At 37.8% G+C, this 230686-nt stretch carries 211 protein-coding genes, 2 tRNA genes and 2 pseudogenes (1 of these 215 only partly in view); 112 read left to right on the forward strand and 103 right to left on the reverse strand.

The window, feature by feature from the left end:
* The 5 genes from NBC122_RS09745 to NBC122_RS14605 form a co-directional block, all read right to left on the reverse strand.
* Nucleotides 1-541 carry the 5' portion of a hypothetical protein gene (locus NBC122_RS09745; RefSeq protein WP_133440189.1) on the reverse strand. The gene continues 155 nt to the left of window position 1, outside the view, so 541 of the gene's 696 nt are visible here — the first part of the coding sequence; the start codon lies at nucleotides 539-541; the stop codon falls past the left edge of the window.
* A gap of 36 nt (nucleotides 542-577) precedes the next feature.
* Entirely contained in the window at nucleotides 578-1111 is a 534-nt protein-coding gene (locus NBC122_RS14595; protein WP_246012327.1) for a transposase, read from the reverse strand.
* Nucleotides 1112-1190: 79 nt separating this feature from the next.
* On the reverse strand, nucleotides 1191-1934 hold the full coding sequence (locus tag NBC122_RS14600; protein WP_246012329.1) for an IS110 family transposase: 744 nt from the start codon (nucleotides 1932-1934) through the stop codon (nucleotides 1191-1193).
* 891 nt (nucleotides 1935-2825) lie between these two features.
* Nucleotides 2826-4391 (reverse strand): hypothetical protein, encoded by a 1566-nt coding sequence (locus NBC122_RS14455; RefSeq protein WP_185145760.1) that lies wholly within the window; start codon nucleotides 4389-4391, stop codon nucleotides 2826-2828.
* Between the two features lie 590 nt (nucleotides 4392-4981).
* Nucleotides 4982-5134, reverse strand: coding sequence for a hypothetical protein (locus tag NBC122_RS14605; protein WP_246012331.1), 153 nt, complete (start codon nucleotides 5132-5134; stop codon nucleotides 4982-4984).
* Between NBC122_RS14605 and NBC122_RS09760 the strand changes: the two genes are divergently transcribed.
* Both NBC122_RS09760 and NBC122_RS09765 read left to right on the forward strand, forming a co-directional pair.
* Nucleotides 5072-5941: a tyrosine-type recombinase/integrase gene (locus NBC122_RS09760; protein WP_246012492.1), complete on the forward strand. Its 870-nt coding sequence runs from the start codon at nucleotides 5072-5074 to the stop codon at nucleotides 5939-5941. The genes NBC122_RS14605 and NBC122_RS09760 overlap by 63 nt on opposite strands.
* Nucleotides 5925-7031 carry an IS91 family transposase gene (locus NBC122_RS09765; RefSeq protein WP_133440191.1) on the forward strand — a complete coding sequence of 369 codons (1107 nt, stop codon included), beginning with the start codon at nucleotides 5925-5927 and terminating at the stop codon, nucleotides 7029-7031. The genes NBC122_RS09760 and NBC122_RS09765 overlap by 17 nt, the downstream gene beginning before the upstream one ends.
* A gap of 232 nt (nucleotides 7032-7263) precedes the next feature.
* On the opposite strand, the gene NBC122_RS09770 is transcribed toward NBC122_RS09765, so the two are convergent.
* Nucleotides 7264-7878 (reverse strand): hypothetical protein, encoded by a 615-nt coding sequence (locus tag NBC122_RS09770; RefSeq protein WP_133440192.1) that lies wholly within the window; start codon nucleotides 7876-7878, stop codon nucleotides 7264-7266.
* 279 nt (nucleotides 7879-8157) lie between these two features.
* Between NBC122_RS09770 and NBC122_RS09775 the strand changes: the two genes are divergently transcribed.
* Together NBC122_RS09775 and NBC122_RS09780 are read left to right on the forward strand one after the other, a co-directional pair.
* The gene (locus tag NBC122_RS09775) at nucleotides 8158-9117 is read left to right on the forward strand and encodes a tyrosine-type recombinase/integrase (RefSeq protein ID WP_133440193.1); all 960 of its coding nucleotides are present in this window, start codon (nucleotides 8158-8160) and stop codon (nucleotides 9115-9117) included.
* Nucleotides 9101-10207, forward strand: a pseudogene (locus tag NBC122_RS09780) (IS91 family transposase). The gene NBC122_RS09775 and the pseudogene NBC122_RS09780 overlap by 17 nt, the downstream one beginning before the upstream one ends.
* A 277-nt stretch (nucleotides 10208-10484) precedes the next feature.
* Here the strand turns inward: NBC122_RS09780 and NBC122_RS09785 are convergent.
* A complete protein-coding gene (locus NBC122_RS09785) occupies nucleotides 10485-11003 on the reverse strand; it encodes a hypothetical protein (protein ID WP_133440194.1) in 519 nt (172 codons plus the stop codon).
* A 400-nt stretch (nucleotides 11004-11403) separates the two neighbouring features.
* On the opposite strand from NBC122_RS09785, the gene NBC122_RS09795 reads away from it, so the two are divergent.
* From NBC122_RS09795 to NBC122_RS09810, 4 genes are all read left to right on the forward strand, one after another.
* Nucleotides 11404-11967: a YeeE/YedE family protein gene (locus NBC122_RS09795; RefSeq protein WP_133440195.1), complete on the forward strand. Its 564-nt coding sequence runs from the start codon at nucleotides 11404-11406 to the stop codon at nucleotides 11965-11967.
* 10 nt (nucleotides 11968-11977) lie between these two features.
* Nucleotides 11978-12478, forward strand: a complete 501-nt coding sequence (locus NBC122_RS09800) for a DUF6691 family protein (protein ID WP_133440196.1) — start codon at nucleotides 11978-11980, stop codon at nucleotides 12476-12478.
* A gap of 29 nt (nucleotides 12479-12507) precedes the next feature.
* Nucleotides 12508-13125, forward strand: coding sequence for a class I SAM-dependent methyltransferase (locus NBC122_RS09805; protein ID WP_133440197.1), 618 nt, complete (start codon nucleotides 12508-12510; stop codon nucleotides 13123-13125).
* Nucleotides 13126-13652: 527 nt separating this feature from the next.
* Nucleotides 13653-14261, forward strand: a complete 609-nt coding sequence (locus NBC122_RS09810) for a hypothetical protein (RefSeq protein ID WP_133440198.1) — start codon at nucleotides 13653-13655, stop codon at nucleotides 14259-14261.
* A 750-nt stretch (nucleotides 14262-15011) separates the two neighbouring features.
* Here the strand turns inward: NBC122_RS09810 and NBC122_RS09815 are convergent.
* On the reverse strand, nucleotides 15012-15512 hold the full coding sequence (locus tag NBC122_RS09815) for an FKBP-type peptidyl-prolyl cis-trans isomerase (RefSeq protein ID WP_133440199.1): 501 nt from the start codon (nucleotides 15510-15512) through the stop codon (nucleotides 15012-15014).
* 285 nt (nucleotides 15513-15797) lie between these two features.
* On the opposite strand from NBC122_RS09815, the gene NBC122_RS09820 reads away from it, so the two are divergent.
* Nucleotides 15798-16889: an alkene reductase gene (locus NBC122_RS09820; RefSeq protein WP_133440200.1), complete on the forward strand. Its 1092-nt coding sequence runs from the start codon at nucleotides 15798-15800 to the stop codon at nucleotides 16887-16889.
* Nucleotides 16890-16964: 75 nt separating this feature from the next.
* Here NBC122_RS09820 and NBC122_RS09825 read toward each other — a convergent pair whose 3' ends face one another.
* Nucleotides 16965-17720, reverse strand: coding sequence for an SDR family NAD(P)-dependent oxidoreductase (locus tag NBC122_RS09825; protein WP_133440201.1), 756 nt, complete (start codon nucleotides 17718-17720; stop codon nucleotides 16965-16967).
* Nucleotides 17721-17762: 42 nt separating this feature from the next.
* Here NBC122_RS09825 and NBC122_RS14375 point away from each other — a divergent pair, with 42 nt between their 5' ends.
* Nucleotides 17763-17906 carry a hypothetical protein gene (locus NBC122_RS14375; RefSeq protein ID WP_165983208.1) on the forward strand — a complete coding sequence of 48 codons (144 nt, stop codon included), beginning with the start codon at nucleotides 17763-17765 and terminating at the stop codon, nucleotides 17904-17906.
* Between the two features lie 43 nt (nucleotides 17907-17949).
* On the opposite strand, the gene NBC122_RS09830 is transcribed toward NBC122_RS14375, so the two are convergent.
* Together NBC122_RS09830 and NBC122_RS09835 are read right to left on the reverse strand one after the other, a co-directional pair.
* Nucleotides 17950-20064: a type IA DNA topoisomerase gene (locus NBC122_RS09830; RefSeq protein WP_133440202.1), complete on the reverse strand. Its 2115-nt coding sequence runs from the start codon at nucleotides 20062-20064 to the stop codon at nucleotides 17950-17952.
* Nucleotides 20065-20485: 421 nt separating this feature from the next.
* Complete coding sequence (locus NBC122_RS09835) at nucleotides 20486-21391, reverse strand: M23 family metallopeptidase (RefSeq protein ID WP_133440203.1); 906 nt, start codon at nucleotides 21389-21391, stop codon at nucleotides 20486-20488.
* 207 nt (nucleotides 21392-21598) lie between these two features.
* On the opposite strand from NBC122_RS09835, the gene NBC122_RS09840 reads away from it, so the two are divergent.
* From NBC122_RS09840 to NBC122_RS14380, 9 genes are all read left to right on the forward strand, one after another.
* Nucleotides 21599-22621, forward strand: a complete 1023-nt coding sequence (locus NBC122_RS09840; protein ID WP_133440204.1) for an NAD(P)H-dependent glycerol-3-phosphate dehydrogenase — start codon at nucleotides 21599-21601, stop codon at nucleotides 22619-22621.
* Nucleotides 22621-23289, forward strand: a complete 669-nt coding sequence (gene trhA / locus NBC122_RS09845; protein WP_133440205.1) for a PAQR family membrane homeostasis protein TrhA — start codon at nucleotides 22621-22623, stop codon at nucleotides 23287-23289. Before NBC122_RS09840 ends, trhA begins: the two co-directional genes overlap by 1 nt.
* Nucleotides 23290-23577: 288 nt before the next feature.
* Entirely contained in the window at nucleotides 23578-25083 is a 1506-nt protein-coding gene (gene mqo, locus NBC122_RS09850) for a malate dehydrogenase (quinone) (protein WP_133440206.1), read from the forward strand.
* 38 nt (nucleotides 25084-25121) lie between these two features.
* A complete protein-coding gene (locus NBC122_RS09855) occupies nucleotides 25122-25511 on the forward strand; it encodes a hypothetical protein (RefSeq protein WP_133440207.1) in 390 nt (129 codons plus the stop codon).
* A 1-nt stretch (nucleotide 25512) separates the two neighbouring features.
* Nucleotides 25513-25989, forward strand: coding sequence for a hypothetical protein (locus NBC122_RS09860; protein ID WP_133440208.1), 477 nt, complete (start codon nucleotides 25513-25515; stop codon nucleotides 25987-25989).
* Nucleotides 25986-26603 carry a DUF1684 domain-containing protein gene (locus tag NBC122_RS09865; RefSeq protein WP_246012333.1) on the forward strand — a complete coding sequence of 206 codons (618 nt, stop codon included), beginning with the start codon at nucleotides 25986-25988 and terminating at the stop codon, nucleotides 26601-26603. The genes NBC122_RS09860 and NBC122_RS09865 overlap by 4 nt, the downstream gene beginning before the upstream one ends.
* An 80-nt stretch (nucleotides 26604-26683) precedes the next feature.
* Nucleotides 26684-27493 (forward strand): glucose 1-dehydrogenase, encoded by an 810-nt coding sequence (locus tag NBC122_RS09870; RefSeq protein WP_133440209.1) that lies wholly within the window; start codon nucleotides 26684-26686, stop codon nucleotides 27491-27493.
* Nucleotides 27494-27641: 148 nt separating this feature from the next.
* Nucleotides 27642-30317, forward strand: a complete 2676-nt coding sequence (locus tag NBC122_RS09875; RefSeq protein WP_133440210.1) for an MGH1-like glycoside hydrolase domain-containing protein — start codon at nucleotides 27642-27644, stop codon at nucleotides 30315-30317.
* Nucleotides 30318-30339: 22 nt separating this feature from the next.
* Nucleotides 30340-30480: a hypothetical protein gene (locus NBC122_RS14380; protein ID WP_165983209.1), complete on the forward strand. Its 141-nt coding sequence runs from the start codon at nucleotides 30340-30342 to the stop codon at nucleotides 30478-30480.
* A gap of 648 nt (nucleotides 30481-31128) precedes the next feature.
* Here NBC122_RS14380 and mtaB read toward each other — a convergent pair.
* A complete protein-coding gene (gene mtaB, locus NBC122_RS09880) occupies nucleotides 31129-32478 on the reverse strand; it encodes a tRNA (N(6)-L-threonylcarbamoyladenosine(37)-C(2))-methylthiotransferase MtaB (RefSeq protein ID WP_133440211.1) in 1350 nt (449 codons plus the stop codon).
* 425 nt (nucleotides 32479-32903) lie between these two features.
* Between mtaB and NBC122_RS09885 the strand changes: the two genes are divergently transcribed.
* The 5 genes from NBC122_RS09885 (at nucleotide 32904) to NBC122_RS14615 (ending at nucleotide 39380) form a co-directional block, all read left to right on the forward strand.
* Nucleotides 32904-34685: a DEAD/DEAH box helicase gene (locus tag NBC122_RS09885; protein ID WP_133440212.1), complete on the forward strand. Its 1782-nt coding sequence runs from the start codon at nucleotides 32904-32906 to the stop codon at nucleotides 34683-34685.
* 206 nt (nucleotides 34686-34891) lie between these two features.
* On the forward strand, nucleotides 34892-35530 hold the full coding sequence (locus NBC122_RS09890; protein WP_133440213.1) for a DUF47 domain-containing protein: 639 nt from the start codon (nucleotides 34892-34894) through the stop codon (nucleotides 35528-35530).
* 30 nt (nucleotides 35531-35560) lie between these two features.
* On the forward strand, nucleotides 35561-36703 hold the full coding sequence (locus NBC122_RS09895; protein WP_133440214.1) for an inorganic phosphate transporter: 1143 nt from the start codon (nucleotides 35561-35563) through the stop codon (nucleotides 36701-36703).
* 370 nt (nucleotides 36704-37073) lie between these two features.
* Entirely contained in the window at nucleotides 37074-38603 is a 1530-nt protein-coding gene (gene mnmE, locus NBC122_RS09900; protein ID WP_133440215.1) for a tRNA uridine-5-carboxymethylaminomethyl(34) synthesis GTPase MnmE, read from the forward strand.
* Between the two features lie 306 nt (nucleotides 38604-38909).
* Nucleotides 38910-39380: a site-specific integrase gene (locus NBC122_RS14615; protein WP_246012335.1), complete on the forward strand. Its 471-nt coding sequence runs from the start codon at nucleotides 38910-38912 to the stop codon at nucleotides 39378-39380.
* A gap of 480 nt (nucleotides 39381-39860) precedes the next feature.
* Here NBC122_RS14615 and NBC122_RS09915 read toward each other — a convergent pair whose 3' ends face one another.
* The 3 genes and pseudogenes from NBC122_RS09915 to NBC122_RS14765 form a co-directional block, all read right to left on the reverse strand.
* Nucleotides 39861-42917 carry a DNA polymerase III subunit alpha gene (locus tag NBC122_RS09915; protein WP_133440216.1) on the reverse strand — a complete coding sequence of 1019 codons (3057 nt, stop codon included), beginning with the start codon at nucleotides 42915-42917 and terminating at the stop codon, nucleotides 39861-39863.
* Between the two features lie 32 nt (nucleotides 42918-42949).
* Nucleotides 42950-43237, reverse strand: a complete 288-nt coding sequence (locus NBC122_RS14760; RefSeq protein WP_449384927.1) for a DinB/UmuC family translesion DNA polymerase — start codon at nucleotides 43235-43237, stop codon at nucleotides 42950-42952.
* A pseudogene (locus tag NBC122_RS14765) lies at nucleotides 43230-43454 on the reverse strand (Y-family DNA polymerase); the annotation flags it as partial. The pseudogene NBC122_RS14765 and the gene NBC122_RS14760, both read right to left, overlap by 8 nt.
* Nucleotides 43455-43515: 61 nt before the next feature.
* Here NBC122_RS14765 and NBC122_RS09925 point away from each other — a divergent pair.
* Nucleotides 43516-44292, forward strand: a complete 777-nt coding sequence (locus NBC122_RS09925; protein WP_133440217.1) for an XRE family transcriptional regulator — start codon at nucleotides 43516-43518, stop codon at nucleotides 44290-44292.
* A 178-nt stretch (nucleotides 44293-44470) separates the two neighbouring features.
* Here NBC122_RS09925 and NBC122_RS14740 read toward each other — a convergent pair whose 3' ends face one another.
* The 5 genes from NBC122_RS14740 to NBC122_RS09945 form a co-directional block, all read right to left on the reverse strand.
* Nucleotides 44471-44533, reverse strand: a complete 63-nt coding sequence (locus NBC122_RS14740; RefSeq protein WP_394345897.1) for a hypothetical protein — start codon at nucleotides 44531-44533, stop codon at nucleotides 44471-44473.
* Between the two features lie 459 nt (nucleotides 44534-44992).
* Complete coding sequence (locus NBC122_RS09930) at nucleotides 44993-45427, reverse strand: cold-shock protein (protein WP_133440218.1); 435 nt, start codon at nucleotides 45425-45427, stop codon at nucleotides 44993-44995.
* A 509-nt stretch (nucleotides 45428-45936) separates the two neighbouring features.
* Nucleotides 45937-46488 carry a hypothetical protein gene (locus tag NBC122_RS09935; protein WP_133440219.1) on the reverse strand — a complete coding sequence of 184 codons (552 nt, stop codon included), beginning with the start codon at nucleotides 46486-46488 and terminating at the stop codon, nucleotides 45937-45939.
* A 145-nt stretch (nucleotides 46489-46633) separates the two neighbouring features.
* Entirely contained in the window at nucleotides 46634-48808 is a 2175-nt protein-coding gene (gene feoB, locus NBC122_RS09940; protein WP_133440220.1) for a ferrous iron transport protein B, read from the reverse strand.
* Nucleotides 48805-49056, reverse strand: coding sequence for a FeoA family protein (locus tag NBC122_RS09945; RefSeq protein ID WP_133440221.1), 252 nt, complete (start codon nucleotides 49054-49056; stop codon nucleotides 48805-48807). The genes feoB and NBC122_RS09945 overlap by 4 nt, the downstream gene beginning before the upstream one ends.
* A 442-nt stretch (nucleotides 49057-49498) precedes the next feature.
* Here NBC122_RS09945 and NBC122_RS09950 point away from each other — a divergent pair, with 442 nt between their 5' ends.
* On the forward strand, nucleotides 49499-50044 hold the full coding sequence (locus NBC122_RS09950) for a tRNA methyl transferase PRC-barrel domain-containing protein (RefSeq protein WP_133440222.1): 546 nt from the start codon (nucleotides 49499-49501) through the stop codon (nucleotides 50042-50044).
* Nucleotides 50045-50051: 7 nt separating this feature from the next.
* The gene (locus NBC122_RS09955) at nucleotides 50052-51821 is read left to right on the forward strand and encodes an endonuclease (RefSeq protein ID WP_133440223.1); all 1770 of its coding nucleotides are present in this window, start codon (nucleotides 50052-50054) and stop codon (nucleotides 51819-51821) included.
* A gap of 88 nt (nucleotides 51822-51909) precedes the next feature.
* On the opposite strand, the gene NBC122_RS09960 is transcribed toward NBC122_RS09955, so the two are convergent.
* Complete coding sequence (locus NBC122_RS09960; RefSeq protein WP_133440224.1) at nucleotides 51910-52458, reverse strand: DUF4256 domain-containing protein; 549 nt, start codon at nucleotides 52456-52458, stop codon at nucleotides 51910-51912.
* A 534-nt stretch (nucleotides 52459-52992) separates the two neighbouring features.
* Between NBC122_RS09960 and NBC122_RS14505 the strand changes: the two genes are divergently transcribed.
* Complete coding sequence (locus tag NBC122_RS14505; RefSeq protein ID WP_133440225.1) at nucleotides 52993-54762, forward strand: OmpA family protein; 1770 nt, start codon at nucleotides 52993-52995, stop codon at nucleotides 54760-54762.
* Nucleotides 54763-54980: 218 nt separating this feature from the next.
* Here NBC122_RS14505 and NBC122_RS09970 read toward each other — a convergent pair whose 3' ends face one another.
* From NBC122_RS09970 to NBC122_RS09980, 3 genes are all read right to left on the reverse strand, one after another.
* Nucleotides 54981-56423 (reverse strand): aminoacyl-histidine dipeptidase, encoded by a 1443-nt coding sequence (locus NBC122_RS09970; protein WP_133440226.1) that lies wholly within the window; start codon nucleotides 56421-56423, stop codon nucleotides 54981-54983.
* Between the two features lie 84 nt (nucleotides 56424-56507).
* Nucleotides 56508-56996, reverse strand: a complete 489-nt coding sequence (locus NBC122_RS09975) for a hypothetical protein (protein ID WP_133440227.1) — start codon at nucleotides 56994-56996, stop codon at nucleotides 56508-56510.
* 31 nt (nucleotides 56997-57027) lie between these two features.
* Complete coding sequence (locus NBC122_RS09980) at nucleotides 57028-57633, reverse strand: LURP-one-related/scramblase family protein (RefSeq protein WP_133440228.1); 606 nt, start codon at nucleotides 57631-57633, stop codon at nucleotides 57028-57030.
* 72 nt (nucleotides 57634-57705) lie between these two features.
* On the opposite strand from NBC122_RS09980, the gene recR reads away from it, so the two are divergent.
* From recR to NBC122_RS09995, 3 genes are read left to right on the forward strand one after another with little or no spacing between them, the layout of a single operon-like run.
* Nucleotides 57706-58317, forward strand: a complete 612-nt coding sequence (gene recR / locus NBC122_RS09985; protein ID WP_133440229.1) for a recombination mediator RecR — start codon at nucleotides 57706-57708, stop codon at nucleotides 58315-58317.
* A gap of 40 nt (nucleotides 58318-58357) precedes the next feature.
* Nucleotides 58358-59164, forward strand: a complete 807-nt coding sequence (locus NBC122_RS09990) for a glycosyltransferase family 2 protein (protein WP_133440230.1) — start codon at nucleotides 58358-58360, stop codon at nucleotides 59162-59164.
* Entirely contained in the window at nucleotides 59161-60006 is an 846-nt protein-coding gene (locus NBC122_RS09995; RefSeq protein ID WP_133440231.1) for a glycosyltransferase family 2 protein, read from the forward strand. The genes NBC122_RS09990 and NBC122_RS09995 overlap by 4 nt, the downstream gene beginning before the upstream one ends.
* A 36-nt stretch (nucleotides 60007-60042) precedes the next feature.
* On the opposite strand, the gene secG is transcribed toward NBC122_RS09995, so the two are convergent.
* Entirely contained in the window at nucleotides 60043-60390 is a 348-nt protein-coding gene (gene secG / locus NBC122_RS10000; protein ID WP_133440232.1) for a preprotein translocase subunit SecG, read from the reverse strand.
* Between the two features lie 530 nt (nucleotides 60391-60920).
* On the opposite strand from secG, the gene NBC122_RS10005 reads away from it, so the two are divergent.
* Nucleotides 60921-63248, forward strand: coding sequence for an ATP-dependent helicase (locus tag NBC122_RS10005; protein ID WP_133440233.1), 2328 nt, complete (start codon nucleotides 60921-60923; stop codon nucleotides 63246-63248).
* A 281-nt stretch (nucleotides 63249-63529) separates the two neighbouring features.
* Nucleotides 63530-64231: a LytR/AlgR family response regulator transcription factor gene (locus tag NBC122_RS10010; RefSeq protein WP_246012336.1), complete on the forward strand. Its 702-nt coding sequence runs from the start codon at nucleotides 63530-63532 to the stop codon at nucleotides 64229-64231.
* A gap of 12 nt (nucleotides 64232-64243) precedes the next feature.
* On the opposite strand, the gene NBC122_RS10015 is transcribed toward NBC122_RS10010, so the two are convergent.
* The 4 genes from NBC122_RS10015 to rlmH all read right to left on the reverse strand — a co-directional run bounded on the left by NBC122_RS10015 (nucleotide 64244) and on the right by rlmH (nucleotide 67748).
* Entirely contained in the window at nucleotides 64244-64627 is a 384-nt protein-coding gene (locus NBC122_RS10015; RefSeq protein ID WP_133440235.1) for a DUF3037 domain-containing protein, read from the reverse strand.
* Nucleotides 64614-65393, reverse strand: coding sequence for a HipA family kinase (locus NBC122_RS10020; RefSeq protein WP_133440236.1), 780 nt, complete (start codon nucleotides 65391-65393; stop codon nucleotides 64614-64616). The genes NBC122_RS10015 and NBC122_RS10020 overlap by 14 nt, the downstream gene beginning before the upstream one ends.
* Before the next feature lie 86 nt (nucleotides 65394-65479).
* Nucleotides 65480-67153, reverse strand: a complete 1674-nt coding sequence (locus NBC122_RS10025; protein ID WP_133440237.1) for an ABC1 kinase family protein — start codon at nucleotides 67151-67153, stop codon at nucleotides 65480-65482.
* Nucleotides 67154-67274: 121 nt separating this feature from the next.
* The gene (gene rlmH, locus NBC122_RS10030; protein WP_133440238.1) at nucleotides 67275-67748 is read right to left on the reverse strand and encodes a 23S rRNA (pseudouridine(1915)-N(3))-methyltransferase RlmH; all 474 of its coding nucleotides are present in this window, start codon (nucleotides 67746-67748) and stop codon (nucleotides 67275-67277) included.
* 30 nt (nucleotides 67749-67778) lie between these two features.
* Between rlmH and NBC122_RS10035 the strand changes: the two genes are divergently transcribed.
* Nucleotides 67779-68780 carry a YihY/virulence factor BrkB family protein gene (locus tag NBC122_RS10035; protein WP_133440239.1) on the forward strand — a complete coding sequence of 334 codons (1002 nt, stop codon included), beginning with the start codon at nucleotides 67779-67781 and terminating at the stop codon, nucleotides 68778-68780.
* 86 nt (nucleotides 68781-68866) lie between these two features.
* Here NBC122_RS10035 and nhaA read toward each other — a convergent pair whose 3' ends face one another.
* From nhaA to NBC122_RS10050, 3 genes are all read right to left on the reverse strand, one after another.
* Nucleotides 68867-70039 carry a Na+/H+ antiporter NhaA gene (nhaA, locus tag NBC122_RS10040; protein ID WP_133440240.1) on the reverse strand — a complete coding sequence of 391 codons (1173 nt, stop codon included), beginning with the start codon at nucleotides 70037-70039 and terminating at the stop codon, nucleotides 68867-68869.
* Between the two features lie 21 nt (nucleotides 70040-70060).
* Entirely contained in the window at nucleotides 70061-72265 is a 2205-nt protein-coding gene (locus tag NBC122_RS10045) for a RelA/SpoT family protein (RefSeq protein WP_133440241.1), read from the reverse strand.
* A gap of 398 nt (nucleotides 72266-72663) precedes the next feature.
* Complete coding sequence (locus tag NBC122_RS10050; protein ID WP_133440242.1) at nucleotides 72664-73110, reverse strand: hypothetical protein; 447 nt, start codon at nucleotides 73108-73110, stop codon at nucleotides 72664-72666.
* Between the two features lie 166 nt (nucleotides 73111-73276).
* On the opposite strand from NBC122_RS10050, the gene dacB reads away from it, so the two are divergent.
* On the forward strand, nucleotides 73277-74650 hold the full coding sequence (gene dacB / locus NBC122_RS10055) for a D-alanyl-D-alanine carboxypeptidase/D-alanyl-D-alanine endopeptidase (protein ID WP_133440243.1): 1374 nt from the start codon (nucleotides 73277-73279) through the stop codon (nucleotides 74648-74650).
* Between the two features lie 15 nt (nucleotides 74651-74665).
* Nucleotides 74666-75832, forward strand: a complete 1167-nt coding sequence (locus NBC122_RS10060; protein ID WP_133440244.1) for a sensor histidine kinase — start codon at nucleotides 74666-74668, stop codon at nucleotides 75830-75832.
* Between the two features lie 91 nt (nucleotides 75833-75923).
* On the opposite strand, the gene NBC122_RS10065 is transcribed toward NBC122_RS10060, so the two are convergent.
* The gene (locus NBC122_RS10065; protein WP_133440245.1) at nucleotides 75924-77537 is read right to left on the reverse strand and encodes a M1 family metallopeptidase; all 1614 of its coding nucleotides are present in this window, start codon (nucleotides 77535-77537) and stop codon (nucleotides 75924-75926) included.
* Nucleotides 77538-77639: 102 nt separating this feature from the next.
* Between NBC122_RS10065 and NBC122_RS10070 the strand changes: the two genes are divergently transcribed.
* The 4 genes from NBC122_RS10070 (at nucleotide 77640) to NBC122_RS10085 (ending at nucleotide 80606) form a co-directional block, all read left to right on the forward strand.
* Nucleotides 77640-78665 (forward strand): glutaminyl-peptide cyclotransferase, encoded by a 1026-nt coding sequence (locus NBC122_RS10070; protein WP_133440246.1) that lies wholly within the window; start codon nucleotides 77640-77642, stop codon nucleotides 78663-78665.
* 4 nt (nucleotides 78666-78669) lie between these two features.
* The gene (locus NBC122_RS10075) at nucleotides 78670-79452 is read left to right on the forward strand and encodes a hypothetical protein (RefSeq protein ID WP_246012338.1); all 783 of its coding nucleotides are present in this window, start codon (nucleotides 78670-78672) and stop codon (nucleotides 79450-79452) included.
* A 98-nt stretch (nucleotides 79453-79550) separates the two neighbouring features.
* Complete coding sequence (locus NBC122_RS10080; RefSeq protein ID WP_133440247.1) at nucleotides 79551-80165, forward strand: deoxynucleoside kinase; 615 nt, start codon at nucleotides 79551-79553, stop codon at nucleotides 80163-80165.
* A 93-nt stretch (nucleotides 80166-80258) separates the two neighbouring features.
* Nucleotides 80259-80606, forward strand: coding sequence for an arsenate reductase family protein (locus NBC122_RS10085; RefSeq protein ID WP_133440248.1), 348 nt, complete (start codon nucleotides 80259-80261; stop codon nucleotides 80604-80606).
* Here NBC122_RS10085 and NBC122_RS10090 read toward each other — a convergent pair whose 3' ends face one another.
* From NBC122_RS10090 to NBC122_RS10100, 3 genes are all read right to left on the reverse strand, one after another.
* Nucleotides 80607-81500 carry a TIGR01777 family oxidoreductase gene (locus NBC122_RS10090; protein ID WP_133440249.1) on the reverse strand — a complete coding sequence of 298 codons (894 nt, stop codon included), beginning with the start codon at nucleotides 81498-81500 and terminating at the stop codon, nucleotides 80607-80609.
* A gap of 8 nt (nucleotides 81501-81508) precedes the next feature.
* Complete coding sequence (locus tag NBC122_RS10095; RefSeq protein WP_133440250.1) at nucleotides 81509-81817, reverse strand: DUF493 family protein; 309 nt, start codon at nucleotides 81815-81817, stop codon at nucleotides 81509-81511.
* Between the two features lie 67 nt (nucleotides 81818-81884).
* A complete protein-coding gene (locus tag NBC122_RS10100; protein WP_133440251.1) occupies nucleotides 81885-82568 on the reverse strand; it encodes a DUF4197 family protein in 684 nt (227 codons plus the stop codon).
* A gap of 205 nt (nucleotides 82569-82773) precedes the next feature.
* Here NBC122_RS10100 and NBC122_RS10105 point away from each other — a divergent pair, with 205 nt between their 5' ends.
* From NBC122_RS10105 to NBC122_RS10135, 7 genes are all read left to right on the forward strand, one after another.
* Nucleotides 82774-85587, forward strand: coding sequence for a SusC/RagA family TonB-linked outer membrane protein (locus tag NBC122_RS10105; RefSeq protein WP_133440252.1), 2814 nt, complete (start codon nucleotides 82774-82776; stop codon nucleotides 85585-85587).
* 12 nt (nucleotides 85588-85599) lie between these two features.
* Nucleotides 85600-87066, forward strand: a complete 1467-nt coding sequence (locus NBC122_RS10110) for a RagB/SusD family nutrient uptake outer membrane protein (RefSeq protein WP_133440253.1) — start codon at nucleotides 85600-85602, stop codon at nucleotides 87064-87066.
* A gap of 19 nt (nucleotides 87067-87085) precedes the next feature.
* Entirely contained in the window at nucleotides 87086-88063 is a 978-nt protein-coding gene (locus tag NBC122_RS10115) for a LamG domain-containing protein (protein WP_165983210.1), read from the forward strand.
* 47 nt (nucleotides 88064-88110) lie between these two features.
* Nucleotides 88111-89502: a glucoamylase family protein gene (locus tag NBC122_RS10120; protein WP_133440255.1), complete on the forward strand. Its 1392-nt coding sequence runs from the start codon at nucleotides 88111-88113 to the stop codon at nucleotides 89500-89502.
* Between the two features lie 32 nt (nucleotides 89503-89534).
* Nucleotides 89535-90911: a glucoamylase family protein gene (locus tag NBC122_RS10125; RefSeq protein WP_133440256.1), complete on the forward strand. Its 1377-nt coding sequence runs from the start codon at nucleotides 89535-89537 to the stop codon at nucleotides 90909-90911.
* A gap of 105 nt (nucleotides 90912-91016) precedes the next feature.
* Nucleotides 91017-93344, forward strand: a complete 2328-nt coding sequence (gene bglX, locus NBC122_RS10130; protein ID WP_133440257.1) for a beta-glucosidase BglX — start codon at nucleotides 91017-91019, stop codon at nucleotides 93342-93344.
* Nucleotides 93345-93444: 100 nt separating this feature from the next.
* Complete coding sequence (locus NBC122_RS10135; RefSeq protein ID WP_133440258.1) at nucleotides 93445-94965, forward strand: FMN-binding glutamate synthase family protein; 1521 nt, start codon at nucleotides 93445-93447, stop codon at nucleotides 94963-94965.
* Between the two features lie 1018 nt (nucleotides 94966-95983).
* Here NBC122_RS10135 and rplI read toward each other — a convergent pair.
* The 6 genes from rplI to NBC122_RS10165 all read right to left on the reverse strand — a co-directional run bounded on the left by rplI (nucleotide 95984) and on the right by NBC122_RS10165 (nucleotide 100877).
* Entirely contained in the window at nucleotides 95984-96511 is a 528-nt protein-coding gene (rplI, locus tag NBC122_RS10140) for a 50S ribosomal protein L9 (protein WP_133440259.1), read from the reverse strand.
* A 149-nt stretch (nucleotides 96512-96660) separates the two neighbouring features.
* Entirely contained in the window at nucleotides 96661-96963 is a 303-nt protein-coding gene (gene rpsR / locus NBC122_RS10145; protein ID WP_133440260.1) for a 30S ribosomal protein S18, read from the reverse strand.
* A gap of 25 nt (nucleotides 96964-96988) precedes the next feature.
* Nucleotides 96989-97330: a 30S ribosomal protein S6 gene (rpsF, locus tag NBC122_RS10150; protein WP_133440261.1), complete on the reverse strand. Its 342-nt coding sequence runs from the start codon at nucleotides 97328-97330 to the stop codon at nucleotides 96989-96991.
* A 243-nt stretch (nucleotides 97331-97573) separates the two neighbouring features.
* Nucleotides 97574-98917 (reverse strand): chloride channel protein, encoded by a 1344-nt coding sequence (locus NBC122_RS10155; RefSeq protein WP_133440262.1) that lies wholly within the window; start codon nucleotides 98915-98917, stop codon nucleotides 97574-97576.
* A 114-nt stretch (nucleotides 98918-99031) separates the two neighbouring features.
* The gene (locus tag NBC122_RS10160; RefSeq protein ID WP_133440263.1) at nucleotides 99032-99784 is read right to left on the reverse strand and encodes a polysaccharide deacetylase family protein; all 753 of its coding nucleotides are present in this window, start codon (nucleotides 99782-99784) and stop codon (nucleotides 99032-99034) included.
* 127 nt (nucleotides 99785-99911) lie between these two features.
* A complete protein-coding gene (locus NBC122_RS10165) occupies nucleotides 99912-100877 on the reverse strand; it encodes an NAD-dependent epimerase/dehydratase family protein (RefSeq protein WP_133440264.1) in 966 nt (321 codons plus the stop codon).
* 302 nt (nucleotides 100878-101179) lie between these two features.
* On the opposite strand from NBC122_RS10165, the gene ggt reads away from it, so the two are divergent.
* Together ggt and NBC122_RS10175 are read left to right on the forward strand one after the other, a co-directional pair.
* On the forward strand, nucleotides 101180-102865 hold the full coding sequence (gene ggt / locus NBC122_RS10170; protein ID WP_133440265.1) for a gamma-glutamyltransferase: 1686 nt from the start codon (nucleotides 101180-101182) through the stop codon (nucleotides 102863-102865).
* Nucleotides 102866-102876: 11 nt separating this feature from the next.
* Nucleotides 102877-103482 carry a Crp/Fnr family transcriptional regulator gene (locus tag NBC122_RS10175; RefSeq protein ID WP_133440266.1) on the forward strand — a complete coding sequence of 202 codons (606 nt, stop codon included), beginning with the start codon at nucleotides 102877-102879 and terminating at the stop codon, nucleotides 103480-103482.
* Between the two features lie 364 nt (nucleotides 103483-103846).
* On the opposite strand, the gene NBC122_RS10180 is transcribed toward NBC122_RS10175, so the two are convergent.
* The 7 genes from NBC122_RS10180 to NBC122_RS10210 are packed head-to-tail and all read right to left on the reverse strand — an operon-like array spanning nucleotide 103847 to nucleotide 109713.
* On the reverse strand, nucleotides 103847-105274 hold the full coding sequence (locus tag NBC122_RS10180; protein WP_133440267.1) for an SDR family oxidoreductase: 1428 nt from the start codon (nucleotides 105272-105274) through the stop codon (nucleotides 103847-103849).
* Nucleotides 105271-105756: an SRPBCC family protein gene (locus NBC122_RS10185; protein WP_133440268.1), complete on the reverse strand. Its 486-nt coding sequence runs from the start codon at nucleotides 105754-105756 to the stop codon at nucleotides 105271-105273. Before NBC122_RS10185 ends, NBC122_RS10180 begins: the two co-directional genes overlap by 4 nt.
* The gene (locus NBC122_RS10190; RefSeq protein WP_133440269.1) at nucleotides 105746-106459 is read right to left on the reverse strand and encodes a lycopene cyclase domain-containing protein; all 714 of its coding nucleotides are present in this window, start codon (nucleotides 106457-106459) and stop codon (nucleotides 105746-105748) included. Before NBC122_RS10190 ends, NBC122_RS10185 begins: the two co-directional genes overlap by 11 nt.
* A gap of 3 nt (nucleotides 106460-106462) precedes the next feature.
* Nucleotides 106463-106936 (reverse strand): sterol desaturase family protein, encoded by a 474-nt coding sequence (locus NBC122_RS10195; RefSeq protein ID WP_133440270.1) that lies wholly within the window; start codon nucleotides 106934-106936, stop codon nucleotides 106463-106465.
* A 1-nt stretch (nucleotide 106937) separates the two neighbouring features.
* Nucleotides 106938-107396, reverse strand: coding sequence for a hypothetical protein (locus NBC122_RS10200; RefSeq protein ID WP_133440271.1), 459 nt, complete (start codon nucleotides 107394-107396; stop codon nucleotides 106938-106940).
* Nucleotides 107396-108241, reverse strand: coding sequence for a phytoene/squalene synthase family protein (locus NBC122_RS10205; protein WP_133440272.1), 846 nt, complete (start codon nucleotides 108239-108241; stop codon nucleotides 107396-107398). Before NBC122_RS10205 ends, NBC122_RS10200 begins: the two co-directional genes overlap by 1 nt.
* A 2-nt stretch (nucleotides 108242-108243) precedes the next feature.
* Nucleotides 108244-109713 carry a phytoene desaturase family protein gene (locus tag NBC122_RS10210; RefSeq protein ID WP_133440273.1) on the reverse strand — a complete coding sequence of 490 codons (1470 nt, stop codon included), beginning with the start codon at nucleotides 109711-109713 and terminating at the stop codon, nucleotides 108244-108246.
* A gap of 88 nt (nucleotides 109714-109801) precedes the next feature.
* Between NBC122_RS10210 and NBC122_RS10215 the strand changes: the two genes are divergently transcribed.
* Genes NBC122_RS10215 through NBC122_RS10250 form a run of 8 tightly spaced genes read left to right on the forward strand, consistent with a single transcriptional unit; the run spans nucleotide 109802 to nucleotide 115508 of the window.
* The gene (locus NBC122_RS10215) at nucleotides 109802-110473 is read left to right on the forward strand and encodes a TetR family transcriptional regulator C-terminal domain-containing protein (protein WP_133440274.1); all 672 of its coding nucleotides are present in this window, start codon (nucleotides 109802-109804) and stop codon (nucleotides 110471-110473) included.
* Nucleotides 110470-111789: an ABC1 kinase family protein gene (locus NBC122_RS10220; RefSeq protein WP_133440275.1), complete on the forward strand. Its 1320-nt coding sequence runs from the start codon at nucleotides 110470-110472 to the stop codon at nucleotides 111787-111789. The genes NBC122_RS10215 and NBC122_RS10220 overlap by 4 nt, the downstream gene beginning before the upstream one ends.
* A 35-nt stretch (nucleotides 111790-111824) precedes the next feature.
* On the forward strand, nucleotides 111825-112061 hold the full coding sequence (locus NBC122_RS10225) for a TIGR03643 family protein (RefSeq protein WP_133441104.1): 237 nt from the start codon (nucleotides 111825-111827) through the stop codon (nucleotides 112059-112061).
* 1 nt (nucleotide 112062) lies between these two features.
* Nucleotides 112063-112686, forward strand: a complete 624-nt coding sequence (locus NBC122_RS10230) for a flavin reductase family protein (protein WP_221343573.1) — start codon at nucleotides 112063-112065, stop codon at nucleotides 112684-112686.
* 47 nt (nucleotides 112687-112733) lie between these two features.
* The gene (locus tag NBC122_RS10235; RefSeq protein ID WP_317127527.1) at nucleotides 112734-112859 is read left to right on the forward strand and encodes a DUF2256 domain-containing protein; all 126 of its coding nucleotides are present in this window, start codon (nucleotides 112734-112736) and stop codon (nucleotides 112857-112859) included.
* Between the two features lie 2 nt (nucleotides 112860-112861).
* Nucleotides 112862-113557: an SDR family NAD(P)-dependent oxidoreductase gene (locus NBC122_RS10240; protein ID WP_133440277.1), complete on the forward strand. Its 696-nt coding sequence runs from the start codon at nucleotides 112862-112864 to the stop codon at nucleotides 113555-113557.
* A 6-nt stretch (nucleotides 113558-113563) separates the two neighbouring features.
* Nucleotides 113564-114214 carry a MarR family winged helix-turn-helix transcriptional regulator gene (locus NBC122_RS10245; RefSeq protein ID WP_133440278.1) on the forward strand — a complete coding sequence of 217 codons (651 nt, stop codon included), beginning with the start codon at nucleotides 113564-113566 and terminating at the stop codon, nucleotides 114212-114214.
* On the forward strand, nucleotides 114207-115508 hold the full coding sequence (locus tag NBC122_RS10250; RefSeq protein ID WP_133440279.1) for a cryptochrome/photolyase family protein: 1302 nt from the start codon (nucleotides 114207-114209) through the stop codon (nucleotides 115506-115508). The genes NBC122_RS10245 and NBC122_RS10250 overlap by 8 nt, the downstream gene beginning before the upstream one ends.
* A 77-nt stretch (nucleotides 115509-115585) precedes the next feature.
* Here NBC122_RS10250 and NBC122_RS10255 read toward each other — a convergent pair whose 3' ends face one another.
* From NBC122_RS10255 to lysS, 6 genes are all read right to left on the reverse strand, one after another.
* On the reverse strand, nucleotides 115586-116437 hold the full coding sequence (locus tag NBC122_RS10255) for a diacylglycerol/lipid kinase family protein (RefSeq protein WP_133440280.1): 852 nt from the start codon (nucleotides 116435-116437) through the stop codon (nucleotides 115586-115588).
* A 51-nt stretch (nucleotides 116438-116488) separates the two neighbouring features.
* On the reverse strand, nucleotides 116489-117298 hold the full coding sequence (locus NBC122_RS10260) for a DUF3298 and DUF4163 domain-containing protein (RefSeq protein WP_133440281.1): 810 nt from the start codon (nucleotides 117296-117298) through the stop codon (nucleotides 116489-116491).
* Nucleotides 117299-117402: 104 nt separating this feature from the next.
* Nucleotides 117403-117828, reverse strand: a complete 426-nt coding sequence (locus tag NBC122_RS10265) for a DUF5684 domain-containing protein (protein WP_133440282.1) — start codon at nucleotides 117826-117828, stop codon at nucleotides 117403-117405.
* Between the two features lie 146 nt (nucleotides 117829-117974).
* Nucleotides 117975-119909 (reverse strand): DNA topoisomerase (ATP-hydrolyzing) subunit B, encoded by a 1935-nt coding sequence (gyrB, locus tag NBC122_RS10270; RefSeq protein WP_133440283.1) that lies wholly within the window; start codon nucleotides 119907-119909, stop codon nucleotides 117975-117977.
* A gap of 223 nt (nucleotides 119910-120132) precedes the next feature.
* Nucleotides 120133-120549 (reverse strand): OsmC family protein, encoded by a 417-nt coding sequence (locus tag NBC122_RS10275; RefSeq protein ID WP_133440284.1) that lies wholly within the window; start codon nucleotides 120547-120549, stop codon nucleotides 120133-120135.
* 19 nt (nucleotides 120550-120568) lie between these two features.
* The gene (lysS, locus tag NBC122_RS10280; RefSeq protein ID WP_133440285.1) at nucleotides 120569-122269 is read right to left on the reverse strand and encodes a lysine--tRNA ligase; all 1701 of its coding nucleotides are present in this window, start codon (nucleotides 122267-122269) and stop codon (nucleotides 120569-120571) included.
* Between the two features lie 215 nt (nucleotides 122270-122484).
* On the opposite strand from lysS, the gene NBC122_RS10285 reads away from it, so the two are divergent.
* The 14 genes from NBC122_RS10285 to lipB all read left to right on the forward strand — a co-directional run bounded on the left by NBC122_RS10285 (nucleotide 122485) and on the right by lipB (nucleotide 138367).
* Entirely contained in the window at nucleotides 122485-122868 is a 384-nt protein-coding gene (locus tag NBC122_RS10285; RefSeq protein WP_133440286.1) for a hypothetical protein, read from the forward strand.
* A 90-nt stretch (nucleotides 122869-122958) separates the two neighbouring features.
* On the forward strand, nucleotides 122959-123468 hold the full coding sequence (locus NBC122_RS10290) for a hypothetical protein (RefSeq protein WP_185145761.1): 510 nt from the start codon (nucleotides 122959-122961) through the stop codon (nucleotides 123466-123468).
* 53 nt (nucleotides 123469-123521) lie between these two features.
* The gene (locus NBC122_RS10295) at nucleotides 123522-126698 is read left to right on the forward strand and encodes an efflux RND transporter permease subunit (RefSeq protein ID WP_133440287.1); all 3177 of its coding nucleotides are present in this window, start codon (nucleotides 123522-123524) and stop codon (nucleotides 126696-126698) included.
* Between the two features lie 219 nt (nucleotides 126699-126917).
* Nucleotides 126918-128141, forward strand: a complete 1224-nt coding sequence (locus NBC122_RS10300; RefSeq protein ID WP_133440288.1) for a TolC family protein — start codon at nucleotides 126918-126920, stop codon at nucleotides 128139-128141.
* Nucleotides 128142-128158: 17 nt separating this feature from the next.
* Nucleotides 128159-128731 (forward strand): cytochrome b/b6 domain-containing protein, encoded by a 573-nt coding sequence (locus tag NBC122_RS10305; protein ID WP_133440289.1) that lies wholly within the window; start codon nucleotides 128159-128161, stop codon nucleotides 128729-128731.
* A 13-nt stretch (nucleotides 128732-128744) separates the two neighbouring features.
* Nucleotides 128745-129869, forward strand: a complete 1125-nt coding sequence (locus NBC122_RS10310) for an efflux RND transporter periplasmic adaptor subunit (RefSeq protein WP_133440290.1) — start codon at nucleotides 128745-128747, stop codon at nucleotides 129867-129869.
* A gap of 509 nt (nucleotides 129870-130378) precedes the next feature.
* Complete coding sequence (locus NBC122_RS10315; RefSeq protein ID WP_133440291.1) at nucleotides 130379-131797, forward strand: anthranilate synthase component I family protein; 1419 nt, start codon at nucleotides 130379-130381, stop codon at nucleotides 131795-131797.
* Nucleotides 131798-131809: 12 nt separating this feature from the next.
* Nucleotides 131810-132379, forward strand: coding sequence for an anthranilate synthase component II (locus NBC122_RS10320; protein ID WP_133440292.1), 570 nt, complete (start codon nucleotides 131810-131812; stop codon nucleotides 132377-132379).
* A 100-nt stretch (nucleotides 132380-132479) separates the two neighbouring features.
* Complete coding sequence (gene trpD, locus NBC122_RS10325; RefSeq protein WP_133440293.1) at nucleotides 132480-133466, forward strand: anthranilate phosphoribosyltransferase; 987 nt, start codon at nucleotides 132480-132482, stop codon at nucleotides 133464-133466.
* A gap of 123 nt (nucleotides 133467-133589) precedes the next feature.
* Complete coding sequence (gene trpC / locus NBC122_RS10330) at nucleotides 133590-134369, forward strand: indole-3-glycerol phosphate synthase TrpC (RefSeq protein WP_133440294.1); 780 nt, start codon at nucleotides 133590-133592, stop codon at nucleotides 134367-134369.
* A 176-nt stretch (nucleotides 134370-134545) separates the two neighbouring features.
* The gene (locus tag NBC122_RS10335; protein ID WP_133440295.1) at nucleotides 134546-135187 is read left to right on the forward strand and encodes a phosphoribosylanthranilate isomerase; all 642 of its coding nucleotides are present in this window, start codon (nucleotides 134546-134548) and stop codon (nucleotides 135185-135187) included.
* Nucleotides 135188-135216: 29 nt separating this feature from the next.
* Nucleotides 135217-136395, forward strand: a complete 1179-nt coding sequence (gene trpB, locus NBC122_RS10340) for a tryptophan synthase subunit beta (RefSeq protein ID WP_133440296.1) — start codon at nucleotides 135217-135219, stop codon at nucleotides 136393-136395.
* A 146-nt stretch (nucleotides 136396-136541) separates the two neighbouring features.
* The gene (gene trpA, locus NBC122_RS10345; protein WP_133440297.1) at nucleotides 136542-137324 is read left to right on the forward strand and encodes a tryptophan synthase subunit alpha; all 783 of its coding nucleotides are present in this window, start codon (nucleotides 136542-136544) and stop codon (nucleotides 137322-137324) included.
* 320 nt (nucleotides 137325-137644) lie between these two features.
* Nucleotides 137645-138367: a lipoyl(octanoyl) transferase LipB gene (gene lipB, locus NBC122_RS10350; RefSeq protein WP_133440298.1), complete on the forward strand. Its 723-nt coding sequence runs from the start codon at nucleotides 137645-137647 to the stop codon at nucleotides 138365-138367.
* A 420-nt stretch (nucleotides 138368-138787) separates the two neighbouring features.
* Here lipB and NBC122_RS10355 read toward each other — a convergent pair whose 3' ends face one another.
* Nucleotides 138788-139405, reverse strand: a complete 618-nt coding sequence (locus NBC122_RS10355; protein WP_133440299.1) for a peptide deformylase — start codon at nucleotides 139403-139405, stop codon at nucleotides 138788-138790.
* 4 nt (nucleotides 139406-139409) lie between these two features.
* Nucleotides 139410-139703 (reverse strand): putative quinol monooxygenase, encoded by a 294-nt coding sequence (locus NBC122_RS10360; RefSeq protein ID WP_133440300.1) that lies wholly within the window; start codon nucleotides 139701-139703, stop codon nucleotides 139410-139412.
* A 130-nt stretch (nucleotides 139704-139833) separates the two neighbouring features.
* Here NBC122_RS10360 and NBC122_RS10365 point away from each other — a divergent pair, with 130 nt between their 5' ends.
* Both NBC122_RS10365 and NBC122_RS10370 read left to right on the forward strand, forming a co-directional pair.
* On the forward strand, nucleotides 139834-141162 hold the full coding sequence (locus NBC122_RS10365) for a dihydrolipoamide acetyltransferase family protein (protein WP_133440301.1): 1329 nt from the start codon (nucleotides 139834-139836) through the stop codon (nucleotides 141160-141162).
* Nucleotides 141163-141424: 262 nt separating this feature from the next.
* On the forward strand, nucleotides 141425-141895 hold the full coding sequence (locus NBC122_RS10370) for a GNAT family N-acetyltransferase (RefSeq protein WP_133440302.1): 471 nt from the start codon (nucleotides 141425-141427) through the stop codon (nucleotides 141893-141895).
* Between the two features lie 74 nt (nucleotides 141896-141969).
* On the opposite strand, the gene NBC122_RS10375 is transcribed toward NBC122_RS10370, so the two are convergent.
* A complete protein-coding gene (locus NBC122_RS10375; protein ID WP_133440303.1) occupies nucleotides 141970-142419 on the reverse strand; it encodes a GAF domain-containing protein in 450 nt (149 codons plus the stop codon).
* 13 nt (nucleotides 142420-142432) lie between these two features.
* Nucleotides 142433-143860 (reverse strand): TonB-dependent receptor, encoded by a 1428-nt coding sequence (locus NBC122_RS10380; protein ID WP_133441106.1) that lies wholly within the window; start codon nucleotides 143858-143860, stop codon nucleotides 142433-142435.
* Between the two features lie 56 nt (nucleotides 143861-143916).
* Here NBC122_RS10380 and NBC122_RS10385 point away from each other — a divergent pair, with 56 nt between their 5' ends.
* The 5 genes from NBC122_RS10385 (at nucleotide 143917) to NBC122_RS10410 (ending at nucleotide 148210) form a co-directional block, all read left to right on the forward strand.
* Entirely contained in the window at nucleotides 143917-144681 is a 765-nt protein-coding gene (locus tag NBC122_RS10385) for an MBL fold metallo-hydrolase (RefSeq protein WP_133440304.1), read from the forward strand.
* 115 nt (nucleotides 144682-144796) lie between these two features.
* Nucleotides 144797-144881: transfer RNA gene (locus tag NBC122_RS10390), tRNA-Leu, on the forward strand.
* Nucleotides 144882-145736: 855 nt separating this feature from the next.
* Nucleotides 145737-146270 carry a YceI family protein gene (locus NBC122_RS10400; RefSeq protein WP_165983212.1) on the forward strand — a complete coding sequence of 178 codons (534 nt, stop codon included), beginning with the start codon at nucleotides 145737-145739 and terminating at the stop codon, nucleotides 146268-146270.
* Between the two features lie 39 nt (nucleotides 146271-146309).
* Nucleotides 146310-147644 carry a hypothetical protein gene (locus NBC122_RS10405; protein WP_133440306.1) on the forward strand — a complete coding sequence of 445 codons (1335 nt, stop codon included), beginning with the start codon at nucleotides 146310-146312 and terminating at the stop codon, nucleotides 147642-147644.
* Between the two features lie 56 nt (nucleotides 147645-147700).
* The gene (locus NBC122_RS10410) at nucleotides 147701-148210 is read left to right on the forward strand and encodes a hypothetical protein (RefSeq protein WP_133440307.1); all 510 of its coding nucleotides are present in this window, start codon (nucleotides 147701-147703) and stop codon (nucleotides 148208-148210) included.
* Between the two features lie 161 nt (nucleotides 148211-148371).
* Here NBC122_RS10410 and NBC122_RS10415 read toward each other — a convergent pair whose 3' ends face one another.
* Nucleotides 148372-149049 (reverse strand): TIGR02117 family protein, encoded by a 678-nt coding sequence (locus tag NBC122_RS10415; RefSeq protein WP_133440308.1) that lies wholly within the window; start codon nucleotides 149047-149049, stop codon nucleotides 148372-148374.
* A gap of 29 nt (nucleotides 149050-149078) precedes the next feature.
* A complete protein-coding gene (gene queG, locus NBC122_RS10420) occupies nucleotides 149079-150035 on the reverse strand; it encodes a tRNA epoxyqueuosine(34) reductase QueG (RefSeq protein ID WP_133440309.1) in 957 nt (318 codons plus the stop codon).
* A 73-nt stretch (nucleotides 150036-150108) separates the two neighbouring features.
* Here queG and NBC122_RS10425 point away from each other — a divergent pair, with 73 nt between their 5' ends.
* The 8 genes from NBC122_RS10425 to NBC122_RS10460 all read left to right on the forward strand — a co-directional run bounded on the left by NBC122_RS10425 (nucleotide 150109) and on the right by NBC122_RS10460 (nucleotide 157147).
* A complete protein-coding gene (locus NBC122_RS10425) occupies nucleotides 150109-150396 on the forward strand; it encodes a rhodanese-like domain-containing protein (protein ID WP_133440310.1) in 288 nt (95 codons plus the stop codon).
* Nucleotides 150397-150641: 245 nt separating this feature from the next.
* Nucleotides 150642-151220 (forward strand): porin family protein, encoded by a 579-nt coding sequence (locus NBC122_RS10430; RefSeq protein WP_133440311.1) that lies wholly within the window; start codon nucleotides 150642-150644, stop codon nucleotides 151218-151220.
* 105 nt (nucleotides 151221-151325) lie between these two features.
* On the forward strand, nucleotides 151326-152378 hold the full coding sequence (locus NBC122_RS10435) for a glucokinase (protein ID WP_133440312.1): 1053 nt from the start codon (nucleotides 151326-151328) through the stop codon (nucleotides 152376-152378).
* Nucleotides 152379-152462: 84 nt separating this feature from the next.
* Nucleotides 152463-153035 carry a YceI family protein gene (locus NBC122_RS10440; RefSeq protein WP_165983213.1) on the forward strand — a complete coding sequence of 191 codons (573 nt, stop codon included), beginning with the start codon at nucleotides 152463-152465 and terminating at the stop codon, nucleotides 153033-153035.
* Between the two features lie 75 nt (nucleotides 153036-153110).
* Nucleotides 153111-153677: a YceI family protein gene (locus NBC122_RS10445; RefSeq protein WP_133440314.1), complete on the forward strand. Its 567-nt coding sequence runs from the start codon at nucleotides 153111-153113 to the stop codon at nucleotides 153675-153677.
* 62 nt (nucleotides 153678-153739) lie between these two features.
* Entirely contained in the window at nucleotides 153740-154381 is a 642-nt protein-coding gene (locus NBC122_RS10450) for an alpha/beta hydrolase (RefSeq protein ID WP_133440315.1), read from the forward strand.
* A gap of 362 nt (nucleotides 154382-154743) precedes the next feature.
* Nucleotides 154744-156162: an L-serine ammonia-lyase gene (locus tag NBC122_RS10455; RefSeq protein ID WP_133440316.1), complete on the forward strand. Its 1419-nt coding sequence runs from the start codon at nucleotides 154744-154746 to the stop codon at nucleotides 156160-156162.
* Between the two features lie 355 nt (nucleotides 156163-156517).
* A complete protein-coding gene (locus tag NBC122_RS10460) occupies nucleotides 156518-157147 on the forward strand; it encodes a class I SAM-dependent methyltransferase (RefSeq protein WP_133440317.1) in 630 nt (209 codons plus the stop codon).
* Nucleotides 157148-157452: 305 nt separating this feature from the next.
* On the opposite strand, the gene NBC122_RS10465 is transcribed toward NBC122_RS10460, so the two are convergent.
* The 6 genes from NBC122_RS10465 to NBC122_RS10490 form a co-directional block, all read right to left on the reverse strand.
* A complete protein-coding gene (locus tag NBC122_RS10465; protein WP_133440318.1) occupies nucleotides 157453-158280 on the reverse strand; it encodes an HAEPLYID family protein in 828 nt (275 codons plus the stop codon).
* Nucleotides 158281-158623: 343 nt separating this feature from the next.
* On the reverse strand, nucleotides 158624-159466 hold the full coding sequence (locus NBC122_RS10470) for a prephenate dehydrogenase (protein ID WP_133440319.1): 843 nt from the start codon (nucleotides 159464-159466) through the stop codon (nucleotides 158624-158626).
* Nucleotides 159467-159491: 25 nt separating this feature from the next.
* Nucleotides 159492-159863 (reverse strand): hypothetical protein, encoded by a 372-nt coding sequence (locus NBC122_RS10475; protein WP_133440320.1) that lies wholly within the window; start codon nucleotides 159861-159863, stop codon nucleotides 159492-159494.
* Nucleotides 159864-161057 (reverse strand): alanine dehydrogenase, encoded by a 1194-nt coding sequence (locus tag NBC122_RS10480; RefSeq protein ID WP_133440321.1) that lies wholly within the window; start codon nucleotides 161055-161057, stop codon nucleotides 159864-159866.
* Between the two features lie 81 nt (nucleotides 161058-161138).
* Complete coding sequence (tsaE, locus tag NBC122_RS10485; protein ID WP_133440322.1) at nucleotides 161139-161546, reverse strand: tRNA (adenosine(37)-N6)-threonylcarbamoyltransferase complex ATPase subunit type 1 TsaE; 408 nt, start codon at nucleotides 161544-161546, stop codon at nucleotides 161139-161141.
* A gap of 2 nt (nucleotides 161547-161548) precedes the next feature.
* A complete protein-coding gene (locus NBC122_RS10490) occupies nucleotides 161549-162553 on the reverse strand; it encodes an isoaspartyl peptidase/L-asparaginase family protein (RefSeq protein WP_133440323.1) in 1005 nt (334 codons plus the stop codon).
* Between the two features lie 235 nt (nucleotides 162554-162788).
* Here NBC122_RS10490 and dnaG point away from each other — a divergent pair, with 235 nt between their 5' ends.
* Together dnaG and clpP are read left to right on the forward strand one after the other, a co-directional pair.
* Nucleotides 162789-164765, forward strand: a complete 1977-nt coding sequence (gene dnaG, locus NBC122_RS10495; RefSeq protein WP_133440324.1) for a DNA primase — start codon at nucleotides 162789-162791, stop codon at nucleotides 164763-164765.
* A 27-nt stretch (nucleotides 164766-164792) separates the two neighbouring features.
* Complete coding sequence (gene clpP / locus NBC122_RS10500) at nucleotides 164793-165476, forward strand: ATP-dependent Clp endopeptidase proteolytic subunit ClpP (RefSeq protein WP_133440325.1); 684 nt, start codon at nucleotides 164793-164795, stop codon at nucleotides 165474-165476.
* A gap of 103 nt (nucleotides 165477-165579) precedes the next feature.
* Here the strand turns inward: clpP and NBC122_RS10505 are convergent, their stop codons facing one another.
* Genes NBC122_RS10505 through NBC122_RS10525 form a run of 5 tightly spaced genes read right to left on the reverse strand, consistent with a single transcriptional unit; the run spans nucleotide 165580 to nucleotide 169084 of the window.
* Nucleotides 165580-166263 (reverse strand): hypothetical protein, encoded by a 684-nt coding sequence (locus NBC122_RS10505; protein WP_133440326.1) that lies wholly within the window; start codon nucleotides 166261-166263, stop codon nucleotides 165580-165582.
* Nucleotides 166264-166279: 16 nt separating this feature from the next.
* Nucleotides 166280-167041 carry a triose-phosphate isomerase gene (tpiA, locus tag NBC122_RS10510; protein WP_133440327.1) on the reverse strand — a complete coding sequence of 254 codons (762 nt, stop codon included), beginning with the start codon at nucleotides 167039-167041 and terminating at the stop codon, nucleotides 166280-166282.
* 14 nt (nucleotides 167042-167055) lie between these two features.
* Nucleotides 167056-167412, reverse strand: a complete 357-nt coding sequence (locus tag NBC122_RS10515) for a tellurite resistance TerB family protein (RefSeq protein ID WP_133440328.1) — start codon at nucleotides 167410-167412, stop codon at nucleotides 167056-167058.
* 6 nt (nucleotides 167413-167418) lie between these two features.
* Nucleotides 167419-168513: a BT_3928 family protein gene (locus NBC122_RS10520; RefSeq protein ID WP_133440329.1), complete on the reverse strand. Its 1095-nt coding sequence runs from the start codon at nucleotides 168511-168513 to the stop codon at nucleotides 167419-167421.
* A 10-nt stretch (nucleotides 168514-168523) separates the two neighbouring features.
* Entirely contained in the window at nucleotides 168524-169084 is a 561-nt protein-coding gene (locus NBC122_RS10525; RefSeq protein WP_133440330.1) for a DUF1599 domain-containing protein, read from the reverse strand.
* Nucleotides 169085-169164: 80 nt separating this feature from the next.
* Here NBC122_RS10525 and folP point away from each other — a divergent pair, with 80 nt between their 5' ends.
* Nucleotides 169165-170022: a dihydropteroate synthase gene (gene folP / locus NBC122_RS10530; protein ID WP_246012341.1), complete on the forward strand. Its 858-nt coding sequence runs from the start codon at nucleotides 169165-169167 to the stop codon at nucleotides 170020-170022.
* A gap of 198 nt (nucleotides 170023-170220) precedes the next feature.
* Here folP and NBC122_RS10535 read toward each other — a convergent pair whose 3' ends face one another.
* From NBC122_RS10535 to NBC122_RS10570, 8 genes are all read right to left on the reverse strand, one after another.
* Nucleotides 170221-170457, reverse strand: coding sequence for a hypothetical protein (locus NBC122_RS10535; protein WP_133440331.1), 237 nt, complete (start codon nucleotides 170455-170457; stop codon nucleotides 170221-170223).
* 2 nt (nucleotides 170458-170459) lie between these two features.
* On the reverse strand, nucleotides 170460-172901 hold the full coding sequence (locus tag NBC122_RS10540; protein WP_133440332.1) for a DUF5686 family protein: 2442 nt from the start codon (nucleotides 172899-172901) through the stop codon (nucleotides 170460-170462).
* Nucleotides 172902-172972: 71 nt separating this feature from the next.
* Nucleotides 172973-175063: an ATP-dependent DNA helicase RecG gene (recG, locus tag NBC122_RS10545; protein WP_133440333.1), complete on the reverse strand. Its 2091-nt coding sequence runs from the start codon at nucleotides 175061-175063 to the stop codon at nucleotides 172973-172975.
* A 107-nt stretch (nucleotides 175064-175170) separates the two neighbouring features.
* Nucleotides 175171-175704 (reverse strand): thioredoxin family protein, encoded by a 534-nt coding sequence (locus NBC122_RS10550; RefSeq protein WP_133440334.1) that lies wholly within the window; start codon nucleotides 175702-175704, stop codon nucleotides 175171-175173.
* A gap of 37 nt (nucleotides 175705-175741) precedes the next feature.
* Complete coding sequence (locus tag NBC122_RS10555) at nucleotides 175742-177253, reverse strand: peptide MFS transporter (RefSeq protein WP_133440335.1); 1512 nt, start codon at nucleotides 177251-177253, stop codon at nucleotides 175742-175744.
* 110 nt (nucleotides 177254-177363) lie between these two features.
* Nucleotides 177364-179112: a peptide MFS transporter gene (locus NBC122_RS10560; RefSeq protein WP_133440336.1), complete on the reverse strand. Its 1749-nt coding sequence runs from the start codon at nucleotides 179110-179112 to the stop codon at nucleotides 177364-177366.
* Between the two features lie 133 nt (nucleotides 179113-179245).
* Entirely contained in the window at nucleotides 179246-180928 is a 1683-nt protein-coding gene (locus NBC122_RS10565) for a peptide MFS transporter (protein WP_133440337.1), read from the reverse strand.
* A gap of 94 nt (nucleotides 180929-181022) precedes the next feature.
* Nucleotides 181023-183149: a S9 family peptidase gene (locus tag NBC122_RS10570; RefSeq protein WP_133440338.1), complete on the reverse strand. Its 2127-nt coding sequence runs from the start codon at nucleotides 183147-183149 to the stop codon at nucleotides 181023-181025.
* Between the two features lie 122 nt (nucleotides 183150-183271).
* On the opposite strand from NBC122_RS10570, the gene NBC122_RS10575 reads away from it, so the two are divergent.
* Nucleotides 183272-183745, forward strand: a complete 474-nt coding sequence (locus NBC122_RS10575; RefSeq protein WP_133440339.1) for a hypothetical protein — start codon at nucleotides 183272-183274, stop codon at nucleotides 183743-183745.
* Between the two features lie 11 nt (nucleotides 183746-183756).
* Nucleotides 183757-183939 carry a DUF6496 domain-containing protein gene (locus NBC122_RS10580; protein WP_133440340.1) on the forward strand — a complete coding sequence of 61 codons (183 nt, stop codon included), beginning with the start codon at nucleotides 183757-183759 and terminating at the stop codon, nucleotides 183937-183939.
* Nucleotides 183940-184020: 81 nt separating this feature from the next.
* Here NBC122_RS10580 and NBC122_RS10585 read toward each other — a convergent pair whose 3' ends face one another.
* The 3 genes from NBC122_RS10585 to NBC122_RS10595 all read right to left on the reverse strand — a co-directional run bounded on the left by NBC122_RS10585 (nucleotide 184021) and on the right by NBC122_RS10595 (nucleotide 187186).
* Nucleotides 184021-185358: an ATP-binding protein gene (locus tag NBC122_RS10585; protein WP_133440341.1), complete on the reverse strand. Its 1338-nt coding sequence runs from the start codon at nucleotides 185356-185358 to the stop codon at nucleotides 184021-184023.
* A gap of 78 nt (nucleotides 185359-185436) precedes the next feature.
* A complete protein-coding gene (locus tag NBC122_RS10590; protein WP_133440342.1) occupies nucleotides 185437-185961 on the reverse strand; it encodes a helix-turn-helix domain-containing protein in 525 nt (174 codons plus the stop codon).
* A 133-nt stretch (nucleotides 185962-186094) separates the two neighbouring features.
* A complete protein-coding gene (locus NBC122_RS10595; protein ID WP_133440343.1) occupies nucleotides 186095-187186 on the reverse strand; it encodes a TerC/Alx family metal homeostasis membrane protein in 1092 nt (363 codons plus the stop codon).
* 351 nt (nucleotides 187187-187537) lie between these two features.
* Between NBC122_RS10595 and NBC122_RS10600 the strand changes: the two genes are divergently transcribed.
* Nucleotides 187538-188641 carry a M14 family zinc carboxypeptidase gene (locus NBC122_RS10600; protein WP_133440344.1) on the forward strand — a complete coding sequence of 368 codons (1104 nt, stop codon included), beginning with the start codon at nucleotides 187538-187540 and terminating at the stop codon, nucleotides 188639-188641.
* A gap of 54 nt (nucleotides 188642-188695) precedes the next feature.
* Here the strand turns inward: NBC122_RS10600 and NBC122_RS10605 are convergent, their stop codons facing one another.
* Nucleotides 188696-189202, reverse strand: coding sequence for a DUF4920 domain-containing protein (locus NBC122_RS10605; protein ID WP_133440345.1), 507 nt, complete (start codon nucleotides 189200-189202; stop codon nucleotides 188696-188698).
* A 255-nt stretch (nucleotides 189203-189457) separates the two neighbouring features.
* On the opposite strand from NBC122_RS10605, the gene NBC122_RS10610 reads away from it, so the two are divergent.
* The 3 genes from NBC122_RS10610 to NBC122_RS10620 all read left to right on the forward strand — a co-directional run bounded on the left by NBC122_RS10610 (nucleotide 189458) and on the right by NBC122_RS10620 (nucleotide 192442).
* Nucleotides 189458-190864 (forward strand): APC family permease, encoded by a 1407-nt coding sequence (locus NBC122_RS10610; RefSeq protein WP_133440346.1) that lies wholly within the window; start codon nucleotides 189458-189460, stop codon nucleotides 190862-190864.
* A gap of 378 nt (nucleotides 190865-191242) precedes the next feature.
* Nucleotides 191243-191473: a putative signal transducing protein gene (locus NBC122_RS10615; RefSeq protein ID WP_133440347.1), complete on the forward strand. Its 231-nt coding sequence runs from the start codon at nucleotides 191243-191245 to the stop codon at nucleotides 191471-191473.
* Between the two features lie 57 nt (nucleotides 191474-191530).
* Nucleotides 191531-192442 carry a cation diffusion facilitator family transporter gene (locus NBC122_RS10620; RefSeq protein WP_133440348.1) on the forward strand — a complete coding sequence of 304 codons (912 nt, stop codon included), beginning with the start codon at nucleotides 191531-191533 and terminating at the stop codon, nucleotides 192440-192442.
* A gap of 508 nt (nucleotides 192443-192950) precedes the next feature.
* Here the strand turns inward: NBC122_RS10620 and NBC122_RS10625 are convergent.
* From NBC122_RS10625 to NBC122_RS10640, 5 genes are all read right to left on the reverse strand, one after another.
* Entirely contained in the window at nucleotides 192951-193334 is a 384-nt protein-coding gene (locus NBC122_RS10625; protein WP_165983214.1) for an HU family DNA-binding protein, read from the reverse strand.
* A 159-nt stretch (nucleotides 193335-193493) separates the two neighbouring features.
* Nucleotides 193494-193640 (reverse strand): hypothetical protein, encoded by a 147-nt coding sequence (locus NBC122_RS14390; RefSeq protein ID WP_165983215.1) that lies wholly within the window; start codon nucleotides 193638-193640, stop codon nucleotides 193494-193496.
* Between the two features lie 301 nt (nucleotides 193641-193941).
* The gene (locus NBC122_RS10630; RefSeq protein WP_133440350.1) at nucleotides 193942-194421 is read right to left on the reverse strand and encodes a VOC family protein; all 480 of its coding nucleotides are present in this window, start codon (nucleotides 194419-194421) and stop codon (nucleotides 193942-193944) included.
* Nucleotides 194422-194503: 82 nt separating this feature from the next.
* On the reverse strand, nucleotides 194504-195055 hold the full coding sequence (locus tag NBC122_RS10635; protein WP_133440351.1) for a dihydrofolate reductase family protein: 552 nt from the start codon (nucleotides 195053-195055) through the stop codon (nucleotides 194504-194506).
* A gap of 607 nt (nucleotides 195056-195662) precedes the next feature.
* The gene (locus tag NBC122_RS10640; RefSeq protein ID WP_133440352.1) at nucleotides 195663-195878 is read right to left on the reverse strand and encodes a hypothetical protein; all 216 of its coding nucleotides are present in this window, start codon (nucleotides 195876-195878) and stop codon (nucleotides 195663-195665) included.
* Nucleotides 195879-196106: 228 nt separating this feature from the next.
* Between NBC122_RS10640 and NBC122_RS10645 the strand changes: the two genes are divergently transcribed.
* Nucleotides 196107-197117 carry a M28 family metallopeptidase gene (locus NBC122_RS10645; protein WP_133440353.1) on the forward strand — a complete coding sequence of 337 codons (1011 nt, stop codon included), beginning with the start codon at nucleotides 196107-196109 and terminating at the stop codon, nucleotides 197115-197117.
* A 50-nt stretch (nucleotides 197118-197167) separates the two neighbouring features.
* On the opposite strand, the gene NBC122_RS10650 is transcribed toward NBC122_RS10645, so the two are convergent.
* Nucleotides 197168-197239, reverse strand: a tRNA-Arg gene (locus NBC122_RS10650).
* Between the two features lie 150 nt (nucleotides 197240-197389).
* Nucleotides 197390-200176 (reverse strand): excinuclease ABC subunit UvrA, encoded by a 2787-nt coding sequence (gene uvrA / locus NBC122_RS10655; protein ID WP_133440354.1) that lies wholly within the window; start codon nucleotides 200174-200176, stop codon nucleotides 197390-197392.
* Nucleotides 200177-200501: 325 nt separating this feature from the next.
* Between uvrA and NBC122_RS10660 the strand changes: the two genes are divergently transcribed.
* The 4 genes from NBC122_RS10660 to NBC122_RS10675 all read left to right on the forward strand — a co-directional run bounded on the left by NBC122_RS10660 (nucleotide 200502) and on the right by NBC122_RS10675 (nucleotide 205583).
* Nucleotides 200502-201218 carry a DUF2490 domain-containing protein gene (locus NBC122_RS10660; RefSeq protein WP_133440355.1) on the forward strand — a complete coding sequence of 239 codons (717 nt, stop codon included), beginning with the start codon at nucleotides 200502-200504 and terminating at the stop codon, nucleotides 201216-201218.
* 99 nt (nucleotides 201219-201317) lie between these two features.
* Nucleotides 201318-202448, forward strand: coding sequence for a DNA polymerase III subunit beta (gene dnaN / locus NBC122_RS10665; protein ID WP_133440356.1), 1131 nt, complete (start codon nucleotides 201318-201320; stop codon nucleotides 202446-202448).
* A 161-nt stretch (nucleotides 202449-202609) separates the two neighbouring features.
* On the forward strand, nucleotides 202610-205012 hold the full coding sequence (gene pheT, locus NBC122_RS10670; protein ID WP_133440357.1) for a phenylalanine--tRNA ligase subunit beta: 2403 nt from the start codon (nucleotides 202610-202612) through the stop codon (nucleotides 205010-205012).
* 133 nt (nucleotides 205013-205145) lie between these two features.
* The gene (locus NBC122_RS10675; protein WP_133440358.1) at nucleotides 205146-205583 is read left to right on the forward strand and encodes an META domain-containing protein; all 438 of its coding nucleotides are present in this window, start codon (nucleotides 205146-205148) and stop codon (nucleotides 205581-205583) included.
* A 67-nt stretch (nucleotides 205584-205650) separates the two neighbouring features.
* Here the strand turns inward: NBC122_RS10675 and NBC122_RS10680 are convergent, their stop codons facing one another.
* The 4 genes from NBC122_RS10680 to NBC122_RS10695 all read right to left on the reverse strand — a co-directional run bounded on the left by NBC122_RS10680 (nucleotide 205651) and on the right by NBC122_RS10695 (nucleotide 208749).
* Entirely contained in the window at nucleotides 205651-205890 is a 240-nt protein-coding gene (locus tag NBC122_RS10680) for a hypothetical protein (protein WP_133440359.1), read from the reverse strand.
* A gap of 137 nt (nucleotides 205891-206027) precedes the next feature.
* Nucleotides 206028-206921, reverse strand: coding sequence for a 3-hydroxybutyryl-CoA dehydrogenase (locus tag NBC122_RS10685; protein WP_133440360.1), 894 nt, complete (start codon nucleotides 206919-206921; stop codon nucleotides 206028-206030).
* A gap of 10 nt (nucleotides 206922-206931) precedes the next feature.
* The gene (locus tag NBC122_RS10690; protein WP_133440361.1) at nucleotides 206932-207750 is read right to left on the reverse strand and encodes a M23 family metallopeptidase; all 819 of its coding nucleotides are present in this window, start codon (nucleotides 207748-207750) and stop codon (nucleotides 206932-206934) included.
* Nucleotides 207751-207786: 36 nt separating this feature from the next.
* Nucleotides 207787-208749 carry a Gfo/Idh/MocA family protein gene (locus NBC122_RS10695; RefSeq protein WP_133440362.1) on the reverse strand — a complete coding sequence of 321 codons (963 nt, stop codon included), beginning with the start codon at nucleotides 208747-208749 and terminating at the stop codon, nucleotides 207787-207789.
* A 185-nt stretch (nucleotides 208750-208934) separates the two neighbouring features.
* Between NBC122_RS10695 and NBC122_RS10700 the strand changes: the two genes are divergently transcribed.
* The 6 genes from NBC122_RS10700 to NBC122_RS10725 all read left to right on the forward strand — a co-directional run bounded on the left by NBC122_RS10700 (nucleotide 208935) and on the right by NBC122_RS10725 (nucleotide 216364).
* The gene (locus NBC122_RS10700) at nucleotides 208935-209585 is read left to right on the forward strand and encodes a protein-L-isoaspartate(D-aspartate) O-methyltransferase (RefSeq protein WP_133440363.1); all 651 of its coding nucleotides are present in this window, start codon (nucleotides 208935-208937) and stop codon (nucleotides 209583-209585) included.
* A 1-nt stretch (nucleotide 209586) separates the two neighbouring features.
* Nucleotides 209587-210042, forward strand: a complete 456-nt coding sequence (locus NBC122_RS10705; RefSeq protein WP_165983216.1) for a PH domain-containing protein — start codon at nucleotides 209587-209589, stop codon at nucleotides 210040-210042.
* A gap of 273 nt (nucleotides 210043-210315) precedes the next feature.
* On the forward strand, nucleotides 210316-213603 hold the full coding sequence (gene ccsA, locus NBC122_RS10710) for a cytochrome c biogenesis protein CcsA (RefSeq protein ID WP_133440365.1): 3288 nt from the start codon (nucleotides 210316-210318) through the stop codon (nucleotides 213601-213603).
* Nucleotides 213604-213879: 276 nt separating this feature from the next.
* Complete coding sequence (locus NBC122_RS10715; RefSeq protein WP_133440366.1) at nucleotides 213880-214797, forward strand: ribonuclease Z; 918 nt, start codon at nucleotides 213880-213882, stop codon at nucleotides 214795-214797.
* Between the two features lie 8 nt (nucleotides 214798-214805).
* Entirely contained in the window at nucleotides 214806-215594 is a 789-nt protein-coding gene (locus NBC122_RS10720) for a TIGR02757 family protein (RefSeq protein ID WP_133440367.1), read from the forward strand.
* A 218-nt stretch (nucleotides 215595-215812) separates the two neighbouring features.
* Nucleotides 215813-216364: a DUF1003 domain-containing protein gene (locus tag NBC122_RS10725; RefSeq protein WP_133440368.1), complete on the forward strand. Its 552-nt coding sequence runs from the start codon at nucleotides 215813-215815 to the stop codon at nucleotides 216362-216364.
* A 159-nt stretch (nucleotides 216365-216523) separates the two neighbouring features.
* Here NBC122_RS10725 and rsmA read toward each other — a convergent pair whose 3' ends face one another.
* Nucleotides 216524-217294 carry a 16S rRNA (adenine(1518)-N(6)/adenine(1519)-N(6))-dimethyltransferase RsmA gene (gene rsmA / locus NBC122_RS10730; protein WP_133440369.1) on the reverse strand — a complete coding sequence of 257 codons (771 nt, stop codon included), beginning with the start codon at nucleotides 217292-217294 and terminating at the stop codon, nucleotides 216524-216526.
* Nucleotides 217295-217449: 155 nt separating this feature from the next.
* Here rsmA and NBC122_RS10735 point away from each other — a divergent pair, with 155 nt between their 5' ends.
* The 6 genes from NBC122_RS10735 to rluF all read left to right on the forward strand — a co-directional run bounded on the left by NBC122_RS10735 (nucleotide 217450) and on the right by rluF (nucleotide 221963).
* On the forward strand, nucleotides 217450-218349 hold the full coding sequence (locus tag NBC122_RS10735; RefSeq protein ID WP_133440370.1) for a cell division protein FtsX: 900 nt from the start codon (nucleotides 217450-217452) through the stop codon (nucleotides 218347-218349).
* 4 nt (nucleotides 218350-218353) lie between these two features.
* Nucleotides 218354-218656, forward strand: coding sequence for a DUF3098 domain-containing protein (locus NBC122_RS10740; RefSeq protein WP_133440371.1), 303 nt, complete (start codon nucleotides 218354-218356; stop codon nucleotides 218654-218656).
* 110 nt (nucleotides 218657-218766) lie between these two features.
* A complete protein-coding gene (locus tag NBC122_RS10745; protein ID WP_133440372.1) occupies nucleotides 218767-219585 on the forward strand; it encodes an undecaprenyl-diphosphate phosphatase in 819 nt (272 codons plus the stop codon).
* A gap of 165 nt (nucleotides 219586-219750) precedes the next feature.
* Nucleotides 219751-220455 carry a tRNA pseudouridine(55) synthase TruB gene (truB, locus tag NBC122_RS10750; RefSeq protein WP_133440373.1) on the forward strand — a complete coding sequence of 235 codons (705 nt, stop codon included), beginning with the start codon at nucleotides 219751-219753 and terminating at the stop codon, nucleotides 220453-220455.
* Between the two features lie 217 nt (nucleotides 220456-220672).
* The gene (locus tag NBC122_RS10755; protein WP_133440374.1) at nucleotides 220673-221254 is read left to right on the forward strand and encodes a hypothetical protein; all 582 of its coding nucleotides are present in this window, start codon (nucleotides 220673-220675) and stop codon (nucleotides 221252-221254) included.
* Nucleotides 221241-221963 carry a 23S rRNA pseudouridine(2604) synthase RluF gene (gene rluF, locus NBC122_RS10760; protein ID WP_133440375.1) on the forward strand — a complete coding sequence of 241 codons (723 nt, stop codon included), beginning with the start codon at nucleotides 221241-221243 and terminating at the stop codon, nucleotides 221961-221963. Before NBC122_RS10755 ends, rluF begins: the two co-directional genes overlap by 14 nt.
* Here the strand turns inward: rluF and NBC122_RS10765 are convergent.
* The 7 genes from NBC122_RS10765 to NBC122_RS10795 all read right to left on the reverse strand — a co-directional run bounded on the left by NBC122_RS10765 (nucleotide 221960) and on the right by NBC122_RS10795 (nucleotide 230538).
* Complete coding sequence (locus tag NBC122_RS10765; protein WP_133440376.1) at nucleotides 221960-222403, reverse strand: phosphohydrolase; 444 nt, start codon at nucleotides 222401-222403, stop codon at nucleotides 221960-221962. The genes rluF and NBC122_RS10765 overlap by 4 nt on opposite strands.
* Nucleotides 222404-222508: 105 nt before the next feature.
* On the reverse strand, nucleotides 222509-223180 hold the full coding sequence (locus NBC122_RS10770) for an AcvB/VirJ family lysyl-phosphatidylglycerol hydrolase (protein ID WP_133440377.1): 672 nt from the start codon (nucleotides 223178-223180) through the stop codon (nucleotides 222509-222511).
* Nucleotides 223177-225768, reverse strand: a complete 2592-nt coding sequence (locus tag NBC122_RS10775) for a phosphatidylglycerol lysyltransferase domain-containing protein (protein WP_133440378.1) — start codon at nucleotides 225766-225768, stop codon at nucleotides 223177-223179. Before NBC122_RS10775 ends, NBC122_RS10770 begins: the two co-directional genes overlap by 4 nt.
* A 207-nt stretch (nucleotides 225769-225975) precedes the next feature.
* Nucleotides 225976-227205 carry an ABC transporter permease gene (locus NBC122_RS10780; protein ID WP_133440379.1) on the reverse strand — a complete coding sequence of 410 codons (1230 nt, stop codon included), beginning with the start codon at nucleotides 227203-227205 and terminating at the stop codon, nucleotides 225976-225978.
* Nucleotides 227206-227208: 3 nt separating this feature from the next.
* Nucleotides 227209-227958 carry an ABC transporter ATP-binding protein gene (locus tag NBC122_RS10785; RefSeq protein ID WP_133440380.1) on the reverse strand — a complete coding sequence of 250 codons (750 nt, stop codon included), beginning with the start codon at nucleotides 227956-227958 and terminating at the stop codon, nucleotides 227209-227211.
* 11 nt (nucleotides 227959-227969) lie between these two features.
* A complete protein-coding gene (locus NBC122_RS10790; protein ID WP_133440381.1) occupies nucleotides 227970-229217 on the reverse strand; it encodes an efflux RND transporter periplasmic adaptor subunit in 1248 nt (415 codons plus the stop codon).
* 10 nt (nucleotides 229218-229227) lie between these two features.
* The gene (locus tag NBC122_RS10795; protein ID WP_133440382.1) at nucleotides 229228-230538 is read right to left on the reverse strand and encodes a TolC family protein; all 1311 of its coding nucleotides are present in this window, start codon (nucleotides 230536-230538) and stop codon (nucleotides 229228-229230) included.
* Between the last annotated feature and the right edge of the window lie 148 nt (nucleotides 230539-230686).

Genomic DNA, 230686 nt, shown 5'->3' on the forward strand with positions numbered 1-230686 from the left:
TTCCTCGCTGAACGGAATAACTTACCATAGAATAAGAATATTTACCTTTGCCAAAAATAGAATCATATTTTTGTGTAATAGATTCCCTAGGACTAAGATATCTTGTTGAACATATAAAATGTAGAGAATTTAATTTTTTGGTCAATAAAGTTAATTCTTCTTCGCTTGTATTTTCACTTAATAAAACTTCTAATGCTATTTCATCGTGTAAAAAATTTGGCTGATATATTTTATATTTACTGTTTCTTTTAAATTTATAAATTTCTTCAGGTTTGATTAGTGATGCACCAGAATTAACAATTCCATTTCCATAAGCTGTTGTTTCACCAATTAATTTTGAATTTTGAATTTCCTTATTTTTGAAATTTAGAGTTGAATAATCAATAATTATAATACTATCTCCAGTTTTTAAATTATCTGAATTTTGGTCCTCATCAATCTTTTGAATTTTTATTTCATCCGCAACTGTTACCCACGTATTATTTTGACCAAAAATAATCGTTGAAATAAATAATAAAGTTATGATTAGAATGCGCTTCATAAAATCCTGACTAACGTTAAATTATTCTATTGATAATCATCCGGTTATGATTTTAATGTCTTTGTCAGTCAGACCAAATTTAGTGATTTGTTTTTGAATTCTTTTGGCTGCAGCAATTTTTCTTTTCTCGTCAAGGAAAAGGTAGGTTGAAGGTGGTTGATAGCTTTGTCCCTTTACAAGCATGTTCCAGATGATGACAGCCAGTTTTCGGGCAAGCGCAGAGACAGCGGTCGCTCTTCCTTTCTTGTAGTTCAGTCTTTTAAAAAATTCTGCCAGCCAGCCTTCTTTGAGATTGCCGATGGCATTGGCTGTATTTCGAAAAGCAATTTTGAGCCTTGAACTTCCTTTTGGTAAGTGGTGGGACAGCACTTTGCCACCGCTTATCTTGTTGTTTGGAGCAAGCCGGAGCCAAGCTGTGAACTGTTTCGCAGTGGGAAATTTTCTAATGCCTTCTAATCCTATTTCAGCAATAAGGGTCATAATCAATCCCTCGCTTACGCCTTCAATAGCCATCAAATCTACACCTTCAAAATATTGATAAGCTATGAAATTCATATCGGTTTGGCTCACCGCATTTTTGTTTTTTCGCTTGTGCTTTTTTTTTCAATGGTATGTTGTTTCTTATGGTCGTCTTTGTCGATTAACTCTTTCAGCAGGTGATCAATTTGCAAATCTGTATCAGTGATTTGCTGCTGAAGGTGTTATAGGAGTTCCACTCCTGTTGCAAAGCAAAAAGATAATCTTTACGACCGTTGAACTGCAGGGCTTTTGCAATTTCTTCCTCTGATTTTCGGCAATTATAGTGACGGAGTTTTGCTAATTCCTCACCTTGATGCTCGCCATTTAAAAAAGCCTCAATAATGGAAGAGCCCGTAAGGCCAACTACATCCCTTACCACGACTTCCAGCCGCATATTCATCAGCCGAAGGTATTTTTGAATTCTCCTGATGCATGATGCGGATTGCTTCAGCAGGTTCTGCCGGTGTCTGGAATAGGTGCGCACAGTGTCAGTGTCTGAATCTGGCAGAAAGCTGGCGCTCAAAAGCCCGAGAGAATGAAGTTTTTGGATCCACTGACAATCTTTAATGTCTGTCTTTTTCCCTTTGATGTTTTTAGTTTGTCTGCCATTCACCAAGATTACCTCGAAACCCTGACCCACCAAAGTGGAAAACAGGTTTTGCCAGTAAGTTCCGGTGGATTCCATTGCGATGGAGCTAACTCCTTTCGAGTGCAGCCAATCACACATTTCCAATTGATCCTGACTGTACACCCCGAATTCTTTTACATCTTCGGCATTTTGCCCTACAGCTACCCAGTGGCTGCGGCTTCCAATGTCTATTCCACAGGCATTGGCATGTACCACTTCGAGTGAAATCTGCTTTTTAGTTTCCATGTCTTAATTATTTAAATTAAACCAATAAAACTCCAAGGATTGCACTTTGCTAATTTGAAATTATTCTGATCGGGATATCTGCTTTGGCGGACTCACCATTAAAAACTAACACTGTCTAAAGTATTACTACCAAAGACTATTGTGCAATCTTACCTGAATTGCAGACGGTTTTTTTAAACACCATTGCTTAAACCGGTCTTTTCAAGGAGTAATTACTAAGATAAGAAAAATGGATTTAGAATATTGATTTTTTACACCGTCTCTTCCTCGTTAGCGGCTAAAAACAACTTCGTTTTCGAGTAGGGGAATTGCGGCTAACGGTTTGCAGCTTGGCGAAGTGGCGGAAATCGAAGCACAAATCTTCAATTTTGCACTAAAGTTGAACCGAAGAACAACTGTTGAATTTAGCACAAAACCCGCCATTTTGCCAAACTGCGTGTTGGCAGAAGGTGTTTTATAAGCTCGTTTTTATTTCTTTGAAAAAATATCTGATACAGAAAAAATTAATAATACCTAACATACACATTATACCCAAACTGTAAAAATTAAAACCATTATATGTAGTTTGACTATACAAGTAATAAATTATACCAAAATATGCTATATTTATCAAGATGCTATTTTTTTTAATTACTTTTTTAAGCAATATGAATATTACGAAAACAATCCATATATATACAGAAATAAAAATAAGAATAAATTCATATAAAATCCAACCCATAATCAACAAAGAATCTACTTGTTTTAAATTAAAAATTTCTGTGGTGTTATACGGTAAAATAGGGATAGTTAATAATGTTCCTATTAATCCCTGCAAAAGTATTTTCATAAATATATGAATGTAAGCAATAAAAATTATTTTTAGAATATCTCTCATAAAATCTTTTTGTATTAATAACACCCTAAAGAGCTTATATCAGTATTTCCTTTTAAAAACCCTGATATTTTTGTCCAACTGGGACGATAGATTGTTGGCTGAATAATCTCAGCTCCATTTTCACCGCCACCATTGTCTTTTACAAATTTCTTAATTCCGCCTTGTAAACTTTCCCATAATTCATCTGCTTGACTAAAAGCATAAGATTCTTGTGCAAGTGTTAAAATACTCAATAGATTATTTCCTGTTCCCGATAAACTCGTAAATCTATCTACGCCACGTGTATAAATTGTCATGCCTCCATTTGCATCTTCAAAATAGCCAAATAATCGGTTTCCGTTTACAGGATGTAAACCGTCCCATGGGCTGATAATGGTGCTGAAAACCCATGCTTTTGGACCAAATCCTGTACAAATTACAGAGCCAGGATCAAATGGGATGTCAATAGTCAATATTGCCTTAATTGGATTATCTGAATTCCATAAAGCCGTATCGTTAATTCCATAATTTGGATAAACAGCGGGATAAAATTGGCTTAAATCTGGTTTTTGTATTAATGTATTTATGTTTTTTCTAAAGTAATCAAAAAATTGTGCCGGTGTGTATTTTACCCCCGGAGATTTATAGGGCATATTGGTAATTTTAACAGGAAATAAATCCATGTTCACTCTTGGGGCATTTGCGAGTTCAATATTTTGTATTTGTGCAGATGTAAATAATCCTTGAGTGTTGAGCTGATACAATTTGTTTTTTACACTTACAGGTATCGGATGATTTGCTACTTCTTTCCATTTTTCCAATTCATAGCATGAAACATTTATCAACCCATCAGGATTCTGAACTAAAAATTTGTCCAGAGCATAGGCTCTTAAAAAGACATTGTTTGGGTTTACAATTCCTGTATTTTCATCAATGAATTTTGTCCCGAAATCAAAAATAGAAAACGGTTCTGCATCAGGGGTTTGGGCGAAGAAATTCATGAACCATTTAGAATTGTTCCAGCTTGCTGGAGAAAAATTCTTATTTTTTTGATAGTTGAATATATGATCACTGAGATTCTGGTTTGTAATAAGGATATCAACTTCTTCCTGTGTAAGCTGTGTTAACAAAAAACTTTTAAATCTTTTTTGTTCAACTACATCTTCTGAAGGAATGTTGGGAATGTTTGGTTGTGTTGGACTTCCACCTGTTCCGCCACCTCCACCGCCGCCAGTTCCCGGAGTGTATCCACCATTGGTTCCGCCAGTTGTTGTTCCACCGCCACCAGAACTTCCGCTACAAATATTATATGAGCCTACTACTGTCCATTGTCCATCACATGTACATCCATTAATTTCAATCATTGTGCACCCTACATAAACCATTATAGTTTCATTCTTGTTGGAAAAGGAGCTGGTAAGAATATTTCCATCTAAATCCAGATATTGAATTGTTCCGACAAAATCTGCATAGTTATAAAAAGGTTTTCCGTCAGTTGGAATATACTTAGTTAAAAAATAACTTTCAACACCATTATTTCTTACAATATTTAGATTAGTAACAGTATAGCTTGCATCTAATACGGGCTCATTAACAACCATACTTATAAGTTGTCCTTGCTCTGGTAAATCAAGTACAAGAATATTTTCTTCATCAATCTCAAAATCTTCAACCCCCTTGTTCAGTACAGTGTTGTTTTTTGTTTTCGCTTTTATTTCGCTAAGAATGGGTAAGACATCTGGTAATTCGCTTAGTGACTTCTTTTGAATACTATTTTTGTATAAAGATAAATTGAGGTCTTCAGAATTTGTAGATTCACTTCTACAAGAATTGAAATTAGTTTATAAGCATATTGCTAATAAGATAACACAGAATGTTTTTAATTGTAAATTTTTAATCATTTCTTTTAGGTTTTAGGTTAAAATTTATTTTTATTCACAAATCTTGTGGCACTTTCTGCCAACGTTTCGGGTATTGCCGAAGGCGGGGATTTTTAGCACTAAAGTTCAATCTAAAAATGAAAGTTGAACCTTGCACAAATGTCCAATCGAAGCCGTTCAGCCCCGCTTTTGGCAATACCTTGTTGAACTAAACCTCCGGTAGCTTTTCCGATTCGCCGTTTCATTAACTTTGTTTTTATTAACCTTTTAAAAACCCATAAAATGGCTACAAAAAAAAATCTCCGGAGGATTTAAGGACGAACAAATTTCTGAATCGTGCTTCGAGCGAAGTTAACGGTTTTGCTGAACTCCTGCAACGCTTTGAAAGAAATATTTCCATCCTGGGCAGGAGCAAGAGAACCTTCGATAATTATTCGCGTCATGTCGCCGCCATGGCGCTCCATTTCAAAACTTTGCCCACTGAACTCGATCCCGAACAGGTCAAAGATTACCTTTACGAACTCCAGCAGCGAAGCCAAACCCCATCCCAGTCGTACTTCAAACATACCGTTTACGGACTGCGGTTCCTGCTGAAGACCGAAGGTTTGCCTTATAATTTCCTGCACCTTCCTGCCATTCCAAAAGTGAATAAACTTCCGGTGATCCTGAGTCGGGAAGAGATCTGGCGCATGCTTCAAACGGCCGAACTCCTGAAACACAAACTGCTCATCGGGCTGATTTACGGGTGCGGACTTCGGTGTATGGAAGTAAGAAATATTGAACTTCAGCATCTGGATTTCGACCGGAAGATGCTGCATATCGTGCAGGGAAAAGGCCAGAAAGACCGCTATGTGCCCTTGTCCGAGCATTTAATCAGAGGCTTGAAAACCTTTATTAAAGTTGAAAATCCGGTTCAATATTTATTTAATGGAAATCAGAACAGGAATATTGAAGAAATTGACCAGCCGGGTTCTGATAGACCGGATTTCGATTCCCGCTACAGCCAGCGCGGCGTGCAGTGGGTGATTAAAACCATTTCTAAAAAAGCAGGCATCACCAAGGTGGTTCATACCCACACTTTGCGACACAGCTTTGCGACGCATTTATTGGAAGATGGTGTTTCCATCATTATGGTTCAGAAACTTTTGGGACATGAAAGAATAGAATCCACGATGGAATATCTTCATGTTTGCCAATTGTCTGACCAAAAACCCCACAGCCCTTTGGATACCATTTTTACTTTGTACAGCAAAAATGGAAACCCGAAGTAAAGGCGGAAGTGTAGCAGAAGTCATTCGTAAAATCAATTTATCGGCTCAGAATTTTACGGTTCATCAGGAAAAAACTCTTCGCGCTTTATCGTATTGTAGAACTTCTGCATTGGGTGGTCATATCGATGCGTGCGATGGTTGTGGAAACATTTCCATCAGTTACAACTCGTGTCGTAATCGGCATTGTCCGCAATGTCAAGGTCATAAAAAAGAAGAATGGATCCAAAAACACGAGCAGGAATTATTGCCGTGCAGTTATTATCATCTGGTTTTTACTTTGCCTGAAGAACTCAATGGTTTGGCGATCTCTCAACCGGTATTGTTGTATAAAACCTTATTTGAAGCAGCGTGGGCAACTTTAAATCAGTTCGGCAAAACAGAACAGATGCAGTTGGGAATGATTGCAATTTTGCACACGTGGGGACAGAATTTAAGTCTTCATCCGCATTTGCACTGCATTGTTCCGGGTGGCGGAATTGACCACAATGGAAAATGGAAAAAGAAAGTAAGAACCGATAAATATCTCTTCTGTGTAAAAGCGATGAGCAAAGTTTTTCGGGCAAAGTTTGTGGCTTCCTTAAGAGCTTCCGGAATTAAAGACCAGGATTTAATGGATCAACTCTTCACCAAAAACTGGGTGGTTTATGCGAAAAGACCTTTTGGCGGTCCGAAACAGGTGATTGAATATTTAGGAAGATATACCCACAAAGTTGCCATCAGCAATCACCGCATCAAAGAAGTGACAGATCAGGAAGTTCGTTTTGGCTACAAAGATTACCGGAAAGGCGGTGAGAAAAAAGAAATGACTTTATCGAATGTGGAGTTTATCAGGCGCTTCAGTCTGCATATCCTGCCGAAAAGGTTTGTGCGGATCAGGCATTACGGAATCCTGAGCAGTTCCTGGAAACGTGGGAAACTCCAAGATTTACAAAAAAGTTTAAAAGTGAAAAGAACTGTTTTTGCACCCGAAACATTGCTCAGAAAATGCCGCTGTTGCAAGGAAGGAAACCTGGTGACCATCACCATTTTCGGGCAGCGGGGACCACCGCAAGACTTTCTTTTCGTCACCCAACCTTTGTCTGCGAAATAATCTCTGCGGGTAAGGGAAATTATATTCTGCAGCGAAGTAAAACCGCAGAAAACCACTCCTAACGGCTACAAAACGCCACAAAAAAAGCAGTCCTTCTGAAAAACTGCTTTAATCTCCTAAATTCTGAAATCGATAACTCCATAAGGTTACCAACTGCTGGCAAAAAGCTACCGGAGGTTCCGTTCAACAGGCTTTCATTTCTTGTCTTGCAGACAAAACGAAAGCTTAGTTATTACCTGATGTTTTTATTATGAATATCTACATTAATTGAATCACTATCAATAATATCAATTTTCCAATTATCATCTATTACCATCCAACGATTAAAACCTTTTAAGATTTGTACTTCGCTTAATTTATTTTTGTAGAAAAAAAATAATTTCACTTCATTATCGTAATCGTTTTCAGTGTTATAGTTAATTTCTTTGCCTCTAAAAAGTTCAATTTTAGTTTGTTTCGGGTTTAGTTTTTCAATTGTAGTTTGTGCACTTCTTCCGACAAGCCTGATATCCGTAATAATACCGGCAGTTTTATTTGTAAACTCAACTTTTATTTTATTATTTCTATAATTATCAAATTTGTAAAGTCCAAAACATCCTAAAATTATTATTAAAAGCAAAAATATTTGAGGGCTGGTTTCATTAACTCCATGTAAAAATCCTTTATCTTTAAAATTTAATATTAAAATGATGAGTAATAAAATAAGAATTAGAGGAACAATTGCGTAAACTAAAATTGGAATTGTTAATAATCCTGAATATTTTAAAGATTCAATAGAAAATAAACTTAAGACTATTAAAAAACAAATTACAAGTAAAATATAATATATAGATTTTAATTTTTTCATTTGAGGTGGAATCTTTATTTAAAATAGCAGGTAACGGTCAGGTATTTCTGTTGGCGGGGCTTTTTATAACAAGTCTTTGTAAATATAACAAAAAGAACAATTAGCGAAAATCTTCGTGATGTAAACTTCAACCCCGCTAATAGAAATACACTGTTGAACTAAACCTCCGGTAGCTTTTCCGATTCGCCGTTTCATTAACTTTGTTTTTATTAACCTTTTAAAAACCCATAAAATGGCTACAAAAAAAAATCTCCGGAGGATTTAAGGACGAACAAAATTTTGAATCGCGCTTCAAGCGAAGTTAACGGTTTTGCTGAACTCCTGCAACGCTTTGAAAGAAATATTTCCATCCTGGGCAGAAGCAAGAGAACCTTCGATAATTATTCGCGTCATGTCGCCGCCATGGCGCTCCATTTCAAAACTTTGCCCACTGAACTCGATCCCGAACAGGTCAAAGATTATCTTTACCAACTCCAGCAGCGAAGCCAAACCCCATCCCAGTCGTACTTCAAACATACCGTTTACGGACTGCGGTTCCTGCTGAAGACCGAAGGTTTGCCTTATAATTTCCTGCACCTTCCTGCTATTCCAAAAGTGAATAAACTTCCGGTGATCCTGAGTCGGGAAGAGATCTGGCGCATGCTTCAAACGGCCGAACTCCTGAAACACAAACTGCTCATCGGGCTGATTTACGGTTGCGGACTGCGCTGCATGGAAGTCCGAAATATCGAACTTCAGCATCTTGATTTTGACCGACAAATGTTACATGTTGTTCAGGGAAAAGGTCAAAAAGACCGTTATGTTCCTTTATCCGGGCATTTAATCCGGGGACTGAAAACCTTTATTTCAGTGGAAAATCCGACTCAATATTTATTTAATGGAAATCAAAATAGAAATATTGAAGAAATTGATGCTTCGGCTTCGCTCAGCACAAGAGCTTCGAACAATAAAGGTTTTGATTCCAGATACAGTCAAAGAGGCGTTCAATGGGTAATCAAAACGGTGAGCAAAAAAGCAGGCATCACCAAAGAAGTTCATACCCACACGTTGCGGCACTCTTATGCCACGCATTTATTGGAAGACGGCGTTCCCATTATCATGGTGCAGAAACTTCTGGGTCATGAAAGAATCGAATCCACGATGGAATATCTTCATGTCTGCCAGCTTTCGGATCAGAAGCCTCACAGTCCTTTGGATACCGTTTTCGCTTTATGCCGCAAAAATGGAAACCCGAAGTAAAGGTGGAAGTGTTGCGGATGTTCTTCGCAAAATCAATTTATCGGCCCAAAATTTTACAGTTCATCAGGAAAAAACACTTCGGGCTTTGTCCTATTGCCGGACTTCCGCTCTGGGCGGTCATAGCGATGCATGCGATGGCTGCGGAAATCTTTCCATCAGTTATAACTCCTGTCGTAATAGGCATTGTCCGCAATGTCAAGGTCATAAAAAGGAAGAGTGGATTTAAAAACGGGAGCAGGATTTATTGCCGTGTAGTTATTATCATCTGGTTTTTACTTTGCCCGAAGAACTCAATGGTTTGGCGATCTCTCAACCGGTATTATTGTACAAAACCTTGTTTGACGTGGCTTGGGCAACATTAAATCAGTTCGGCAAAACAGAACAGATGCAACTCGGAATGATTGCCGTTCTTCACACGTGGGGACAGAACCTGAGCCTGCATCCCCATCTGCACTGCATTGTTCCAGGCGGTGGAATCAATAAACAGGGGAAATGGAAAAAGAAAGTAAGAACCGATAAATATCTCTTTTCCGTAAAAGCGATGAGCAAAGTGTTCAGAGCCAAGTTTGTGGCGCTGCTTCGGGATTCAGGAAACGGTGATGGAGCGTTGATGAATACCTTATTCTCCAAAAACTGGGTGGTTTATGCGAAAAGACCTTTTGGCGGACCAAAACAGGTGATCGAATATTTAGGAAGATACACCCACAAAGTTGCGATCAGTAATCACCGCATCAAAGAAGTTACTGAAAAAGAAGTCCGTTTTGGCTACAAGGATTACCGGAAAGGTGGCGAGAAAAAAGAAATGACTTTATCGAATGTGGAGTTTATCAGACGCTTCAGTCTGCATATCCTGCCGAAAAGGTTTGTGCGGATCAGGCATTACGGAATCCTGAGCAGTTCCTGGAAACGTGGGAAACTCCAAGATTTACAAAAAAGTTTAAAAGTGAAAAGAACTGTTTTTGCACCCGAAACATTGCTCAGAAAATGCCGCTGTTGCAAGGAAGGAAACCTGGTCACCATCACCATTTTCGGGCAGCGGGGACCACCGCAAGACTTTCTTTTCGTCACCCAACCTTTGTCTGCGAAATAATCTCTGCGGGTAAGGGAAATTATATTCTGTAGCGAAGAAAAACCGCAGAAAACCACTTCCAAAGGCTACCAAACGCCACAAAAAAAAGCAGTCCTTCTGAAAAACTGCTTTAATCTCCTAAATTCTGAAATCGATAACTCCATAAGGTTACCAACTGCTGGCAAAAAGCTACCAGAGTTGGAATTTACCCTGAGGCTCTCGAAGGGTTCAACAGGCTTTCATTTCTTGTCTTGCAGACAAAATGAAAGCTTAGTTATTGTACGACGTTTTTTTATTCTTATTTACTTGTAATTAGATTTTTAAACTTCTGAATTATTTTCTGGAAAACAGTCAATTCAATTCCAATATTTTCACATTTTAAAGCATTCAGAAATTCTGGCAGATTTAAATAAATGTTAGTTTTTAAAGTTGCAATTTTTTTGTTTTTGTAATTGTACAAACTTATATATTCATGAGAATCATCATCTATTCCATTTTTGAATCCTCGAATTTCGTTTAATTTTATTTCCTTCTTAAAAATCAATAAATTGTTATATGTCAATTTTTCATTTTGAATTTTTGCATTTATTAATTCGAAATAGTTTTTTTTGATTAAAACATAAATCATTGATAAAAAAAGTAAAATGAAATAAGCAAACCAAAAATAATGACCCTTAGAAATCATATTTTCATAAGCACCTTCGGTAAAAATGAGTGGTAGAGAAAAAGAAGTGAACATTAGTATAAGTCTGAAAATTACTATCACATAATTTTTTATTTTCAATTTCATTAAATTCATCTTCTCTCTTGTTTTCATGACGAGTTTTATTAAAATGGCGTACAACTCGTTTATATGTATGACACAATCATACAAAGCCACCCCGATTTGGGTGTATATGTATGATTATCGTCATACATTATTGCCTCGCTAAAATAGCGAAAATATTTTACAAATCATCAAACGGACTTTTTATCTGCTGCAGACTCTTGGTGCTCACATGCGTGTAAATCTCCGTGGTCTTGCTGTGTCCACTTAGTTCCTGAATATACCGGAAATCCGTCCCACGTACCAATTAATGCTGGCGTAAATATGGCGCAGCCAGTGCAAAGTGACCGGCTTGGTGATTTCAGCTTTAGTCAGCGTACGAATGGCAGTGAGGTCTGCTTTCATTAAGAAGATATAATCTGTAAATTTGCAGCATATCCCTTAACAAAATATGACAGAATTTATTCAGCAGCCGTGGCCGTGGTATGTCGCGGGACCACTGATCGGACTTACCGTTCCGGCGCTTTTAATCCTCGGTAACAAATCATTTGGAATCTCTTCTTCGCTGCGGCATATCTGTGCATCATGTCTGCCGGCTAATATTCCCTTCTTTAAATACAATTGGAAAAAAGAAGTATGGAATCTCTTTTTCGTCTTTGGGATCTTCCTGGGCGGCGTGATCACCATGCTTTTCTTTTCAGATCCCCATCCCATAGAGGTTCATCCGGATTTGGCTAAGGAACTTGCAGGATATGGCATCACCAATTACAGCAACCTGGTTCCCGTGGATCTCATGAACTGGGAGTCTTTATTTACACTGAGAGGTTTTGTGATGATGGTAGGCGGCGGCTTTATGGTAGGATTCGGTACCCGTTATGCCGGAGGATGTACCAGCGGACATTCGATCATGGGAATTGCCAATCTGCAGCTTCCGAGTTTAATTGCTACAGTCTGCTTTATGATAGGCGGATTTCTGATGGCCAATGTGTTACTACCCATTATTCTTTCCCTTTAAAATTAAAAAAATGCAGAAAAATATAGAAACCAAAGACGATCTGGAACTGAGATCACTGGATACCATGTGTGTGAACGAAAGCCGGTTACAGCACCGCGGGTATCATAACATTAAATATCTTGTGCTGGGCATCCTGTTCGGAATTCTATTTATAAAAGCGGAGGTGATCAGCTGGTTCCGCATCCAGGAAATGTTCCGCATGCAGTCTTTTCACATGTACGGCATCATTGGCAGTGCAATTCTGGTGGCGATGATTTCCATCTGGCTGATCAAGAAATTCAATATCAGAACGATTTACGGGGAAGAAATCATCTTCCATAAAAAGACCTTCAATAAAGGCCATATCTATGGAGGATTGATTTTCGGTTTCGGCTGGGCGCTTACCGGTGCATGTCCGGGACCGCTGTTTGCGCAAATCGGTACCGGCGCTACCGTGGTCGTGGTAACACTGCTCAGCGCGATTGCCGGAACCTGGGTGTATGGCTATATCAGAGAGAAATTGCCGCATTAAATTGTAATCTTCCGGAAAAACCCTGCAAAATGAATACAGAAAGAAAAGAGCACTGGGAAAAGGTATATGAGACGAAAAACCCACACGAAGTAAGCTGGACCCAGGAAGTTCCGGAAACTTCACTGGCGCTGATCCACTCGTTTGGATTAGACCGTTCCGCAAAGATGATCGATATCGGCGGTGGCGACAGCAAACTGGTGGATTTTCTGCTCGATGAGGGATTTGAAAACCTCACCGTTCTGGATATTTCCGCTAAAGCGCTTGAAAAAGCAAAGAAAAGGTTGGGCGAAAAAGCCGGAAAGGTGACATGGATCGTGAGCGACATTACCGAATTTAAACCGGAAACGACCTACGATGTTTGGCACGACCGCGCGACTTTCCATTTCCTGACCGAAGAAACGCAGGTGAAGAAATATGTGGATATTGCTGAACAGGCGGTAAGCGGTTATCTGGTGATCGGGACATTCTCAGAAAATGGTCCGGAAAAATGCAGCGGTCTTCCGGTCAGACAATATACCACAGAAACACTTGTCTCTGTTTTCGCAGAAGGTTTCGAAAAACTAAGCTGCAGAACGGAAAATCATGAAACTCCGTTTGGAACGGAGCAGAACTTTGTGTTTTGCAGTTTCAAACGGAGCGGAGGATAAAAACAGGATCTTTTAAATAATGCAGTGCCCGGCTGCGAAGACTTTGAACCGCCATGGCCAGCTTTCGCAGGTTATCTTTTACCCAGGGTGATTATTGTTGAAAACAATCCCTAACGCACACTGATTTGCAATTGTTCTTCTTTACAGTATCCGGATTTATTGATTGATCTGTATTGTGAGTTCAGGACGGGGACAGCCTCGTTTTTCCTTCTGGGTTTCTGTATCAATGCTTGTACTGTGCTTCCACCTATCTGCAATATTCCTCCAATATAAGTCCAATAAAACTCCAATAGAATATTGGAGGAGCAATGCTTTTATAATGGTTTTTAATTGTATCTTTATCGGACTTAATCCGCTGATCGTTAGTAGAAATAGAGTTTTTCTGACGGGCGCTTGATGTTAATCCAACTCACAAGGAAATCGTTATGGCAAATTTAAAGAAAAACGGCAACCTGAGCGGTGCCATCGGCAATATTGTTTTTGTAAATGATGGCGACCGCATATTCGTGCGCTTGAAACCCGACAGCGTGAAGCAGTCGCCCCAAACCAAAGCGGCAGCAGGAGTTTTCGGACTGGTAAGCGCCAGGGAAAAGACGTTCCGGCTGAAATTATTGAAGGAGTTGGGCATTCCTGCGCTGCAGTATTTTGCGGCCCGCCACCGCGCAAGAATCTGGAAAACCATCATCGGAAATCCTGCAATCAGCCCAAGATTTGGTGATCCCCAAGGTTTGACAGGGTTCTCGTTTAATCCGAAAGCAGAATGGCAAAGCTGCACCAACTTTTTTCCGGAAGTAGAAAGGGTTTCGAACGGTGAAATGAAGGTGCACCTGCCCGAACTGAAATGGAAAACCCAGATCATCCCTCCCAAAAATTGCCGTGCAGCAGTACTCACGCTCTTTGCAATGACCTCCGACCTCAATAGCCCGTCGGTTCCCCTAAAAGTACTTTCGAAAATAGAAATGGAAATCAGCGCAACCGCCGCGGTTTCCGCCCGGGAATGGAGGATCCCGGTAGAACCGCCCGCAGGATGGCTGCTCATCGTAGGCTGCGTGAAGTTTAATACGACCCACCATGCCACAACAGTGCAGCAACAGTTTTCGGCAACTTATCTATGGGCGGGTCTGACGGAGGAGTAACACGGCAAGTCCGGCAACTGACAAAGAACATCCGCTGCTCCTGCATCATACTTTTCTTTCTAAGGAAGCAGCAGTCAGCGCCGCGTCTTCCTCACAATGCGGTCTTTGCCGCAAAAAGCAAACTGTTCTGATCCATCCGTTCCCTGCACAAAATATCCTGACTCTTTGAGCAATTGAAATACCTGCTCTTCATAATTACTGTATTTTCAAAATTCATTCTTGCTGATACATCAATGACGGGATTTTCTGCAATTTCAATATCAATAAACTTTGCTCAATGAATCATCAGTTGCTGGAGAATAGAGGTTGGTGGTGGGCTTTTTTTACAATTTCTGCAAGTACAGGATTAAGATAAATCTGGTTTAAAACCTCTTTAAATTTGCTTATAAAAAAAAAATTTCTTTTACCCCGACTCTAAAAGGCGGAAAAATTCATCAAAATTAAAGCCTTTAGGAATGGGGAAAATTAATTTTGTTAAATTTTAAACTGGCGCTTAGGTTGTCCCAGATAAAATTCAAGGTGAAAGCCTCGTCCGAATGATAACCCTTCGTTCATTGAAATACAGTTCATTGAATTTCAGTTTATTCAAAATTATTTCTGAACTTTTATACTGATGAAGTGGATCTAAGATTTATTGAAGAAAACAGGGCAGTTGCAATGCGTTTGGTCTGCCTCCAAAAGCTCATATCGTATTGGTAGGTACAAAAAAAGCTGCGGAATAACCGCAGCTTCTTTGAATAAAAAGGTCGTTTAGTGTTCTTCGTTTCCGTCAGCGCCGTGAGCGTGACCGTGCGCCAGCTCTTCCTCTGTTGCCGGTCTCGTGGAAGCTACTTCGATATCAAAGTGTAAGGTTTTCCCCGCCATCGGATGGTTAAGGTCAACCGTTACCCCTTCCGGAGTAACTTCTAAAACAACGCCGCTTACATGGTTTCCCTGAGCGTCCTGTAAAGGCAGCATCGCGCCGATTGGCGGCATTCCCGACTGCGCAAACATTTCTGCTGGCAGCTGCGCAATTGCGTTTTCGATGATATCGCCATAGCCTTCTTCCGGCGTGATGGTGAAAGATTTCTGATCTCCTGCAACCATTCCCTGAAGGTGTTCTTCAAACTTCGGCAACATCATTCCTACGCCATACAGGAAAGTGAAAGGGTTTTCGGCATCAGTTTTTTCAATGAAAGTTTTTTCACCGTTCTCTTCAATGGCGTTCAGCGTGTAATGAAGCGCTACTACGTGGTTTTTGTCTATTGTCATAAGGTAATGTTATCAAGGAGTTCTACCTCCTTTTTATTAAAATTGTATGTTTTAACGGGTAACTTTTAGGTTTATCCTATTGGATGCAAAGGTACTGATTTCAAATAAAATACCAGTGGACAGAGAAATGAAGTTCTTTAATTCTTTCAGAATATAATTGTAAATTGCATAGAGGTTATTCAAAGAATATTGAACCGGAAATCCGAAAAATAGAAGAGAACACGTTTTATAGATCCTCTTTTTTATGACACGCGATGGCAGAACCCATTAATTAAAATACAGATTATGAATTCATTAGAAACCCTTTTCAGCCCTTATCAACTGGGCAGTATTACCTTAAAGAACCGCATTGTTATGGCACCCATGACGCGAAGCAGGGCAACCGGAAATATTCCGAATGATCTGATGGCCCAGTATTATGGCAGCCGCGCCAGCGCAGGATTGATTATTACCGAAGGAACCGCTCCTTCCCCAAACGGTTTGGGTTATGCCAGAATACCGGGTATCTACAGCGACGGACAAATTGCAGGCTGGAAGAAAGTCACCGATGCCGTCCATCAGGCTGGCGGTAAAATTTTTGTACAGCTGATGCATACCGGCCGGATAAGCCATCCATTGAACATGCCCGAAGGAGCGGAAGTCATTGGAGCTTCTCCCATAGCAGCAGTAAACACCCAGATGTACACCGATCAGGAAGCTATGCAATCTCTTCCTGTCCCAAGAGAAGTGGCAACAGCCGAAATCCCCACGATTATTGCTGAATTTGTACACGCTGCAAAATCAGCGGTTGCTGCCGGATTTGATGGGGTGGAACTGCACGCGGCGAACGGCTATCTGCTGGAGCAGTTTTTAAATACGGCTTCCAATCAGCGGACTGATGCGTACGGCGGTTCCATAGAAAACCGCAACCGTCTGGTGCTCGAAGCAGCTGAGGCCGTAGCAGCTGCCATCGGTAAAGACAAAACAGGGATCAGACTTTCTCCTTTTGGAGCTTTTGGTGAAATGTTACCCGATGAAACTACCGGGGAACAGTACGCCCAATTGGCTGCAGGATTGAAAGCTATCGGTATTTTATATATCCATGTGGTCGATCATTCATCCATGGGGACGCCAACTGTTCCGCAATCTGTAAAAGATGCGATAAGAAAAGAATTTGGAGGTACCATTATTCTTTCCGGAGGATACGATGCGGACCGTGCTGAAGCGGATCTTAAAGCCGGAAAAGGGGATTTGGTCGCATTTGCAAGACCTTTTATTGCCAATCCCGATTTGGTGAAGAAGTTTGCTGCAGGAGCCGCTCTGGCTGCTCCGGACCCCGATACTTTTTATACCCCGGGAGAAAAAGGATATACTGATTATCCGGTTTCAGCAATTTAAATTGAGCATATAGCATTATATAACAAAGCAGGTCCGAATATTTCCAGGCCTGCTTTATTATTTCAAACATCAGTACTAAACTGCCAGATAGCCGCCATCTACCGCATAATAGCTTCCCGTAACGAATGAGGCTGCATCCGAGGCCAAAAACAGACACATCGCCGCAACTTCCTCTGCTGTTCCGAGCCTGCCGAATGCGTGCTTGGATTCCAGATGGTTAATGGCTTCTTTCCCCATGCTTTCTTCATTGACCATACCGGTATAAATGAAACCGGGGCCTATTGCGTTGACGCGGATGTTTTCAGGACCGTGTTCCCAGGCTGCGGTTTTCGTTAAACCCACTACGCCGTGTTTGGCTGCCACATATCCCGCAGAATTTGCAAAACCCGCCTGTCCTAAAATAGAAGCAATATTGATAATGCTTCCACCACCGGCTTTCAGCATGGCGGGGATTTGGTATTTCATCCCGAAGAAGACGCCGGAAAGATTGACTGCAATTACCTTTTCCCAACCTTCCACAGACATTTCCTCTACTTTGTTGATCTCGCCTCCAATTCCGGCATTGTTTACTGAAAGGTGCAGAGCACCGAATTTTTCAACGGTTTCTTTTACCAGTCTTTCATGGTCTTCCGGACTTGCTGAATTGGCCTTCACGAACAGGGCTTCGCCGCCATTGTTTCTGATCAGTGCTGCCACTTCATTTCCGTGAGTTTCATTGAGGTCACTTACCGCCACTTTTGCACCTTCTTTTGCAAACAGCAATGCGGTTGCTTTACCAATCCCTGAACCCGCGCCGGTAATAACGGCGACTTTGTCTTGTAACTGTCCCATATTTTTGGTTTTTATTTTACTCAAATTTACGGATTTAAAGACTTGGAATTACTGAAATTGGTCACTTTAACAATGATTGATGACAGTCAGAATTTCAGAGAACAGCGGAAATACACCTGTCCGGCAATGGTGATCCTGGAATGGAATCATAAGCAGGTGAATAACTGCACCGTGCCAATATTTTAGCAGGAGCAATTAGGAAGATGCTTCGGCGGGAAAGAATGGAATGCTATTCGGTCTGCAACCCGACGGTCCCCGATTCTGTGAGGCGCAGAATGCCTTCCGTTAACCTTTCGGGATGTTCTGTAAATCCTTTAAGTTTACTCGATTTCCCTTTAATGATAATATCCTGAATCTGTTTTTCGGTGAGTTTCTTTCCGAACACGATAAATGGAAGTTTGAAACCACAGCTTTTATAACTGGAACAGCCGATGGCGGTTTTACCTTTCATCAGTTTGTTTTCCCCGCATTTCGGACAATCGGTTTCTTCCCAGATAATGGCAACCGTTTTTCGCGGCGTGGGGTCTTTCTTTTCTTTGGGCTGCACTTCCTGTTGAAAGGAAATTACTTTTGCCTTTTCATTGATGACTTTTCGGGTGAGATCGGTCACCATTGCAATCAGTTCCTCTTTAAACTGACTGGCTTCATATTCGCCGCGCTCTATTTTACGGAGTTTAAATTCCCATTCTCCCGTTAATTCAGGGCTTTTTAACAGTTCATCCTGGATCGTATCGATCAGTTCGACGCCGGTGGAAGTGGCGAAGATGTTTTTCTTTTTCCGCTCGATGTATTTTCTTCGGAAAAGTGTTTCGATAATATTCGCCCGGGTAGAAGGTCTTCCGATTCCGTTGTTTTTCATCATTTCGCGCAGTTCTTCATCATCCACCTGTTTTCCGGCGGTTTCCATGGCGCGGAGTAAGGTTGCTTCTGTATACGCTTTTGGCGGACTTGTTTTTCCCTGATGGATGAATGGTTTGTGCGGTCCTTTTTCCCCGGCTTTAAATTCGGGAATCAATTGTTCTTCCTCTTTTTCTTTTTTCTCGGTATCGTCTTTTTCTTTACTGTAAACTTCGCGCCAGCCCAGTTCCAGAATTTGTCTGCCGGTTGTTTTAAAGGGAATGGTGCCAACCTGGCCTTCCACCAAAGTATTTGAGATTTTACATTCGGGGTAAAAAACGGCGATAAACCGTTTCGCGACCAAATCATAAATCAACTTTTCTTCTCTGCTTAAACTGGAAGAAGGCGGGATTTCGGTCGGAATAATCGCGTGGTGATCAGTCACTTTGGTATCATCAAAAACAGTTTTAGATTTGGGAATCGGCTGGGCTAAAAGCGGAGCGGTTAATTCCCGGTAAAAATTCATGCTCTGAAGAATAGCCGGTATCTGCGGATGCAGACTTTCGGAAAGGTAAGTGGTATCCACACGCGGATAGGTCGTATGTTTCTTTTCGTATAAACTCTGAATATATTTCAACGTATTCTCCGCAGAAAAACCAAATTTACGGTTGGCTTCCACCTGTAAAGCCGTCAAATCAAAGAGTCTTGGATTTTTCTCTTTACCTTCTTTAATTTCAAAAGAGATGATTTCGAAAAGATTCTGTTTCAGGTATTCCAGCCCTTTTTCGGCTTTTTCTTTCGTTTTTAAACGGTCGATGGCCGCATTGAAAATGACGTCGCGGTATTTGGTTTTCAGTTCCCAGTATTCTTCGGTATTGAAGGCGTCAATTTCTTTTTGTCGCTGAACGATCATGGCGAGAGTAGGGGTTTGAACCCGTCCAATGGAAAGAACACTTTTGTTGCCGCCAAATTTTCGGGTGAACAAACGGGTGGCGTTGATTCCCAAAAGCCAGTCACCAATAGCGCGTGCATTCCCGGCCTGATAGAGGTTATGATAGTCTTCCGAAGGTTTCAGGTTGGCAAATCCTTCTTTAATGGCCACTTCGGTCAGTGAAGAAATCCAAAGTCTTTTGATGGGCTTTTTGCATTTCGCTTTGTGCAGAACCCAGCGCTGTATCACCTCACCTTCCTGCCCGGCATCCCCGCAATTGATGACTTCTTCGCAATCAGCAACTAGTTTTTCAATGATTTTAAACTGTTTTTCAACCCCCGGGTTTTCTATTAATTTTATCCCGAAAGGCTCCGGAATGATGGGAAGGAAAATAAGGTTCCACGATTTAAGATGCGGACTGTAATCATGCGGTTCTTTGAGGGTACAAAGATGACCAAACGTCCAGGTTACCCAATAACCGTTGCCTTCGAAGTATCCCTGTTTGGGTTGGTCGGCTCCCAAAACTTTGGCAATATCCCGGGCAACACTTGGCTTTTCAGCAATACATAATTTCATAGTTCAGCTTCATTTTTTGGGCGACTGCAAATTTCAGTAATTTTTTCTAAACTATGGGTTCAAACCTGGGAAAAGAAATTCTTTCTGATTTCAAAAAAGGGTTTAGAAAACCGAAAGCTTAATGGTGGCCTTTAAACTGTAATTTTAACACCAACGCCAGGAATGTTTTTACAAAAGCGCGTCTGTTTAAATTTGTTTTAAAAACTGCAAGAATCAAAAAAGCGATAATCTTTTTTTAAGTTTTTCAAATGAACTAACAATTGTATTTACATTTCCAGAGAAAATCTTAATAATTTTAATTTTTTAACACCAATAACACGAACAATAATAGTTGTCTGTAAAAGCAGGTAATCTTTAAGTATTCCCACCAAAAAAACGCTCCCGAAAAATTCAGGAGCGTCAGTATTTTTAAATGAGTGGATTACAGATTCATAAAAAATTTCGGATTGACCGGCGTGTTGTTTTTGTGAACTTCGTAATGAAGATGAGGTCCGGTGGAACGGCCTGTATTGCCGGATTTTGCGATTACATCATTTACCGTTACCACATCATTTGCTTTGACCAGTATTTTAGAAAGATGGCCGTAGAGGGTATCCAGACCATTTCCGTGCGAGATAATGACACAGTTTCCGTAGCCGCTTTTTTCGCCGGCAAAAATTACTTTTCCTGAGGCCGCGCTCCGCACGTCGGAACCGTGAGCCACCGCAATGTCAAGCCCTTTATGGAATTTCATCTGGTCTTTTTCGGAGGGGGCGTTATTTTTCTCGGCTAATGGTTGGTTTGGATTGGGAACGATCATTTTTTTAGTCACATTTCCTACGCTGTCTTTTACTTCGATGTACTGTGGTTCAGCTTTTACGGAATGCACGGACGCCAACATCACCGTTTTTTCCGGGAACGGATTTTTTCTTTTTCCAAATTGTGAGGAAATGTAGCCGTCGGTAGGGATTCCCAAAGGAACCTGTTGTAATTTCTTCTGCAAATCCACCAGATACTGGCTGTACCGGTTGGTTTGTTTTGCCAGATAAACCGTATTGGAAATACTGTCTTTTGCGAGCATCTCTATTTTACCGTCAGATAAATTCTTTGCGGCCAAAAAGGAATTCAGTTCCCGGATGGTGTGGTCAACTAAAGTCAGGTTGTTCTTTAACTCCAGGTAATCGATGCTGTCTTTTTCAGTTTTAACCGGTACTAAATTGACCTGGTACGATTTATCGTCTTTTTCCGAATAGAGCTTTCCGATAAAGAGAGCCTGTCCGAAAATGACCAATACCAGGACTCCGAGGATTAAACTGATGTTTTTTTTACTGCTTATAAAATTCTTCATTATTAAACACTTAGTTGTCAAAAAATTGAGACTGCAAATTTATAAAATATTTTTAAAAGCTGTTTTTCTTGCGGGCACTGTGCCGGATGATTTTGTTCAGTTTATTACAAAACAATTGTTTGTCCTATTTCAGAAACCTTTAATATCTTTGTGCGGAAGATTCCCGTTTGTTCAGAACTTCTGAACAGCACCAAAGTTTTTTTAATTATGACAAAAAAGAAAGCCCCAAAATCGCAGACTCAGAACATTCCCGTTGGAGTAGTAGGAAGTGGTAGTTTTGCAACCGCAATCGTGAAAATGTTGGTCGAAAACAGCAAACTGGTTCACTGGTGTGTGCGGAATGAATATGTAAAAGGGGCTATTGAGCAACGCGGTCATAATCCCAATTACTTAACCTCGGTTTCTTTTGATCAAAAAAATCTGAAGGTCACTACCGATATCAATGAATTGGTTTCAGCGTGTGAAGTAGTGGTTCTGGCAACGCCGTCCATTTATCTTTCAGATGCAATGGATAAAATGACCTGCGATTACGGGGATAAAATTTTTGTTTCTGCGATTAAAGGAATTGTTCCCAAGGTAAATGATGTTGTGGCGCATTACCTTCGTGATGAATTTAAAATAGGCTTCCGCAATCAGGCGGTAATTGCCGGTCCCTGTCACGCGGAGGAAGTAGCTATGGAAAGGCTTTCATACCTTACCATTGCAGTTGCGGAAGAGGAGGTTGCCGATAAATTATTTTCTCTGTTTTCTTCTGACTTTATCAATGTTCATTGCAGCAGAGATATTTTAGGGAATGAATACAGTGCGATTCTGAAAAATATTTATGCAGTGGGAGCCGGCATTTCAAGTGGTTTGGGATACGGCGATAACTTTACGGCTGTTTTTGTTTCTAATGCGGTAAGGGAAATGGAGATTTTCCTTGAAGCGGTGTATGAAGTTCCACGGGATGTGAATGAGAGCGCTTATCTCGGTGATTTACTGGTAACGGCATACTCGCTGTTTTCCCGTAACCGGAATTTAGGAAATCTCATCGGAAAAGGGTACACGGTAAAATCGGCCATTCAGTCGATGAACATGATTGCCGAAGGATATTACGCAGCTGATTCAGTGTATCATACGGCAAAAAGCAAACAACTGAAAACACCGATTGTCGATACCATTTACGGTATTTTATACAAAGAGAAAAACGCCGAAACTGAATTTAAAAAATTAACCTTACTCTTAAATTAGTGAAAACCAAGACTAAATATGCCGTTCATACCTATTCAGTTTTAGAAGAGCGGTTTAATATTTGGTCTCATTTTATCGGTTTGCTCCTGAGTGTCGTGGCTTTCATTTTATTGCTGTTTCGCGCAATGGATTTAGGAAGTAAAAGGGCGCTCATCAGTTTTTCGATCTTTGGTCTGAGCATGATTATTCTTTATCTGGCTTCTACATTATATCACTCCTCCAAAAATCCTAAAAGAAGATTCCTGCTTAATATCTTCGATCACGCCGCGATTTATGTTTTAATTGCAGGAACTTATTCGCCGTTCGCTTTGGTCTCGCTGAATGGCCACGAGGGGTATACGCTTTTTGCGGTCGTTTGGGGAATTGCTCTATTTGGCGTCATTTTTAAAATTTTCTTTACAGGAAGATTTACCGTTTTATCCACTGCTCTTTACGTCGGAATGGGCTGGTTGATTATTTTCAGTTTTGACAGTCTGCTGTATCATCTGGATTTCCGGGGATTGGTTTGGTTGCTCTCTGGCGGCATTTCCTATACCATTGGCGCGGCTTTGTACAGCATTCACCGGATAAAATTCAATCACGCCATTTTTCACCTGTTCGTTTTATTAGGAACGTTCTGTCATTTTATGTCGGTGTATTTTTATGTAATTCCTGTGTCCGGGAAGTAAGATGTTGTTTGTTTTCATCTAAGATCCTTTTTAAATTTGTTTAAAAACAGAAATTTTATTTTTCCCCGACCTGGGCAATTAATTTTGATGAATTTTAATCGGACTCTTAAAACAAGACAGTAGCATTTCAGTGCGGATTCAGCAGATTATTCTGAATTTTAACTGATCAAATTCAGGCGGGCGGTTATCCTACTTTTTTATAAATATCGGTTTAAGGAATTTTTAACAGCTTTTGTTTGAGCTAAAACAAAACTTTTACCGAAATTCGTTATCTTAAAATAGAATGATATGCCTACATCAGCCAATTATAAAGCCCTTCAATCCCATTACGACGTTGTTTTAATCGGCGGAGGAATTATGAGTGCCACACTCGGAACCATGCTTCATGAACTTGATCCCAACCTGAAAATTGTGATTTTTGAAAGACTCGGCCGCTTTGCCCGGGAAAGTTCAGCTGCGTGGAATAATGCAGGAACAGGACATTCTGCTTTCTGTGAACTCAATTATACGCCGGAGAACGAAGAGGGTTCCATCGATATTTCCAAAGCTGAAAGTATTGCCGAACAGTTCGAAATTTCGAAACAGTTCTGGTCATATTTACTTTCTAAAAAATATATTGACCGGCCAAAAGACTTTATTAATTCCTGTCCGCACATGAGTTTGGTTTTCGGCAAGGAAGATGTCGAGTTTTTAAGAAAGCGTCATGAAAAAATGATTCAGTCTGAATTATTTAAAGGAATGGAATTTACCACAAACCACGACAAACTGCGCCAATGGATTCCTTTAATTATGGCCAAAAGAAAAGATAACGAAGTTCTTGCAGCCACGAAAATGGATTTGGGAACCGATGTCAATTTCGGAACATTAACCCGGAAAATGGGACGGTTTTTAGCAGAAGATTCCCAGACCGATGTTTATTTATACCATGATGTGAAAGATATTGATCCTTTGTCTGACGGAAAATGGTCGGTGAAAGTCAAAGACCGGATGCATTATAAATTGAGCGATGTCACCGCCGATTTTGTATTTATCGGTGCCGGAGGTTACGCCCTTCCGCTGCTCGAAAGTTCCGATATTCCCGAAAGTGAAGGCTATGGCGGATTCCCGGTTTCCGGCCAGTGGCTGGTTACCCATAACCCGGAATTAATCGCAAAGCACCAGGCAAAAGTCTACACCAAGGCCGGTGTGGATGCTCCGCCAATGAGTGTTCCCCATTTGGATCTGCGAATTATTGACGGAGAAAAAGCGCTGCTCTTTGGACCGTTTGCCGGATTCTCTACCAAGTTTTTGAAGGAAGGAAGCTACCTGGATTTACCGGAAAGTGTCAATCAAAAAAATATCAAATCCCTGTTTGGCGCATGGTGGCATAATCTGCCGTTGACGAAATATCTCGTACAGCAGGTCGCGATGACCAAAGTACAGCGCATGCAGCATTTAAGAGAGTTTGTAAAAGATGCGAAAGCAGAAGACTGGGAATTGAAAATTGCGGGACAAAGAGTTCAGATCATTAAAAAAAGTGAAGAAGAAGGCGGTAAATTAGAATTCGGGACAGAAGTCGTTGTGAATAAAAGCGGAACGATCGCCTCCCTGCTTGGTGCTTCTCCCGGGGCTTCTACGGCAGCATTTGCAATGCTTCAGGTCTTAGAGAAATGTTTTCCTGAAAAAGTGCAAAATGAATGGAAAGAAAAATTAACAGAAATGATTCCGACCTATGGACAGAAATTGGCAGATAATCCCGAACTTATCAAAAATATAAGAAAGTATAGCAAAGAAATACTCGAACTCGATAATTAGCAATTACTCATTTTCCATTACCCATTGCTTATTTAAAAATGACAACCATTACCAAACCCAAAATTTCACCGGAACTGCTGGCAGCACTTCAGCCCAAAGTAGAACTGGAAAAGCAGGTCATCGTACACTGCTGTTTTCCGGCGACTCCTTTTTTGGATATGCTGATCCGTATCTGGCCATCTACCTTTCTGATTGATGAGAGCTTGGGACATAAAAGCACTTTGATTCACCACGAGAATATTTCTCTTTTTCCTTACTGGACAGAAGTCCCACCCATGAAAGATTATTGGTTTACCCTGGTTTTTTCCGGATTGCCAAAAGCGTGTACTAATTTTGATTTAAAAGAAGAAATTCCGGAAGAAGGTGGATTCTGGATCAAAAATATTAAAAGAAATAAAACCGATATTTATAAAGTAAAAATTAATTAGAATGAAGAAAATCTATTTCCTGTGGATGATTCCCTTTTTGCTGGGAAGTTGCAACTCGCGATATGACGTAGTTTCAGTAAATAAAATGAACAAAGAAAGAAAACAGATTGCCCAGGATTTTGTTGAAACCTATTTTAAAAAATGTGAAAATAAAGACTATTCTGCATTTGAAGGATTTAACATTTCGAAAAAGTTCCAGGCAAAGTTGTCCCCGGATTCCCTAAAAAGATCCTGCAATTACCTTTATTATAAAAATGGAAAAGTAACGGTAGAAAAGTTGGTTTCTGCCCATACTACAAAGTCGCCCAAAGATTTCATGGATGTTTTAAATTTTAAATTAAAGACGGAAAAATCTACAGAACCGGTTTATCTGCACCTCGGAATGTACCGGGATCAGAATTATATCGAAATGCCTTTTTACGTTTCTGCAGACGAAAGTTACTACGAAACCATCAGAAAAAAATACTACAAGAAATGAAAAATTTCTTCATTCTAATGATGGGTTTTCTGCTGACCTCCTGCGTTTCAAACATTCAGGAAAAGGAGTTTTCTGATGTTGAAAAGTTTCAGACAGAGTTGAACGCAGAATATTTAAACCCAAAGGAAACTCCCTTGAGGGGAAGTAATTTTACCAATTTCAAAAAGCATCCTTTCTTTCCTGTTGATTTAAAGTACCGCGTTTCTGCAAAATTCATCAAAACTGAAAATCCAGTAGCTTTTGAACTTCCCACGTCTTCAGGAAAAACCAGAACCTATCGGGAATTCGGCAAAGCGACATTTGTTTTAGATGGTCAGGAATTAACTTTAACGCTTTATCAAAACTTAGCATTAATAAAGACGAAAAAATACAAAGACTATCTTTTTCTTCCCTTCCGGGATTTGACTAACAGCAAAGAAACCTATGGTGGCGGGAAATACATGGATTTGAAAATCCCGAAAAACGATGTCATTATTTTAGATTTCAACAAATCCTACCAACCCTATTGTGCGTATAACGCTTTCGATTACAACTGCCCGATTGTTCCGGCGGAGAATTTTTTACCGGTCAGAATTGAAGCAGGCGTTAGGTATGAAGATGTTTATCACCATTAAAATATCGGGCAAGTCTGGCGGCGCGGCGTAATTTGGCTCGATAGTTTCTATTCTTTATTTTTTAATATTAAACTTATGCTATGGAAGTTTCTCTTAAAAATCAAGTCGCCATAATCACCGGTTCTTCCAGCGGAATCGGAGCCGGGATTGCCCAGTCGATGGCAGCATCAGGCGCTACGGTTGTCATTAATTATCCCTCAGAAGGTTCTCTGGAAAAAGCCAGTGCCATTCTGAAAAAAATCACCAATAATGGGGGAAATGGAATCGTTTATCAATGCGATGTTTCCAAAGAAGACGAGGTTGTAAAAATGTTTCAGGAGGTTGTAGAACAATTAGGTACCGTTGATATTTTAGTTAACAATGCCGGAATTCAAAAAGATGCGAAGTTTACCGAAATGAATTTGGATCAATGGAATGCCGTGATTGGGGTTAATTTAACCGGTCAGTTTTTATGCGCCCGGGAAGCCGTGAAAGAATTTCTCAGAAGAGGAATTGATCCCTCCCGTTCGGTCGCCTGCGGAAAAATCATTCATATTTCATCCGTACACGAAATTATTCCCTGGGCTGGCCATGCCAATTACGCGTCGAGTAAAGGGGCGATCAGGATGTTGATGCAGACTTTGGCGCAGGAGTATGGCGCAGATAAAATCCGCGTGAACTCCATTTGTCCGGGCGCAATTCAGACTTCCATTAATAAAGATGCCTGGCAAACGCCGGAGGAATTGAATTCTTTGCTCAAACTGGTTCCCTATAACAGAATTGGTCAGCCTCAGGATATTGGGAATCTGGCGGTATTTCTGGCGAGCGATCTGGCAGATTATATTACAGGAACCAGTATCTTTATCGATGGAGGAATGACCACGTTCGAATCTTTCTCAACGGGCGGATAAATTTTCCTTTTTTTAAGGATTGTAAAAAATTTTCAAATTTTTTATAAGGTGGTTTTGATCATCAGTAAAACTGCCTTTCTCACTGCATAATCATTGTTTCCGATGGAAGAATTTCTACATAACCATTGGCTTTAAAACTTAAAACAGGATGACTGAAGAAAATAAAAGACTCCCCGATATTGCCTGGAAAAAATGGGGTCCGTACGTCAGCAATCGCGAATGGGGAGTGGTTCGCGAGGATTACAGTGCCGATGGTGATGCCTGGAATTACACCAGCCACGATACTGCCGAAGCAAAAACTTACCGCTGGGGCGAAGAGGGAATTTGCGGAATTTCTGATGATAAACAGCTGCTCGTTTTCTCCTTAGGTCTCTGGAACAAAAAAGACAGCAGGATCAAAGAGCGGCTGTTCGGCTTATCCAACAGCCAGGGAAATCATGGGGAAGATGTGAAGGAATATTACTATTATCTGGACAATACGCCCACGCATTCTTACATGAAGATGTTGTATAAATATCCTCAAAACGCTTTTCCTTATGAAGATTTAATCCTTAAAAATGAACAGGCCGGAAAAGAAAATCCGGAATATGAACTCATCGATACCGGGATTTTTGACCGGAATGAATATTTTGATATTTTTATTGAATACGCCAAATCTTCTCCCGAAGATATGCTTATCAAAATTACGGTGACCAATAAATCGTCGAAAGACGCTCCTTTGATTCTTCTGCCCACCATCTGGTTCAGGAATACCTGGAGTTGGGGTTACGATGATTACCGGCCTCATTTAAACGCGGTAAATTCGGATCAGATTGCAGTTAATCATAAAGAATTAACCATAAAAAACATCTACGCTAAACAAACTTCTGACGTTCTTTTCTGCAATAATGAAACCAATTATAAGCGGTTATTTCAGTCTATAAATGCCGGAAAATATTGCAAAGACGGCATCAATGATTTCATTATTAATGGAAATGAAAACGCCATTAATAATGAAAAAAATGGCACCAAGGCCTCTTTCTTTATCGATGAAACAATCCCGGCAAATTCGACACAGGTTTTTGAATTCCGGTTATGCGACCGGGATCTTGACCAGCCGTTTGCAGATTTTGATGTAATTTTTTCACAGCGGAAAACAGAAGCCGATGATTTTTATAAAGAGGTACAGAAGGGCGTAAAAACCGATGATGAAAAATTGGTACAGCGGCAGGCGTTCGCGGGAATGTTGTGGAGCAAACAGTTTTACCATTACAATATTGAAAAATGGTTAGAAGGTGATCCTGCTGAAATCCCGCCCCCGAAATCCCGAAGACATATCCGCAATGAAAACTGGGAGAATTTTAATTCTCTGAATATCATTTCGATGCCCGACAAATGGGAATATCCGTGGTTTGCGACCTGGGATCTGGCCTTTCATACTTTGAGTTTTTCTATTATCGATGCTGATTTTGCCAAACAGCAGTTGAAACTGTTGACCCTCGAATGGTTTATGCATCCGAACGGTCAGTTGCCGGCATATGAATGGGATTTCAGCGATGTCAATCCGCCGGTTCATGCCTGGGCAGCTTTCAGGGTTTTTAAAATTGATGAAGTCCTCAAAGGAAAACCTGACCTGGAATTTCTGGAAGGGGTTTTTCAGAAACTGTTAATGACCTTCACTTGGTGGGTCAACAAAAAAGACAATAATGGAAATAATATTTTCGAAGGCGGCTTCCTGGGTTTAGACAATATCGGAATTTTCGACCGAAATGAAACCCTGCCGTATGGGGAGAATTTAGAACAGGCCGACGGTACCAGCTGGATGGCGATGTTCTCACTGAATATGATGAGAATCGCCATGGAACTGGCTTTGTATAATAAAGTATATGAAGATATGGCCACCAAATTCTTTGAACATTTTTTAAGTATTGCCAATGCACTCGACAATATGGGAGAAAATGATTTTTCGCTGTGGGATGATCAGGACGAGTTTTTTTATGACGCGCTGCAGTTGAAAGACTGTACCAATATGTTTATGCGGATCCGTACCATCGTAGGTTTGATTCCCATGTTTGCCGTAGAGGTCATCGATGAAGAAATGCTCGATAGATTACCCGCTTTCAAAGAAAGAATGGACTGGGTCTTGAAAAACAAACCGAAGTTGGCTGCCCTCGTTTCCCACTGGCAGGTGAAAGGCGACGATTCCAAACATTTACTTTCTTTACTGAGAGGCCACCGGCTGAAAAAACTGCTCGAAAGAATGCTGAATGAAAAAGAATTTCTGAGCGATTATGGCGTGCGGGCTTTATCAAAGGAATATAAAGAACATCCGTTTCATATTAATTTAGACGGAACCGATTATACCGTGAAATATCTCCCGGCAGAAAGTGACAGCGATATGTTTGGCGGCAACAGCAATTGGCGGGGACCCATTTGGTTTCCCATTAATTTTTTAATTATTGAAAGCCTGCAGCGCTTCTTCTTTTATTACAGTCCCGATTTTAAAGTAGAATGCCCGACCGGCAGCGGAAATTACCTGAATTTAGATGAGATTGCAGATTTTCTGGGAAAACGGTTGGCTGCGATTTTTTTAATGGATGAAAACGGGAAACGTCCTTTTAACAGACAATATCCGAGATTTCAGGAAGATCCAGACTTCAAGGATTACATTTTGTTTTATGAATATTTTCATGGTGATAACGGCCGTGGAGTAGGAGCATCGCACCAAACCGGCTGGACGGGCTTAATCGCAAAAATTCTGCAGCCACGGTTTTCTAAAATTCCGATGGAAAAAGTGCAGACGGAAATGCCTGATCAATCTGGTGTAAAAATTGATGCTCCATAAGGGAATCTTTAACTTAAAAATCATGGAACCAACTGATAAAAATAAACCCGCACCCATCGTAATCATTGCAATCGCTGTGATTGTCCTGATGATTATTTTCTATTTTATTCTCCTCATGTATTTCCCGAATATGTTCGAAAGTTTAGATATGGGAAAAAAATAAACCTGAAGAAATAAATGATGGATGTTTCAGAGCCTGTCTCAATTTGCTTAAAAAAAGAAATTTTCTTTTTCCCCAACCGTAAAGGATAGAAAAGAAATGAAGAGAAATTAAGATTTTCTTAGGGATTACTGCGCAGATCTTCCTGAACTTTTTTGCAGCGTAAAAACTTCAGGACAACTGTTGACTTTATGACTATGCGGTTTAAAAAATAATTCACACCATCTTTTGCCACCTTTTGAATAACGAATTAAGATAAAGCTTTGCCTCTTTTGCGGTTTTAAAAAAACTAGTATGCCCGTTTATTTTTAAACATTAAGACATGAAGAGAAATTAAGATTTTGTCCGGGATTACTGCGCAGATCTTCCTGAACTTTTTTGCAGCATAAAAACTTAAGAACAACTGTTGACTTTGTGACTATGTGGTTGGAAAAATAATTCACACCACCTTTTGCCACCTTTTGAAAAATAAATTAAGATAAAGCTTTTGGCTCTTTTGCGGTTTTAAAAAAAAACTAATATGCCTGTTTATTTTAAATTAAGAAATGAAGAGAAATTAAGATTTTATTCAGAGATTGGAAATGAATGATAGCATTAAAACTTAAACAGACTCTAAGTTTTAGAGTCTGTTTAAATTTAGTTAAGCTACATTTATATTTTTGCCAGAAATTCCTCAAAAGCCGGAAATACAGAAACAGTTCCATCAGCCAATATTGTTTTGAGCTTTAAAATTTCTATTTGATTGATGGAATTTTCATCGAACGGCTTTTGCACGCGGACATAATTTTCGGTGAAACCGAACATGATTCCGTTTTTATTTTCATGCTCCCAAAGGACAGGAAGTGTTTTTCCAAGCTGGGTTTCGTAGAAAGCCATTTTCTTTTTCTCTGAAAGAATTCTCAGCATTTTATTTCTTCGCTTTCTTTCAGGAATTGGAATAACACCTTCCATTTCTGCAGCTTCTGTATTTTCTCTTTCTGAATAGGTAAAGACGTGGAGATAAGAAATAGGTAATTCATTCAGGAAATTATAAGTTTCCAGGAATTTTTCCTCTGTTTCTCCGGGGAATCCTACGATGACATCAACTCCAATACAGGAATCGGGCATCACCTGGCGGATTTTAGCCACCCGGTTAGTGTAGATCCCCGTCAGGTACCGGCGTTTCATTTTCTTTAATAAATCATCGCTTCCACTCTGTAAAGGAATATGGAAATGAGGCACAAAACGCTTGCTTTTCGCCACCAGTTCTATGCTTTCGTCTTTCAATAAATTCGGTTCAATGGATGAAATACGGATTCTTTCAATGCCTTCCACCTGATCTAATTCTGAAATTAAATCCAGAAAAGTATGTTCATGTTTTTTGTTTCCAAATTCACCTTTTCCATAATCGCCAATATTCACACCAGTTAAAACGATTTCGCGAATTCCTTTTTGGGCGATTTCAGTGGCATTTTTTACGACATTTTCTATGGTATCGGAGCGGGAAATTCCTCTGGCCAAAGGAATCGTGCAATAGGTACATTTGTAATCGCAGCCATCCTGTACTTTCAAAAAAGCGCGGGTTCGGTCGCCAATCGAATAACTTCCGATGAAGAAATCAGCTTCATCAATTTCGCAGGAATGAATGATTCCGTGGTTTTCTGATTTCTGCAAATCATCCAGGTAACTCAAAATATTGAATTTTTCCCTGGCTCCTAAGACCAAATCAACGCCTTCAATTGCAGAAATTTCTTCCGGTTTCAATTGAGCATAACATCCTAAAATAACGACCAAACCATCGGGATTGGCTTTCATAGCACGCTTTACATGAAACTTGCATTCGCGGTCTGCATTTTCGGTCACCGAACAGGTATTGATGATGTAGACGTTGGCGGGCTCATCGAAATTGACTTTCTGGTAACCGGCACCAGTAAGCTGACGGGCAATGGTTGAGGTTTCTGCAAAATTGAGTTTGCAACCTAAAGTATGAAAAGCGGCGGTTTTTAAGTGTAAGTGTTCCATAATTGAATGGTGCAAATTTAAAGATTATTTTTTTTGCAGGAAGGTAATTGGTGAGAACTTGGTTTTTGAGTGATTGGGTTTTGAGTTTTTTGAGTTTTTGAGTGGTGATGTGGTGAATGGTGATTTGATGTTGTGATCAGGCGGATGTAAAAATAAGACGGTATGTTTTCAAAGCTGGGCAGTCTTGTGTAATTTGTGAGGGGGTTTTTGGTTTAAATTAGAAAAGAATCCAATATTTTTTAAAACGGATTGAGGGATTGAGCAATTGAATTCAGATTTTTGTTGAGCGGAAAGACTTTATTATAAGGAGTTTAGTGGATCAAAATTGGACAAAGTAATTATTAACAATAATTTAATAAACCATCGATATAATTATGATAAATAAAAAACGTATCTTTGCAGCCAATTTATAGACGATCTTTTACATGAATTTATTTACGGAGACCAATTTAAGCCCTGAAATCTTGAAGGCAATTGGCGAAATGGGCTTTATTAGCCCAACAGAAATCCAAAAACAGACTATTCCTTTTATCTCTACAGATACACGCGATCTAATCGCACTTGCGCAGACGGGAACAGGCAAAACAGCAGCGTTTACGCTTCCGATTTTGGATATGATTGACGACGGGAGTCGCAAAATCCAATTATTGGTGCTTTGTCCAACCAGAGAACTTTGTTTGCAGATTACCAAAGACATTATTAATTATTCGAAATACATGCGGAACATCAAAACTACAGCAGTTTATGGTGGAAGCAGTATCAGTGATCAAATCAGATCGCTACGGGACAAACCACAGATTATTGTGGGGACGCCAGGTAGGGTGATTGACCTGATCAACAGAAAAGCCCTTGATTTCTCTGAAATCCAGTGGTTGGTGCTTGATGAAGCTGATGAAATGTTATCAATGGGTTTCAAAGATGACTTGGCAACTATTTTGAACGAAACACCGGAAACCAAACAGACTTTCTTATTCTCGGCAACGATGAATAGAGAGGTGGAAAGAATTTCTAAAAACTATTTAACGAATCCTCACCGAATTGTGGTGGGCTCTTTAAATGAGGTTAAGAAAAATATCAAACACGAATATTACGTGGTAGGGTACAGAAATAAAAAAGAAGCTTTGAAAAGACTGATCGATGCAAATCCAAATCAGTATTCGATTCTTTTCTGCAGAACCCGTATGGAAACTCAGGAAGTCGCTGACTTCTTGATGCAGAACGGTTACGCGGCAGATGCACTTCACGGTGATTTATCTCAGGCGCAACGGGATACGGTGATGAAAAAATTCCGTTTGAAAAACATCGATATCCTGGTTGCAACCGATGTAGCCGCGAGAGGATTAGATGTAGACTCACTGACCCACGTGATTCACTTCTCTTTACCTGATGATCCTGAAGTATTTGTTCACCGTAGCGGTAGAACAGGTCGTGCCGGAAAAGACGGTATTTCAATTGCATTGATTAAACCGGAGGAATCCAGAAAGTTAAAGCAGATCAAACAATCTACCAAGATTGAAATTATTGAGAAGAAAATTCCGACCGGTAAAAAAATTATCGAAGCACAGGTTGCCGGCGTATTTGAAAAATTATTTACAGAACACGAAAATCTAGTTGAATTCGACAATGAATTGATTCCGGATTTATCAGCCTTTACCAAAGAAGAACTGGTACACCAGTTATTGCAGTTGCAGTTGAGAGACATGGCGCTTTATTATAAAGATAAAGACGATTTGGTGGATCAGAAATTCAACAGCGATGACCGTGGCGGTGACCGTGGTAGAGATCGCGGCAGAGACCGTGACGGAAGAGGCCGAGACCGTGACAGAGGAGACAGAAGAGATAGCGGAAACCGTTTCAGCAATAACCGTGATGGAGGAAGCAGAGATGGTGGAAACCGCGATTCCAGAGATAGAGACGGAGGAAACAGAGGCGAGTCCCGAGACAGAAAACCGAGAAGAAACGATGGAGATATGGTAAGGTTTTTCTTTAACTTAGGAAAACGGGACAACCTGAAAAAAATTGACATGCTTGAAATCATCAACAAGTCAACTGAAAAATCAAGAAAAAGACCAGATATTGGTAATATCGAAATCTTGGAAAAATTCTCTTTCTTTGAAGTAGAAAAATCATTTAAAGACGAAGTTCTTAAAGGATTAGAAACTCAGAAGTTTAAAGGAAAAGATATGAGAGCAGAAGAATCTAACTAATTTTTCTTTCTTATTCAATACAAAACAGTTTCATTATCATTAATGGGACTGTTTTTTTTTTGATTAACGTTTGTGGCCTGTTGATTGATGGAGTTGCTTTCTTTTGTTAGGAACTATTTCACAATGTTAATAAAGATTAATATTAAAATGAAAAACTTATCAGTCTTTTTCGGAAATTTGCAGCACTAATTATTAAATGAATTATAATGGGAATCGGAAATATTTTTAAAATGTTCCAGCCGAAAGACAAAGTGTTTTTTGTACTGTTTGAAAAAGTTGCTGAAGAACTGGTAGCGATGTCAAAAGAATTTCACGAAAGTTTACTCGATTTTGATATCAATGATGATACCATGTTGCAGCACATGAGTGATTACGAACACCGGATGGATGATCTCACTCATGAGATTTTCGTGCAGCTGGGAGAAAATTTTATCACTCCCTTTGACAGAGAAGACATCAGTCATTTGGCCAGTGGTTTAGATGATATTGCTGACTTTATGTATGCTTCTGCTAAATATATTTATTTATACAAAGCACCACTGGATCCTGCTTACACCGAGTTTACACTGTTGATTTACAAATCATGTCTCGAAGTTCAGCTTGCCCTTAAAAACCTGAACGATTTCAAAGATCCGAAAGCCGTTAAAGAATCCTGTATTAAAATTAACTCTTTCGAGAATATTGCCGATGACGTTTTAAGCCAGGCGATCGTAAAATTGTTTGAGACCAACGATGCATTATTGATTATTAAAGTAAAATCAGTTTTGGAATATCTGGAAACAGTGACTGACAAAGCAGAAGATGTAGCCAACACGATTGACAGTATTTTGATTAAATACGCCTAATCTATTCCCTAATTTACTATAAACAAAAGAATGGATTTACCGATTCTACTCATCATCATCATTGCATTAGCACTGATTTTTGACTATATCAACGGATTTCATGATGCCGCGAACTCTATCGCGACCATCGTTTCAACAAAAGTTTTAACTCCTTTCCAGGCAGTTCTTTGGGCTGCCGTCTGGAATTTTGCAGCCTTTTTCCTTGCTGCCTATGTAATCGGCGAATTTAAGATCGGGAATACCATCGCCAAATCAGTGAATACCGATTTCATTAATCTGGAAGTCATCTTTGCCGGTTTGGTTGCAGCGATCGCCTGGAATTTATTGACCTGGTGGTTTGGGATTCCTTCTTCATCATCGCATACCCTGATCGGTGGATTTTTAGGAGCAGCTTTAATGCATGCTTTGGTGACTGACTATCATCTTATCGCGTTGGCACAGCCCAACCTGGATGTCTTTGATAAGCTGATTCTATCCTTTAAGCAACTCTTTACACAAGACATTGTCAGGTATGATAAAGTGATTCCGATCTTTTTATTCATTTTCTTGGCGCCATTGATAGGTTCTGCGATATCCATTTTGATCACCCTGTTTATCGTCAATGTCTCCAAAAGATCCAGTCCCCGTAAAGCGGATAATGTCTTCAAGAAACTACAGTTGGTTTCTTCCGCCTTATTCAGTTTAGGACATGGTACGAACGATGCACAGAAAGTAATGGGAATTATCGGAGCAGCCGTTATTTTTCATCACACGCATACCTTACAGGATCCTGTTTACCTGGCTTTAGACAGTACCCACCAGTTCAACTATTTTGTAGAACATTATTTCTGGGTTCCTTTTACTTCATTTTTAATGATTGCTTTAGGAACAATGAGTGGGGGTTGGAAGATTGTAAAAACCATGGGTACCCGAATTACGAAAGTAACGCCCCTGGAAGGAGTTGCCGCTGAAACGGCCGGAGCAATAACGCTTTTCATTTCAGAACATTTCGGGATTCCGGTTTCTACCACGCACACCATTACCGGTGCGATTATCGGGGTAGGCGTTACCAAAAGGGTTTCTGCAGTTCGCTGGGGAATCACGGTAAGTTTGCTTTGGGCCTGGATTTTAACCATTCCAATTTCAGCCTTCGTGGCAGGACTTACGTACCTGATCGTGGTCTTTTTAAAATAATCAGGACTTTTTATAAAATTAGAGCCATTTCGAAAGAGATGGCTTTTTTTGTGGAACAAGTCGATAACAACGCAGTGATGGAGTGATTGGGTGATTGGTTTTTTGAGTGAGTGATAAATATTAAAGTTTGCAGATGATTTCGAATAATTGAAAATCAGCCAATTGTATTTCTTTAACAAACGAAGAGTCTTTGTCTCTCTTTAGTTGAATGTAGTTTTTAGTTCATTTAATTTAATCTTGCGATGCAAGACAAAGTTTAAAATGTTTTATTGTGTTTATCTTTTTGTACCGCATGTAACTTTTTAATAGGGTGACCTGGACAATTGACACCATGTCCTGAAAAATAGGAATAATTCCGTAATTTTGCCGTATGAATCAAGATACGATCTGTGCGATTGCGACCGCAAATGGAGTAGGCGCTTTGGGAATTATCCGCCTTTCCGGAGGGGAAGCCGTGAAAATTGCGCAAAAAACTTTTAAAGGAAAAAATCTGGAAGAAGTACCGTCGCATACGGTGCATTACGGCTATATAGTGGATGGAAATAGCCAGGAGGCAAAAGGAAAGAACAAAGATGAAAGAACAAAGATAATAGAGGACAGACCGGAGACGGAAGATGTTGAGCAATTCACCATTCAGAATGAATCGTCCGTCACCCAATACCCGACATCCAGCGATACCGAAGAAATTATCGATGAAGTGATGGTTTCTGTTTTCCGCGCACCCAAAACCTTTACGATGGAAGATGTGGTGGAAATATCTTTTCACGGCTCGCCGCATATTGCAAAGAAAATTCTGGAAGTTTTGGTAAAACACGGCGCCAGGTTGGCGAAAGCAGGTGAGTTTACCATGCGGGCTTTTATGAACGGCAGAATCGATTTGGCACAGGCTGAATCCATCGCTGATCTGATCGCGTCGGAAAATGAAGCCTCGCGGAAAGTGGCTTTGAATCAGCTTAAAGGAGGAATTACAAGTGAGATCTCCATCTTGAGAAATGACTTGCTGAATTTTACTTCGCTCATCGAACTGGAACTGGATTTCGGGGAAGAAGATGTAGAATTTGCAGACCGTACCGCCATGAATAAACTGCTGCAGAATCTTCGGCATAAACTGGGCGCTTTAATTGAAAGTTTCCAGTACGGAAATGCGCTGAAAAATGGAGTAGAAGTGGCCATCATCGGGAAACCGAATGCGGGAAAATCCACACTTTTGAATGCTTTGCTGAAAGAGGAAAGAGCCATTGTGTCGGAAATTGCAGGAACGACCCGCGATACCATCGAAGAAGTGATTCATCTGAAAGGAACGGCTTTCCGTTTTGTGGATACCGCCGGACTTCGGGAAACGACGGATGTTATTGAGAAAATTGGGGTGACGAAAGCGAAGGAGAAAATTGCCTCCGCGAAAGTGCTTTTGTATCTCTACGATGAGCAGGATTCTACGCCTGAAGAAGTGATTGCGTTTGTAAAGGAATTTCACCGCGAGGATTTAAAAATTGTATTGGTGCATAATAAAGTGGATTTGACGAACGACGAAATTCCAAACGAATTTGACTCGACCTTAAATCTGGAATTGTTTCCGGACTATTGTGATGAGTTATTAAGGATTTCCGCACGGGATCAAACCGGAATTGAAGCCGTAAAAACAGTCCTGATCGATTATGTAGAAAATTTAAAAGACCAGGAAAGCAATGTGATCATCACCAATCAAAGACATTACGACGCGTTGCGGAAATCTCTGCAGTCTGTCCTTCAGGTAGAGGATGCAGTAAGTTCCGGAATTCACACCGAACTCTTGGCGTATGAACTGAGAAACGCTTTGGAGCAGTTGGGCGAGATCTCCGGTGAGTTCACAAATGACGAAGTATTGGGGAATATTTTTTCAAAATTCTGTATCGGAAAGTAAATTGCTTTTCTTTTGGTTTCTTTTGTGTTTTTTTGTTTGATTTACAGTAGTTTATGTGAATTTTATTTTCTCTTGTTAGCGTTTATTTTATATATTTGTACATCCCTCACTAGAAGTTATTTACCACTCTCTCAAAATTCCTTATTTCAATAAATTTAAAGCAGCTTTAGGAAATGCTTTTGATGAAGGTTATCTTACAGTCAATTATGCTGCAAAAATAAAATCATTTGAGCAAGTTGAAATCCAGAGGGAATACTTGATATTTGAGGAATTACAATCTCTAGCAAAAGCAGAATGTAATATCCAGTGCTAAAAAAAGCATTTTTATTTTCTTGCTTATCGGGATTACGCAGGTCAGATATTAATACTTTGACTTGGTCAGAAGTTCCTGATGAAGGTGAGTTTTCTAAAGTCAATTTTAGGCAAGAGAAAACAGGTGGAGTTGAGTATTTGTATATCTCTGCACAAGCCATAGAACTTCTTGGAGAACGGCAGGATCCTCAGGATCTAGTTTTCAGAGGGTTGAAATATGGGATGACTTACAACACTGAAATTATTCGTTGGTGTAATCGCGCGGCAGTTCCTAAACATATTACTTTTCACTCCGCACGGTATACCAATGCAGTTTTGTTATTAGAAAACGGAGCAGATATTTACACTGTTTCTAAGAGGCTTGATCATCGAGAATTGAGAACAACTCAAATTTATGCAAAGATCGTGGATTCAAAAATGAAAGAGGCGGCTGAGGTTATTTCAGAATTATATATTGAAATGTAGATGATAATTTTTTTTGTGTTGCAATTCAAATCCTAATTTTTGACTCTTAAACTTTTCATTAAAGCGAATTTAAATTCAGAGTAATAGTTTTTAATCTTATTTGATAGTGTTTATATTGTAAATGATTGATTGCATTGCGTATATGGTTTTTGATGTTGACTTTTGTTTAAATTAATTAAACGAAACAAATGGAAAAGAATGAGGTTATTCTGCACAAACTTAACCGAAGTGAAAAGCATATTTTCGCTCTCAAAGCTATTCTTAATGTTAGGATTTTTAAAATCCTATATCTATAAACTCATACATGAGAATTTAATTCCCTTTTCAAAACCTAATAGAAAATTCTTTTTTTGATAGGAAGAAAATAGATGAGTTTCTGCGTCAGAATGCAAATAAATCGAAAGAAGAAATAAACAGAGAAGCCATAGAGTTTTCTCTGAAAAATAAAATTTAACCCACGGAGCCACATTTTCATTAATTTTATGAAGAAAACTTATTTCTTGGCAATCCAATTTCATGCTCTTGGGGATAAGGTTTTCTATGCGTCATACTCACGTCTTCATGTAGGTTTCTTGCGGTTTCTAAAGATTTTTCTTGGTCCATCGAATATCGTGGGTCAGGTATAAAAGGCATTTTTGCCATCTTATGAATCGTTATTGTCGGAAAATGAAAATCTACTTCTACCGTACCCAACAATAAATAACAGCCGCCACCTTGAAAAGGATATTGTTCCAGAACATTGGGAAAATGAGCCGTGTCAAAATATTCACCCTCGGCATCGATCCAGGTTCCGAAAAACATGGTTCCTCGTTTGGTGGGAACATGTTTTCTTGAAATCAGATAAGCCAGCATTTTCACTTGTCGCTTATGATATGTAATTAAATCTTTAGCCATGACTCTTCCTCTGTATCGGGTTTGTAAGAGGTCAAAAGGATTGAATGAAACGGGAAATCCTAAGGTCTCAATTTCATCAAATGCATCTTCAAATGGGTTTCTTTTTATTTTCGGAAGTTGATAGTTTTTCTGAGGTTCGTCCAGTAATGTTGGATGTTTGAAAACCACTTTATGCTTTCCTAAAATAAATCTGGCTTCGATCAATAATTCGTATTTTTGTTTTCCTGTGAATCTGAATGCGCCGACGAAAATCAGAACCTGTAAGGTTTCGATACCCATTGGAATCCTTTTTGTAAAATTCTCTAAAGAAGTATAATGGCCATTTTCCTTTCTTTCTTCAGGAATCAATTCCGCTAACTTTTTTTCTAATTTTTCTATGTGCATTAATCCTAAATAAACATCAGTTCCATAGACAGTGGTCCTGAATTCACTGAAGTTCACACACGGATTATGAATGGTTGCACCGGACATTTTCGCTTCGTGAACATACACTTCGGTTCGGTAAAATCCGCCACCATTATTAATGGCACACACCATAAATTCAATAGGGTAGTACACCTTCAAATACAAACTCTGATAACTTTCCACGGCATAAGAAGCAGAGTGGGCTTTACAAAATGAGTATCCGGCAAAAGATTCAATCTGTCTGTAAACCTCTTTTGATAATTGTTCGGGATGTCCGAGTTCTTTACAGGATTCAAAAAAATGATCTTTCACTTTTTGTAATGCCGATAAAGACCTGCCTTTACCGCTCATCGCTCTTCTCAAAACATCACCATCGGGAGCAGATAGACCGCCAAAATGCAGAGCTATTTTAATCACATCTTCCTGATAGACCATAATTCCATAGGTTTCCCCGAGTTCCTTTTTAAATATATCATGAATGTATTCGAACTTTCTGGGATTATTATGCCGGAAAATATATTCCTTCATCATTCCGCTCTGTGCAACACCAGGTCGTATAATAGAAGATGCAGCTACTAAAACTTTATAATTATCGCATTTTAATCTTCTTAATAATCCACGCATCGCAGGACTTTCAATATAAAAGCAGCCAATGGTTTTTCCGATGCTCAAAAATTCATTGCATTTTGTTTCATCTTTTGAAATGGTGGTGTCTTTAATATCAATGATAATTCCTCTCTTTTCTTTGATCAATTCTACGGTGTCTTTGATGGTTCCCAATCCTCTTTGGGATAGAATATCGAATTTTTCCAAACCGATTTTCTCAGCCGTGTGCATGTCGAACTGTACAATCGGAAAACCTTTAGGTGGCATTTCCAAGGCTGAATAATTGGTGATTGGTTCTTCGGAGATTAAGATTCCACAAGAATGCATGCTTCTTTGGTTCGGATATTTTTCTAACAGTTTCCCATATTGGTGAACTAATCTGAATACCGAATTATCATCATGTTGATCCATAGGTTTTCGGGTCAGTATATCCAATTCTTCTTTTGGTAGTCCAAAAGCTTTACCTACCTCTCTGAAAATAGATTTGTATTTAAACTCCACATTCGTTCCGCAGAATGCTACATGATCCTTCCCATATTTATGGAAGATATATTCCAAAATAGTATCTCTGTTTTGCCAACTCCAATCGACGTCAAAATCAGGCGGCGTTTTTCGGTTAAGATTTAAGAACCTTTCAAAATATAAATCCAATTCCAAGGGACAGATATCTGTAATTCCGATGCAGTAACTTACAATGGAGTTTGCACCGCTTCCTCTTCCCACGTGCATAAATCCCATGCTGTTGCTGTACTGGATAATATCCCAAGTAATCAGAAAATAGGCACAGAAGTTAAGCTGCTCAATCACCGCCAATTCTTTTTCTACTCTTGCTTGCGCTTGAGAATGATCTGCTGAATATCTTTTGCTCAGACCTTCATAAGCTAGCTGCCGCAAAAGTTTAGAATCATTTTCCTTGCTTCCTGTGAAATGCTTCTTGTTTTTAGGAATTGAAAAATCAAAATCAAAGCAGCATTCATTGACCACGAATTTGGTATTCTCAATGATTTGCGGATAATATTTATATTTTTCTAAAAGCTGTTTCTTGTTCACAAATGTTTCGGTGTCTTTACAATAATCACCCTCTGAAAGTTTCGTGATTAGCGTATTATGATCGATCGCTCTCAATATTTTATGCAATTCATATTCTTCATCAGTTTTGAAGGTAACTGGATGCAGAATAACCATCTTGTGAACCAAGTTTTTCAGTTCAGATTGCATCAAAAGGTTTAGTTCATCCTGTCTGATTCCTATAAATTCATGATCCAATAATCTTTCGGGAATATTCTGTAAAGGATAAATAACAAAAGTGTTTTCAAACTCGGGATTCGCTTTAGGAATTAAAACTCCATCACAATTGTATGCAGTTAAAAGTCGGTTGATTTCCCCAATCCCTTGTTGATTCTTTGCCAAACAGAGATAATACAATTCATTTTCAACCCGTATTTCAGCACCTACGATGGGCTTAATGTTGTTGACAGTACATAATTTATAAAAATCATAGATCCCCGTAACCGCATTAATATCCGTCAAGGCCAGGGTTTTGATACGATAATCAAGAGCCTGCTGAACCAAATCCTCAACAGAAATAGTTCCGTACCGAAGACTGTGATAGGAATGACAATTCAAAAACATAATTAACTATTTTATTAAACCTGATGCTCTTCCTACACTGGCGGTACCAAATCTATTTTTAATTTTATCCATCGTTTGATACAGGAGATCAATTCTTCTGTGTCTTCAAAAAGATTCATCTGATGACAGCCTTCTACCAAACCGGTGAACTTTACCCCAATCAATCGAATTCTCATACGTCTGGGATATACTTTTTTGAAGAGTTCTAAAACATACCTGAGCAATGTGTGATCCGCTGAGGTATGGGCAATTCGGCACTGCTTGGTCTCGAATAACCTCAGTGACCAAATGAGATATATTGGAATAATATTCCATATCACCTTTGATGACTTTTGCTTCGGGACATAACCTTAATGCCATTTTAATGGACATCGCACTTCGAACGCCAAAATATCTCGCTTCATAAGAGCAGGATGCTACCAAACCACGGTCTCCACCTCCGATAATCACAGGTAGTTTCTCCAATTCAGTATTTTTAAGTCTTTCACAGGAAACAAAAAAGGTATCCAAATCCATGTGTACAATTGCACGATTCATTTTACAAAACTATCACTATTTGTATCAAATTTAATTATATTTGTTGCTATAAATTATACCAATGTCAATTTTATCAGATAACATGCGCTTTTTGAGAACGAAGCAAAAATTCTCCCAACAAAAAATTGCAGACATACTTTTTATTACACGAGGTCGTTATGCAAAATACGAGGATGGAAGCTCGGAACCACCGATAGAAATTTTAATGAGAATTTCAAAGTATTTCAGTATTAGTATTGATCTTTTAGTTGGCGTAGATCTTAGAAAATATCTTTTAGAAGAAATGCTCAATCTTCCTGATAATCGTATTTTAGTTCCGATAACGGTGGATACTTCAGGGAATAATCAAATTGAAATTATTCCGCAAAAAGCTTCGATGGGTTACCTGAATGGTTACAGCGATCCTGATTATATCGAAAGTTTGCAAACCATTTCTTTACCATTTCTTAGAAACGGAAAATACCGTGCCTTCCCGGCAAGTGGCGATTCAATGCCGCCCTATAAAGACGGAACTTATATTGTCGGAAAATACGTTGAAAATTTAACTGACCTAAAAACCGATAAAACCTATGTTTTTATCACGATAAATGATGGAATTATTTATAAAAGATTTCAATTTCATGAAGGCAATTTCATCTGTGTAAAGTCGGATAATAGCTTTTATGAACCTCTAAAAATACCCCTCATTGAAATTAAAGAAATTTGGGAATTTGCATGTAGTATCAATACTGAAGAGTTTGATGCTGAAGAGTTTTCAGGGCAAAATGTTCGTGGTTTGTTTTTAGAATTAAAACAAGAAATTAAGAAGATTGGTCAAAAGCTTTCAAAACAAGATTAAGATTTAATAGCTATGTTTTAGTAAAGCTAGTGGAAAGTTCGGTGGTAATTGACTACCTAGATTCGGTTTAAAGTGGCCATGTAAATTCGGTTTAAATTGTCCACCTCTTTTTTTGGGTAAAAACGACTGTTTTTCATGTGCTAATTTGTATTCATATATAATTAATTTTCGGCTCTGTTTATTCCTCTTTTTTGCGCATCGATTCTCCCTTCAGTTCGAGGCGGTGAGATTGGTGAAGCAGCCGGTCTCAAATAGCATCAGCAATGTTTTTTTCACCAATAATATCATACTAACCCTGAACCGGGATCTGTTAAGTTACCATAAAGAAGCATTGTTATGACGGTCTTCATTGATTTCCAAAAGGGTAATAATTCTGAGTCTCAACAAAAGTAAAAAAAGTGATTTATGATTTTACAGGAGTCACTTCTGTTTTGGCCGGAATGTCGGGCGGGAAATCTCTGACGGTTTATTATGTTGCTGAAAACGGCAAGAAATAAAAATGTGAGTGCTGTGATGAGTTTTTGGAACAACGATCAGATAAATCCTGAAACCGGGCTTCCACCTCTTTTGGAACAAATGATTAAACTGCAATAATCTCATTACAGCTAAAAACTAAAGTTCCGTTTTATCCGGCGGAAAATTGGGAAGAAGTTAAAAAGCAGAACAAAAAAAAGCTTCGAAAGAAGCTTTTTTTATAGATTTACTTGATTACTTTGATATCTATCGCAGAAAGTCCTTTCGGAGATCTTTCTATTTCAAAGGAGACCTTGTTGCCTTTCTTTACCATTTCTTCGCAATTGTTGCTGTGGAAGAAAATGTTTTCTTTGTTTTTGTCTTCGGTAATAAAACCGTACCCTTTTTCACTTAGAAAGGTAACGATCCCTGATTTAATTGGGTTTTCAGCTTCAATGGGCGCTGCACCCAACTGAATGTTGCTTACATCAATTTTGTTATCGTTACTTCTGTCAGGAGGGGTGGTTGTAAATTGCCCGTTGACATCAACGTACATAATCATGTCGTCTAAGCCTTTTCCTTTGTCATTGCTTTCTTTGCGCTCCTCACGGCGCATTGCTTTTTCTTTTTGCTTCTGAAGTTTTTTCTTAAAGTTTTCTTTTTTGGAGAAAGAATCCGCCATATATTTTTTTAATTTTTAGATTATCGGATAAGGTACAAAATAAATTAACACAATGCAACATAAATGATAAATATTGCATTTCGCAGAGTAAGACAAGTCTGCTCTTTTAATGCCTTAAACTACCATGGATAAGCATAAAACCTGATATCACCTGACGGTAAAATAAATAACGTACTGTACAGCCGAAAGTAATAATCACCGGCTTAAAATTATTTTAAACATAATAAGAGACAATATGATAACCCGTGTCTTTTTGAACTGAAAAAAAATATCTCTCACAGATTTAAAATGTGTTTACTTTATTTTGTTTTAAGCTGCCAAATCAGCGGAAACTATTATTAAAGCTATATAGCCATATCAAAAAATACAATTTTTAATACTTAAAAGTACTTAAAAAATCTTTATATTCAATCTAAGGTGGTCTTTTCGGCAACATAATTTTTACTTAAAGAAGAAAAAAACTGATGCGACTAATGTGGTTTAAAATAAAAAATTGAAAGACTCTAACACTATCTCACCTTTTCGAACAGAAAAAGTTTGCCGCCGGTAAATGCATAACGCTGCATTAGATTCCCTTCTAAAACCATCGTTTTACTGGTAACATTAATGATAGAAATATAATTGCCCGAATTGTATTTTAAATAATTTTCTTTGTTTTTCGTCTGAGGATTTTTGCCAAACTTAAATTTGTATTTCACCCAGTCTTCTTTTTCGGTCTGGCAATGGACCGGTTGAAATTTCTCTTTATTAGACTTGAATTCGATGACCTCAAAACCTTCTGTACATTCGCTTTTAAAATTATTTGTCGGATCACTGTCCTGCGCAAACTGCTCGTAGGTTCCGTTGTAAACACCTACCACTTTCCAGGTTCCGTTTAAACGGTCTTCATCTATTTTTCCCTCTGCTTTTTGAACGGCCCAGCTTATGCCTTTTACAGTTCCTTTCACAGCGGAATACCCGATTTTAGCAGTCGTAGTAACAATCTTTGCAGCAGTAGAAACCACGCAGGAAGTGAGCACGAAACTCAGTAAAAGTAGAAGTCCGATTTTATTTGTTTTCATAATAGAGGTCTTTATTTCACTGCAATTTACAGTAAATTTTAGTGAGGAAAAACGGAATGAGTTCATCTTTTCATTATCAGACCTTAAATGGTAGAAAACGAACAGGAAAATTGAAGACCTTCGGAATGAAGCAGTTGGAATGATTCTACGCTAAAAAATGCCAGATTCTCGTGACCACAAAACAAACAGTTAATCCATAAATAACGGGCAGAATGGTGGCGACGAAAGTCCATTTTCGGCTGCTGGTTTCTTTGTAAATCGTATAAATAGTCGTGCTGCACGGATTGTGAAGCAAACTGAAAAGCATCAGGTTTACTGCCGTAAGCGTCGTCCATCCTCCGGCGTGCAATAAATGGGCGATTTCTGAATCACTTCCTTCAAACATCACGCCTGCTCCGGCGCCCAGAGCAGTGTTTCCAATAGTTAAAGTAGTAAGCATTAATATTGTTGGAATTACAATTTCGTTGGCAGGGATCGCTACGATATAAGCCAGCAGGATCACGCCGTTTAAACCGAGAAACATTCCGAAAGGGTCTAATCCGGTAATCATCCACAGTGCAATACTTTGATCGCCGACCGTTATATTGGAGATGAGCCAAATTGCCGCTCCGGCCGGGGCCGCAAATACAACGGCTCTCCATAATACAATTAAGGTTCTGTCAATTAAAGAAGTGTAAACGGTTTGTAAAACATTCGGAGGTCGGTAAGGTGGAAGTTCTAAAGTAAAGAATGACGATTCTCCTTTTAATAATGTTTTTGATAAAAGCCAGGACGTAAAAAAGGTAAAGGCAATTCCCAAAACTGCAATTCCTATAACCGCCAACATCGAAACGGTGCCTGCCCATTGACTGGGAACCAAAACGCCTAAAAATAGGGTTGCAATAATAATCTGAGTAGGCCATCTTCCGTTACAAAGTGAAAAATTATTGGTAATAATTGCAATCAGCTTTTCTCTCGGACTGTTGATGATTCTGGTTGCGACAACGCCGGCAGCATTACAGCCAAAACCCATACTCATCGTTAAAGCCTGTTTGCCATGAGCTCCGGATTTTTTAAAAATACGATCCAGATTAAAGGCGACCCTCGGTAAATAACCAAAGTCTTCCAGCAAAGTGAATAAAGGAAAGAAAATAGCCATTGGCGGCAACATGACGGCCACGACCCAAGCCGTACCGAGATAAACGCCATCCACCAGAAAACCATTGAGCCACCACGGAAAGTTCAGGTTGGTCGCACCGTTTTTCAAAAACGGATGAATGGTATCTAATAATAAAGACGCCAACATTTGGGAAGGATAATTGGAACCCACAATGGTAATCCAGAGGATAACGCCTAACAGCAAAAACATAATAGGAAAGCCCCAGATCCGATGCGTCACAATATGATCAATGGCTCTGTCAACCCGAAATGAACTTCTGGACTGATCGGAGGAAACAGAATCCTTAACCAACTGCGCTGATTGTGCATAAATACTTTCTACCAGGTCATTTCGATACTCATCGCCCAGTTCAGTCCGTAAATTTTCAGCGGTTTCTAAAACAGGATTCAAATTCTGCCCGGATATTTCAGCAGAAAGCCGTCCTTCTTTTAATCCGGTAATAATACTTTCATCATCTTCCAGTAATCGGATGGCGAGCCAGTGGGCATTTGGTAAATTAGAATCTAACTGAGCTAACAGACTTTCGATTTCAGAAACGGCTTTTCCACTTTGAGCAGATAATTGAAATGAATGGTGTTTGGCCGTTATAAAAGTTCCGTTGGCAACCTGTTTAATCGCTGCTAAAAGTTCAGGAATTCCTTCCTTGGAACGCGCACTGGTTGCCACCACGGGAATTCCTAAATCTTTAGATAATGTTCTTACATCAATTGAAATTTGGTGGCGGCGCGCTTCGTCCATTAAATTGAGACAAAGCACCACTTTATCGGTAATCTGTAAAATCTGCAAAACCAGACTTAGATTTCTTCGCAAACGGCTTGCATCGACGACCACAACGGTAACATCGGGCTGCCCGAATAAAACAAAATCTCTGGCAACCTCTTCATCTTCTGAAGTCGATAAAAGGGAATAGGTCCCTGGTAAATCGACGATTTTATAGTGACGGTCCTGATAAGAAAAACTCCCTTCAGCGCGCACTACCGTTTTGCCGGGCCAGTTTCCAGTATGTTGTTTTAGACCGGTTAATGCATTAAAAACAGTGCTTTTTCCTGTATTGGGGTTGCCAGCCAGTGCAACCGTATAATCTGAATTTCCCGCGGAAATACCCATTTTCCTGAGTTCTGCAGATGGATTTAATTCGCAGGTATCACATGCTGTTTTCATATGGTCTCTTTTACTTCGATTAAAACGTTTTGTGCATCTTCATTTCGCAGGGAAATTAAGGTGTCGTGAATGCTGTAGGCAATAGGGTTTCCGAGCGGACTGATATTCTGAACGGTAATTTCTGAACCACGAACGAAGCCCAGATCTTGCAGCCGCTGTCTGACTTCACGGCTGCAGTTCGTTGAGAGACCGATGATTTCGGCGATTTGATCTTTTTGTAATATACCTAAATTTTTACCTGGTTCCATCCTGTTTTTTTAAAACTTCTACTTCTGATTAGAAAGGCTAAAATACAAAATTAGATTAACCTAACAATATGTTTATTTAAATCTAACAAGTTAAAAAAAATGGATCGGTGGTTGTTTGAGATAAAAAGGATTTTTTCCGGCAGAAAAAATTGCCGGTTCACAACAAAATAAACAGCGGATTGAAGATTTTAAAGTAGTTTTTTATTTCCATAAAAAAGTCAAAGAGCCAATCAAGGTACGAAATAATTAAATGAATTTAAGTTAAAGATGATTTCTTTCACCAAATATTGCTGATAATTTCCCTGCGATGCTGCATTGTTATGGTATTGTTAAAAAAATGATATTTATTACCTCAAATTTAAAATATAATATATAATTTAGCCCGCCCTAATAGAAAGTAACTAGTGCTTTTTTTTGATAAGGGATATTAAATATTTTTATAATGACCATCAAAGGACAAATTGTTGAAATCCCGGAGAATTCTCCTCTTTACAAAAGAGAGATTCCTGCGTTTTTGTCGAAAAAAGAATCGCTTCTCTGGGAATCTCAGAAGAACAGGTATTCTTTATTTGATGGGTTTCTGGTGGGAGAACATGCTGGAGTTGATCATTTTAAAACAGGTCAGCGAAAAGGAATCAACGTAGGTGGAAAAAAAAAGCCGCTTTATGTGATTGCCATCGATAAAGATGAGAACCGTCTTTTTGTAGGCGCTGGCGAAAACCATCCCGGACTTTGGGCAAATGTCCTGTCGTTCCCGGAAACCTTTTTTCACTGGAACCGGCAAATATCATTTACTCCGAAAGAACGGGAGAACGGAATTGCAGTAGAAGTACTGGCTTCAGCTGTTGAAGAGAAAATACCGGCGAAACTGTATATTTTTGATGATACCGTTTTTTTAGAATTTGACAAGCCAGCTTTAATCACTATTAGAGAAAATCCGGTCTCTGTTTTTTACCGGAATACAATCATAGCAAATACAATTAATTAATTATAACATGAAACTAAAACTATCTTTTTTAGCAAGTATCATTTCGTTTTTCGTGTACGCCCAATCCGCACCTGCGTATTATTCCGGCGTTAACTTCAATAAAACCAAAAATGAACTGAAGGCAGAACTTGCCACATTAATTACAGCTACTCACACCAAAACCATTTCTTACAGTGAGTTGCAAACCCTGATGAAAACCAGTGATGTGGATCCTGAAAATCCGGCTAATTTGCTTTTGATTTATGGTTCTCAGAGCTCAGGAACCCATCAGAGAAGCCGCCCTATTGGTGGGTCATGGAACCGGGAACACGTTTATGCAAAATCACAGGGAACACCAAATCTGGGAACTTCCGGTCCGGGAGCGGATGGTCACCACCTTCGCCCTGCCGATATTTCTTTGAACAGCAGCAGAGGACATTTATCCTTTGATGATGGAGTAGGTCCGTTGGCCGGAACCACATCACGTGGTGGCTGGTATCCCGGGGACGAATGGAAAGGGGATGTCGCAAGAATCCTGATGTATATGTATGTAAGATACAATACAAGATGTCTGCCTTTGGGAATTACCATGAATCCAAGTACATACTCGGCAGACTTCCCGGATATTTTATTGAAATGGAATGTCGAAGATCCGGTTTCAGCTTTTGAAATGCAAAGACAGAATGTGGTGGCAAACACGCAGAAAAACAGAAATCCATTTATCGATAATCCTTATTTGGCAACGGTAATCTGGGGTGGTCCCGCTGCAAAGAATACCTGGCCGGATACTTTCAATGGTGGCGGGACTTCAGGAGATACCGAAGCACCGTCAACTCCAGTGAATCTTTCGGTTTCAGGAGTAACTTCTTCAAGTGTTGCTTTAACCTGGACGGCTTCTACCGACAATATTGCGGTAGCAGGATATGATCTGTTTGTGGATAATATTTACAAAACAAGCGTATCTTCTAATAATGCGACAGTTACAGGATTAAACTCTGCAACCACTTATTCTTTCTATGTTGTTGCAAAAGATACTTCCGGTAACAAATCTGCAAATAGTGACACTGTTCAGGGAACTACCGAGGCAGGTACCAGCCCGGGAACCGGTACATCTTGTGGTACTGAAGATTTTGAAAATATTCCGTCTACAGGAGGTACTCCTCCGGCTTCTTCATACGGCGACAGAACGTGGTCTGGAAACGGTATCGTCTGGACAGCCACCAACGCAAGAACCGACACCCAGATCTATATCGACGGGGCGGGTAACAAAGCAATTTGTGTTAAAAAAGGAGTTTTGAAATCTTCTGTGATCTCAGGCGGTATCGGAACACTGAAAGTGAAAACCTATCTGCCGTTTGCTGATTCGGCAGGAAATTATATTCTTAAAATTAATGGCGTGGTAAAAGGTCAGATTCCTTATTCTAAAACAGCAAAGACCCAAACAATTGAGAATATCAATGTTGAAGGAAATGTTGTTATTGAATTGATTGACGAAGCGACAAGTAACAGAGTTTCGTTTGATAATCTTTCCTGGACTTGTTATTCTTCGATGGCGACTGATGATGTTTCGGCCAAAAACCAAAAGATTACCATTTATCCAAACCCTGTAAAAAACAATGAGTTTTTCATCAGCGGAATCGATAAAAATGAAACCGTAAAGGTTTATAGTTTGAATGGACAGTTGTTACAAACCATCAATAATGTTAATGACAAAGAAAAAGTGAATCTTAAAAAACTTCCAAAAGGAGTCTATTTTGTGACTACAAAAACACAGTCTGCTAAAATTATCGTCGATTAATTCAGGGATTTCCTGATTGGCAAATAGCAAACAGCAAGGCCGGGAGAATTTTCTTCCAGCCTTTTTGTATTTTAAATGAAAGAGATACTTAAACCCTTAAAACTCCGCGAAATCCTCTGGCAGCATAATAAGATTCAGCGCCGTTATGATAAATAAAAATGGTGTCATACCGAAAATCCCCAAACAGAGCACCGCCCAACTTCCTGATTTTTTCCGGGGTTTTCAGCCAACTCGAAGTTTTGGTATCAAACGTTCCGAGTTTTTGTAATTCCCGGTATTCTTCTTCATTCAGGATTTCAATGCCCATCGATTCTGCGCCATCAACCGCATTGTTTTTTGGTTTGTTTTCCTTCCTTTTATCGAGTGCTGCTTTGTCGTAACAGAAGCTTCTGCGGCCTTTCGGACTTTCGGCGGCACAGTCATAAAAAAGATATTCTCCGGATTTCGGGTCAACGCCCACTGCGTCCGGCTCGCCACCGCTGTTTTCCATCTGGAGTAAAGATTCGCATTTCTTTGGGTTTTTGGAAAGTTTATCCTGGATATCTTCCCATTTCAAATCCTGATGCCGGTTCAGATTTGACCCAAAACGTTCTTTTAAAATCTGGAAAAGTTCATCATAATTGTTTATTGCAGCCATGTTTTTTTACTATTTAATTTTTGATGAATTAAATTTTACTCAGTTGAGTATCGGTTCTTTCATTCTGTGCACATTATTTTAATCCTTAAAATTACGATGTTTTTTTTACTTTAATTACAAGTATCCGGTCACTTTCTATTCACTTTTACTTTGTTGTTAATTGAATTAAGCACTGAGTTTTTTGATTCCGTTCAATGAATTCCTTTTCGCAGCTGGAAGAAGTTTATTGGCAAATCCTGGAATCATTGATAAGGTTTTTTCGTTAATATCTCTAAATTTTTCTTAAACTTTTTTGGTGTTTTTTGATAATGTTGCTGTTGGTCGATTTAAAAAGTCGTTCATCTATTTGCTGTTTCAGGTTTGAAAAATTATTTGAAAATTTACCTTATCAAATAGGCAACTTTGAAATAAGCCGATCTCTACTTTCTGTAAAATAAAGTAGCAAAGCATCTGCTGAATTTGATGATACAATTTTCAATCAAGATGCATTTCTACTTTGTCTTCAATTAATAAATAACCGTTAATTAGTACAAAATGAAACATTTAAAATTAGCCAGTCTCTTATTTTTAATCGGAATTTGTAGACAAATATCAGCTCAAACAGGAAGTCCAATACCTAATTCTTCCCCCGCAGATAATTCTGGGGTAAGGATTTCGGTGAGAGGGGGTTACGATTTCCCTACTTTTAAACATGATACTCCGTTTATAGATCATAAAGGCGGATTTGAAGCAGGTGCTTCTTTAGATTATTACTGGAACTGGTTCGGTATCGGTGGAGATTTTGATTATATTCAAAACAAACCGAAAAATACATTTCCAACAGTAAATTTAATTACCGCTTCCCAACAACCGATCAGTTCGGTAATTCTGGATGAACATAGAATTACCCGTTTGTTTTACGGGATAGGTCCCGATTTTCGATTTCTGATCAGTCCAGGGTCTGATTTCGAACTCAAGGTAAGAGCGGGATTGTCTTCTATAAAAGGCGGGGAAACGAGATTAAGAGGATTTGACAACTCGCCTGCAAATCCTGATGGGATCCTGCTTAATTACCATGGTGGATTCGATGAGAAAAATGTTTTTGCGGGGAAAGCTTCTTTGCAGTTTAATATATTCTTTAGCAATAATATAGGTTTTACCGTCGGTGGTTATTATATGAACCATTTTAAAACATTTGATTTGAGAAACACAGCATTAAATGTTACTGATGCCTACTACGGTATTAACCCATCAGATGGAGCTCCTGTTACAATCAGTCCTGCTAACTTTGTACAAAGGGTTCAACCTACGAAAGAATCTTTGCAGTCGTTTGGCATTTTCGCAGGTCTGGTATTCAAATTTAATAAAAAAACAGAACAGGTTATGCCCGAACCTGCATCCTTGGAATGTGTCGTTACGGTAATGGCCAAAGATAAATATTCCCGGAAAGCAATTCCGAAAACCGACATCATTTTGCTGGATGAACATGGAAACACCATACAAAGTGGTGTCACTGATCAATTGGGTTCAATCACTTTTACTTCGGTTGTAAAAGGAAATTACATGATTACCGGAAATTATCAGGGAAGAGATCTGAACGGGAATATGATTGATGTTTCTGAGTTTGGTAATTGTACCATTGGTGGTATTACAAAAGAGATCTTGATGGTCAATGATCGTTTTGCGGTAATCGGTAACGCGACCGACTGTAAAACAGCTGAGCCCATCGCTAACGCAATAATAATGGTGAAAAATAACAGTTCCGGATATGTGGAAACGGTAAATACCGACCATAATGGTGGATTTAGTTTCACTGCAATGCCGCAAACTTCTTACACAGTCTATGGTAAAAAATCAAACTTTATGTCGCAAACGGTAACATTAAATACGAATGATTATAGCTTGAGCGATTCGCAGACGATTCCGATGGAGGTTTGTATGGATAAAGCGGGCTGTAACGATTCTATTATTCTTAAAAATATTCTTTACGATTTCGATAAATCCTTCATTCGGGAAGATGCCAAACCCGAACTCAACAGACTCGTGCAGTTTATGAAAGATAATAGCGAAGCGAAGGTTGAACTGTCTGCATATACCGATTCGAGGGGATCAGATGCTTATAATCTGAAACTTTCTCAACGAAGAGCTGAAAGCGCTGTAGAATATATTATTTCACGGGATATCAGCAGATCCAGATTGGTTGCGAAAGGATATGGCGACACCCAACTGCTCAATAAATGTGCAAAGGGCGTTCTTTGTACAGAAGCAGAGCACCAAGTCAACAGACGTACACAGATGAAAGTGATTTGCCCTAATGCAAAATAAGTTCCCAGAAAGACCGCATCAAAATCATGATGCGGTTTTTTTTAATTTCTCTAATCTCCGTTCAGCATTGAGGTTTGATTTAAAAGTTCTCCATCCATAAAAAGAACTTTTGGCACAGTGTGAAAGTAATATTGGGTTTCGCTTTTATGAGGTACAGGATAAAAAAAAACAAAACACGGCGGCGTATTTTGTTTTTATAGTTATTGATGATCTTAATTTTATTTCACCGGAATATTCGCTAAAATTTCCTGTAAGAATCCCCAGAATTTCTGAACGGAAGGAATATTCGCTCTTTCATCCGGCGAGTGTGCGCCACGGATTGTCGGCCCGAAACTTACCATTTCCATATCGGGATAATTGGCACCGATAATTCCGCATTCCAAACCGGCGTGGCAAGCCACCACCTGAGGTTTTTCACCGAAATCTTTTTCGTAGATTTTCTCCATAATCTGTACGATTTCAGAACCGGGTTTTGGCTTCCAGCCAGGATAAGAACCGCTGAATTCTACGTCCATTCCTGCTAATTCATAAACAGATTTCAATTGTTCAGCCACGGCAAATTTTCCAGATTCAACGGAAGAACGGGAAAGATTTAAAATTTGTAATGCTCCGTTTTCCAGTTGTACTCTGGCGATATTGTTTGATGTTTCTACCAAATCTTTCACATCGGGTGACATTCTGTAAACGCCGTTGTGAGCTGATTTTAAAGCCAGAATTACTTTTTTCGAATCTTCTTCAGAAATTGCTTTTTCCGGTGTTGAGAAATTTTCGATATTGATGTGCAGATCTTTTTCTACAGAAGCGAATTCCTCCAGAATCGAAGTTTTCAAAATTTCAGCACCTTCCATAAATTCGACGGAATTCCGCACTGATAAAACCACGTTTCCTTCTCTCGGGATTGCATTGCGCAAACCACCACTGTCGATAGAAATTAACTGGATATTCTGGTTGTAAAGTCCGGTATATAAAAGCCTGCCCAAAAGGACATTCGCATTGCCGAAACCTTTGTGGATATCCATCCCGGAATGGCCGCCCTGTAGCCCTTTTACTTCTATTTTTACAATCTGTCCTTTAGGATCTTCCACACCGTAAGTTTGCGAAGCGGTGACATCTACGCCACCAGCGCAGCCAATATCGATTTCGTCATCTTCTTCGGTATCCAGGTTCAATAAAATCTGGCCTTCCAACTGTCCCGGTTTTAATCCGATTGCGCCAGTCATTCCCGTTTCCTCATCAATGGTGAAAAGCGCTTCCAAAGCAGGATGAGCAATGTCGTTGCTTTCTAAAATACTCATGATGGAGGCAACACCCAATCCGTTATCAGCTCCCAAGGTTGTTCCTTTTGCTTTTACCCAATCACCATCAACTTCCATTTTGATTCCTTCTGTTTCGAAATCAAAATCGATATCATTGTTTTTCTGGCAAACCATATCAAGGTGAGACTGCAAAACAATTGATTTTCTGTTTTCCATGCCCGCCGTTGCAGGTTTTTTAATGATCACATTGCCAACTTCATCAACCGTAGTTTCTAAATTCAGCTGCTCACCAAAGTTTTTAATAAATGCGATTACTTTTTCTTCTTTTTTCGAGGGACGGGGAACCGAATTCAATGCTGAAAAATTCTTCCAGATGATCTGCGGTTCGAGTTGTGATAATTCCATTTTATAATTTATTTAGCTCAAAATTACAAATAAAAAAACGCTCCTGAAATTTTCAAAAGCGCATTAGTTTAATTTTAAGACTATTTAACAGCCGCATTCTCCGTAAATCGGCGTGACTGTTTTCTCACCTTTTTTATTTTCTACGGTCATTGTTCCTTCGAACATCATCACTTCTTGCAGGCCTTTTATTTTTTTTCCTTTGATGGTTACCGAAAATTCATCATTCTTAATGGTTTTGCTAAAGTTTTCAGGATCAAAATCACCTTCTTCCATTTTAATTTTTACATTTTTTCCATCAATTTTCAAAAACGCACTGTTGCCGTAATCGTCAATATAAACGTATTTTTGATCGTGAAAGTCTTCTTTTGTTTTAGAAAAATAGCAGGAACAACCATTGACTTCGGCGGGAAAATCAAATGTTTCGAGGTTGATCTGGTTTAAAGTTTCCGGTACGTTTACAGAATCATTTACAATTTGTAAAGAGTCGGTGGTTACTTTGTTTTCTGAAATTTTTTCTTCTTTCTTGCAGGAAAACAACATTATTAAAGAAGCGATAATCATCAGTTTTTTCATTCGGTCTATTTTTTTATTAAAGTTATTTATTTTATCCGCGGGATCTTTCCAGCAAAACCATCATTAAAAAAGACAAAACGACCAACGATTCGTCCTGGTCATCGATGTCTTTTAAACGGTCAAGCTGAAACCTTCTTCCAATGAAAGAAGGCATTTTTTGTAATCGGAAATATGCTGTTCCGCCGGCATCTTTTACCGTGTAGGATGGATTGAGGAAATATCCGGTAAACATGCCGATAATGGGGATTTCGCTTACCAGTCCGTCCATAATTTTCACCCAGGCATTGTCTTCGCTAACGCTGAATTTAAGTTGGTCATTTTCATCAAAAAGTTCATAATGCGATTTCCAGAAAGAGCGCATTCCTTTTCTGGCGAGCCGGCCGTAATTTTTATTATTCAAAAGATCGCTGATGGAATAACTCGCATTAAAATCTAACCAGCGGTCGGCTTTAATTCTAAACAGTTCCTGAGATTTTGATTCGTCATTGAAAACAAGAATATCTTCTTTGAGTTTGAACATTTTCTGGCGAACGTAAGCTACATAATTTCCATTTTTATCGGTAATGTTAAAATCACTGGACAAAGTGGTAATTTTAAATTTAAAATCAAGAGGATAATTCAGATTTTTAAGGACCATTTATTATTTTTTTTAAAGATAATAAAATCTCCGAAACTTGGAACTTCTCTTATTAAACTTTATTTTTGTGAAATGGATTATCCGAGCAAAGTTTTAGCAAAAGCCGTGGATGAAATTTCCGGGTTGCCGGGAATTGGCAAAAAGTCAGCCTTACGGTTAGCCTTGCATCTTTTAAAACAGCCCGAAAGTCAGGCAATTGCTTTGGGGGATTCCTTGAAAAAATTAGTCACCGATATTAAATACTGCAAAAACTGTCATAATTTTTCGGATGCGGAAATCTGTGAGATTTGTGATAATCCCAAAAGAACAGAAGAATTATTGTGTGTCGTAGAAGATGTCCGCGATGTGATGGCGATTGAGAATACCGGCAAATTCCGGGGGAAATATCTGGTGCTTGGCGGTAAAATTTCTCCGATGGAAGGAATCGGTCCCAATAAGCTGAATATTTCGTCTATCGAAAAAAAATTGGAAAACGGAATCGTTAAAGAACTCATTTTCGCCTTAAGTGCCACCATGGAAGGCGATACCACCGCGTATTATATTTATAAAAAATTCAAAAGTTCACCTGTTCGTTTTTCGACCATTGCACGGGGAATTTCGGTAGGTGACGAACTGGAATATGCCGACGAAATTTCTTTGGGAAGATCGATTCAGAATAGATTGCCTTATAATGAAAAAGATTAATATTGGCCATTGATGTTTTTAATTTAATAATTTAAAGCGCATGATTTCTGTAATAATTCCTGTTTATAATTGCGAAAAAAGCATTGAAAAAACTTTTATTTCGATAAAAAATCAGACTTGGAAAGGCGATTTTGAAATTATTGTTGTGAATGACGGCGCTACAGATGGCAGCAAAAATGTCATTGAAAGTTATCGGAGAAAAAATCCTGATCAGGATATTATTTTAATAAACCAGGAAAACGGCGGTGTGTCTAAGGCCAGAAATACAGCCATGAAAATCGCAAAAGGTGATTACATCGCTTTGTTAGATTCCGATGATGAGTGGTTGCCGGAAAAGATAGAGAGGCAGATGGAATTTCTGGAAAATAAAGATTTTAATATCGACTTTCTAGGAACAAGAAGAATAAACCATCAATTGCTTTATCCATATAAGGTAGATGAAAATAATCTGTCAGAAATTACTTTTCGAAGATTAATGTTGCGAAATGAAACACAGCCTTCTACCGTTATTTTTAAACGTAAGGTTTTGCAGAACAGCGGTTTGTTTGATGCTGATCAGCGATACGCCGAGGATTTGAATTATTGGTTAAGGATTTCCGAAAATAATAAAATGTATATTTTAAATGAAGAACTTCTTTTCGCTGGTTCTGGAAAAAGATCTTTCGGCATCTCGGGTTTATCCGCAAATCTCGAAGCAATGGAAAAGGGTTTCCAAAAAAATTTGAAGGAAATGTTGTTGCAGAATCGGATAAGATGTACCGAATATGCTTTATATGTTGTGTTTTATAAATTAAAATACGTGATTAGAATAAATCGTAATGCTTATTTAAAGCTAAAGGGAAGATGAATTTATCTATTATTATCGTTAATTATAATGTTACAGAATTATTAAGGAAATGCCTTTCCTCAATAGATTGTTTTGTTCAGAATGTTAATTATGAAGTTATTATCATCGATAATAATTCTTCTGATGCCTCTTGGCAAGACTTAATAACTGAATTTCCAAAGTTCAAGTTTATTGCTTCAGAAACAAATGAAGGTTTTGCAATTGCTAATAATAAAGCGGTCAAAGAAGCAGTTGGAAATTATATTCTCTTACTCAACCCCGACACCGAATTCGAAGATTACGATATGACAGAAATTATTGACTTTGCGAATTCCAGAGAAAATTTTGGTTGTTTGGGTGTTCATTTGCATGATGCGGAAGGGAATTTTCTTCCGGAAAGCAAACGGTCAGTTCCGGATATGTTTAATTCTTTTGAGAAACTGTTCACCAGTTTTAAGAAAAACACGTCAAAATCCTATTATAGAAATGATATTGGCGAATATGAAGTTGCAGAAGTGGATGTGGTAACTGGTGCGTTCCTTTTGATAAAAAAATCGACCTATGAAGAAATCGGTGGCTTAGATGAAAAGTACTTCATGTATGGCGAAGATATTGATCTGTGTTTTACCTTACTTCGGAAAAATTATAAAAACTGGTATTACGGGAAATCTTCAATACTGCATCACAAAGGTGAGAGTACGGTAAAAGATCTGAAATATCTAGAGCGGTTTTATGGTGCGATGCAGATTTTTGTTGATAAATATTATAAAAAACAAAAACCAATACAATATGGTTTTCTGTACGCGGGATTAAAACTAAGACATACCTTAGAGAAAAATAAAAGAAAAAGAGATTCAAATTAATGAATCTCTTGGTTGTATTTAAATTACTTTACTTTTCTATTTTCCTGCAGGAGCCGGGACTGGCATTGTAGCAGAACTGTTTGTTCCGGGAGCAGTTTGTGGCGCAGGAGCTTCTCTCTTCGCTGGGGTCTGCTGGAAACTGGTAGTTGGTTTTGCAGTTAAAATAACACTTAACAAAATCAAGACTACAATAATTGCTCCTAAAGTCCAGGTTGCTTTTTCCATAAAGTCATTGGTTCGCTGAACGCCAAACTGGGCAGAAGATGTTCCTCCGAAAGTTCCCGAAAGACCGCCACCTTTAGGGTTTTGTGCCATAACCATAATGATTAGTAAGATACTCGCAATCATGATAAGAACCATGAATAATGTAAATATAGTGCTCATTTTTTATTCTGAATTTTAGTGTGCAAATATAAAGCTTTTTTTGTAATTATTTAACATTAATAAAGAATAGTTGTAGATTTTTTCGAAAACTCAAAAGTCTGGAAATTGCATAGCAATTGGGATCAATGAAATTTTTGTGGTTCACACATTTAAAGGTAAGATTTTTATGACTTTGTTGTTCAAGAAATTACCGACGCAAATACAGCAAGGCGAAACAGTATGCTGTGTAAAAAGATCGCTTACTTAGATCCAGTTTAAATTTATTTTAAAACCACAACAGTCACAAAAGCTAAATCCTTTTTTAAGTTTTTGAAAAGATCAAAAAGAAAAATGGCCTAAAAAGTTACTTTTTTTGTTCTTTTGGAGTTTCTACTTTTATATTCTTTTGTGGCACCATGGTTTTTAAATATTTTAATCATTTTTAAACCAGCTTTTAATTTAATTTTATTTTTCTCAATTTCAAATTTCGGTTTCAGACTTTTAAAAAGGCTATAAAATACGTACCTTTGTCTGTCAAATTTTTTATGAAAATGGAGTATTTAAAAGGACTGAATGAAGCGCAATATGAAGCCGTAACTACCCTGGAAGGACCGTTGATGGTTCTCGCCGGAGCCGGATCCGGTAAAACGCGCGTGCTTACGATGCGTATCGCTCATTTGATTACCAATCTGGTGGATCCTTTTAATATTTTGTCCTTAACTTTTACCAATAAAGCGGCAAAAGAAATGAAGGAAAGGATCGCAAAAGTAGTCGGTCAAAGTGAAGCGAAATCCCTTTGGATGGGGACTTTTCACTCCGTCTTTGCGCGGATTTTGAGGTCAGAAGCCCATTATATTGGTTATCCATCAAACTTTACCATCTATGATTCTCAGGATTCTTTGAATGTCATTCGAAAAGTGTTGAAAGACCTTAAAATCGATTCCGATTTATACAAACCTAAAAAAGTTCAGGCGAGAATTTCTTCTTATAAAAATAATCTGATCACCGTAAAAGCCTATCTCAATAACCCGGAGCTTATTGAAGCCGACGAAAAAGCCAATATGAAAAGTATCGGCGTGATTTATCAGAAATATGTCGAGGCTTGTTTCAAAAACGGGGCGATGGATTTCGATGATTTACTCTTAAGAACCAATGAATTGTTAACGAGATTTCCAGAAGTTTTAGCGAAATATCAGGACCGGTTCCGTTACATTTTGGTTGATGAGTACCAGGATACCAACCATTCACAGTATTTAATTGTGAAAGCTTTAGCTTCTAAATTTGAAAATATTTGCGTCGTAGGAGACGATGCACAGTCCATTTATTCTTTCCGTGGGGCGAATATTTACAACATCTTAAACTTTAAAAAAGATTATCCGGATGCGGTGACCGTTTCGCTGGAACAGAATTACCGCTCCACCCAAAATATCGTCAATGCCGCAAATGTGGTGATTTCTAAAAACCTGCAGCAGTTTAAGAAAAACGTATTTAGTGATAATGAAGAGGGTGAAAAAATTAAAGTGTACCGTTCACTTTCAGATGCGGATGAAGCCAATTTTGTTGCTTCTAATATTTGGCAACAGCATAATTCTGAACAGAAAAAATTTACTGATTTTGCGATTTTATACCGCACCAATTCTCAGACGCGGGCCTTCGAAGATGCGTTGAGAAGAAAGAATATTCCGTATAAGGTTTTCGGCGGATTGTCCTTTTACCAGAGAAAAGAAGTGAAAGATTTAGTAGCGTATCTACGGATTTTAATTAATGAAAATGATTCCGAAGCGCTTTCCAGAATTATCAATTATCCGGTCCGTGGAATTGGAGAAACTACGCAAAACAAATTAATCGTCTTTGCTGATTCTCAAAATATTTCGGTCTCGCAGGTTTTGGATAATCTGGGGTTTTATGCGCCTAACTTGAAATTAAATAATGGAATTTTAACAAAGCTTTCTGATTTTTGGTCGATGATTAAAGCATTTCAGGTCATGTTGAAAACCGAAAACGCATACAACGTCGCTATGGAAGTTGCGAAAAGAACGGGCCTTATCAAGTTTTTAAAAGACGATCAAACTCCCGAGGGAATTTCCCGGGTAGAAAATATTCAGGAACTGATGAACTCGATGCAGGGTTTTATCGAAGAGCAGCAACAGATAGAAGATGGTGATCCGTCGCTTTCCAGTTTCCTCGAAAATATCGCTCTTTCAGCAGATACGCAAACCGACAAAAATGAAGAGGGCGACCAGGTTTCACTAATGACGATTCACCTTTCAAAAGGTTTGGAGTTTCCGGTGGTTCACGTGGTTGGATTAGAAGAAAATCTCTTCCCGAGTTTTATGAGTTCATCCACCAGAGAGGAGTTGGAGGAAGAAAGACGGTTATTTTATGTCGCATTAACCAGAGCTGAAAAGGAAGTGTTTTTTACCTACGCGGTTTCCCGTTTTCAATGGGGGAAAATTACGAGTGCAGAACCTTCTAGATTTTTAAGTGAAGTTGATGAGCAGTATCTGGAATTCGTTAATCCTGCGACCGAAAGCCGTTTCATGAATAATTCCGGTTTAAAATCGAATATTTTTGATGATGAACCTGCAGAGCCGAGATTCTTTAAAAAGAAAGAACCGAAGAAAACAATTGAAAGAAATGAGCCGCTGCCGGTGCCGCAAAATTTAAAACCTGTTGCGACGGCAAGAATCATCAACCCAAGTGGGAATTCTTCCCAGGATATCGAAGTGGGCGACAGGGTTCGTCACGACCGTTTTGGTGTAGGAGAAGTGATTTTCCTGGATGGAACTGATGCTCAAAATATCAAAGCAAAAGTGAAATTCCAGCATGAAGGCGAAAAAAATCTCATTTTGAAATTCGCGAAGCTGACGAAAATTTAAGGTGCAGTAAAAACACTTTAACGGTGCGGTTTCAGAATTAAAAGACTGCGAAAAGCGATCAGATGATTGTGAGAATATGGAAGAAGTAATCCAAGAGAGTAACGCAGAGCCAAAATTTGTAATTGTTCTTTGTCCTAAGATTCTTTTTTTATTAATTCGATCATTTTTCAGTTTTTAATGGAAAGTTGAAAACAGGAAATCGAGGAATATTATTTTAAATCGATGTCGATGGTTTTCTGATTCTTTTTTACTAATTTTGAGCAAAACTAAAACCTATCATCTTGAAACTCAACTCCATCATTGTCGATGATTGCGAGATTGACCGGTTGACGGTATTATCTTACGCCAAAAAATTCCCTATTCTTAATGTAATCGGAGTTTATTCTTGTGCTGAACATGCATTAAAAGCAATCAGGGAAAATGTAATTGATGTATTGTTTTTAGATATCGATCTTCCGGATTTATCAGGTGTCGAACTTCGGAAAAGTGCTCAGGAAGTTCCGGTATGTATTTTCATTACTTCCCATTCAGAATTTGCTGTAGAAAGTTTCGAGCTGGATACTTTAGACTTCATTGTAAAACCCATTAAATTTGACCGTTTCGAGAATGCCGTCAAACGGGTTGAAGAATTTATGGAGATTAAACTAAAAGCCAATTTGTTTGAATCAAGTTTAGGCAGCGATGTGATTTATATTAAAGAAGGTCATGAACAAACGAAAGTGAAACTTCACGACATTTTCTACATCGAAGCCCTCGGAGATTACTCTCTGATTATTACTTCACAGAAAAGACACTGTGTTTTATCAAGTATCGGCAATCTTTTAAAAGAGGTTGATTTTCAGTCATTTGTTAGGATTCACCGTAGTTTTGCAGTGCAGAGACAATTTGTTCAGAAGATCAATATGCACGAAATTATTTTGAACAATGAAGCTGTTATTCCCGTTGGAAGAAGTTTTAAAGACAACCTGAATCTGTTGATATAGCAAAGTTTCTATTTATTTCACCAATTCTTCAAACAGTCGCTCAAAAGTTCCATCTAAATCCTCAGTTTTCCCGGGATGCGGTCGCGAGGTTTGGATCACAGAGCTTCTAACTGCCGTTAACCACCGGAATCTTTCAGGAATGTCGAGTAAAGCGATCGGGCCGCCTTCTTTTTCTCCGCCTGCAACGTGTTTGAAATTTTCTAAATTTTTAAAAATATCTTCAAAATCGATTTTGCTTTTCATAGACCGAAACTTTTCTGTACAAAGGTGAAATTCAAAACGGATGTATTTTTCTTTTTTCGAAAACATAATCAGGCCGATGTTGAAAAATTCTTCTCTTTCAACTTTCGGTACGAGCCGAATGACCGCGTATTCGTAAATTTTAACCTCTTGCATGTTGAGCTTCGTTTATAAAGTTTACAGAATGATCGCGGCGTGTTTTCAGGAAATTGAAATAGACTTCTTTAATCTGTTCCGGCGAATCGTCGGTATCGTTCCAGTCCAGCCAATCCAATGGAATTAATGCTACAATATCGTGCAGAATTTCATCAGTCAAAACGGATTTTGCAAACTGATCTGCTTCATCGAGCATGGTTGCCTGAGAAAGAAGAACGTGGTCTTTAATATAAGCAAATGGACTTAAAGCATGTTTTTCGAAATTCATCCACGAATGATGGAAATACAGGGAAGCTCCATTATCAATAAGCCAAAGTTCTTTGTGCCACATCAAAAGATTAGTATTCTTGAAAGTACGGTCGATATTGGTAATGTAACCATCTAACCAAACAATTTTCGATGCTAAAAAGGGATCAACTTTTACAGATGGATCATAAGCAATTGCTCCGGAAAGAAAATGCAGTCCCAGATTTAACCCTTCGGAAAACTTCAGCAAATCCTGAATTTCTTCATCGGCTTCTGTTCTTCCGAAATCGACATCGAGGTTGGCGAAAACCAGTTCGGGAATTGGCAATCCTAAAACCTGTGAAATTTTTCCACCCAATAATTCCGAAATCAACATCTTAACGCCGTGACCCGCACCACGAAATTTTAAGACATATTTAAAATCATCATCGGCTTCAGCAAGTGCGGGCAAAGAGCCGCCTTCTCTCAGAGGTAGAATATACCGCATGACGGTGACTGTTCTTAAAGACAAATCTTTCATAGAGGACAAAAATAAACATAAAAAACTTTAGAAATAAAAAAAGTTGCCGCCAGCAGTAGGCCTGGTTGAAAATTTCAATCTTTTGTTCATGAGTTTTTGTCGTTTCTGAAACTTTGGTCCTTAAACATAATGTTGTAAACAAGAAAAAGGCCCAGTCCGATTGCAATCAGGAAAAAAATGAAAGGCAGAATTCCGTATCCTAAAACAGAGTAGGAGGACGGGATCCTCATAAGTAATGCAGCTCCAATAATCATCGCGGCAATAATTAACCCCGAGGTAATGCGGTTAGCAACTTTTTGAAAACCATCGGTTAAGCGTGTTTCATCGATGGCATTAATCTTAATTTCAAATTCGTTATTGGCTAATTTTTCTGTGATTTTATTGAGGCGGCCCGGTAAATTTTCAGCGAGTTTTTTATTGTCTAATAATAACCCGTACACATTTTCAGGTTTTAATTCCTGTTTTATTTTTTTATTGACCATTCTTTGAATAAATTTTTGAATGGCTTGCTGTAAATTATACTTGGGAGTTAATACCGCAATGATCTGGTCTAGGTTTAATAAGATTTTCCCTAAAATATTCAGTTCCACCGGCAGTTTTATTCCATCGTCTGCGGCAATTCTATTCATCTGCAGCACAATTCTACCGGTTTCCATATCTTCAGCTTTCGTGCTTGTGCTTTCTAAGACAAGTCTATTGATGTTTTTTCTGAAGTTTTCAATATTTGCCGTCGCAGAATTATAGTCGCTCATTTCTAACAATGCTTCTGTAATGGCGTCGCCGTCTTTTTTGCTCATTCCGACCAGTAACATCATTATTTTTTCCATCATTTTAGGGCTGAATTTTGCCACCATTCCCAAATCCATCAAAGCGATTTGGTCATCGGAAGTTAAATGAATGTTTCCGGGATGTGGATCGGCGTGCGCAAAACCATCTACAATAATCTGTTTTAAATAAGCTTCAACAAGATCATCAATTAATGGATTAAAATCAGTTTCTAACTTTTTTAAATGACCGAGTGACGTGATTTTTTTACCATCTATAAAATCCATCGTCAATACTTTAGAAGATGAATATCCGACAACAGGTCGGGGAATGACGAGGTTGCTGTATTCTTTTAAATTTTCTTTAAGGACAATTAAATTCTGTGCCTCTTTATGGTAATCAAGTTCGTTGAGAAGAATGTAGCGCAACTCTTCCACAACATCGTCAATTGCATACTTTTTTGCCTCTTTGGAATGTGAGACCGCTATTGCCGCCATCTGTTTCAAAGCATCCAGATCATCGAAAAAATTCTTGCGGACCCCAGGCCTTTGAATCTTTACTGCAACCTCACGGCCTGAATGTAGAACAGCTTTGTGAACTTGGCCAATAGACGCACTTGCCAACGGAACGGGATTAAAATCAACAAATGCTTTGCTGATTTTAACGCCGATTTCTTCTTCAAAAATCTTTTCTACTTCTTGATAAGAAATGGTTTCTACATTATCCTGTAATCCAGCAAGTGCAACCAAGTAATTGTCAGGCAATAAATCGGGTCTTGTTGAAAGAAGTTGTCCTAATTTAACATAGGTTGGACCCATTCTTTTTAAATCTTCCACAAGTTCTTCCGGTTGGTCATTGAAATCATCTTTGGGAATTTCTTCCAAGGTCATCTCATTCATTGCAGAATTCGTTGTAGATTTCACAATATCACTGTTGTAGTATTTGAGAATGAAACCAAAAAACTTGGTGTATTTATCGAGTTGTTCTAATGCCATAACATTTTTTTCTTGTACAAAGAAAAAAATGTACCATTAGAGCAATTTTATAGTGAAATGAGCAAATGTTTATCAAATTGATAAAAGTGTTGCTGCGATTTACCATTAAACTTAATTCAGATCAGTCGTTATGATAAGGTTTTCCCTGGAGAATCTGATCGGCGCGGTAAATTTGTTCTACAAAAAACAGGCGGATCATCTGATGGGTGAACGTCATTTTAGAAAGCGACATTTTCTCATTAGCCCGTGCATACATTTCATCTGAAAAACCGTATGCACCTCCGATAATAATGGAAACTTTTTTCACAGAGGAACTCATCCAGTTATCGATTTTGGCAGCGAATTCGCGGCTGGTAAACTGTTTTCCTTTTTCGTCGAGAAGGACAATGGTGTCGGAGTTTTCAATTAAATTTAAAAACAATTTTCCTTCTTCCTTTTTGAGTAAATCAGGACTGAGGTTTTTGGCGTTTTTTACATCGGGAATTTCGATGAGCTCAAAATTCCAGTATTTTGGCAGTCGGTTTTGGTAATATTGGACCAGATTGGTAATTTCTTTATCATCGGTCTTGCCCATGCAGACTAAATTAATTCGCATTTCATATCTTTGTTTTGCAAATATAAATTAATGGGCATTAAAACTCCGCAATTCATCATCAAAATAAAAAATTTTCTGGATAAGATTCATATTCCCTTTTTAGGAATTTCTCTTTGGAAAATGTTTGAAATTTATGGACAAGGTGTTTTTAAAATGCAGATTGGCAGAAGCGCAGCGAGTATTTCGTGGAGTTTCTTCCTGAGCCTGTTTCCTTTTATACTGTTTTTACTTTCGCTGCTGCCCTATCTTCCGCATTACGATAAACTGCAGTTTTATATTTTTGAAGTATTGATGCAGAATATCTTGCCGGCCCGTATGCAAAGCGATGTTACGGGATATATTCAAAATTTTATTATTCCGAATATCAAAAATATCAGCAATATGACGATTGTGTTTGCAATGGTTTTTGCGGTAAATGGAACACATTCTTTGATTAACGGTTTTAATTTCAATACCAATTTACAACGGGGTCTTGTTAAAGAATATCTGGTGGCTTTCGTGATCACCATCGCATTTATTCTGCTGATTATTGCTTCCCTGTTGGGAATCTATTACAGTGAAGTGGTTCTGAAACTATTTACACCCCAAATTAATATTTCCTGGTTGGTCGATAATATGTCGAAGATTATTGGATTTATTTCGTTCCCGATCTTTTACTTTATTTTGTTGGCGCTTTTTTATTGGGTAGGTTGTTTGAAGATTACTACCTTTAAGCAAGCTGTTCCCGGTGCTATTTTAACTACAGTTTTATTTGTGCTGGTTACTTATTTCTTTGCCATTTACGTGAGAAATTTTGCGAGATACAATGTTCTTTATGGCTCCATCGGAACGATTATTTTGGTAATGGTTTGGGTGAATATCAATATTATTTTAATTTTATTAGGAAATGAATTGAATATTGCCATTAAAAGAGTTCGTGTCGAAAAAATGATTGCCGAAGAAATGACCTCAAATGATTTGCAATTCGATAAAGATTTGGTTTCAGAAACCGAGGATATTGAAGACCGCAATCATATTACCATGGATCAATGATTGACAAGTATTACATCAAAATTTCCTAGGGTTAAATAAAGAAAAAATCTTTGTTCAAAGATAAAAACCGCCTGTCATCCTACGCTCTATTGCAGAATTTCCTTCTTTTTTCCAATATACTTTAACAAAGAAAAACCCGCGAATCCTGAAATTGCAGAAGCGACCAAAATGGCAAATTTGGCTTCATCCTGAATTTCAGGATGTCCTTTGAAGGAAAGTAAACCAATAAAAATAGACATGGTAAAACCAATACCTGCCAGAAGTCCCGCGCCCAACATTTGAGACCAGGAACTTTTATCGGGTAAACTGCTGATTTTTAATTTAATGAAAATCCAGGAAAACAAGTTGATTCCAATGATTTTACCGAAGATTAATCCAAAGATAATTCCGTACCCAAAGTTGCTGAAAAGTCCGTCCACCATCCCATCTTTAAAAGTGATATTCGTATTGGCCAACGCAAAAATCGGCATGATCAGAAAGTTGACGGGTAAATGTAATTTCTGCTCTAATTTTTCTAAAGGTGAAATTTCAGTGGTAGAAGTATTGGTTGGAATCGTAAAGGCTAAAAGCACGCCTGCAATCGTCGCATGAATCCCCGAATGGTGCATGAAATACCAAAGAAATAAACCGGGAATTATATAGTAAATATGTTTTTTGAATTTAAAGAAATTCAGCAGGATTAACAGCACAACCACTGCAGCGCTTAATCCCAGATATTCCCAGTGAAGCTGGTCGGTATAGAAGATGGCGATCACCATAATTGCACCTAAATCATCCACAATTGCCAGAGCAGCCAAAAATATTTTTAAAGAAAGTGGTGCCCGTTTCCCAAGCATCGAAATAATGGCGAGAGAAAACGCAATGTCTGTCGCCATCGGGATTGCCCAGCCATTTGCATATTCGGTTCCGTGATTGAAAAAATAATAAATTAAAGCGGGAACCACCATTCCGCCGATTGCCGCGATAATGGGTAATGATGCAGATTTAAAGGATGAAAGTTCACCTTCTACGATTTCCCGTTTGATTTCTAAACCAACGAGCAAAAAGAAAATAGCCATCAAACCGTCATTAATCCAAATGCTCAGCGGATAATTAAGATGAAAAATTTCAGTTCCGATATGAGTATCCAGGACATTTTGAAATGAAACTCCGAGCGAAGAATTCGCAATAAAGAGTGATAGTAAAACACAAAGAATTAACAGTATTCCAGAAGATTGTGAACTGTGAAGAAATTTTTTAAAATATTCGGTGATGAGCATAGGTTTTATTTAGTGGTGTTTTTACATCCGTTTTACACGGGAAACACCGTTGATATTTTTGAGTTGTTTGAAAGTCTCGTCCAATTGGCTTCGGTTTCTCACTTCCAGATTAATGCTGCCTAAAAAGACGCCGTTATTAGATTCAATCGACATGCTTTTCATGTCCATATTCATGTTGTTGCTTATGACTGCCGTAATGTCGTTGATCATTCCCATTCGGTCGAGGCCTTCAATTTCAATTTTTATTCTGTTTTTGAAACTTTCCTCATTGACCCATTTTGCCGGTAAAACCCGATAGTCATATTGGGCACGGAGGTTTATCGCGTTGGGACAGTTGTCATTATGCACTTTAATTCCTTCAGAAATAGTGATGAATCCAAAAATTCTGTCGCCCGGAATTACGGTACAGCATTTCGCATACGAATAATTCATTTTCTGCTCATCTTTTCCGAAAACAATCATGTCGAGATTGGTTTCCGGGGTTTCGGTGAAGAGCTCGTTTTTCACGGGCGATTTGCGGAAACGCTGTAGGATATTACTGAAAATTCCTTTTCCTTCGGTATATTTTTTAATGTCACCGATGTCTAAATCACCATTTTGAAATTTGAGAAATAATTCCTGAGAACTTTTTAACTCAAAGAATTTCTGCATTTTATTAATTTCCTCATCGTTGAAATTAAGTTTGGCGTGGCGCATTTTCCTTTGCAGGATTTCTTTTCCTTCTTCCACCAAACCGTTATTCTCAGAATTCAGAATGGCTTTTATCTTTGATTTGGCTTTCGAAGTGACTACAAAATCCAGCCAGTCAACTTTTGGTTTTTGGTTTTGTGAGGACAGAATATCAACCTGGTCGCCATTTAATAAAACATAAGAAATAGGGACTAATTTACCGTTTACCTTCGCGCCAAGACATTTTGTTCCTAAATCCGAATGCACCGAAAATGCAAAATCCAAAGCAGTAGAGCCAATCGGCAGCGTTTTTATTTCCCCTTTTGGCGTAAAGACAAAAACTTCTTTTGAATACAAATTAAGTTTAATATCATCTAAAAGTTCTGTCGTGGTCATCGACTGCTGATTTTCCAGCACTTCACGGATTTCTCTTACCCAACGTTCAAAGTTTTTTTCATCAGAACTCTGTTGGTAACCTTCCTTGTATTTGTAGTGAGCTGCGACACCTTTTTCGGCGATATCATCCATCCGTTCGGACCGGATTTGAACTTCAATCCATTTTTTATCGGGACCTAAAATGGTGAGATGCAGACTTTCATAACCCGTAGAACGCGGCTGAGAAATCCAATCCCGCATACGCTGAGGATTACTGTGATAAAGGTCTGTAACGATGGAATAGATTTTCCAGGCGAGAAATTTTTCGTTTTTGGCATCCGATTTATAAATAATTCTGATGGCGTAATTATCAAAAACCTCATCGAAAGTTACTCCCTGTTTGAGCATTTTACGGTAAATGGAAGAAATTGCTTTTGCTCTTCCTTTGATGGAAACATTTAGATTTTCATCTTCTAACTGTTCCGATACCTCTTTTTTAAATTCTTCGATGTATTTTTCGCGGCTTTCTTTCGCCAGTTCTAATTTCGAGGAAATGTCGAAATAGACTTCCGGATTATTAAATTTTAAAGAAAGATCTTCTAATTCTGATTTGATGTTGTACAAACCGAGGCGGTGGGCAAGCGGTGCATAAATATAAACCGTTTCCGAGGCGATTTTTTTCTGCTTCTCCGGCGTCATACTTTCCAGGGTCCGCATATTGTGCAGCCGGTCTGCAATTTTAATTAAAATCACCCGGAAGTCTTCGGAAAGAGTGAGCAAAAGCTTGCGGTAATTCTCTGACTGTATCGAAATATTCTGGTGATTCATCACCGCAATTTTGGTCAGTCCGTTGACAATATCTGCAATTTTTTTTCCGAATATTTTTTTGAGATCATCGTAAGTATAATCAGAATCTTCGATTACATCGTGAAGAAGTGCACACGCAATCGATGTAGCACCCAACCCAATTTCGTTGGCCACAATTTTTGCTACCTCAATCGGATGATAGATGTAAGGTTCGCCTGTTTTTCTGCGCTGGTCTTTATGGGCATCTAGAGCAATATCGAAGGCTTTCCGGATGAGTTTATTCTGTTCCTCATCCAGGTTGCGATACGTATTGGTGATTAAATCTTTATACCTTGCGAGAATTTCTTTATTTTCCTGTTCTAAATCGTAAACCATGTATGTAAGCCAATTAGGACACGAAAATAAGAAAAAAAAGTCCAAAATGGTGGATAAAACCCAAAAAATGTATAGAAAGGAACTGGGTTTAGAATGAAGCCTGGACATCCGGAAATCATATCCGGGGTGATTATAAACAACGGGTGTCTGAGAATGCAAGTCTCAAAAAGTGCAGAGATTTTTCTTGAGAGAAAAGTGATTTTACGGAAAGGGAAGGTTTAAAATGAGGTAGTCCACTGATCTTTAAACAATAAAGAACCTTTCAAATTTTGAAAGGCTCCCGGTTAAATCTGTTAAATAGTTGTAATATGAGGTTTAAATATGGTTCGCGAAAAATTCGCTGGTTTTTTAATTTACAATAGATCCGCAGAAAAAAATGCTAAAATACATGAACAAAATTATGATTCTGTGGAATTTCCAAAATTGACTTCAGTATTGATTCCTTCAGATTGACCGCGGTAATTAAGGCTCGGTGCATTGAAGATCTCTGCTTTTGCACGTAACGCCACTATTTTTTTTAGAATATCTAAAGATTTTGCATCGCGAAATTTTATATGTTCAAAATAGTTTTGATGAATGCAGTTGTTTTTTGAAAAGACTTCATTTACCTTTTCGATTTGTTCCGGATCTTTTACTTTTACACTGACCACCAAACTGTCGTCTTCAAGTTCGGTTTTGTCTTTAAAAAAATATTGCCAGATAGAGGTTTTTACTTTTTTATGAATTTTCTCTTCATGCAAATATAGAATGTAATCCTGATTCTGAATACCTGCATTTTCCAAGTCCTGACCAATTTGGTGAGACTGACTTTGGCTTTCAAATAAGCCTGTGATGATTGATGCCATTATTCTAAATTTTAAATTTACAATACAAAGTTTACATATTTAATGCGAAAAATACAAGTAAAAACGATAGTTATTATGTATTAATTGAAAACGAAAGGATATATTGTTAATATATTTAACTATTAAAAAATATAATTCTTTATATTTGAGCACAAAAAAAGTAAAAATGAAGAAGCTGATCCCTTTTGTTCTATTGATTTCTCAGTTTTGTTTTACACAGAATATTTCACATAATTTAGATGCTGCAACCAAGAAATTATTAGCTTCTGCCTCTGCATATTCCTCAATTGTTTCAATATATGTGGCGGACGATGGCGGCAATTTGGTGTATGAAAACAACGGTAATACGGGACTTTCCAGCGCTTCTACGCAAAAGATATTTACGGCCGCTGCAGCTTTAGAAACTTTAGGCAAAGATTTTCAATATGTCACCAGAGCCTATTATTCCGGGACGATTTCTTCAGGCTTTTTAGCGGGCGATCTTTTCATTACTTCAACCGGTGATCCCACTTTGGGAAGTTGGCGATATGATGGATATAAACCAGAAAATTTTAAACAAAAATTAATTCAGTCTTTAAGGGAAAAAGGGATTTCCGAAATTTCCGGTGATTTGATTATTGACGATTCCTATTTCGATTTTCTCGCGACTCCCGGCGGTTGGCCCTGGAATGACCTTGGGAATTATTACGGAGCCGGAGTTTGGGGAATCAATTGGCGCGAAAATCAGTTCGATATGCAGATACTCGGCGGCGAAATCAAAAAATTAAATGTCGATTTAACCAATGTGAAATGGGTGAATGATATTGAAACAGGCGGAACTTCTGACCAAAGTTTAATTTATACTGCGCCTCATTCGAACGTAGCTTATATTAACGGAATTTTGCCTTCTAAAGGGATTACGGTTTCCGGAGCAACTCCAAATCCTCCTTTAACTTTAGGACAGGAAATAAAAAGTTGGCTGAAAGAATCCGGAATTGAATTTAACGGAAAAGTGACTTCTGCCTCTCAACAGAGAATTGATGGGGAGAAAATAACTGCCGTTCCCAAGAATAATCTTTTGCTTGAATATAAGTCGCCGACTTTAGATAAAATTATCTTTTGGTTTATGCGGAAAAGCATCAATTTTTATGGGGAAACTTTAATTAAAACGTTAGGAAAAGAAAAGAAAAATGAAGGAAGTTTTGATGCTGGAATTTCCTACCTGAAAGATTTCTGGAAATCGAAAGGAATTAATCCGGCCATGATCAATTTTGCAGACGGCAGTGGACTTTCTCCGCAAAACTACGTTTCGGCAAAAGCAGAAGTGCAGTCGTTGATTTACAGTAAAAAACAACCTTGGTTTAATGAATTTTATGAAGGATTTCCGACTCAGGGAAATGGCATGAAATTGAAAAGTGGAACCATGAAAGACACCAAATCATTTGCCGGCTACCATACTTCGAAAAACGGAAAAAAATATGTTTTCGCAGTCATTATTAATAATTATCAGGGCGGCAATGTCAGCGACGCATTATTGCAGGTGCTGAACGTTTTAAAATAGTTGTATTTTCGTGCAATGAAGAGACGCGGAATTTTTTCGAAACTCAATAACTGGATTATTTATATTTTGCTTACATCGGCCGTTGCCGGCGTGGTTGTGGCTTCTGTTGTTCTGATTAATTATTTGCGGAAAGAGGAAATCAAAAGGATTGAACTTTTTGCGACCACGATCAAATATCAGCAGAATGAAATCATCGAAGATCCCATGACTTTGGATTTGATTCTGCAGATTAATAAAACCAATAATACAATTCCTGTAATTGTTACCGATAAAAATAAAAAGCCACTGGGTATTGATTTTCAAAGAAATATCCCGGAAGAGATTCAGAATGATCCTCAGAAAATGCAGGCTTTGATCAATAAAATGGCGGGTTCATACAGTCCTATTGAACTGCAGATGCCGGATGGGAATAATCAGTATGTTTATTACACCAATTCCAATTTGTTAAATAATTTACGGTATTCTCCCTATATTTTAGGACTGCTTATTTTGGCTTATATTTTCTTTTCTTTCTGGTTTCTGCGGACGATCAAGAAAACCGATGAAGGTTACGTGTGGGCTGGTTTGGCAAAGGAAACTGCGCATCAGATCGGAACGCCGCTTTCATCAATGATCGGTTGGATCGAAATCCTGCGCATGGAAAATGAAAACAGTGAAGGCGTAAAAGAAATCGAAAATGACATCAACCGGCTCAAAACAATTTCGGAAAGGTTTTCGAAAATCGGTTCCGTTCCCGAGCTTAATGATTTGAATATCAATGAAACAATTCAACAGAATTACGATTATCTGAAATCGAGAATTTCGCGGAAAGTAAGTTTTATGCTGATCTTGCCAAAAGAACAGATCCTGATTCCACACAGCAGAATTCTGCTGAGCTGGGTGATTGAAAATATTGTTAAAAACGCCGTCGATGCGATGAGAGGAGAAGGCCGCCTTGAAATCGAACTCTACGAAAAAAGCAAAAACATTGTGATCGATATTAAAGATTCTGGCTCAGGAATGACAAGAGCCCAAGCAAGAAATGCTTTCAAAGCAGGTTATTCCACTAAAAAAAGAGGATGGGGACTTGGTTTGTCTTTAGCAAAAAGAGTCATTAAAGAATACCACCGTGGCGATATCAAAATTGCACAAACCGAAATTGGCGTGGGAACAACGTTCAGAATTACCATGAGAAATTCTTAGTTTTTGTTTGTTTTACCAAAAGAAAAAAATGCCGTTTCCAGAAGAAGCGGCATTTTTTATTTTATAAAACGAGGTGTATTTTTTATACCGTTTATTTTTGCTGAGAATAATAAATGTAATAATTCTCATCAAATTTTACAGGATCTGCGGACGATAATGCCACCGTTTGCCAATTTTCAGTCGGATTGATTTCCTGGTTACCGTTAATTCTGAGCGGCAATTTTAAATCCTTTACAATCTGCGTATAGCGGTATTTTAAAGTATTTCCGGTTTGTGAATATTCTAAAGTCGGAATTTTGGTCGTTCTTAAATATTGGTCAAATACAGTAGAGAAATCAATCCCTGATTTTGTAGAAATATAATCTTCAACCTGTTTCGAAGTAACGGTTTGATGATAGAAATCTGTATTCAAACCACGCAGTATTTCTCTGAATTTTTCATCATTATTAATGACTTGGCGAATCGTATGAATCATATTGGATCCTTTGTAATACATATCACCGCTTCCTGATTTTGCAACTCCGTAAGGACCAATAATCGGTTCGTCATTTCTAATGTTTTTACGGATTCCGACCACGTATTTTTCAGCTGCTGCTTTGCCCATAAAATCCTCTACAAACAAGGTTTCCGAATAGTTGGTGAAACCTTCATGAACCCACATGTCTGCCTTGTCTTTTGCGGTGATATTATTGGCAAACCATTCGTGACCGCTTTCATGAATGATGATGAAATCCCAGTTTAACCCAACTCCGGTTCCTGATAAGTCACGGCCTAAATAACCGTTTTCGTAATTATTTCCATATCCGACTCCGCTTTGATGTTCCATCCCAAGATACGGCGTTTCTATCAGTTTATAAGAATCTTCGTAGAAAGGATAAGGTCCGAACCAGTGTTCAAAGGCTTTCATCATCGGCTTAACCTGTTGGAACTGCTTTTCGGCTTTCTCCAGATTATAGTCCAAAACCCAGTAATCCAAATCAAGCGCACCTTTTTCGCCCGCATACGTTTCTTTAAAATTGACGTATTTCCCAACATTAGGAACGATAGAATAAAGATTGATTGGATTCTTAACTTCCCACGTATAAACCTTTTTGTCTTTTTTAGATTTTTGGGCAATCAATCTTCCATTCCCTACACCAACCAAATCTTTTGGGGTAATGATTTTCATAATCATTCCATTGTCGGGTTCGTCACTCCAGAGGTCTTTTGAGGGCAGCCATACCGAAGCGCCGATTCCTTCCTGCGCCACCGACATCCACGGATTTCCGTGGGCATCTTTCCTGAAAACCCAGCCACCGTCCCAAGGCGCATTTTTGGCAATAACAGGATTTCCGGAAAACTGTATGGTGAAAGAATGCGTTTCACCTTTTTTATAATTTTTCTTCGCCGTAATGAAAACAAAATCACCTTCTCTTTTTGAAGAATATGATTTGGCGTCAGAACCGATGATTTTATAATTCATCGGCTGCTGCAGATCAATTTGAAATACAGGATTTTTAATGTCTTTTAAAATTTCAAAAGTAATTTTGTTGGTACCGGAAACCGACTGATCTGCGAACTTGGGTTCCACAGAAATTTCATACTTTTTGACATCCCAGAAATTCCTGAATTCGGTATTAGAGCCTTTTAACGAATCTTGTTTTGTGAATTGCTGTGCAGAAAAAACCGCAGAGGTAAAAATAAGAAGGGCAAGAGTTTTTTTCATTTTTAAAGAAATAAGTGGAGCAAATATAATTATTATTTTGTTTGGGGAATCTTTGGAACGTTATGTGTAAGTAAAATTCAGTATTTTTGAAAAAATTTTTGAATGAAGATTAGAATTATTTCCACCGTTTTTGCTTTGGTTTTTCTTGTTTCCTGTAATAAAGACAAGGAAATCCTCAATACTTTAAATGACTATAATCTTTCGATGGAAAGCAAAGGATATCATTTTGGTGATCATTTAGAGCTTCCGAAAGAGGTTACCGATAATGCTGAAAGTATCTCGATTAGTTTTGGTGACAAAGAAACCTCAAAGCTGGTAGTTGATCCCGCATATTTTACTTTAGGAGATAATCAGGTTACTTTTAATATAAAGAAAAAAGGCGGTGAGATTTTAAATCAGGATGCAACCATTAATGTTTTTGCTAAAAACCCGGAAACAAAATTATCTTACGAAATTATAAAAGAATACCCACACGATCCCAAAAGTTTTACGCAGGGTTTCCAAATCGAGGGCAGTACGATCTATGAATCGGACGGGCAAATGGGCGAATCCAGAATCTGGAAATATACTTTGGGAACAACCACTCCAATTGTACAGACTGCGCAGGCGGATGACGTTTTCTCGGAAGGTTGTGCGATTGTTGGCGATAAAATTTACCAGTTGACCTGGAGAAATAAGAAAGGATTTGTGTACGATAAAAATTCCCTGAAATTAATAAGTGAATTTCTTTATCCCAACGTGATGGGAGAGGGTTGGGGCTTGACTTACGACGGCAAAAATCTGATCGCTTCCGACGGAACAAAAAATATTTATTTTCTGAGTGTTTCTGATCCATCAAAAATGGTGCGGTATATTTCTGTCGCAGGAAATACAGAAGCCTATGATCAGATCAATGAATTGGAATATCACAAAGGATTCATTTACGCCAATGTTTGGCAGAAACCCATTATCCTTAAAATAAATCCCGCAAACGGGGAAGTGGTTGGCAAATTCGATTTTACCGAAATCGCAAAACTGAATACCAAAGATGCAACCAACGATGTATTAAACGGTATCGCGTTCAAAGGTGATCATATGTTGGTTACCGGAAAATTATGGTCTAAGATTTATGAGGTTTCGATAAAATAAATGGATGCTGAAGATTGGTGAAATTGTATGCCTGTTGTTATTTTGTTCACTCACTGCGCAGAAAACGCTGCCGTTTGATACTTTAAGAGTAAGCACCGCCAAGGATCTTTTTGCAGATAATTACGGAAATATTTATCTGTACCAAAACAAAGATTTCAGTTTTACCAAATACGATTCACTGGGAAACCAAAAAGCGAAACTGATGTTGACTTTGCCGTTTCGGATTCAGTCGGTGCAGAATCCTTTAAATATTCCCTCGTTTTCTGAAAATGCACAGGAATTAAAGTTTTTCGACCAAAATTTAAATCAGATTCAAACCATTAATTTGCGGCAGAAATTTGGTTTTATAAAAACCGCTTATGTCGAAGATCTGCAGCAGGTGTGGCTGTTAGATGAAAGTACGAAACGGCTGATCCAGTACAATTTCCGGGACGACCGTATCATCAATACCTTTTCATTTGATTTTAATTTTGAAAATGTCGCCGATCTTTTAATTTTCGAAAAAAAGGTTTATTTCTTATTTGGTGATCATCTGTCGGTTTATAATTTCAAATCAGAGAAAACAGCTGATTTTGAGCTGGAAAATGGCCGGAAACTTCGACGCGAAAATGACCGGATCTTTGTTGTTTCCAAAACCGCCATCTATAAAATAGAAGAGCACGCTTTGAAAACGGTTTTTAAGGCTGACAATTCACAAATTGTGGATAAAAACTCTGCTTCTTATTTTGTTATCAAAGGGAACAAACTTTATCTTTACCCCCTCGAAAAAGAGGTCGGAATTAAATAGCAGTTTTCTTTCAGTTGAATAACAGAAATTTATTAAGTGTTTAATTCAACGACTTTTTTTCGAATATAAATTACTGATTCATTAAATAAAATTTAGAAATGCACATTGCTGTTACAGGAAATATCGGCGCGGGAAAAACGACTTTAACCACTATGTTATCAAAACATTACGGTTGGGAAGCGCAATTTGAAGATGTAGATCATAATCCTTATTTGGAGGATTTTTATGCCGATATGAGCAAATGGAGTTTTGCCTTACAAATTTATTTTTTGGGAAGTAGATTCCGCCAGGTAAAAGAAATTCGGGACAGCGGAAAAAGCGTCATTCAGGACCGTACGATTTATGAAGATGCACACATTTTTGCTGAAAATCTAAATGACATGGAATTGTTGACTGACCGTGATTTCGCCAATTATTCCTCCGTCTTTCATCTGATGAAAAGTTTTGTTTCGGCACCTGATTTATTGATTTATTTAAAGTCTGATGTTCCCAATCTGGTGAAGAAAATCTACAAAAGAGGGCGTGATTATGAAGCGTCAATTTCGATTGAATATCTTTCAAAACTGAATCAGAAATATGAAAGTTGGATTGCGGAATATAGCGAAGGAAAACTATTGGTCATCGAAGTAGATGATTTGGATTTTGTGGAGAGACCTGAAGATTTTGGTTTAATTCTGCAAAGAATAGAAACTGAGTTGCACGGATTGTTTTAAATTTTTCTTTAATATGGGAAAACGAAGTACCATCATTTGAGGTGTTATAAATAGTTTCAAAATCTTTGCGCTAACTTTTTAATTTAAATAAAAATGATTAAAATTCTTCATAATAATTCCTGTTCGAAAAGTCGCGGTATCTTAGAATATCTGGATGAAAACGGGATTCCTTTTGAAATTATTGATATCATCAGTCAGCCGCTGACCGAAATGGAGCTTCGGACTGTTTTGAAGAAACTTCACTGTCCGGTAAAGGATTTGGTGAGAACAAATGAGAAGTTATATAAAGATCAGTTTAAAGATCAGAATTTATCGGATGAGGATTTGATCCAGATGTTGATTCAAAATCCGGAGTTGATTCAAAGACCGGTAATCATTAAAGGTTCGGTGGCAATGATCGGCCGTCCTATCGAAAATGTAAAACTCTTTATCGAGAATTAATTAAATTAACGTTTTGAAAGCATCGTCGAGATGTGAATATTTAAAATCAAATCCATGCGATTTGATTTTTTTGTTGTCTGCCCGGCTGCCTTCTAAAATAATCGAACTCATTTCTCCGAAAACTGTTTTCAGTACAAAAGACGGAACGTTCAAAGGAAGAAAAAACTTGTCCGAAGCTTTTGCCAGTTTTTTCATGAAGTCTATATTCGTTATGGTTTCATCAGCGACCGCATTGTATTTTCCATTGATTGCAGAATTTTCAACAGCGGTTACATACATATTGACCAGATCATCGATATGAATCCAGTTCATCCATTGTTTACCGGATCCCACGGCAGAACCCACATTCAAATCGACGGTTTTTTTCAGCATCGGAAATGCTCCTCCTTCTTTTGATAAAACCATGGCTGTCCGCAAACAAACCACTCTGTCAGAAATTTCAGAGAATTGGTCCGCAGCTTTTTCCCAGTCTTCACAAAGTTTTGTAAGAAAATCAGTTTTTACAATTCCGGAATTTTCAGTTAAAATCTGGTCAGAAGTAAACGTTCCGTAATAGTTAATTCCCGAAGCAGAAATGAATGATTTTAAATGGATTTTCTTTTTCCGGCAATAATCAAAAAGCAGGTTGGCAGAATCAATTCTGCTGGAATGCATTTCTTTTTTATAATCGGCAGTCCATCTTTCGCTGATGTTTGCGCCCGCCAGATGAATAATGCAGTCGAGATTTTCAAAAGCTTTTTCGTCGATTTCTTTTTTAGCAACATTCCAGTAGAATTCATTTTTCTCATTACTTTTTGAGCGGCTTAGAATTCTTACAGAATGTTGATGCGCTTCCAGTTTTTTGACTAGTGCTTTTCCGACCAGTCCTGTTCCGCCTGTGATTAATATGTTCATACCGTTAATTAAAGGGACATCACTCCTTCGATTTCGCCCACTTTTTTATAAACGGAAATTACATGTTCAGCATCCAGGACAAAAGCCATAATACTGAGCGAGGTATATTTTGCGTTTTTGCTGTCCCGTGTTGTCAGGGTAAATTTCATATCATCAAAAACACGGTAAATTTCTGTGATTTTTTTTTCTTCATTTAAAACAATGAATTTGAACTGATAATCTTCGGGGAAATTGTGAGTGGCTTCCAGTTTTTCTTTTAAAGAAATGTAGAAATCTTCTGGGCTTTTATGATCTTCGTTTTCAATAATATTAGCCATTTTATATTTATTTTAGTTAAAAAAAATCCGGACTGAACCGGACTTCAAAGATAGTTAAATATATTTTTTATCGCGATCCGTTAAGTGAATTAAGAATCGTATTTGAATTTTGCTGCTCATGATTTTCAATAATATTAAAAAGCCCGTTGACCATTTGCTGAGCGGCGAATTTGCTTATTGACCCCGTCGCTAAATTATTGCTGTTCTGACCACCGAAAATACTTCCTAAAATATTGGTTCCTGACAATGCAGAATTCAAAGACTGCACTAATCCGAACTCGTTCAGTTTTGCATCAACCTTTGGTGCGATCGCGGCCATCAATTGTGCCGAAGTTCTTTCCCGTAACAGTTGTGTTGCGGCGCCACTTCCTCCCTGTACGATTCTTGCGGCATCTTCTGCTGTTAAAGAATTGACGGCATTTATCAAAATTGGCCGCGAAATATCAACGGTGAATGCTGCTGCGCTCGCGATATATTCTTTTTCTTTTTGAACCAGATTATTTAACCCTACTTTTTGCAAAGTATTATTAATATCTCTTAACTGTTGTGGCAATGCGGCTTCGATGAGTTGATTTCCCAAAAAACTGTCTTTACTGCTGAAGATATTTAAACCTTTGGTAATACCGCCTAATAAAATTTGTTTTAATACAGCTAAGCCAACACTTGAGGTTGCTATAGCCATACATGACTGTGTCGTAGTTCCGATTGTTGCGATGGCCATTGTGGCCACTAATATTGTATTTCTTCTCATAATGATTTTCTTAAGTAAGTATTTTTATTGTAGTCAAATAATACGCCAAAAAAATTACGGGTAATGATTAATGTCATTAACAAAAATTATAATAAAATTATATTCTCGTTAACATTGCATAAATTTTATATAACTTTGAAAGAGTTAGAACTAATAGGGTTATAAACAGATAATGGCTTTATTAAATATAGATAAAACTTTAAATATGAAAAACAGTAATCTAAAATTTCCTTGTTTAATAGCGGCGCTATACTTCGGTGTTAATGTTGGCGCGCAGGAAACTCGCAAGGACACCGCAATCAAAGAACAACTCATTGAGGAAGTGGTGATGATTGGTTATGGAACGAGAAAAAAAGTGGATAATACTACTTCAATAAGCTCAATCAATGCAGAGGAACTCAGTAAAACAAAGGTTTTAAATGCGACGCAGGCAATCCAGGGAAAAGCGGCAGGAGTTACTGTAATTGCTTCTGATTTGCCAGGCTCGACACCATCAGTTATTATTCGTGGTTTGGGTACGGCACTGAGTGGTAGAAATCCGCTGTATGTAGTTGATGGCCTTTTTGCTGATAATATCAATAATATCAATTCCAATGATATCTTAACGTACGACGTCCTGAAAGATGCTTCTGCACTTGCAATCTATGGAAATAGAGCCGCAAATGGTGTGATTATCATCACGACAAAATCCGGAAAAGGTAAAAAGATTTCTGTAGAATATGATGGTTTGGCAGGAGTAAGAATGCCGTTGAAAAAAGTGAAAATGGCAGGTAGTAACCTGTTCTCTTTTTATACGAATACCGCTTTGCAGATGACCAAATTCTCCCAAGATCAACCGGTTAATACAGATTGGTTTAAAGAAATAACCCGAACTGGAACCTTCAATCAACATAACTTATCTTTATCAGGAGCTTCGGAAAATGCGAAATATTTCTTGAGTTTAGGAAATTATGACGAAAAAGCAATTTTACAGGGAACTGATTATAACAGAAGTACGATAAGAACGAATAATGAATTTAAGGTATCCAAAGGTATTGTGCTTACCCAAACATTATCAGTTGCGTTTACCAATGTTACCCCAAAACCTTTGAGTGCTTTTACTGCTGCTTATAAACAGTCGCCTCTTGTGCCGGTTTATTTTCCGGGTGGTCAGTATGGCGTTTCATTCGTAGGAGCAAACGGTTTTGCTTCGCCGACAGGTTCCTCCTTTAATAATGTTGGAAATCCGGTTGCACAGCTGAATTTATTTAATGAAAAGCAAAAATCAATGCAGCTGCAGGGAGGTTTAAAACTAGACCTTAATCTGATGAAAGATCTTAAATTTACATCTCAGTTCTCTGGTGAATACTATAATTTCAAGAGTTATAACTATGCCGATTTGTTGAGCATTTGGTTAGCGGCTGATCCTACGAGAAAAGTTTCTGATTACAAACCGACTGATAATGTGAATACCTTATTTAATGAGAAAAAAGATTATTTTAATTGGAGCTTAACCAATTACTTAACCTATGCCAAAAAATTCGGAATTCATGATATTGAAGCTACGATAGGTACTGAAGCAGCAGTACGCGATGGGGAAAATACAATAAGTACTACCCGAAAAAATATGGTTCTTAACAGTAATTATTGGGATCTGTCGGGAACGAATTATCTGGATCAGCTAATCTCTTTATATAGTGTAAATGGAAATAAAAATACCACTAATTCTTATTTTGCCAGAGCACAGTATAAATTAATGAATCGGTATTTATTAACGGCGACGATTAGAAGAGATGGTTCATCACAATTTGCCGAAGGTAATAAATGGGGAACTTTTCCTGCTTTCGGAGCAGGTTGGGTGGTTTCTGAAGAGTCTTTCCTTAAAGACGTTTCTTTCTTAAATATGTTGAAATTAAGAGGCGGTTGGGGAAGACTGGGAAACCAGAATATCCCGAGCAATTATCTGCCTTTTGCCAGTGGAGACCATTACAACTATGCTTTTAATGGTAATGCCATTTCCAACGGAACAACTTTAGATAAAATTTATGATCCTAATCTGTCTTGGGAGATAACAGAAGAATCCAGTGCAGGACTTGATTTTGAAATGGTGAACAGAAAGTTAAAAGGTTCCGTGGATTTCTATAACAGAATCACCAAGAATATTATTTTAGCAATGATTCCTGTTTCAACTTCTGGAATTTCTCAAAATGGATATGCTCATTTGGGTGAAGTAACCAACAAAGGTTTCGAACTGATGCTGAGCTGGGATGATAAAATCAATGAAAACTGGGGTTATAACCTAAGCGGAAATTTTTCACACAACAAGAATAACTTAAGCAAACTTGCTAATGAGAATGTAAATCCTATTAAAGGAGGTGATTTAGCAAACGGACAATATACCAAGTACCTTAGTGATATTGCTGTTGGGCAACCATTAGGTAGTTTCTGGTTATGGGAGGTGAGCGGAATTGATACCGATGGTAAATTTACTTATGTTGATACTAACGGGAATGGAAAAACTGGTGCTGATGATTTAGCAGATCGTAAATTCTTCGGTTCTTATATGCCTACTTCTACGTACGGTGTCAATTTAGGTGTAACTTTCAAACAACTTGATCTCTCTGTAAATGGCTACGGAACATTTGGAGCTAAAGTATATAATGGTAAAAAAGCACAGCGTTTTGATGGTGAAAATATCGAATACAATGTAGCTACAGATTTCTACAGCAGTACCAATACGGGTTCATCCAATCCTGCGCCTTTCAATGCAGTGCCATTAGCATCAAATTATTATTTAGAATCAGGTGATTTCTTTAGAATTAATAATATTGCATTAGGATATACCTTATCTAAACCAGTTGATTATTTATCTTCTTTACGGGTCTATGTGAGTGCTGTTAACCCATTTATCACGCAGAAATTTACTGGGTTCTCGCCAGAACTTAATGCCAATGGGGATCCTTATGGATTAACCGGTGTTGAGTTAGATGCATATCCAACATTGCGATCTTTTGTATTAGGAGTAAATTTGAAATTTTAAAAATTTAAAAAAATGAATAAGAAAATAATAATATTATCATCATTACTTTTATTTTCACTCTCTAGTCAGAGTTGTCGTAATGATTTTTTAGAGGTAAAACCAACAGAAGCAATTTCTACTGACGACCTGTCTTTGCTCAATAATGACACCGGTGCCGAAAGTTTCGTTTCTGCGATTTATGCTAAATATTTAGATTGGAATATCAGTTCGTTTTCCTGGGTTGGCATTACAACCATTGCATCTGATGAAGCTGATAAAGGGTCTTCACCGGGTGACTCAGGTGGTGACAAAGATTTATTAGATGCCTTGAATTTCACTGCAACAGGAAGTTCTTTTCAAGATGTATGGCAAGGTCATTATCAGGCAATCAACCGGTCTAATCAGGCATTGTCTTATCTTCCTCTGCTTACCAATGCCAATGCAGATCTTAAAAATCGATTAACAGGAGAAGCTAAATTTCTTCGTGCATTCTCCTATTTTATTTTAGTGAGATCTTTTGGAGGTATACCTGTTGTGGATCACGTTCCAGTTGCGGGAAACGAAGCCGATAGAAAAATGTTGCTGACCAGAAAATCAAAAGAAGAGGTTTATGCTTTCATTATGAATGACTTGAATGATGCAATTGGAGCCTTACCAGATAAAAACACTTACTCGGCTGCAAACAAAGGTCGCGCTTCAAAAGGTGCAGCTTACGCACTGCTGGCGAAAGTAGATCTTTATCAAAAAAATTGGCAGAAAGTGATTGATAATTGTAATTTGGTAACAGGTTATTCACTCACACCCAACTTTGCAGATATTTATAAAATTTCAGGAGAAAATAATCAAGAATCCATTTTTGAAATCCAGGGAAAAGGGGGCCCACAACAACCCGGAATTCAACAGTATTCTCAGACCCAGGGTGCACGTGGTGCAGGAGGCTGGGGTTGGGGTTTTGCAACACCATCTCAAAATTTAGTGGATGCGTTCAACGCTGCGGGTGATACCAAAAGAAGAGATGCAACGATTATTTTTAGAAACTCAACTTTATATGATGGCAGAGTTGTACCGGCTACAGTAGAAAATCCTTTTTACAATTACAAAGTATATTCTTCCAATTATACGGGGGATGATTACTCGGACACCAATATCAGATATCTTAGATATGCCGAGGTTTTATTAATGAAAGCTGAAGCCATGAATGAACTGGGTCAAACTGCCGCCGCACTTCCATTCTTAAATCAAGTTAGAAACAGAGCGGGATTAGCAAATTCTACGGCAGTTTCACAAGCTGATGTAAGAACAGCAATCTGGCAGGAGAGAAGATTAGAATTAGCGCTGGAACATGACCGGTGGTTTGATTTGGTAAGAACAGGACAGGCAAAGGCAGCGATGGCCGCAGACGGAAAAACTTTTGTCTTAGGAAAACATGAAGTATTTCCTTTGCCGAGTTCTTTTATTGCTGAAGCCAAAGGATTATCTGCGCAAAATCCTAACTATTAATTTTCAAAAAATATTGATTATGAAAAATAGAACATTAATTAAATATATCGGGGTAGCTTTTTTGATGGGTGCCATTACACTGAGTTGTGAAGACAGTATTGACCGTGATAATCTTCCTGTCCCGTACGCAGCCATCGGCGGATATGAAAATTCAGATGATGTTGCCGCTGCCAATCTTATCACCAAACTTAGCTTTGAAGACAATCTTAATGATAAATACAATAATATAACTAATGCTATAGGGACTTCAGTAGCATATGATTCCGGGATTAAAGGAAAAGCGTACAGCGGTTCTGATTCTCAGAAAAGATATGCCGTTGCAAATATTTCGCCCGCGGTTACCGGACTTAGCGCCTTTACTTTTTCATTTTGGATGAAAAGTGCCAATTCGGTAGATCCGGCAACTCCAGGTCAGGGGAAAGGAGCGCAGGGAATTTTTTCAATTGTCCGCCCAACCGAATTTTGGGGTGGAATTAATTTATTTATTGATAACCCGGACAATGCAAACCCAGACCGTATCCGCCTAAAACTTTCGGTGGAAAACGGAAGACCTGCAGTGGACTGGAGAGGGCAAAGCGTGATGATGAATATCGATGGAAGCAAAAATAAATGGATTTATGTTACCGTAACTTATGACCCGGCAACCAGCAAGGTAAGTGCTTATCTCAATGGAGAACCGGCAGCTAATCTAACAGGTTTTCCTTTTGCTCCTGCCGAAGGTGTCACTGGATCTGCTCCATGGTTTGCAAAAGATTCTGGAGGACTTGATAATCCAAAAGGCGTTCCTGGTTATGGTGCAATTCAATTGGTTGGGACCAATGGCAAAGTGGTAATAGGAACACACCAGTTTGATACTAATCCTCCTCAAAACAATGGCTCGCCGCAAGATTGGGCAACAAGTTTTGCCGGAATGTTAGATGAATTTAGAATTTATAATATTCCACTGAAAAGTGCAGATGTAAACGCGCTTTACAAACTGGAAAAAGACAATAGATAAACTCATAACAGAGCCATCGTGAGGTGGCTCTTTTGATATAAAAATAAATGAAAACATCAATCCAATTATTGGCTGCAGCTTTTTTGCTTGTTTCATGCTCGCGTGATTCACCACCAAAAAGTGGCGGAACACCAATTGGCGGCGGCGGTAGTGAACCTCCGATAAATGCTGTTTATACCGATCCTCAAATTATCGGAATGACTCAAAAAGGAGTTACCAAATATTTTTGGGATTATGCAGAAGCGAATTCGAAATTAGCACGGGAACGTTACCATACCGATAATCCGGGAACAGATGCTTCAGTGATTACTACGGGAGGTTCTGGTTTTGGTTTAATGACCATTCTGGTAGCCATTAAAAATGGTGATGTTCCAAGGACTGAAGCCGTTTCCAGATTGACAACTTCTCTTAATTTTTTGCAGAATGCCAACCGTTTTCATGGAGCCTGGCCTCATTGGATCAATGGTAACAATGGAAATGTGATTCCTTTTGGTACAATGGATAATGGAGGTGATTTGGTTGAAACAGCATTTCTTGTTCAAGGGTTAATCTGTGTCCGGGAATATTTTAAAACTTCTACAGATGCACAGGAACTCGCTTTGAGTAAAAAAGCTGATGAACTCTGGAGAGGTGTCGAATGGAATTGGTATACACAAGGTCAAAACGTTTTGTACTGGCACTGGTCGCCCAATTACGATTTTCAGATGAATCTAAAAATACAGGGTTATGATGAAACTTTAATTACATATATTCTGGCGGCGGCTTCACCCAATTATTCTATTGCTAAAACAGTTTATCAACAGGGTTGGGCAAGAAATGGGAGTATAAAAACTGCTGCATCACAATATGGAATCCCATTAATAGTTAATCATAATGGAGCAAGTGGAACAGTAGGACCAATGTTTTTCTCACACTACTCTTTCCTTGGTTTGGATCCTCGAGGACTTTCCGATGAATACGTGAATTATGGAGATGTTGCGACAAATCATGCAAAAATAATGCATCAATATGCTATAGAAAATCCTAAAAACTGGACGGGTTACAGTACAAAGAATTGGGGATTAACTGCAAGTTACAGCCGAAACGCAGATGGGACAACAGGCTATTCTGCCCATCAGCCAAACAATGATTTAGGAGTGATTTCTCCTACAGCGGCCATTTCCAATATAGCTTATACTCCCGCAGAAAGCATAAGCTATTTAAGGTTTTTGTACAACGAAAATTATACGAAATATGTTGGTGTAGCAGGTCCATATGATGCATATTCAGTCCATTATAATTGGGTTACTCCAAGATATTTAGCAATAGATCAGGGAACAATTTCTCCAATGATTGAAAACCATCAGTCAGAGTTCCTTTGGAAATTATTTATGAATGCGCCGGATATTAAGCAGGGATTAATTAAATTGGGCTTTCATTCAAGCAGATATGGATTTTAAAAATTAAAAATTTCGAAATTAATTAGGTATTCATGAAGAAAATTATTCTTATTTCAACATTGGCCGGTGTGTTGTTAATGTCGTGTGAAAGTACGAAACCAGTTATTATAGCAACCGAAAATCAGATGATAAACAAATCAGATGAAGCATTGATGAATCAGGTACAGAGAGATGTATTAAAATATTTCTGGGAAGAAGCTGAACCCAACTCCAGGTTAGGACGGGAGCGTTATCATGAGGACAATATTTATCCTCAAAATGATAAAAACGTTATTACTACTGGAGGCTCAGGTTTCGGAATGATGACCATTCTCGTCGGAGTTGAAAGAAAATTTATTCCTCGAAAAGAAGCCGTTCAGCGATTAACGACGATGGCAGATTTTCTGGCAAAGTCAGACCGGCATCATGGTGCTTGGTCGCATTGGATAAATGGAGAAACCGGAAAAACAGTTCCATTTGGTAAAAAAGATAATGGTGGTGATTTAGTAGAAACTGCATTTTTAGTTCAGGGAATTATTTCAGTGCGCGAATACTTTAAAAACGGAAATCAGGAAGAAAAAAATCTTGCCCAGAAAATGGATGATCTTTGGAAAGGAGTAGAGTGGAACTGGTACACCAAAGGTGGCGAAAAAACGCTCTATTGGCATTGGTCTCCGACCTATGGTTGGGAAATGAATTTCCCTTTAAAAGGATATGATGAAACTTTAGTAACCTATATTTTAGCCGCCTCTTCACCAACCTATCCAATTGATGCGGAAACCTATTATAAGGGATGGACGAGAAACGGAACTTACACTACCGATAAATCCAAGTACGGATTGCCGATGTATGTGAAACATAATGGCGCTGAAGAGTATGGCGGTCCGCTTTTCTGGGCACAATATTCTTATCTCGGATTAGATCCAACTGGTCTCTCTGACCGGTATGTTGCCAACTATTTTGATCTTAATAAAAATCAGGTCCTAATTGATTATAAATACTGCGTCGAAAATCCAAAAGGTTGGAAAGGTTACGGACCAAATTACTGGGGACTTTCAGCAGGTTATACGAGAAATAATGATGGTTCTGTTGGTTACACTGCGCATACTCCCATCAATGATTCAGGGGTAATTAATCCTACCGCAGCGCTCAGCAGTTTTCCTTACACGCCAAAAGAATCGATGGATTTTTTAAGATTTTTATATCAGGAAAAACCAGAATTCATTGGCTCTGCTGGTCCCTACGATGCAACTTCAATTAATTATAATGACTGGTTTACACCAAGATATTTGGCAATCGATCAGGGCACCATTTCACCCATGATCGAGAATTTCAGAACAGGTTTACTATGGAATTTATTTATGAATGCCCCTGAAATTAAGCAAGGACTGAAAAAATTAGATTTTAAATCAACAAAGTACACCTTTTAATTTTTTAACGATTGAAACCATAGAAAAAATCATTCTAATCCGAAGTTGTATGAGTGATGCTCGCTCAAAAAAATAGAGTAAAGAAATAAACGAAATTTAATTAAAATGAAAAAAATAGTTTTGCTGGCAGCGATGGCACTTTCGCCTTTGGTAATGGCACAGGATATTGTCAATAAACCGGTACAGTCTTTCCAGACCAGTCAGTATAAAGCCAAGAAAAAAGTTTTTATCGAAAATCTTTTGGCGAAAATGACCTTAGATGAAAAAATCGGTCAGCTTAATTTACCGAGTGCCGGAGATTTTACCACCGGACAGGCGCAAAATTCCGACATCGGAAAAAAAATTGAAGACGGTCTGGTCGGCGGACTTTTCAATATTAAAGGAGCTGATAAAATCAAAGCCGTTCAGAAGGTCGCCGTTGAAAAAAGCCGTTTAAAAATTCCACTCATTTTTGGGATGGATGTCATCCATGGCTATGAAACAAATTTCCCAATCCCATTGGGGTTAGCAGCCTCTTGGGATATGGATTTGATTCAGCAGTCCGCCAGAGTTGCCGCCAAAGAAGCCACTGCAGATGGCATTTCCTGGACATTTTCCCCAATGACGGATATATCCCGTGAACCAAGATGGGGAAGGGTTTCTGAAGGATCCGGCGAAGATCCGTACTTAGGAAGTGAAATCGCAAAAGCAATGGTTTACGGTTATCAAGGTAAAGATTTATCACATCGTAATACCATCCTGGCGTGCGTGAAACATTTCGCCTTATATGGCGCTCCTGAAGCGGGTAGGGATTACAACACGGTTGACATGAGCCGCCTCAGAATGTTTAACGAATATTTCCCACCTTATAAAGCGGCAGTAGAAGCCGGCGTAGGCTCTGTAATGGCTTCTTTTAATGAAGTCGACGGAATTCCCGCCACAGGGAACCGATGGCTGCAAACGGAAGTGCTTCGGAATCAGTGGGGTTTCGATGGGTTTATTGTCACTGATTATACAGGGATTAATGAAATGGTAGATCATGGCATGGGAGATTTACAACATGTTTCTGCAATGTCACTGAATGCAGGAATCGATATGGATATGGTGGGCGAAGGTTTTTTGAAAACCTTAAAGAAATCCCTGCAGGAAGGAAAAGTGACTCAAGCGTCCATTGATCTCGCTGCCAGAAGAGTTTTGGAAGCAAAATATGATTTAGGATTGTTTGATGATCCCTACCGATATGGTGACGCAAAATTGGCCGCCAAAGAAGTGTACAGCTTAGAGAATAGAAATATTGCAAGAAATACGGCCGCACAGTCAATGGTTTTGATGAAGAATGAAAATCAGATTTTACCGCTGAAAAAATCAGGAACCGTGGCAGTCATTGGTCCACTGGTGAACAACGCGCTTAATATGGCTGGGACGTGGAGCGTTGGTGCAAATCATGCTAATTCTGTTTCTTTAGTAAAAGGACTGCAGGATAATTTGGGCAAACAGGTAAAATTCCTTTCAGCAAAAGGCGCCAATATCGATTACAGTGAAAAGCTCGAAAATATCTATGCTGCACACGGAAAACTAACAGACCGGGATTCCCGTTCGAAAGAAGAATTGCTGAAAGAAGCAATATCAGTTGCTAATCAGGCAGATGTAGTTGTACTTGCCATCGGAGAGTCTGCAGAGATGAGTGGGGAGTCTTCTTCCAGAACAGAAATTGATATTCCGGTTTCCCAGGTTGATTTATTAATGGAGTTAAAGAAAACAGGAAAACCAATCGTAGTCGTTCTTTTCACTGGAAGACCATTGGCTTTAACCAATATGAAAGATATTCCAGACGCCATTTTAAATGTTTGGTTTCCGGGAACTGAAGCAGGAAATGCCATTACAGATGTTCTTTTTGGAAAAGTAAATCCTTCCGGAAAATTGCCGATGACGTTCCCAAGAAGTGTAGGTCAGATTCCATTATATTACAATCATAAAAATACCGGACGACCTTTGAGTGCTGAAAAAACAGAAAAATGTGAATATGAGCGATTCCGTTCCAATTTTATGGACGAATGCAATACGCCGCTTTATCCATTCGGTTATGGATTAAGTTATACCCATTTTAATTATTCTGATATTTCGGTTTCTAACGTAAATCCAAAAGGAAATCAAACCATCCTGGCATCAGTTACGGTGACCAACACTGGGAATTATGATGGCGCAGAAGTAGTGCAGCTTTATATAAGAGATATTGTTGGCAGCATTACAAGACCTGTGAAAGAATTAAAAGGTTTCCAAAAAATATTTTTAAAGAAAGGGGAAAGTAAGAAAGTAACTTTTAATATCTCTCCCGAAGAACTGAAATTCTACAACCATTCCTTGGAATATAATTGGGAAGCAGGTGACTTTGATATTATGATCGGTACCGATTCTGAACAGGTGAAAACTGTAAAAATCAATTGGAATAAGTAAAATAGAAACTATCAATAGAGCCGTTTTCAAAATTAATGAAAGCGGTTTTTTTTGTCCGTTTATTATTATTATTTTTGGGGCACTAAATAAAAAAATTGTAATGAGAGAAAAATTCATTAGGTGGGGATTAGTTCTTCTGGTGGTAACATGGGTAATATCTATATTAATTAAAACTCATTATTGGATCCCGATTCTGCTTAGTTGTATTTATATATTGGGGCTTTACAACAGTTTCCAGACTAAACATGCCATTCTTCGTAACTTTCCGGTGTTGGGTTATTTCCGGTATTTTTTCGAAGAAATTTCGCCTGAAATGCAGCAGTATTTCATCGAAAGAGAAACTGATGGAAAACCTTTTCCAAGAAACGAACGTTCCGCTGCCTATAGAAGAGCGAAAAACATTAGCGATACAGTGCCTTTTGGGACACAATTAGAGATCAATAACAGAAAATATGAAGGAATAAAACATTCGATATACGCCAAATCACCTTCAGAGGAATTACCTACCGTATTGGTCGGCGGCGATCAGTGTACTCAGAAATACAAAGCGTCACTTTTCAATATCTCTGCCATGAGTTTTGGATCATTAAGTGACCGTGCGCAGATGGCTTTAAACAGAGGTGCAAAAAAAGGTGGATTTTACCACAATACAGGAGAAGGTGGAATTTCGCCTTATCACCTGGAAGGTGGTGATTTATGCTGGCAGATCGGAACCGGATATTTCGGTTGTAGAGATGACCACGGTAGATTTTCACCAGAGATTTTCAAGAAAAATGTGTCGATTCCAGCCGTAAAAATGATCGAGATAAAAATATCTCAAGGAGCAAAACCAGGACACGGTGGAGTATTGCCGGGTTCTAAAAATACGCCGGAAATTGCAGCCATTCGTCACGTACAACCGGGTATGACTATTATTTCGCCACCATCGCATTCTGCATTTTCTGATGCGGCGGGGCTGCTGAGATTTGTACAGGAATTAAGAGAACTTTCAGGCGGAAAACCAGTCGGTTTCAAATTATGTATCGGTGATACCAAAGAGTTTGAAGATATTTGCGCACAGATGAATGTATTGAAAATTTATCCTGATTTTATTACCGTAGATGGAGCAGAAGGAGGAACAGGAGCCGCACCGCCAGAATTTTCTGATGGAGTGGGAATGCCATTGGAACCTTCTTTAATCTTTGTCAATAGAACTTTGACCAATTTCAATGTAAGAGATAAACTGAAAGTAATCGCAAGTGGCAAAGTATTGACTTCACTTGATATCCTGCGCGCCATTGCGATGGGGGCAGATATGTGTAACAACGCCAGAGGATTTATGTTTGCTTTAGGCTGTATTCAGGCATTGAGATGTAATACCAATACTTGTCCGACCGGAGTGGCGACCCAGGATAAAATGCTTATTAAAGGATTAGATGTAACCGATAAGAGTGAGCGTGTATATCACTTCCACAAAAACACTTTGCGTACCTGTAACGAGCTTATTGGCGCTGCCGGAAAATCGTCGTATAGCGAAGTTGATGCAAATATGTTTATGCGCGGAGACGAATTTGAGCATCTTGCCGATTATTACTTCCCGGATATTTTAGGAAATGTAAAAACACCCGCAGGGAAATATTAAAATTTGTAAAAACAAATAAGTTGCTATTAATTAAAAGAAAGTGTCTCAATACTCCAACTAACCCTCAGAGATTCTAATATTTGAACCCTATGCTCGAACAGGAGTCCGTGAGAAAACCATAAAAAAAGCCGTTTCATATAGTTATGAGACGGCTTCTTTTTTGTGTTGAACTGATTGATGAAAATGACGAAAGATAATGGAAGTAATCGACAGATGATATTGAAAGTTAATTACGGCTTCAAGAGACTATCTTTATGGTTTTTTTTATTTGAATCTTATTGTCAAATATTGATAATACAGCATTTTTTAAAGCATATGGAATAAATGGATTCTATAAACAAACCGGACACAAACAGTACAGCAGGGAATTAGGGATTTCCTCAAAAGAGCCAAAAATATCACCGCATAAATCTAGAATTCAAAATGTTTTCCTTCTGGTTTGGATCATTAATTTCCTGAACTTAACTTCATTGAAGACCGAATAATTTGATTCGAGAAATTTAGAGAAAATTCCAAACTTTGAACTGAAAATTTAAACCAATGAATATAAATTCACTATTCACTATTCGGATCAGTTTCAAAACTTGGGGGGCTAAGCAAAAAATTTTGGATAATCTGAAAATACAGTACTTGGCCAGCAATCGGATTTCAGTGCGGGCGCTAAAAAGATATTGCAACACCGCAAACTATGCCCATTTGTACCCATTTCTCCAGATAACAAAAGTGTACTCATCCCCATACCAACCCCTGGCTTATGCTGACCTTATGCTGACTGTATGCTGACTCCTATCATTGTATTAGGAGGTGAATATCGGTTTCGGAGAACAATTGAAGATCTGCCTCCTCTTTATTGGTTGTTTAGACCAGCAGAAATTTAAGAAGTTAACAGTCTTCAAAATTAAATATTTATATCTTTCTCTCCAAGTTTTGGGCTTGATTTGCATTGACCATTACATTTATCCAAAAAAATCCGCTATCAAATAAATGATAACGGATTTTACTTATTTCAAAAACTCTCTTATGCTTCTTCAGCTGGAGTCTCTTCTGTTGTCACTGCTTTTGGTTTAGCAACTGGTTTAGGAGCTTCTACCACTGGCGGAGCATCAGAAACGATTTCGAATTCGTAGCTGTATTCCACTTCTCTGTGAAGTCTGATGATTGCAGTAGATTTACCAGTTCTCTTAATGTTGTTCCCTGGAATCTTGATGTATTTTTTATCAACCTGTACCCCTACTTTAGATAATTCGTCAGAAAGGTTAGCGTTGTTGATTGAACCAAACAATTTGTCACCAGTACCCACTTTAGTGGCGATAGTGATGTTTGTTTTTTTCAATTGATCTACGATTGCATTTGCAGCCGCAACCAATTTCGCTTCTTCGTCTTTTCTGGCTTCTAAAGTTTCTGCTAAAGCTGCTTTGTTTTTCGGCGTTGCCAAAAGTGCTAATCCTTGTGGTAACAAGAAGTTTCTTGCATAACCAGGTTTTACACTTACTGTATCAAACTCTAAACCTAAGTTTTCTACGTCTTTTTTTAGGATAATGTCCATTGTTGTTGTCCGTTTTTAATTTTAGAAAAAAGAATAATCTTCTTTTATCAAAAAATCGTTAGAATTAATTTATAAATCAGCAACAAAAGTTTTGAAAAAGAAACTTAATCAAATTAAGTTTCTTTTTTTATTCTTTTATCTATTTTGTCTTATTTCAAAAGATCCGCTACATAAGGCATCATTGCCAAATGTCTTGCTCTTTTGATGGCTGCAGATACTTTTCTTTGGTATTTCAAAGAAGTTCCTGTATATCTTCTTGGTAAAATTTTACCTTGCTCGTTAACGAACTGAAGAAGGAAATCTGCATCTTTATAATCTACATGTTTGATTCCGAATTTTTTGAATCTACAGTATTTTTTGTCAGATTTTGTATTGATGTCAAGTGGAGTTAAAAATCTTACTTCAGATTCTCCTCCTGCTGAGGCTTGTTTAGCCATATCATCTATTGCCATGTCTTTTCTTTTTTAAGGGTTAAAATTAAGCTTTCGCAGTTTTCACTTTCGCTCTTCTTGTTACTGCATACTCGATCGCATGTTTGTCAAGTTTTGTAGTCAGGTAACGGATGATTCTCTCATCACGTTTGAAAGCAAGTTCCAGATCTGCTACTACAGTACCTTCACCTTTGAATTCGATCAAAGTGTAGAATCCATTCTTTTTTAATTGAATTGGATAGGCTAATTTTTTCAGTCCCCATTTTTCTTTGGCAACGATTTCGCAATTGTGTGAAGTCAATAAGTCTTCAAATTTTTTCACTGCTTCCTCCACCTGTGCGTCAGATAGAACGGGAGTTAAAATGAAAACAGTTTCGTAATTGTTCATAATGTTAATTAATTTTGTTAATTATTTCGAGGTGCAAAAATATAACTTCTTTTTGTAACATGCAAGAAAATGAACGCACTAAAGCTGTTTTTGGCAGTAATTCCGGAAATATTCGAAATATAAACTGGTTTTTATCTTAGCCCGGATCGAAACGGCATCCTTTTTTGAGGAGGAACGACGAAAAAAAGATACAGTGGAGAGCCGGACGGAACAGGTAAAAATACCCGGTTTTGTAGCTCCTTATTATTTCCTTAATTCCTCCAGATAGATCATTTTTAATTGATCATATAATGAATGCCTGCTCACTAAGACCGAGATGAGCGAAGAAACCATGCCAGCCAGCATCAGATAAAAAATTAAACTGTGGCGGTCGGTCATTTCGAGAACAATAATCGAAGAGGTAAAAGGTGCGCGGGTAATTCCGGTAAGAAAGGCAACCATTCCGGTTAAAATAACTACGTTGGTTTCATCTGCTGTGAGACTGATCCAGCCGGCGATAACCGAACCTATGCTTGCTCCGGCAGATAGGGCAGGCGCAAAAATTCCGCCTGCTCCACCTGAGGTGAATGATAAAGCGGGACCGAGCATTCTGAACAAGGGCATGTACCAATCTTCGTTTTTATCGGCAGTGAAAAGCGCCCTTTGCATAATTCCTTTTCCCGAACCTAATATTTCTTCATTGATGAAATAGGCCAGCGAGGCAATGATTAAAGCACATATTACTAAAAAAATAATATTGGACAGGTCGGTTTTCAATCTTTTTTTCCAGGCACTGATGCCGAGCATGATGCGCGATAACTGGCTGGCGAAAATTCCGGAAACTGCAGAGGTCAAAATCACAGGAAAAATAATCATCATGCTGATATTGCTGGTTTTTGGATATCCTAAATACAAATACGATCCTGCAAAAGTCTGGGCGGTTAAGCCGGCAATGATGACCGCGGTAAATAATGCGGTTTTAAAGTAATTAATATGCGTTTTCGAAAGTTCTTCGACCGCGAAAACAATCCCGCCAAGCGGTGTATTGAAGGCGGCAGAAAGTCCGGCAGCTGCGCCGGTCATAATCATGTTTTTCTTTGAAATCTTGGGCCACCATTCTGGCAGATATTCGTTCACTTTTCTAAAAACTGATCCTGCGATCTGTATGGTGGGACCTTCCCGACCCACAGCACCCCCACCAATAACCAAAATAATTGATGAAAGAACCTTGAATAAAATGATTTTTATACTCAGTAACCGTGATATTTTATAGTGTTCCTTTGGATTGGCTAATTCTACAGCTGCCATTACTTGTGGTATCCCGCTTCCCTTGGCGTACGGGGCAAATTTTTTGACGAGCCACCACGACAGCACAAATGCAATGGGAGCGGTGATGAAAATAAGCCAACTGTGCCACCGCATCATCGCATGCATCAGATTTTCTCCCCATTGAAAAAGTTGAGCGTAGAAAACTGCGAAAACGCCAGTAATAAAGGATCCGATCCAAAACGGAATAGCCTGTAAGAGATTATGCTTCAGCTTTTCGTTGTGAATATTGTCAAAAGACCATTTAATGGAGCGGCGAATAAGTATGAAAAGACTTCGCATGATGCAAAAATATAATTTTTAAATGGTTCAAATTGACTAAATCATGGTATTTTTTGAACCCAATAATATGTTTTTTTAAACTCAGACTTTTTTTTAATTTCCAGATTACGAAGTTTAAAATGCGAAATCTTTCATTCTTGCGTGGGCGAGTTCAGCTTCATTCATCCAGATTAAAAATGCTTCTAATTTGTCCTGTAACTTTTGTCCCGAATTATATTTTTTATAAAATGAAATTTCAAAGATATCTTTATCAAAATCCGTAAACTGCCAGGAATTAAGGTAAAACAAAACAAAGTCATCTTTTTTAATGGTTTCTACCACCATCTTTTCATAATAGGAAAGTGGCAATATTTGAAAAATAAAATCATTGTAAGGGATTTGAGAATATCTGGAAATGCTTTCGTACAGAATACTCAACCCATTCTTTTCGATAATCGGTGTTTTCCTCTCCAATCTTTTAAAAGGAAATGCAAAAGTGGTTTCTTCGATCAGGGAAACGTAAGTGAATCGCAAATGTAGAATTTCATTCAAATCAAAAGCATTTTCCTTCATCCGAATTCCGCGGATTTGCTTTTCAATAAGTTCTTCCGTGTTTTTCTTAATGCGTTCAATTTCCTCTAAATCGGTATCGAAATGGTAAAAAGAAATTTCATGACCTTCATTGATTATTTTTTTAATCAATGTTTCGAGCTGAGGAATAATTGATATTTCAATGAAAAATGTTGCGCGGATTTCTCTCCTTTCCAGACTTCGCAGAAGCGCTTTCGTATTTTGAATGGTAATTTCTAAAAGCTCATCACTGCTCAATCCACCGACATTTTTAAATTTACGATCAGGATTAATTATGTTAAAAGTTAATAAAATCATTTCGTTACCGTATTGCTTTGGTGAAAGTATAAAAAAATCTGCAAAATCATCGGGAGAAATTCCTTTGATTTTGCAGATATAATATAATAGAAAGTTTTCTTCCTTTAGAAAGGAGAAAAAGCAACTCTTAGTTTTTCGCCAACTTCACTTTCAGGTTTTCCAGCATATCTTTCGTCATTTCGCTGATGCCGTAATCGTAGGAAAGTCCCCAGTCTTTTTTCGCCACCGAATCATCGATGGAAGCCGGCCAGGAATCCGCGATCTGCTGACGGAAATCCGGTTGGTAATCAATCGTGAAATCCGGCATTTCTTTCTTGATTTCTTCCGCCAGTTCTTTTGGCGTGAAAGACATTCCTCCTAAATTGTACGCGGTATGAACGGTCAGGTTTTCTTTCGGAGCATTCATTAAATCAAGCGTTGCCTTAATTGCGTCATTCATATACAGCATCGGCATTCCTGTGTTTTCAGAAATAAAACTCGTGTATTTTCCCTGTTCTACGGCTTCATAAAAAATTTCTACTGCGTAATCCGTTGTTCCGCCACCAGCTGGAGTTTTCCAGGAAATCAAACCGGGATAACGAATGCTTCTTACATCAACACCGAATTTATTATGGTAATATTCGCACCATTTTTCACCCGCCATTTTCGAAATTCCATACACAGTTGTCGGATTCAAAACTACTTCCTGCCCAACGTTTTCTTTCGGGATTCCTGTACCGAAAACGGCAATAGAACTCGGCCAGAAAATCTTCTTAAGCAAACCTTCCTTCGCCATTTCACAGAACTGAAGCAAAGGTTCGATATTCAGTTTCCAGGCAAAAAGCGGCTGTTTCTCAGAAGTTCCCGACAGCAAAGACGCCAGATGATATACGGTAGTGATTTCATAATCTTTAATAACCTGTCTTACCAATTGCGTATTGGTCACATCCATCCTCTCATAGAATCCCGCGGAAGTCAGGTTTTTATCCCAACGGTCGAGTCCGGAAGCCACCACATTTTCCGCGCCGTGAATTTCAACTAATTTATTCGTAAGTTCGGTGCCGATTTGTCCCAGGGCACCGGTGATAAGTATTTTTTCCGTGTAGGATTCCATATTTAAAGTTTAGATTTCGCACAAATTTAGCAAAATCGGATAGCATAAGGAATAGGATGAGTAAAATAATTTTTTGGACGGCTGTTTCCGGCTGAAATTTACGCGGAGCCTGTAGAAGTATTGCCGGTTTTTTTTTCCGCTTCGTTCCATAAAAAGTATTCCACTCAAACCTAGCAAAGTCGTTCGGAGATTTAAATAAAAAAATATAAACTGTATAATAAAGTCGGGTCATAAATGAGGATTCCAAAGGAAAATCTTCGCCAATCCATCCATTTTCGTTATTTTTGATAAATTTTTTAGTCATGAAAAAACTGGTGTTATCATTCGTTGTTATTTCCCAATTTGCTTTTGCGCAATTCACCGACATTAATATTGTAAAAGAAATTCACACCAAAGAAAAAGGTTTGGTCGTTTCTGCGCATCCGTTAGCCAGTGAAGCTGGAGCGAAAATCATGAAATTGGGCGGAAATGCCTACGATGCGGTCATTGCAACACAATATGCTTTAGCGGTCGTTTATCCGCAAGCTGGAAATATCGGTGGCGGTGGTTTTTTAGTCGGCGTAAAAAATAACGGCGAAAAATTCACCATCGATTTCCGAGAAACCGCACCGGAGAAATCATTCAGAGATATGTATCTTGATAAAAAAGGAAATGCCAATACCGATCTGTCCCAAAATGGAAGATTGGCAGTCGGGATTCCGGGTTCTATTGCCGGATTTTATGCGACCTTGAAGTATGGCAAATTGCCGATGCAAAAACTGATTCAGCCCGCAATCGATTTAGCGGAGAAAGGTTTTGCAATCACAGAGAAAGAAGCCGACTTGCTCAATAATCAAATGGAATTCTTCAACCAGCATAATAAAAATAAAACCGTTTTTCAAAAATCAACACCTTGGAAACAGGGTGATATTCTCATTCAAAAAGAATTGGCTGCAACTTTAAAACTGATTCAGAAAGACGGTGCAAAAGCCTTCTATGAAGGGAAAACCGCTCAACTCATTATTGATGAAATGAAACGCGGAAACGGAATTATTACTTTAAATGATCTTAAAAATTATAAAGTAGTGGAAAGAAAACCCCTCACTTTTAATTATAAAGGAAACGAAATCGTATCCATGCCTTTGCCTTCAAGCGGCGGAATTCTTTTAGCTCAAATGCTGAAAATGAGCAGTTTTGAAAATATCGAAAAGTACCAACAGAACTCTACGCCGGCCGTGCAAATTATGGTGGAAGCTGAGCGCCGTGCTTTCGCGGACAGAGCTGAATATATGGGAGATCCCGGATTTATCAAAGACAAAACCGAAATGTTGATTTCTGACGATTATTTAAAAAACCGCTGGAAATCTTTTAATAAAAATGCAGCGACGCCAAGTTCAGAAGTCGGGAAAATTATTCCACAACCGAAAGAATCTACAGAAACAACGCACATCTCCATCGCTGATAAAGAGGGAAATGCTGTTGCGGTTACAACAACGTTAAACGGGTTGTACGGAAGCAAAGTGGTCGTTTCCGGTGCCGGTTTTTTCCTGAACAACGAAATGGATGATTTCTCCGTAAAACCAGGCGTTCCGAATATGTTTGGTGCTGTTGGTGGTGAAGCTAACTCCATTCAGCCGGGAAAAAGAATGTTGAGTTCGATGACGCCAACCATCGTTTTGAAAAATGGAAAACCGTATATCATCGTGGGAACTCCTGGTGGAACGACGATTCCAACTTCGGTTTACCAATCGATTGTGAATGTGATCAATTTTAAACTGAGCCCGAATATGACCGTCAATACCCCGAAATTTCATCATCAGTGGCTTCCGGAAACCGTTATGGTAGAAAATAATTTTCCTGAAACAACGATCTCAGATTTAGAAAAAATGAATTATAAAATAGAAAGGGTTTCACAAATCGGAAGAACAGAAATGATCGTTATCGACGGAAATGGAAATGCGGTTGCTGTGGCGGATGGCCGCGGTGATGATTCGGTTGGAGTTGAATAAAAATGAATATAATGGAAAGTACTGGATTCAGGCAGAAACTGAGCGAGAAAATATTATCCTATAAACCCGATTTCAATCTAGAGGTTTTGAATTCGGGTTTAAATCAATTTCAAATAACGGACTGCAAGGCAGACGAAGATATTGTGAAAACAGGCGAAGTCTGTAAAAAGATCTTTTTTGTCGAAAAATCGATTTCCCGGTGCTATTTTCTGGGAGAAGATGGTGAGGAGAAAACACTTTGGTTAGAGCCGGAAATGAGTTTTATGACAGATTATGAAAGTTTTACCTTACAGTCAGCAAGTAAATGCAATATTCATCTTTATGAAGATTCTCTTGTTTATTCGATTGACAGGGAGGTTTTATTTAATCTTTATATGACCTATCACGAATGGGCGTTGGTAGGTATCGCAATTATGGAGGATCATTTTCTCAATTTATTCAAAATTACAACCACCATTCACTTCAATAATGCCAGTTCTAATTATGAACATGTGGAAAGTTTTTTCACGAAATATTTAGATGTGGTGCCTTTGAAACATATTGCATCCTGGTTTAATATTTCTGCGGTGCATCTTTCAAGGATTCGTGCAGAAAGGAGTAAAATAGCTGCAAATTAACATATGTTAAGTTGATTGCGGGAGTGGTGTTTTATCTTTGCCACCGATTCTATGACACATGATGAATAAGAGAGTAATCTCATTTCTTGCCTTTGCTGTATTCAAAATATTCAAGAACTTAATGTAAAAATAGTTTTCAATTTTATTTAATTAAAATGATATGATGCAGCAAAGGGGCAAGTTTTTATACTTCTGAATGGAGAAAATTATTTCTTTTCTTTTAATCACATAGCATGCAAATATCTACAATCGGAAATTCGTAAACTGATTATCAAAAAACCGCATGTAAAACCGTAATTCTATGTACGTTTTGCAGTCTTTTGAAATCAAATTTTTGTTGCTAAAAATAAGAAAGACTATGAATTTATTTTCCTGCCAGTTTTTTCAACATTCCGTTAAAGATCAAGCCGTGAAAAGGCAAGACCGAATACCAGTACAATCTCCCCGATAAACCGAGCGGACGAAAAGTGGCCTCTTGATGCAAAACGCCGTTTTTGATTTTAAATTCCAGCCAGGCTTCTCCCGGAAGTTTCATTTCGGCAAAAAGCAAAAGTCGTTTTTTATCTCTGTCAGCATACAAAACGCGCCAGAAATCTACAGAATCTCCGGCTTCTAAATCATTGATGTTTCTGCGGCCCCGTCTTAAACCAACGCCTCCAAAAAGTTTATCTAAAAATCCACGGATCCGCCAAAGGAAATCTGCATAATACCAACCGGTTTTCCCACCGATACTGAAAATCCGTTCTAAAGTTGCGGCTTCATCATCCACTTTAATTTCGCGGATATCTTTAAAACAACCTTCGTCCGGAACTTCTAAATATTGCCAGACTTGGCGGCTGTGAAACTGATTGCTGAAGGAATCAAACCAACTCGACAAAACATCATTCTGCTTGATTTTGTCAAATGCCTGACGGATTGCTTCCTGATAAGAAAAAAGATGGATGTTTAACTGCTCTGCCAAATTGTTTTGGTGCGCGACCACATCTATTTTCATCGAATCGACTAAATTTGTTGCCAGAAAATAACTCGTCGAAGTCACGAAATACAACCAATAAGAAGACAGTTTCGGCGTCATCACCGGAACGATGAAAATATAGCGTTTCAAACCGCGGATTTCTGCGTACTGCAAAAGCATTTCTTTGTAAGTGAGAATGTCGGTTCCAGCGATATCGTAATTTTGATTATAGGTAAATTCTTTTCCCAAAACGCCCACCAAAAACTGCATCACATTTCTTATCGCAATCGGCTGACATTTGGTATTGAGCCATTTTGGCGTAATCATGACCGGTAATTTTTCAACCAGATCTCTGATGATTTCAAAAGACGCGCTTCCCGAACCCACGATAATCCCGGCCCGGAGACTGGTCAAACTGTAAACAGAACTTTTCAGTGCTTCTTCTACATTTTTTCTGGACTGAAGATGTTTGGAAAGTTTTTGTTCATTAATAATTCCTGTCAGGAAAATCACCTGTTTTACCGAAGTTTTTTCTAAAGCACGGCGAAAATTCTCTGCGGAAATTTTTTCCTTTTCCTGAAAATCACCTTCGCTGGAAGACATCGAATGAATTAAATAATAAGCTGCTTCTATATCTTTCGGAATATTATTTAAAGAAGATTCATCTAAAAAATCATTCTCAATCACTTCAATTTGACCGAGTTTTTCTTTAAATAATTTAAGCCCGAAACGGTTTTTATCCCTTACAGAACATACCACATGATGGCCTTCTTCCAACAACTGAATCAGAAGCCTTTTGCCAATGTAACCGGTAACGCCTGTAAGTAGGATTTTCATGATGCAAATGTTTTTTCTAAAATTTTGAAACGGCTTTCAAAGATAAATTTCACTTTATCCCGCACTAATTTTCCGGCCAGAAAATCTCCCAAAATCCCGAAGGGCATTTTGAAATTAACGATGTCGGTCATTTTCACTTTTCCGTCTGCTGCTTCTTCAAAATGATGTTCGTGATGCCACATCGCATAGGGACCGAATCTTTGTTCATCCACAAAAAACTGATGGTCTTCCAAATGCGTGATTTCTGTAATCCAATTCGATTTTATAAATGGTAAAACACCGATTTTATAAGTGATAATTTGACCTTTGTACGTTTTGTTTGGTGGATTATTGGTAATCCTAAAATCCATTTCTTTCGGCGTGATTTTATCTAAATTCGTTGGCAATGTAAAGAATTTCCAAGCTTTATCAAGTGAAAGCGGTAAAATCTGTTCGGAAGTCAACGTGTAAATTCCGGATTGTTTGGTTAAATTAATTTTCATGGCTGGATTTAAATAATTTCTTGGTTTTTAAATATTCAAACAAAAGCGTAATCGAGTAGAGCAGTGCGAAACAGTAAAAACTGTCTTCCACCGGAATCGTTCCCATGCGTATTCCCAGATTCTGAGTGTTGTCATAAGAAACGACGGGCAAATCAGAATAACTTCCTGTTAAAGCCGAGTTTACAAAGTAGAAAGGGATGAATATAATGACGAAACTCAGATAAAATCTTTGGGCATATTTCCATTGAAAAATAATCTGACTTAACATTAATAATGTAAATAATCCGATACAAACGAAGGTGTACATTTTATCATAATTAAAAACGGTTAGCAATAAACCGACCGCGAAAAGAAGGTAAGTAATCCATTTCGTCGCCTTTGCAGATAATTCAATATTGGGAAAGAAATATTTTAAAGAATAATGAATAAAGATACTGGCATAAGGAATCAGCAAGAAAAACAACCATTCTTCAATAGGCAATTTTAGAATCCTGAAACCTATTAAATATTGGTCATTAAAAGCCCAGACATTTTGATAAGCAAAATAACTGTCCCATAAAATAAAGAAAATTCCCACAACCGCAATGGAGGTGAAATACGCTTTCCAGTGCTGAATGAAATGCATTCTTTTCTTCTCAAAACTGTAGATGAAAGGAATTAAAAAACTGAAAACATCTAAAAGTAAGTAATAATAAGATTGCAAAATTTATTTTTTTAAAGTTGATAACCGGGCTTCTTTGAAATAATGGAGCGGCACGAAAAGCATTCCGAAACATTCGCCGTCTTCTTTGCCCAAATGTTTGTGGTGCATTTTATGTGCTTTTCTCAACCCACGGAAATACCAGTTGTTGGTTTTGTCGAACCATTTGAATCTCCGGTGAATTAAAACATCGTGAACTAGAAAATAACACATTCCGTAAATTAAAATTCCTAAGCCGACGAAGAACATCCAGTTCAGTTCGCCACGCGTTCCGAAGTAAAAAAGTAAAATACTAGGAATTGCGAAAACGACAAAAAAAGCATCGTTTTTTTCAAATACGTGAGGGTACCCGGGCTGATGATGATCTTCGTGCAGGTACCAACCCAAACCGTGCATGATGTATTTGTGCGTAAGCCAGGTAACTCCCTCCATGCCGATAACAATTACGATTGTTAACAGAATATATCCAATAATTTCCATTTTATAATTTTAAATAATCTTTGATGTATAGTTTCAAATCTTCATCATTTGTGTTTTTGTATTCCTTCGCCAAAAAATTTCGGTCTTCTTTAATCTGCTGATTATATCCTAAAATTGAAGGCGCTTTTTCCTGGGTGATTAAACGCATTAATCTGATTTCTAAATTTTTAGGATCTGCTTTTAAAGCCTGTTCCATTGTTTTCTTTCCCTCATTAAAGTAAGACATTTTTTTCAGCGGATTAAAGGCATGTTTTGCCATAAAGAATTTTCCTACGGCTAAAAATCCCCCGTAAACCGGTTCTTTCGAATTCCGGTAAGCGGTGCTGGATTTTTCGATCAATGTTTTTGCCGATTTTTCAGAACTTTCACCCGTTTTCAGCAAAGTTCGTAATTCTTTTATATTTTGAGAAAACATCATATTGGAAATCAATAGAATTAAAAGCAAACTCAATTTTTTCATTACAGCAGATTCAGATTTTTATTTAAAATCATTTCCCCAAAGAGGTACATTTTTCGGGCATTTGAAACGCGTATTCTTTTGGTTAAAAGCAATTCTGGTTTCGTCCTTCTTATTTTCTTAAACAAATTAAAGTAATATTTGTAGGCCATAAAAACGGCTAACCTGCTTGAAATTGGAAGCATTTTAATTCCAATTTTAGCGTGTTCGAAATCTTTTGCGATATCTTTTTCAATTTCAATTTTATCTTTTTCTGAAAAATTTTTAAAATCGACTCCGGGGAAATAAGTCCGGTTGAGATCAAGAAAGTCAGCACTGATATCCCTTAAAAAATTGATCTTTTGAAAAGCTGCGCCTAAACTCTGTGCATAAGGTTTCAGTTTTTCATATTCTGCAATATTGCCATTAACAAAGACTTTAAGACACATCAAACCTACAACTTCGGCAGAACCATAAATATATTCGTTGTATTTTTCATCATTCAGATCTTTAATATCTCCCAAATCCATCTTCATTGAATGCAGGAAAGCATCGACCAAATCCTGCGGAATATTTTTCTCACGCTGCGTTAAACAGAAGGAATGTAAAATTGGATTGAGGGAAATACCGTTTTCTTTCGCAGAATGGTAATTTCTCTCAAATTCTGCCATTAATCTTACCTTGTCATAGTCGTGAAAAGTATCCACAATCTCATCTGCCAATCTTACAAATCCGTAAATGTTATAGATATGCTGGCGGATTTCCGGTTGAAAAAGAGAAGACGCCTTGTAGAACGAGGTGCTGTATTTTTCGGTGACCATCTTCGAAGATTGCCCACAAAACGAATTAAAAATTTCTAAATTATTCATCGTTAGAATATTTTGTTTTGATGTTGAAGAATGTAATCTGTCACTACTTTTCCGGAGATTAAAGCGGGCGGAACACCCGGTCCGGGAACGGTAAGCTGACCGGTGTAGAATAAATTCTTTATTTTTTTGTTACTGATGCTTGGCCGTAAAACAGAAGTTTGTAATAAGGTGTTGGCCAATCCGTACGCGTTACCACGGCAGGAGTTGTAGCGCTCTTTGAAATCCTGTACCCCAAAACTTTTTTTGAACAGTACTGAACTTCGCAAATCTACACCGATGTTTTTTTCCACCCGATCCATAATCAGTTCGAAATACCGGTCATGAATATCCTGACTATCCTCTAAATCTACCGCTACAGGAATTAAGAAAAAGCCCACTTCTTTTCCTTCCGGACATAAATCCAAATCCGTTTTCGACGAGAAATTGGCATAGAACAAAGGTTTTTTTGGCAATTTCGGTTCATCATAAATATCAACAGCATGCTGCCCGAAATCGGTATCGAAGAATAAATTGTGATGCTGCAGTTCCGGAACTTTTTTGTCAAACGCTACATAATATAAAAAGGACGATGGGGCAAAAACTTTCTTTTGCCAATATTTGTCGCTGTAGTTTTTTTGATTAGGATTTAAAAGTTGCTCGGTATGAGCATAATCCGCACCGGAAATTACCAGATCGGTATCGAAGAAACCGTGAGTGGTGACAACGCTTGTCGCCGCATTGTTTTCAGTTTCTATTTTTATTACATTTTGATTAAGGTGAAATTCAACGCCTAATTCTTTTGCCAACTTCACCATTCCCAGAGCAACTGCATTAAAGCCTCCTTTCGGATACCAGGTTCCCAAACCAAAATCGGCGTGATTCATAAAATTATAAAACGCCGGCGTATTCTGTGGTTTCGCTCCCAAAAACAGAACGGGAAATTCCAGAATACTTTGAAGTTTTGGATTTTTGATGTTCTTTCTTACCGTCTGCGAAATGTTTTGAACAAACAGATTTAATCTGGAGGCTGTCTCTAAACTGACCAGTTCTAACAAAGATTTCCCGGGATTGTACACCAAATCTTTCATCGCGATTTCGTAATTTTTGCGGGAATCTTCCATGAATTTCCGCAAATGCTTTCCGCTTCCGGGTTCTACTTCTTCAAATTTAGCAATGATTTTTTCAGGTTCATCAGAAATATCGATGTAGTCATCTTTCCCGAAAATAACTCTGTAACCGGGAGATAACTTCTTTAATTCATAATAATCAGAAACATTTTTGCCGAAATCAGCAAAAAACCGTTCGAATATATCCGGCATCCAATACCAACTTGGTCCCATGTCAAATTTAAATCCAGCAATTTCCAGCATAGAAGCTCGGCCGCCTAACTGTTCGTTTTTTTCTAAAACCTGAACAGAATAGCCTGCTTTAGCCATGTAACAGGCAGAAGCAATAGCGGAAAATCCGGATCCGATAATGATTACTTTTTTCATCTCTTTTAATAATGGAACAAAAATATACTTTTATTTTATAAATAGAAAATATTTTTACTAAATTTGTGCTTTAATTTAAAACCAAGATATGAAAAATACAGAAGTAACTCAGGAAAAAATTTTAGATATTTATTCTAAATATGTTCTTCGAAATAATAAAAAGCCATTGAATGTTTTCACTTTCTGTGATGAACATGAGCTCGATGAATCTCAATTTTATTTCTTTTACGCTAATTTCGACCAGCTCGAAGCAGATTATCTTAAATATTTTATGAACCAAAGTATCCTCCTTATTTCTAAAGAAGAAGACTATGAAGGGGATGATGCCAAAACAAAAATGCTCTCCTTTTATTATACCTTTTTTGAACAGTTGACGATGAACAGAAGTTTGGTGATTTACCTTATCGGTTCAGACAAAAATAATTTGGATCATCTGAAAAAATTGTGCACGCTGAAAAAAGAGTTTCAGTCCTTTATTAAAACATTAGCTATTTCGCAGCCATTGATGGAAAGTCAAAATGAAAATATGGCCAAAATAGAACGGTTCAAAAACAAAGGCATCGAAGAATTATATTGGGGACATTTTCTGACCACGCTGAAATTCTGGATAGAAGATACGAGTTCTAATTTCGAGAAAACCGATATTTTTATTGAAAAATCAGTGGACACCAGTTTCGAACTTTTTGAAATTAAACCTTTGAAGAAATTAGTCGATTTGGGAAAATTTCTCTTTAATGAAAAAATAAAAAACAATTCATGAAAACCTTAGATAAAATACCAACAAGTAAAATCCAGCGTGCCGGTAAATTGATTTCCACCGGTGCTAAAGTTGGCGTGAATTATTTAAAATACTACGGTGAAAAAATCACCAAAACGGAAGATGAAGCCAAAGACAATCTCAATAAAAATAACGCAACGGATATTTATGACAGTTTAAAAGAATTGAAAGGAAGCGCGCTGAAAGTTGCCCAAATGTTGAGCATGGAAAAGAATATTTTACCGGCAGCTTACGTGGAGAAATTTTCTTTATCCCAGTTTCAGGTTCCGCCACTGTCGGCGCCTTTGGTGACCAAGATCTTTAAAACGTATTTTGGAAAAAGGCCCAATGAGCTTTTCGATGAGTTTGAGCCCAATTCCACCAATGCTGCAAGTATCGGTCAGGTTCATAAAGCTAAAAAAGACGGTAAAGAACTGGCGGTAAAGATTCAGTATCCGGGAGTTTCCGACTCTATTTCCTCTGATTTGGCGATGGTAAAACCCATTGCGATGAAGATGTTCAATATCAAAGGGAAAAACTCCGATCAATATTTCAAAGAAGTGGAAGATAAGTTGCTGGAAGAAACCGATTATAATTTAGAAATCAGTCAAAGTTTAGAAATCAGAAAAAGTTGTGAATCCTTGCCAAATCTGGCTTTCCCCGATTATTATCCGCAATATTCCAATGACCGGATTATCACGATGGACTGGATGCACGGAATCCATCTTTCGACTTTCTGTGCCGCCAATCAGGATCCAAAACTGGCGAATAAGGTTGGTCAGGCGCTGTGGGATTTTTATATGTTTCAGATTCATCAGTTGAGAAAAGTACACGCGGATCCGCATCCGGGGAATTTTTTGGTTTCTGAAGAAGGAACTTTAATTGCTATTGATTTTGGCTGTATGAAAGGTATTCCTGAGGATTTTTATATTCCTTATTTTGAACTGGCAATTCGGGAGAATTTAGAAAATAAAGAGTTTTTTGACCGGAAATTACTGGAACTGGAAATTATAAGAGCAGACGATTCTGCTGAAGAAAAAGAATTTTTCACGCAGATATTCTATGAGTTGCTGTATTTGTTTACTACTCCTTTTCAGGAAGAAAATTTCGATTTCTCCGATGGTAAATTCTTTCAAGCGACTGCAGATCTTGGTCAGAAATATTCAAAAAATACCCAAATCAAAGGCAGAAATGCCAATCGCGGATCGAGACATTTTATTTATATGAACCGTACCTTTTTCGGACTCTATAATTTAATGCACGACATCAAAGCCGATCATATTCTTATTAATAATTATAAAAATTTCATCAAAAATTGATTTTAACTGAACAGCAAACCGACCGGATTATCGAAATGGCCTGGGAAGACCGAACGCCTTTCGAAGCCATTTTCTATCAGTTTGAGTTGGCAGAAAAAGAAGTCATCGTTTTGATGAGAAAAGAATTAAAAAGGAGCTCTTTTAATTTATGGCGCAAACGGTTGAATTCGGGAGTGAGTCAGAAACATTTGTACAAAAGAAATAGTGAGATCGATCGGTTTAAATGTGCAAGACAAAGAATGATATCCGGTAACAGAATAAGCAAGAGATAAAATGATTACTGAAGAAAAAATGGTAAGAATAAGTCGCGGTCAGATTTTGGAAAGCGAAAAACTTTACCGGGTAAAATTGGTTAATTCTTTAGCGGGAATTCGTCAGGTTGTTTTGGTTGGAACCAAATCTAAAAGTGATTACGAAAATCTGGCGGTTTTCAGTTCGTTGATTCATTTGGGTGCAAATCCACCTTTGTTTGGGTTGATTTCAAGACCGGATTCTGTGGATCGGGATACTTTGGAAAACATCAGAGAAACCGAAAGTTATACTTTAAATTTCATTGATAAACAGTGGGTGAAACAGGCGCATCAGACTTCGGCGCGTTATCCAAAAGAGGTCTCAGAGTTTGCGGAAGTTGGTTTGACTGCGGAATATTTGGAAAACTGCTTTTCTCCATTTGTAAAAGAAGCTCCCATTAAAATAGAAATGAAACTGCAGCAAATTTTAGATATTGAGATTAATAAAACCAAAATGATTATTGGAAGCATCGAAAGCCTGTATCTTCAAAAAAACAGATTGGCAGAAGATGGCTTGGTAAAGCCGGATCACTTATTGTTAAGTGGTGGTCTGGATGCTTATTACAGCGGTGAATTTATTACGCAGTTGCCTTATGCAAAACCTTAAAATTAATTTGAGTTTCAGTGAGAAATGTGAAGAAAGAACATTTGCCGGTGAATATTTGTCTGACTTGTAAAAGGCCTTTTTCCTGGCGCAAAAAATGGGAAAAAGATTGGGAGAAGGTAAAGTTTTGTAGTGAAAAATGTAAAAAAAATAAATCCATAAATAACGACTGTTGACCATGAAAAATATACTGATCATAGGTGCCGGAAAAGGAATTGGACTAAAATCTGCGCAGCTTTTAAAAGATGAAAATCTGTACACCATTTCCCGAAATCTCACTCCAGAACTGGAAAGTTTAGGAACTCATTTTTTTCAGCTGGATATATCCAAAAATGATCTAAGTGAAGTATCTTTACCTGATGAATTGCACGGTCTTGTTTTTTGTCCCGGATCGATTAATTTGAAACCGTTTAACCGTCTTTCAGAAGCAGATTTTTTGGCAGACTTTAATCAGAATCTGATGGGTGCGGTGAAAATTATTCAGAAATGTCTGCCGGCTTTGAAGAAATCGAAATCGGCAAGTATCATTCTTTTTTCAACGGTTGCGGCCAAAGTAGGAATGCCATTTCATACTTCAGTTGCAGCAAGTAAAGGAGCAATCGAAGGTTTTGCAAAGAGCCTGGCTGCCGAACTGGCTTCTGCGAAAATAAGGGTGAATGTCATTGCGCCTTCGCTTTCGAATACGGCATTGGCGGCGCAACTTCTTTCCACTGAAGAGAAAAGAGAAGCCTCGGCGAAAAGACATCCGTTGCAAAGAATCGGTTTGCCAGACGATAGTGCGCAACTCGTTGAGTTTCTGCTTTCAGATAAAAGTTCGTGGATCACAGCCCAAATTATTGGAGTTGACGGCGGTCTGGGAAATATTAAACTTTAAAAAGTTATGGAATTAAATTTAATTATAGAGATTTTAAAAGAACTCGATTCTTTTCAGAAAATTCAGCCGGGAAGTCAAAAAACGCTGGAAGATTTCAGAATGTATCTGAATGAAAAAGCCTACGAAAAAGAAACCCCCAGAAATTTAACCGAAAAGTTTGATCTGGAAGTGTACGATCTTGAAAACGAAATTGCCAAACAGGTAATTATGCTTGGTAGATATTCTAAACAGTTGATCCGAAAGTCTTTGGAGGATAATCCTAATTTGGTCAATGAAGATTTTACCTATCTTTTCAGAATGATGGATTATCCGTCGCTGACCAAAATGCAGCTCATCGAAAAAAATGCCCATGAAAAACAAACCGGCATCGAAATTATCAAAAGATTGGTAAAAAATGGTCTCTTAATTGAAAGTCCTGATCAAAATGATAAAAGAAGCACCCGGATTTCGGTAACCGAAAAAGGAAAAAAAGTTTTCCTGGAATCGATGAAAGATATTACCATCGTCTCTAAAATTATGTGCGGAAAACTCAACGGGGAAGAAAAAGGAAATTTGCTGAATTATTTGAAAAAGCTCAACACTTTTCACCACACCGTTTACACGAATTTTAAAAATGAAGAATTGGTAAGAATTCTTCAAATGGTAGATCATGACTGATAAAATTTCTGTTTTTTGGTTCAGAAGAGATTTGAGATTGTCTGATAATCACGGATTATTTGAAGCGCTTCAATCTGCTGAAAACGTTTTACCCATTTTTATTTTCGATACCGAAATTCTTTCGAAACTTGAAAATATAGAAGATAAACGAGTCGATTTTATTGTTCAGGTTTTGCAGATTCTGAATCAGTTTTTAGAAAAATCCGGAAAATCAATTAAAATTCTTCATGGGGAACCTTTAAATGTATTTAAAGAACTTATTGAGAATTACGACATAGAAAAGGTTTTCTGCAATGAAGATTATGAACCGCAAGCCATTAAAAGAGATGATGAAATTGCGCAGTTCTTCACTGAAAAAAATATTGGATTTCAGTCCTTTAAAGATCAGGTCCTTTTTCACAAAGGCGATATTTTAAAGTCCGACGGAAGTCCGTACACGATTTACACGCCTTATTCGAAGCAGTGGTTAAAAATGTATAGTGATGAAGAAGAGGAGTCTTATCCCAGTGAGAAACTCCTTCATCATTTACTTGATGTAGAAAAACAGGAAATTTCCCTGCAAAAAATATTATTCAAAAAGACAACTTATCAGTTTCAAGCTCCTGCCATAAATCGTGAAATTTTGAAGAATTATCACAAAACCCGCAATTTTCCAACGACGCCAACTTCTGAAATGAGTGTTCACCTTCGTTTCGGAACAGTGAGCATTAGGAAGCTGGCTGCTGAAGCCAGAAAGCTGAATGAGACTTATTTAAAGGAATTGATCTGGCGGGAATTTTTTATGCAGATTCTTTATCATTTTCCGAAAGTGGTTACAGAATCTTTCAAAAGAAAATACGATCATATTACCTGGTTATATGATGGAGAACTTCTCCGGAAATGGCAGGAAGGAAAGACCGGATATCCACTTGTAGATGCCGGAATGCGGGAACTCAACGAAACAGGTTTGATGCACAACCGCGTAAGAATGGTTTGTGCAAGTTTTTTCACCAAACATCTTTTAATGGACTGGCGAATTGGTGAAGCCTATTTTGCGGAAAAATTATTGGATTACGATTTATCTGCGAATAATGGAAACTGGCAGTGGAGTGCAGGAACTGGTTGTGATTCGGCGCCTTATTTTCGAGTTTTCAATCCGGAAGAGCAGCAGAAAAAATTCGATCCTGATTTTAAATATATTAAAAAATGGGTAAAAGAATTCGGTACAAAAGATTATCCGGAACCGGTTGTAGAGCACAGGTTTGCGCGTTTGCGGGCTTTGGAAACGTATAAAAAAGGATTGCAGGAAGTGTGATTTTTATATTCCAAAATTAACTATAAATACTCTTTAAGATTCTTTTTAAAACTGAAAATAAATACTTTTCGGTTTTATCAGATCAGAATCTTCAGACTTTTCGGTAAGACTTTAATATGAACAGGGGAGTCGATTTCATTGTATTCACCGTCTAAATGCCAGTCTTTGGTATCCACCGTAAAATCAATTTCAGGGACAGAAAGGAAAGTTACATATTTGTTTTCTTTCAACGTTTTCGAAAACATTCTGAAGGCAAATGCGGCACCATGATGTAAAGGGAATTTTTTCACCAGAACAATTTCTGCCAAGCCATCCACCGTACTTGCATGCGGAGCGATATAAGCATTATTCCCGAACTGTCGCGTATTGGCGACGTTTAACATTAAATATTCGCCATTGTGTTTCTTAAACTGTTCTGACGGAAATTTCACTTGGATCGGTTTGTAATTAAAGAAAGTTTTTATCGAAGTTTTAATATAGTTTTTAAAACCGCGGCTGGTTTTTTCAAATTCCTTCACTACTTTTCCGTCGAAACCCGTTCCTGAAACATTAATTGAAAGCCGGTCATTCACTTTAAAAGTGTCGATTTCCCGGTATTTATTGGCTTTGATTTTTGCTAAAAGTTCAGTCAAATTTTTAGTAAAATTCGTCTCATTTGAAAATCCGTTTCCTGAACCTGCCGGAAAAATGGCCAGAATTTTACCGGTATTAATCAACTGCTTCGCGACTGAAGAAATAGTTCCGTCGCCACCTACGGCAACAAAAATATCAATATTTGCAAAATTTTCACTGATGAACTGCTCAGTTCCTTCTAAAGATTCTGAGATGTAGAAATGCGGATTTTTAACCTGTTTTTGAAGGGAATCTAAAAAAGGCTGGTAGTTTTTCTTTGCAGAAAAAGGATTGATAATAAAGGCGACATTCTTCATGGTTGGCAAAAATAGAAAAAGCAGGCGATAAAAACCTGCTTTTAGGAAATATTATAAATTTTGTCGTTTGATGAACTCGTCTGTTAAAAGTAGTTTGATATCCGAAAGAGGAACTTTGATTAAAACCGTACCCGCAGCATACGCCGTGATTTCATACTGGTTATAGAGGAAATACAGGTTTTTATCATCAAAATAAAAATTGTTGTTAAGTGGAATTTGTTTCACCAAAAGCATTTCAAATTGTCCTTTTCCTCCGTCATTTTGGATGAAATTATTCATTAAAATCGGATCCCAGATCTTCGAGTCCTGATTGGCAACAATATCTGATAAATGGAGCGTTTTATTGTTCTGTAAATCAAAAACTTTATAAGTTTCAAAATAATAACCGTGAGCGCCACCCGTATAGCCATCGCCGGTGTACTGAACAGTCAGGAAATTATTTCGGTGAGAAAACAGATTCATATTCGAATTTTTTTCCCAGTTCTGGGCGAATTCGGGTTTGTAATCCTGTAAGGCATTCTTCTCTTCTTCGTAAAATTCTTTCATTTTCAGATCTAATGCATCCGCGATATTGGCCTTGGAATATTCGGTTAACCGAATTTCTTTTGGCGCATAAATAGAATCTAAAAGTGCTTTGTTTTTAAGAGTCGGAAAAACCAATATTTTAGACTGAAATTTGACGGTGAGGTTTTGGTCAATTTTTAGCGAATCGTTCACTTTCACGGAATCAAGCGGAAAGTTGCCGGTGGTAGAAGTGATTTTTTCAACGGTTCCATTCGACGTTTCTGCTGTAGATTTTTCTTTGTTACAACTCATTAATAAAACTGCAAATGCGACTGATATGGCCAGTAAATTTTTCATTCTGAAATTTAATAAAAATATATAACTTATAAAAACGGAAATTCAAATTTTAAGGTTTGAAAAAAAACCGTCAATTTGACGGCTTCTTACAAAAATTCTCATCATTATTTTCTGTCGTCAGGCAAAGCATTTGGGTTATAAACTGAATCACCGAAAGCGAGAACCGGAAAACCGATAAATGGTAATATCACCAAAAGTACCGTCATCAAAGTATCTTTACCGAAAAATTTGGATAAGCGGTCTGCTACTATAATTCCAAAAATAATGTTGACAAATGGAACCATCAAAAGAATAAACCACCAAATGGGTTTTTTAATGATGTCAAGCAAAACAATAGAGTTGTAAATTGGAATAAATGCTGCCCAGGCATCTTCTCTTCCTGCTTTTTGAAAAATTTTGTAGAGACAGAACGAAAAGAATAAATAGACAAATAAATAGAAAATAAGCATTCCGAAGCCCATGGCCATACCGCCTGCTACATCGCCGGAATTCATTCCATCGTAAGGATTAGTCTGTAATAAAGTCATCATAGTATATTATTTTAAGTTTTATCAAATATATAATATTATTTCAGAAAATGAATTAAATTCTCACGTATTTTTAATTCATAGTAGTGATACCATAAAAAAAGCTGTTCAAATACATGAACAGCTTTTTAAGAATTTATTAAAGACGATTAAACATCAATTTTCGCATAAATCGCGTTTTTCTCGATGAAATCTCTTCTTGGTGGTACTTCGTCACCCATTAACATTGAGAAAACGTTGTCTGCCTCGGCTAAACTTTCAATGGTAACTTGTTTCAGGATTCTGCGTTCAGGATTCAAAGTAGTATCCCAAAGCTGTTCCGGGTTCATTTCCCCAAGACCTTTATAACGCTGAACTTCTACACCTTTTCCGTCTGGCGACAACTCAAGAGTAACCTCTTCGCGTTCTTTCTCGTTGTAAGCATAGATTTTTTTGTTTCCTTTTTTCAATAAGTATAAAGGAGGTTGAGCGATATAGATATATCCGTTCTCGATTAATTCCTTCATATATCTAAAGAAAAAGGTGAGGATCAAAGTCGAAATGTGCGCTCCATCGATATCCGCATCGGTCATAATCACCACTTTATGGTAACGTAATTTTGCGATATTCAGAGCTTTGCTGTCTTCTTCAGTTCCTACAGAAACGCCAAGTGCGGTATAGATATTCTTGATTTCTTCGTTGTCGTACACTTTGTGAACCATTGATTTCTCTACGTTCAGGATTTTACCACGCAAAGGAAGGATTGCCTGAAAATGTCGGTCACGGCCTTGTTTTGCAGTTCCACCTGCCGAATCTCCCTCGACCAGGAACAGTTCAGAAATAGCAGGATCTTTGGAAGAACAGTCAGAAAGTTTTCCCGGAAGTCCACTTCCGCCCATCGGCGATTTACGCTGAACAAGTTCTCTTGCTTTTTTCGCAGCCTGTCTTGCTTTTGCCGCAAGAACTACTTTTTGTACGATGAGTTTGGCTTCGTTAGGATTTTCTTCTAAGAAATTAGAAAGCATTTCACCCACGATTTTATCAACCGCACCGGAAACTTCTGAGTTCCCTAATTTCGTTTTGGTTTGGCCTTCGAACTGAGGTTCCATTACTTTTACCGAAATTACTGCAGTTAATCCCTCACGGAAATCATCTCCGGTAACTTCTACTTTTTCTTTTGCAGGAAGTCCTAGTTCATCAGCAAATTTCTTTAATGTTCTCGTTAATGCTCTTCTGAAACCTGCAAGGTGAGTTCCTCCTTCATGGGTATTGATATTATTGACGTAAGAATGCAGGTTCTCGGTATAAGAAGTGTTGTATCTCATCGCAACTTCCACAGGAATACTGTCTTTTTCACCTTCCATGAAAATTACATTATTCATAATGCTTTCACGGTTTCCGTCGATGTATTCTACAAACTCTTTTAAACCACCTTCAGAGTGGAAAGTGTCATGTTTCTGTACGCCTTCTTCATCTACAACTCTTTCATCCGTCAAAGTGATGGTGATGCCTTTATTCAGATAAGAAAGTTCGCGGAGTCTGCTTGCTAAAGTATCGTAGTTATAAACCAATTCCTGGAAAATCGTATCATCCGGTTGGAAGAAAACTTCTGTTCCTCTTTCAGTAGTGGTTCCGATTTCTGCGACATCTGCCAGTGCTTTTCCTTTGGAGTATTTTTGCTGATAAATTTTACCGTCTTTGTAAACAGTCGCAATCAGCGAATTAGAAAGTGCATTCACACAGGAAACTCCCACCCCGTGAAGACCGCCGGAAACTTTGTAAGAATCTTTATCGAATTTTCCACCGGCGCCGATCTTGGTCATTACCACTTCCAGAGCAGATTTTTGCTCTTTTTCATGGAAATCTACCGGAATACCACGGCCATTATCTTTTACACTGATGGATTCGCCTTCGTGGATTACTACAGAGATTGTGTCGCAGTGTCCTGCCAGGGCTTCATCAATAGAGTTGTCGATTACTTCATAGACCAAATGATGCAGACCTCTGGATCCTACATCTCCGATGTACATTGATGGCCGCATTCTCACATGCTCCATTCCTTCTAACGCTTGTATGCTACTCGCTGTATATTCTTTTTGGCTCATATTTTTACTGTTCATCAAAGCGAACTGGCTTTGAATTTTAAATACATTTTAATTAAAGTTTGCTGAAAAAAGGAGTGTAAATACTCCATTTCAAAAGGCTAACAAAGATACTGAATTCCGCCGGAATATAAAAGTTAAAGAACCTATAAAATTGCAGATCTTCTTCACGAAAAAATCCTCAAAAGTTTGAGGATTTGAATCTGTAAAATGATTTTAAATTGAATTAAACCAAAGTTGCGTTCACTTTAATTTCAGTATTTAATAATTTCGAAATCGGACAGTTTTTTTCTGCATCCGCAACTAATTCATCAAATTTTTCTTTTGAAATTCCCGGAACATTTGCGGTCAGGGTTAAACTTGATTCTGTAATTTCACCTTTTGTTGGATCTAAATTGATGACACATCTCGTTTCTAAGTTTTCTGCTTTAAAGCCTGCTGCGTCAATTTTAAAAGACAAAGCCATGTTGAAACAACCGGCGTGAGCTGCGGCAATCAATTCTTCAGGATTTGTTCCCACGCCTTCTTCGAAACGGGAATTGTAAGAGTACTGTGTCTGGTTCAAAACCGTACTTTGAGTGGTAAGTGTTCCTTTTCCTTCCTTACCTGAGCCTTGCCAAATGGCTGTTGCATTTCTTTTCATAATACTGTTTTTTAGATGATTATACTAATTTCATCAATACAATATCGTCAATTTTTTCCACTTTGACCAAATTATACTTGGTTAAGTTTTTGGAAGCTTTGTCCCATTTTTTTCCGGAAAGTTCACTTTTCACTTTTACAAGTGCCAGATTCATGGGTTCTTTCTGACTTTTCAAAATTTCCAATATCTTTTTTTCATCTTCATCCAGTTCGAAAGTTGGAGCGGCTTTTTCCGGTTTCATTTGCGGGAAGAATAAAACTTCCTGAATCGATGGATTGTTAGTTAAAAACATGATCAAACGGTCCATTCCGATTCCCAGTCCTGAAGTTGGAGGCATACCGTATTCTAAAGCTCTCAGGAAGTCTTCATCGATAAACTGGCCTGCTTCGTCATCTCCTTTTGCTGCAAGTTTTAACTGTTCTTCAAAACGTTCTCTCTGGTCGATCGGGTCATTTAATTCCGAATAGGCATTGGCGATTTCTTTTCCGCACACCATTAGTTCAAAACGTTCTGTTAAACCTTCCTTGCTTCTGTGTTTCTTTGTTAATGGCGACATTTCGATAGGGTAGTCGGTAATGAAAGTCGGCTGGATAAAGTTTCCCTCGCATTTCTCACCGAAAATTTCATCAATCAGTTTTCCTTTCCCCATCGTTTCATTCACTTCAACACCAATTGATCTTGCAAAATCAAACAGTTCCTGTTCAGTTTTTCCGGTGATATCGAATCCTGTAAATTTCTGAATCGCTTCTGTCATCGAAATCCTTGGATATGGCGCTTTCCAGCTGATGATATGTTCGCCAAAAGTAGAATCTGTAGTTCCGTTAACTTGGATGGCAGAAAATTCCAACAGTTTTTCCGTGAAATCCATCATCCAGTTGTAATCTTTGTAAGCAACGTAAATTTCCATTGCGGTAAATTCCGGATTGTGCGTTCTGTCCATTCCTTCATTTCTAAAGTTTTTCGAGAATTCGTAAACACCGTCGAATCCACCAACAATCAGTCTTTTCAGATAAAGTTCGTTAGCAATCCTTAAATACAATGGAATGTCTAAAGCATTGTGATGCGTGATAAATGGTTTTGCTGCAGCACCACCCGGAATCGCCTGTAAAATCGGGGTTTCCACTTCGAAATATCCTGCATTATTAAAGTAAGTCCGCATTGCATTGAACAGTTTTGTTCTTTTAATGAAAACTTCTTTCACTTGCGGATTGACCACTAAATCTACATACCTTTGTCGGTACCGAAGTTCAGGATCGTTGAATCCATCAAAAATATTTCCGTCGGCATCCACTTTCGGTAATGGGAGCGGACGTAAGGCTTTGGTTAAAATTTTGAAATTGGTCACTTTTACCGTCATTTCACCAACCTGGGTGTTGAAGAGTTCACCTTCGATTCCGATAATGTCACCAATATCTAAAAGGTGTTTGTAAACGTCGTTATAAAGCGTTTTGTCTTCACCAGTACAGATTTCGTCACGGTTAAAATAAACCTGGATTTTACCTTCCGAATCCTGAAGTTCAGCAAAACTTGCTTTCCCCTGAATTCTCCGGCTCATCAATCGGCCTGCAATCGTAACTTTTTTACCTTCAACAAAATCCTGCTTGATGGTTTTGGTGGTTTCTGTAATTTTATATTCTTCGGCCGGAAAAGCGTTAATTCCCATTTTTTCGAGGGTTTGTAGCTTTTCTCTTCTGATGATTTCCTGTTCTGATAACTGCATTTTTCTTGCTATTTTAAGTCTGCAAATTTAGTAAATTTTTCGCTATGAAAAGAACCCTGCAATTCACTGCGAAATTTAGCAAAACTGTACTTTTTTCATTTTTAATGTGCCTTATATTTTTGAGATTTCATTTCGAAAAACATGATTTTTATTTGTATTCATTCCAAATCTTCACATTATTCTCTTCTGTGGTCAAATTTTATTAAATTTGTACAGTGAAAAAATGGGTTGTTTATTTTTTGTTATTTACTTATCTCACTTCTTTTAGTGAGGTGAGACAATTAGCGAAAATTCCCAACCTGATCGAACATTTTATTTCACATAAACTTTCCAATTCAGAAATGTCGGTTTTCGCATTTTTCAAAATGCATTATATTGATGAACAGGCGAAAGACAGTGACTATAAACAGGATATGAAACTCCCGTTCAAAACGCATGATTTTTCAAGTACTGTTGTTAATCTCAATATTCCACCTGAACGACCGATTCTAAATATTCCACATGGTTCAATTTTCGTAGACCGTTCCAGCAATTTTTCTTATTCTGAGAAATATTACCCTTCTGTTTTTTCTAAAATCTGGGAACCTCCCAAAATTTAATTTAAAATTTTCAGTGCAAATTATCAGGTCAAATCTTTAGGTTTCGACGGTAATTGACCTTACTTAATCTTTAATCTTAAATTAAAAACGATGAACAATTCACATCTGCATTTGGTTGTAAATCATTTGCCTATCATATTTCCTATTGTAGGAATCATCATACTTTTTCTCGGAATTTTTACAAAATCTGAAGTTACAAAACGCAATGGCTATACTATTTTTATTCTGGGGGCTTTGGCGTCTATTGCAGCAATGGCTACCGGTGAAAATGCTGAAGATGCTATAGAAAAACTTCAGGGAGTTTCCAAAGATCTTATTCATATTCATGAAGAAGCAGCAGAACTTTTTGCAGGTTTTTCTTACGTTACAGGCGGTTTTTCGCTTCTTGCACTTTTTTCAAGTTGGAAAAATTATTCAATTTCCAGATTTGCTCCTTATATTGTTGGTTTACTCGCAATTATAACCTTATTTTTTGCTCAGAAAGCAGGGACAACTGGTGGAGAAATTCGACATACTGAAATAAGAAGCGGTTTTTCTGCAAATCAACAGGAAAATATCGGAACCGACGACAAAAAAACAAGTGATAGAGACCATGATTAAACTTAGTGCTGATGGAGTTTATGGCTCTATCAGCAATTTTAATTAAAAGAAATATGCTTAATAAAATTATAGAATTTTCTATAAAAAATAAACTGATTATCATTTTAATGACGCTTGGTTTAATTGTTTATGGATTGTTCGAACTCAGAAAATTACCCATCGATGCGGTGCCTGATATCACCGATAATCAGGTTCAGATTATTACGGTTTCTCCAAGTTTGGGTGCACCGGATGTAGAACGTTTTATCACTTTTCCTTTAGAACAGATTAATTACAATATTCAGGGAATCAAAGAAATGCGGAGTTTTTCACGCTTTGGTTTATCTGTAATTACCATTGTTTTTCATGATGATGTTGATCTGTTGGTCGCACGTCAGCAGGTTGCAGAAAGACTGCAACAGGTTTCCAAAGATATTCCCACCAATTTGGGCGTTCCACAAATGGCGCCGATTTCCACCGGTTTAGGAGAAATTTATCAATATGTTGTCCGGCCGAAAAAAGGGTACGAACACCGTTATAATCCGATGGAATTGCGAACCATTCAGGATTGGATTGTCCGCCGGCAATTGCTCGGAACTCCCGGCGTTGCAGATGTCGCCAGTTTTGGTGGCTATTTAAAACAGTATGAAGTTGCTGTAAATCCTGCTGTTTTAAAATCGATGGGCGTAACGATTTCGGAAGTTTTTAATGCTTTGCAAAAAAATAATCAAAATACCGGTGGTGCCTACATTGAAAAAGGCCCCAGCGTTTTGTTTATCCGCACAGAAGGTTTGATGAATAAAATTCCGGATATTGAAAATACAGTGGTCAAGAATTTGGCTGACGGAACGCCTGTCCTTATTAAAAATATTGCAAAAGTCCAGTACGGAAAAGCCATTCGGTATGGTGCGATGACTTATGATGGCGAAGGCGAAGTTGCCGGTGCGGTCGTCATGATGATGAAAGGTGCCAATTCGAACGAAGTGATCAAGGAGGTAAAAACCAGAATCGCAGAAATCCAGAAAACACTTCCCGAAGGCGTAAAAATAGATGCCTTTCTCGACCGCACCAAGATGGTGAATAACGCAATAAGTACCGTCAGTAAAAACTTGTTGGAAGGCGCACTGATCGTTGTTTTTGTACTGGTTTTATTTCTCGGGAATTTCCGTGCGGGATTATTGGTCGCTTCCGTCATTCCTTTGGCCATGCTGTTTGCGATTATTATGATGAATATTTTCGGCGTTTCAGGAAACTTAATGAGTTTGGGCGCGCTGGATTTCGGTTTGATTGTCGATGGTGCGGTGATTATTGTCGAAGCCATTCTGCACCGTTTCAAACATTTAACCAAGTTTCAGGATAAAAAGATTTCTCAGGAATTTATGGATCGCGAAGTGTACACTTCTTCCAGCACCATGATGAATTCAGCGGTTTTCGGACAGATTATTATTCTTATTGTCTATCTGCCAATTTTAACTTTGCAGGGAATTGAAGGAAAAATGTTCAAACCAATGGCACAAACCGTGATCTTCGCTTTGCTTGGAGCATTTATCCTGTCGCTGACTTATATTCCAATGATGAGTTCCCTCTTTCTTTCTAAAAAAATTGATTTAAAGAAAAACTTTTCAGACAGGATGATGGAGAAATTCGAAATCTTTTATCACCGGACTTTAAATTTTGTTTTAAAAATTCCAAATCTGGTTTTCTTTAGCGTTGTCGGATTGTTTTTTATCTCTCTGTTTGTAATGTCAAGATTAGGCGGCGAATTTATTCCCTCTCTTCCGGAAGGTGATTTTGCCGTCGATACCAGAGTTTTACCGGGAAGCAATCTGAAAACTTCAACAGATGCCGTTTTGAAATCACAACAGGTTTTATTGAAGAAATTCCCGGAAATCGAAAAAATTGTCGGCAAAACCGGAAGCAGTGAAATCCCAACCGATCCAATGCCGATTGACGCCAGCGATATGATGATCATTTTGAAACCCCGAAAAGAATGGACTTCCGCAAAAACCTATGACGATCTCGCGGAAAAAATGTCAGCAGAATTAAAGAAAAATATGGTAGGCGTTACGTATTCTTTCCAATATCCTGTCGCCATGCGTTTTAACGAATTAATGACCGGTGCCAGACAGGATGTAGTTTGTAAAATCTACGGCGAAGATCTGGATACTTTAAAAGTGTATGCCGAAAAGTTAGGCGAAATCTCAAAAAAAATCAATGGTGCTCAAAATATTTATGTAGAACCTGTTTCCGGTATGCCGCAAATTGTAATTTCCTACAAAAGAGAAGCGCTTTCACAGTTCGGTTTAAATGTAGAAGACGTTAATAATATCGTCAATACAGCGTTTGCCGGACAATCTACCGGTTCTGTTTTCGAAGGCGAGAAGAAATTCGATTTGGTGGTTCGTTTGGATGGCGAAAAGAGAAAAAATGTAGAGGATGTTAATAATTTGCTTATTGCAACACCTGCCGGAACTGAAATTCCATTGAGCACCGTCGCTTCCGTTGAACTCAAAGAAAGCGTCAATCAAATCCAGCGGGAAAATACACAGCGCAGGATCATCGTCGGCTTCAATGTCAGAAACCGCGATATCCAGTCAACCGTCGAAGATTTACAGAAAGTGGTTGAAAAAGAGTTCAAACTTCCACCGGGTTATTCAATTTCTTATGGTGGAACTTTTGAAAACCTGCAACATGCGAAATCCCGTTTAATGATCGCTGTTCCCATCAGTTTACTGTTGATTTTACTGATGCTGTATTTCGCCTTTAATTCCGTAAAATATGGGTTGCTCATTTTCTCCGCAATTCCGCTTTCGATGATCGGCGGCATCCTCTCGCTCTGGATTCGGGGAATGAATTTCAGTATTTCTGCAGGTGTCGGTTTCATCGCGCTTTTCGGAGTTGCCGTATTGAATGGAATTGTGTTAATCGCTGAATTTAACCGACAGAAATTGCATCATTCAGATTTAAAAGACGTCGTGAAAATTGGCGGAAGAATAAGATTGCGTCCCGTTTTAATGACGGCTTTGGTCGCCTCGCTCGGATTTTTACCGATGGCATTAAGTACCGGCGAAGGCGCAGAAGTTCAGCGGCCTTTAGCAACTGTCGTGATCGGCGGTTTGCTTTTGGCGACTTTCCTCACGCTCTATTTATTGCCTTTAATTTACATTTGGTTTGAGGAACATTTCCCGGACCGTCGCAAAAAAATTCAGGAAATAAGTGAAGAAGAAGATGGATATAAAGAAGATGAATAGTATTTTTTGGGCAGCGATTTCCGTCTTCCGCTCCCAATCTTTTGCTCGTCGTTCCTCCTCACAAAAGGATTTCCGCTCAAGCCGGGCTGCGGATTTTAGATAAAATAAAAAGTCAGATAAGAATGAAGGTTCTCGCACTTTTTGCAAACTTTTGACTGACTTAAAAAAAATAAAACTTTTGCCTCTTTTGCGGAAAAAAAAAATTTAAAGAAATTAAAAATGAAACAACTTATAAAAATAATAACAGCATTTTCAGTTTTGCTTACCGTTCAACTGAAAGCACAAACGCCGATTTCTCTGGAATCAGCGTATGAAAAAGCCCTCAAAAATAATCTGAACTTAAAAAACGGACAACTCCGGATCGATTACCAGGATAAGATTAAAAAATCGTACGCCGTGGTGGATCCTTTAAATATTTCCGGAGAAATAGGGCAGATTAATTCAGCCTATACCGACAATAAATTTTCCGTCAATCAAACACTCAGATTGCCCGGGTTTTATCATTCGCAAAAACAGGTTTTGTGGGAAGAATGGAAAAATTCAATGCTCAGTTTAGATGTTCAAAAATGGCAACTAAAGCGCGAAATCGCTTTGATTTATAATGAACTCAATTACCAGAATGAAAAAGAAAAATTGCTTTTGAGAGCCGATTCTATTTATATAAATTATTATAAACGCGCCGAACTCCGTTTGAAAAAAGGAGAAAGTAATATTCTGGAAAAAACGACCGCTGAAAATTACCGGAGTCAGGCGGAAATTCAATTGGCGAATCTGAAAAAAGATAGAGAGATTTCACTTTATCAATTTAATTATTTGCTTAATGATGACATAATCTATTCGAATGAAACTTCTGGTTTCTATGAAATGAACGTTGAAAATCAGGATTTGAATTACGCCGGAAATCAGGTCATTTTAAAACAACTCGAGCAACAGAAAAGCATAGAACTGGCCAAATTAAAAGCCGAGAAATCGAAATTGCTGCCGACTTTCAATATCGGTTACAACAATTCCAGCATGTACGGAAATGGTGCAGATGATCATTTTTATGAAAGGTCAGCGCGTTTTCACTCCGGAATGATTGGCGTGGGAATTCCACTTTTTAATGGTGCACAAAAATCTTTAATCGAAGGGCAGAAAATCAATCAGTTAATCGCAGAAAATAATTATGAATTGGGTTCCAGAAATCTTAAAAATCAATATGCATCCTTGTTTTCAGAATATGAAAAACTGAAAAGCGAAACCGATTATTACAAAACCAGCGGATTAAAGAATGCCGAAACCATCCTGAAAACCGCCAACCGTTTGTATTATGAAGGCGAAATTAATTATTTGGAATGGTCTCTTCTCATCAACCAAAGTTTAGACATTCAAAATAAAATGATCGACACCCAAAAAATACTGAATGAGAAAATCATTCAACTGAACAGTTTAACTCAACAATAATTTTAAAATTCATCAAAATGAAAACATATACCGTCCTTCACCGCGTCCTTCACTGGATTTTTGCCGTAGTGATGCTTGTTTTATTCACCACCGGATTTCTGAGAATGTACTGGATGAGCAAAACCGTAATTTCTGATGCAGTGAATAAAAATTTGGAAATAAAGAATTTAAATCTGGATAAACAAAGCCTTCGTACCATCGTTCATTCGGTTCAGGATCCGATGTTTGAGTGGCATGTTTATGCGGCCTATATTATTACTTTTGCCTTTATTGCAAGGATAATTTATATGATCGTCAAAGGAATTAGATTTCCGAATCCGTTTCTAAAAACGACCACCGCTAAAGAAAAATTGCAGGGATTTATCTATCTTGGATTTTATGTTTTAATCGCAGTCCAAATAATTACAGGCAGTATTTTGAAATTTGAAATCGGCTCAGAATCTCTTGGGAATCTAGCAGAAACGACGCACAAACTCGCCGTTTACTGGATGCCGATTTTTGTTATTTTACACTTTGCCGGCATCGCGATTTCCGAAAATACAAATCGAAAAGGAATTACCTCAAAAATGATTGGCGGTGATTCTGAATAATAAAATTTTTACAATGAGAAAACTACTTTTAATACTTTTATGTTTAATGATTTTTTCCTGTTCCAAAAAAGCAACGGTTCAGGAAGAAATCAGCGCCGTTCAAGGAAATCAGGTCACCTTAACCGACTTACAGATCAAAAATTCGGGTATTGAAACCAACACCTTGAGCAATCTGGATATCGCGCACAAAATTATGCTTACGGGCCAAATCGACGTGCCACCGCAGGGAATGGCAAGCGTTTCTGCACCAAGCGGCGGTTATGTGAGGGTATCCAGATTTATGCCCGGGAATTTTGTAAAAAAAGGACAGACTTTAGCAACCTTGGAAAATCCCGAATTGGTTCAACTTCAGCAGGATTATTTGTTGGCAAAATCGAATCTTCAATATGCACAGCAGGATTATTCCCGCCAAAAAGATTTGAATGCAAACAAAGCAAGTTCCGATAAAGTGACTCAAAAAGCCTTTAATGAAAGCCAGAATCAAAACATTATGATGAAAGGAATGGCGCAGAAATTAGCCGCGATGGGAATCAGTCCGACCGCTTTAAATGCGAATAATATCCGGCGTACTTTCGCGGTCGTTTCACCAATTTCAGGATATATTTCTACGGTCAATATAAATATCGGACAATACGTTTCGCCGATGGATAAAATGTTCGATATCGTAAACACCGGCGATTTACATTTGGCTTTAAAGGTTTTTGAAAAGGATTTAAATAAAATTAAAACAGGTCAAAAAGTCTTTGCCTACACCAATCAAAATCCAACCAATAAATATGAAGCACGGATTTTCATCATTGGAAAAGATTTTTCGGCCGACCGGAGCGTATTGGTTCACTGCCATTTTGTAGATAATAATCTGTCTTTAATTCCGGGAACTTTTATGAATGCTGAAATCGAGGCTGATTCTGCTAATGGAACGGTTATTCCCGATGATGCGGTTGTCACCTGGGAAGAAAAACAATATGTTTTCGAAGAAATAAAACCTAAAACTTACCGGATGTTTCCCGTAGAAATCGGTAATTCTGAAAATGGTTTTACCGAACTTTTAAATTTTAAAAAAGAGAATTCAAACAAAAAGTTCGTCACAAAAGGTGCTTACCAATTACTAATGGCGCTGAAAAATGTAGAAGAGTAAATAACGGTCTGATTTTTTAAACCGCAAAAGAAACAAAAGTTTTACTTTAAAATAAATCAAAAGTTTGCAAAAGCACCATGAAATAATGGCTTTACCATTTTGCCGTCTTTTGAAAACCTTTTCAGTTCATTTGTCTTTTACCACTTTTGCGGTTGAAAATAAGGATTTGATTTTTTGGATAGTTACTTATTTTTTAAAAAACTACTTGCAGATAAAAAAAACATTTATATATTTGCCTCAATGAAACACGTCTAAAATATTTCTTAAAAAGAATAATGACCGTTTCATTTGAAATTAAAAAAATATTTCTCTACAAATGAATTCAATAACAAACAATACTTGGTGGTGGCATTCAAACTCCTTTAGGGTCTGAAGCAAATCTTGTATTCTGTTTGTAAAAAACATATAAAGACTTTGACGGGATCCGTTGAAGTCTTTTTTTATGCCCAAAAGTGAAAAACAGAATCATGCAATCCAATGAGTTTATAATTAAAAAAAATAAAAGTCAAATGAATTTTGATACTAAAATCAACATAAAAACCACCGTAAAATCGGTGATGAGCGATCTCTTCACGCCGGTTGGAATTTACCTGCGGTTGCGCGACAAATTTCGGGACACGATTTTGCTCGAAAGTGCCGGGAATCAAAATACCGATAACAATTTTTCTTTCATCGCCATTAATGCGGTTGCCGGAATTGAAATCCGGAATTTTCAGGAAGCAGAAATTAAGTTTCCGCTTGGGAATCCTCAAAAAATCGCTTTAGAAAAAGAGAAGTTGAGCGAATTATTAAATGACTTTACGAAATGTTTTGTGTGCGAACAGCCTTCAAAAGAAATCGGTAAATCGGCACAGGGATTTTTTGGTTATACGGGTTATGATGCGATTCCTTTCTTCGAAAATATCCATTTTAAAGAACTTTCGGAAGAAAATAAAATTCCGTTGTTGCGTTACCGTCTGTACCAATATGTGATCGCAATCAACCATTACAACGATGAAATGTTCATTATCGAAAATAAAATTAACGATTTAAAATCTGATTTGCCCGAAATTGAAAATTTAATCAATCAGAAAAACGCACCTATTTTTCCTTTTCAAAAAATTGACGAAGAAACTTCAAATTTAAAAGATGAAGAATACCGCGAACTGGTGGAGACCGCAAAAAAACACTGTTTCCGTGGAGATGTTTTTCAATTGGTGTTGAGCCGCAGATTTGAGCAGAAATTTAATGGTGATGAATTCAATGTTTACCGCGCTTTAAGACATATTAATCCTTCTCCGTATTTATTTTTCTTTGATTACGGCGATTATAAATTAATGGGTTCCAGTCCGGAAAGTCAGTTGATTATTAAAAATAAAAAAGCGATAATTCATCCGATTGCAGGGACTTTTAAACGAACCGGAAATATTGAAGAAGATTTGAAAGCTGCCGAAGATCTGAAAAAAGATGCCAAGGAAAATGCCGAACACACGATGTTGGTTGATTTGGCACGAAACGATTTAAGCATCTGCGGAAAAAATACGACGGTGACGAAGTTAAAAGAAGTCCAGTTTTTTTCTCACGTCATTCATTTAGTAAGCGAAGTTACTGCAGAAGTTGAAGACAATCAAAATCCTTATGAAATGATCGCCACGACTTTTCCGCAGGGAACTTTGAGTGGGGCACCAAAATACAAAGCCATGGAGTTAATCGATTCTTACGAGAAAACTTCCCGTTCGTTTTACGGAGGATGTATCGGTTTTGTCGGTTTTGATGGAAGCTGCAATCAAGCGATTATGATCCGTACTTTTTTAAGTAAAAACAATACGTTGTACTATCAAGCCGGAGCCGGAATTGTCGCGAAATCCTCCGCAGAAAACGAATTGCAGGAAGTAAACAATAAACTGAATGCGCTGAAAATGGCCGTTAAAAAAGCAACATCAATCTAAGAAAATACAATTATGAAAATATTAGTCTTCGATAATTACGATAGTTTTACGTATAATTTGGTTCAAATGATTGAACAAATTAGTGGTGAAAAAGTAAATGTTTTTCGGAATGATCAAATTCGTTTGGAGGAAATCGAAAAGTACGATAAAATTGTGCTTTCTCCCGGACCGGGAATTCCAAGTGAAGCGGGAATTTTAATTGATTTAATAAAAAAATACGCTCCCACAAAATCTATTCTCGGAGTTTGTTTAGGTCAACAAGCCATTGCAGAAGCATTTGGCGGAAATCTGATTAATTTGACAGAAATCTATCACGGCGTTGCAACAAATGCACGAACCATTAAAAAAGAGGCGTTACTTTTAAGAGATTTACCCGAAAATTTAGAAGTCGGAAGATATCACAGTTGGGCCGTGAATCCCGATGATTTTCCGGAAGAATTAGAGATTACTTCAATCGACGAAAACGGAATGATCATGTCTCTGCAACATAAAGTGTACGATGTTCACGCTGTTCAGTATCATCCGGAAAGTATTTTGACTCCAAAAGGAAAGCAGATTATTGAGAATTTTTTAAAAAACTAAAGCCACGAAGTGGCGACAATCATCAGCATAGGGTGAAGCCCTATGGAAAAAGACAATCAACATCATAGAGTGAAATCCTATGAATTCGAAAAAAATTAAAATGAAAGACATCTTACAATATTTATTCGACCATCAAACGCTTTCCAAAGCACAGGCGAAATCGATTCTCCTGGAAATTTCAAAGAATATTTTCAATGAAATTGAAGTCACTTCATTCGTCACAGTTTTCCTGATGAGAAGTATTACGTTGGCAGAATTAGAAGGTTTCACCGAAGCGTTGCAGCAACTCGCACCTCAAATTGATTTGGGAACCGACGATTTGGTAGATATCGTTGGAACCGGCGGGGACGGAAAAAATACCTTTAATATTTCAACTTTGGCGAGTTTAGTCGTTGCCGGAACTGGCCAGAAAGTTGCTAAACACGGGAATTACGCCGCTTCGACAATTTCCGGAGCGTCTAATGTTTTGGAAACTTTAGGTTATCGTTTTAAAGAAAATGAAGCCGAATTAAAAGCGGATTTGGAAAAAGGAAACTTCTGTTATTTGCATGCGCCGATTTTCCACACTTCTTTAAAATCTATTGCGCCGATGCGGAAAAATTTAGGTTTGAAAACTTTTTTCAATATCCTGGGACCTTTGATTAATCCGGCAAAACCAAAATATACGATGATCGGTGTCGCGAATCTGGAGATTGCACGGATTTATCAGTATTTGTTACAGAAGAAAAACGCCGATTTTCTGTTGGTCAATGCTTTGGATGGTTACGACGAAATCAGTTTGACCGGCGATACCAAAATCATGGATAAAAACGGCGAAAGTATTTATTCCGCCCAGGAATTACAGTTCAGAAATATCGAACCTGAAACCATTTTTGGCGGAAACAATACCGAAGAAGCCGCGCAGATTTTCAAAAAGATTCTGGAAGGAAAAGGAACCTATGAACAGAACGCCGTGGTTTTAGCCAACGCTGCAATGGCTTTGAAAAACACCGAAAAATACGGTGAGTATGAAAATTGCTTAATGATGGCGACAGAAAGTTTACTGAAAGGAAAAGCACTCAATTGTTTTAAAAAAGTGATTGATTAGAATTTTTTGGGCGACTGTTTCCGTCTTCCGCTCCCAATCTTTTTTGTTCCGCTTTGCTGCACAAAAAAGGATTTCCGCTCAAGCCGGGTCGCAAACTCTGCTAAATAAAAATTAGATATAAAAATGAATATTCTCGACAAAATAATCGAACATAAAAAGATCGAAGTTACCCAGGCAAAAAAGAAAATCTCTGTAACTGAATTAAAGGAAGGCGCCTTTTTTCAGCGCAAAACTTTTTCTTTAAAAAAATCTTTAAAATCGGGGAGTGGAATCATCTCTGAATTTAAAAGACAATCGCCAAGCAAAGGAATTATTAATGACAAGGCTGATGTTTTAGAAGTTACCAGATCCTACGAAAAATTCGGAGCCAGTGGAATTTCAGTTCTGACCGATGAGAATTTTTTCGGTGGAACGCTGCAGGATATTTTAAAAGTAAGACAGGAAATTTCGATTCCCATTTTACGGAAAGATTTCATGATTGACGAATACCAGTTTTACGAAGCAAAAGCCAACGGAGCCGATGCTGTTTTGTTAATCGCAAGTTGCCTGTCGCCGTCGCAGGTTCAGGAGTTTACGGAATTATCTCACGAACTGGATTTAGAAGTTTTGTTGGAAATCCATACCGAAGAAGAGTTGAATCATTTCAATACAAATATTGATTTTGCGGGAATAAATAACCGCAATCTCAAAAATTTCAAAGTCGATCTGCAGCATTCTGTTAATTTGAAAAACCTTTTGCCAAAAGAAGTTCTGGCCGTTGCAGAAAGTGGAATTTATGCTGTTGAGGATTTCAAATTCCTGAAAGAAAAAGGATTTGACGGCTTTTTAATGGGCGAATATTTTATGCGAAATGAAGATCCGGGATTTGCATTCGGAGAATTTATCAATATAATTAAAAAATAAAAGCCACGAATTCACGAATGATTTTTTTTAATTCGTGTATTCGTGGCAATTAAAAAATAAAAGCCACGAATCCACGGATGATTTTTTTAATTCGTGCATTCGTGGCAATTAAAAATTAGAAGCCGCGAATTCACGAATGGTTTTATTTAATTCGTGTATCCGTGGCAAAAAATAATATGAAATTAAAAGTTTGCGGTTTAACGAAACTCGATCAAATCGAAGAATTAATTTCTTTGAACACCGATTTTCTGGGATTTATCTTTTATGAAAATTCACCGCGTTATGTTTTGAATGCTTTGACTTGCAATGAAATTAAATCAATTCATCATCAGGGAAAAATCGGCGTTTTCGTCAACGAAAATATTGCGGAAATTATCAAAATCTCCGAAAAAGCAGGATTGAATTATATTCAGCTTCACGGTGACGAAGACGAAAATTTCATCATAGAATTAAAACAAAAATTAAAGCCCGAAATCGGAATTATAAAAGTGATCAGAATCGGAAATGACTTATCTGAAGTTAAAATTCAAGTCGAAAAAATCTTAAATCTTAAATCTCAAATCTCCCATTTTTTGTTCGATACCGATTCCAAATCCTTTGGCGGGACCGGAAAAACTTTCGACTGGCAAATTTTAAATGAGTTAAAAATCACCAAACCATATTTTCTAAGCGGTGGAATTTCAAAAGAAAATATTGAAAATATAAAATTAATAGAACAGCAACCTTTTGCTCTGGACATCAATTCAAAATTTGAAATTGAGCCGGGGAATAAGGATTTAGAAAAAATTAAAAACTTCATAAGCGTTGTTAGAACTTGAAGCCTTAACAACGCTCCAAAAATAAAATTATGAACTATCAAAACCCCGACAAAAACGGATATTACGGTGAATTTGGAGGCGCTTTCGTTCCCGAAATGCTGTATCCGAATGTAGAAGAGTTGCAAGGTCAGTATTTAGACATCATCAATTCAGAGGAATTCCAAACCGAGTTTCGTGATCTGTTGAAAAATTATGTAGGCCGCGCAACGCCACTGTATTTTTCTAAAAATTTGAGCGAAAAATACCAAACGCAGGTTTATTTGAAGCGCGAAGATCTGAATCACACCGGCGCCCATAAAATCAATAATGCATTGGGACAGGTTTTACTGGCCAAAAAATTAGGAAAGAAACGGATCATCGCGGAAACCGGAGCCGGTCAACATGGCGTGGCAACAGCAACGGCGTGCGCTTTGATGAATCTGGAATGCATCGTTTACATGGGCGAAGTCGATATCGCAAGACAGGCACCGAATGTTGGAAGAATGAAAATGTTGGGAGCTACCGTAATTCCCGCAACATCAGGTTCCAAAACGTTGAAAGATGCCGTGAATGAAGCGCTGCGTGACTGGATCAACAATCCTTCGACCACGCATTATATCATCGGAAGTGTGGTCGGTCCGCATCCTTTTCCGGATTTGGTGGCACGTTTTCAAAGTGTTATTTCGGAGGAAATAAAATGGCAGTTAAAAGAGATAATCGGGCGTGAAAATCCCGATTATGTAATCGCCTGTGTTGGCGGCGGGAGCAATGCTGCAGGAACTTTCTATCATTTTGTGGATGAACCGGCCGTGAAAATTATCGCTGCGGAAGCGGGCGGTTTCGGGTTGGATTCCGGAAAATCGGCAGCGACTACTTTCCTCGGAACTTTAGGCGTTTTGCACGGCAGCAAAAGTTTGGTAATGCAGACGGAAGACGGACAGGTCATCGAGCCGCATTCGATTTCTGCCGGTTTAGATTATCCGGGAATCGGCCCTTTTCATGCGAATTTATTTAAAGAAAAAAGAGCCGAGTTTTTCAGTATTACCGATGAAGAAGCGCTGAAATCTGCATTTGAACTGACCCAGATTGAAGGGATTATTCCCGCTTTGGAATCGGCGCATGCTTTGGCGGTTTTGGGAAAGAAGAACTTTAAAAAAGAGGACGTCGTCGTGATTTGTTTGAGTGGAAGAGGTGATAAGGATATGGAAACGTATTTGAAACTTTTATAGCATGATTTGGGCGACTTTTCCGTCTTCCACTCCCGCTTTTTTATATTGGTGGCTTCGGCTCTGCTCAGCCGCCAATATAAAAAGAGCTCCGTTCAAGCCGGGTCGCAGATTCCGCATTTTTACAAAACCCTATTTAAAAATAAAAAATGAATAATAACACCAGCATCCAACCTCCAACCTCTAACTTCGGACCTGAAAAGAAACTCAACATCTATTTCACCGCCGGAATTCCGAAGCTGAGCGACACGACGGAAATTTTAAAGCTCATCCAACATTCCGGAGCAGATTATATCGAAATAGGAATGCCTTATTCTGATCCGGTTGCCGATGGACCGGTGATTCAGAAAGCGCACGAAATTGCTCTGAAAAACGGAATGACCATCGCAGCACTTTTCGGTCAGCTGAAATCGGTGAAATCAGAAATGAATATTCCGGTTATTTTGATGGGATATATCAATCCTGTTTTAAGTTTCGGCTTCGAAAATTTCTGCCGGGAATGTAAGGATTCCGGGGTTTCGGGATTGATTATTCCTGACTTGCCACCGGTAGAATTTGAGAAAAACTACAGAACAATTTTAGAAAAATATAATCTGAATTTTATCTTTTTAGTCACGCCGGAAACTTCCGATGAAAGAATAAAATATTTAGATTCTTTAAGTTCCGGTTTTCTGTACGCCGTTTCAAGTTCCTCAACGACCGGAAATAATGCGAAGGAAATTAATAACGAAGAATATCTGAACCGACTGGCGAATTTAGGTTTGAAAAATCCTGTGATGATCGGTTTTGGAATTAAAAATAAATCTGATTTTGATCAAGTGACCGAAAAAGCAGCCGGCGGAATTATCGGAACTGCATTTGTGAATATTTTATTGAATAATGAGGATTGGGCAGAGAAAGCAGAAAGTTTTATTCGCAGCATAATAAATTAATTTTATAAATTTGTGGCTGAAAATCTTTAAACCAAAAAAGTCACAAAAGACTGATAAGAAAAAAGATATTCAAAAGGAAACAAAAGATACAAACCGATTTTCACTCCTCTTTATATTAAAATAAATCTTTGTTCTTAAAATTAAAGTTGAAAAGAAGCGGATTCCCGCAATAGGGATCGAAGTGGAAATCCTTTTTTGAAAAAAAAGATTGTAACGGATAGCCCGACCCGAGTTGGCGATGGAAAAGCGCTGTTAGGGCTTAAAGCCCTAACAGCGCTCAGCAAAGGCAACGAGGGGATTGCCCAAAAAATTAAAATAAAATGACAGACACACAGAATAGAACTTTACACTTTCAGGAATTAGGTTTGATGGATTACGAACCGGCTTTTGAATTTCAGGAAAAACTGATGAAAGAAATCATCGCTTTAAAACTTGAAAACCGAGGCCAACCCGATGAAATTCAGCATATAACACCGAATTATTTATTGTTTGTTGAGCATCCGCATGTTTATACGATCGGTAAATCTGGGGACGAACATAATATGCTCGCGAATGCTAAAAAGCTGGAGGAAATCAATGCGACTTTTGTGAAAACGAACCGCGGCGGAGATATTACTTATCACGGTTTCGGGCAAATTGTTGGTTATCCGATTTTGGATCTTGATAATTTTAAATCAGACATTTTCCTTTACATGCGGAATTTGGAGGAAGTGATTATAAGAGTGATTGCAGAATATGGCCTGAAAGGAGAAAGAAGTGAAGGCGAAACCGGAGTTTGGCTGGATGTCGGGAAACCGTACGCAAGAAAAATTTGCGCAATGGGCGTGAAGACTTCAAAATGGGTGACCATGCACGGTTTGGCTTTGAATGTAAATACTGATCTGCGCTATTTCGAGTACATTATTCCGTGTGGAATCAAAGATAAAGCGGTGACTTCGCTGCAAAGAGAATTAGAACGCGAATTTTCGCCGCAGGAAATGGATGAAGTCAAAGAGAAAATTAAAAAACATTTCTGCGAAGTTTTTGAAGCGGAAATTATTTAGTGGCTTCTAAGTTTTTAACCGCAAAAGACGCAAAAGTTTTATTTTAATCACTGTTCAAAAGTTTGCAAAAGATGGATGGTCGTACTTTTTGCAACCTTTTGAAATTCTTTTACTTGGAAGTCTTAGGATCTTTTGTCTCTTTTGCGGTAAAAATATTTAGTTTTCTATTGTATTTCTTTATACAATTCAACATTTTCGAAAGTCTTCATTTTCTGATTGTCAATTCTGAGAAGTTTTTAAAGCGGAAATTATTTAGTGGCTTCTAAGTTTTTAACCGCAAAAGACGCAAAAGTTTTATTTTAATCACTGTTCAAAAGTTTGCAAAAGATGGATGGTCGTACTTTTTGCAACCTTTTGAAATTCTTTTACTTGGAAGTCTTAGGATCTTTTGTCTCTTTTACGGTAAAAATATTTAGTTTTCTATTGTATTTCTTTATACAATTCAACATTTTCGAAAGTCTTCATTTTCTGATTCTCAATTTTATCAGAAATCAAAATTCCCGACAGATGATCGATTTCGTGCTGCAGAATTACAGCGGTAAATCCTTCCACAATTTCAGTGTGTTTCTTGCCATTTAAATCAAAATACTCCAACTGAATAACCTGACTTCGGTAAAAATAATCCCGGAAAACTTCGATGGATAAATCCCCTTCCGGACCTAAATTTAAAACTTCTGAAAACCACAGAATCTTTGGATTAATAAAATATTCCAACGGTGCTCCTTTTTTATCAAATCTTTTTGCCCAAATAATATTCCGGTTGATTCCGACTTGTGGCGCAGCGATTCCGACACCGCCGTCAGTTGAAATTAACGCTGACTTCATTCGGTTGACCAAAATTATGGTGTATCTGTTTTTTGGATCTGCATCGATCGACTGACCAAGTAAAACTTTATTTTGCAAAGAATCAGAGGTCTGGAAAATGGGCAAAGCGGTATCGGTATTTCCTTCTGTAATTCTGGCAATTTCCTGCTTGGTATATTTTTGTGAAAAAGTGAAAACAGAAAACAATATCAGTAACAAGGAATATTTTCTCATCCTATTAAAAAGTTTTGTACCCTTTATAAACCTGTGCAGATTTTTCTAACAGGGAAGCCGACTGATTTCTGAAGTTCATTAAATGGTCGGTGCCGTTATGTTGATGGTGATGTTCTTCGCTTTCCCAAAGTTCTACGATAAAGAAAAAGCCTTTGTTGGTATGATCTTCCACTAAATCATATTGCAGGCAGCCGTCTTCTTTTCGGGTTTCAATCACTAATTTTTTTAATAATTCGAGTGCGTCCATCAGGTTGTTTTCTTTGAACTGGAACAGGGCAACGATATACAGGTTTTTCATGGGGGTAAATATTTCTACAAATGTAAATATTGAATTTTTAAATATTGAAAAAAAATCAAAAAAGAGAGGTGAAAATTCATTATTTCCTAATCCATAAAAATTTTTATCTTTGTAAAAAGCGAAATAAAAAATGGCAGAATATAAATTACTACTTCCCTCAATGGGAGAGGGCGTTATGGAAGCAACGATTATCAGTTGGTTGTATAATGAAGGCGATACTGTAAAAGAAGATGAATCTGTAGTTGAAATTGCTACCGACAAAGTAGATTCCGACGTTCCGACACCTGTTTCGGGGAAAATTATTAAAATCCTGAAACAGAAAGATGAAGTTGCAAAGATTGGCGAAGCCATCGCAATTTTGGAAGTTGCCGGTACGGAGGACGGGCTCGCAGCTCAACCACAGGAACCAAAATCTGCGGACGAAGTACAAACTGAAATACCCAATGTAGATCCCGACGTGGTGAAAGGTTTGGAAGAAGCGATGGAAAGTTCAAAAACAGCGACCAGTTTCGAAGGATCCGATTTGTATTTATCGCCACTCGTAAAATCAATTGCACAAAGCGAAAAAATTTCCGACAACGAATTGCAGTCCATCAAAGGAAGCGGTTTAGAAGGGAGAATTACCAAAGAAGATATCTTAGCATTCGTTTCCAACAGAACTGCTCCGGCAGCGCCACAGGCAGCAGCAGTAGCTCCGGTTGCTGTAGCCGCAACTCCGCCTCCGTTTTCTGCACCTTTAAAAGTGGGAGCAGGCGACGAAATCATCCAAATGGACAGGGTTCGGAAAATCATCGCCGATGCGATGGTGAAAAGCAAACATACGGCGCCGCACGTGACTTCTTTCATTGAAACCGACGTGACAAACGTGGTAAAATGGAGAACGAAACATAAAGATTTATTCGAAAAACGCGAAGGCGAGAAATTAACGTACATGCCGATTTTCGTAAAAGCAATCGTAAAAGCCATTCAGGATTTCCCGATGATCAATGTCTCTGTGGACGGCGATAAAATCATCAAAAAGAAAAACATCAATATCGGAATGGCAACCGCACTTCCGGACGGAAATTTAATTGTTCCGGTCATTAAAAATGCAGATCAGCTGTCACTTTCCGGTTTGGCAAAAGCCATCAACGATTTGGCACACCGGGCACGGAATAAAAAATTGAGACCGGAAGATACCCAGGGGGCAACGTACACCATTTCCAATGTCGGAGGATTCGGAAACCTTATGGGCACGCCGATTATTCCACAGCCACAGGTTGCTATTCTGGCAGTCGGCGCTATTGTGAAAAAACCGGCGGTTTTAGAAACCAAAGATGGCGATGTGATTGCAATCCGCAACTTGATGTTTATGTCGCATTCTTACGATCACCGTGTAGTAGACGGTTCTTTGGGCGGAATGTTCCTGAAACATGTTCACGATTACCTTCAGAATTGGGATTTAGATACTGAAATATAATTTTCAGCAGACAATAAGATAAAAGCAAACCTTTGAGAATTTCTCAAAGGTTTTTTTTAGTGCCCGATTTAATTTTTAGCCACGAATGCACGAATTTTTATTTTTTCATTGCTATGAATATATTCTTATAATTTTAAGAAAGCAGTAAATTTATTCTGAAGTCTGATACAAAGATGTTTTATTAAGAGGAAAATTCGTGCATTCGTGGCCTCTAAAATTCTCTCAAAAACCTTAACTTTGGCTTTATAAAATATAAAAGCAAATGTTCCAGATTAGAAAAGCCACGGAAGCAGATACTCCGATTATTTTTGATTTAATTAAAAAACTAGCAGTTTATGAGAAAATGGAAGATGAAGTCATCACTTCCGCAGAAGAATTAAAGCAGAATATTTTTACCCACCAATTCTCAAAAGTTATCATTGCTGAAGAAAATGATAAGCCGGTTGGATTTGCTTTGTATTTTTACAATTTCTCCACCTTTGTTGGCAAACCGGGTTTGTATTTGGAAGATCTTTTCGTAGAACCGGAATACCGTGGAAAAGGATATGGTAAAAAACTCTTTATCGAACTTGCCAAAATCGCCAAAGCAGAAAACTGCGGCAGAATGGAGTGGTCGGTACTGAACTGGAATACGCCCGCCATTGATTTCTACAAATCGCTGCAGGCAAAACCGATGGATGAATGGACCGTTTACCGTTTAGACAAAAAAGGAATCGCAGATTTGGCGGAATAAAAAAATCTTCAGTAAAAACAAAAAGTGTGGACTTATAGAAAATCCACACTTTTTTTGTTTTAAATCAAATTTGGTTACATGATCTTTGCAACCTCATCACATAACCATTCCAGCATTTCCCTGTCTTCATCTGTGAAAGGATTTATCTTGTGGGAATCGATATCGATCTGTCCGATATTCACGCCGTCTTTCATAATGGGAACGACGATTTCAGCTTTCGTGTCGATGGAACAGCTTAAATAGTTGTCTTGCTCATGAACATCCGGCACCACGAAGGTTTCATTGGAAAGAGCAACCTGACCGCAAATTCCTTTTCCGTAAGGAATAATGGTGTGATCTGTGGGAGCGCCGACGTAAGGCCCTAAAATAAGTTCCTCTTTGTCTCCGTTTTTAAAGTAAAATCCGGTCCAGTTGAAATAGGAGATTTCCTGATCCAGTAACTGACAGATTTTCTGTAATTTAACTTCCGTGTTGTGCGCGGGACTTTCTATTATTGAAGAAAGACGTTTTTTTATTTCTGACATAATTGTTTTATTTTTAAGAGAATTCTTTGAGTTTTAGTTCTTCTTTATAACCGAACATTCCGCGTTCTTTAATTAAATCTGCCACGCCTTCCGGGACTTCTTTTTCCCATCCCGGGATGTGGTTTGCAATTTTATCGAGAATGATCCGGGAATATATTTCGGAATAATCTGGGTTGAAATTTTGTATGTCAACAATCCTTTTGTTGTGTTTAAAATATTTGTAAAGCTCTTTCAAACTGTCATTAACCTTTAAATTATTAGCGGTCAATAACTGTTGGGTTTCGGGATCTTTGTAAGGGTAGAGATAAACGCGCATTCCTTTTCTGAAAAATTTACCGAAGGCTTCCAAAATGCCTCCAGAAAGATTTTCATAATAATTTTCATCAAAAACATCTAACATATTATTCACTCCCATTGCTACGCCGATTTTTCCATTGGTATAAGGAGCAAAATAGTCGATCAGTCGGTAGTATTCTGAGAAGTTAGAAATGATAACGGTATATCCCAGTTTTCCTAAAACATCAACTCTGTCCAGGAAATCCCTTTCGTCGATATCTCCGGCAGCTCTTAAATTGGCAATGGTAATTTCAAACAAGACTTCGGTTTCTTCCTGACTGCAGCCCCAATCTTTTTTGAACATTTCCAGACCTTTTTCAAACATATCAATATTAACCAAAGTGACCGGACGGAAACTCCCACGAACCGCAAAAATGTTTTTCTTATAAAGAATATCGGCAGGCAACATATTGTTTCCCTCTGAATTGAAAATCACCGCATCGGTCATCCCATTCTTTACCAGCTGCAAACTCATCAGTCGGTTGTCAACATAGCTGAAAGCGGGTCCACTAAAATCGATCATGTCGATTTCTATATTATCTTTGGAGATGTCATCCAGGAGCGAGTTGATCATTCTGCGCGGATTATCAGCATAATTGAAAGCGCCATAAATAAGGTTCACCCCTAAGCTTCCTAAAGTTTCCTGCTGTAAAGTCGCATCATTTTCATTAAACTTTACGTGAAGGACGATTTCATTATAATCATCAGCTTCATGACACTGAAAACGCAATCCGACCCAACCATGACCTTTCATGGTCTTATCGAAATTAATGGTCGTTACGGTATTGGCATAGGAGAAAAATTTTCTACCCGGACAGGTTGCACGGGATACGCGCTCTTCAATTAAAGAAACTTCATACCGCAGCATTTTACGGAGTCGGTTTTGGGTAACATATCTGTTCTTGGCCTCTTTGCCATAGATAGCGTCACTGAAGTCTTTGTCGTAAGCTGACATTGCCTTTGCAATGGTTTGGGAAGCGCCGCCTGCTCTGAAAAAATGGCGGACTGTTTCCTGGCCGGCGCCAATCTCGGCGAAAGTGCCATAAATAGTTTGATCCAGATTAATCGCTAATGCTTTCTGTTTCGGTGTTAATTTCGGTTGAATCACTGTCAATTCTTATTTTTTGTAAATTTACCAAAATTAAACCAACATCAAAAAATATGAAGTTGAAATTTTTCGGAACCGGGACTTCGCAGGGAGTTCCGGTCATTGGATGCCATTGTGAGGTTTGCGACTCAGCAAATCCAAAGGACAAACGTTTTCGTTCATCGGCTTTGGTAACAACCGAGACCGGTAAGAAAATCCTCATCGACTGCGGACCCGATTTCCGCATGCAAATGCTTACAAATAAAGAAGAGCAAATCGATGCAGTGTTGCTGACCCATGAACACAATGACCATGTAATCGGATTAGATGATTTGCGTCCCTTGATTTTTCGCAATGGAAAAAATATCGACCTCTATTGTCAGAAAAGGGTAGGTGATGAAATAAAATTAAGATTTCCCTATGCGTTTGCCGATGTCAGATATCCCAGTGCTCCAGCTTTTAACCTTCATGAAATTGAAAAACCTTTTGCGCTTTTAGATACTGAGGTCATTCCTGTGGAAGTGTCGCACGGTAAGATTTCTATTTTTGGGTATAAATTAAAAGATCTGGTTTACATAACAGATGCGAGTTTTATATCGGACGGGGAAAAAGAAAAATTAAAAAATCTGGATTATCTGATCTTGAACTGCATTCGTAAAACAGGTTTACATCCTGCACATTTTATATTGCCGCAGGTTTTAGAACTCTTTGAGGAGTTAAAACCGAAGAAGATGTTTCTCACCCACATCTCTCATCACCTGGGTTTACATGATGAAATGGAGTTGGAGCTTCCGGAGAATGTGCATCTTGCTTATGACGGACTGGAACTGCTGTTATGATAATCAGGCAGTTAATTATTGTGGATTAAATTTTATGCGATAATTTTAAAAAAATGCGCAAATAATTTTCCTTAAATAAAAAATAATTCTATATTTGCACACCAATTTAAAAAGAGCCCGGTTGGCGGAATTGGTAGACGCGCTAGACTCAAACTCTAGTATCGCAAGATGTGCCGGTTCGATTCCGGCACCGGGTACCAAAAGCCTCTGCAATCATTGATTCGCAGAGGCTTTTTTTATGTTTTTTTACTCTGGACACAAAAAAAATCTCCAGTTTTACCGGATCATGATCAAAACTTGGGGACTAAGCAAAAAGTTTTGTCAATCTGAAGATAAAAAATGCTCTGTCTTTTACTCCTCTTAGTTGCATTCTGAAGTTTTTTATGGATCAGTTTCAAAACTTGGGGACTAGGCAAAAAAAATCTCCAGTTTTGACTTACGCTCTAAGGCAACCAAACTGCACCCATCTCCATAGCATCCCCTACTGTATGCTGACCTTATGCTGACTGTATGCCGACTCCTCCCGCAGTGTCACGTTTGTAAAATTGTTTTTCGACCGCACTGAAGATCTGGCATGTACTTAGAGCTCCGCAGATGTATAAGAACTTCAATACTATTTAAACTTCTTCAAAATTAAATATTTCTAGCTTTCTTTCCAAGTTTAGACCTTAAAAAAAACTGATTTAATGCGGTGAATGATCCTCACTATTTTTCTTTATTCTATTTAAGATTATCTTAAAATAAGTCATTTTTTAAAATAAATCGTCAATTTTATTATGATTTCTATCAAGTTTTTCGCTGACGTCATATTTGGGTTATTAACAATATTTAACACTATCGGTTTTTTTTTATTTAATTTCAAGATAAGGAGGTTATATTTTGTGATATGGGTAATTATAATTTGTTTTTATTGATGTTTTGATATTTTTTTAATATAATAAGATATATGTCATTTATATTAAACGCTATTTATTATGAATCTAATAATTATTGGGATATCTTTGTACTACAAAATGATGGTAAACCCAACTGATAAATATTTAAAATTAGATACAATGAAAAATTTAGTAAACTTTAAAACACTGATCCTCGCATTCGGAATGTTTTCAGGATTAGTAGCTGCCCAAAAAATTAACAGCAGCAACGTAAAAACTACAGTTTCTGGAACGTCTACTTTACACGAATGGAGCATGACTTCAACCAGTGGTTCTTTTTCTGGAAATGTTTCCGGAAATGCTATTCAGGATATTACTTATAAAATGGGTTCTAAAACCTTGAAAAGTGGAAAAGGACCGATGGATGCTAACGCTTATAAAGCGATTCAGGCAGATAAATATCCGAACATCACTTTTACGGCGGCTTCAGTAAATATGGGAAAAGGAACAATGACTGGTAAATTGACAGTAACCAACGTCACCAAAACAATTACTTTTCCCGTAAATGTTACAAAAAATGGTAATTCTTACACCGTTTGGGGCCAGACAAGTATCAAAATGACTGATTACGGAATTACTCCGCCGGCATTTATGATGAATACTGTTAAAACAGGAAATGAAATCACAATAACAGTTAATGCTGTTGCCAACTAAAAATCAACAAACAAACAATAACAATTAAAAATTAAGAATATGAAAACTATGGTAATCAGAGCCTCGATGCTCGCAGCATTAGTTACAGGAATCAGTTTTGTCAGTGCACAAGAAGTTTCCACTTCAATGAGAGACTATTTGGCTCCGGAAAAATCATCACGTAATGTGTTTGAAGACCCAAAAGGGGAGTCTCCCGCTTTTGATGGTATAAAAGTTTCAGTTGGTGGTGATTTCGCATTACAGTTTCAAGGGCTGGATCATTCTACAAAAGCTCCGTCTTTAGGAGTTGTAACCGGAACGACTACGCCGAATACATTACAGGTAATGGGTAAAGATTTTAACCTTCCTACCGCTAACTTAGATGTGAATGCTTATTTAGCAAAAGGTCTGAAAATGCATTTAAGAACTTATCTTTCTGCAAGGCATCATAACGAAGCTTGGGTGAAAGGAGGATATATTCAAGTTGATAATCTGGATTTCATTAAAGAAGGTTTCGCTGCCGATATTATGAAATATGCGAGAGTGAAAGTTGGTATGGATGAGATTAACTACGGGGATACTCACTTCAGAAGAACGGATAACGCAAAAGCAATCAATAATCCATTTGTAGGAAATTATATTATGGATAGTTTCACAACAGAGGCTTTTGGGGAAGCATACGGGTTTTATAAAAATTTCATAGGAATGGTAGGTGTTTCCAACGGAAAATTAAACCAAACTCCTGTTAAAGGAACCAGCTGGAATTCACCTTCTGTTTATGCGAAAATCGGTTATGATAAACAGATCAGCCAGGATTTGAGAGTAAGATTGACAGGATCATTCATCCAGACGAACGGTTTAACTACTGGTGGCAATTTATACAGTGCAGATAGAGCAGGAAGTCGATATTATTACGTACTTCTAACTCAAAATGATTTAATGGGAATGAATAACCAGTCAACTGGAAGATTCAATCCTGGATTCAAAAAAGTACAAGCGGTTCAGGTGAATCCATTCATCAAATATCAAGGTTTAGAATTCTTCGGAGTTTATGAATATGTTTCAGGTAATAAAGCAAGTGGATTGACGGAAAGAACTACAGACGGTGCTTATACTCAACTGGGTGCAGAATTACTTTACAGATTTGGAGGAGCTGAGCAATTCTATTTCGGTGGAAGATACAACTCTGTCAGTGGGAAAGATGATGAGGTCTCAGCAGAAAGAAAAATCGACCGGTTTAACTTAGGCGGTGGCTGGTTTATGACTAAAAATGTACTTGCAAAAGTAGAGTATGTAAATCAGAAATATAACGATGACGCAGTTTGGGGAGCAACAAGTGCTCTGAGAGGCGGTAAGTTTAATGGGATTATGTTTGAAGCGACCATAGGTTTCTAATTATTAAATATTCAGGAAAAAGGGGTGATTATGAACCCCTTTTTCTATCTAAAATCATGAAAAATAAAATCATCATATTCGCAATCCTCCTTTTTTCGGCAAATGCTTTTGCACAGAAAAATGGACTGGAAATCAATGGCTGGACGAATGTCAATACTTTTAAATGCAGCCATCCCCGGTTCAAAAACTCCGGTTCTGTGTATTCTTTTACCGGAAATCAGCTCCCGAATATCAGCGTATCAGTAGATGATTTTGATTGTCGAAACAAAATGATGACGAATGATTTTAGAAAAGTCTTGCAGTCAGATCACTATCCAAATCTGAACATCAGATTTTTAGAATTCAAAAAATCAAATTCCAATAAATTTGAAGCAGTTGTAGAAGTGAAAATGATGACCGTTGCAAGAAAATATTCAATAGAATTTTCGCTCTACAATAACAGTTTAGTTGGAAATAAAAGATTGAGATTTTCGGACTTTAAGATTGTGCCACCAAAGAAAATGGGCGGTATGGTCTATGTGAAAGATGAGCTGGATCTCGTCTTCAGTTTAGAAACAAAAGATTAAATTTAATTGATTTTCTTTTTTTAAAGTTCCTTTAACCGGGAACTTTTTTATTGCTGTTTACTCAGGTGTTCTCCGGAGATTTCCTCTCTTTTCTGAGATTCGGCCAGTTTCACCAAACTTCTGTTGACGTCTTTATAGAGTATTTAAGGTGGGAATCAAGGCTATTTGTAGTGCTGAAAAATCCCGAAATCTGTCGGTGTCCAAAGTGCCGCTTTTTGTCCGGCTGCTTTTAAAGCGTCATTCGTCCAGGTATTACAGGTGTAGAGGAAACTGTAGCTTCCTTTGGCTTCATAAAATGAATCATTATTTCCATAAACTGCTTTTGTCGGAATTAAAATATTCTGTCCCGCCGCATTTTTATCAAATTTAGAATCTACAAAATGAATTAAATCTGCATATTCAGATTCAGTAAGCATTATTTTTTTACAGTCATTACCTTCTTTCATCGTTTTATAAAAGGTGCAGTGCATCGCCGAATCGCCCAACCAAAAAGCCGCATGAAAGGCCGTAGAAACTTTCAGTTCTGCCCAGGTTGGCGTGTCCAGATAGAAGCCCTTATCGCCCCAGCCAATTCCCACATAATTAAAATCGGTGATTTTAGAAGCCGTATTTTCAAATAATATTTTTTTGCTCCAGTCAATCTGCTCGTTTTTAATGGGAAGCACGATGTCAGTATGAACGCCGTTGGTGTAAAGATAAACAGGGATTTCTGCCTTTCCGGCCGTCGCTTTTTTCTGAACCGGAATCAGAGGAATTGTTAAGGCAAGAATAACGTAGATGAGGACTAAACCAACAATTCCGGCTAAACATTTGAGGATAATTTGGAGCGTTTTTTTCAATGTAGATTTTATTTATATAAAAGTGAATATTATTTTTTTTGAAAATCAGGAATCTCAGAAGCAGTCAGAAATTCTATATTTCTTTTTAGCCCAGCAAATTTCGTTCTTTTTACGGGTGATTTTCGAAATAGTTCTGAAAATAATTCTTGAGAGAGTTCCTGCCATTCCGTTTTCTCTAAAGTGGCAAGCAAAGGACTAGGCTTAAATTTTTCCTGGTGATGAGGTTTTGAAAATCGGTTCCATGGGCAAACGTCCTGGCAGATGTCGCAACCAAACATCCAGTCTTCCATTTTATTTTTAAAACTTTCGGGGATTTCGTTTTTCAATTCGATGGTCGCATAAGAAATGCATTTGCTTCCATCGATCACTTTATCAGAAACGATCGCATCTGTTGGGCAGGCATCGATGCATTTTCTACAGGAACCGCAGTGATCTTTCGTCGCAAAATCTTCCTGAAGTTCCAGATCGCAAATGATTTCCGCTAAAAAATAAAAAGAACCCGTCTGTTTGGTGATGAGGTTGGCATTTTTTCCCACCCAGCCAATTCCGGATTTTCTCGCCCAGCTTCTTTCTAAAATAGGCGCAGAATCTGTGAAAATCCGGCATTGGAAATCACCGATTTCATCTTGAAGTTCAGCAACCATTTCGCGTAGAATTTCTTTGATAATCTCATGATAATCCTCACCATAAGCATACTTAGAAATCTTCAACTGATCAATTCCAAACAGATCTTCTTCCGGGAAATAGTTGTATGAAAGAGAAATTACCGATTTTGAACCCTCAACCAGCAACCGCGGATCCAGTCGTTTGTCGAAATAGTTTTCCATGTAAGCCATTTGCCCGTGGTAATTTTTGTTCAGCCAACTTTCAAATGGTTTAGCATCTTCTTCTAAAAAATCAGCCCGTGAAATCCCACAATTTTGAAAACCAAACTTTTTTGCTTTGGCTTTGATAAGATTCGAATAATTTTCTGGACTTTGTAACATAGATTTCCTTGCAAAACTAACAATATTTTATAAATTTGTGTCTTAAATCTTTACAACCAGTAAAAAACAAAATATGTCAATAGAAGAAATTTTAAAAGCAGGAAATTACCATTTAATAGATGTCCGGGAACCAATGGAACTTGAAATGGATGGCGAGATAGAGTCTGCCCTGAATATTCCTTTGGGAGAAATCCAGGATCGGAAAGATCAAGTAGAACAGCTAAACGGTCCGAAAATATTTTTCTGCAGAAGCGGAAACAGAAGCGGCAAAGCCATGGAGTTTTTTAAATCTCAGAATGTAACGGAGGTTTACAATGGCGGAGGTTACGCTGATATGCAGCAGGCTTTAGAAAATCTGTAAAAAATAATTGCTTTATAAAAGAGGAGTTGATGGTGAATCAGCTCTTTTTTTTGTGCCATTTTGTAATGTGCCACTTAAAATACAAATAGTCGTTAATAAATCTAAATGGCTGTTTGAATTTAAAACAAAATTATGGTGTTGATAGTCAGTTGGCTGGCATTTTTGGATTTCAATTTTAACACAATATTATCAATTTTGGCATGATTTTGACAAGTCTATCTTTGTAGAATTTAAAATTTAAAATTATGAAATCAATGAAGAAATCAATCTTTGCATTAGGATTAATGACAGCGGGATTAATGAGTGCACAAAGTGCTGATATGACAAACATGCTGAAAGTAGGGATCAACGGTGGTATAGCTGTTCCTGCAGAAAATGCTGGCGGAACTGTAGGTGTAGATGTTTCTTACCAGAATCTGATAACTCCTGGCTTCGGTTTAGGTATCGCGACGGGGTACAGCCACTTCTTTGGTAGAAATAATACCGTAAATGGTGTTGATATTGATAACAATGACTTCGGGGTAATTCCTGTTGCAGCTTTGATCAGATTCTATCCAAAACAAATGGGTTTCTATCTTGGAACTGATCTTGGTTACGGCTTCATCGTTGGTGATGACAAAGTTGCTTCTAATGTAGGATCGCCCGATCGACCAGATGGTGGCTTCTACATCAAACCAGAAATCGGTTACCATAATCAGGACTGGAACTTCTCTCTTCAGTATCAAAAAACATTTACCGGAAGTAAAGGAGAAATCGGAGATCAGAAATACAACGCTGGTGCAATCGGTGTAGGAGTGGGTTATAACATCCCGTTGGGTAAATAATCACCGTATAAATTTTTAGACCTTCTTTGGCAACAAAGGAGGTTTTTTTATTTTTTAAGTGCTGTTTTAAAAACAATTATTATCTTTGGTTAATAACATTATAACATGGAAACTAAAAATAAATTCAATCTTTTTTTACCCGGAATTTCTTCAGAAACGAACGATAATATCTCTTTGATCGCAGTTGATCTCAGAGATCAAAAAACGGTTATCGGCCTTTATGCCACTGAAAACAGACGCATATTTCTGAAAATGGAAAAATCGTATTCTACAAAAGAATTCAGTTCTTTTTCTGAAATGGTGATGGGATTTATCAATGAAAATTCTTTGGAAAATATTGCAAAAATTGCAGTTGCAGTACCCGGTCCGGTCATTGGCGGTAAAAGCCAGCCGCAAAGGTTACCCTGGAAATTAGATGCCGCCGAAATTAAAAAAAACACAGCCATCAGTGAAGTTTATTTGATCAATGATTTAGAAGCCTCCGCTTACGGGTTAGAACATGTAGCAGAAGAGGATTTCGTTAAAATCCATGATACGGCAAATTTTACGCCGGGCAATGCGGTGCTGTTGGCGCCCGGTGATGGTTTAGGTGAGGCAGCTCTGTTTTGGGACGGCCAATTTCTAAGGCCATTTGCGACCGAAGGCGGCCACTGCGAATTCTCACCCAGAACGAATGACGAAGTAGAGTTTTACTCTTTTTTACAAAAAATATACGGTATCGTAAGTTGGGAATCTGTGCTTTCCACAGGAGGTTTATTTAATGTTTATCGTTTCCTGAGAGACGTTAAGCGGCAGGTGCAGCCCGACTGGCTGAGCAAGGAAATCGAGGCCGGTAATTTCACTCAAGCCATTATTCATGGAGCGATTGAGAAAAAAGACCGGATCTGTACCATGACGATAGAAACATTTTTGGTGTTTCTCGCCCGTGAAGCCAACAGTTTGGTTCTCAAAATGAAAGCAACCGGTGGATTATTCCTGAGTGGAGAGATTCCCGTAATGCTGGAACAATTCCTTAATAATAAAAAGTTTTATAAAAATTTCATCATCAGTGATAAAATGGAAAATATCCTAAAAGATATTCCGATTTATTTAGTAAAAGATGAAAAAACAATTATCAACGGAGCAGCATTATACGCCGCTTTCTCTGAAAAATCTTAATTCTTATAGCATCCTTAAAACTTCGCCGAAAAGCGAAGTTTTTTAATTTTTAAAATAATTTTGATTAAGATGAATACTATGTTAATGAAGAAGTTAGCACCTTTCATATTCGGTTTGTTTTCACTGATGGTATTTTCTCAATCCAAAACAATTCTATCATCTGAGATTCGCTGGAAAGCGTACAAAACCTTAAAAACAGAATCGCTTTCTCATTTTGGAACAGTCAACTTAAAAGAGGGAAATCTGATTTTTAAAGGGAATGATTTGGCGGGAGGCAGTTTTGTGATGGATATGAAAACCATCGATGCCGCAGATATGAATGAAGATCCCAAAATGAAAAAAATGCTGGAGAATCATTTGAAAAGCGATGATTTTTTCGACACGAATAAATTTCCAACAGCGTCCTTTCAGATCAAATCTGTAAAGAAAATTAACAGCAATGGATACAATTATCAGGTGGCGGGACCATTGACAGTCAAAGGAATTTCTAAAAATATTTCTTTTCCGGTAAAGGTTTTTCAAAGCAATGCTGTTTATACTTTGACTTCTGCTCAATTTACCTTTAACAGAAAAAATTACGGATTAAAATACAATATTTTCGAGGACATGCTGATCAGCAATGAGGTCGAGATAAATGTTACTGTTAAGGCTCAATAAAGTTTTCTTATCCTACATCAATACTTTGTTACTGAAATTTTAGATACTTTTGCAGTTCAAATTTAAATAATAAGAATGAAAAATTTAGTATTAGCAGCACTATTAGCTGGAGGAATGATGTTTGGGCAAACCAAAAAAGTAACTGATTCAAATATTGAATGGTGGGGGTATAAATTAGCGAAAACAGAAGCTTCATCGCACAACGGAGTCGTTAATTTGAAATCAGGAGATGTCGTGATGAAAGGAAACAATATCGTTGGAGGTACTTTCTCTTTGGATATGAACAGCATTAATGCAACCGATTTATCCGGCGAATACCAAACCAAATTAAACAACCATTTAAAAACCGGAGACTTTTTCGAAACCGACAAGTTCCCGGTGGCGACTTACAAAATTACGTCCGTAAAAAAGAACAGTAACAAAGCATTTCCTTATATGATTTACGGTAATCTTACCGCAAAAAATAAGACAAATCCTGTGGCTTTCCCAGCGAAAATTTCTTTGAAAAACGGAGTGTTGAATATCGTTTCAGATAAATTCAGTTTTGACCGTCAGAAATTTGATATCGCTTATGCTTCAGCGGCAAAAGATGTAATTGTGAAAGATGAAATCGATATGATCATCAATGTTACTGCGAAATAACTTTAACAAAATATTAGTATAGAAAGAGCAGCATTGTCTGCTCTTTTTTCTATTTTTGAGGGATGAAATTATACGTGGTCAGCGGACTTGGAGCCGATTTTAAAGTACTGGAAAAAATAACTTTTCCACAAAATTTAGAAGTCGTCTTTCTGGACTGGCTCATTCCGTCAAACCATGAAGATTTTCAACATTATGTAAAAAGAATGGCGGACAGAGTTGACGCGTCCGAACCTTTTGCCCTGCTTGGCTATTCCTTCGGTGGGATTCTCGTACAGGAAATCGATAAAATTAAACCCGCTGAAAAAATCGTTATTCTGGGGAGCATCAAATCGGATAAAGAAAAATCGAGGTTCATTAAATTCGGAGAAATTACCAGGATTGCTAAAATTTTACCCGAAAAAATGTTCAATGTAAAATCTGCTGCCATTTATTCCTTTATGAGAAAAATAGTCGATCCGAAAAATCCTAAAATGTTACAGTATCTGAAAGTCACCGATCCTTATTATTTAAAATGGGGAGTCGAGCAGGTGTCCAATTGGAAATTTGATGAAAATCCAAAAGTCATCCAGATTCTGGGGAGCAAAGACATTGTATTTCCAGTGAAATATTCTAAGCCGGATCATATCGTGCAAAACGGAACGCATCTTTTTCCGGTAACCCAGCCAAAGCAGGTTTCTAAGATCTTAGCAGAAATTTTCAAATAATCAATAAATTTTCATCTAGAAAAAACTTTCAAATCTGCGGGAATTTACATCCTGTTTCTACTGGCTTTTCAAGCATAAATTATACTGATTTTCACTGATTCTTTTAGAGATCTAAAGATTGTTTTATGTGTAAAATTACTTTTTAATTAAAATAAATGAGCGTATTTATCTGTAGAAATCTGTGATATGTATGCGAAGAAAATCCGCTAAATATACCGGAGTTTTCCATCTAATTTCCAATTAATATTTACCGAAATTTAAAAAGTATTTTCATCTAAAATTTGCTTCAAAAAATATCAAAAATAGAATTATCTTTGTCATCCACTCAATTTTAGTTTAATGCTCATCGCATATTATATATAATGGAATCAATCAGTGTTTTTGAAATTATAAAAGTAGGAATCGGACCCTCGAGTTCGCATACCATGGGACCGTGGAACGCGGCGGAAAGTTTTATTAGAAAAATAAAAACCGATCATCAGGTTCAGGAAGTAAAAGAAGTTTTTGTGGAATTTTTCGGCTCACTCGCTAAAACCGGAATCGGCCACGGGACCGATATCGCCGGAATGCTCGGCCTTTCTGGTGAAAATTTCAAAGAGATCGATACTTCGAAAATTGATGAGAAAGTAGCAGCTATCAAATCTTCAGATACTTTAAATCTGAATGGTGAAAAAGTAATTCCATTTATTTATGGACATCATTTGATTTTAAACAAACAGAAATCACTCGATTTTCATCCAAACGGAATGATTTTCAAAGCCATATTTGAAAATGGCGAAGAATTAATTCAGGATTACTATTCTATCGGAGGCGGATTTATCGCGACCCAGGAAGCCAATTCTTACGAAAACCATTGTACCAGGACCCTTTATCCTTGCCATAACGGAAAAGATATTGATAAGAATATGGCAAAACTAGGTTTAGATAAAATTTCAGATCTTATTTTCCTTAACGAAGAATCCTGGCGAAGCAGAGAGGAAACTGAAAAAGAAGCCCTTTATATCTGGCAACAGATTAAAGAATGTATTTACAAAGGCGTCAACAAAGAAGGGATTCTTCCCGGCGGTTTAAATGTTACCCGTCGTGCCGCAGGTTTGAACAGAAAATTACTTGGTGACAAAATTTATAAAAATATTCATGATTGGTATCAGTTACTCATCAATGCTGATGTAAGTTTTACCAATATCAACAAATGGGTTTCCTGTTTTGCCTTGGCCGTGAACGAAGAAAATGCAAGTTTCGGCCGGATTATTACCGCACCAACCAATGGCGCGAGTGGCGTAATTCCTGCTGTACTGATGTATTCCCAGGTTTTTACCGATTTCAAAAGTGACGATAATATCATCAGGTTTCTTTTGGTAGCCGGCGAGATCGGAACGCTTTTTAAAAAGAACGCCACCATTTCTGCCGCGATGGGAGGTTGCCAAGCGGAAATCGGAGTTTCGTCCGCTATGGCCGCTGCCGGTCTTACCGAAATTATGGGTGGCACGCCCGGTCAGGTTCAAATGGCTGCTGAAATTGCGATGGAACATCACCTCGGCATGACTTGTGATCCGATTGGCGGACTGGTGCAGATTCCGTGTATCGAGCGCAATTCTATGGGTGCCATCAAAGCGATTACTGCGGCGAATATCGCCTTAGAATCTGATCCTACCAAAGCGCGCGTCACTTTAGACGAAGTCATTCAATCCATGTGGGAAACCGCTCAGAGCATGAATGACCGCTTCAAAGAAACCTCAGAAGGTGGCCTCGCCATCGCCGTGAACGTCGCTGAATGTTAGATTTTTCTCTTTAATTTTCAGGAGCAAAATGTAAAACCTGAATTACTGCAAAAAGCAAAAGAAATTAGAGAAAGTCAGATGGGAATTGGATGGCCTTTGAAAGCAATTTTTAGTTTTTCATTTTTAATATTCCCTGATCAATTAATAGTGAGTGTTATACTTGGGATTAGAAATGAAAAAAGAGTATAGATAACACATTATTTTAAAAAGCAATTTAAAACTTTCATCGATAATTTTTGCAATCAATGAGATTTCCTGCAGGTATAAAGTAGTCCTGTTTTTACCTAAGATGCAGAAATATAAACTGTTATGGATTAATGTCAAAAACGAACTGTAAACAGAATAGTCAAAAAAAATGAACATACAGCAAGCCTACAATATTTGGTCTGAACAATATGATACCAATGAGAATAAAACCAGAGATCTGGAAGCAGTTTCACTGCGGGAAAATTTAAAGGGACATCATTTTGGTAATTGCCTTGAAATAGGTTGTGGAACAGGAAAAAATACCGAATGGCTGGCGACTTTTTCAGATTATGTTGTAGCGGTAGACTTTTCAGATGAAATGCTGACAAAGGCGAAACAGAAAATAAAGGCGGATAATGTGAAATTTATTCAGGCCGACATTAATAAAGAATGGAATTTTACGGAGAATACCAAATATGATTTAGTCACTTTCAGTCTCGTTTTAGAACATATCGAAAATCTGGATATCATCTTTCAAAAACTAAGCGAAGTCATCAATTTAAATGGAATGATCTATATTGGTGAACTTCACCCTTTTAAGCAATACAGCGGTTCAAAAGCAAGGTATGAAACTGCAGACGGACTTCAAGTACTAACCTGTTTTAATCACCATATTTCAGACTTTGTAAGTTCAGCGATTAAACATAATTTTCAGTTGGTAGATCTAAAGGAATACTTTGACGGAAGCGACAGAAATACCATTCCAAGAATTTTGACAATGATATTTAAGAAGAAATAAAGAAGATCAAACATTTCTAAAATATATGCGATCTCTTATTTAGGAGCTTTTACCTAATAATTACCCTAAATCATTCATTTCCAATCAACTTTTCTAATAATTCACAATTCTCTTTTCTAAGGCAGATTTAAACTTCAGAAGTTACGTAATGCATTTATTCAGAGTGTTTTATGTGTTTTCTTTAATTTGCTTGAAAATAAGAACCCACATTAGGATGTTATTCAGGTTAAAGAAAAATATAATAAAGTCAATTAATAAACTTTATTTCGCTGCCAATGGAGATTTTGCTTTATCAAAATCCATCATTACAATTCATAAATCACCCTGAAAAAAGAACTGAATTTTTCTTTACTTTTTGTAATCGGAAAACCTGCAACAAGACCAATTGCCAATGCTTTATTGATTTGAATTTTCCCCTGAGGATGCATTATCATTTCAAACTTTCCGTCTACAATCTCTTTGTTGAATTCAATGCCAACAAAATGTGAAGAATTTGGGATCGCATAATCAACTGAAGTGTTAATCTGCCAATCCACATTGGTGTAATCTGTATTAAACCGATGTTTAAAAATAGGACCTGCAAAAATTAAAGAGTGAAAATTAGCGCCCCAGCGTTTTGCCGCAATAAAAAACGGACAGTATTCTAATCCCTTTATCAATGGCTTATCATCTAAATCTTCAAAAGCGGTAAAACCTATAACTTGGGTGTAACCAACAGCAAGTGTTGTATTGTATTTGGTCGAAACGTAAAAGGAATATTGCGCAGACAGTCGTAAATTATCAAATCTGTTTTTAGGAATATCTTGGGCGTTGCTTATCTTTTTAAAGAATGCAAAATCTGTTTCTATTTCGAGGCCTAATCGGTCGATAGGAGCAAATTCATATTCTGCTAATACCGCATATTCACTATAATCCGCTGTGTTTTTAAAATCACCTGCAAGATTAATTTCTTTCTCTCCTTTCCTGGCCCCCAAATCCCTTACTAAGTCGATATACAGAGGCTCAATATGATGTACTTTTGGAATTTTGGCAGGAGGACTAGCAATTGGGATCTCCTGAGCACTGGTAACTGTACCGCAAAATAGCAATACGAAAAGAATCAAGTTACCGCTTACTTTTACTCGATTTTCCATTTTAATGCCTTGTAAATGAGATTACAAGTAGTAAAGTTAGAAAAAAGTTAGGACACAAATTTTTTTTGAAGGTATTTTTTTTGAGGTAAACCAAAAATTTAACATTCAGAAATGAACACTATAAATGATGCAATTCCAAAAAAAACCGCTAAATTTTATTTAATTAATCCTGAGTTGTTTTTTTTAATCTCGTGTTTTTTAAGCTGTTTTTTATATCTAATGATTGATTCAATAATCGGATTAATATGGAATCGTTTTTTAAAAAGTAAAACAATGTAGGTTAAACTTCACTAATCTATAAAAATTGCCACAATAGATCTAAACTTGAGCCTTGTATCGCTGCTTATCTCAAAATCCCCCGAATCTTATTCGCATTCCGGATCAGTTCTTCCAAATAATCGTAGTTCTCTTTTTCCAGCGCCGATTTAAATTTACGCAGCTGCGTAATGTGCTCATTCAAAACATCCAACACATTTTCTTTATTCTGTCTGAAAATCGGAACCCACATTTCAGGATGGGATTTTGCCAAACGAACTGTGCTGGAAAAACCGGAACTTGCCAACTGAAAAATAGTATCTTCCTCGCGTTCTTTTTCCAACACGGTATTTGCCAGGGCATAAGAAGTGATATGGGAAATATGAGAGATATATGCCGTGTGAATATCATGACTTTCGGATTCCATATAAAGAAGATTCATTTCCAGGTATTCTGCAACTTGTCTGGCCATTTTCAACGCATCTGGCGCTGAATCTTCCTGATCACAAATTACACCGGCTCTTCCTGAAAAACTGTCTGATACTGCTGACTTTGGACCCGAATTTTCTGTTCCCCACATCGGGTGAAAAGCCACAAAACGGCTTCTGTTTTTATGATTCTCTACTCCTTTTACAATTCCAGCTTTCGTAGAACCAACATCCATTACGGTTTGTTTGTCGGTGACCAAATCTAAAATTGCCGGCAGTAATTTTCTGGCTGAATCCACAGGAATGGCCAAAATAACGAGATCAGAATTTTGGATTGCTTTTTCCAATGACAAACTTTCATCGATAATGCCCAGTTCTTTTGCTTCAACCAGATGCTGTTCATTTTGATCGACGCCGTAAACGTAATCTGCAAAATGTTTTTCCCGTAATTTTAAGGCAATTGACCCACCAATTAAACCGACACCGATGATGGTTAATTTCATAACAGTTGATTTGCCAATACAGAGATTAGCGTAATTTTTTTAGACTTTGGAAATTCGATTGTTCTGTACATTTTTCAAATCCGATTTCGTATCGGGGATTTTTCTTGGGATAAGTCAAAATATAACTGGGACATGGTTTTTTCTGCGCATCACTTTTTTCAAAATCAACATTTCCTTTGGTAATAATACTGTCTTTCAGAAATTTCTCATCGATTTTCAGGAATTCCATTTCCGCTTTAAAGCTTTCGGAATAGGTGAATTCTTTTGATAATGTTTCTGCAATCACCCTGGAATTAGGAAGGTACCCGCTGCAACTTGCCCCTTTTTTGTTCAGAATAAAAAATACAATGATAAGGCCGGGAATTAATCCCAGTAAAAAAAATTTGGCTTTTCTCATTTAAAAAATTAAAAGATTGATATCATGATAAGTCAGATCAAAACGGTCGCAGATCATCTTCTTCGTATGGCGACCTTTATACATATAAAGCGATTGCTTCATTTCATTTTTGTGGATAAGCACGTTTTCGAAACCGCCCTCTTCATCATAATTCAAAAGATAAGAAAGGAAGAAATTAGAAACTGCTTTCGTAGTGGTTCTGGGCATTTTTGAGGTTAAGTTGGGTAAACCACAATGAATAACGCCATGCTTGATAATATACGGATTTTCCATGTCGGTCAGTTCCGAAGTCTCAATCATTTTTCGGTTATCGATGGTTACATCGATAATGACACTTCCTTTTTTCATTCCCATAACCATTTCTTCGGTAACAATAGGAACTGCACTTAATTTTGCAAGTGCTCCGATTACTACATCAGCCCTTTTTAAACTCTTTGCTAATTCTTTGGGATCGATGATAGAAGTAGGAACACGCCCATCAACCATCATGTGCAGACGGCGAAGTTTCGACAGGGAATTGTCAAAAACTTTTACGCTCGCTCCCAGACCTAAAGCTGCTTTGGTTGCGAATTCACCTACAATCCCAGCCCCTATAACGACAACCTCTGTTGGACGTACGCCGGTAATCCCACCCAACATTAATCCATTTGAAAGGGCTAATAATTCTGCTGCATAAAGAATAGAAATACTTCCTGCAATTTCGCCAATCAGTCGTACCAAAGTCAATTGCTTGTACTCATCAGCAATGAATTCGAAAGCGATGGCATTGATTTTTTTCTCGGCCAATTTTTTAAAATACTCTTTGTCGCGAAGATTGATCTGTAAAGCTGAAACCAAATAGGAGTTCATTTTCAGCATATCAATCTCTTCTGTAGTCGGAGGATTTATTTTTAGCACCAGCTCCTGTTCAAAGGCTTCCCGCGGACTGTGAGTGATGAGCGCTCCAGATTCAGAATATTGCAAATCCGTAAAAAAAGAACCTTCACCTGCTCCGGATTCTACAACGATGTGATGTCCGTTTGCTACTAATACCTGCACGGCGTCGGGGGTTATACAGGTCCTTCGTTCGTTAAGACAAGTTTCTCTTGGAATTCCTATGCTGAATTGTTTTTCCTTTTTAACGATTTCCAATTTCTCCTCTTGAGGGAGTAAATCCTGTTCCGAAAATGGGGTAAAAATATGGGTATGACTCATTTTATAAGTTTTGATAAGGAAGCTGATTCAAAAAAATCAGTATGCAAAGATACAATGATTTGATTATTAATTGGGCAAATTCTACCGGAAGTTAATGATGCGGTATTCTCCATCATTTTCAATGCTCATTTCGTGATGGGGGAAATGGGCGAGTTCGGCTTCATACACTTCTGGCCATTCGATAATGCATAAAAAAGAATTGTCCAGATATTCGTGGATGCCGATGTCTTCAACTTCATCGGTGGATTTCATGCGGTACAGATCAAAGTGAAAAACGTTTCCCTTCGGGGTGTCATATTCGTTTACAATCGCATAAGTAGGAGAGGAGACTTCATCCTGGCTTCCTAAATTTTTCAGAAGGAATTGGGTAAATGTTGTTTTTCCTGCGCCCAGATTTCCCTTCAATAAAAGAATATTATGCTTAAATTCTGGCAGAATTTGATCGGTTACCTTTTGCCAGTCTTCAATTTTATTAATTTTAAATTCCATGTTTATTTATAAATTTCAATGAAGATTTCACCATCTTCAGTAATGGCACCACGGTACATTCCTGCAGTATTAAAAGGCATTGCTATATTTCCGTCTTTATCTAAAGCGATTAAACCGCCGTCACCGCCCATTTTTCCGATCTCGTCGATGGTTTCCTGGGTGGCTGTTTTAATGTCTTTATTTTGATATTCCATTTTTGCGGCAATTGTTCTGGCAGCCGTTGCCCGGATGAAATATTCGCCCCAACCGGTTGCTGAAATTCCAACTTGAGAATTGGCATAAGTTCCGGCACCAATAATAGGGGCATCGCCAATTCTGCCATATTTTTTGTTGGTCATTCCGCCTGTTGAAGTTCCGGCGGTGATATTTCCGTCTTTATCTAAAGCAACTGCGCCAACAGTTCCGAATTTTTGGTCGATTTCGTAAGATTCCGGCAAGGTGTTCTGAGAGATTTTTTTCTTTGTATTTAATGATTCTTTCTGTTTCAGTTTTTGCAATCCATCCCAACGCTCTTTCGTCCAGAAATAGGCCGGATCTACAATTTCTAAGTTTTGGTCTTTCGCAAATTGTTCTGCGCCAACGCCTGATAACATCACGTGTTCAGATTTTTGCATTACAGCAATTGCCGTTTTTATTGGATTTTTAATGGTGTGAACGCCCGCTATTGCTCCGGCAGATTTGTCCTTTCCATACATGATGGAAGCATCGAGTTCATTCTTTCCGTCTGCGGTGAAAACGGCTCCTTTTCCGGCATTAAATAACGGTGAATCTTCCATGACGGTGATCGAAGCAGCGACTGCATCTATCGACGAATTTCCTTTTTGAATCTCAGCATATCCTGCTTTCAAGGCTTCTGAAAGTTTGGCTTTATAAGCATTTTCCTTTTCTGCAGTCATGCTGGATTTGAGAATTGTTCCGGCGCCGCCATGAATGACGAGGACGTATTTTTTTTGTGCCGTCATCATCAGTGAAAAAGTAACGATGGAAGCGAGTAGGAGTTTTTTCATTGTCAATCGAATTATTTGTCAAATTTATTGTTTTTTTTCTTCATCAGTGAAAAAGCGGTTCTCAATTTCTTTGACTCATTGCTCATTAGCCTTTATTCATCAATAGTAAACCTTTGTATCCCCGAAAAACTATCCTATTCAATATTAATTTCAGCAAGAGGTTGTTGATAAGTTTTGGGCATCGAAACGGTTACAATGATAAGGAAAACAAAAACTTTATTCCTATTTTTACCGAATGATTTCTAAGCAAACAATCGATAAAATATTTTCTGCTGTTCGGGTAGAGGAAATCATCGGCGAATATGTACAACTCAAGCGGGCAGGCTCTAACTTTAAAGGATTAAGTCCTTTTCATGATGAGAAATCGCCGAGTTTCGTAGTGTCGCCGAGCAAACAGATTTGGAAAGATTTCTCCAGCGGAAAAGGTGGAACTGCAATTTCTTTTTTAATGGAGATTGAGAATTTCACGTATCCCGAAGCGCTGAAACATGCTGCGAAAAAATACGGAATCGAAATTGAAGAGGATAAACGCGAACTCACGGAAGAGCAAAAACAGGCGCAAACCGATAAGGAGCTGCTTTATAAAATTCATGAGATTGCAAACGATTTCTTTCAGCATCAACTTTTTGAAACGGAAGAAGGAACGACCATCGCTTATTCTTATTTTAAAGAGCGCGAACTTCGGGATGATATTATCAAAAAATTCCAGTTGGGATATTCGCCGGAACAAAGAAATGCGTTTACAGAATTTGCTTTAAATAAAGGATATTCCAAAGAAATTCTGGAGAAATCGGGACTTTCTATTTTCCCGGAAAATGCACCGAACGGCATCGACCGTTTTCGGGAAAGGGTTTTGTTTCCGATTCACAGTTTCTCGGGCAGAGTTTTAGGTTTTGGTGCCAGAATTCTCAAGAATAATGTAAAAACGGCCAAATATCTCAATTCTCCCGAAACCGAAATTTATCATAAATCCAGCGTTCTTTACGGATTGAGCCAGGGAAAACAGTCGATTTCAAAAAATAACCTTTGCCTTCTGGTAGAAGGTTATATGGATGTAATCGCTCTTCATCAAAGCGGAATTGAAAATGTCGTAGCCAGCTCAGGAACAGCTTTGACCGTGGATCAAATCAAACTGATCAAGCGTTTAACCGAAAATGTAACGATCCTTTTTGATGGTGATCCTGCCGGAATTAAAGCCAGTTTCAGAAGCATCGATTTATTGTTGGCCGAGGAAATGAACATCCGGATTTTACTGTTTCCTGATGGTGATGATCCCGATTCTTTCTCGAGAAAACATCCGCAGGAATATGTCGAAAATTTCATTAAAACCAAAGCGAACGATTTTATCGATTTCAAAGCTGAGATTTTATTAAAAGAAGCCGGCGATGATCCGATAAAAAAAGCAGAAGCCATCCGAAATATCGTAAAGTCGGTCGCTTTCGTAAAAAATGCCCTGAAACAGGAAGTTTACCTGAAAGAGGTTGCTACCAAATTTGGAATTTCAGAGCAATCACTTTTTAATGAACTGAATGTTCAGAAACAGATTCAGAATCAGAACTTTTCCCCGCAACAGAGAGCAGAGCCGCAAGAAAGGCCGAAAATGGAAATTGTTCCTCCAACGATAATTTCGGTAAATCCTTTGTTGGAATTAGAGGAAAAGTTGGTGAAACACATGCTCAACTTTGGAGACCGGATTTTAGAAAAGTCAGATGCCGATAACCAACCGTTTAAAATTACGGTGATTGAAGAAATAATCAGTCACTTTAATGAAGATAATTATGAACCGCAATCCCCGGTTAACCGGAAAATAATTGAAGAATTAAAAAACGGATTAGCCAATAATGAGATTATTCAAAGTAATTTTTTCTTAACTTTAATGGATGAAACTATTGTTTCCAAAGTTTCAGGTGCCATTCTCGGAGATGACGAATTAAGCAACTGGGAAAAAAGCAATATTTTTCCGCCTAAACCGGGTGATAAATTAGAAGCGGAAATTGAAGATGATATTCTCATTCATAAAAGTCATTTTATTGAAAAGATGATTTACGATATTGTAAAGAAATTGGATTCAGTAGGGGATGAAAATCCGGAAGAGTACTATGAATTGGTGAAAAAAATAATGATACTAAAAAGTCTTCTGAGCGAAATCAATAAAAAACTGAACCGCCAACTGACAAAAGGGCATAGTTTTTTTAGGGAACAAAAATTGTAAACTACATAATGCAAAAAAAAATAAGTAATGGATATTAAAAAAGATTTCAGAGATTTCTCTGTAAAACATTTAGGAAACAGCGGACTGGCGACTGATCAATATATGGGAATGTTTAACCCAACCAGTCTGACGCCGTATATCATGGAAGAAAGACGCTTGAACGTTGCTCAAATGGACGTTTTTTCCCGATTAATGATGGACCGTATTATTTTCCTGGGAACAGGAATTGATGACCAGGTGGCGAATATCGTCACAGCGCAGTTGCTTTTCCTGGAAAGTTCTGATGCCTCAAAAGACATTCAGATTTACATCAACTCTCCCGGTGGAAGCGTATATGCAGGTTTGGGAATTTACGACACCATGCAGATTATTAAGCCCGACGTTGCGACAATCTGTACCGGAATGGCTGCCTCAATGGGCGCAGTTCTTTTGGTTGCCGGTGCAAAAGGAAAACGTTCTGCATTAAAACATTCAAGAGTGATGATTCACCAGCCGAGTGGTGGAGCACAGGGTGTTGCATCCGACATGGAAATCAATTTGCGCGAAATGCTGAAACTGAAAAAAGAACTCTACGACATCATTTCTGAACATTCAGGACAAACCTACGAGTGGGTGGAGAAAGCCTCTGACAGAGATTATTGGATGACTTCCGGGGAAGCCAAAGATTTTGGAATGGTTGATGAAGTTCTTCAAAGAAAAACAGAGAAATAAATCTCAAGATTTGTTATAAAAAAGAGAGAACGTCCCAAAGGAATGTTCTCTCTTTTTATAATTATTTTCAAATGTTACAACAAATGGTGAACTTGAAATAATCTTAAAAATTTATTTTCATGCCCAATCCGTTGTTGTTTGTGACAAGATAATATTCTTTTACCGGTTTTAAATTTGAAGCGGTTTCAGTTCTTATTCTTTTCATTTGAGAACTGCCTGAAATTTTCATGATAAGTCCGGCTCCCATTCCTGCCAATCCAATAATCAGTGGAACAGGACTTCCTTTTGATTCAATATTTTGATTTGGTGAACTTACAGTTTCTGATGCGGAAGACAGATTGAGGATTCCACCAACCAAAAAACAGGCGCCACCTCCAACCAGAAAACCAGTACCAAGCTGACTCAGTTTTTTCGCCTTAATATAATCGGCATTATTGATGAAATTGTTGATTTTCAAAACGGTTGTTGCCGGTTGTTTCGAATGAAGGTGATTCACATTTTCTGCCATTGCTTCGGTTGTTGGAGACTCACTTTCAGTTAAATTTCCGTTAACCGGTTCAGAATCAAATACAATACTTTTGACAGAGTTATCATACAGAAACTCTTCTTTTCCGGTTTCTGTATTTATAAAGGTGACTTTTCCTTTTTCATAAATTAAATGGGTGTAATTTATTTTTAAATCAGTGGAAGTATTGATCACTCCTTTTGATGATTTTTGTGGAATTTTAACTTGAGAAAATAAAAACCCACCAAGTAAAAAGGTACCGACAATAATTATTTTTTTCATAATTAAATTAAATAAATCAGGCGTTAAACCCTTCGATAATTTTAGCAAAATCGTCCACTTTCAAAGCAGCTCCACCGATTAAACCACCGTCAATATCAGGTTGGGAGAAGATTTCTTTGGCGTTGTCAGGTTTCACAGATCCGCCGTAGAGAATTGAAATTTCGTCAGCAACATCTTGTCCGTATTTACCGGCAATTAAATTTCGGATATGGGCGTGAATTTCCTGTGCTTGCTCAGGCGAAGCTGTTTCTCCGGTGCCGATTGCCCAAACCGGTTCGTAAGCGATTACGACTTTTTTAATTTCGTCAGCAGTTAAAGTGAAAAGAGCCTCTTCAGTTTGGTTTTTTACCACTTCTAAATGTTGGCCGGCTTTTCTTTGCTCCAAAGTTTCACCATTACAGTAAATCGGCGTCAAGCCTTTGTCCAAAGCCAATTTTACTTTTACATTACAAAGAGCATCGGTTTCACCATGGTATAATCTTCTTTCAGAATGACCGATAATTGCACCGGCCGCATGAATAGATGCCAACATATCTGCCGAAATTTCCCCCGTGTAAGCGCCGCTTTCGTGCTCGCTGATGTCCTGTGCGAAAACGCCGATTTCATTGTGGGCAAAAACATCTTTTGCCATCATTAAATACAGTGATGGTGGCGCAATCCAGACTTCACAATGAGTTGCGTTGTGTTTTTTGTAATCTAATAATTGAAACATTAATTGCTGTGCTTCAATCACATTTTTATTCATTTTCCAGTTTCCTGCAACGATGTTTTTTCTCATGGTCAAATATTTATTTAATTAAGTTGCCAAATGTCTTTAAGGATCTGATAGAAATCGTGTTCGGTGTCAGAAACCTGCTCATCTGCTTTTATCAGCGTTTTTGCAAATTGTCTGAAAGATATTCTTTCTTTCTCTGTGGAATCATCCAGAAAACACTGCGCGTGAAATTCAAAATGCAGCTTCCATTCTTCGGGTTTTAAAAGAGCAATAACTTCTAATTCGTCATCCAAGTCCATTTTAAATGGAAATTCATCGGCTAGATATTGCTGAATCATCATTCCTTCTTGCGGAGCAAATTCGCCATCAACAGAGGAAAGAATCATTAACAGGTGATAACCGGCAATCGATTTATTTGATTTTTTTTGATTCATTATCGTTTAATTTTTTTGTTTAATATAATCTTCGGCAGACATTTTATCTACAATTTTTCCTTTCTTTAAAGTAAGGACAAAGGGGTTGCTTCTGGCTATTGTTTTAATTGCCGTGCCATCCATCATTGTATTATTAATGGTTTTAAAGGTATTGGGATTGGTAGAAATACCCATAACCAGAGCGTCTTTTTGTTGGCTCAATTTGGCTTCGGCCTGCGCTAAAACTTCGGTATCGGCCTGTTTCGGATTGTACGAAAAAATAAGAATCGCTTTTGGGGCTTTCAGCATTTCGCCGGTCAAATCGATGCCGTCTGCGGTTTCCGGTTTGAATTTAGAAATCTCCGATTCATAACCTTGTTTAACCAGCTTAGAAGTTGTCTTATCGTCCTGAATCATCCAGGGAGAACCTTCTTCCCAATATTTCTTTTCATTGACATAATCATCCTGATTGACTTCTAAAATGTCTCCTGTTTTTTTGTTTTTTAGAGAATAATAGGTTTTAAATTGGGACGGATTTTCAGCAATATTTTGTTTCTCGATATTGAGGTCGGTGCCAATTTTATAATCTCTGAAATCAATAATCGGTTCGTGGGTAATTCCCCAGCTGATTACAAAAATCATGGCCAGAAATGCAAAAGCAGAAAGGTATTTCTTAAGGTTTGATTTTTGTTCAGTTTCATTAAAATCTTTCCGATAAAGAAAATATAAAACGAGCAGTCCTATCAACAGTATAATATCTTTCCAGAAACTTTGCCAGGGTTGCATTTTCAGGGCGTCACCAAAACAACCACAATCGGTTACCACATTAAAATAGGCTGAATAAAAAGTAAGAAAAGCAAAGAAAACGCACAAAGCAATCAATGTGGAAAGCGTGAACTTCAATTGACTTTTTATTAACAGTAAAAATCCGAAAACCATTTCCAGAACAACAACGAGCACTGCAATTACGAGCGCCTGTCTTTCCATAAATGGAATGTTGAAGACGGCAGGTGAAAAATATTCTTCCAATTTAAATGAAAATCCTACTGCGTCTACGGCTTTTACAAAACCTGATGCAATAAAAACTAATGCAATTGCAATTCTTAGTATATGTTTCAACATATCAATTCAGTTATAGTGGTTTGGAATTTTTTTTTTCTTCAGAGAATTTTATCAGACAGAAAACCGCATAATTCAGCATGTCAAAATAATTGGCATCAATTCCTTCGGACACTAAAGTTGTGCCGGAGTTGTCTTCTATCTGTTTGGTTCTCAATACTTTTTGATAAATCAAATCGGTAATTGATGAGATCCGCATTTCGCGCCAGGCTTCTCCGTAATCGTGATTTTTTCTGAGCATTAATTCTTTGGCTTCACTCGCAAACTGGTCATACATTTTCATGATTTCATTCCGATCCTGTTTGAAATCATCTGCAAAGCCTTTCTCTAACTGGATTAATCCGATAATAGAGTAATTCACAATAGCGATAAAATTTTCTTCTTCGGATTCGCCGACTTTAGAAATTCCCGTCGTTTGAAAATTTCTTAAACTTTTAACTTTAATGAAAATCTGATCTGTTAATGATGAAGTTCGTAAAACCCGAAATGATGCGCCGTAATCCGACAGTTTATTACTGAATAATTCGCGGCAGACGCTGATGACTTCGTCGAACTGTTGTGATGTTTTTTGCATAAGATTTCTAAACTTTTCAAAGATAAGAATTTCGTTTGAGAGTTGTCGGCTGGCTTGGTCAGAAATTGTATTTTTGTCAAATGAATACTGAAATTCCGAAACTTCAATCTTCCGATTTTTCAACGCTCAATTGCCGTGGACATGTCGTCGGTTTGTCGAAACCCAAAATTATGGGAATCCTCAATATCACGCCGGATTCGTTTTCCGATGGAGGAAAATTCAATACCGGAAAGGCAGCGCTTTTACATGCCGAAAAAATGATTTCTGACGGAGCTTCTATCATCGATATCGGCGCACAGTCGACCAGACCAAATGCCGAATTTTTAAGTTCAAAAGAAGAAATTTCAAGAATAGGAAATTTGATCTCTATCATAAAAAAAGAATTTCCACCAATTTTAATTTCACTGGATACGTTTTATTCTGAAACGGTAAAGTTTGGTTTTGATGAAGGAATCGATTTGGTCAATGATATTTCAGGTGGAATGTTCGATGACAAAATGTTTGAAACAGTTGCAGAAACAGGACTTCCGTATATTTTAATGCACATTAACCCGACCTATGAATCGATGCATGAAAAACTGATTCATGACGATATTATCCTTCATATCAACTATTATTTTTCTGAAAAGATTCAAAAATTAAGAAATTTAGGAATTAAAGATATTATTCTCGATCCCGGTTTTGGATTTGGGAAAACTGTGGAGCAGCAACATCAGATGATTGATGAAACGGAGATGATTGGATTTGGTGAATATCCTTTGCTGATCGGTATTTCCCGAAAATCTTTTATTTATAAACCTTTAGGGAAATCGCCTTTAGAGATCCAGGAAGAAACGCAGAAAATACACTTGAAAATTCTGCAGAAAGGAGCTAAAATTCTGCGTGTTCACGATGTTTTGGAAACTAAAAAGACAATTGATTTGTTTTTGAAAAAGTAATGGAATAAAAGGCATCAAACTTTATTTTTAAACCACAAATCTGACAAAAAAAAATCTGAAAATAAGAACTTCCGAAAGCGTAAAAAAGTAATTTTTTTAAAGCAGTTTCCTTATTTCTCCTTTTGAAAAACTTTAAAAAGGTCAATGCTATTGTTTCTTTGAGGTTTTTAAAACAAATTTAAACAGGCGCTAAGTTTTCTAATTCAATCCAGACAGTTTTTCAGAATATTCGTCTGCAAACTGTTTCCGGTCTTCTTCCAGTTTTTCCAAATTATCGGGCAGCAGGTAACTGAACAGAATCTTTTCTTCATCATCTAAAAAGACGATTTCTTTTTCTTCGCCATCGGTCATTTGGGCAAAAATTTCCCACATCGAGGTATCTTTCATCTTTAATAATTCAAAAAAAGAACTTGCTTTAATCTGTATGTTTTTCATTTCTAAAATCCTAAAAAATTGAGTTTTAACTGTATCGCGAAATTTTCTTTAAAAGTTGGAGTGGCGTAATATCCGACGCGGTAAAAGAATCCTAAATTAAAAGGACTCCCCAAAAAGTTGTTCGCTTCTAAACCGATTTCCTGATAAAAATGGTCGAGTTTCTGAAAATCAAACTGATGAATTTCCGGATTTTTCATATCGCCCGTAATTCCCCGGTACACCATATCGAAACTGGAAATTTTCTTTCCAAAAGTGCTGAAATAATAGGGGATTCTGTGGGTTAAATAATATCCTACGAACTTGTCATTATAATATTTTCCTCCTTCCATTGTGGCAAAACCGAGGTAAGAAGTGAGGTTGAAATTCAAAGAATTCTCACCATTTCCTAAACCGTTAATCGCATACTGATGCCAGATCGGCGCATTTCCTATACTCAGACCGGTGTACAAACGAACACCCGTAACACCGATTTTTGTTTTGAAACTGTGTTGAACCAGAAAGTCAAATCTGCTGAAACCGAAGTCTCCACCTAAAGTTTTTATACCTTGTTCGTAATTGAAATAAAACTCCGGATAGTTCTGTTCATACGTTAACTTTCCCGATGGCGTCATCATGCTTTTAGAATTCGGTGAATATTTCAGGGTAAGTTGCGTTGCGACATTTTCAAAACGATTTCCGAGATTGTTATAACTGTAATCAAATTTTGCTTCTTCGTGATCTCTCTTGGCGGAAACCCTCAGAGTCAGCGAATTGGACAGATCATTTTCATAAGACACTTTAAAACCTTCAAAATGGTAGAATCTGTCATTGTTTAAGTCCACACCGGAATTATTGATTTTCATTTTAAAGTTCCAGAGATTTTCATTGAAACGTCCCGCCGCATCGACGTCGTTATAATATTCGCCCCGGAAAAAAGAAGTTTTGTCTAACGTGGTTTTGATATCGATTCCGGCACCATATTTCCAGGAAGAATCTTTGAATCCATAGGCGATATAAGCATCCGGTGAAATATATTTATTGAATTTCTCATTCATTTTAATGCCTGCGCCCAAACGGAAACCTTCGTATTGATTGTATTTCAGCAGTTGAAGTGCATCAAAATCGACATTTCCGACTCTGATTTTTCCTTTGAGAAAACCGGTAAAAACATTCATCTTCTGGTCGAGATTATATTTTTTTCCAACGCTGTCGATTTTAGAATAGGTCATTTTTTCGCGTATTGTCAAAGAATCCGTTCTGTATTTCTCCAGAATATCTCCGCCGGTATTTTTCACGGACATTGAATATCCCGAAAAATCTTTTTTATTCTCATCAACTGAAGTTTTGAAATCGAAATAATCAGCCCTCACAAAAACATAGTTTCCGAATTGCTTTTTCAATTTTTCTTCAGAATCACCGTTTTTCTTTTTGTCTGTTTTGTTGACATCAAAAACAGTGGATCCCATTTTTATTTTAAAATTTTCTTTGAGCAAAAACCATTTGTTGTCAATGGGTTTCCAGATGCTGGTTATTGATCCTTCACTTTTTTTTCTGCTGTTGCTTTCTATTTTTTTGAGGCCATAAGTTTCAGCATCGACGTAGATATAACCGTTGAATTTTCGTTTCTGCACCGGGTTTTTATAATCGGCCTGCCGAAAACGGATCACATAATTTTTTCTGCCTTCAATTTCGATACTGTCGGTCAGAAAGTAGCGGTAGAGTGTCCGGTTTTCCTCCTGGATTTCTTTGGGTATTTTATTTCTGTTAGAGCGCAGCGCCAGCATTTCGTAAACCGGTTGTTTTAAACCGGCCACACGGTTGTCCAGTATATTGATTTTTTCGCCATATTTTTTGGAATATAAAAACTCAGAAGCTCTTTCCCAAAGAAATAATTTACTCCCAGCCATCAGTTTCATTACATTCAGCTTTTCTAATGAATCTTTCTTTTTTTCGGCAGACTGCATAGCTGCAGGAACTGTTTTCAGTGAATCAAGACGGTGATTCAGATATTGATTGTACTGCTTAATGCTGTCTTCATCGAAATCGAAAGAAATTTTCTCATAAGATTTAAAGGAGTAGGATTCTAAACTTTGCGGTGAATTATTTTTGAAATGATCATTTACTTTCTGCAAAATTCTCAACGCGCGCGGATCACTTTTATCAGAAATGATGACTCCTTCAATCGACTGCAGTTTAGGATCGGTTTTAGAAAGAGAAATTTCCATCATTTTATCGACCACGGCGTCGTCTTCATAAAAGCCCGGAGCTTTTACTTCTACTTTTTCACATTTTGTTTTAAAAGTTAAAGTGCCTTCAGTATTGGTTTTACCTAAAAGTTTGCCTTTACAAAAAATGGAAGCATTGGTAATCGGTGTTCTTTCTCCCGTTTTTAAAACCGTAATTTTAGATTGTCCGAAGAAGAAAAGACCGATAAATAAAAAGAAAATTGCACTGTGTTTTTTCATAGAAAACAAAAGTATTCAAAAAAATTAAAATTCAATGCACATTAGGTGTTAAGACTCTTAAACTTTAACTATTAGGAAATCCGTCCCCATTTATTTTTTCCTTTGTATTGTTTCGCATAATAAGTTCGTAATTCGAAATTTTCAGGATGTTCTAAATGAGGATCATTTTTAAGTAATGTCTCAACGGTCGATTTTGCAACTTTGATGATTTTGCCGTCTGCCACTAAATCGAGTTTTTTAAAATCGACAACACCACTTTGCTGGGTTCCGAGAATATCGCCGGGACCGCGCAGTTTCATGTCCACTTCTGAAATCTTAAAACCGTCATTCGTTTCGACCATTGTTTTCATTCGGGTGCGGCTGTCACTGGAAAGTTTATCGGAAGTGACCAAAATACAGTAACTCTGTTCCGCACCGCGACCCACTCTTCCGCGAAGTTGATGGAGTTGGGACAGGCCAAATCTTTCGGCACTTTCAATAATCATTACCGACGCATTGGGAACATTTACACCGACTTCGATGACCGTGGTTGCAACCATGATATGCGCTTTACCTGAAGCGAAATACTGCATTGCTGCTTCTTTTTCAGCAGGTTTCATTCTGCCGTGAAGCATAGTGACATTAAATCCTTCGTAAAACTCGATGATATGTTCCAGGTTTTCTAATAAATTTTTATAATCCAATGTTTCGGATTCTTCAATTAAAGGATAAACGAAATAGATCTGGCGGCCTTTTTCAATCTCCTCTTTGGCAAACCGGAAAATCGATAATCGGTCTTTTTCGCGGCGGTGTGCAGTAATAATGGCTTTTCTTCCGACAGGCAGTTCATCGATGACCGATACATCTAAATCGCTGTAAAAACTCATCGCTAAAGTCCGTGGAATCGGCGTTGCAGTCATGACCAGAATATGCGGAGCGATTTTATTTTTTGCCCATAATTTCGCTCTTTGGGCCACACCAAACCGATGCTGCTCGTCAATAATGGCGAGTCCTAAATTTTTGAACTGTACGATGTCTTCAAGAACCGCATGTGTTCCGATCAGAATAGAAAGTTCACCGGAAAGAAGTTCCTCATGAATGACTTTTCGATCCGCAGTTTTGGTAGAACCTGTCAATAACCGGACTTTAATATTTGTTTTTTCTAAAAGTTCCTGAATGGAATTAAAATGCTGTTGTGCCAGAATTTCTGTCGGAGCCATCATGCAACTCTGAAAACCGTTATCCAGAGCAATCAACATCGTAAGAAGTGCTACCATTGTTTTTCCGGAGCCTACGTCACCCTGAAGAAGCCGGTTCATCTGAATCGGTTTTTTCATGTCGGTGCGGATTTCCTTTAAAACTCTTTTTTGGGCATTGGTCAGTTCAAAAGGAATGAATTCGTTATAAAACTGATTGAAATTTTCGCCGATTTTCGGGAAAGGATTTCCAGCTACGGACGCTTTATGATGTTGCTTTTTTAAACCATAACCTAACTGAAAGAAAAAGGCCTCTTCAAACTTGACCCTGTTTTCAGCATGTCGAAAGTGAACGAGATCTTTCGGGAAATGAATATGGTATAAAGCCGGAATTCTGCCAATTAAGTTCAAGCTTTTCATTAAAGAACCGGGTAGGTTTTCAGAAACTAAATTGGGAAGGTTTTTAACAATATCAGCAATTACCGTTTGAAAGAACTTGTTATTTAATCCCCGTTTGGAGAGTTTTTCACTGCCGGGATAAATCGGCAGGAGCGTTCCTGAAAGGGCTTTCTTTTCATCGGCTTCAATTTCGGGATGGGGCATTGAGAAAATCCCGTTGAATTCATTGATTTTACCAAACACGAAAATTTCCTGATTGAGGGGAATTTGTTCTTTCATCCATTTTGAATACCGAAACCACACGAGATCCAGCGTTCCCGAATCATCACGGAATTTAGCCGTTAATCTCTTCTGACCTTTGCCGTATGCCACTTCCTGAATATCGGTAATCTTTCCTTTAAACTGAATTTCAGCATCGGGTTCTGTTCTTAAATCACCTATTTTATGAACCTTGCTTTTATCGATATATCTTAAAGGATAAAAAGTTAGAAAATCTTCCACGGTCGTAAATCCCAAAACATTTTTAATGAATTTGGCGCGTTCGGGACCGATTCCCTTTAAAAATTCTATAGGAGTTTCTAAAGTCAAGATTGAAATAAAGGCGTGTTGAAAGTCAAGGAGCGAATTTCGTTAAAATAAGAAAGACTTCCAAAAAATATTTGAAAGTCTTCTTTAATGTTATTTAAGAATCACCGCTAATCTTTGATACTTGATTTGAATTTTTTCTGATAATTTTCCCATTGTGCGCGGGTGTTTATCTTTTTATATTCATTGTTTGCGATAAATGGAATATAGGGCTCTAATTCTTTGGCAGTTAAGGCTCCCTGTAAAATGGTGATGGGATTTCCGGTTTCATCCAGAAAAACCGTCGATGGTATTGCATTGACATTCATGTATTTGGTGAAATCATGCATCGCATTTTTTTTATTTCCGCTATCAAATTCAGTATTGGTAAAAGTTCTGCCAAATACTTCTATATGTTCTTTTCCTTCGGCATCAAACTTCACGGGATAATAATTCTCATTTAAATAATTTGCGATCACCGGTTGATTGTAAGTGTTTTTCTCCATGATTTTGCACGGAGCACACCAATCGGTATAGAAATTAATCAGTATTTTCTTGGGAACTGTTTTCTGAGCGTTGACCGCTTCTTCCAAAGTCATCCATCTGACTTGGGAAGAGGCGAAGAACGTTATCAATATCGAAAGTAAGAGGACCGTTTTTTTCATTTTAATTTAATGGCTAAAGTCGTACCAAATTGGGCTTTTATCTTACTTCCTGCATCAATTTTTTGACCAGTGGCGAAATTAATATTAAAATAACGCCCGCAATTACGGCATATAAACCTAATTCTTTATAGCCTGAGGTGTAGGCATGCAGCTTTTCGATATTGGACGCGTCCTCGCGTGCTGTTGCCATATTTGCTCCGATAAGCCCCGCAACGTACTGTCCGTAAGCTGAAGCTAAAAACCACATTCCCATCATCATTCCCTGTAGTTTTTGTGTAGAAAGTTTCGTCATAATCGACAGACCAATCGGCGAGAGGCACATTTCACCCAAAGTAATAATAAACAAAGCAATGGTAAATAAGCTTAAAGAAGTAACTCCCGCGGCATTTGCAAAAAATTGAGTAGCGAAAATTGCATAAAATCCTAAACCTAAAAATATAAATCCTAAACCAAATTTAATAATGGTGTTGGGTTCTAATTTCTTTTTGCTGAGCCAAATCCAAAGTAAACCAATTGGGATTGCAACTAACAAAATGAAGAATGCGCCGCCAGAATTGTTCACCCCATTTGGATCTAAACCAAGTAAATCGTTATTCAGATTATGCGCAGCGAAAATACTTAGAGAACCGCCACTTTGCTCATAAATACCCCAAAATATGATGGAGAACAGAATGAAAATCAGAGCAGCCATAAGCTTACTGCGTTCTGATTTAGAGACTTTCGACATTTCATAGAATAAATAAAGTAATGTCAGTGGACCTACAGCGTACATGAAATAATCGGTGTACTGAGTTTTCGCCACCATCACCATAATCATCGGAATGAAAAGTAAAGACAGGGCATAAACTCCATATTCTTTCCATTTTTCCATGGAAACCAGCTCTCCGTTTTTAAGTACTTTTAAAGGTTGAAGTCCGATGGGTCCCAATCTTCTCTGTGTAAAAATAAAATTGACTAAGCTGATCACCATTACAACTGCTGCTAAACCGAAAGCCACATTCCAGTGCAATCCTTCAGGAATTAAATGGGAAAGCAATTCACCTTTTCCAATGGCGATACATAAATAACCACCTAGCAAAGCTCCTAAATTAATTCCGGCATAAAAAAGTGAAAACCCCGCATCTGTACGGTTATCACCTTTCTTGTATAGTTTTCCTACCATGGTGGAGATGTTCGGTTTGAAAAATCCTGTTCCAACTACAGTAAATGAAATTCCTAAAAAGAAAAACTGGTGCGGATCCAGGGCTAAAATCAAACTGCCGATAATCATTAAAATTCCGCCCCAAAACAACGATTTCCTGAAACCTAAAATTTTATCAGCGAACAAACCTCCCACGAACGTAAAGGCATAAACAAACGCTTGAGTCGCGCCGTATTGCAGATTGGCTTCTTTTTCACCCAGATTCAGCTGGGAAATCATAAAAAAGACGAGCATTCCGCGCATTCCATAGAAACAAAAGCGTTCCCACATTTCCGAAAAGAAAAGTGACCAGATTTGTTTCGGGTATTTGCCTTTAAAATCTTGGATTTGATCGAGGGTTAGGTTCATAAGTAGAGTAGTAATTAATAAATTGTAAGGAAGCTCTTCAACTTCCGCCACACGAATTTATAAAAAAACCTCCGATAAATCGGAGGTTTATATTTTCTTTTCAAAAATGTTTAGTTCACACCGTGCATCATCCTTTTCAAAATAGGAGATATCAATGCTAAAATTGCACCTGCAATTCCACAAAGAATTACGAATACCATGAAAAACTCAAATAAATTATGAATTTCAAATCCAACAAAACTGTTGTAGACTGTTGGAATTTGTTCTTTATTAAGAAGAGCCAACTGATCTGCACTCAAAGTAACTTTTTTATCTAAGACGTCCTGAAGGTTAAATCCTAACTCTGTAGCCTTTTGGTACTTATCTCCTGTAGCAGGTAATATGGAACCTAGAGTTCCTGATAAAGCATATCCTGCTGCATTCGCGATGAAAAATACACCAAACAGAAGTGATGCAAATCTTTTCGGTGCCAATTTTCCTACCAGGGATAAACCGATTGGGGATAAGCAAAGTTCGCCCATTGTTTGGATCAGATAAAGTAAGATTAACCATTTTACGGCTAAAAGTCCCGAATTTCCTAAATCTTTTACATTGTAAGCAATAATTAAATAACTTAAAGCGATTAAACCAAGGCCTATTGCTTGTTTTAAAGGCGAAACCGGTTCTTTCTTATTGGCTCTTAATTTGTCCCAAAGCATACTGAATGGAACGGCTAAAATCACGATAAATAAGCCATTAAAAATCTGCACCATCGATGGAGGCATATTCCAGCCAAAAATATGTCTGTCGGTTTGGTTGTCTGCAATGAATGTTAATGATGAACCGGCCTGCTCAAAAGCTGCCCAGAAGAAAATAATGAAAAAGGATACAATGTAAATTACCCAAATTCTATCTCTTTCTACTTTGCTTTCGGTTGCAGACATGATTAAATAAGCCAGAGCAAGTCCCATAGAATAGATGAACGGATAAATAACTGCTTTCACAAATTCGCCCATTCCCACAGAACCAAACCCGATCTTATCTACAAATAAATATTGAAAACCAAAGAATGTTAATACAAAAATTGCAACTGCAATACCTATTGATTTTCCAGAGAAATTAGCGGTTTGTGATTCACCTTCTTCAAAATCATCTGAAGTGTTTTGACTTGGTAATCCACCAATTGGTCTTCCTTCTGGTGTTATAACATATTTATTTTTAAGTAAAACGAAAGTAAGTGTTCCAAGCACCATCGCACCAGAAGCAGCTAGAAAGCCCCACTTGAAAGCATGAATATCTCTAATCCCGCCTGCATCTTTCACATCTCCTAAAAAAGGACAAATAAACTGACCTAAAAATGCTCCTAAGTTTATTCCCATATAGAAAATGGTAAAAGCTGAATCCAGTTTCGATTTTTCCTGTTTTGGGTAAAGACTTCCGACCATTGACGAAATATTTGGTTTAAAGAAACCATTTCCGAAAATAATAACCCCTAAAGCGATCCACATCAGCATTTGCGCCGAACTCAAATTGGTATCGAATGTGGAGGCGCTCATAAACATTAGAAATTGGCCAATTGCCATCAAAGATCCTCCTACAATAATACAATATCTGTTTCCCAAAAACCGGTCTGCAATAAAACCGCCAAGCATTGGGGTAAGATAACAAAGGGCCAGAAACCCACCATATATGATGGTAACTTCGCCTTCTTTCATCAGCAGGGAGTTTACCATAAAAAGCGTCAGCAAAGCGCGCATTCCATAAAAGTTGAAACGCTCCCACATTTCTGTGCCAAAAAGTACCCACAACCCTTTCGGATGTTTTGATTTTGGTTCATTTATAAGTTCGTTACTTGAGTTTACAGCTTCCAGCTCATCCATATTTTTAGCGTTAAATTTTGTTAAGATTAGCAAATATAGTTTTTTTTCTATTTGTGAAGAAGTATGAATGGTAATTAAATGAGAAAAGTGCTGAATTATACAGCACTTTTCTCTTCTTTTATTATTAAAGCGATTAGTTAACGCCCTTTTCTTTCATAATTTTATTAAGTCTCTTCAAAATAGACAGCCCCAATAAGGTGGCAATTAATAAAAGACCAAAGTTCACAATAAAGAAATACGCTTTATTATCATATTCATACCAGAAACTTGCTAAAACTCCAGAGAGTTTATTTCCAATAGATGTTGACAGGAAGAATCCTCCCATCATTAATGCGGTAATTCTCGGTGGAGAAAGTTTTGAAACCAAAGATAATCCCATTGGCGAGAGGCATAATTCTCCCAAAGTAATAACTCCGTAGGAAGCGATCAGCCATATTGCAGAAACTTTTACCAATCCGTTGTTTCCGGCATACACAGCGCCAACCATTACCAAACAGGATAAAGCGGAGATAAATAAACCCAGAACAATTTTTGAAGGAGTAGTGGGTTCCTTACCCTTTCTTCGGAGCAACATAAAGAATCCAACGACGACCGGTGTTAAAAGAATGACCCAAGCCGGATTGATCGACTGGAATAATTCGGTGTTATAAAGGGCAACTTCCTGGCTGGGATTGGCTTCCAGTTTTGCGCGTTCATTTTCAGAAATATTTCGGAAATAGATATCCTGGTTCATCTCCTTTACAGGATTTCCGTCAGCATCTTTTACCGTTCTGTATTGATCATCATAAACTGAAACTTCCTTTTTTTCAAAGTTTTTTCCTTTAACACCATCTTTACCGTCAATTAAATTGATCGCACGCAATGGTTCAACTAAAGGTGCGGGAATCGACCGGTCCGTATAGTTATTTGCCCAACGGGTTAAGGCTGTGCCATTTTGTTTAAATACAGCCCAAAACATTACACTTACTGCAAAAATAGCAAGCAAAGCGCCGATAGGTCTTTTATCCTCCGAATTTGCTTTTACATAAAGCATGATATAGAAGTAGATGACCGGAATACAGGCAAATATAAATGCGTCTGTAGAATCGCTGCCAAAGATATTATTAGGGATCATCCATCCGATAAATCCTGCAATGATGGCCGGCAGGAAAACCTTCAACAAAACATCTGAAATTTTGGTATCTCCGTCCTGAGAAGGTTTCAAAATATTAGCCTGTAAAATATGTTTTCTTCCTAACGTGAAGACAAATAAGCCGATAAACATTCCAACTCCTGCGGTCATAAAAGCTGGTCCCCATCCGTATTTGTTTCTCATAAAGGCCGCAATAATATTGCAGATAAATGCACCGATATTGATTCCCATGTAGAAAATATTATACCCTGCGTCTTTATTATTCTTGTAGGGTTCCTCGTTATAAAGGTTGCCTAAAAGGGTAGAAATGCTCGGTTTAAAAAATCCGTTTCCTAAGATCACAAGTCCCAGGGAAGCATAAAAAAGAGGGAGTTCCTTGAATAAACCAATTCCCAGATATCCAAGTCCCATCAAAGCACCACCAATATAAATAGCTTTGATATATCCTAACACTTTGTCGGCTAAAAAACCGCCTAAAAAGGGAGTAAGATAAGTTAATGCGATAAAAGTCCCGAAGATATCATCTGCACTTTTATCATTGAAAGCGAGACCTCCTTTTTCACTGTCGATCATGTAAAGAACGAAGATTCCTAAGATTAAATAGTATCCGAAGCGTTCCCACATTTCCGTAAAAAACAGATAGGGTAAACCTTTAGGGTGTTTGCTGGTTGTTTTTTGTTCCATTTTCAAATTAAATTTTAGCAAATATATATTAATTAAGTTTAAATAAAAAAAGCCCTCTTATGAGAGCTTTCTTAGTTTGTTTAAAACATTTTTTTTAAAGATTTTCTAAAAGAAAATTCGTCATTTTCTGATAGAGTTGCGGGCGGGTTTGTCCACCATAAATACCGTGGTTTTTATCAGGATAAGCCATGAATTCAAATTGTTTATTGTTTTGAATTAAAGCTTCAGAAAATTCCATAGCATTCTGAAAATGAACGTTATCGTCAGCTGTTCCGTGGATCAACAGGTACTTTCCTTTTAATAAATTGGCGTACGTTGTTGGGGAATTATCGTCATATCCGCCAGGGTTTTCCTGAGGTGTTCTCATGAATCTTTCGGTGTAAATGGAGTCGTAATATCTCCAGTTGGTTACCGGTGCCACCGCAATTCCCGCTTTGAAAACATCCGCTCCTTTGGTTAAGGCCAAACTAGCCATATAACCACCGAAACTCCAGCCGAAAATTCCTATTCTGTCTTTATTGATGTAAGATTGTGTTCCGAACCATTTAGCAGCTGCGATTTGGTCTTCGATTTCGTATTTTCCTAAGTTTAAATAGGTTGTCTTTTTGTATTCAGTTCCTTTGTAACCGGTTCCACGGCCATCAACACAGGCAACGATATATCCTTTCTGAACCAGATGATTGAACCACAATCCATTTCCCTGATCCCAGGAATTACTCACCTGCTGGGAACCCGGACCGGAATACTGGAACATAAATAACGGATATTTTTTATTAGGATCGAAGTCCTTTGGTTTCATAATCCACGCGTTCATCTGGTCACCCGCTTCATTTGGAATGGTGAAAAATTCTTTGGTCACCATATTATCTGCCTGAAGTTTTTTCAGCTGCTCTTCATTATTCTGTAACTCTTTTAATGTTTTTCCGTTTCCATCTTTTAAAACATAAGTATAAGGTTTTGCCGCAGATGAAGAAGTTTCGATGAAATACTTATAATTATGGCTGAAGTTCGCACTGTTTGTTCCGCTTGCATTCGAAAGGAGCGTTGTTTTTCCTGTTTCGATATTTACTTTGGAAACGACTTTATTAATGCTCCCTTCCTGCGTGGTCTGAATGAAAACTTCTTTGCTTTTAGGATTAAATCCGTAGTAATTAGTTACTTCCCAGTTTCCTTTTGTGATCTGTTTTTTTAATTTTCCGTTTTGATCGTACCAGTAAAGATGTCTGTTCCCATCCCGTTCGGCTCCCCAGATGAAAGAATTGTCATCCAGAAATTCCAGGGTTACATTATCTGTATCAATCCATCTTTTATCAGATTCGGTAAACAATTTGGTGATAGCGCCGGTTTTGGTGTTTACTTTTAAAACATCTGAGGCATTCTGCAGTCTCTCCGAGGTTATCAAAATAATCTCATCGGCTTTTGCCGTTCTGTAAACATCCGGAATATAATAGTTTTTGAAATTGCTGAGATCCAAAGCCATGATTTTTGCAGAATCCAAACGGTAAAGCTGCGCAGATACCACCGAATTATTCGCTCCGGCTTTTGGATATTTAAATTTCATTTCAGAAGGGTAGAGTTGCTTGCCATAAATGGTTATAGACATTTCCGGCACTTCCGATTCGTTCGATTTAACAAAAATAATAGCGTCAGAATTTTTGGTCCATTCATACAGTTTCGCATGTCCAAATTCTTCTTCGTACACCCAGTCTGCAAGTCCGTTGATGACAGAGTTTTTCTTTCCATCCGTCGTAATCTGGGTAATCCTACCGGAATCTAAATCCTGATAAAATAAATTATTGTCAGCAATAAAAGCCACTTTGGTTCCGTCTGGCGAAAAAGTAGGTTCCTGCACAAAATTACCATTATTAAGAGGGAGAATTTTTCCGGATTTTAAATCTTTAACATCGAATTTACCTAAGAAAGAATGTCTGTAAATCGGTTCACTTTCTTTTAGTAGAAGGATTTTTGATTCTTCATCGTTGAAAATATAAGACTGGAATTTTCCATCGACGATGTTTCCTTCTTTTTTTGTTGTTTTATAGGAGTATTTTGCAATTCCGCCCGGTTCGATTACCGCGTAATTTTCACCGTTTTTGAGTGATGAGATTCCGGAGATTCCTTTGCCTCTGTAATAGCCAGAGTAGATTTTATCCAAGGTAATCTCCTGAGAGAAATAGGCAACAGATGTTAAAATAGAAATTGAGAAGAGGATTTTTTTCATAATAAATTTAGTAAGATTTTCAAAGATAGCAAATTTCTTAAAATAGCGTTAAACTTTCTGGTAATCACTTTTTATGGCAATATAATTGATATTATTTACATAATTAATAAAAAATAATCATTATGGAAACCTATCACTCAGAAAAATTAGTAAAATATCAAATAAATGATCAGGAAATTGTAGTCGGATTTGCTACCTATGAGGATGCTGAGAACTACGCCGCTCAAAATAAAGGCACTTTAGTAGAAGTCGGTTTTAAAGACGGGAATGATAATCCCCAATTAACAAATGAGGCAGAACTGGTCGATAGAAAACTTCATTATGTTGTAGAAGCCGGACCGGAATATCGGTTTATTCATTCGTCAGATCCGGAATTCAGGGATTTTGCTGAACGGCTTCAGGAAAGAAAATCACATCTGGATGAAGAAAGTCCCGAAGAGAAATATATCGCAAATGCAGAAATAGAAATTTCAGAAGACCCTATTATTGTTCTAAAAAATGGTGAATTCGAATCGGTAACTTCCAGAGAACGTTCGAAATATTTAAAGCATGCCCAAGTTTATGAAATAGGAGTTCTAAAAACAATTGAAGCTTAAATTTATAGAAAATGGCGACCAAAAAATATTCTAAAAAAGCACAGGAAAAAATTGGTGAAGTGATGCACGAATTTAAAGAAGGAAAACTGAAATCATCCTCCGGTGATAAAGTAACAGACAGAAAACAAGCCGTTGCAATTGGAATCTCTGAAGCAAAAGAAGCCGGATTAAAAGTAACCAAAAAGAAGAAATAACGCGTAATTTTACTGTTATATATAAACAATGAATTTGATAATTGCTTTTAAATAAGACCTGATTTACAGTATGTCATGTTCCTAATCATTATGGTTGAAACCTATTGGTTTTTTAGGTTCATCGATGACTTTGTAGTGTTCTAATTCTTTTTTTAATGCTTCGATTCTTTGGGTAAAATCTTCGTAATTATTCTGAGTAACATCAAAAATAAATTGTTGAATCTGATTCAGATAATCTCCGGTTAATTTTGAAGAAGCGTCCCGCAAAGAGGCATTCAGCATCTTTTGGGTAATTTCAATCGTTGTTGAATGGTCTTTTAAGTAGATGTTTCTTATCCGTTTTTTCAGACTCTGGGTAAAATCAATCAACATGGTATTTGAAAATACCTGCATTTTTTTGGCGATTTCTAACCAAAATGGAAGTTGATGTGCTTTGTTGTATTCTAAAATTTTCATCAGCAAAGCATTCTCACCAAGACCGTGTGTCATGTGATAAAAAAGCATTTCTGAACGCTCTTTTGTGTTGGGTGGAAATATGGGGATGAACATATCAAACCTACCTGGCGCAAGAAGTTCTTTATCAATTTTCTCAAGGGAATTTGCTGCGCCAACCATTAGAATTTTCTCCTGTTCAAAATGACTGATGTAGTGCAGAATAATTTCTTTGGTTTCTTCATCACAACTTTTTACAGTTTGTTCTTCACTTCGTTCAACCATCAACTGATCAAAGTCTTCTAAAAAAAGCAGCACTTTTTCCGATTTCATCGCTTGGATCAGAAAATCATTAAACGTTATTTTCTGGTTATCCACAAAAGAAGTTCCCAGAAAATGCTTTTTTATTTCTTTGAATTCGTATTCAATAATCTCTGCGATTTTCTTTGCCCAAAATATTTTGCCGCTTCCAGGCGGACCATAAAGGATAATTCCCGCAGGTTTATGAATTCCCCAGTCTTCCACTGAAAGATTACTTAAATAAGGTTCTAAGTTTTGGGAAATAAAGAAAAACAGATCTCGATAACCTATGAAATCTCTTTCGGCTAATCGGGTAGCTTTTCCAAAATAATTGTAAACGAATTCGTAATGGCCTCCCAATTTATGATCAATTCCGAAACTTGAAACCGATGATCTATATTTACCATTGTCAAATAATCTCGGTTGATCTTTCTTGATGATTTCCGCAACTTTTTCGGTCGGTTTGTTGATATTCTCTGCAATATCTTCGATGGATTTGTTTTGGTTTAAGTCTTCGGAATACTTCCTTAGGAAAATAATATTTTCCCGTGCGAATTTTACAAAATCGTCTTTGACTTCAAAGTTGGTAGTTATACATTCTGAAAGTTCCAGATCAAAATCCTGAATAAATTTGATAAAACTTTCGGTAGGGATTTTAAGTTCTTTTGCAAGTGCAGCCAATTTCATATCACATTTTTAAGAGTACAATCAAATGTACAAATTAAATTGTAGAATTTCTTTTAGAAATTAAACCCGAATCGGAAATTAGGGTTCAAAAGTTTCGAATTTTCCATTTTCATAAAAGAAAACAATCTTTTTGATTTTAACTTCTTGATTAACAGTTAATTCAGTTGAGGATTCTGATTTTGGAATCTCTAATCGCTGAGAATCGGATATTTTTTCCTTTTCGATTATTGGTACGCGAATTTTCGATTCTCGTGGAACTTCAGTTTCGATGCGGTCGTCGGATTCTGTGATACCAAAAGCTTCATCATTAATTAAAGAAAACAAATCGGGGAGAGAAGTCGGCTTTTGCTTTTCGGGAGTTGACTTAATTTCAGAAGCGGTGTCGGGTTTCTTCACCATTTCACCTGCACCTTCAATCAGCCATTCCCATTCTAATTCAGGAAAACGGTTTTTAATCTTCATCAGAAAATCCAGTGAGGGTTTATTTCGTCCGGAAGTGATATGAGAAATACTCGAGCGCTGTACTTCGATTTCATCCGCGAATTCTGACAGTGAAAATTCAGAATACGCGATAACTTTTGAAATTCTTTCCTTTAAATCCATATTACAAATGTAAAAATTATTTTACAATAATAAATTACAAATGTTAATCAATAAAAAATGAAGCACATTACAAATGTAAAGCAAAGATATAAACAGTTGATTTACATTATATATACCTATTTACAATATTAAATTATTTGCGCAGATGATCATCATTTTTAGGATTATATTTCAGTTTTCGCGCCTTTTTATGTTCCGGTAAAACAAGCGAAAGGAAGATGCTTCCACCTAATATTCCTACAATAATAAATAAAGAATCAGTGGTTGAAAAACCTAAACGGTCAAGATATTCATGGAATAACATTTTCAAACCGATGAAAGTTAATAAGAGAGCTAATCCTATTTTAAGGAATCTGAATTTATCGATGACTCCGGCTAATAAAAAGAACATAGAACGCAGTCCGATAATCGCGAAAATATTTGAGAAGAAAACGATATAAGGATCTTTGGTGACCGAGAATATGGCGGGAATACTGTCAACGGCAAAGATCAGATCGGTAAATTCTATGATGATAAGAACCAGGAACAACGGGGTCATTTTTGTAATACCATTAATTTTTACAAAAAACTTATTTCCGACAAAGTGATTATGAACCTTAAAATACCTGTTGGCAAACTTAACGACAGGGTGTTTTTGGGTATCGATCTTGTCATCATTGTCTTTATCAAAAAACATCTTGATGCCGGTAAATACCAGGAAAGCGCCGAATACATACATGATCCATTCGAACTTGTGGATAAGTGCCGCACCTAAAAAGATAAAGAGAAACCTCATCACAATAGCCCCCAGAATTCCCCAGAAAAGCACCCGGTGGTAATTCCTTGGAGCCACGCCAAAAGCCGTGAATACCAGAACTATTACGAAGATATTATCTACGGAAAGGGCGTATTCTACTACATAACCGGTTAAATATTCGAGACCGAGATTTTGATTGTATAAATAGATACTGCTTCCCAGATCCCCGGGAATGATTTTAACGGGATGATGATGCCTGGAAATGACCTCCTGCAGTTTTTCGATACTGTCGATGCCATGGAGTAGGTGACCGTAGTGTGTAAGAACAAAATAAAAACACATTGAAAGTGCTACTACGAAAAAACTCATCAAGCCGGCTTGTTTCATAGAAACGGTATCTGATTTCTTATTCAGCAACCCTAAATCGAGGGCCAGAATAATTAAGATAAAGGCAATAAAACCTAATAGGAAAATACTCTCGTTTGTCATATAATTATAAAGAACAAATATAGTCAAATTAAAGAATTTTCGACTCTGTTACAAATGTAAACCATGGTATGATAGATCGGAATACAATAAAAATCCTGTTTATGTTAGTTACCGTCAAATAGGGTTTTCCACACTGTTTTGTACTTAAAGCAAATATGAATATTTAATTTAAGTGAAGCTTATAAATAATTGAATTTAAGTAATTTACATATTTAAATTAAAATTAATGTAATCCACAATTTTATCAACAGACATTGTGACATTTTGAACTGTTTAATTAATTTACAAAAGTTAATTTTATTTTTAGAAAAGAAAAATCTAAATTTGGAAATTGTAAAATTGAAACAGATTATGTCAAACTTAAAATACCTGCAAAACCCTGATTTCCCAAACCGTTATATTTCCCCGGAAAAATTATTTAATTTCCTGCAGGCGAATTACAGCGATCAAATTAAAGAGATCGGTTATTCTTATTTAGAGAAACCTATCTTTAAAATGAGTCTGGGAACTGGTACAGTTAAAATCCTCGCATGGTCCCAAATGCATGGAAATGAATCGAATGCCACCCATGCAATGCTTGATTTATTGGAAATATTTAAACATCAGCCGGAAATAGGCGAGGAATTGTTCTCAAAGATTTCACTTGATTTTATTTTCATGCTTAATCCTGACGGTTCAGAAAAATGGTCCAGAAGAAATGGACTCGATATCGATCTTAACAGAGATTTTCTGAAACTTTCCAGCAAAGAGTTTCCTATGCTCAAAGAACTGGCTCAGAATGGATCTTATAAGTATGCCCTGAACCTCCATGAACAAAGAACGATCTTCAGTACAGATGGAATTCATCCCGCAACCCTGTCTTTTTTAGCGCCTTCTCAGGATCATGAAAGAACCGTTTCTGAAACGAGGAAAAAAGCAATGGCAGTAATTTCTAAAATTTACCAAAAACTGAAGACTCAGATTCCGCATCAGATCGCGAGGTATTCAGATGAATTTTATCCGACTTCTACGGGAGATAATTTTACAAAATTCGGGATTCCAACCATATTGTTTGAAGGCGGTCATTTTCAAAATGATTATAAAAGAACAGGAACCCGTAAATATTACACACTTGCTTTATATGAAGCGCTGGTGGCAACTTCTGAATTAAACGGTGCCACAGATGGTTGGGAAATCTATCAGGAGATTCCGGAAAATAAAGAATCTCATTATGATCTGATTTACAGAAATGTAAAACTGAATACCGATTTTGAATGTATTTTAGATGTCGCCGTTCAGTATAAGGAAGAAATAAAACCCGGCGCTGACGAAATTTATTTCATTCCCATCGTTGTCGAAGTCGGTGATATCGGCAAAAAGAAAGGCTGGAAAGAAATTGACTGCACAGGGAAAACCTTTGTTTCCGACAGGAAATTCCCCAAATTAGATGAAGAAGTCGATTTCAAAATAGTATAACAAAAAAAAGCGAAGTCTGCAGACTTCGCTTTTATGTTGAATTATTGATAAGATTTAATTGACGACTTTGATTCCGCTCGCCATAAATCTGATTTCTTCTTCAGGTTTCGTGATCGCATCAATTTCTGACTGTGGTTTTTTTGCATCTTCGGCATAGTGCTTTTGTTCGTCCACAGAAGTAACTTTCATCTCTGCGTTTCCTTCCAATACAACGGTTTTTCCTTCCAAAGCAGTAGGAACGAAGAAGCCGTAATCTTTCATCTTTACGAAAAATTTCTCGTTATTATCGGTTTCAACCGTTAACCAGCATCCTTTTTTATCGCAAACTTTCGTTACTTTTCCTTTAACTGCTACGTTTTCTACTTTTGCAGATTTTTTTAATTTCTGATCTAATTTCTTAGTTGTTAACGCAGATTTTTCTGCTTTTGCAGAAACACCCGCTCCGTACACGTCTCCCACCAAGGCCTTACCTTCGGGTGGACCGGCTTTTTTTGCTTCCGTTCCCTGTGCAAAAGCAATGGTGGAAAGCATCAGGGATAATAAAAGAACAAACTTTTTCATTGATTTAATTTTTACAAAAGTATAAAATATTTTTTAATCAGAATTATTTAAGAATCAGCTATTTGTGATATTTCCAATATACTTGCAATCAAAATGTTAAATTCCTTATATAAAATTTATATATTTATCCCTTTCAAAATTGAATTCGAAATAAGACCGCTTTTTTATTTAACGAAAAATTTACATTGAAATAATAATTAATATAATTTTAGCAGAGAGAAATAAATCCAGTTTTCTCTTTAATCTCGATCATCTATGAATAAAAAACTTAAACTTTGGGATGCAACCATGCTCGTAATGGGCTCTATGATTGGAAGCGGAATTTTTATCGTCAGTTCAGACATGATGCGGAATCTAGGCTCCGGATACTGGCTGATTGCCGTCTGGATGATTACCGGAATCATGACTATTGCCGCCGCTATTTCATATGGCGAACTCTCGGCAATGTTTCCAAAAGCTGGCGGACAGTATACTTACATTACCGAAATATTTGGGAAAATGCCTGGGTTTCTTTATGGCTGGGGGTTATTCACCGTTATCCAAACCGGAACGATCGCAGCGGTAGCAATGGCTTTCGGGAAATTTACCGCCTATCTCGTCCCGGCACTTAATTCCCAACCTATTTTTCAAAGTGGAGGATTCAAAATTACCTGGATTCAAATTCTCGCCATCGGGATTATTTTACTGCTCACCTATATTAATTCAAGAGGTTTAAAAAACGGAAAAATTTTGCAGGATGTTTTTACCTCATCGAAAATTATCGCACTTTTAGGGATTATTATTTTCGGAGTTATTTTGGTGAAGAATTCCCAATGGGCAGAAAACATGAGTTTCGGCTGGAATGCTTTCCAGGATTTTGGTACAGATACAGGTAATACATTGGAACCTACGACTTGGAAATCAATCGGAGGAATCACCCTTTTAGGCGGAATCGCCGCTGCTATGGTTGGTTCCGTATTTAGTTCAGTGGCCTGGGAAAACGTGACGTTTATGTCGGGCGAAATCGAAAATCCAAAGAAAAACGTGGTGAAAGCCATGGTCCTCGGGACCTCTGTTGTAATGGTTTTGTACCTTTTTGTAAACTTTGTTTACCTGCATGCGCTCGATCGAAACGGGATCGCATTTGCAGATAATAATCGCCCTGCGGTGGCGGCCTCCGAAGTTATTTTCGGAAGCACAGGTACCGTCATTATGGCGCTTTTAGTCATGGTTTCCACTTTCGGATGTATTAACGGATTGGTTTTAGCCGGTGCCAGAGTTTTTCAGACCATGGCAAAAGATGGTTTGTTTTTCAAATCAGCTGCAGAAAATAATCAAAACGAGGTTCCCGGTAAATCCCTTTGGATGCAGGGAAGTTGGGCATGTTTACTCGCACTTTCCGGGCAATACGGTGATTTGCTCGATATGATTTCATTCATCATTGTACTGTTTTATATGGTCACCGTTTTCGGCGTAATCTGGATGAGGATTAAACAGCCAAATACCGACAGACCCTATAAAACCTGGCTTTACCCAATCACGCCTATTATTTATTTACTGATAGGAAGCGCATTTTGCGTCCTTTTAATCATCTTCAAACCACAATATACCTGGCCGGGATTCATCCTTATATTAATCGGAGTTCCCGTGTATTGGTTCATCAACAGGAGAAAATCAAATTAGTAATCTTTAGGTCAATTCATTTTCAGGAGCAACAAGATTTTTACTTCTTACAAATTCAGTCCCGCTCTCCGTTATATCTCTGGCTTTTTGCCAAAAAAGCCAGAGGATACCGCTGCGATCGGGGCTAAAAACGTATTTCAGGTTTCTTTACGAAAGTTCAGCACGGATAATTTTATTGAAAATGGAAGAACTGTTATGAAGAAATAATCATAGGCCCAGGTATTGTTTCAACAGGAGCTGATAAAAACTTATTTACACTTTACGAACCACTTTAAAAACTGTTCTGACTTTAGTGATTAAAAGAGAAAAGGCCTGCTTAAAATTTCAGCACATTCTTATCATTTCCGAAAAAAATAAGTAACTTTCGAAAAAGAAATTATGTCAGAATTAGTGCCTGTTTTTCAATCTTCTTACCTGTACGAAATTGAAGTTGCCAAAACAAAACTCGCTTCTCGGGATATTCCAAGTTATATAAAAAATGAATTTGTAAATAATATTGCGGTGTTTCCTATTTCCCAAAATTATTATTTATTGGTGAGCGAAAGAGACTTTGAGGCCGCAGAAAAAGTCCTTCAGGAAAATGATGAAATCTCCGAAGATGATATGTAGCATTTGTTTCTTTAATTTCAGAAAACCCAAAAACAACAACAGATAATCAGAGGATTTATGGCTCACAATCATTCCCATGACCATTCGCACCAGATGAATGTAACCAATTTAAACCGTGCTTTCTATATCGGTATTGGATTAAATTTGGTTTTTGTGATCGTGGAAGCAGGTTATGGTTGGATGTACAATTCGCTTTCTCTGCTTTCTGATGCAGGACACAATTTAAGCGATGTAATGAGCCTGGTTTTATCTTTAATTGCTTTTAAATTAGTAAAAAGAAAACCTACGTCAACCTATACTTATGGTTTTCGCCGGGCCACGATTTTAGCCTCGTTGATCAATGCTGTTTTACTCATCTTTGCGGTCGGATTTATCATTTACGAAGCGGTTGGCCGATTCATGAATCCTCAGCCACTGGAAGGTGGAGTAGTTTCTGTCGTCGCATTTGTCGGAATTTTTGTGAATGGAATTACGGCGTGGCTCTTTCTGAAAGATAAAGAAAAAGACCTCAATGTGAAAGGCGCTTATCTGCACATGGTTGCTGATGCTTTGGTTTCCCTGGCAGTGGTCATTGGCGGAATTATCATTATCTACACCAATTGGTTTTGGCTGGATGCGCTGTTGAGTATTTTAATCGGCATCGTAATTTTGGCCGGCACCTGGAGTTTGCTGACTCAAAGTTTAAAATTGTCCTTAGATGGCGTTCCCGAAAATATAAATCCAGAAAAAGTAAAACAAGAAATTCTCAAAATAGAGGGAGTGATCGATTTTCAGCACGTTCATATTTGGGCTTTAAGTACCACTGAAAATGCCTTAACAGCTCACCTTCAGATTTCTGAAAACCTAAGTATTCCCGAAATTGAAAATCTGAAAGCAACCGTGAAACACGAGTTGGAGCATCTTCAGATTAAACATTCCACCATCGAAACCTATTTTGGAGAAAAGCATTTTGAAGAAGATGCTTTTTAGAAAAATTCAATATCACGTATTCTTAGCCGGCGCTTTTCAGGAAATATAAATTTTGATTATCGCGTTCTAGAAAATTTTTACTTGCAGGAATTTGGTAGTTAGCAAAAATCATCAATAAGATTTCATAGCCTGTTGTAGATATATCTTGATGAACTACACTTTCCTTAGAGCCTGTTTAAATTTGCTTAAAAAAAGAAATTTTCTTTTTCCCCCTACCCTAAAAGGTGGAAAATTTCTAAAAAATTCATAATTTAGGGATTGGGGGAATTAATTTTGATGAATTTTAAACACGCTCTAAATTTTATTCAATAAAAATTTTATGACGGATAATTGGACCCTATTTTCAGAGGTTTCCATGATGAGTTCATTTAATGTCTGTTTTTGCGGCTGCCACTTCTTTTGTACAATGCGTCAGCCCGCTGCAAAACTTTTTAACGGAATTAGTGGCAGCATTTCTCTTTTCCTGTAAAACTGGGGAATATCAAACAGGCAGTTATTGGGAAATAATCTATTTTTTAGTGACGAACTGTGTTTTGGAAATCCGCTGTTTCATCAGGACAGAGGGGCGGAAGTTGACCGAGGGTTTACCAATCGTTTTTTCGGTGACCAGTTCCGGAGATTCCACCGCGGTGGATTTGGCCCTGATCCTGAAAGTACCGAGAAATTCAATGTTCACGACATTTCCCTCCTGCAGGTGTTTTGCGATCTGCGCGGCCATGCCTACCATCACCCCGTAGCAGTCCACCGGGTTCAGGGTGCTGCTTTCGGACAGGGCCTCGGCGATTTCGTGCAGATCTACTTCACGGTTTTTCACCAGGGTGGCACAATACAGTTCCTTCATTTCCGGTCCGAAAGGAACCGTCTTCTTGGTGGTAATAAATTTTGCAGGCATATCCATTTATTTTTTAAAACCTAAAATTAAGAAACACCGCGGTCTTTTCCAAATTTCACCGCGGTGATTTATGATTTTCACCGCGGTGATTTTTCGAAAGTAACAGTAAAAAATAAAGGGGACAACCGGAGCCTGTCTAAAATCTGTTCAATAAAAATTTTATGGCGGATAATTTAATCCTATTTTCAAAGGTTTCCATAATGAGTTCATAATTTCTACATCATCTTCTGTCATTATTAAACCTTGAAAATGTACGTTCCATAATCCATCTTTTTGAGATGGGCTGAAAACCGGTTTTCTTCTCATCACTTCTCATTACAGCATTGATCAGGTAGCCAAAGCGGTTTTTTACCTGTTCTATAATTTCTCCCCTGTGGCCTCCGTCTGCAAGGATCACCTTTATCGGAGTTAAAAAATAATCCAAAGTTCTCATTAATAATTCTACAGCTTGCTATCGTGTACATGGACGCAACCAGAAAACCATGAAAAATAATCAATATAAAAAACTGACGATCAGTTTTTTATTGGTTATTCTTCTAAATGAATATGCCCATAAACTTTTTCTTTATTAATTTTTAAACAGGCTCTTAGCTTTTTCCTTGTTTTATTATTTATTTTCCAAAATATCTGTTGCGGTTTCGCTGCCAAGCTGTTCTGCTAGACCGATGAGCAGTCCTTCTACGCCGCGTATATAACAGAGCCGATATGTTTCTCCAAACTGAACAACTTCATCTACTACTTTAGCGCCAAATTTTTCAAGTCGGATTAAAAGTTCGTCGAGATGGTCAACCCTGAACATTACCCGCAGATACCCCAGTGAGTTTACGGGATTATTTCTGTGATCCGCGATGATTGGTGGTGCAAAAAATTGTGAAAGTTCAAGTCGGGAATGCCCGTCGGGAGTAACCATCATCGCAACCTCAACAGACTGATTGCCAAGTCCGGTTACATGCCCGGCCCATTCGCCTTCAACCATCATTCGTCCTTCTAAGACCAACCCGATTTCCGTAAAAAAAGCAACAGCATTATCCAGAGATTCTACAACGATCCCAACATTATGCATTTCGATTAATGTACTTTTTGCCATGATTGGTGGTTTTAGTTTTGTTTGTTTTTGTAAGTTTTGAGTTATCCGCAGTGGTGATGCTGTGACGTCATCCCTTTTATTGTTATGACCGTATTGGCTCGTAATAAAGTACAATTGCTCCTGAACCGAATGTTTTTGTTTTTAAAAGCCGGAAAACTGTCCGGTCTTTTATTTTGTCAAACAACGGCAAACCTTTTCCTTCGATCATTGGATGAATACAAATCTGAAATTCATCAATCAAATTAAGGTTAATGAGCTGGATTATTAGACTCCGGCTGCCAACTAAAATATCTTTGCCGGATTGTTGTTTGAGTTCAAAAACTTCCTTTTCAATATCCTTAGTTGCAAGTGTAGCACTTTCCCATTCGGTATTTTTTAAGGAATGTGAAAATATAATTTTTGGTATTTTGTCAATGGCCACCGCAAAGCCGTCCAGTGATTTTTGACCTGAGGGGTTCATTATCAGCGTTTGCCAGAACTGCATAAGCTGATAAGTGATCCGTCCATACAGGATCACTCCGGAATTGTCTAAAAGTTTAGTATAATGTTGATGCAAATCTTCATCGGGGATACCTGCTGTGTGGTCGCAAATCCCGTCAATGGTCATATTGATTGCTGCAATTACTTTTCTCATATTGTGTTTTTTACGCATCTTTTAGTTGACAGCTGGACTCGTCCCGCGACGACTGGTAAAGATATCAGTTTGTGGATGGCACAGTTTTAAAATACCGACGATCTCTTATTAAACTTGCCATTTCTTCGCACCGTTGCAAAACTGCTGCTGAACTTAACTTCCGGAAGCTTTTGCTCATTCGCTGTTTTATTAAATTTGTTTAATGGAGTTCGTTTTTTTAATCATAGTCTAATTTTTTTTAGCGTAAAGGTTTGCAAATGTTTTATTTATAAACACACCATTTCCACTCTTTTTTAAGTTTGCAAAAATGTTTTACTTAACAAAGTTCGTAAAATATTTCCATCCTGAACAAGTCCTAAAGCCACTGAAAATTATATCCGAGATTCGCTACCAAACGCTGCAAGAAAAGAATTCCTCTGAAAAACTGCCTTAATTTTAAACGGCAACTCCATGAAAGAACCAACATTGGAGAAATTACCGGAACTTCCATTCAACCGGCTTTCATTTACCTTCGGTAAATCTTCGATTTCTTGTCTTGCACACAAAAGGCTTATTATTATTATTATTATTATTATTATTATTTGCATAATCCGTGTTTAAATTTTATTCACAATCTTCTGTCATTATCAAACCATGAAAATGGATGTTCAATAATACATCTTCTGGAGATTGGCTGAAATCCAGTTTTCTTTTCATCACTTTTCATCATAACATTAATCAGATAACCAAAGCAGTTTTTCACTTGTTCTATAACTTCTCTTCTGTAGCCTTCGTCTGCAAGGATCACCTTTATTGGAGTTAAAAAATAAGCCAAAGTTCTCATTAATAATTATGTAGCTTTGCTATCATGTACATTGGATACAGTGGTCAGTCTATTATGAGTTGTTTTTCAATATATGCCAAAATTTTTTTCTTTATTTAATTTTTAAACAGGCTCTAAAAACAATAATCAAAATATGATTTGTGTATTTACTTTTTCAAATTCCTTTTCAGTAAAGAAAACGGTTGATTTAAAAATTAAACTTATATTTAACTTTCCAAAAAATTAAACATGAAAAAAACCAAGTATTTACTACTTCCGTTGGCTTTTGTGCTGTTGCAAAGTTGTGCCGCCAATCTTTCTTATTCGGGGTCGCCTTTTAAGAAATCTTATGAATCTATTACTTCTGATGAACTGAAAACACACCTGTATATCGTTGCTTCCGATGAAATGGAAGGCCGCGATACGGGAAGTGAAGGTCAGAAAAAAGCGGGTCGCTATTTGATCGAACAATATCAGAAAATGGGTGTTTCTCATCCGAAATCGATGTCTTCTTATTATCAGGTTATTCCGAAAGAAGCCTTAAATGGAAGAAGAGGAAATTTGCCTGAATCTGAAAATATATTGGCTTTTATCGAAGGAACAGAAAAGCCCGAAGAAGTTATTGTGATTTCGGCGCATTACGATCATGTCGGAATGTCGAAAGGGGAAATTTATAACGGTGCTGATGATGACGGCAGCGGAACTGTGGCACTTCTGGAAATTGCCGAAGCTTTTCAAAAGGCAAAAAAATCTGGAAAAGGTCCTAAACGGTCGATTTTGTTTTTGCATGTGACCGGCGAAGAACATGGGCTTTTGGGTTCAAAATATTATGCAGATCATCCGGTTTTTCCTCTGGCAAATACCGTTGTAGATTTGAATATCGATATGATTGGAAGATGTGATCCGGGTAATTGCGGCAAAGATTATGTGTATGTGATCGGGTCTGAAATGCTCAGCACCGAATTAAAGAAAATCAACGAAGCAGCAAATAAGGAAACCGTCAATTTAGAACTGAATTACAAATATGATGATCCTAATGATAAAGACCGGTTGTACTACCGTTCGGATCATTACAATTTTGCCAAAAACGGAATTCCGGTGGCTTTCTACTTTGACGGAATCCACGAAGATTATCACAAACCCACCGATACACCTGATAAAATTGATTATGTTGCTTTGAAAAAACGTACGCAGCTGGTATTCGCGACGGCGTGGGAACTGGCGAACAGAAAGGACAGGATTGTGGTGGATAAGAAGTAAATATAAGGCACAAAGTATTAAGTGAATTATTCATTACTCATTCAAAAAAGTAGCTTCACCGGGAATCGAACCCGGATCTAAAGTTTAGGAAACTTTTGTTCTATCCGTTGAACTATGAAGCTGAAAATGAATTCAAATTTAGGATTTCTTCTTTAGAATATCGCCTGTTTATAAATTTATTGCAAAGCGCTGTTAGAGCTCGAAGTTCTAACGGCGCTCACCAAAAAGCCAACTCCGGAAAGTTGGCTTTTGCTTTTTTAAATTACATCAAATTACGTCAATTTCTCCTTCAAATATTTCCCGGTATGTGATTTTTTATTCTTCACCAACTCTTCGGGCGTTCCGGCGAAAACAACTTCGCCCCCGTATTTTCCGGCTTCCGGACCGATGTCGATAATATAATCTGCGGTTTTAATAATGTCGGGTTGATGTTCAATGACAATCACCGAATGTCCTAATTCTATTAAAGCCTGAAGCGATTTCAGCAATTTATTGATATCGTGAAAGTGCAAACCTGTTGAAGGTTCATCAAAAATAAAAAGCGATTTATCGGTCGTTGCTCCTTTTACTAAAAACGATGCTAACTTCACTCTTTGTGCTTCGCCGCCGGAAAGGGTAGAGGAGCTCTGTCCCAACTGCAGATAGCCTAAACCAACTTCCTGCAAAGGTTTTAACTTGGTCACGATTTTAGGCTGTTCGTTATCTTGAAAGAATTCCAAAGCTTCGTCCACCGTCATGTGAAGAATGTCTGAAATGTTTTTCTCGTCATATTTAATTTCGAGGATTTCATTTTTAAAACGCGCGCCGTGGCAGGTTTCACATTCCAGTTCAATATCGGCCATAAACTGCATGGAGACGGTAATTACGCCTTCACCTTTGCAATCGTCACATCGTCCGCCATCTACATTAAAGGAGAAGTGTTTCGGCATTAAACCCTGCATTTTCGCTAATTTCTGTTTTGAGAACAAATCGCGAATATCGTCGTAGGCTTTTAAATACGTAACAGGATTCGAACGCGAAGATTTACCAATCGGATTTTGATCGATGAGTTCAATATTTTTAATCAGTTTTGCCGGGAAATCTACAGAATCGTAATCGCCTTTTTTGCCGCCCATTCCCAATTGAATCTGAATATCATTGGTCAGAATTTCTTTCATTAAAGTAGATTTTCCACTTCCTGAAACTCCCGAAATCACAACCAGACATTCTAATGGAATATCCACGTCGATATTTTTCAAATTATTCTGGCGGGCTCCTTTGATGTGAATCCATTCTTTTGGTTTTCTGCGGGTTTCGGGAACTTTTATTTCTAATCTTCCGGTCAGATATTTAGAAGTTAAAGTATCTGCATTTTCCAGATCATCAAAGTGGCCGGCGAAAACAAGTTCACCTCCCAAATATCCGGCTTCCGGACCAATATCGATGATGTAATCCGCGGCTTTCATTACATCTTCGTCATGTTCTACGACGATTACGGTATTTCCCAAATCACGAAGACTTTTTAAGACTTCAATTAAATTTTCGGTATCCCGGGAATGTAATCCAATCGACGGTTCATCTAAAATATAAATCGATCCCACCAAAGAACTTCCGAGCGAAGTCGCCAGATTAATCCGCTGACTTTCGCCACCGGAAAGTGTATTCGAAGTTCTGTTAATGGTCAGATAGCCCAAACCAACTTTATCCAAAAATTCTAAACGCGTGGTAATTTCGTACAACAAACGTTTGGCAATTTCAGCATCGTGTTTATTGAGTTTTAAGGATTTTATTAAAGGTAAGAATTCATCCAAAGGCAACTCAATCACCGATTGTATATTATGCCCGTCGATTTTCACCCATTTGGTTTCTTCGCGCAGACGCAAACCTTCGCAAGTCGGACAGAGCGTTTTTCCGCGGTATCTCGACAGCATTACACGGTACTGGATTTTGTATAAATTTTCTTCCAGCATTTTGAAAAAATTATTAATGGAAGGGAAGGTTGCAGTGCCGTCGCCTTTCCATAAATAGTTTTTCTGCTCTTTTGTTAATTGATGATAAGGTTTATGAATAGGGAAATCTTTGGCTTTTTTAATGAAATCTCTTTTCCATTCGCTCATGCTGTCGCCTTTCCAGCTGGCAACTGTTTCTTCAAAAACGGATAAGTTTTTGTTGGGAATCACCAAATCTTCATCGATGCCGATTACTTTTCCGTAACCTTCGCATTCCGGACAGGCACCGTAAGGATTATTGAAACTGAAAAAATGAACGTTAGGTTCCATAAATTCCATGCCATCCAATTCGAATTTATTGGAGAATTCGGTGATTTTTCCGGTCTCTATATTTTTCAGAGAACAGTATCCGTGGCCTTCATAAAAAGCCATCTGAATGGAATCTGCCAGCCTTTGTAAAAAGCTTTCGTCTTCTTCGTAGCTGAAACGGTCAATCACCAGTTGAATTTCCATATCGGCTTCCGGTACAAAACCGAAACTTTCCAGATCTTCGATTCCTGCGACATTTCCGTTGACTTCTAATCTTGTAAAACCTGAAAGTTTTAAAGTGTTGGCCTGCTCGGTAAATTTAGATACATCAAAATCTAAAGGGGTCCGCAATAGAAAAGTCTGGCTTTCATTTTTCTGAATGAAATTAATAACGTCGGTCACCGAATCTTTTTTGACTTCCCGGCCGGAAATTGGAGAAAAAGTACGCCCAACTCTCGCAAATAATAATTTTAAATAGTCATAAACCTCGGTGGAAGTCCCAACGGTCGAACGCGGATTCGATGAAATTACTTTTTGCTGAATCGCAATTGAGGGAGCCAGCCCTTTAATATCATCTACTTTTGGCTTTTCTAATTTCCCTAAGAACTGCCGTGCATAGGAACTCAAACTCTCGACATATCGGCGCTGTCCTTCCGCATAAATCGTGTCAAAAGCAAGTGACGATTTGCCGCTTCCTGAAACTCCCGTTATCACAATCAATTTGTTTTTAGGAATCAGAACGTCAATATGTTTCAGATTATTAAGGTGCGCATTTTTTACGAAAAGCTGTTTCTTAATATCAATATCTGTCGGTGTAATCATTGTAAAATTTAAGGCTACAAAATTACGGATTTTTTAAGAGAAAATTTATCGGAATTATTTGCATGTTTCGATAAAATTCACAATATTTGTTGAAACCAAAATGTAGTAATATCATGAGAAGAATTTTGAATGATTTAATTACACATTTGATGAGAAAAAGATAAGTTTTTACTTAAACCTTCTAAACAGAAAATGCAATACTTCGGTACTGCATTTTTTGTTTTCTTATAAAATACCGTTTCATTAAATTCTGAAACCATCATAAAATAAAGTTAATCAGAAAAATTTATTTTTTCACATTGCCTAAATAAATTATCTTTATGCCATGAAAAAACAGGTTTTTCTGATTTTATTTTTAGCATTTTTTTCTGTAGTTAATGCGCAACGCGAGCATATCTCAAGTCTTGATGTGTTGACGGTGACCTATAAATTTCATCCCAAATTTTACATTGATGCAGAAGGCCAGTTATGGGGAATAGAAGACTATTCTTATCCGGATTATTATGAAATCAAAGGAGGACTGGGGTATAATTTATCTAAAAATCAGAAGATCCTCATTGGCGCCGGCCGCTACGGCACTTACAAAAATCATCGTTTTAGTAAGGAAGAATTTAGGATATGGCTGCAGGACATCATCGAGTTAAAATCGGGAAAGTTTAAATTTGAAAACCGTTTCAGAGTTGAAAAAAGTTGGTTTTACGAACCTGTTACCGATTTGCATTCAGACAGGATAAGATTCAGGTACAGGCTGAATGTTTCGGTTCCGCTGAATTCAGAAACGGTGGAGCCGGGAACTGTTTCTGCAAATGCCTACGACGAAGTCTTTTTTATTTTAAACGATAATCCGGGGTTTGCCAGAAACCGTGTTTATGCTGGTTTTAGTTATCAGATTGACCAAACTTTTGGGGTAGGATCGGGATATCTTTGGCAAAGAGAGTTTTCAAATTCCGGAAATAAGAATTTACACCTTATTTATCTGAATCTGAAAATTAATATTGATCCTTCTAAGCGGAAAAATGGTCCTGTTTTGAAAACAGATTAATGTTGGTAACTTTTTCACCGAAACTTTTTTTATCCTGCCAAATATTGCATTTTTTAGGGTTTAATTTATATATTTGTGAAATTAATAATAATTGATTTTATGAAATTTATTGTTTCAAGTAGTGAATTACAGAAAGCTCTGCAAACCGTAAGCGGAGTAATCTCCAATTCTCAGTCGCGGCCGATTTTAGAAAACTTTTTGTTTGAAATTGAAAAAGAGAACCTGAAAATTACCGCTTCGGATGGAGAGACGACTTTGATTACTTCTTTGGAGGTGAAGTCTGATGCAGAAGGAAGGATTGCAGTTCCCGCTAAAATATTTCAGGAATTTGTGAAAACTTATGGCGACCAACCCCTGACTCTTTCTGTGAAAGATGCCGAAGACGGAAACGGAAAACTGCTCGAAATACTGGATGAGAAAGATAACTTCGCTGTGGCACTGGATCACGCAGAAGATTATCCGGAAATCCCTGAATTTGATGCAGCGCAAAGCGTAACCATTTCTGCGGGTATTTTATCTGAAGCTTTAAACAATACTTTATTTGCAACCAGCAACGATTCCTTGCGCCCGGTGATGACCGGAGTTTTGTTCCAGTTCAAAGAAGATGAAACCAATTTCGTTTCTACAGATTCGCACCGTTTGGTCGTTTACAAAAGAACCGATTTGATGAACGCTGAACCGGTAGAATTCATTATGCCGAAGAAACCTCTGGCGATTTTCAAAAGCATTTTAGCATCTTCTAACGACGAAGTTTCTATTGAGTTTAATGAAAATATGGCGAAATTCACTTTCGGAAATAATATCTGGATCTGTCGTTTGATCGATGGGAAATATCCCAATTATTCAGCGGTTATTCCAAAAGAAAATCCAAATGTTTTGACGATTAACAGAAGTCTTTTATTGAATTCAATCAGAAGAGCTTCGATTATGTCTAATAAATCCACGAACCAGGTCCGTTTCAAATTATCAGGAAATATTCTTCATTTGCATGCCGAAGATACAGAATTTGCCAACAAAGCAGATATGCAGATTCCCTGCGATTACAACGGAGAAGACATCAATATCGGTTTCAGTTCTAAGTTTTTAACGGAAATGTTATCGGTGCTTTCAGCAGACGATATCACCATGAAAATGTCACAACCCAACCGACCGGGAATCATCGAACCGGTAGATGGTTTAGAAGATCAGGAAAAATTACTGATGCTTTCGATGCCGGTGATCGGGATGTAAGAAAGCGCTTTTAAATAATTGTACACCATATTAATTGAGATTCAAAACTTTTTGAATCTCAATTTTTTTTTAACCTTCAAAATCACGATATTTGCACCTTTCTTATTTTAATACATTTATTAAAGAAATAGGAAATTTAACATCTGAAATTTACGACAGAAATGAAAATCTCAAACAACTGGCTGAAAGAATACATTAACACCGATTTAAAATCCGAAAAGATTGGCGAATACCTGACTGATATTGGTCTGGAAGTGGAGGGAATTGATCCGTTTGAATCTGTGAAAGGCAGTTTGGAGGGAATTGTTGTCGGGAAAATTTTGACTTGTGAGCAACATTCAAATGCTGATAAATTAAAAGTAACGACGGTAGATGTAGGATCCGGAAAAATCTTAAATATCGTTTGCGGTGCGCCCAATGTTGCTGCGGGACAAACCGTTCCTGTCGCCGTAGTTGGAACCAAAATTTACGGAAAAGACGGAAGTTCTTTTGACATTAAAGAAGCAAAAATCCGTGGTGAAGTTTCTCAGGGAATGATCTGCGCTGAAGATGAAATGGGTTTGAGCGATGATCACGGCGGAATCATGATTTTGGATGAAACTAAATTTGAAGTCGGTAAAAATTTCGCAGATTATTTTGAGCTGACCAATGATCTGGTTTATGAAATTGGTTTAACGCCTAACCGAACGGATGCAATGGCGCATTACGGTGTTGCCCGTGATCTAAACGCTTATTTAAGTACTCATCAAAATAATGCTAATTTTGAAAAATTAGTTTCAAAACCTTTAAATATTGAAGGAACGACTGATTTTCAAATTGAAGTTGAAGATTCGGAATTATGTCCAAGATATATCGGTGCGGTAATCGAAAATGTAGAAGTGAAGGCTTCTCCGGATTGGTTGAAAAACCGTTTGAAAGCAATTGGATTAAGTCCGATTAATAATATTGTTGACATCACGAATTATATCCTTCACGGTTTGGGTCAACCGCTTCATGCCTTTGACGGTGATAAAATCGCTAGTAAAAAAGTGAAAGTCGGTGTGAATGAAAAAGGAACAAAATTCACCACTTTAGATGGCGTTGAACGAACCCTGAACGGAACCGAAATCATGATCAAAGACGGCGAAAATAACCCAATGTGTATTGCGGGCGTTTTCGGTGGTCAAAATTCCGGCGTGTCAGAAAATACCAAAACCATCTTTTTAGAAAGTGCTTATTTCAATCCGGTTGGTGTGAGAAAAGGAGCGAAATTTCATAGTTTAAATACCGATGCCTCTTTCCGTTTCGAACGGGGAGTAGATCCCAATATGACCAGAACCGCGCTGACACACGCAATCGCTATGATTGCAGAAATTGCGGGTGGTAAAATGGTGGGCGAACTTTTGGAACATTATCCGGCAAAAATCGAAGACCATTATATTATTCTTCGTTTTTCTAAAGTGGAGCAAATCTTAGGAACGAAAATTCATAAAGAGAAAATCAAAGAGATTTTAAAATCACTCGAAATTACGGTTTTAAATGAAATTCAAAACGGCTTGGAAATTTCTGTTCCTGCTTACAGAGCCGATGTTACCAGAGAAATTGATGTGATTGAGGAAATTTTAAGAATTTACGGATACAACAAAATTGATTCTCCACAAAAGATTTCTTTCACGCCAGTAAAATTAAGTTTTGATGACCAGGATGCTCTGGAAAACGGCTGGGCGAGAACTTTGCAAAGCAACGGCTTCAATGAAGTGATGAACAATTCTTTAACATCGGTGAAAGATGAAACAGAGGCGGTGCGACTTTTAAATCCTTTAAGCGGAGATTTAGCATTTATGAGAAAGTCTTTATTAGAAGGACTTTTGGAAAATGCTGATTATAATATTAAAAGAAAAAATCAGAATATTAAGTTTTTTGAGTTGGGCAAAATCTATCACAAAAAACAAACTTATCTGGAAAGAAAACAACTGGCAATTTTGGTTTCAGGAAGAGACGAAGCAGAAAACTGGTTGCAGCCAAAGTCGGTTACTGATTTTTACCGATTGAAATCGTATGTGAAAGTTCTTTTGGATTCACTTCCGGTTTCGGTCGAAGAAAAATATCTCGAAGATTCCCGTTTTTCGGATGCAATTGAATTAACGGTGAACGGAAAAACCGTTGCCAGATTAGGAAAAGTTGCTCCTCAATTATTGAAAGATGCGGATATTGAACAGGAATGTTTCTATGCGGAAATTGAACTGGAAGTTGCACAGCGTTTCAGAACTACAGAAAATGTGAAATTTAAAGATATTCCAAAATTCAATAAAACGAGAAAAGACCTTGCTTTACTGATTGACAAAAATATTACCTACGCCGAACTCTATAAGGCGGCGAGAAGCAATCCTTCAAAATATTTAAAAAACATTAATTTATTTGATGTTTATGAAGGCAAGAATCTTCCGGAAGGCAAGAAATCTTACGCCATGAGTTTTGAACTTTTAAATGAAGAAAAAACTTTGGAGGACAAAGATATTACTGAAGTAATGAATTCTTTAATCAAAACTTTCCAGAAAGAATTTTCTGCGGAGTTGAGATCTTAATTTAAAATTCAAATAAAATCTTAAAAGCATTTCTGAAAAGAGGTGCTTTTTTGTTTTCTCAGAAACATTCAATCCTGCTGTTATCCTTTAAATCAATATTATTACTTAAATTTGAAGTATTAAAAATTTAAAAATGAAAGCAATTCACTTTCCACAGAAGAATATTTTTAGAAATATTTTCTTAGCCATTTTTACCGCTGCGACGGTTGTTTCGTGTTCAACCATGGCGACTTCCAAATCAAAAGTTGGAACGCCACAACCCAATATCGCAAATACCCAGTGGACTTTGGCTGATAACGTAAAAGGCAAAAAACCGACTTTGGTGATAGAAACTGCAAAAATTACCGGAAACGGCGGCTGTAACAGTTATTTTGGAGAGGTAATGCTGGACCGGACCGTAGGGAATTTTTCTACAAAAAATATCGGTTCTACCAAAATGATGTGTGACAATATGAGCGAAGAAACCAACTTCTTCAGTATGTTGGGCGCTGCTACGAAATATGTGGTGAACGGATCTACTTTAGAATTGTATAAAGGGAACCTTTTGTTGTTGAAATTTAATAAGTTATAAACTTTACTTCATCACAATTCTATATAAAAAAAGGAACTCTTTGTGGAGTTCCTTTTTGTTTTGCTATTTAGTCTTCTTCTTCCTCGTCATATTTAGCGAGTTCTTCGTCGCACCATTTGAAAGCTGCTTCGACTACTTTTGTAGCTTCATCTGCTACAGTTTCTTCGTCATCTCCTTCCAGGTCATCGAACCATTCTACTTCCTCTTCCTCAACATTCAAAACAAATCTTGGGTATTCGGTGTGAACTACGAATAAATCTTCAGGAAAATCTGAATTGTCTGCTAATAAAAACTTTGGTAATTTCATTTTCTTAATGTTTATAACTGGGTCAAAGATAATAATTATTTATTGAAATTGATTCCTGTGAATTTTATATTTTCCTGAAATTTTCGAACGGAATTATCTCTGTTTTTAATTTGGAGGAAAAGTTTAAGCATTTAAAATTATTTCAAAAACATTTTCGAAACGTTCTCCGCTTTTCTGCTTTCAGAATAATCATAAAAACCTTCACCGGATTTCACTCCTAATTTTCCTGCCGTAACCATATTCACCAGTAGAGGATTCGGGGCATATTTTGGATTTTTGAAACCGTCGTACATCACATTCAGAATTGCCAAACAAACATCCAGTCCAATGAAATCTGCCAGTTGCAAAGGTCCCATCGGATGTGCCATTCCCAGTTTCATCACCGTATCGATTTCTTCCACTCCCGCAACGCCGTTGTATAAAGTTTCAATGGCTTCATTGATCATCGGCATCAAAATTCTGTTTGCCACAAATCCCGGATAATCATTAACCTCTGTCGGAACTTTTCCTAAAGTTTTCGACATTTCGTAAATCGTGTCAAAAGTTTCCTTCGAAGTAGAGTAGCCTTTGATGATTTCAACCAATTTCATAATGGGAACCGGATTCATGAAATGCATACCGATCACTTTGTCTGCACGGTTGGTAACCGACGCAATTTTGGTAATCGAAATCGAAGAAGTATTGGTCGCAAGAATACAGTTCGCGGGAGCTAATTCATCCATTTGTTTGAAAATTTTCAGTTTCAAATCCAGATTTTCTGTTGCCGCTTCAACGATTAAATCCGCGTTTGAAGCACAATCTGCCAAATTCGTGAAAGTCGAAATATTATTTAAAGTTTCAGATTTCTGTTCTTCGGTAAGGTTGCCTTTTGAAATAATTCTGTCCAAATTTTTAGTGATCGTTGCCAAACCTTTGTCTAATGCTTCCTGGGAGACATCAACTAAATTTACCTTAAAACCGGTTTGTGCAAAAGTATGTGCAATTCCGTTTCCCATGGTTCCGGCTCCGATAACAACAATATTCTTATTCATATTTAAATTTTTAATAATTTTTAGTATAATTTTTTCCTTCTTCTAAAAGCGTTGCTTCACTTTCAGAAGTTTTAAATTTTGTTTTTATAAAAGTTCTTTTTCCGTCTATCCGATTAATGAAAACGACGAAATGTAAATGGGGACCACTTGCAAATCCCGTACTTCCGCTGTAACCGAGAAGTTGGTCTTTTTTTACAAGACCGCCTTTTTTCACGACTGCTCCCTGATATTTTAAATGAGAATAATCGGCAAAAGTGCCGTCGCTGTGCAGGATGAGAATTCTGTTGTTGAATTTTGCGCAGGAAATATCAGGACAATTCCGGGTATTGTTGTTCACCACTTCCACAACAATTCCTTCCCGGGCAGCCAAAATCGGACTTCCCAATTTTAAGTCGAAATCCAGTGCAAATTCATTCTGATGTGAAAATTTGCCGTTATAACCCTGAAAGATGGTCTGTGTTTTTCCTTTTTCAAAAGGCAGTGCGTAGATATAATCCTCATCAAAACTTTCCTGCCGTGCATTTCCAAAGTTATAGGAATTGGTGTAAGAGAAAGAGTTGGCTTCATTGGGTTTAATGGGAACCAGTTTTGCAATCAGAAATTTTTTGGTTTGAGGCGGAATAACCACGATGTCGTCATTTGGCAGTGTACATGTTAAATTGGTCAGTTTAAAAGTAAACTGTGCAGACATCGGCATCAGCTCATTATTATCCGCAAAGATGGAAATCTCGCGGTTGCTGACTTCATTGTAAAACTGAATATTCCATTTCTCCTGGGAGAAAAGAAAAGTCTGAATAAATAAAAAAAATAAAAAAAAAGTTCTTTCCATTTGTGAAATTCAGTTACTACGTAAATATTCGACTAATTAAGAAATCAACCTCACAATTTCCAGCGCCACTTTTAACGCTTCCGTTCCATCTTCCAAAGAAACTTCTACCTTTTTATTTTCAGTAATGGCATCGGCAAAACTTTCCAGTTCATCTAAAATAGCATTATTAGGCTGAATATTAGGATATTCAAAAATAATCTGATTTTTTTCACCTTCCGCATTTTCAATTATCATATCGAAATCACTTGGGTGTTCCGGCGCCGGTTTCATGCGGATTACTTCTGCTTTTTTCTCTAAAAAGTCAACGGAAATATAAGCGTCTTTCTGGAAGAAACGGGACTTACGCATTGCTTTCATCGAAATTCTGGAAGTCGTCAAATTCGCCACACAACCATTTTCAAACTCAATTCTGGCATTACAGATATCCGGAGATTTCGAAACGACCGAAACGCCGCTCGCATGAATGGCTTTCACTTTTGATTTTACAATCGACAATAAAATATCCAAATCGTGGATCATTAAATCTAAAACCACCGAAACATCAGTTCCTCTGGGATTAAATTCTGCCAAACGGTGAATCTCAATAAACATTGGATCTTTAATATAATCTTTAGAACCAATAAATGCCGGATTATACCTTTCAACATGACCAACCTGCGCTTTAATCCCGAATTCACGGCATTTGTACAGGATTTCTTCGGCCTGTTTTAAAGTCTGCGTCACCGGTTTTTCAATGAAAAAATGTTTACGGTTTTCGATGGCTTTCATCGCATAATCGTAGTGATAAAGAGTGGGAGTCACAATATCGAGCATGTCGATTTCATTTAACAAATCGTCGAAATTTTCAAAATATTTGTACCCGAATTCGGCTTCCAGTTTTTTACCGTTTTCTTTATCCGCATCGTGAAAGCCGACTAATTCGTATTTTTCGGATTGATTTAATAATTTTAAATGGATTTTTCCTAAATGGCCTGCGCCAACTAAACCTGCTTTAAGCATAGAAAATTAATTTTTTCAAAGATAATAATTTTGAGGCAAGAGAGGAAGAGATTATAGAGGAATAGGTAATAGACGAAAGATAATAGAAGAATAGATGATAGACGAAGAGATAGGCCATATAATCTGAAATTAAAAACTCAAATCTTAAGTCTTCAAATCTCAAATCTAATTCCTATTTTTGTGACATGCAGGATTCGTACGTACATAAAGGGAAAAGGAAAATTTTGGTGGATTATCTGAGGCAAAAAATGGATATCGCCGACGAGAATGTGTTGGCAGCGATCAACAGAGTGCCGCGCCATCTTTTTTTAGAAAGTGTTTTTGAAGATTATGCCTATGAAGACCGGGCTTTTCCGATTTTAGCAAAACAAACTATTTCGCATCCATCAACCGTTGCTGAGCAAACCGCTCTTCTGGAGATTGAAGAAAAGGATAAAGTGCTGGAAATCGGTACAGGATGTGGTTATCAAACAGCGGTTTTAATGGCGATGAAGGCTTGGGTCTACACCATTGAAAGACAAAAGGATCTGCATGATTTTTCGCAGAAAAAATTTAGAGAACTGCATCTCCGTCCGAAATTTCAAAGTTTTGGTGATGGTTTTCTGGGACTTCCGACTTTTGCTCCTTTTGATAAAATATTGGTCACCTGCGGCGCCGAAATTTTACCCACAGAATTACTTCATCAGTTAAAAGTGGGCGGAAAAATGGTCATCCCTTTAGGAAAAACCGATGAGCAAATCCTGACACGGTTTACCAAAAGATCAGAAAGAGAATTTGAACGGGAAGAATTTGGTGCTTATAAATTTGTACCGATGTTGAATGATACGAATCACTAAAATGAATACAGAAAAATTGGTTTTTAAAACTAAAATCGGTAAAAATTATCTAGGTTTATATATTGCAATGTTATTGGTTATTTTAATAATGACCATTTTTGTTTACAATGCAGCTCATGATCCTTCGATGTTCAGCTTTATGGCAGGAATCTGGATCGTGGCTTTATTATTTATGGTATCAACTTTTTTCCTTTTGAAAATCAAAATAGAAGATGAATTTATAAAAGTCGATCTTTTATATCCCATTTATAAAGTGGATATTCGAACGATCACGACGGTCACCACGGGGAAAACAATGTGGTTTGGTTTGCATAAACACGGCACGGCTGCAAAAGGTCTAATTATTTCCTCCAGATTAAAAAACGACCTTTATATTACACCAGAAAAGCAGAATCTGTTTTTACAAAAGATTTTGGAAATCAATCCGGAAATAATTATAGAAAAAGCTGAAGGTTAAAATTTAAAGTAGATTTGGAAAATATTCCAATCTTTTGAAGTTCTACAGGGGATAACCCAGACTGGCGTAAGAAGGATGGGGAAGGATTTAAGCTGCTGATTTTGTACTTATTTATCCATTCTCCCTTTTTATGAACCTAACAAAAATCATCCTTCAAATTCGCTCATTCAATATATAGATTGTATTTTTGCAAGCATTCAATTTATTCTAAATTAAAATACCTGAAATCAAGAATAAACTTTTTTTCAGTTAAAAGTAAAGTTTTAGATTCTCATGAAAAAAATTCAAAACATTCTTATTTCGACCAGAACCATGGCGGTTTTGTTGTTAGTGTACGCCGCTTCAATGGGTTATGCTACTTTTCTGGAAAATGATTACGGAACTCCTACCGCGAAAGCACTGATTTACGAAGCAAAATGGTTTGAACTCGTTATGCTTTTACTGATGTTAAACTTCGTGGGAAATATTTCACGATACCGACTTTGGAGACGGGAAAAATGGCCGGTTTTGGTTTTTCACTTATCATTTATTTTGATATTCCTCGGTGGTGCAGTCACCCGATATATTAGTTTTGAAGGAATTATGCACATCCGTGAAGGTGAAACATCCAACGAAATTATTACCGATAAAAATTTCTTTAAAATTCAAATCGAAGAAAAAGGTGATATTTTGAATTATCAGGATGTTCCTTATCTGATGTCGCCACTTCACAAAAATCTTAAAGCAAGTTATGACTATCACGGGAAAAAGGTTTCGGTAAAAGCGCTTGATTTTATTCAGCGGAAAAAAGACAGTCTGGTTGTTGATCCAGCGGGAACAGAATATCTGCATTTGGTTTCTACAGGACAGTCTGGACGGGAAAATATCTACATCAAACCAGGCGACTCCAAATTGGTGAACGGAACTTTGGTTTCATTCAACAGAGCGATTGAGGGCGCGGTGGAATTTAACAATACCAATGGAACGTTGCTCATTAAAACTCCAGTGGAATCGGAATATATGACCATGGCAACCCAGGCAAAAGGGACGACCAAAAAAGATGAATACGAACCTTTGGTCTTAAGAAGTCTTTATACTGTAAACGATTTGAAACTGGTTGTTCCTGAAGGTTTGATGAAAGGAAAACTTATTGCCTACGAAGGGGACCGTAAAAAAGATAAAGATGTTTCGGATAATTTAAAAGTCGAAGTTCAGGGACCAAAATCAAAAGTAATCGTTGATCTTCCTGTTGAAAAAGGAAATCCAAACGCCTTTAAACAAATCTCAGTGGATGGTATGAATATCATTCTTGGGTTCGGACCGAAAGTATACACCACGCCGTTTTCTTTAAAACTTGAAAAATTTGTGATGGAAACTTATCCTGGAAGTTCGTCGCCGAGTGCTTATGAAAGTCACGTCCAGATCATCGATCAAGGAAAACAAACCCCTTATAAAATTTATATGAACCACGTTCTTAATCATAGTGGATACCGGTTTTTCCAAGCTAGTTTTGACCCCGATAGGAAAGGAACCGTGCTTTCTGTGAACCACGATTTCTGGGGAACGTTAATCACCTATATCGGTTATTTCTTTCTGTTCGGTGGCATGTTTGTCATCTTCTTCTGGAAAGGAACACACTTCTGGAAACTGAACCAAATGTTAAAAAATGTAAGCAAAAAGAAAGCAGCCACGCTGTTATTAATTCTGTTGACTTTAAACTTCAACGCACAAAAAATTGAAACCCATGGTAATACTGATGGTTCTGGTCAGCAAGTTCATTCTGCAGATGACGGTCATGGCCACGGTGCAGCAGATCTGTTAACTACAGAGCCTGCTCCGCAAAAACCGAAGGGCGCCCGAATGTTAAAATCTCCAAAGCCGATTACTGCTGACGAGATTATTGCCAAAAATAGAATTTCAAAAGAGCACGCAGAAAAATTCGGTTATTTATTGGTTCAAAACTACGAAGGCCGTATTGTTCCGATGAATACTCAGGCTTTAGATGTTCTTAGAAAATTATACAAACATGATACATTTAATGGCACAGACGGAAAATCACTGACAGCTGACCAATGGTTTTTGTCCATCAATACCGATACTGCAAGCTGGACGATGGTTCCGATCATTAGAGTTGGTTCTAAAGGTGGAGAAGAACTAAGGAAAAAAACCAAAGCTGTTTATAAAGATCATAAATCATTAGGTGATCAGTATTATACCTCTTTAATGAGTCTTTTCCCGGCAGATGAAACCGGCGCACTGCATTACGTTTTGGAAGAGGATTATCAGGAAGCTTTCCGGAAAAAACCGGCAGATCAGACCAATTATGATAAAGAAGTAATTGCCGTGAATGACCGTGTTCAGGCATTTAACGAGTTCTTCAGCGGACAGTTTATGAGAATTGTACCGGTGAAAAATGACCCGAATAATACCTGGCATTCCTGGTTAGATCAAAATTTCGAACCCGATACCGCATCGCAGGAAGTGATGGGACCTTATTTCGCAGAAATACTTGCCGCTCAAAAATCAGGAGACTGGAGCAAAGCCGATGCAGAATTGGCAAAATTAGAGCAGTATCAAAAAACCTGGGGTAAAAATGTGGTGCCGAGTGAATCAAAAATTAACCTGGAAGTATTGATGAACAAAGCAAACATCAACTTTTATTTATTGATGTTCTACTCAGTAATCGGTGGTTTATTATTACTGTTAGGATTCATCGAATTATTCAAACCGAATAAGATTGTAAATAAAATAATCAAAGGGTTAATTCTTGTTGGATTGGTTGGTTATTTCCTACAATTCTTAGGTTTAGTCGGAAGATGGTATATTTCAGGTCACGCTCCTTGGAGTAACGGTTACGAAGCCATTATCTTCATCTCGTGGGTTGGGATAACAGCTGGATTGTTATTATACCGAAACTCGAACGCCTTAATTCCTGCAGCCGGATTCATGGTAGCGGTAATCATGATGGGCTTTGCACACGGTGGTTCAGCATTGGATCCGCAAATCACACCGTTGGTACCTGTATTGAAATCATACTGGTTAATTATCCACGTGGCGATTATTACTTCCAGTTACGGATTCTTCGGTCTCTCGATGGTTATTGCGATCATCACGTTGTTTTTCTATATTTTCTCCAACAAAAAGATCTATAAAATTCACCATGATACCACGATCAAAGAATTAACGGTCGTTTCAGAAATGTCTTTAACCATAGGATTATACGCCTTAACCGTAGGAACTTTCCTTGGTGGAATTTGGGCAAACGAATCGTGGGGAAGATACTGGAGCTGGGATCCAAAAGAAACCTGGGCCTTCATTTCCGTCATGGTTTATGCCTTCGTTTTACACATGCGATTAGTACCGGGACTGAGAGGAAGATGGGCTTTCCACGTGGCTTCACTGTTCGCAATCAGTACCATTGTAATGACTTATTTCGGTGTAAATTATTACTTAAGCGGATTGCATTCTTACGCAGCGGGAGATCCTGTGCCAGTACCAATTTGGGTATACATCGGCATTGCTTTCATGTTTACTTTGGCCATTGTTTCTTATATAAAATTTAAAAAATTAAATACGAAATAATTATAAAATTTTTAAATCCCGAAATTTATTTTCGGGATTTCTTTTTTTTAGGAGCAACAAGATTTTCGCTTTTTTAGAAATTTCGGTCCCGCTTTCCGCTGTATCTTTTTTTCGTCGTTCCTCCTCAAAAAAGGATGTCGCTGCAATCGGGGCTAAAATCAAGACGCGCTTTTCTTTTCAAAATCCCCGAAATAATTAGTAAATTTGTTTAAATTTAAAAACTTCCAGCAACTCAACATCCTGCATTAAACATCCAACACCAAACATCCAACACTTTTGAGCGCACACTTAACTATTCTCGGCTTCAACTCAGCAATTCCTACGGTGAATTCGTCTCCTACAGCACAATTCCTGGAGATGGAAGAGCGGTGTTTCCTTATCGATTGCGGCGAAGGAACCCAGGTTCAGTTAAGAAAAGCAAAAGCACGGTTTTCAAAAATCAATCATATCTTTATTTCGCATCTACATGGCGATCACTGTTTCGGTTTGCCTGGATTAATTGCCTCTTTCCGGTTGTTAGGCCGCGAAACCCCTCTGCATGTGTACGGTCCGAAAGGAATTAAAGAAATGCTGGAAACCATATTCAGATTAACAGAAACACACAAAGGGTTTGAAGTCGTTTACCACGAGCTGCAAAGTAAAAAATCAGAGAAAATATATGAAGATCATAAACTGGAAGTTTTTACCATTCCCTTAAACCACCGCATTTACTGCAACGGTTATTTGTTCCGTGAAAAACCAAAAGAAAGGCATCTCAACATGCAGGAGGTTTCGAAATATCCAGAAATAGAAACCTGCGATTACCAGAATATAAAAAGCGGAAAAGATTTCGTGCTGAGTGACGGTTACGTTTTGAAAAACGAACTGTTAACTAAAGATCCGACAAAATCGGTTTCTTACGCTTTTTGCAGCGACACCAGATATACCGAATCTATTTTACCTTTGATTAACGGAGTGGATTTATTGTATCACGAAGCGACTTTTTTGCATGACTTAAAAGAAATGGCCGATTACACAGGACATACGACCGCTTTGGAAGCTGCAAGAATTGCCAGAAAGGCAAACGTCGGCAAACTGATTATCGGGCATTTTTCTAACCGCTATAACGACCTGAATGTCTTCCTGAATGAAGCACGCGAGGTTTTTCCCAACACCGATTTACCCAAAGCCTTGGTTCCGGTAGAAATTAAATAGCAGGAAAAGTGAATAATCTTACCCCATTTCCTGATCCTGAATTTCTAAAAGATTTTCTCGATGAAAAAGCTGATTTTTATAATCATACCGATTTTATTGAAAATGATCCCATTCAGATTCCCCATCGGTTTTCTTTAAAGCAGGATATTGAAATTACAGGATTTTTAGCCGCAACGATTTCCTGGGGAACCCGAAAGTCAATCATCAGTGATGCAGAGAAAATATTGGCCTGGATGGGAAACTCGCCTTATGATTTCGTGCTGAATTTTCAGGAAAAAGATATGGATTTGTTTCATCATAATTCTGTCCACCGTACTTTTAACAAAGAAGATCTCAATGAGTTCATCCGAAATTTAAGCAGACTTTATAAAAAAAATGACTCGTTGGAAAATTTGTTTTTAGTGCAAGAAGATGAAACCAATTTTTACCACAGCCTCCAACGCTTCAGAACAGAATTCTTTAAAGAAAATCAAATTCACCGAAGTACAAAGCACGTAAGTTCAACTTACAAAAATTCCTCGGCAAAACGCTTAATCATGTTTCTGCGCTGGATGGTTCGCAAAGACCGGAAAGGAGTGGATTTTGGAATTTGGGAAAATATTGATCAGAAACATTTATCCATTCCACTGGATGTGCACACCGGAAATATTTCCCGAAAACTCAATCTGATTCAAAGAAAACAAAACGACTGGAAAACAGTGGAAGAGATGGATTTGGTTTTAAGGAAATTCGATGATAAAGACCCCGCGAAGTATGATTTCGCACTTTTTGGTTTAGGAATTGATAAAGAGTTTTAGACTTATAAACCATAAAGTAACAAAAGTAAAATTGTGAAGATCTAATCGCTTGAATTAGAAAAGAATACATTTTTTTAACATGAATTCACGAATTTGTTGTAAATAAATCCATTCGATTTTTATTGGTGAAATAAAATTAAATAATTATAAAGCGGGAAATCCGCGCATTGGTTTAAAAAGCTGAAACAGTTACCTAATAATTTGAGGAAAATAAAAAAATGAAAAACAGAGAAGAAAAAACCAAAGAAAAAATCGAATTTCTAGTTCGCGTTACCGATGGTGTGATGTGGTGGATTGGTTCTATTCCTTCGTTAATTGTACATTCAATTATATTTTTAACTGCGTTTTTACTTCCGATTTTTGGCATTGTTGAATTTGATAAGATGCTTTTGGTGCTTACAACGGTACTTTCGTTGGAAGCGATTTATCTGGCCATTTTCATTCAGATGTCGGTAAACAGAAGCAATGAACATATCGAAGATTTGAAAGAAGACGTGAACGAAATTCAGGAAGATATTGAAGATATCCAGGAAGATATTGAAGAAATTAGTGAAGATATTGATGATATTCAGGAAGATATCGAAGATATTGCTGAAGACGATGATGATGAAGATCATAACGAGCGCGCCAGAAATGTAATGTTAAAAAGCAATGTTTCTTCTAACAAAAGTGATATCAAAGCAATGAGAGAAGTAATTGCCAATCTTCAGAAACGGTTGGAAGATTTAAAAACTGAAGAAGAAAATGCAAATCTTCCTCCGGAAAACTAACTTTCGAAAAACCTTGCGAAGGTGGAGTTATAAACTTTCGACCTTTTCTTTTTTACGCTTTTACATATTTTAAAAATATAAAACTTTTGTGGTTTAAAAAAACAAAATGTTTTCAAACGAAAAAACCATTTCAAAGCTGAAATGGTTTTTTTTGTTTTTTTAAGAATGCTCCTTCCAAAGCTGCGTAAATGCTATGAAATCTGCGACCGATAATTCTTCCGCCCTTTTATCCATAAATTCGTGGGCTTTCAATTCTTCAGGAATATCCAAAGCTTTTAGCGAATTCGATAATTTTTTCCGGCGCTGACCAAAACCTGCCTTTACAATTTTTTTAAACAGAACTTCATTGCCAGCCAAACCCGGTTTCGGATTTCGGGTTAAACGAATAACACCGGATTTTACCTTTGGAGGCGGATTAAAGACGTTTTCATGAACAGTAAACAGATATTTAACATCATATAACGCCTGTACCAAAACGGACAGGATTCCGTAGTCTTTCGTTCGGGGAACCGCCGCCGTTCTTTCCGCAACTTCCTTTTGAAACATGCCAACCATTTCGGGGACACGGTCGTAATAATCAATAATTTTAAATAAAATCTGTGAAGAAATATTATAAGGAAAATTCCCAATTACAGAGACTTGACCGTCAAAAGATTCCTCAAGATTTAATTTCAGAAAATCACCGATGAAGTGTTTTTCTTCTAATTTCGGATAATGACTTTTTAAATAGGCGATCGATTCGGTATCAATTTCTGCTACAAAGATCTCGGCATCTTTCTCCAGAAGATATTTGGTGAGCACGCCCATTCCGGGACCGATTTCCAATACCTGATTTTTATTTTCATAACTCAGTCCGTCTACAATGTTTTTGGCAATATTTTCATCCGTTAAAAAATGTTGACCCAGATGTTTTTTGGCTCTTACGCTCATTCAGAAATTTAATTTTATTTGTTAAAAACGAAGGCTGAAAACCCATTTTTAAAGGTTGCTCTTCATTTCTTTTATGTTTTTTTTAACAGCGATTTTCTGCGTTTGTCCGCAAATTACGGAAGTTTTTTTCTATTTTAGCAGAAATTTTTTATTTAATGGCTAAGACAGTTGAAGATTTTAACAAAAAGCGACTTCGCTCCAGCAATATCACCGTTGTGATCAGTATTGCACTGGTACTATTTTTATTAGGCTTGATGGGGTTGATCCTTATCAATGCTCAAAAATACTCAGATTACATCAAGGAGCAATTGGTAGTGAATGCCTATTTTGACGAGAATTATGATGCGAAAGATTCTGTGAAAATTGCAAAATTAGAAGCAGAAACCTTCAAAAAAATTCAAGTGTTGGCACCGGTAAAACGGGCTACTTACATTTCGAGAGAGATGGCTGCGGAAGAAGCAAAGAAAAGTATGGGGATTGAAAGCAGCGCTTTGTTCGATGCCAATATTTTCCCTTCATCGATCGAAGTCGCTTTGAAACCCGAATTTGTAGATCCTGCAAAAATCGATGAAGCGATAAAACAGATAAAATCCACGCCCGGGATCATCGATGTGAAGAACAACAGTACTTTGATGGTTGAAGTTTATAACAACCTGAACAATATTCTGAAATGGATTTTAGGATTTTCAATATTGTTTTTAATCTTAGCGATTGTCTTGATCAACAATTCGATCCGTTTGAAAATTTTCTCTAAAAGGTTCATTATTAAGACGATGCAGTTGGTGGGTGCCAAACGCCGTTTTATTTTAAAACCGTTTATTAAAGAAGCCATTATTCTTGGCGTGATCGGCGCTTTAATCGGTTTAGCTGTTTTGTTTGGAGCGTGGTATTATTTCATTACCCAAATCGGGACCCCGTTTGCGCAGGACAATAATCAGTTAATTATTCTGGTGATCGGTATTTTTTTACTGGGCGTATTCATCACCGTTTTCAGTACGATTTTCGCAACATGGCGTTTCTTGAGATCCAATGTTGATGATCTTTATTATTCTTAAAAAAATGAGCACAAAAAATAAAAAATTCTCCGCAGATTCAATCGGTAAATCCGTCGAAGTTTCAGAAAGTAATTCTTTCTATTTCGGTAAAGAAAACTACAGATTCATGTTAATTGGTTTGGCTTTAATTATCGCCGGATTTCTTTTAATGATGGGAGCTGATGCCAATACCGTTGATGGGAAATACGATCCCAATGTCTGGAATGAAGGTATTTTCTCTATCCGCAGAATCCGTATTGCGCCCATGTTGGTCATTGCCGGTTTTGTCGTGGAAGTGTATGCCATTCTGAAAAGAAATAAGAATTAAATTATTCACCAATAAATACCCACTTTGTCAAAGTTCTAAACTTTGACAAAGTTTTTTTTAACAATCATGTTACTCTGAGCCAGCTGAAGAGTTTTTTAATATCATAAATAATGGATTTATTCAAAGCAATCATCATTGCAATTATTGAAGGACTTACCGAGTTTCTTCCCGTTTCATCAACCGCGCACATGGGTTTTACCGCAGCCATAATGGGTATGGAAGAAACAGAATTCCTAAAAATGTTTCAGGTCTCCATTCAGTTCGGAGCCATTTTAGCCGTTGTTTTTGCCTATTGGAAAAAGTTTTTTGATTTTAAACATTTGAAATTTTACTATAAATTGGCTTTTGCGGTAATTCCGGCCTTGGTTTTAGGCTATCTTTTTGACGATAAAATTGAAGCGATTCTGGGGAATCAAATTGCCATTTCAGCGGTATTGGTATTAGGCGGAGTTGTTTTACTCTTCTCTGATTCCTGGTTTAAAAATCCAACCATCGACGATGAAAAAGACATGTCGGTCAGGAAAGCGGTGATCGTAGGTTTTTGGCAATGTCTCGCGATGATGCCGGGAACGAGTAGGAGTGCGGCTTCCATCATCGGAGGTATGTCACAGGGTTTGACGCGTAAAGCCGCCGCAGAATTTTCATTTTTCTTGGCGGTTCCGACCATGTTAGCCGTGACCGTGTATTCTGTTTTTGTAAAAACCTGGGGGAAAGAAACCGCAACTCCCATGAAAGGTTATGAGATGATTCTATCGTCTTCCGATAATATTATTGCTTTTATTGTAGGAAATATTGTGGCGTTCATCGTTGCTTTAATCGCTATAAAATCGTTCATCGGATTGCTGAATAAATACGGTTTTAAACCTTGGGGTTGGTACCGGATTATCGTGGGAATCGGCTTGTTGATTTACTTTTATTGGTTTCAATAATCTTACTTGAGCAAATATTTTATGATACCGAATGTCTATATGTTTTTTATGGCAGACATTTCCGCCCTCCGTTCCCGCTTTTTTGCCTCCACTATGTTGCGACAAAAAGAGCTCCACTCAGGTCGGGCTGCAAAGCAGAACTCTTTACCAATTTAGTTTTTAAAAATGACCGATACCGATTTCTTAGAAGGACAAATAATACTCCTTGACAAACCTCTGGATTGGACGAGCTTTCAAGCCGTGAACAAACTGAAATACAAACTCAAAAGTGAATTTAATCTTCCGAAGAAATTCAAGATTGGGCACGCCGGAACTTTGGATCCGCGGGCGACAGGGCTTTTAATCGTTTGCACGGGGAAATTCACCAAAATAATTCCGGAAATTCAAGATGCTCCGAAAGAGTATTTTACGGAAATAAAAATCGGCGTGCAGACAGAATCTTACGATACCGAAAAACCCGAAATTCTGCAACAAGATATTTCAAATATTACAGAAGTTCAGATCAACGAAACTTTAAATAAATTTCTGGGCGAAATCGATCAGAAACCGCCTGTTTTCTCCGCCATTAAAATTGAAGGAAACCGCGCGTACGACTTAGCCAGAGCAGGAAAAGAAGTCGAAATGAAATCCCGTAAAACGACGATTAACTATATCAAAGATATTGTGATCGAATTGCCTTTCGTTAGATTTACCGTCGGTTGTTCGAAAGGAACTTATATCCGGAGTCTGGCGCACGATATTGGTCAGGATTTAGTAGTGGGAGCGTATCTCACTAATCTTCGCCGAACAAAGATCGGTGAATATTCTATCGAAAATGGAAGTTCAGAATATCTGGAAAATGAATATCGTTTTGAAGACTTTAATAAATAGAGAAAAATTTGAACTGTGAGTTTTAAACCACAAAAGGCACAAAAGTTAACTGTTTATTGAAGTGAATCAAAAGATAAAAAAAGAGAAGGTGCTTTGTTTTCGATGGAAATCTTCATTAATATTACTTCTTAATTTTCATCTTAAAGGTTAATTTTTAGTAGGGTAATTTGTGCGGTTTGTGTTTAACTTTACATTATAAAATACCGAATTTCGATCAATGAAAAAAATATATCTTCTACTTTTATTGGTTTCCATTTCTGGATTTGGCCAAAAGCAGAAAAGACCCATTCAAGGTTTTTATTTCAGCCCGGAATTGAGTGCAGGATTTAATTTGTCGAATATGATTAAAAGCAACAGAGACAGAGAAAATGATCCAAATTATTTGAATAATAACAATTACCCCAATGATTTTTCTTACGGAATTTCAGCGGTAGCAGGATTTAATTTTATTCCGAATTTGTCTTTAGGTGGAGGATTAAAATATACTTATACCGTAGATAATTTTCATATTTTGTATGGAATTATTCAACCGAAAATCCTTTTTAATGTGGATGATGGTGAACCTGTTTTTATTGATTTAACTTACGGATTTCAGCTGAACAGATCGGTGGTTGACAATTCGGATTTATATGGAATTAAAGTGGGGAAATTGGTTTCTCACATTAAACGATTAAGCCAGCAAGGTGGCTTTTATTTGGAAGGCCAGCAATTAGGAAATACCGGAGTGACCTTTGTGGGTGTATTTTACGGGTTGACGGTTTTCAGCAACAAAAATTATAATGAGTATGGAAAAGACTAGAATAAATAAATACCTTTCAGAAGTTGGCTTCTGTTCACGAAGAGAAGCAGACCGGCTTTTAGAACAGGGGAGAATCACCATTAACGGAGCAGTTCCGGAAATGGGAACTAAGGTTTCTGACGACGATGAAATTTTGGTTGACGGAATTAATATTAGAAAAACAGAAGAAAAACCCATTTATATCGCTTTGAATAAACCGGTTGGCATTGTCTGTACCACCGATACCAAAAGGGAAAGAGACAATATTATCGAATTCGTCAATCATCCGAAAAGGATTTTCCCGATCGGCAGATTAGATAAACCGAGTGAAGGTTTGATTCTTTTGACCAACGACGGAGATATCGTCAACAAAATCCTCCGCTCAAGAAATAACCACGGTAAAGAATATATTGTAAGAGTTGACAAACCCATCACCCCGAAATTCCTAATGCAGATGCGCGGCGGAATTCCGATTTTGGGAACGGTTACCAATAAATGTGAGGTCGAACAGATCGATAATTTATCGTTCCGTATTGTTCTTACTCAGGGCTTAAACCGCCAGATTCGCCGGATGTGCGAGTATTGCGGTTATGAAGTGAAAAAACTGAAGAGAATCCGCGTTCTGAATATCAAACTCGACCTTCCGATCGGCAAGTGGCGGGATTTAACCGACGCGGAAGTCAACGAACTGAAAGCGCTTGTTTCGGATTCTGATAAAACGGTTGACTAATATTTTTCCTTTAAATAAAGATAAGCCGTTAAGTATTTATTCAGCCGTTTCATGTCCCGTTCGGTGATAGGATGATTAAATCTTGTTAAACTCATATTATCCTGCAGGTCATTTAACTTTACCGAAACAGCAAGTCTTGATTGTTCTGTTTTTTTGATAAATTCCATATAGTCGATATCGGTTGGGTGTTTGGTGAGACATTTTACGGCAAAAATCAACTCTTCTGTAAATCCTTCGTCACTTAAAGTTTCGTAGGTGATTTCGGGGCAGTCTTCGATGATATCATGCAATGCGCCAACGATTTTTTCGTCATAGGTTTTTCCGGCATTCATTACGCGCATCACATGACCGATATAGGGACTTCCAAATTTATCGGTTTGTCCTTTATGGGCTTTTTGAGCCAGTTTAATGGCTTTGCTGAGCAGTTCGTCTTTGGTCATTTTAATCTAAATTAAAGCAGTTAACAGATCAAATATAAGTTGATTTTTTTAAATTTATTATAACGCAATCACTAAAATTTAAGAAATATCTGATGGTTTTGGTATCTAAAAATATTTGATAATAGCATCTGCCAGCATTTTGGTATTGCCGCCAAAGTGATGGTCGCCGGGAAGGTGTAGAAATTGGTAATTCTTTAGCGTTATTTCATTTTTAGGGAAATATGCTCTCTCCAGGTCGCTTACTACTAAAGTGAAAGGCACATTTTTCAGCTGATTGATTTCATTGACCACGCTGAATCCATGTTGCATATGGCCGGTGACATATTCTTCAAGATGAATTTCAAAATCATTGACTTTAGAGGGGCCGATGATAATTAAATCCTGAATGTTTTTCTGAAAATCACGGTCGAAACGGTTATAGATAAACGGAGCTACATCTGCGCCGTAGGAATAGCCAATGATGATGATCTTTTTATTGGTCCTGTCTTTTATGGCTTGTTTCAGATAATTTTCGGTGTCTTTCGAAGCTCTTGAAGGCGTCTTTTTGGTCCAGAAATATTTTTTGGTATTCAGCGCAAAAACATCGTAACCATATCGGTGAAGTTCCTGCGAAAACGTTTTCGAAAACGTATTGAATCCCGCGTCACCGCTGATATAGAAGACAATCGGCTTATCACTTTTGCTGTTCCATTCAAATACGGGAAAACTGGAGGTGTTTTGGCAGGAAAATAAAACCAACAGCGAAAAGACAGTAAGGATTTTTGCTAAATTTTTCATTTGGGTTTTGTGATTTTATTTAAAGCAGCCGGTATTTGCAGTAAATCAAAATCGCTGCCATAAATCAAATATTTATTTTCCCATTGATCGGCATATTTTTCCTTGAAATCGCGCAGGCTCTGATAATGTTTGAAACTTCCGATCCGGTTATAAACAAACTTCAGGATTTCCTCTGCCGTATTATCGGGTTGTTTCATTCCAGCCAAAGGCGTTAGTCCAAGGTTGATGTACATCAGTTTTTTAGATTTGGCATATTCTGTTAATTTTACAATCATCGCATCCATACTTCCGTTAGGAGCGGTGGTTGTTTTGCGGATCAGATCATAGGTGCATTCTTCGGGTGCGAAATCCGGAATAATATTAAGAAAGGCTTCGATTTTTCCCGCTTCATTTTTAATGACGATTAAATCCTGTTTTTCGATTTCAGCGCGGTCAAACATTCCCTGCGAAAATACCATTTCTTCCTTGTCGAATTCCTTAAGCCATTCATCTGAAATACTTTGAATTTCATTGAGAATTTCTTCACTTTGCGGGCAGTGAAGAAATTCTGAGGTGTAGCCTTTTTTGGTTAAAGAATTAAGGCCGTTTCTTAATGATTTTCGGTCTTTTCCTTCCAGTCTGAAGGTTTCGGTATTCATAATCGCTTCCTGACCAATAAACAGTTGCTGTTTTTTTAAAGGTTTAAAGAGGTATAAACTTTGTTCATCAATTCTATAATAAACGGATTTTAAACCGTTCTTTGTACAGAAATCTTCAAATTCCTGTATCATTTTTTCTTTATTTTCTTCGGTACAAACCGGCTCTTCGAGTACGAAAGCAAACGGGTTTGCAGCGCTGTATGAAACAAAACCTTCAACCTCATCAGAAAAGTAGAACTGCTTTTCTTTTGCTGTTTTAAAGAAATCCAGGGATGAAGTTCCATACATCTGTACCAGATTTTGTGCTTCCTCAACATCGCTGAAACTTTCTTTGTCGTTGACCAGTCTCCGAACATTAAAGACAGAAAAAAAGAGGAGCAGCCAGGAAATGATGCCGAGAAAATAATTAATGTATTCAAAATCTCTGGCAAATCCGGTTCTCGGACTCAGTCCTGTATCCTTAAAAAGCAGAAAACTGTTCAGCGTGTAATAAAGAGATTCCTCCCAGGTGAAATCTACCCCGAAATGCTGTTTGTCAATAAAGTAAAAGCTCAGAAAATTAAACACGATCACGGCAGCAAAAAGTCCTAAAAACCAGGAAAAACCGAGTCTTAAATATTTTCTGTTCGTCTTTAAAACATATTCTTTTCTGCTGATGATCAGCATAAATATAATAACCAGAGCGACAATCGATTCTTCATAATCGAGAGCTTTGAAGATGTTTCCAAAAAAGGAAATAATGGCCAGGGCGAGTGCAAAATACCAGCCCCGTTTTAAACCCCGAAAAAGATAAGCAGAAGTAACCACCAAAAGGATTCCTGCGATTAACGTCAATATTTTAGAAAAATGCATTAATTCGGCAGGAAGATACATTTTCCCGATTTTCAAACGCTCTGCAAGTGGTGGAGTAATCACCGAAATAATATTGATCAGTCCCAATACAAAGATGGCAAGGGCAGGAAGAATTCTGGCCACTATTTTTCTGCCTTTCCAAACGAATGCAAAAAGACCCAGTAACAAAGGCAGCCAAAACTCGAAAACCCTGTACAGTAAGGTGATTCCTAAACCCTGACTGTGAGTAAACCCGAAGTTTGCCAAAATGTAAATTAATGTAAATTCTACCGCACCCAAACCCCGTAAAAACGGAGAAACCAACATCAGCAAAACTGAAATCGTATAACCTACCGCTGCTGCAGAAAACGAACCGGTTGCGCCAAAAGCAAACATGGCAATCAGCAAATGAAATATCCCGCAAAATTCAATTAAAATGGAAATGAAGATGGTTACAATAAAATGTTTTGTATAGATTTCGCCGCCGAAAATTTCATCAATACTACTGATTTTTTTGGGGAAATGCTTTTTTAGGAACTGATAAAAAAAACCTTTTGTACGCAGTGAATTGACCAGCCCAAAAACGGAACCGATAAAAATTCCCACTGCGATCAACCAGAATCCGGATTCCCCGAAATCTTTATTGACCACCGCAGCATATCCTACCACCGGAATACCGACCACAAAAACGGTAAGGATTCCTACAAATCCATAAACAGCACTGGCTTTATGAATGCTGTTTTTATCAAAGTTCTGCCGTTTCATCTGTCGCGGCGTATAAGCCAGAGAACTGATTCCGCCTGCCGGAAGGAAAACACTCAGAAAATTTCTTTTTAAAAATAATTCTACGGCATCAGAAAGTTTCAAACGTACGCCAACCGAACGGAAACTGGTAACGTACATCAGCGATTGCAGAAAGACGTAGATGAAAGTAAGAAACACTCCGGCCAGAATCCAAAGCGGTTTTGCATGTTGAATCTGAGGAATGATCGCAGCCATTTCTTTTCTTTCGCTTCTGAAAAATACAAAAGCAAGAAAAAGAATCAGAACAGCAAGGAGTTCCTGCCACCGAATTTTCGAAATTATTTTAGGAAAAGGTATTTTCTTGAGTTTAGTCATGAGTTGTATGTTCGATTCGGACTTTTAGTTTGATCATACTGCTGATTATCGAAATTACTGCAACAAAAATGATCCATATTCTATTTGTAAAAATAATCTTTATCGTTTCGCTTTGAAAACGTTTTCTCATTAAAAAAGGTCAAAAATATTGCGGCCAAAAACGGTATTCGTAATATCAAAATAGTGCTCTAGATGATTCAGGACTTTTTATTCGTATCTCAAGGCTTCGATCGGATCCAGTTTTGAGGCTTTCAATGCCGGATAATATCCGAAGAACACCCCCGTTATGGCACAGACAAAAAAGGAAAGGATAATAGAAGATTCGGTGATAAAAGTGGGCCAGCCCAGAAATGCAGTCACCATTTTCGTGACAGAAATTCCCAGTATTACACCGATGACGCCGCCCGACACGCTGATCATAATGGCTTCGATGAGAAACTGAAATAAAATATCTTTACCGCGCGCACCAATGGACATCCGCAAACCAATTTCTTTGGTTCTTTCTGTTACGGAAACGTACATAATGTTCATAATCCCGATTCCGCCGACCAAAAGCGAGATTCCTGCAATTGCGGATAACAGAACGGTTAAGAGCTGGCTTGTAGAACTCATGGTTGCAATCAGTTCGGCCTGTGTTCTCACCGAAAAGTCATCATTACTTCCGTCAGCAGAAAGATGGTGTTGTTTCCGGAGAATCTGTGAAATCTCATCAGATGCTTGTGAAGAAGTGCTTTCGCTGGTCGAAGAGGCATAAATAGTCTGAACATAATCAATTCCCAAAAATCTGCGCTGCACCGTATTGAAAGGCGCTATGATAATATCGTCCTGATCCTGGCCAAAAGTATTGGCACCTTTGGTTTCCAGCACACCGATAATGGTCATCGGGATTTTATTAAACCGAATCACTTTCCCGATAGGATCGTCCCCACCTGGAAATAAATTGGATAATATGGTTTGGCCAATTAAACAAACTTTATTAGAAGCCACAACATCTTTAGCAGTGAAAAAAGCACCTTCTGACAGATTCCAGTCGCGGATTTTAAAATAATCTGCATTCACGCCCTGAAGTTGGGTAGGCCAGTTATTGGATCCGTTAATCGACTGCCCGTTCGTTTGTACTGCCGGAGAAACGTAGGAAACATCTGGAGCTCCTTTTATAATGGCTTCTATATCGGTCGTTTTTAAACTTTGCAATCCTGATGCACCGATTCTCGCACCACCGGAAACATTCACGTTACTGGTAGGCCGGATGTTGATCATATTGGATCCCATGGAAGAAAGCTGACTGCTGATGCTTCTTTTGGAACCTTCACCAATCGCGGTCATCGCAATTACAGAAGCTACACCGATAATAATTCCGAGCATGGTCAGAAAAGCCCGAAGTTTATTTCGAAGAATGGCTTTCCAGGCAATTTTAAATAAATTTGAAAGTTTCATCTTTTACGTTTTATCATCCATTTCTACCGGCAGACTGTTCAGTGCTTCTTTTGCATTTTTAATATTTTCATTTTTCAGATCTTTAATCACTTTTCCGTCTTTCAAAGTAATCGTTCTTGAACTGAATACCGCAATATCAGGTTCATGCGTAACGAAGACGATGGTTTTCCCCTGTTGGTTAAGTTCCTGTATCAAAGTCATAATTTCATAGGACGTTCTGGTATCCAGATTTCCGGTGGCTTCATCGGCTAAAATCATTACAGGTTGGTTCACTAAAGCTCTGGCAATGGCAACCCGCTGTTGCTGCCCACCCGACATCTGGTTCGGAAGATAATGGATCCGGTCTGATAATTTTACGGTTTCCAGGGATTTTACAGAACGCTCATATCTTTCCTGACTGGATATTTTTGGATTGTACAGAAGCGGAAGTTCCACGTTTTCCAATGCTGAAGTTCTGGCCAGTAAATTGTAAGATTGAAAAACAAAACCTATTTTTTCGTTTCTTAAGCGGGCGAGCTGGTCTTTGTCTAAATTTTTCACATTCACGCCATCCAGAAAATAATCTCCTTCCGTAGGTTTATCCAGACAGCCTAAAATATTGAGCATCGTAGTTTTTCCCGAACCGCTGTGGCCCATGATGGTTAAAAATTCACCTTCTTCTATGCTGAAACTTACGCCCCGTAAAGCATGAACGGTTTCTTCACCCATTTCAAAATCTCTTTTAACATCGATAATTTCTAATGTTTTTGCCATTTTATTATAGTTTATCTTGGTCCGCCACCACTGCCAGGTCTGTTGCCTCCGGATCGTTGTGGCAAAAACGGACTTTTGGCGGCACTGCCTGATTTTTTGGTCAATGTTTTATAACCGGTAATAACATTATCGTTTAAACTTAAACCTGAAATAACCTGCAAATCGGTATCATTAGAGGTTCCTGTTTTAATTTTTTTCATAGTAAGAGACTGATCGGCGGCTAAAACCCACACTGTTGCTTCCTCTTTAGGCTTATTTTTATTGGCCGCAGGTTTCTGACCATTCCATTGTTTTTTCTTTACTGAAGGGTACGGAGTATTAATTTTATAATTTTTTGCTACTAAAGAATCTGGTTTAAAGGTAATCGCCTGTACCGGAATCTTCATGATTTTTGGCACATCACTCGTAATTACCGAAATGTTTGCCGTCATTCCTGGTTTTAATTTTAGTTCAGAATTTTCGGTATTGATGATCGTTATGTAATTGACCACATTGGCGGAAACGGTTGGATGTAAACGGATTTCGACAATTTTTCCTTTAAAATTAAGATCCGGAAAAGCATCTACGGTGAACGTTACATTCTGTCCGGTTTTTACATTTCCTATATCCGCTTCATCAATGGAGGCACGCACCTGCATTTTTGTTAAATCCTTCGCAATGCTGAATAATGTTGGCGTACTGAAACTGGCTGCCACGGTTTGGCCTTCGCTCACATTTCTGGATAAGATCGTGCCGTCAATCGGGGAGTAAATTTTGGTATATGATAAATTGGTGTTCGCCGCAGACAACTGAGCAGTAATGGCAGATATTTGTGCCTTTGCCGCATTATATTGGTTGAGTGCAGACTGAAAATCGGCTTTGCTGATCGCACCTACCTTGTACAACGCTGCCTGGCGGTTGTAAGCCGTTTGATTGAAAACCAGATTGCTTTTGGCGCTGGCCAGAGTTCCCGCAATTTGTAGAGACTGATCCCGCAATAGAGAAGGATCTAAAGTCGCTAAAAGCTGCCCTTTTTTAACTTGAGAATTAAAATCAACATAAATTTTATTGATGGTTCCCGAAACCTGAGTTCCGACAGCGACCGTATCGACAGGTTGAATCGTTCCTGTCGCAGTGATCGTTTCTGTAATATCGCCAATGATAGGTTTCACAGTGTTGAGCTGGATTTTCACTGCTTCACTTTTTTTGAAATAGTACCAAAAACCAATTCCTAAAAGTAAAAAAAGGATTCCCCCAAGCAGCCATTTTTTATTTTTCATTATAAGTGTTTTATAAATTAATTTGCTGTCCCATATAAAATTCATAAATCTGCTTATTGAAAACTGCGGTATATTTTGCCTGCAAATAATTTTGCAGTGCCTGAATATAAATCAGTTTTTGTTGCTGCAGCTGAACATAATCGATGGCACCTAACTTCATTTGCGCGTTTACTATCGTGTAAGTCTGTTCATTGATACGCATTTGTTTTTCTGCAGATTCATATTGTGAAAGCGAATTCTGAAGGTTGATATAGGCTTGTTCAATCTGTTGGTTTAGTATGGTTTTGGTATTTTCCAAAGCTAACTGAGCCTGTTGAATTTCAATTTTAGATTTTTCTACAGCCGTTTTATATATGCGGTTGTTGTAAATGGGAATTCCCAGACTTAAGCCCACTGGCAGGTAAAATTGATTTGCCAGCTGGCTGAAATAACTTCCGTTTCCCTGAGAATAACCTGTTGAAATATTTCCGGAAATGCTCAGCGTAGGTTTAATGAACGATTTTGCCATTTTCAGTAAAAGTGCTGAGTTTTCGATATTGAGTTCGCCATACTTCACTTCCGGTCGTTGGTTTTGGGCAATACTTTGAACAATTTCCAGAGGTTTAACATCATTGCTTACAATGATCTCCAGAGGAGGAGAGATCTGGAAATTGTACGAAGTCGGCAACTGCAGCAGCTGCTTTAAATTGACCAGATCAGTTCTCAGATTATTTTGGGCGGCGATTAAATTGTATTCGTCCTGCGAATGTTGCGACTGAAGCTGCAGGAAATTCAATTTAGAAATGCTTCCTGCGTTATATAGTTGTGTTCCCTGTTTTAACTGAATCTTCGTCGTCTTTAATAGATTTTGCAGAGCTACTATATTTTCCTGAGCCATCAAAATATTTAAAAACGCCTGGGTGACGCTCAGTGTAATATTATTTTCACTTTCCTGCACCGATAAATCTGCCAACTGTGTTGACAGGTCTTTTGAAATAACATTGTTTTTAAGGTAATTGTCGTGGTACAGCGTCATCGAAGAACTGGCTCCAATGCTTTGGGTATTCAGTCCCTGGATGTGTAGACCATCATTTCCGTTCACCGCGAAAAGTCCCTGGGAAACGTTGCCGTTCAGATTCGGGTATTTGGCTGCTTTTGCCTGTAATAAATCCTGATTTGCAGCGCTTTTGGAAAGACGCAGGGAGGAGATTGAAATATTATTATTCTTAGCGTAAATGATACAGTTTTCTAAAGTCCATACTTCAGGATAATTTAAATTTTGACCATCAACAGGAAGATAAACGATATTGAGAAATATCAAAATAATAATTCTTGGTTTCATGGTCTTTCATTTAAAATTTTTCAACAGAAAATATTAATCCAAAGAACAGTGGTGAATCTACTTTAACATGAAATTAACCACCTTTTAAAAAAAACTTAAACCAAAGTTACATTTTTAGTATCAACTTTTCAATATTTATAATCAATAT

Source organism: Chryseobacterium salivictor (assembly GCF_004359195.1).
Lineage (GTDB): Bacteria > Bacteroidota > Bacteroidia > Flavobacteriales > Weeksellaceae > Kaistella > Kaistella salivictor.

Bases quoted from the DNA above. Each gene is read 5' to 3' on its own strand.
- NBC122_RS14600 (WP_246012329.1), bottom strand. From the start codon at position 1,934: ATGGAAACTAAAAAGCAGATTTCACTCGAAGTGGTACATGCCAATGCC.
- NBC122_RS14455 (WP_185145760.1), bottom strand. From the start codon at position 4,391: ATGGTTGTTAATGAGCCCGTATTAGATGCAAGCTATACTGTTACTAAT.
- NBC122_RS14605 (WP_246012331.1), bottom strand. From the start codon at position 5,134: ATGGAGCGCCATGGCGGCGACATGACGCGAATAATTATCGAAGGTTCT.
- NBC122_RS09765 (WP_133440191.1), top strand. From the start codon at position 5,925: ATGGAAACCCGAAGTAAAGGCGGAAGTGTAGCAGAAGTCATTCGTAAA.
- NBC122_RS09770 (WP_133440192.1), bottom strand. From the start codon at position 7,878: ATGAAAAAATTAAAATCTATATATTATATTTTACTTGTAATTTGTTTT.
- NBC122_RS09785 (WP_133440194.1), bottom strand. From the start codon at position 11,003: ATGAAAACAAGAGAGAAGATGAATTTAATGAAATTGAAAATAAAAAAT.
- NBC122_RS09795 (WP_133440195.1), top strand. From the start codon at position 11,404: ATGACAGAATTTATTCAGCAGCCGTGGCCGTGGTATGTCGCGGGACCA.
- NBC122_RS09800 (WP_133440196.1), top strand. From the start codon at position 11,978: ATGCAGAAAAATATAGAAACCAAAGACGATCTGGAACTGAGATCACTG.
- NBC122_RS09805 (WP_133440197.1), top strand. From the start codon at position 12,508: ATGAATACAGAAAGAAAAGAGCACTGGGAAAAGGTATATGAGACGAAA.
- NBC122_RS09815 (WP_133440199.1), bottom strand. From the start codon at position 15,512: ATGACAATAGACAAAAACCACGTAGTAGCGCTTCATTACACGCTGAAC.
- NBC122_RS09820 (WP_133440200.1), top strand. From the start codon at position 15,798: ATGAATTCATTAGAAACCCTTTTCAGCCCTTATCAACTGGGCAGTATT.
- NBC122_RS09825 (WP_133440201.1), bottom strand. From the start codon at position 17,720: ATGGGACAGTTACAAGACAAAGTCGCCGTTATTACCGGCGCGGGTTCA.
- NBC122_RS09830 (WP_133440202.1), bottom strand. From the start codon at position 20,064: ATGAAATTATGTATTGCTGAAAAGCCAAGTGTTGCCCGGGATATTGCC.
- NBC122_RS09835 (WP_133440203.1), bottom strand. From the start codon at position 21,391: ATGAAGAATTTTATAAGCAGTAAAAAAAACATCAGTTTAATCCTCGGA.
- NBC122_RS09840 (WP_133440204.1), top strand. From the start codon at position 21,599: ATGACAAAAAAGAAAGCCCCAAAATCGCAGACTCAGAACATTCCCGTT.
- mqo (WP_133440206.1), top strand. From the start codon at position 23,578: ATGCCTACATCAGCCAATTATAAAGCCCTTCAATCCCATTACGACGTT.
- NBC122_RS09855 (WP_133440207.1), top strand. From the start codon at position 25,122: ATGACAACCATTACCAAACCCAAAATTTCACCGGAACTGCTGGCAGCA.
- NBC122_RS09860 (WP_133440208.1), top strand. From the start codon at position 25,513: ATGAAGAAAATCTATTTCCTGTGGATGATTCCCTTTTTGCTGGGAAGT.
- NBC122_RS09865 (WP_246012333.1), top strand. From the start codon at position 25,986: ATGAAAAATTTCTTCATTCTAATGATGGGTTTTCTGCTGACCTCCTGC.
- NBC122_RS09870 (WP_133440209.1), top strand. From the start codon at position 26,684: ATGGAAGTTTCTCTTAAAAATCAAGTCGCCATAATCACCGGTTCTTCC.
- NBC122_RS09875 (WP_133440210.1), top strand. From the start codon at position 27,642: ATGACTGAAGAAAATAAAAGACTCCCCGATATTGCCTGGAAAAAATGG.
- NBC122_RS14380 (WP_165983209.1), top strand. From the start codon at position 30,340: ATGGAACCAACTGATAAAAATAAACCCGCACCCATCGTAATCATTGCA.
- mtaB (WP_133440211.1), bottom strand. From the start codon at position 32,478: ATGGAACACTTACACTTAAAAACCGCCGCTTTTCATACTTTAGGTTGC.
- NBC122_RS09885 (WP_133440212.1), top strand. From the start codon at position 32,904: ATGAATTTATTTACGGAGACCAATTTAAGCCCTGAAATCTTGAAGGCA.
- NBC122_RS09890 (WP_133440213.1), top strand. From the start codon at position 34,892: ATGGGAATCGGAAATATTTTTAAAATGTTCCAGCCGAAAGACAAAGTG.
- NBC122_RS09895 (WP_133440214.1), top strand. From the start codon at position 35,561: ATGGATTTACCGATTCTACTCATCATCATCATTGCATTAGCACTGATT.
- mnmE (WP_133440215.1), top strand. From the start codon at position 37,074: ATGAATCAAGATACGATCTGTGCGATTGCGACCGCAAATGGAGTAGGC.
- NBC122_RS09915 (WP_133440216.1), bottom strand. From the start codon at position 42,917: ATGTTTTTGAATTGTCATTCCTATCACAGTCTTCGGTACGGAACTATT.
- NBC122_RS09925 (WP_133440217.1), top strand. From the start codon at position 43,516: ATGTCAATTTTATCAGATAACATGCGCTTTTTGAGAACGAAGCAAAAA.
- NBC122_RS09930 (WP_133440218.1), bottom strand. From the start codon at position 45,427: ATGGCGGATTCTTTCTCCAAAAAAGAAAACTTTAAGAAAAAACTTCAG.
- NBC122_RS09935 (WP_133440219.1), bottom strand. From the start codon at position 46,488: ATGAAAACAAATAAAATCGGACTTCTACTTTTACTGAGTTTCGTGCTC.
- feoB (WP_133440220.1), bottom strand. From the start codon at position 48,808: ATGAAAACAGCATGTGATACCTGCGAATTAAATCCATCTGCAGAACTC.
- NBC122_RS09945 (WP_133440221.1), bottom strand. From the start codon at position 49,056: ATGGAACCAGGTAAAAATTTAGGTATATTACAAAAAGATCAAATCGCC.
- NBC122_RS09950 (WP_133440222.1), top strand. From the start codon at position 49,499: ATGACCATCAAAGGACAAATTGTTGAAATCCCGGAGAATTCTCCTCTT.
- NBC122_RS09955 (WP_133440223.1), top strand. From the start codon at position 50,052: ATGAAACTAAAACTATCTTTTTTAGCAAGTATCATTTCGTTTTTCGTG.
- NBC122_RS09960 (WP_133440224.1), bottom strand. From the start codon at position 52,458: ATGGCTGCAATAAACAATTATGATGAACTTTTCCAGATTTTAAAAGAA.
- NBC122_RS14505 (WP_133440225.1), top strand. From the start codon at position 52,993: ATGAAACATTTAAAATTAGCCAGTCTCTTATTTTTAATCGGAATTTGT.
- NBC122_RS09970 (WP_133440226.1), bottom strand. From the start codon at position 56,423: ATGGAATTATCACAACTCGAACCGCAGATCATCTGGAAGAATTTTTCA.
- NBC122_RS09975 (WP_133440227.1), bottom strand. From the start codon at position 56,996: ATGAAAAAACTGATGATTATCGCTTCTTTAATAATGTTGTTTTCCTGC.
- NBC122_RS09980 (WP_133440228.1), bottom strand. From the start codon at position 57,633: ATGGTCCTTAAAAATCTGAATTATCCTCTTGATTTTAAATTTAAAATT.
- recR (WP_133440229.1), top strand. From the start codon at position 57,706: ATGGATTATCCGAGCAAAGTTTTAGCAAAAGCCGTGGATGAAATTTCC.
- NBC122_RS09990 (WP_133440230.1), top strand. From the start codon at position 58,358: ATGATTTCTGTAATAATTCCTGTTTATAATTGCGAAAAAAGCATTGAA.
- NBC122_RS09995 (WP_133440231.1), top strand. From the start codon at position 59,161: ATGAATTTATCTATTATTATCGTTAATTATAATGTTACAGAATTATTA.
- secG (WP_133440232.1), bottom strand. From the start codon at position 60,390: ATGAGCACTATATTTACATTATTCATGGTTCTTATCATGATTGCGAGT.
- NBC122_RS10005 (WP_133440233.1), top strand. From the start codon at position 60,921: ATGGAGTATTTAAAAGGACTGAATGAAGCGCAATATGAAGCCGTAACT.
- NBC122_RS10015 (WP_133440235.1), bottom strand. From the start codon at position 64,627: ATGCAAGAGGTTAAAATTTACGAATACGCGGTCATTCGGCTCGTACCG.
- NBC122_RS10020 (WP_133440236.1), bottom strand. From the start codon at position 65,393: ATGAAAGATTTGTCTTTAAGAACAGTCACCGTCATGCGGTATATTCTA.
- NBC122_RS10025 (WP_133440237.1), bottom strand. From the start codon at position 67,153: ATGGCATTAGAACAACTCGATAAATACACCAAGTTTTTTGGTTTCATT.
- rlmH (WP_133440238.1), bottom strand. From the start codon at position 67,748: ATGCGAATTAATTTAGTCTGCATGGGCAAGACCGATGATAAAGAAATT.
- NBC122_RS10035 (WP_133440239.1), top strand. From the start codon at position 67,779: ATGGGCATTAAAACTCCGCAATTCATCATCAAAATAAAAAATTTTCTG.
- nhaA (WP_133440240.1), bottom strand. From the start codon at position 70,039: ATGCTCATCACCGAATATTTTAAAAAATTTCTTCACAGTTCACAATCT.
- NBC122_RS10045 (WP_133440241.1), bottom strand. From the start codon at position 72,265: ATGGTTTACGATTTAGAACAGGAAAATAAAGAAATTCTCGCAAGGTAT.
- NBC122_RS10050 (WP_133440242.1), bottom strand. From the start codon at position 73,110: ATGGCATCAATCATCACAGGCTTATTTGAAAGCCAAAGTCAGTCTCAC.
- dacB (WP_133440243.1), top strand. From the start codon at position 73,277: ATGAAGAAGCTGATCCCTTTTGTTCTATTGATTTCTCAGTTTTGTTTT.
- NBC122_RS10060 (WP_133440244.1), top strand. From the start codon at position 74,666: ATGAAGAGACGCGGAATTTTTTCGAAACTCAATAACTGGATTATTTAT.
- NBC122_RS10065 (WP_133440245.1), bottom strand. From the start codon at position 77,537: ATGAAAAAAACTCTTGCCCTTCTTATTTTTACCTCTGCGGTTTTTTCT.
- NBC122_RS10070 (WP_133440246.1), top strand. From the start codon at position 77,640: ATGAAGATTAGAATTATTTCCACCGTTTTTGCTTTGGTTTTTCTTGTT.
- NBC122_RS10075 (WP_246012338.1), top strand. From the start codon at position 78,670: ATGCTGAAGATTGGTGAAATTGTATGCCTGTTGTTATTTTGTTCACTC.
- NBC122_RS10080 (WP_133440247.1), top strand. From the start codon at position 79,551: ATGCACATTGCTGTTACAGGAAATATCGGCGCGGGAAAAACGACTTTA.
- NBC122_RS10085 (WP_133440248.1), top strand. From the start codon at position 80,259: ATGATTAAAATTCTTCATAATAATTCCTGTTCGAAAAGTCGCGGTATC.
- NBC122_RS10090 (WP_133440249.1), bottom strand. From the start codon at position 81,500: ATGAACATATTAATCACAGGCGGAACAGGACTGGTCGGAAAAGCACTA.
- NBC122_RS10095 (WP_133440250.1), bottom strand. From the start codon at position 81,817: ATGGCTAATATTATTGAAAACGAAGATCATAAAAGCCCAGAAGATTTC.
- NBC122_RS10100 (WP_133440251.1), bottom strand. From the start codon at position 82,568: ATGAGAAGAAATACAATATTAGTGGCCACAATGGCCATCGCAACAATC.
- NBC122_RS10105 (WP_133440252.1), top strand. From the start codon at position 82,774: ATGAAAAACAGTAATCTAAAATTTCCTTGTTTAATAGCGGCGCTATAC.
- NBC122_RS10110 (WP_133440253.1), top strand. From the start codon at position 85,600: ATGAATAAGAAAATAATAATATTATCATCATTACTTTTATTTTCACTC.
- NBC122_RS10115 (WP_165983210.1), top strand. From the start codon at position 87,086: ATGAAAAATAGAACATTAATTAAATATATCGGGGTAGCTTTTTTGATG.
- NBC122_RS10120 (WP_133440255.1), top strand. From the start codon at position 88,111: ATGAAAACATCAATCCAATTATTGGCTGCAGCTTTTTTGCTTGTTTCA.
- NBC122_RS10125 (WP_133440256.1), top strand. From the start codon at position 89,535: ATGAAGAAAATTATTCTTATTTCAACATTGGCCGGTGTGTTGTTAATG.
- bglX (WP_133440257.1), top strand. From the start codon at position 91,017: ATGAAAAAAATAGTTTTGCTGGCAGCGATGGCACTTTCGCCTTTGGTA.
- NBC122_RS10135 (WP_133440258.1), top strand. From the start codon at position 93,445: ATGAGAGAAAAATTCATTAGGTGGGGATTAGTTCTTCTGGTGGTAACA.
- rplI (WP_133440259.1), bottom strand. From the start codon at position 96,511: ATGGACATTATCCTAAAAAAAGACGTAGAAAACTTAGGTTTAGAGTTT.
- rpsR (WP_133440260.1), bottom strand. From the start codon at position 96,963: ATGGCAATAGATGATATGGCTAAACAAGCCTCAGCAGGAGGAGAATCT.
- rpsF (WP_133440261.1), bottom strand. From the start codon at position 97,330: ATGAACAATTACGAAACTGTTTTCATTTTAACTCCCGTTCTATCTGAC.
- NBC122_RS10155 (WP_133440262.1), bottom strand. From the start codon at position 98,917: ATGCGAAGTCTTTTCATACTTATTCGCCGCTCCATTAAATGGTCTTTT.
- NBC122_RS10160 (WP_133440263.1), bottom strand. From the start codon at position 99,784: ATGATTTTATTAACTTTTAACATAATTAATCCTGATCGTAAATTTAAA.
- NBC122_RS10165 (WP_133440264.1), bottom strand. From the start codon at position 100,877: ATGGAATCCTACACGGAAAAAATACTTATCACCGGTGCCCTGGGACAA.
- ggt (WP_133440265.1), top strand. From the start codon at position 101,180: ATGAAAAAACTGGTGTTATCATTCGTTGTTATTTCCCAATTTGCTTTT.
- NBC122_RS10175 (WP_133440266.1), top strand. From the start codon at position 102,877: ATGGAAAGTACTGGATTCAGGCAGAAACTGAGCGAGAAAATATTATCC.
- NBC122_RS10180 (WP_133440267.1), bottom strand. From the start codon at position 105,274: ATGAAAATCCTACTTACAGGCGTTACCGGTTACATTGGCAAAAGGCTT.
- NBC122_RS10185 (WP_133440268.1), bottom strand. From the start codon at position 105,756: ATGAAAATTAATTTAACCAAACAATCCGGAATTTACACGTTGACTTCC.
- NBC122_RS10195 (WP_133440270.1), bottom strand. From the start codon at position 106,936: ATGGAAATTATTGGATATATTCTGTTAACAATCGTAATTGTTATCGGC.
- NBC122_RS10200 (WP_133440271.1), bottom strand. From the start codon at position 107,396: ATGAAAAAATTGAGTTTGCTTTTAATTCTATTGATTTCCAATATGATG.
- NBC122_RS10205 (WP_133440272.1), bottom strand. From the start codon at position 108,241: ATGAATAATTTAGAAATTTTTAATTCGTTTTGTGGGCAATCTTCGAAG.
- NBC122_RS10210 (WP_133440273.1), bottom strand. From the start codon at position 109,713: ATGAAAAAAGTAATCATTATCGGATCCGGATTTTCCGCTATTGCTTCT.
- NBC122_RS10215 (WP_133440274.1), top strand. From the start codon at position 109,802: ATGAAAAATACAGAAGTAACTCAGGAAAAAATTTTAGATATTTATTCT.
- NBC122_RS10220 (WP_133440275.1), top strand. From the start codon at position 110,470: ATGAAAACCTTAGATAAAATACCAACAAGTAAAATCCAGCGTGCCGGT.
- NBC122_RS10225 (WP_133441104.1), top strand. From the start codon at position 111,825: ATGGCCTGGGAAGACCGAACGCCTTTCGAAGCCATTTTCTATCAGTTT.
- NBC122_RS10230 (WP_221343573.1), top strand. From the start codon at position 112,063: ATGATTACTGAAGAAAAAATGGTAAGAATAAGTCGCGGTCAGATTTTG.
- NBC122_RS10240 (WP_133440277.1), top strand. From the start codon at position 112,862: ATGAAAAATATACTGATCATAGGTGCCGGAAAAGGAATTGGACTAAAA.
- NBC122_RS10245 (WP_133440278.1), top strand. From the start codon at position 113,564: ATGGAATTAAATTTAATTATAGAGATTTTAAAAGAACTCGATTCTTTT.
- NBC122_RS10250 (WP_133440279.1), top strand. From the start codon at position 114,207: ATGACTGATAAAATTTCTGTTTTTTGGTTCAGAAGAGATTTGAGATTG.
- NBC122_RS10255 (WP_133440280.1), bottom strand. From the start codon at position 116,437: ATGAAGAATGTCGCCTTTATTATCAATCCTTTTTCTGCAAAGAAAAAC.
- NBC122_RS10260 (WP_133440281.1), bottom strand. From the start codon at position 117,298: ATGAAAAATTTACTGGCCATATCAGTCGCATTTGCAGTTTTATTAATG.
- NBC122_RS10265 (WP_133440282.1), bottom strand. From the start codon at position 117,828: ATGATGACTTTATTACAGACTAATCCTTACGATGGAATGAATTCCGGC.
- gyrB (WP_133440283.1), bottom strand. From the start codon at position 119,909: ATGAGCCAAAAAGAATATACAGCGAGTAGCATACAAGCGTTAGAAGGA.
- NBC122_RS10275 (WP_133440284.1), bottom strand. From the start codon at position 120,549: ATGAAAAGAAATGCAACAGCCATTTGGCAAGGCTCAGGTAAGGAAGGA.
- lysS (WP_133440285.1), bottom strand. From the start codon at position 122,269: ATGCAGTTATCAGAACAGGAAATCATCAGAAGAGAAAAGCTACAAACC.
- NBC122_RS10290 (WP_185145761.1), top strand. From the start codon at position 122,959: ATGAACAATTCACATCTGCATTTGGTTGTAAATCATTTGCCTATCATA.
- NBC122_RS10295 (WP_133440287.1), top strand. From the start codon at position 123,522: ATGCTTAATAAAATTATAGAATTTTCTATAAAAAATAAACTGATTATC.
- NBC122_RS10300 (WP_133440288.1), top strand. From the start codon at position 126,918: ATGAAACAACTTATAAAAATAATAACAGCATTTTCAGTTTTGCTTACC.
- NBC122_RS10305 (WP_133440289.1), top strand. From the start codon at position 128,159: ATGAAAACATATACCGTCCTTCACCGCGTCCTTCACTGGATTTTTGCC.
- NBC122_RS10310 (WP_133440290.1), top strand. From the start codon at position 128,745: ATGAGAAAACTACTTTTAATACTTTTATGTTTAATGATTTTTTCCTGT.
- NBC122_RS10315 (WP_133440291.1), top strand. From the start codon at position 130,379: ATGAATTTTGATACTAAAATCAACATAAAAACCACCGTAAAATCGGTG.
- NBC122_RS10320 (WP_133440292.1), top strand. From the start codon at position 131,810: ATGAAAATATTAGTCTTCGATAATTACGATAGTTTTACGTATAATTTG.
- trpD (WP_133440293.1), top strand. From the start codon at position 132,480: ATGAAAGACATCTTACAATATTTATTCGACCATCAAACGCTTTCCAAA.
- trpC (WP_133440294.1), top strand. From the start codon at position 133,590: ATGAATATTCTCGACAAAATAATCGAACATAAAAAGATCGAAGTTACC.
- NBC122_RS10335 (WP_133440295.1), top strand. From the start codon at position 134,546: ATGAAATTAAAAGTTTGCGGTTTAACGAAACTCGATCAAATCGAAGAA.
- trpB (WP_133440296.1), top strand. From the start codon at position 135,217: ATGAACTATCAAAACCCCGACAAAAACGGATATTACGGTGAATTTGGA.
- trpA (WP_133440297.1), top strand. From the start codon at position 136,542: ATGAATAATAACACCAGCATCCAACCTCCAACCTCTAACTTCGGACCT.
- lipB (WP_133440298.1), top strand. From the start codon at position 137,645: ATGACAGACACACAGAATAGAACTTTACACTTTCAGGAATTAGGTTTG.
- NBC122_RS10355 (WP_133440299.1), bottom strand. From the start codon at position 139,405: ATGAGAAAATATTCCTTGTTACTGATATTGTTTTCTGTTTTCACTTTT.
- NBC122_RS10360 (WP_133440300.1), bottom strand. From the start codon at position 139,703: ATGAAAAACCTGTATATCGTTGCCCTGTTCCAGTTCAAAGAAAACAAC.
- NBC122_RS10365 (WP_133440301.1), top strand. From the start codon at position 139,834: ATGGCAGAATATAAATTACTACTTCCCTCAATGGGAGAGGGCGTTATG.
- NBC122_RS10370 (WP_133440302.1), top strand. From the start codon at position 141,425: ATGTTCCAGATTAGAAAAGCCACGGAAGCAGATACTCCGATTATTTTT.
- NBC122_RS10375 (WP_133440303.1), bottom strand. From the start codon at position 142,419: ATGTCAGAAATAAAAAAACGTCTTTCTTCAATAATAGAAAGTCCCGCG.
- NBC122_RS10385 (WP_133440304.1), top strand. From the start codon at position 143,917: ATGAAGTTGAAATTTTTCGGAACCGGGACTTCGCAGGGAGTTCCGGTC.
- NBC122_RS10400 (WP_165983212.1), top strand. From the start codon at position 145,737: ATGAAAAATTTAGTAAACTTTAAAACACTGATCCTCGCATTCGGAATG.
- NBC122_RS10405 (WP_133440306.1), top strand. From the start codon at position 146,310: ATGAAAACTATGGTAATCAGAGCCTCGATGCTCGCAGCATTAGTTACA.
- NBC122_RS10410 (WP_133440307.1), top strand. From the start codon at position 147,701: ATGAAAAATAAAATCATCATATTCGCAATCCTCCTTTTTTCGGCAAAT.
- queG (WP_133440309.1), bottom strand. From the start codon at position 150,035: ATGTTACAAAGTCCAGAAAATTATTCGAATCTTATCAAAGCCAAAGCA.
- NBC122_RS10425 (WP_133440310.1), top strand. From the start codon at position 150,109: ATGTCAATAGAAGAAATTTTAAAAGCAGGAAATTACCATTTAATAGAT.
- NBC122_RS10430 (WP_133440311.1), top strand. From the start codon at position 150,642: ATGAAATCAATGAAGAAATCAATCTTTGCATTAGGATTAATGACAGCG.
- NBC122_RS10435 (WP_133440312.1), top strand. From the start codon at position 151,326: ATGGAAACTAAAAATAAATTCAATCTTTTTTTACCCGGAATTTCTTCA.
- NBC122_RS10440 (WP_165983213.1), top strand. From the start codon at position 152,463: ATGAAGAAGTTAGCACCTTTCATATTCGGTTTGTTTTCACTGATGGTA.
- NBC122_RS10445 (WP_133440314.1), top strand. From the start codon at position 153,111: ATGAAAAATTTAGTATTAGCAGCACTATTAGCTGGAGGAATGATGTTT.
- NBC122_RS10450 (WP_133440315.1), top strand. From the start codon at position 153,740: ATGAAATTATACGTGGTCAGCGGACTTGGAGCCGATTTTAAAGTACTG.
- NBC122_RS10455 (WP_133440316.1), top strand. From the start codon at position 154,744: ATGGAATCAATCAGTGTTTTTGAAATTATAAAAGTAGGAATCGGACCC.
- NBC122_RS10460 (WP_133440317.1), top strand. From the start codon at position 156,518: ATGAACATACAGCAAGCCTACAATATTTGGTCTGAACAATATGATACC.
- NBC122_RS10465 (WP_133440318.1), bottom strand. From the start codon at position 158,280: ATGGAAAATCGAGTAAAAGTAAGCGGTAACTTGATTCTTTTCGTATTG.
- NBC122_RS10470 (WP_133440319.1), bottom strand. From the start codon at position 159,466: ATGAAATTAACCATCATCGGTGTCGGTTTAATTGGTGGGTCAATTGCC.
- NBC122_RS10475 (WP_133440320.1), bottom strand. From the start codon at position 159,863: ATGAGAAAAGCCAAATTTTTTTTACTGGGATTAATTCCCGGCCTTATC.
- NBC122_RS10480 (WP_133440321.1), bottom strand. From the start codon at position 161,057: ATGAGTCATACCCATATTTTTACCCCATTTTCGGAACAGGATTTACTC.
- tsaE (WP_133440322.1), bottom strand. From the start codon at position 161,546: ATGGAATTTAAAATTAATAAAATTGAAGACTGGCAAAAGGTAACCGAT.
- NBC122_RS10490 (WP_133440323.1), bottom strand. From the start codon at position 162,553: ATGAAAAAACTCCTACTCGCTTCCATCGTTACTTTTTCACTGATGATG.
- dnaG (WP_133440324.1), top strand. From the start codon at position 162,789: ATGATTTCTAAGCAAACAATCGATAAAATATTTTCTGCTGTTCGGGTA.
- clpP (WP_133440325.1), top strand. From the start codon at position 164,793: ATGGATATTAAAAAAGATTTCAGAGATTTCTCTGTAAAACATTTAGGA.
- NBC122_RS10505 (WP_133440326.1), bottom strand. From the start codon at position 166,263: ATGAAAAAAATAATTATTGTCGGTACCTTTTTACTTGGTGGGTTTTTA.
- tpiA (WP_133440327.1), bottom strand. From the start codon at position 167,041: ATGAGAAAAAACATCGTTGCAGGAAACTGGAAAATGAATAAAAATGTG.
- NBC122_RS10515 (WP_133440328.1), bottom strand. From the start codon at position 167,412: ATGAATCAAAAAAAATCAAATAAATCGATTGCCGGTTATCACCTGTTA.
- NBC122_RS10520 (WP_133440329.1), bottom strand. From the start codon at position 168,513: ATGTTGAAACATATACTAAGAATTGCAATTGCATTAGTTTTTATTGCA.
- NBC122_RS10525 (WP_133440330.1), bottom strand. From the start codon at position 169,084: ATGCAAAAAACATCACAACAGTTCGACGAAGTCATCAGCGTCTGCCGC.
- folP (WP_246012341.1), top strand. From the start codon at position 169,165: ATGAATACTGAAATTCCGAAACTTCAATCTTCCGATTTTTCAACGCTC.
- NBC122_RS10535 (WP_133440331.1), bottom strand. From the start codon at position 170,457: ATGAAAAACATACAGATTAAAGCAAGTTCTTTTTTTGAATTATTAAAG.
- NBC122_RS10540 (WP_133440332.1), bottom strand. From the start codon at position 172,901: ATGAAAAAACACAGTGCAATTTTCTTTTTATTTATCGGTCTTTTCTTC.
- NBC122_RS10550 (WP_133440334.1), bottom strand. From the start codon at position 175,704: ATGAAAAAAACGGTCCTCTTACTTTCGATATTGATAACGTTCTTCGCC.
- NBC122_RS10555 (WP_133440335.1), bottom strand. From the start codon at position 177,253: ATGAACCTAACCCTCGATCAAATCCAAGATTTTAAAGGCAAATACCCG.
- NBC122_RS10560 (WP_133440336.1), bottom strand. From the start codon at position 179,112: ATGGATGAGCTGGAAGCTGTAAACTCAAGTAACGAACTTATAAATGAA.
- NBC122_RS10565 (WP_133440337.1), bottom strand. From the start codon at position 180,928: ATGGAACAAAAAACAACCAGCAAACACCCTAAAGGTTTACCCTATCTG.
- NBC122_RS10570 (WP_133440338.1), bottom strand. From the start codon at position 183,149: ATGAAAAAAATCCTCTTCTCAATTTCTATTTTAACATCTGTTGCCTAT.
- NBC122_RS10575 (WP_133440339.1), top strand. From the start codon at position 183,272: ATGGAAACCTATCACTCAGAAAAATTAGTAAAATATCAAATAAATGAT.
- NBC122_RS10580 (WP_133440340.1), top strand. From the start codon at position 183,757: ATGGCGACCAAAAAATATTCTAAAAAAGCACAGGAAAAAATTGGTGAA.
- NBC122_RS10585 (WP_133440341.1), bottom strand. From the start codon at position 185,358: ATGAAATTGGCTGCACTTGCAAAAGAACTTAAAATCCCTACCGAAAGT.
- NBC122_RS10590 (WP_133440342.1), bottom strand. From the start codon at position 185,961: ATGGATTTAAAGGAAAGAATTTCAAAAGTTATCGCGTATTCTGAATTT.
- NBC122_RS10595 (WP_133440343.1), bottom strand. From the start codon at position 187,186: ATGACAAACGAGAGTATTTTCCTATTAGGTTTTATTGCCTTTATCTTA.
- NBC122_RS10600 (WP_133440344.1), top strand. From the start codon at position 187,538: ATGTCAAACTTAAAATACCTGCAAAACCCTGATTTCCCAAACCGTTAT.
- NBC122_RS10605 (WP_133440345.1), bottom strand. From the start codon at position 189,202: ATGAAAAAGTTTGTTCTTTTATTATCCCTGATGCTTTCCACCATTGCT.
- NBC122_RS10610 (WP_133440346.1), top strand. From the start codon at position 189,458: ATGAATAAAAAACTTAAACTTTGGGATGCAACCATGCTCGTAATGGGC.
- NBC122_RS10615 (WP_133440347.1), top strand. From the start codon at position 191,243: ATGTCAGAATTAGTGCCTGTTTTTCAATCTTCTTACCTGTACGAAATT.
- NBC122_RS10620 (WP_133440348.1), top strand. From the start codon at position 191,531: ATGGCTCACAATCATTCCCATGACCATTCGCACCAGATGAATGTAACC.
- NBC122_RS10625 (WP_165983214.1), bottom strand. From the start codon at position 193,334: ATGCCTGCAAAATTTATTACCACCAAGAAGACGGTTCCTTTCGGACCG.
- NBC122_RS14390 (WP_165983215.1), bottom strand. From the start codon at position 193,640: ATGAGAAGAAAACCGGTTTTCAGCCCATCTCAAAAAGATGGATTATGG.
- NBC122_RS10630 (WP_133440350.1), bottom strand. From the start codon at position 194,421: ATGGCAAAAAGTACATTAATCGAAATGCATAATGTTGGGATCGTTGTA.
- NBC122_RS10635 (WP_133440351.1), bottom strand. From the start codon at position 195,055: ATGAGAAAAGTAATTGCAGCAATCAATATGACCATTGACGGGATTTGC.
- NBC122_RS10640 (WP_133440352.1), bottom strand. From the start codon at position 195,878: ATGAGAACTTTGGCTTATTTTTTAACTCCAATAAAGGTGATCCTTGCA.
- NBC122_RS10645 (WP_133440353.1), top strand. From the start codon at position 196,107: ATGAAAAAAACCAAGTATTTACTACTTCCGTTGGCTTTTGTGCTGTTG.
- uvrA (WP_133440354.1), bottom strand. From the start codon at position 200,176: ATGATTACACCGACAGATATTGATATTAAGAAACAGCTTTTCGTAAAA.
- NBC122_RS10660 (WP_133440355.1), top strand. From the start codon at position 200,502: ATGAAAAAACAGGTTTTTCTGATTTTATTTTTAGCATTTTTTTCTGTA.
- dnaN (WP_133440356.1), top strand. From the start codon at position 201,318: ATGAAATTTATTGTTTCAAGTAGTGAATTACAGAAAGCTCTGCAAACC.
- pheT (WP_133440357.1), top strand. From the start codon at position 202,610: ATGAAAATCTCAAACAACTGGCTGAAAGAATACATTAACACCGATTTA.
- NBC122_RS10675 (WP_133440358.1), top strand. From the start codon at position 205,146: ATGAAAGCAATTCACTTTCCACAGAAGAATATTTTTAGAAATATTTTC.
- NBC122_RS10680 (WP_133440359.1), bottom strand. From the start codon at position 205,890: ATGAAATTACCAAAGTTTTTATTAGCAGACAATTCAGATTTTCCTGAA.
- NBC122_RS10685 (WP_133440360.1), bottom strand. From the start codon at position 206,921: ATGAATAAGAATATTGTTGTTATCGGAGCCGGAACCATGGGAAACGGA.
- NBC122_RS10690 (WP_133440361.1), bottom strand. From the start codon at position 207,750: ATGGAAAGAACTTTTTTTTTATTTTTTTTATTTATTCAGACTTTTCTT.
- NBC122_RS10695 (WP_133440362.1), bottom strand. From the start codon at position 208,749: ATGCTTAAAGCAGGTTTAGTTGGCGCAGGCCATTTAGGAAAAATCCAT.
- NBC122_RS10700 (WP_133440363.1), top strand. From the start codon at position 208,935: ATGCAGGATTCGTACGTACATAAAGGGAAAAGGAAAATTTTGGTGGAT.
- NBC122_RS10705 (WP_165983216.1), top strand. From the start codon at position 209,587: ATGAATACAGAAAAATTGGTTTTTAAAACTAAAATCGGTAAAAATTAT.
- ccsA (WP_133440365.1), top strand. From the start codon at position 210,316: ATGAAAAAAATTCAAAACATTCTTATTTCGACCAGAACCATGGCGGTT.
- NBC122_RS10725 (WP_133440368.1), top strand. From the start codon at position 215,813: ATGAAAAACAGAGAAGAAAAAACCAAAGAAAAAATCGAATTTCTAGTT.
- rsmA (WP_133440369.1), bottom strand. From the start codon at position 217,294: ATGAGCGTAAGAGCCAAAAAACATCTGGGTCAACATTTTTTAACGGAT.
- NBC122_RS10735 (WP_133440370.1), top strand. From the start codon at position 217,450: ATGGCTAAGACAGTTGAAGATTTTAACAAAAAGCGACTTCGCTCCAGC.
- NBC122_RS10740 (WP_133440371.1), top strand. From the start codon at position 218,354: ATGAGCACAAAAAATAAAAAATTCTCCGCAGATTCAATCGGTAAATCC.
- NBC122_RS10745 (WP_133440372.1), top strand. From the start codon at position 218,767: ATGGATTTATTCAAAGCAATCATCATTGCAATTATTGAAGGACTTACC.
- truB (WP_133440373.1), top strand. From the start codon at position 219,751: ATGACCGATACCGATTTCTTAGAAGGACAAATAATACTCCTTGACAAA.
- NBC122_RS10755 (WP_133440374.1), top strand. From the start codon at position 220,673: ATGAAAAAAATATATCTTCTACTTTTATTGGTTTCCATTTCTGGATTT.
- rluF (WP_133440375.1), top strand. From the start codon at position 221,241: ATGGAAAAGACTAGAATAAATAAATACCTTTCAGAAGTTGGCTTCTGT.
- NBC122_RS10765 (WP_133440376.1), bottom strand. From the start codon at position 222,403: ATGACCAAAGACGAACTGCTCAGCAAAGCCATTAAACTGGCTCAAAAA.
- NBC122_RS10770 (WP_133440377.1), bottom strand. From the start codon at position 223,180: ATGAAAAATTTAGCAAAAATCCTTACTGTCTTTTCGCTGTTGGTTTTA.
- NBC122_RS10775 (WP_133440378.1), bottom strand. From the start codon at position 225,768: ATGACTAAACTCAAGAAAATACCTTTTCCTAAAATAATTTCGAAAATT.
- NBC122_RS10780 (WP_133440379.1), bottom strand. From the start codon at position 227,205: ATGAAACTTTCAAATTTATTTAAAATTGCCTGGAAAGCCATTCTTCGA.
- NBC122_RS10785 (WP_133440380.1), bottom strand. From the start codon at position 227,958: ATGGCAAAAACATTAGAAATTATCGATGTTAAAAGAGATTTTGAAATG.
- NBC122_RS10790 (WP_133440381.1), bottom strand. From the start codon at position 229,217: ATGAAAAATAAAAAATGGCTGCTTGGGGGAATCCTTTTTTTACTTTTA.
- NBC122_RS10795 (WP_133440382.1), bottom strand. From the start codon at position 230,538: ATGAAACCAAGAATTATTATTTTGATATTTCTCAATATCGTTTATCTT.